Origin of the sequence: Mycobacterium deserti (genome assembly GCF_025345615.1) — a bacterium.
Classification (GTDB): domain Bacteria; phylum Actinomycetota; class Actinomycetes; order Mycobacteriales; family Mycobacteriaceae; genus Mycobacterium; species Mycobacterium deserti.
Genome location: NZ_JAODWD010000003.1, coordinates 340616 through 564390 on the forward strand (window position 1 = coordinate 340616; position 223775 = coordinate 564390).

The 223775-nt window shown below is 67.4% G+C and carries 237 protein-coding genes (2 of these 237 running past the window's edge); 137 read left to right on the forward strand and 100 right to left on the reverse strand.

Features of this window, described 5'->3' with window-relative positions; genetic code table 11:
• The 4 genes in view from N4S67_RS12975 to N4S67_RS12990 are tightly spaced (at most 43 nt apart) and all read right to left on the reverse strand, a layout consistent with a single transcriptional unit that may run on beyond the window.
• Window positions 1-106: the start of a nuclear transport factor 2 family protein gene (locus tag N4S67_RS12975; RefSeq protein ID WP_260993384.1), read on the reverse strand. It extends 302 nt beyond the left edge of the window; the window shows 106 of its 408 coding nt (coding positions 1-106); the start codon lies at window positions 104-106; the stop codon falls past the left edge of the window.
• Entirely contained in the window at window positions 103-1587 is a 1485-nt protein-coding gene (locus tag N4S67_RS12980; protein WP_260993385.1) for an aldehyde dehydrogenase family protein, read from the reverse strand. Before N4S67_RS12980 ends, N4S67_RS12975 begins: the two co-directional genes overlap by 4 nt.
• 31 nt (window positions 1588-1618) lie before the next feature.
• Window positions 1619-2158, reverse strand: coding sequence for a TetR/AcrR family transcriptional regulator (locus tag N4S67_RS12985; protein WP_260993386.1), 540 nt, complete (start codon window positions 2156-2158; stop codon window positions 1619-1621).
• 43 nt (window positions 2159-2201) lie between these two features.
• Window positions 2202-3305, reverse strand: a complete 1104-nt coding sequence (locus N4S67_RS12990) for an ecdysteroid 22-kinase family protein (RefSeq protein ID WP_260993387.1) — start codon at window positions 3303-3305, stop codon at window positions 2202-2204.
• A gap of 52 nt (window positions 3306-3357) precedes the next feature.
• Between N4S67_RS12990 and N4S67_RS12995 the strand changes: the two genes are divergently transcribed.
• Window positions 3358-4524 carry a CaiB/BaiF CoA transferase family protein gene (locus tag N4S67_RS12995; RefSeq protein ID WP_260993388.1) on the forward strand — a complete coding sequence of 389 codons (1167 nt, stop codon included), beginning with the start codon at window positions 3358-3360 and terminating at the stop codon, window positions 4522-4524.
• Here the strand turns inward: N4S67_RS12995 and N4S67_RS13000 are convergent.
• The 4 genes from N4S67_RS13000 to N4S67_RS13015 all read right to left on the reverse strand — a co-directional run bounded on the left by N4S67_RS13000 (window position 4505) and on the right by N4S67_RS13015 (window position 7697).
• Complete coding sequence (locus N4S67_RS13000) at window positions 4505-5041, reverse strand: TetR/AcrR family transcriptional regulator (RefSeq protein WP_260993389.1); 537 nt, start codon at window positions 5039-5041, stop codon at window positions 4505-4507. The genes N4S67_RS12995 and N4S67_RS13000 overlap by 20 nt on opposite strands.
• Before the next feature lie 57 nt (window positions 5042-5098).
• Window positions 5099-5968, reverse strand: a complete 870-nt coding sequence (locus N4S67_RS13005; RefSeq protein ID WP_260993390.1) for a hypothetical protein — start codon at window positions 5966-5968, stop codon at window positions 5099-5101.
• A gap of 104 nt (window positions 5969-6072) precedes the next feature.
• Window positions 6073-6888: a thioesterase family protein gene (locus N4S67_RS13010; protein WP_260993391.1), complete on the reverse strand. Its 816-nt coding sequence runs from the start codon at window positions 6886-6888 to the stop codon at window positions 6073-6075.
• Entirely contained in the window at window positions 6885-7697 is an 813-nt protein-coding gene (locus N4S67_RS13015) for an SMP-30/gluconolactonase/LRE family protein (protein WP_260993392.1), read from the reverse strand. Before N4S67_RS13015 ends, N4S67_RS13010 begins: the two co-directional genes overlap by 4 nt.
• A gap of 70 nt (window positions 7698-7767) precedes the next feature.
• Here N4S67_RS13015 and N4S67_RS13020 point away from each other — a divergent pair, with 70 nt between their 5' ends.
• The 7 genes from N4S67_RS13020 to N4S67_RS13050 are packed head-to-tail and all read left to right on the forward strand — an operon-like array spanning window position 7768 to window position 14533.
• Window positions 7768-8472, forward strand: coding sequence for an NIPSNAP family protein (locus N4S67_RS13020; protein ID WP_260994025.1), 705 nt, complete (start codon window positions 7768-7770; stop codon window positions 8470-8472).
• A complete protein-coding gene (locus tag N4S67_RS13025; protein ID WP_260993393.1) occupies window positions 8469-9695 on the forward strand; it encodes a cytochrome P450 in 1227 nt (408 codons plus the stop codon). The genes N4S67_RS13020 and N4S67_RS13025 overlap by 4 nt, the downstream gene beginning before the upstream one ends.
• A 1-nt stretch (window position 9696) precedes the next feature.
• Window positions 9697-10665 carry a zinc-binding dehydrogenase gene (locus N4S67_RS13030; protein ID WP_260994026.1) on the forward strand — a complete coding sequence of 323 codons (969 nt, stop codon included), beginning with the start codon at window positions 9697-9699 and terminating at the stop codon, window positions 10663-10665.
• Complete coding sequence (locus N4S67_RS13035) at window positions 10662-11408, forward strand: HpcH/HpaI aldolase family protein (RefSeq protein ID WP_260993394.1); 747 nt, start codon at window positions 10662-10664, stop codon at window positions 11406-11408. Before N4S67_RS13030 ends, N4S67_RS13035 begins: the two co-directional genes overlap by 4 nt.
• Window positions 11405-12130: an SDR family NAD(P)-dependent oxidoreductase gene (locus N4S67_RS13040; RefSeq protein ID WP_260993395.1), complete on the forward strand. Its 726-nt coding sequence runs from the start codon at window positions 11405-11407 to the stop codon at window positions 12128-12130. The genes N4S67_RS13035 and N4S67_RS13040 overlap by 4 nt, the downstream gene beginning before the upstream one ends.
• The gene (locus tag N4S67_RS13045; protein WP_260993396.1) at window positions 12127-13614 is read left to right on the forward strand and encodes a flavin-containing monooxygenase; all 1488 of its coding nucleotides are present in this window, start codon (window positions 12127-12129) and stop codon (window positions 13612-13614) included. The genes N4S67_RS13040 and N4S67_RS13045 overlap by 4 nt, the downstream gene beginning before the upstream one ends.
• 4 nt (window positions 13615-13618) lie before the next feature.
• The gene (locus N4S67_RS13050) at window positions 13619-14533 is read left to right on the forward strand and encodes an alpha/beta hydrolase (RefSeq protein ID WP_260993397.1); all 915 of its coding nucleotides are present in this window, start codon (window positions 13619-13621) and stop codon (window positions 14531-14533) included.
• On the opposite strand, the gene N4S67_RS13055 is transcribed toward N4S67_RS13050, so the two are convergent.
• Window positions 14530-14997: an SRPBCC family protein gene (locus N4S67_RS13055; RefSeq protein WP_260993398.1), complete on the reverse strand. Its 468-nt coding sequence runs from the start codon at window positions 14995-14997 to the stop codon at window positions 14530-14532. The genes N4S67_RS13050 and N4S67_RS13055 overlap by 4 nt on opposite strands.
• A gap of 68 nt (window positions 14998-15065) precedes the next feature.
• On the opposite strand from N4S67_RS13055, the gene N4S67_RS13060 reads away from it, so the two are divergent.
• Both N4S67_RS13060 and N4S67_RS13065 read left to right on the forward strand, forming a co-directional pair.
• Entirely contained in the window at window positions 15066-16229 is a 1164-nt protein-coding gene (locus N4S67_RS13060; protein WP_260993399.1) for an acyl-CoA dehydrogenase family protein, read from the forward strand.
• A 13-nt stretch (window positions 16230-16242) separates the two neighbouring features.
• Window positions 16243-17163 carry an LLM class F420-dependent oxidoreductase gene (locus tag N4S67_RS13065; protein WP_260993400.1) on the forward strand — a complete coding sequence of 307 codons (921 nt, stop codon included), beginning with the start codon at window positions 16243-16245 and terminating at the stop codon, window positions 17161-17163.
• Here N4S67_RS13065 and N4S67_RS13070 read toward each other — a convergent pair.
• Complete coding sequence (locus N4S67_RS13070) at window positions 17147-17836, reverse strand: DUF427 domain-containing protein (protein WP_260993401.1); 690 nt, start codon at window positions 17834-17836, stop codon at window positions 17147-17149. The genes N4S67_RS13065 and N4S67_RS13070 overlap by 17 nt on opposite strands.
• Window positions 17837-17947: 111 nt before the next feature.
• On the opposite strand from N4S67_RS13070, the gene N4S67_RS13075 reads away from it, so the two are divergent.
• Both N4S67_RS13075 and N4S67_RS13080 read left to right on the forward strand, forming a co-directional pair.
• Entirely contained in the window at window positions 17948-19375 is a 1428-nt protein-coding gene (locus N4S67_RS13075) for a WS/DGAT/MGAT family O-acyltransferase (RefSeq protein ID WP_260993402.1), read from the forward strand.
• Window positions 19376-19421: 46 nt separating this feature from the next.
• Complete coding sequence (locus N4S67_RS13080) at window positions 19422-19994, forward strand: hypothetical protein (protein WP_260993403.1); 573 nt, start codon at window positions 19422-19424, stop codon at window positions 19992-19994.
• Here N4S67_RS13080 and N4S67_RS13085 read toward each other — a convergent pair.
• Window positions 19991-20245, reverse strand: a complete 255-nt coding sequence (locus N4S67_RS13085; protein ID WP_260993404.1) for a DUF2631 domain-containing protein — start codon at window positions 20243-20245, stop codon at window positions 19991-19993. The genes N4S67_RS13080 and N4S67_RS13085 overlap by 4 nt on opposite strands.
• A gap of 214 nt (window positions 20246-20459) precedes the next feature.
• Here N4S67_RS13085 and N4S67_RS13090 point away from each other — a divergent pair, with 214 nt between their 5' ends.
• Window positions 20460-21293, forward strand: a complete 834-nt coding sequence (locus N4S67_RS13090; protein ID WP_313959945.1) for a mycofactocin-coupled SDR family oxidoreductase — start codon at window positions 20460-20462, stop codon at window positions 21291-21293.
• A gap of 3 nt (window positions 21294-21296) precedes the next feature.
• On the opposite strand, the gene N4S67_RS13095 is transcribed toward N4S67_RS13090, so the two are convergent.
• Complete coding sequence (locus N4S67_RS13095) at window positions 21297-22598, reverse strand: cryptochrome/photolyase family protein (protein WP_260993405.1); 1302 nt, start codon at window positions 22596-22598, stop codon at window positions 21297-21299.
• Window positions 22599-22637: 39 nt separating this feature from the next.
• Here N4S67_RS13095 and N4S67_RS13100 point away from each other — a divergent pair, with 39 nt between their 5' ends.
• From N4S67_RS13100 to N4S67_RS13110, 3 genes are all read left to right on the forward strand, one after another.
• Entirely contained in the window at window positions 22638-23510 is an 873-nt protein-coding gene (locus N4S67_RS13100; protein WP_260993406.1) for a TIGR03619 family F420-dependent LLM class oxidoreductase, read from the forward strand.
• 91 nt (window positions 23511-23601) lie between these two features.
• Window positions 23602-24069 carry a histidine kinase gene (locus N4S67_RS13105; protein ID WP_260993407.1) on the forward strand — a complete coding sequence of 156 codons (468 nt, stop codon included), beginning with the start codon at window positions 23602-23604 and terminating at the stop codon, window positions 24067-24069.
• Window positions 24070-24089: 20 nt separating this feature from the next.
• Window positions 24090-24887 (forward strand): DUF4097 family beta strand repeat-containing protein, encoded by a 798-nt coding sequence (locus tag N4S67_RS13110; protein ID WP_260993408.1) that lies wholly within the window; start codon window positions 24090-24092, stop codon window positions 24885-24887.
• Between the two features lie 67 nt (window positions 24888-24954).
• On the opposite strand, the gene N4S67_RS13115 is transcribed toward N4S67_RS13110, so the two are convergent.
• The 3 genes from N4S67_RS13115 to N4S67_RS13125 form a co-directional block, all read right to left on the reverse strand.
• On the reverse strand, window positions 24955-25536 hold the full coding sequence (locus tag N4S67_RS13115; RefSeq protein WP_313959946.1) for a fasciclin domain-containing protein: 582 nt from the start codon (window positions 25534-25536) through the stop codon (window positions 24955-24957).
• Between the two features lie 101 nt (window positions 25537-25637).
• A complete protein-coding gene (locus N4S67_RS13120; RefSeq protein ID WP_260993409.1) occupies window positions 25638-27320 on the reverse strand; it encodes a cytochrome c biogenesis protein CcdA in 1683 nt (560 codons plus the stop codon).
• Window positions 27321-27487: 167 nt separating this feature from the next.
• Window positions 27488-28159 (reverse strand): fasciclin domain-containing protein, encoded by a 672-nt coding sequence (locus N4S67_RS13125; protein ID WP_260994029.1) that lies wholly within the window; start codon window positions 28157-28159, stop codon window positions 27488-27490.
• 179 nt (window positions 28160-28338) lie between these two features.
• Here N4S67_RS13125 and dxr point away from each other — a divergent pair, with 179 nt between their 5' ends.
• The 9 genes from dxr (at window position 28339) to N4S67_RS13170 (ending at window position 38564) form a co-directional block, all read left to right on the forward strand.
• Window positions 28339-29511 carry a 1-deoxy-D-xylulose-5-phosphate reductoisomerase gene (gene dxr, locus N4S67_RS13130; RefSeq protein ID WP_260993410.1) on the forward strand — a complete coding sequence of 391 codons (1173 nt, stop codon included), beginning with the start codon at window positions 28339-28341 and terminating at the stop codon, window positions 29509-29511.
• Complete coding sequence (locus tag N4S67_RS13135) at window positions 29508-30725, forward strand: M50 family metallopeptidase (protein ID WP_260993411.1); 1218 nt, start codon at window positions 29508-29510, stop codon at window positions 30723-30725. The genes dxr and N4S67_RS13135 overlap by 4 nt, the downstream gene beginning before the upstream one ends.
• A gap of 8 nt (window positions 30726-30733) precedes the next feature.
• Window positions 30734-31933: a flavodoxin-dependent (E)-4-hydroxy-3-methylbut-2-enyl-diphosphate synthase gene (gene ispG, locus N4S67_RS13140; protein ID WP_260993412.1), complete on the forward strand. Its 1200-nt coding sequence runs from the start codon at window positions 30734-30736 to the stop codon at window positions 31931-31933.
• Between the two features lie 52 nt (window positions 31934-31985).
• Window positions 31986-32840 (forward strand): GNAT family N-acetyltransferase, encoded by an 855-nt coding sequence (locus N4S67_RS13145; RefSeq protein WP_260993413.1) that lies wholly within the window; start codon window positions 31986-31988, stop codon window positions 32838-32840.
• Between the two features lie 31 nt (window positions 32841-32871).
• The gene (locus N4S67_RS13150) at window positions 32872-33531 is read left to right on the forward strand and encodes a GNAT family N-acetyltransferase (RefSeq protein WP_260993414.1); all 660 of its coding nucleotides are present in this window, start codon (window positions 32872-32874) and stop codon (window positions 33529-33531) included.
• A 164-nt stretch (window positions 33532-33695) separates the two neighbouring features.
• Window positions 33696-35507 (forward strand): penicillin-binding transpeptidase domain-containing protein, encoded by a 1812-nt coding sequence (locus N4S67_RS13155; protein WP_260993415.1) that lies wholly within the window; start codon window positions 33696-33698, stop codon window positions 35505-35507.
• A 29-nt stretch (window positions 35508-35536) separates the two neighbouring features.
• Window positions 35537-36118, forward strand: a complete 582-nt coding sequence (locus N4S67_RS13160; RefSeq protein ID WP_260993416.1) for a DUF1707 SHOCT-like domain-containing protein — start codon at window positions 35537-35539, stop codon at window positions 36116-36118.
• 119 nt (window positions 36119-36237) lie between these two features.
• A complete protein-coding gene (gene map, locus N4S67_RS13165; RefSeq protein ID WP_260993417.1) occupies window positions 36238-37095 on the forward strand; it encodes a type I methionyl aminopeptidase in 858 nt (285 codons plus the stop codon).
• Window positions 37092-38564, forward strand: coding sequence for a cobyric acid synthase (locus N4S67_RS13170; RefSeq protein WP_260993418.1), 1473 nt, complete (start codon window positions 37092-37094; stop codon window positions 38562-38564). Before map ends, N4S67_RS13170 begins: the two co-directional genes overlap by 4 nt.
• On the opposite strand, the gene N4S67_RS13175 is transcribed toward N4S67_RS13170, so the two are convergent.
• Window positions 38561-39562 carry a LacI family DNA-binding transcriptional regulator gene (locus N4S67_RS13175; protein ID WP_260993419.1) on the reverse strand — a complete coding sequence of 334 codons (1002 nt, stop codon included), beginning with the start codon at window positions 39560-39562 and terminating at the stop codon, window positions 38561-38563. The two genes, N4S67_RS13170 and N4S67_RS13175, sit on opposite strands and share 4 nt — an antisense overlap.
• 158 nt (window positions 39563-39720) lie before the next feature.
• Here N4S67_RS13175 and N4S67_RS13180 point away from each other — a divergent pair, with 158 nt between their 5' ends.
• The 4 genes from N4S67_RS13180 to N4S67_RS13195 are packed head-to-tail and all read left to right on the forward strand — an operon-like array spanning window position 39721 to window position 43655.
• Complete coding sequence (locus N4S67_RS13180; RefSeq protein WP_260993420.1) at window positions 39721-40758, forward strand: class I mannose-6-phosphate isomerase; 1038 nt, start codon at window positions 39721-39723, stop codon at window positions 40756-40758.
• Window positions 40755-41519, forward strand: a complete 765-nt coding sequence (locus N4S67_RS13185; RefSeq protein ID WP_260993421.1) for an ATP-binding cassette domain-containing protein — start codon at window positions 40755-40757, stop codon at window positions 41517-41519. The genes N4S67_RS13180 and N4S67_RS13185 overlap by 4 nt, the downstream gene beginning before the upstream one ends.
• On the forward strand, window positions 41516-42622 hold the full coding sequence (locus N4S67_RS13190; RefSeq protein ID WP_260993422.1) for an ABC transporter permease: 1107 nt from the start codon (window positions 41516-41518) through the stop codon (window positions 42620-42622). The genes N4S67_RS13185 and N4S67_RS13190 overlap by 4 nt, the downstream gene beginning before the upstream one ends.
• The gene (locus tag N4S67_RS13195) at window positions 42612-43655 is read left to right on the forward strand and encodes an ABC transporter substrate-binding protein (protein ID WP_260993423.1); all 1044 of its coding nucleotides are present in this window, start codon (window positions 42612-42614) and stop codon (window positions 43653-43655) included. The genes N4S67_RS13190 and N4S67_RS13195 overlap by 11 nt, the downstream gene beginning before the upstream one ends.
• On the opposite strand, the gene N4S67_RS13200 is transcribed toward N4S67_RS13195, so the two are convergent.
• Window positions 43637-44491, reverse strand: coding sequence for a class II fructose-bisphosphate aldolase (locus N4S67_RS13200; RefSeq protein WP_260993424.1), 855 nt, complete (start codon window positions 44489-44491; stop codon window positions 43637-43639). The two genes, N4S67_RS13195 and N4S67_RS13200, sit on opposite strands and share 19 nt — an antisense overlap.
• Window positions 44492-44577: 86 nt before the next feature.
• On the opposite strand from N4S67_RS13200, the gene N4S67_RS13205 reads away from it, so the two are divergent.
• From N4S67_RS13205 to N4S67_RS13215, 3 genes are read left to right on the forward strand one after another with little or no spacing between them, the layout of a single operon-like run.
• Complete coding sequence (locus N4S67_RS13205; protein ID WP_260993425.1) at window positions 44578-45903, forward strand: FGGY family carbohydrate kinase; 1326 nt, start codon at window positions 44578-44580, stop codon at window positions 45901-45903.
• Window positions 45900-46679 carry a DeoR/GlpR family DNA-binding transcription regulator gene (locus tag N4S67_RS13210; RefSeq protein WP_260993426.1) on the forward strand — a complete coding sequence of 260 codons (780 nt, stop codon included), beginning with the start codon at window positions 45900-45902 and terminating at the stop codon, window positions 46677-46679. Before N4S67_RS13205 ends, N4S67_RS13210 begins: the two co-directional genes overlap by 4 nt.
• Entirely contained in the window at window positions 46676-47629 is a 954-nt protein-coding gene (locus N4S67_RS13215) for a 1-phosphofructokinase family hexose kinase (RefSeq protein WP_260993427.1), read from the forward strand. The genes N4S67_RS13210 and N4S67_RS13215 overlap by 4 nt, the downstream gene beginning before the upstream one ends.
• On the opposite strand, the gene N4S67_RS13220 is transcribed toward N4S67_RS13215, so the two are convergent.
• Window positions 47622-48683, reverse strand: a complete 1062-nt coding sequence (locus N4S67_RS13220; protein ID WP_260993428.1) for a zinc-dependent alcohol dehydrogenase — start codon at window positions 48681-48683, stop codon at window positions 47622-47624. The two genes, N4S67_RS13215 and N4S67_RS13220, sit on opposite strands and share 8 nt — an antisense overlap.
• A gap of 25 nt (window positions 48684-48708) precedes the next feature.
• Window positions 48709-49386 carry an HAD-IA family hydrolase gene (locus N4S67_RS13225; RefSeq protein ID WP_260993429.1) on the reverse strand — a complete coding sequence of 226 codons (678 nt, stop codon included), beginning with the start codon at window positions 49384-49386 and terminating at the stop codon, window positions 48709-48711.
• Between the two features lie 82 nt (window positions 49387-49468).
• Between N4S67_RS13225 and N4S67_RS13230 the strand changes: the two genes are divergently transcribed.
• From N4S67_RS13230 to N4S67_RS13240, 3 genes are all read left to right on the forward strand, one after another.
• Window positions 49469-50194, forward strand: coding sequence for an SDR family oxidoreductase (locus N4S67_RS13230; RefSeq protein WP_260993430.1), 726 nt, complete (start codon window positions 49469-49471; stop codon window positions 50192-50194).
• A 24-nt stretch (window positions 50195-50218) separates the two neighbouring features.
• Window positions 50219-50887 (forward strand): hypothetical protein, encoded by a 669-nt coding sequence (locus N4S67_RS13235; protein ID WP_260993431.1) that lies wholly within the window; start codon window positions 50219-50221, stop codon window positions 50885-50887.
• Window positions 50888-50951: 64 nt separating this feature from the next.
• On the forward strand, window positions 50952-51515 hold the full coding sequence (locus N4S67_RS13240) for an alpha/beta fold hydrolase (protein ID WP_260993432.1): 564 nt from the start codon (window positions 50952-50954) through the stop codon (window positions 51513-51515).
• Between the two features lie 17 nt (window positions 51516-51532).
• On the opposite strand, the gene ngg is transcribed toward N4S67_RS13240, so the two are convergent.
• Genes ngg through N4S67_RS13255 form a run of 3 tightly spaced genes read right to left on the reverse strand, consistent with a single transcriptional unit; the run spans window position 51533 to window position 55553 of the window.
• Window positions 51533-53284 (reverse strand): N-acetylglutaminylglutamine synthetase, encoded by a 1752-nt coding sequence (gene ngg / locus N4S67_RS13245; protein WP_260993433.1) that lies wholly within the window; start codon window positions 53282-53284, stop codon window positions 51533-51535.
• Window positions 53281-55086: an N-acetylglutaminylglutamine amidotransferase gene (locus tag N4S67_RS13250; RefSeq protein WP_260994030.1), complete on the reverse strand. Its 1806-nt coding sequence runs from the start codon at window positions 55084-55086 to the stop codon at window positions 53281-53283. The genes ngg and N4S67_RS13250 overlap by 4 nt, the downstream gene beginning before the upstream one ends.
• 59 nt (window positions 55087-55145) lie before the next feature.
• The gene (locus N4S67_RS13255) at window positions 55146-55553 is read right to left on the reverse strand and encodes a DUF6463 family protein (RefSeq protein ID WP_260993434.1); all 408 of its coding nucleotides are present in this window, start codon (window positions 55551-55553) and stop codon (window positions 55146-55148) included.
• A 61-nt stretch (window positions 55554-55614) separates the two neighbouring features.
• Between N4S67_RS13255 and N4S67_RS13260 the strand changes: the two genes are divergently transcribed.
• Window positions 55615-56211, forward strand: a complete 597-nt coding sequence (locus tag N4S67_RS13260; protein WP_260993435.1) for a TetR/AcrR family transcriptional regulator — start codon at window positions 55615-55617, stop codon at window positions 56209-56211.
• Between the two features lies 1 nt (window position 56212).
• Here the strand turns inward: N4S67_RS13260 and N4S67_RS13265 are convergent, their stop codons facing one another.
• Complete coding sequence (locus N4S67_RS13265) at window positions 56213-57769, reverse strand: amino acid permease (RefSeq protein WP_260993436.1); 1557 nt, start codon at window positions 57767-57769, stop codon at window positions 56213-56215.
• 169 nt (window positions 57770-57938) lie between these two features.
• Here N4S67_RS13265 and N4S67_RS13270 point away from each other — a divergent pair, with 169 nt between their 5' ends.
• From N4S67_RS13270 to N4S67_RS13340, 15 genes are all read left to right on the forward strand, one after another.
• Window positions 57939-59303 (forward strand): glutamine synthetase family protein, encoded by a 1365-nt coding sequence (locus N4S67_RS13270; protein ID WP_260993437.1) that lies wholly within the window; start codon window positions 57939-57941, stop codon window positions 59301-59303.
• A 76-nt stretch (window positions 59304-59379) separates the two neighbouring features.
• Window positions 59380-60117, forward strand: coding sequence for a gamma-glutamyl-gamma-aminobutyrate hydrolase family protein (locus N4S67_RS13275; protein ID WP_260994031.1), 738 nt, complete (start codon window positions 59380-59382; stop codon window positions 60115-60117).
• Window positions 60114-61493: an aldehyde dehydrogenase family protein gene (locus tag N4S67_RS13280; protein ID WP_260993438.1), complete on the forward strand. Its 1380-nt coding sequence runs from the start codon at window positions 60114-60116 to the stop codon at window positions 61491-61493. Before N4S67_RS13275 ends, N4S67_RS13280 begins: the two co-directional genes overlap by 4 nt.
• Window positions 61494-62267: a 3-oxoacyl-ACP reductase gene (locus N4S67_RS13285; RefSeq protein ID WP_260993439.1), complete on the forward strand. Its 774-nt coding sequence runs from the start codon at window positions 61494-61496 to the stop codon at window positions 62265-62267.
• Window positions 62268-62282: 15 nt separating this feature from the next.
• Entirely contained in the window at window positions 62283-63005 is a 723-nt protein-coding gene (locus N4S67_RS13290) for a FadR/GntR family transcriptional regulator (protein WP_260993440.1), read from the forward strand.
• A 141-nt stretch (window positions 63006-63146) separates the two neighbouring features.
• A complete protein-coding gene (locus tag N4S67_RS13295) occupies window positions 63147-64619 on the forward strand; it encodes a PGRS repeat-containing protein (RefSeq protein WP_260993441.1) in 1473 nt (490 codons plus the stop codon).
• 97 nt (window positions 64620-64716) lie between these two features.
• Complete coding sequence (locus N4S67_RS13300) at window positions 64717-65055, forward strand: ArsR/SmtB family transcription factor (RefSeq protein ID WP_390893393.1); 339 nt, start codon at window positions 64717-64719, stop codon at window positions 65053-65055.
• Between the two features lie 6 nt (window positions 65056-65061).
• Complete coding sequence (locus N4S67_RS13305) at window positions 65062-65232, forward strand: hypothetical protein (RefSeq protein WP_260993443.1); 171 nt, start codon at window positions 65062-65064, stop codon at window positions 65230-65232.
• Window positions 65233-65793: 561 nt separating this feature from the next.
• A complete protein-coding gene (locus N4S67_RS13310; protein ID WP_449288834.1) occupies window positions 65794-66957 on the forward strand; it encodes a PGRS repeat-containing protein in 1164 nt (387 codons plus the stop codon).
• An 84-nt stretch (window positions 66958-67041) separates the two neighbouring features.
• Window positions 67042-69933 carry a BTAD domain-containing putative transcriptional regulator gene (locus N4S67_RS13315; RefSeq protein ID WP_260993445.1) on the forward strand — a complete coding sequence of 964 codons (2892 nt, stop codon included), beginning with the start codon at window positions 67042-67044 and terminating at the stop codon, window positions 69931-69933.
• A gap of 86 nt (window positions 69934-70019) precedes the next feature.
• Window positions 70020-70847: a class I SAM-dependent methyltransferase gene (locus N4S67_RS13320; protein ID WP_260993446.1), complete on the forward strand. Its 828-nt coding sequence runs from the start codon at window positions 70020-70022 to the stop codon at window positions 70845-70847.
• A gap of 88 nt (window positions 70848-70935) precedes the next feature.
• Window positions 70936-71613 (forward strand): energy-coupling factor ABC transporter permease, encoded by a 678-nt coding sequence (locus N4S67_RS13325; RefSeq protein ID WP_390893394.1) that lies wholly within the window; start codon window positions 70936-70938, stop codon window positions 71611-71613.
• On the forward strand, window positions 71610-71957 hold the full coding sequence (locus N4S67_RS13330) for a PDGLE domain-containing protein (RefSeq protein WP_260993448.1): 348 nt from the start codon (window positions 71610-71612) through the stop codon (window positions 71955-71957). The genes N4S67_RS13325 and N4S67_RS13330 overlap by 4 nt, the downstream gene beginning before the upstream one ends.
• 3 nt (window positions 71958-71960) lie before the next feature.
• Entirely contained in the window at window positions 71961-72734 is a 774-nt protein-coding gene (gene cbiQ / locus N4S67_RS13335; protein ID WP_260993449.1) for a cobalt ECF transporter T component CbiQ, read from the forward strand.
• Window positions 72731-73465, forward strand: coding sequence for an energy-coupling factor ABC transporter ATP-binding protein (locus tag N4S67_RS13340; protein WP_260993450.1), 735 nt, complete (start codon window positions 72731-72733; stop codon window positions 73463-73465). Before cbiQ ends, N4S67_RS13340 begins: the two co-directional genes overlap by 4 nt.
• Before the next feature lie 62 nt (window positions 73466-73527).
• Here N4S67_RS13340 and N4S67_RS13345 read toward each other — a convergent pair whose 3' ends face one another.
• The 3 genes from N4S67_RS13345 to N4S67_RS13355 all read right to left on the reverse strand — a co-directional run bounded on the left by N4S67_RS13345 (window position 73528) and on the right by N4S67_RS13355 (window position 76256).
• On the reverse strand, window positions 73528-73707 hold the full coding sequence (locus tag N4S67_RS13345) for a hypothetical protein (RefSeq protein ID WP_260993451.1): 180 nt from the start codon (window positions 73705-73707) through the stop codon (window positions 73528-73530).
• A gap of 118 nt (window positions 73708-73825) precedes the next feature.
• Complete coding sequence (gene mtr, locus N4S67_RS13350) at window positions 73826-75241, reverse strand: mycothione reductase (protein WP_260993452.1); 1416 nt, start codon at window positions 75239-75241, stop codon at window positions 73826-73828.
• Between the two features lie 4 nt (window positions 75242-75245).
• Window positions 75246-76256: an alpha/beta hydrolase gene (locus N4S67_RS13355; protein ID WP_260993453.1), complete on the reverse strand. Its 1011-nt coding sequence runs from the start codon at window positions 76254-76256 to the stop codon at window positions 75246-75248.
• 159 nt (window positions 76257-76415) lie between these two features.
• On the opposite strand from N4S67_RS13355, the gene mqo reads away from it, so the two are divergent.
• From mqo to N4S67_RS13400, 9 genes are all read left to right on the forward strand, one after another.
• A complete protein-coding gene (gene mqo, locus N4S67_RS13360) occupies window positions 76416-77867 on the forward strand; it encodes a malate dehydrogenase (quinone) (protein ID WP_260994032.1) in 1452 nt (483 codons plus the stop codon).
• 13 nt (window positions 77868-77880) lie between these two features.
• The gene (locus tag N4S67_RS13365) at window positions 77881-78327 is read left to right on the forward strand and encodes a GNAT family N-acetyltransferase (protein ID WP_260993454.1); all 447 of its coding nucleotides are present in this window, start codon (window positions 77881-77883) and stop codon (window positions 78325-78327) included.
• Window positions 78324-80159: a VWA domain-containing protein gene (locus N4S67_RS13370; protein WP_260993455.1), complete on the forward strand. Its 1836-nt coding sequence runs from the start codon at window positions 78324-78326 to the stop codon at window positions 80157-80159. The genes N4S67_RS13365 and N4S67_RS13370 overlap by 4 nt, the downstream gene beginning before the upstream one ends.
• 17 nt (window positions 80160-80176) lie before the next feature.
• Window positions 80177-80791, forward strand: a complete 615-nt coding sequence (gene cobO, locus N4S67_RS13375) for a cob(I)yrinic acid a,c-diamide adenosyltransferase (RefSeq protein ID WP_260993456.1) — start codon at window positions 80177-80179, stop codon at window positions 80789-80791.
• A 97-nt stretch (window positions 80792-80888) separates the two neighbouring features.
• The gene (locus N4S67_RS13380) at window positions 80889-82250 is read left to right on the forward strand and encodes a cobyrinate a,c-diamide synthase (protein WP_260993457.1); all 1362 of its coding nucleotides are present in this window, start codon (window positions 80889-80891) and stop codon (window positions 82248-82250) included.
• Complete coding sequence (cobA, locus tag N4S67_RS13385; protein WP_260993458.1) at window positions 82247-83455, forward strand: uroporphyrinogen-III C-methyltransferase; 1209 nt, start codon at window positions 82247-82249, stop codon at window positions 83453-83455. Before N4S67_RS13380 ends, cobA begins: the two co-directional genes overlap by 4 nt.
• A gap of 33 nt (window positions 83456-83488) precedes the next feature.
• Entirely contained in the window at window positions 83489-85069 is a 1581-nt protein-coding gene (locus N4S67_RS13390) for an MFS transporter (RefSeq protein ID WP_260993459.1), read from the forward strand.
• Window positions 85070-85132: 63 nt separating this feature from the next.
• Window positions 85133-86647, forward strand: coding sequence for an MFS transporter (locus tag N4S67_RS13395; RefSeq protein WP_260993460.1), 1515 nt, complete (start codon window positions 85133-85135; stop codon window positions 86645-86647).
• Window positions 86648-86673: 26 nt separating this feature from the next.
• Window positions 86674-88416, forward strand: coding sequence for a proline--tRNA ligase (locus N4S67_RS13400; RefSeq protein ID WP_260993461.1), 1743 nt, complete (start codon window positions 86674-86676; stop codon window positions 88414-88416).
• A 9-nt stretch (window positions 88417-88425) separates the two neighbouring features.
• On the opposite strand, the gene N4S67_RS13405 is transcribed toward N4S67_RS13400, so the two are convergent.
• A complete protein-coding gene (locus tag N4S67_RS13405) occupies window positions 88426-88896 on the reverse strand; it encodes a ferritin-like domain-containing protein (protein ID WP_260993462.1) in 471 nt (156 codons plus the stop codon).
• Window positions 88893-89402 (reverse strand): hypothetical protein, encoded by a 510-nt coding sequence (locus tag N4S67_RS13410; protein WP_260993463.1) that lies wholly within the window; start codon window positions 89400-89402, stop codon window positions 88893-88895. The genes N4S67_RS13405 and N4S67_RS13410 overlap by 4 nt, the downstream gene beginning before the upstream one ends.
• Window positions 89403-89562: 160 nt before the next feature.
• Here N4S67_RS13410 and rimP point away from each other — a divergent pair, with 160 nt between their 5' ends.
• The 8 genes from rimP (at window position 89563) to N4S67_RS13450 (ending at window position 98634) form a co-directional block, all read left to right on the forward strand.
• Window positions 89563-90102: a ribosome maturation factor RimP gene (rimP, locus tag N4S67_RS13415; protein WP_260993464.1), complete on the forward strand. Its 540-nt coding sequence runs from the start codon at window positions 89563-89565 to the stop codon at window positions 90100-90102.
• Window positions 90099-91130: a transcription termination factor NusA gene (nusA, locus tag N4S67_RS13420; protein WP_260993465.1), complete on the forward strand. Its 1032-nt coding sequence runs from the start codon at window positions 90099-90101 to the stop codon at window positions 91128-91130. The genes rimP and nusA overlap by 4 nt, the downstream gene beginning before the upstream one ends.
• Before the next feature lie 197 nt (window positions 91131-91327).
• On the forward strand, window positions 91328-91594 hold the full coding sequence (locus tag N4S67_RS13425) for a YlxR family protein (RefSeq protein ID WP_390893356.1): 267 nt from the start codon (window positions 91328-91330) through the stop codon (window positions 91592-91594).
• Between the two features lie 67 nt (window positions 91595-91661).
• Window positions 91662-94388: a translation initiation factor IF-2 gene (gene infB / locus N4S67_RS13430; protein ID WP_260993467.1), complete on the forward strand. Its 2727-nt coding sequence runs from the start codon at window positions 91662-91664 to the stop codon at window positions 94386-94388.
• Window positions 94388-94891 (forward strand): 30S ribosome-binding factor RbfA, encoded by a 504-nt coding sequence (rbfA, locus tag N4S67_RS13435; protein ID WP_260993468.1) that lies wholly within the window; start codon window positions 94388-94390, stop codon window positions 94889-94891. The genes infB and rbfA overlap by 1 nt, the downstream gene beginning before the upstream one ends.
• Window positions 94866-95864, forward strand: a complete 999-nt coding sequence (locus N4S67_RS13440) for a DHH family phosphoesterase (protein WP_260993469.1) — start codon at window positions 94866-94868, stop codon at window positions 95862-95864. Before rbfA ends, N4S67_RS13440 begins: the two co-directional genes overlap by 26 nt.
• The gene (locus tag N4S67_RS13445; RefSeq protein ID WP_260993470.1) at window positions 95857-97188 is read left to right on the forward strand and encodes an MATE family efflux transporter; all 1332 of its coding nucleotides are present in this window, start codon (window positions 95857-95859) and stop codon (window positions 97186-97188) included. The genes N4S67_RS13440 and N4S67_RS13445 overlap by 8 nt, the downstream gene beginning before the upstream one ends.
• A 108-nt stretch (window positions 97189-97296) precedes the next feature.
• Complete coding sequence (locus N4S67_RS13450; RefSeq protein WP_260993471.1) at window positions 97297-98634, forward strand: sigma-70 family RNA polymerase sigma factor; 1338 nt, start codon at window positions 97297-97299, stop codon at window positions 98632-98634.
• A 22-nt stretch (window positions 98635-98656) separates the two neighbouring features.
• Here the strand turns inward: N4S67_RS13450 and N4S67_RS13455 are convergent, their stop codons facing one another.
• The 4 genes from N4S67_RS13455 to N4S67_RS13470 all read right to left on the reverse strand — a co-directional run bounded on the left by N4S67_RS13455 (window position 98657) and on the right by N4S67_RS13470 (window position 102130).
• Window positions 98657-100021 (reverse strand): RNA polymerase sigma factor, encoded by a 1365-nt coding sequence (locus N4S67_RS13455; protein WP_260993472.1) that lies wholly within the window; start codon window positions 100019-100021, stop codon window positions 98657-98659.
• Complete coding sequence (locus N4S67_RS13460; RefSeq protein ID WP_260993473.1) at window positions 100018-100719, reverse strand: hypothetical protein; 702 nt, start codon at window positions 100717-100719, stop codon at window positions 100018-100020. The genes N4S67_RS13455 and N4S67_RS13460 overlap by 4 nt, the downstream gene beginning before the upstream one ends.
• A gap of 89 nt (window positions 100720-100808) precedes the next feature.
• A complete protein-coding gene (locus tag N4S67_RS13465) occupies window positions 100809-101378 on the reverse strand; it encodes a class I SAM-dependent methyltransferase (protein ID WP_260993474.1) in 570 nt (189 codons plus the stop codon).
• Window positions 101375-102130, reverse strand: a complete 756-nt coding sequence (locus N4S67_RS13470; RefSeq protein ID WP_260993475.1) for an enoyl-CoA hydratase — start codon at window positions 102128-102130, stop codon at window positions 101375-101377. Before N4S67_RS13470 ends, N4S67_RS13465 begins: the two co-directional genes overlap by 4 nt.
• A gap of 22 nt (window positions 102131-102152) precedes the next feature.
• Between N4S67_RS13470 and N4S67_RS13475 the strand changes: the two genes are divergently transcribed.
• Together N4S67_RS13475 and N4S67_RS13480 are read left to right on the forward strand one after the other, a co-directional pair.
• Window positions 102153-102419 (forward strand): DUF2277 domain-containing protein, encoded by a 267-nt coding sequence (locus tag N4S67_RS13475; RefSeq protein ID WP_260993476.1) that lies wholly within the window; start codon window positions 102153-102155, stop codon window positions 102417-102419.
• 32 nt (window positions 102420-102451) lie between these two features.
• Window positions 102452-102997 (forward strand): DUF1802 family protein, encoded by a 546-nt coding sequence (locus N4S67_RS13480; RefSeq protein WP_260994033.1) that lies wholly within the window; start codon window positions 102452-102454, stop codon window positions 102995-102997.
• A 90-nt stretch (window positions 102998-103087) separates the two neighbouring features.
• On the opposite strand, the gene N4S67_RS13485 is transcribed toward N4S67_RS13480, so the two are convergent.
• Both N4S67_RS13485 and N4S67_RS13490 read right to left on the reverse strand, forming a co-directional pair.
• Window positions 103088-104761, reverse strand: coding sequence for a CocE/NonD family hydrolase (locus tag N4S67_RS13485; RefSeq protein WP_260993477.1), 1674 nt, complete (start codon window positions 104759-104761; stop codon window positions 103088-103090).
• 9 nt (window positions 104762-104770) lie between these two features.
• Window positions 104771-105388: a TetR/AcrR family transcriptional regulator gene (locus tag N4S67_RS13490; protein ID WP_260993478.1), complete on the reverse strand. Its 618-nt coding sequence runs from the start codon at window positions 105386-105388 to the stop codon at window positions 104771-104773.
• A 42-nt stretch (window positions 105389-105430) separates the two neighbouring features.
• Here N4S67_RS13490 and N4S67_RS13495 point away from each other — a divergent pair, with 42 nt between their 5' ends.
• Window positions 105431-106564 (forward strand): sulfotransferase family protein, encoded by a 1134-nt coding sequence (locus N4S67_RS13495; protein WP_260993479.1) that lies wholly within the window; start codon window positions 105431-105433, stop codon window positions 106562-106564.
• Window positions 106554-107618: a hypothetical protein gene (locus N4S67_RS13500; RefSeq protein WP_260993480.1), complete on the forward strand. Its 1065-nt coding sequence runs from the start codon at window positions 106554-106556 to the stop codon at window positions 107616-107618. Before N4S67_RS13495 ends, N4S67_RS13500 begins: the two co-directional genes overlap by 11 nt.
• Here N4S67_RS13500 and N4S67_RS13505 read toward each other — a convergent pair.
• Entirely contained in the window at window positions 107606-108178 is a 573-nt protein-coding gene (locus tag N4S67_RS13505) for a DUF3558 domain-containing protein (protein WP_260993481.1), read from the reverse strand. The two genes, N4S67_RS13500 and N4S67_RS13505, sit on opposite strands and share 13 nt — an antisense overlap.
• Window positions 108179-108306: 128 nt before the next feature.
• Between N4S67_RS13505 and N4S67_RS13510 the strand changes: the two genes are divergently transcribed.
• Genes N4S67_RS13510 through truB form a run of 3 tightly spaced genes read left to right on the forward strand, consistent with a single transcriptional unit; the run spans window position 108307 to window position 110815 of the window.
• Window positions 108307-109260, forward strand: a complete 954-nt coding sequence (locus N4S67_RS13510; RefSeq protein ID WP_260993482.1) for a metallophosphoesterase family protein — start codon at window positions 108307-108309, stop codon at window positions 109258-109260.
• On the forward strand, window positions 109257-109937 hold the full coding sequence (gene pptT, locus N4S67_RS13515) for a 4'-phosphopantetheinyl transferase PptT (RefSeq protein WP_260993483.1): 681 nt from the start codon (window positions 109257-109259) through the stop codon (window positions 109935-109937). The genes N4S67_RS13510 and pptT overlap by 4 nt, the downstream gene beginning before the upstream one ends.
• Window positions 109934-110815: a tRNA pseudouridine(55) synthase TruB gene (truB, locus tag N4S67_RS13520; protein ID WP_260993484.1), complete on the forward strand. Its 882-nt coding sequence runs from the start codon at window positions 109934-109936 to the stop codon at window positions 110813-110815. Before pptT ends, truB begins: the two co-directional genes overlap by 4 nt.
• A 286-nt stretch (window positions 110816-111101) precedes the next feature.
• On the opposite strand, the gene N4S67_RS13525 is transcribed toward truB, so the two are convergent.
• On the reverse strand, window positions 111102-111677 hold the full coding sequence (locus tag N4S67_RS13525; RefSeq protein WP_260993485.1) for a hypothetical protein: 576 nt from the start codon (window positions 111675-111677) through the stop codon (window positions 111102-111104).
• Between the two features lie 377 nt (window positions 111678-112054).
• Entirely contained in the window at window positions 112055-112759 is a 705-nt protein-coding gene (mntR, locus tag N4S67_RS13530) for a manganese-binding transcriptional regulator MntR (protein ID WP_260993486.1), read from the reverse strand.
• An 81-nt stretch (window positions 112760-112840) separates the two neighbouring features.
• On the opposite strand from mntR, the gene N4S67_RS13535 reads away from it, so the two are divergent.
• The 4 genes from N4S67_RS13535 (at window position 112841) to N4S67_RS13550 (ending at window position 118110) form a co-directional block, all read left to right on the forward strand.
• Window positions 112841-113815 carry a bifunctional riboflavin kinase/FAD synthetase gene (locus tag N4S67_RS13535; protein ID WP_260993487.1) on the forward strand — a complete coding sequence of 325 codons (975 nt, stop codon included), beginning with the start codon at window positions 112841-112843 and terminating at the stop codon, window positions 113813-113815.
• Window positions 113816-113947: 132 nt separating this feature from the next.
• Window positions 113948-114217 (forward strand): 30S ribosomal protein S15, encoded by a 270-nt coding sequence (gene rpsO, locus N4S67_RS13540; protein WP_260993488.1) that lies wholly within the window; start codon window positions 113948-113950, stop codon window positions 114215-114217.
• A gap of 304 nt (window positions 114218-114521) precedes the next feature.
• Complete coding sequence (locus tag N4S67_RS13545) at window positions 114522-116792, forward strand: polyribonucleotide nucleotidyltransferase (RefSeq protein ID WP_260993489.1); 2271 nt, start codon at window positions 114522-114524, stop codon at window positions 116790-116792.
• Window positions 116770-118110: a M16 family metallopeptidase gene (locus tag N4S67_RS13550; protein WP_260993490.1), complete on the forward strand. Its 1341-nt coding sequence runs from the start codon at window positions 116770-116772 to the stop codon at window positions 118108-118110. Before N4S67_RS13545 ends, N4S67_RS13550 begins: the two co-directional genes overlap by 23 nt.
• A 24-nt stretch (window positions 118111-118134) precedes the next feature.
• On the opposite strand, the gene N4S67_RS13555 is transcribed toward N4S67_RS13550, so the two are convergent.
• Entirely contained in the window at window positions 118135-118692 is a 558-nt protein-coding gene (locus N4S67_RS13555; RefSeq protein WP_260993491.1) for a DUF4334 domain-containing protein, read from the reverse strand.
• Window positions 118693-118775: 83 nt separating this feature from the next.
• Between N4S67_RS13555 and bla the strand changes: the two genes are divergently transcribed.
• Window positions 118776-119669: a class A beta-lactamase gene (gene bla / locus N4S67_RS13560; RefSeq protein WP_260993492.1), complete on the forward strand. Its 894-nt coding sequence runs from the start codon at window positions 118776-118778 to the stop codon at window positions 119667-119669.
• Window positions 119670-119861: 192 nt separating this feature from the next.
• On the opposite strand, the gene ald is transcribed toward bla, so the two are convergent.
• Complete coding sequence (ald, locus tag N4S67_RS13565) at window positions 119862-120977, reverse strand: alanine dehydrogenase (RefSeq protein WP_260993493.1); 1116 nt, start codon at window positions 120975-120977, stop codon at window positions 119862-119864.
• 93 nt (window positions 120978-121070) lie between these two features.
• Here ald and N4S67_RS13570 point away from each other — a divergent pair, with 93 nt between their 5' ends.
• Window positions 121071-121586: an Lrp/AsnC family transcriptional regulator gene (locus N4S67_RS13570; RefSeq protein WP_260993494.1), complete on the forward strand. Its 516-nt coding sequence runs from the start codon at window positions 121071-121073 to the stop codon at window positions 121584-121586.
• 114 nt (window positions 121587-121700) lie between these two features.
• On the opposite strand, the gene N4S67_RS13575 is transcribed toward N4S67_RS13570, so the two are convergent.
• The gene (locus N4S67_RS13575) at window positions 121701-122396 is read right to left on the reverse strand and encodes a hypothetical protein (RefSeq protein WP_260993495.1); all 696 of its coding nucleotides are present in this window, start codon (window positions 122394-122396) and stop codon (window positions 121701-121703) included.
• Between the two features lie 161 nt (window positions 122397-122557).
• Between N4S67_RS13575 and dapB the strand changes: the two genes are divergently transcribed.
• Genes dapB through N4S67_RS13600 form a run of 5 tightly spaced genes read left to right on the forward strand, consistent with a single transcriptional unit; the run spans window position 122558 to window position 125753 of the window.
• On the forward strand, window positions 122558-123295 hold the full coding sequence (gene dapB, locus N4S67_RS13580) for a 4-hydroxy-tetrahydrodipicolinate reductase (protein ID WP_260993496.1): 738 nt from the start codon (window positions 122558-122560) through the stop codon (window positions 123293-123295).
• Window positions 123292-123756 carry a tetratricopeptide repeat protein gene (locus tag N4S67_RS13585; protein WP_260993497.1) on the forward strand — a complete coding sequence of 155 codons (465 nt, stop codon included), beginning with the start codon at window positions 123292-123294 and terminating at the stop codon, window positions 123754-123756. The genes dapB and N4S67_RS13585 overlap by 4 nt, the downstream gene beginning before the upstream one ends.
• The gene (locus tag N4S67_RS13590; protein WP_260993498.1) at window positions 123753-124214 is read left to right on the forward strand and encodes a flavodoxin family protein; all 462 of its coding nucleotides are present in this window, start codon (window positions 123753-123755) and stop codon (window positions 124212-124214) included. The genes N4S67_RS13585 and N4S67_RS13590 overlap by 4 nt, the downstream gene beginning before the upstream one ends.
• A gap of 56 nt (window positions 124215-124270) precedes the next feature.
• Entirely contained in the window at window positions 124271-125281 is a 1011-nt protein-coding gene (locus tag N4S67_RS13595; RefSeq protein WP_260993499.1) for a hypothetical protein, read from the forward strand.
• A 10-nt stretch (window positions 125282-125291) separates the two neighbouring features.
• Window positions 125292-125753, forward strand: coding sequence for a hypothetical protein (locus N4S67_RS13600; RefSeq protein ID WP_260993500.1), 462 nt, complete (start codon window positions 125292-125294; stop codon window positions 125751-125753).
• On the opposite strand, the gene N4S67_RS13605 is transcribed toward N4S67_RS13600, so the two are convergent.
• Both N4S67_RS13605 and N4S67_RS13610 read right to left on the reverse strand, forming a co-directional pair.
• Window positions 125747-126646, reverse strand: a complete 900-nt coding sequence (locus tag N4S67_RS13605; RefSeq protein ID WP_260993501.1) for an HpcH/HpaI aldolase/citrate lyase family protein — start codon at window positions 126644-126646, stop codon at window positions 125747-125749. The two genes, N4S67_RS13600 and N4S67_RS13605, sit on opposite strands and share 7 nt — an antisense overlap.
• Before the next feature lie 21 nt (window positions 126647-126667).
• Window positions 126668-127408 carry a dienelactone hydrolase family protein gene (locus N4S67_RS13610; protein ID WP_260993502.1) on the reverse strand — a complete coding sequence of 247 codons (741 nt, stop codon included), beginning with the start codon at window positions 127406-127408 and terminating at the stop codon, window positions 126668-126670.
• A gap of 43 nt (window positions 127409-127451) precedes the next feature.
• On the opposite strand from N4S67_RS13610, the gene N4S67_RS13615 reads away from it, so the two are divergent.
• The 3 genes from N4S67_RS13615 to N4S67_RS13625 are packed head-to-tail and all read left to right on the forward strand — an operon-like array spanning window position 127452 to window position 130004.
• Window positions 127452-128252: a thymidylate synthase gene (locus N4S67_RS13615; protein ID WP_260994034.1), complete on the forward strand. Its 801-nt coding sequence runs from the start codon at window positions 127452-127454 to the stop codon at window positions 128250-128252.
• A gap of 28 nt (window positions 128253-128280) precedes the next feature.
• Window positions 128281-128796, forward strand: a complete 516-nt coding sequence (locus N4S67_RS13620; protein ID WP_260994035.1) for a dihydrofolate reductase — start codon at window positions 128281-128283, stop codon at window positions 128794-128796.
• Window positions 128793-130004, forward strand: a complete 1212-nt coding sequence (locus N4S67_RS13625) for a winged helix-turn-helix domain-containing protein (RefSeq protein WP_260993503.1) — start codon at window positions 128793-128795, stop codon at window positions 130002-130004. The genes N4S67_RS13620 and N4S67_RS13625 overlap by 4 nt, the downstream gene beginning before the upstream one ends.
• Before the next feature lie 3 nt (window positions 130005-130007).
• Here the strand turns inward: N4S67_RS13625 and N4S67_RS13630 are convergent, their stop codons facing one another.
• Window positions 130008-130310: a DUF4193 domain-containing protein gene (locus tag N4S67_RS13630; protein WP_260993504.1), complete on the reverse strand. Its 303-nt coding sequence runs from the start codon at window positions 130308-130310 to the stop codon at window positions 130008-130010.
• Between the two features lie 105 nt (window positions 130311-130415).
• Between N4S67_RS13630 and thyX the strand changes: the two genes are divergently transcribed.
• The 3 genes from thyX to N4S67_RS13645 are packed head-to-tail and all read left to right on the forward strand — an operon-like array spanning window position 130416 to window position 133821.
• Window positions 130416-131180 carry an FAD-dependent thymidylate synthase gene (gene thyX / locus N4S67_RS13635; protein ID WP_260993505.1) on the forward strand — a complete coding sequence of 255 codons (765 nt, stop codon included), beginning with the start codon at window positions 130416-130418 and terminating at the stop codon, window positions 131178-131180.
• A gap of 59 nt (window positions 131181-131239) precedes the next feature.
• Window positions 131240-132142: a 4-hydroxy-tetrahydrodipicolinate synthase gene (gene dapA / locus N4S67_RS13640; protein WP_260993506.1), complete on the forward strand. Its 903-nt coding sequence runs from the start codon at window positions 131240-131242 to the stop codon at window positions 132140-132142.
• A complete protein-coding gene (locus N4S67_RS13645) occupies window positions 132142-133821 on the forward strand; it encodes a ribonuclease J (RefSeq protein ID WP_260993507.1) in 1680 nt (559 codons plus the stop codon). The genes dapA and N4S67_RS13645 overlap by 1 nt, the downstream gene beginning before the upstream one ends.
• 14 nt (window positions 133822-133835) lie before the next feature.
• On the opposite strand, the gene N4S67_RS13650 is transcribed toward N4S67_RS13645, so the two are convergent.
• From N4S67_RS13650 to N4S67_RS13665, 4 genes are all read right to left on the reverse strand, one after another.
• Entirely contained in the window at window positions 133836-134711 is an 876-nt protein-coding gene (locus tag N4S67_RS13650; RefSeq protein ID WP_260993508.1) for an SAM-dependent methyltransferase, read from the reverse strand.
• 4 nt (window positions 134712-134715) lie between these two features.
• Window positions 134716-135528 (reverse strand): mycofactocin-coupled SDR family oxidoreductase, encoded by an 813-nt coding sequence (locus N4S67_RS13655; RefSeq protein ID WP_260993509.1) that lies wholly within the window; start codon window positions 135526-135528, stop codon window positions 134716-134718.
• On the reverse strand, window positions 135528-135842 hold the full coding sequence (locus N4S67_RS13660) for a putative quinol monooxygenase (protein ID WP_260993510.1): 315 nt from the start codon (window positions 135840-135842) through the stop codon (window positions 135528-135530). Before N4S67_RS13660 ends, N4S67_RS13655 begins: the two co-directional genes overlap by 1 nt.
• Before the next feature lie 69 nt (window positions 135843-135911).
• Window positions 135912-136364, reverse strand: coding sequence for a DUF2834 domain-containing protein (locus tag N4S67_RS13665; RefSeq protein ID WP_260993511.1), 453 nt, complete (start codon window positions 136362-136364; stop codon window positions 135912-135914).
• Between the two features lie 97 nt (window positions 136365-136461).
• Here N4S67_RS13665 and N4S67_RS13670 point away from each other — a divergent pair, with 97 nt between their 5' ends.
• Window positions 136462-138939 carry an FtsK/SpoIIIE family DNA translocase gene (locus N4S67_RS13670; protein WP_260993512.1) on the forward strand — a complete coding sequence of 826 codons (2478 nt, stop codon included), beginning with the start codon at window positions 136462-136464 and terminating at the stop codon, window positions 138937-138939.
• Here N4S67_RS13670 and N4S67_RS13675 read toward each other — a convergent pair.
• Window positions 138936-139445, reverse strand: a complete 510-nt coding sequence (locus N4S67_RS13675) for an amino-acid N-acetyltransferase (protein ID WP_260993513.1) — start codon at window positions 139443-139445, stop codon at window positions 138936-138938. The two genes, N4S67_RS13670 and N4S67_RS13675, sit on opposite strands and share 4 nt — an antisense overlap.
• A gap of 41 nt (window positions 139446-139486) precedes the next feature.
• Here N4S67_RS13675 and pgsA point away from each other — a divergent pair, with 41 nt between their 5' ends.
• The 4 genes from pgsA (at window position 139487) to pspM (ending at window position 142291) form a co-directional block, all read left to right on the forward strand.
• Window positions 139487-140080, forward strand: a complete 594-nt coding sequence (pgsA, locus tag N4S67_RS13680) for a CDP-diacylglycerol--glycerol-3-phosphate 3-phosphatidyltransferase (RefSeq protein WP_260993514.1) — start codon at window positions 139487-139489, stop codon at window positions 140078-140080.
• A 103-nt stretch (window positions 140081-140183) separates the two neighbouring features.
• Window positions 140184-140510: a transcriptional regulator ClgR gene (clgR, locus tag N4S67_RS13685; protein WP_260993515.1), complete on the forward strand. Its 327-nt coding sequence runs from the start codon at window positions 140184-140186 to the stop codon at window positions 140508-140510.
• 132 nt (window positions 140511-140642) lie between these two features.
• The gene (pspA, locus tag N4S67_RS13690; RefSeq protein ID WP_260993516.1) at window positions 140643-141455 is read left to right on the forward strand and encodes a phage shock protein PspA; all 813 of its coding nucleotides are present in this window, start codon (window positions 140643-140645) and stop codon (window positions 141453-141455) included.
• Between the two features lie 11 nt (window positions 141456-141466).
• Window positions 141467-142291, forward strand: a complete 825-nt coding sequence (pspM, locus tag N4S67_RS13695) for a phage shock envelope stress response protein PspM (protein WP_260993517.1) — start codon at window positions 141467-141469, stop codon at window positions 142289-142291.
• A 5-nt stretch (window positions 142292-142296) separates the two neighbouring features.
• Here the strand turns inward: pspM and N4S67_RS13700 are convergent, their stop codons facing one another.
• Complete coding sequence (locus N4S67_RS13700; RefSeq protein ID WP_260993518.1) at window positions 142297-142737, reverse strand: limonene-1,2-epoxide hydrolase family protein; 441 nt, start codon at window positions 142735-142737, stop codon at window positions 142297-142299.
• Window positions 142738-142782: 45 nt separating this feature from the next.
• On the opposite strand from N4S67_RS13700, the gene N4S67_RS13705 reads away from it, so the two are divergent.
• Window positions 142783-143955 (forward strand): glycosyltransferase, encoded by a 1173-nt coding sequence (locus N4S67_RS13705; protein ID WP_260993519.1) that lies wholly within the window; start codon window positions 142783-142785, stop codon window positions 143953-143955.
• Window positions 143956-143964: 9 nt separating this feature from the next.
• The gene (locus tag N4S67_RS13710) at window positions 143965-144159 is read left to right on the forward strand and encodes a DUF3046 domain-containing protein (protein WP_260993520.1); all 195 of its coding nucleotides are present in this window, start codon (window positions 143965-143967) and stop codon (window positions 144157-144159) included.
• 4 nt (window positions 144160-144163) lie between these two features.
• On the opposite strand, the gene N4S67_RS13715 is transcribed toward N4S67_RS13710, so the two are convergent.
• The 19 genes from N4S67_RS13715 to N4S67_RS13800 form a co-directional block, all read right to left on the reverse strand.
• Window positions 144164-144607: a hypothetical protein gene (locus N4S67_RS13715; protein ID WP_260993521.1), complete on the reverse strand. Its 444-nt coding sequence runs from the start codon at window positions 144605-144607 to the stop codon at window positions 144164-144166.
• Between the two features lie 42 nt (window positions 144608-144649).
• The gene (hypD, locus tag N4S67_RS13720) at window positions 144650-145777 is read right to left on the reverse strand and encodes a hydrogenase formation protein HypD (protein ID WP_260993522.1); all 1128 of its coding nucleotides are present in this window, start codon (window positions 145775-145777) and stop codon (window positions 144650-144652) included.
• A gap of 10 nt (window positions 145778-145787) precedes the next feature.
• Window positions 145788-146060: a HypC/HybG/HupF family hydrogenase formation chaperone gene (locus N4S67_RS13725; RefSeq protein ID WP_260993523.1), complete on the reverse strand. Its 273-nt coding sequence runs from the start codon at window positions 146058-146060 to the stop codon at window positions 145788-145790.
• Between the two features lie 11 nt (window positions 146061-146071).
• Window positions 146072-147166: a hydrogenase expression/formation protein HypE gene (gene hypE, locus N4S67_RS13730; RefSeq protein WP_260993524.1), complete on the reverse strand. Its 1095-nt coding sequence runs from the start codon at window positions 147164-147166 to the stop codon at window positions 146072-146074.
• Window positions 147163-147855, reverse strand: coding sequence for a D-sedoheptulose-7-phosphate isomerase (locus N4S67_RS13735; RefSeq protein WP_260993525.1), 693 nt, complete (start codon window positions 147853-147855; stop codon window positions 147163-147165). The genes hypE and N4S67_RS13735 overlap by 4 nt, the downstream gene beginning before the upstream one ends.
• Window positions 147852-148589 carry a hydrogenase assembly protein HupF gene (locus N4S67_RS13740; protein WP_260993526.1) on the reverse strand — a complete coding sequence of 246 codons (738 nt, stop codon included), beginning with the start codon at window positions 148587-148589 and terminating at the stop codon, window positions 147852-147854. The genes N4S67_RS13735 and N4S67_RS13740 overlap by 4 nt, the downstream gene beginning before the upstream one ends.
• Entirely contained in the window at window positions 148586-149314 is a 729-nt protein-coding gene (locus tag N4S67_RS13745; RefSeq protein WP_260993527.1) for a DUF6390 family protein, read from the reverse strand. The genes N4S67_RS13740 and N4S67_RS13745 overlap by 4 nt, the downstream gene beginning before the upstream one ends.
• A complete protein-coding gene (hypF, locus tag N4S67_RS13750; protein ID WP_260993528.1) occupies window positions 149311-151626 on the reverse strand; it encodes a carbamoyltransferase HypF in 2316 nt (771 codons plus the stop codon). The genes N4S67_RS13745 and hypF overlap by 4 nt, the downstream gene beginning before the upstream one ends.
• A complete protein-coding gene (locus N4S67_RS13755; RefSeq protein WP_260993529.1) occupies window positions 151623-151877 on the reverse strand; it encodes a HypC/HybG/HupF family hydrogenase formation chaperone in 255 nt (84 codons plus the stop codon). The genes hypF and N4S67_RS13755 overlap by 4 nt, the downstream gene beginning before the upstream one ends.
• A 3-nt stretch (window positions 151878-151880) precedes the next feature.
• Window positions 151881-152357, reverse strand: a complete 477-nt coding sequence (locus N4S67_RS13760) for a hydrogenase maturation protease (RefSeq protein WP_260994036.1) — start codon at window positions 152355-152357, stop codon at window positions 151881-151883.
• Between the two features lie 28 nt (window positions 152358-152385).
• The gene (locus N4S67_RS28050; RefSeq protein ID WP_390893358.1) at window positions 152386-152505 is read right to left on the reverse strand and encodes a DUF6893 family small protein; all 120 of its coding nucleotides are present in this window, start codon (window positions 152503-152505) and stop codon (window positions 152386-152388) included.
• Window positions 152496-153833, reverse strand: coding sequence for a hypothetical protein (locus N4S67_RS13765; RefSeq protein ID WP_260993530.1), 1338 nt, complete (start codon window positions 153831-153833; stop codon window positions 152496-152498). Before N4S67_RS13765 ends, N4S67_RS28050 begins: the two co-directional genes overlap by 10 nt.
• Window positions 153830-154474 (reverse strand): DUF6084 family protein, encoded by a 645-nt coding sequence (locus tag N4S67_RS13770; protein WP_260993531.1) that lies wholly within the window; start codon window positions 154472-154474, stop codon window positions 153830-153832. The genes N4S67_RS13765 and N4S67_RS13770 overlap by 4 nt, the downstream gene beginning before the upstream one ends.
• Entirely contained in the window at window positions 154462-155100 is a 639-nt protein-coding gene (locus N4S67_RS13775) for a DUF5947 family protein (RefSeq protein ID WP_260993532.1), read from the reverse strand. The genes N4S67_RS13770 and N4S67_RS13775 overlap by 13 nt, the downstream gene beginning before the upstream one ends.
• Window positions 155097-156059: a NifU family protein gene (locus tag N4S67_RS13780; RefSeq protein ID WP_260993533.1), complete on the reverse strand. Its 963-nt coding sequence runs from the start codon at window positions 156057-156059 to the stop codon at window positions 155097-155099. The genes N4S67_RS13775 and N4S67_RS13780 overlap by 4 nt, the downstream gene beginning before the upstream one ends.
• A 3-nt stretch (window positions 156060-156062) precedes the next feature.
• Window positions 156063-157859, reverse strand: coding sequence for a nickel-dependent hydrogenase large subunit (locus tag N4S67_RS13785; RefSeq protein WP_260993534.1), 1797 nt, complete (start codon window positions 157857-157859; stop codon window positions 156063-156065).
• Between the two features lie 87 nt (window positions 157860-157946).
• A complete protein-coding gene (locus N4S67_RS13790) occupies window positions 157947-159002 on the reverse strand; it encodes an NADH-quinone oxidoreductase subunit B family protein (protein ID WP_260993535.1) in 1056 nt (351 codons plus the stop codon).
• 122 nt (window positions 159003-159124) lie between these two features.
• Window positions 159125-159973 carry a hydrogenase nickel incorporation protein HypB gene (hypB, locus tag N4S67_RS13795; protein ID WP_260993536.1) on the reverse strand — a complete coding sequence of 283 codons (849 nt, stop codon included), beginning with the start codon at window positions 159971-159973 and terminating at the stop codon, window positions 159125-159127.
• 1 nt (window position 159974) lies between these two features.
• Complete coding sequence (locus tag N4S67_RS13800) at window positions 159975-160304, reverse strand: hydrogenase maturation nickel metallochaperone HypA/HybF (protein WP_260993537.1); 330 nt, start codon at window positions 160302-160304, stop codon at window positions 159975-159977.
• Window positions 160305-160471: 167 nt separating this feature from the next.
• Between N4S67_RS13800 and N4S67_RS13805 the strand changes: the two genes are divergently transcribed.
• The 4 genes from N4S67_RS13805 (at window position 160472) to N4S67_RS13820 (ending at window position 162940) form a co-directional block, all read left to right on the forward strand.
• Complete coding sequence (locus N4S67_RS13805) at window positions 160472-160948, forward strand: VOC family protein (protein ID WP_260993538.1); 477 nt, start codon at window positions 160472-160474, stop codon at window positions 160946-160948.
• Window positions 160949-161110: 162 nt separating this feature from the next.
• Entirely contained in the window at window positions 161111-162154 is a 1044-nt protein-coding gene (gene recA / locus N4S67_RS13810; protein ID WP_260993539.1) for a recombinase RecA, read from the forward strand.
• On the forward strand, window positions 162120-162641 hold the full coding sequence (gene recX / locus N4S67_RS13815; RefSeq protein ID WP_260993540.1) for a recombination regulator RecX: 522 nt from the start codon (window positions 162120-162122) through the stop codon (window positions 162639-162641). The genes recA and recX overlap by 35 nt, the downstream gene beginning before the upstream one ends.
• 44 nt (window positions 162642-162685) lie before the next feature.
• Complete coding sequence (locus tag N4S67_RS13820; RefSeq protein WP_260993541.1) at window positions 162686-162940, forward strand: hypothetical protein; 255 nt, start codon at window positions 162686-162688, stop codon at window positions 162938-162940.
• 9 nt (window positions 162941-162949) lie between these two features.
• Here the strand turns inward: N4S67_RS13820 and N4S67_RS13825 are convergent, their stop codons facing one another.
• Genes N4S67_RS13825 through N4S67_RS13840 form a run of 4 tightly spaced genes read right to left on the reverse strand, consistent with a single transcriptional unit; the run spans window position 162950 to window position 166091 of the window.
• Entirely contained in the window at window positions 162950-163831 is an 882-nt protein-coding gene (locus N4S67_RS13825) for an amino acid ABC transporter permease (protein ID WP_260993542.1), read from the reverse strand.
• Window positions 163828-164508, reverse strand: a complete 681-nt coding sequence (locus N4S67_RS13830) for an amino acid ABC transporter permease (protein WP_260993543.1) — start codon at window positions 164506-164508, stop codon at window positions 163828-163830. Before N4S67_RS13830 ends, N4S67_RS13825 begins: the two co-directional genes overlap by 4 nt.
• A 16-nt stretch (window positions 164509-164524) precedes the next feature.
• Window positions 164525-165346 carry a glutamate ABC transporter substrate-binding protein gene (locus N4S67_RS13835; RefSeq protein WP_260993544.1) on the reverse strand — a complete coding sequence of 274 codons (822 nt, stop codon included), beginning with the start codon at window positions 165344-165346 and terminating at the stop codon, window positions 164525-164527.
• A gap of 16 nt (window positions 165347-165362) precedes the next feature.
• On the reverse strand, window positions 165363-166091 hold the full coding sequence (locus N4S67_RS13840) for an amino acid ABC transporter ATP-binding protein (RefSeq protein WP_260994037.1): 729 nt from the start codon (window positions 166089-166091) through the stop codon (window positions 165363-165365).
• Window positions 166092-166249: 158 nt separating this feature from the next.
• Here N4S67_RS13840 and miaB point away from each other — a divergent pair, with 158 nt between their 5' ends.
• On the forward strand, window positions 166250-167830 hold the full coding sequence (gene miaB, locus N4S67_RS13845; RefSeq protein ID WP_390893395.1) for a tRNA (N6-isopentenyl adenosine(37)-C2)-methylthiotransferase MiaB: 1581 nt from the start codon (window positions 166250-166252) through the stop codon (window positions 167828-167830).
• Window positions 167818-168405 carry an Rv2732c family membrane protein gene (locus N4S67_RS13850; protein ID WP_260993546.1) on the forward strand — a complete coding sequence of 196 codons (588 nt, stop codon included), beginning with the start codon at window positions 167818-167820 and terminating at the stop codon, window positions 168403-168405. The genes miaB and N4S67_RS13850 overlap by 13 nt, the downstream gene beginning before the upstream one ends.
• Window positions 168406-168433: 28 nt before the next feature.
• Here N4S67_RS13850 and N4S67_RS13855 read toward each other — a convergent pair whose 3' ends face one another.
• Window positions 168434-169786 (reverse strand): DUF349 domain-containing protein, encoded by a 1353-nt coding sequence (locus N4S67_RS13855; RefSeq protein ID WP_260993547.1) that lies wholly within the window; start codon window positions 169784-169786, stop codon window positions 168434-168436.
• 159 nt (window positions 169787-169945) lie between these two features.
• On the opposite strand from N4S67_RS13855, the gene N4S67_RS13860 reads away from it, so the two are divergent.
• The 7 genes from N4S67_RS13860 (at window position 169946) to N4S67_RS13890 (ending at window position 175994) form a co-directional block, all read left to right on the forward strand.
• Complete coding sequence (locus N4S67_RS13860; RefSeq protein WP_260993548.1) at window positions 169946-170833, forward strand: DMT family transporter; 888 nt, start codon at window positions 169946-169948, stop codon at window positions 170831-170833.
• 9 nt (window positions 170834-170842) lie between these two features.
• Entirely contained in the window at window positions 170843-171559 is a 717-nt protein-coding gene (locus N4S67_RS13865) for a hypothetical protein (protein WP_260993549.1), read from the forward strand.
• On the forward strand, window positions 171556-172461 hold the full coding sequence (gene miaA, locus N4S67_RS13870) for a tRNA (adenosine(37)-N6)-dimethylallyltransferase MiaA (protein ID WP_260993550.1): 906 nt from the start codon (window positions 171556-171558) through the stop codon (window positions 172459-172461). Before N4S67_RS13865 ends, miaA begins: the two co-directional genes overlap by 4 nt.
• Window positions 172415-173338, forward strand: a complete 924-nt coding sequence (gene dapF, locus N4S67_RS13875) for a diaminopimelate epimerase (protein ID WP_390893361.1) — start codon at window positions 172415-172417, stop codon at window positions 173336-173338. Before miaA ends, dapF begins: the two co-directional genes overlap by 47 nt.
• Window positions 173339-173383: 45 nt before the next feature.
• Entirely contained in the window at window positions 173384-174829 is a 1446-nt protein-coding gene (hflX, locus tag N4S67_RS13880; RefSeq protein ID WP_260993552.1) for a GTPase HflX, read from the forward strand.
• Between the two features lie 153 nt (window positions 174830-174982).
• Complete coding sequence (locus tag N4S67_RS13885) at window positions 174983-175531, forward strand: hypothetical protein (RefSeq protein ID WP_260993553.1); 549 nt, start codon at window positions 174983-174985, stop codon at window positions 175529-175531.
• 4 nt (window positions 175532-175535) lie between these two features.
• A complete protein-coding gene (locus N4S67_RS13890) occupies window positions 175536-175994 on the forward strand; it encodes a Rieske (2Fe-2S) protein (protein WP_260993554.1) in 459 nt (152 codons plus the stop codon).
• Between the two features lie 29 nt (window positions 175995-176023).
• Here N4S67_RS13890 and mbp1 read toward each other — a convergent pair whose 3' ends face one another.
• Window positions 176024-176263, reverse strand: coding sequence for a microaggregate-binding protein 1 (gene mbp1, locus N4S67_RS13895; RefSeq protein ID WP_260993555.1), 240 nt, complete (start codon window positions 176261-176263; stop codon window positions 176024-176026).
• Window positions 176264-176358: 95 nt separating this feature from the next.
• Window positions 176359-178647: a molybdopterin guanine dinucleotide-containing S/N-oxide reductase gene (locus tag N4S67_RS13900; protein ID WP_260993556.1), complete on the reverse strand. Its 2289-nt coding sequence runs from the start codon at window positions 178645-178647 to the stop codon at window positions 176359-176361.
• Between the two features lie 110 nt (window positions 178648-178757).
• Between N4S67_RS13900 and N4S67_RS13905 the strand changes: the two genes are divergently transcribed.
• Both N4S67_RS13905 and N4S67_RS13910 read left to right on the forward strand, forming a co-directional pair.
• Window positions 178758-179918: an acyl-CoA dehydrogenase family protein gene (locus N4S67_RS13905; protein WP_260993557.1), complete on the forward strand. Its 1161-nt coding sequence runs from the start codon at window positions 178758-178760 to the stop codon at window positions 179916-179918.
• Window positions 179919-180028: 110 nt separating this feature from the next.
• Window positions 180029-181930: an LGFP repeat-containing protein gene (locus tag N4S67_RS13910; protein WP_260993558.1), complete on the forward strand. Its 1902-nt coding sequence runs from the start codon at window positions 180029-180031 to the stop codon at window positions 181928-181930.
• Between the two features lie 5 nt (window positions 181931-181935).
• Here the strand turns inward: N4S67_RS13910 and lexA are convergent, their stop codons facing one another.
• The gene (lexA, locus tag N4S67_RS13915; RefSeq protein ID WP_260993559.1) at window positions 181936-182637 is read right to left on the reverse strand and encodes a transcriptional repressor LexA; all 702 of its coding nucleotides are present in this window, start codon (window positions 182635-182637) and stop codon (window positions 181936-181938) included.
• A gap of 208 nt (window positions 182638-182845) precedes the next feature.
• Between lexA and N4S67_RS13920 the strand changes: the two genes are divergently transcribed.
• Together N4S67_RS13920 and nrdR are read left to right on the forward strand one after the other, a co-directional pair.
• On the forward strand, window positions 182846-183295 hold the full coding sequence (locus N4S67_RS13920; protein ID WP_260993560.1) for a LysM peptidoglycan-binding domain-containing protein: 450 nt from the start codon (window positions 182846-182848) through the stop codon (window positions 183293-183295).
• Between the two features lie 161 nt (window positions 183296-183456).
• Window positions 183457-183927 (forward strand): transcriptional regulator NrdR, encoded by a 471-nt coding sequence (gene nrdR / locus N4S67_RS13925; protein ID WP_260993561.1) that lies wholly within the window; start codon window positions 183457-183459, stop codon window positions 183925-183927.
• A gap of 12 nt (window positions 183928-183939) precedes the next feature.
• Here nrdR and N4S67_RS13930 read toward each other — a convergent pair whose 3' ends face one another.
• Genes N4S67_RS13930 through N4S67_RS13940 form a run of 3 tightly spaced genes read right to left on the reverse strand, consistent with a single transcriptional unit; the run spans window position 183940 to window position 186692 of the window.
• Window positions 183940-184626: a PhzF family phenazine biosynthesis protein gene (locus N4S67_RS13930; RefSeq protein ID WP_260993562.1), complete on the reverse strand. Its 687-nt coding sequence runs from the start codon at window positions 184624-184626 to the stop codon at window positions 183940-183942.
• A 30-nt stretch (window positions 184627-184656) separates the two neighbouring features.
• Window positions 184657-185676 carry an alpha/beta fold hydrolase gene (locus N4S67_RS13935; RefSeq protein WP_260993563.1) on the reverse strand — a complete coding sequence of 340 codons (1020 nt, stop codon included), beginning with the start codon at window positions 185674-185676 and terminating at the stop codon, window positions 184657-184659.
• A gap of 32 nt (window positions 185677-185708) precedes the next feature.
• The gene (locus N4S67_RS13940) at window positions 185709-186692 is read right to left on the reverse strand and encodes a proteasome assembly chaperone family protein (RefSeq protein WP_260993564.1); all 984 of its coding nucleotides are present in this window, start codon (window positions 186690-186692) and stop codon (window positions 185709-185711) included.
• A 129-nt stretch (window positions 186693-186821) separates the two neighbouring features.
• Here N4S67_RS13940 and N4S67_RS13945 point away from each other — a divergent pair, with 129 nt between their 5' ends.
• Entirely contained in the window at window positions 186822-187610 is a 789-nt protein-coding gene (locus N4S67_RS13945) for a serine protease (RefSeq protein WP_260993565.1), read from the forward strand.
• On the opposite strand, the gene sthA is transcribed toward N4S67_RS13945, so the two are convergent.
• On the reverse strand, window positions 187607-189013 hold the full coding sequence (sthA, locus tag N4S67_RS13950; RefSeq protein ID WP_260994038.1) for a Si-specific NAD(P)(+) transhydrogenase: 1407 nt from the start codon (window positions 189011-189013) through the stop codon (window positions 187607-187609). The genes N4S67_RS13945 and sthA overlap by 4 nt on opposite strands.
• A 199-nt stretch (window positions 189014-189212) precedes the next feature.
• Between sthA and N4S67_RS13955 the strand changes: the two genes are divergently transcribed.
• The gene (locus N4S67_RS13955; protein ID WP_260993566.1) at window positions 189213-190253 is read left to right on the forward strand and encodes a DUF4192 domain-containing protein; all 1041 of its coding nucleotides are present in this window, start codon (window positions 189213-189215) and stop codon (window positions 190251-190253) included.
• A gap of 45 nt (window positions 190254-190298) precedes the next feature.
• On the opposite strand, the gene N4S67_RS13960 is transcribed toward N4S67_RS13955, so the two are convergent.
• From N4S67_RS13960 to N4S67_RS13970, 3 genes are all read right to left on the reverse strand, one after another.
• Window positions 190299-190991, reverse strand: a complete 693-nt coding sequence (locus tag N4S67_RS13960; protein WP_260993567.1) for a metal-dependent transcriptional regulator — start codon at window positions 190989-190991, stop codon at window positions 190299-190301.
• Between the two features lie 135 nt (window positions 190992-191126).
• Entirely contained in the window at window positions 191127-192086 is a 960-nt protein-coding gene (locus tag N4S67_RS13965; protein ID WP_260993568.1) for a sigma-70 family RNA polymerase sigma factor, read from the reverse strand.
• A 147-nt stretch (window positions 192087-192233) separates the two neighbouring features.
• Window positions 192234-192635: a DUF3099 domain-containing protein gene (locus tag N4S67_RS13970; protein WP_260993569.1), complete on the reverse strand. Its 402-nt coding sequence runs from the start codon at window positions 192633-192635 to the stop codon at window positions 192234-192236.
• A gap of 65 nt (window positions 192636-192700) precedes the next feature.
• Between N4S67_RS13970 and N4S67_RS13975 the strand changes: the two genes are divergently transcribed.
• A complete protein-coding gene (locus N4S67_RS13975) occupies window positions 192701-192937 on the forward strand; it encodes a DUF3039 domain-containing protein (RefSeq protein ID WP_260993570.1) in 237 nt (78 codons plus the stop codon).
• Here N4S67_RS13975 and N4S67_RS13980 read toward each other — a convergent pair.
• Entirely contained in the window at window positions 192927-193919 is a 993-nt protein-coding gene (locus N4S67_RS13980; protein ID WP_260993571.1) for a YihY/virulence factor BrkB family protein, read from the reverse strand. The genes N4S67_RS13975 and N4S67_RS13980 overlap by 11 nt on opposite strands.
• Window positions 193920-193972: 53 nt before the next feature.
• A complete protein-coding gene (locus tag N4S67_RS13985; protein ID WP_260993572.1) occupies window positions 193973-194164 on the reverse strand; it encodes a DUF7455 domain-containing protein in 192 nt (63 codons plus the stop codon).
• A gap of 131 nt (window positions 194165-194295) precedes the next feature.
• Between N4S67_RS13985 and N4S67_RS13990 the strand changes: the two genes are divergently transcribed.
• Window positions 194296-194655, forward strand: a complete 360-nt coding sequence (locus N4S67_RS13990) for a DUF952 domain-containing protein (RefSeq protein WP_260993573.1) — start codon at window positions 194296-194298, stop codon at window positions 194653-194655.
• On the opposite strand, the gene N4S67_RS13995 is transcribed toward N4S67_RS13990, so the two are convergent.
• Window positions 194652-195041 carry a RidA family protein gene (locus tag N4S67_RS13995; protein WP_260993574.1) on the reverse strand — a complete coding sequence of 130 codons (390 nt, stop codon included), beginning with the start codon at window positions 195039-195041 and terminating at the stop codon, window positions 194652-194654. The genes N4S67_RS13990 and N4S67_RS13995 overlap by 4 nt on opposite strands.
• 56 nt (window positions 195042-195097) lie before the next feature.
• On the opposite strand from N4S67_RS13995, the gene N4S67_RS14000 reads away from it, so the two are divergent.
• Window positions 195098-195880, forward strand: a complete 783-nt coding sequence (locus N4S67_RS14000; protein WP_260993575.1) for a hypothetical protein — start codon at window positions 195098-195100, stop codon at window positions 195878-195880.
• 120 nt (window positions 195881-196000) lie between these two features.
• Here the strand turns inward: N4S67_RS14000 and N4S67_RS14005 are convergent, their stop codons facing one another.
• The 3 genes from N4S67_RS14005 to ppgK all read right to left on the reverse strand — a co-directional run bounded on the left by N4S67_RS14005 (window position 196001) and on the right by ppgK (window position 198942).
• Window positions 196001-196411, reverse strand: a complete 411-nt coding sequence (locus tag N4S67_RS14005) for a YkvA family protein (protein WP_260993576.1) — start codon at window positions 196409-196411, stop codon at window positions 196001-196003.
• 24 nt (window positions 196412-196435) lie between these two features.
• Window positions 196436-197959, reverse strand: coding sequence for an RNA polymerase sigma factor (locus N4S67_RS14010; RefSeq protein ID WP_260993577.1), 1524 nt, complete (start codon window positions 197957-197959; stop codon window positions 196436-196438).
• A 182-nt stretch (window positions 197960-198141) separates the two neighbouring features.
• Window positions 198142-198942: a polyphosphate--glucose phosphotransferase gene (ppgK, locus tag N4S67_RS14015; protein ID WP_260993578.1), complete on the reverse strand. Its 801-nt coding sequence runs from the start codon at window positions 198940-198942 to the stop codon at window positions 198142-198144.
• Window positions 198943-199033: 91 nt separating this feature from the next.
• On the opposite strand from ppgK, the gene N4S67_RS14020 reads away from it, so the two are divergent.
• On the forward strand, window positions 199034-199867 hold the full coding sequence (locus N4S67_RS14020) for an inositol monophosphatase family protein (protein ID WP_313959947.1): 834 nt from the start codon (window positions 199034-199036) through the stop codon (window positions 199865-199867).
• Between the two features lie 27 nt (window positions 199868-199894).
• Here N4S67_RS14020 and cei read toward each other — a convergent pair whose 3' ends face one another.
• The gene (cei, locus tag N4S67_RS14025) at window positions 199895-200551 is read right to left on the reverse strand and encodes an envelope integrity protein Cei (RefSeq protein ID WP_260993580.1); all 657 of its coding nucleotides are present in this window, start codon (window positions 200549-200551) and stop codon (window positions 199895-199897) included.
• Window positions 200552-200716: 165 nt separating this feature from the next.
• Between cei and N4S67_RS14030 the strand changes: the two genes are divergently transcribed.
• Window positions 200717-201019 (forward strand): DUF4193 domain-containing protein, encoded by a 303-nt coding sequence (locus tag N4S67_RS14030; RefSeq protein WP_260993581.1) that lies wholly within the window; start codon window positions 200717-200719, stop codon window positions 201017-201019.
• Between the two features lie 5 nt (window positions 201020-201024).
• Here the strand turns inward: N4S67_RS14030 and N4S67_RS14035 are convergent, their stop codons facing one another.
• Entirely contained in the window at window positions 201025-201501 is a 477-nt protein-coding gene (locus N4S67_RS14035; protein WP_260993582.1) for a DUF3093 domain-containing protein, read from the reverse strand.
• A gap of 25 nt (window positions 201502-201526) precedes the next feature.
• On the opposite strand from N4S67_RS14035, the gene dut reads away from it, so the two are divergent.
• Entirely contained in the window at window positions 201527-201991 is a 465-nt protein-coding gene (gene dut / locus N4S67_RS14040; protein WP_260993583.1) for a dUTP diphosphatase, read from the forward strand.
• The gene (locus N4S67_RS14045) at window positions 201991-202749 is read left to right on the forward strand and encodes a DUF3710 domain-containing protein (RefSeq protein ID WP_260993584.1); all 759 of its coding nucleotides are present in this window, start codon (window positions 201991-201993) and stop codon (window positions 202747-202749) included. The genes dut and N4S67_RS14045 overlap by 1 nt, the downstream gene beginning before the upstream one ends.
• A 9-nt stretch (window positions 202750-202758) precedes the next feature.
• On the opposite strand, the gene N4S67_RS14050 is transcribed toward N4S67_RS14045, so the two are convergent.
• Complete coding sequence (locus N4S67_RS14050) at window positions 202759-203475, reverse strand: alpha/beta hydrolase (protein WP_260993585.1); 717 nt, start codon at window positions 203473-203475, stop codon at window positions 202759-202761.
• Window positions 203476-203609: 134 nt separating this feature from the next.
• Here N4S67_RS14050 and N4S67_RS14055 point away from each other — a divergent pair, with 134 nt between their 5' ends.
• Genes N4S67_RS14055 through N4S67_RS14065 form a run of 3 tightly spaced genes read left to right on the forward strand, consistent with a single transcriptional unit; the run spans window position 203610 to window position 206123 of the window.
• Window positions 203610-203981 carry an OB-fold nucleic acid binding domain-containing protein gene (locus N4S67_RS14055; RefSeq protein WP_260993586.1) on the forward strand — a complete coding sequence of 124 codons (372 nt, stop codon included), beginning with the start codon at window positions 203610-203612 and terminating at the stop codon, window positions 203979-203981.
• Window positions 203978-204679: a DUF3159 domain-containing protein gene (locus N4S67_RS14060; protein ID WP_260993587.1), complete on the forward strand. Its 702-nt coding sequence runs from the start codon at window positions 203978-203980 to the stop codon at window positions 204677-204679. The genes N4S67_RS14055 and N4S67_RS14060 overlap by 4 nt, the downstream gene beginning before the upstream one ends.
• Complete coding sequence (locus tag N4S67_RS14065; RefSeq protein WP_260993588.1) at window positions 204669-206123, forward strand: MFS transporter; 1455 nt, start codon at window positions 204669-204671, stop codon at window positions 206121-206123. Before N4S67_RS14060 ends, N4S67_RS14065 begins: the two co-directional genes overlap by 11 nt.
• A 12-nt stretch (window positions 206124-206135) precedes the next feature.
• On the opposite strand, the gene N4S67_RS14070 is transcribed toward N4S67_RS14065, so the two are convergent.
• A complete protein-coding gene (locus N4S67_RS14070; RefSeq protein WP_260993589.1) occupies window positions 206136-206801 on the reverse strand; it encodes a potassium channel family protein in 666 nt (221 codons plus the stop codon).
• A complete protein-coding gene (locus tag N4S67_RS14075; RefSeq protein ID WP_260993590.1) occupies window positions 206798-207472 on the reverse strand; it encodes a potassium channel family protein in 675 nt (224 codons plus the stop codon). Before N4S67_RS14075 ends, N4S67_RS14070 begins: the two co-directional genes overlap by 4 nt.
• 95 nt (window positions 207473-207567) lie before the next feature.
• Here N4S67_RS14075 and N4S67_RS14080 point away from each other — a divergent pair, with 95 nt between their 5' ends.
• The 3 genes from N4S67_RS14080 to N4S67_RS14090 are packed head-to-tail and all read left to right on the forward strand — an operon-like array spanning window position 207568 to window position 211261.
• Window positions 207568-209562 carry an APC family permease gene (locus N4S67_RS14080; RefSeq protein WP_260993591.1) on the forward strand — a complete coding sequence of 665 codons (1995 nt, stop codon included), beginning with the start codon at window positions 207568-207570 and terminating at the stop codon, window positions 209560-209562.
• Between the two features lie 14 nt (window positions 209563-209576).
• Window positions 209577-210758 carry a class I SAM-dependent RNA methyltransferase gene (locus N4S67_RS14085; RefSeq protein WP_260993592.1) on the forward strand — a complete coding sequence of 394 codons (1182 nt, stop codon included), beginning with the start codon at window positions 209577-209579 and terminating at the stop codon, window positions 210756-210758.
• Between the two features lie 20 nt (window positions 210759-210778).
• Window positions 210779-211261 carry an MSMEG_6728 family protein gene (locus tag N4S67_RS14090; protein WP_260993593.1) on the forward strand — a complete coding sequence of 161 codons (483 nt, stop codon included), beginning with the start codon at window positions 210779-210781 and terminating at the stop codon, window positions 211259-211261.
• Here the strand turns inward: N4S67_RS14090 and N4S67_RS14095 are convergent.
• Both N4S67_RS14095 and N4S67_RS14100 read right to left on the reverse strand, forming a co-directional pair.
• Entirely contained in the window at window positions 211258-211722 is a 465-nt protein-coding gene (locus tag N4S67_RS14095) for a hypothetical protein (RefSeq protein ID WP_260993594.1), read from the reverse strand. The two genes, N4S67_RS14090 and N4S67_RS14095, sit on opposite strands and share 4 nt — an antisense overlap.
• Before the next feature lie 37 nt (window positions 211723-211759).
• Entirely contained in the window at window positions 211760-212155 is a 396-nt protein-coding gene (locus tag N4S67_RS14100; RefSeq protein WP_260994039.1) for a GbsR/MarR family transcriptional regulator, read from the reverse strand.
• Window positions 212156-212335: 180 nt separating this feature from the next.
• Here N4S67_RS14100 and N4S67_RS14105 point away from each other — a divergent pair, with 180 nt between their 5' ends.
• The 3 genes from N4S67_RS14105 to N4S67_RS14115 are packed head-to-tail and all read left to right on the forward strand — an operon-like array spanning window position 212336 to window position 214703.
• Window positions 212336-213241 carry an ABC transporter ATP-binding protein gene (locus tag N4S67_RS14105; protein ID WP_260994040.1) on the forward strand — a complete coding sequence of 302 codons (906 nt, stop codon included), beginning with the start codon at window positions 212336-212338 and terminating at the stop codon, window positions 213239-213241.
• Complete coding sequence (locus N4S67_RS14110; RefSeq protein WP_260993595.1) at window positions 213238-213951, forward strand: ABC transporter permease; 714 nt, start codon at window positions 213238-213240, stop codon at window positions 213949-213951. The genes N4S67_RS14105 and N4S67_RS14110 overlap by 4 nt, the downstream gene beginning before the upstream one ends.
• Window positions 213951-214703 carry an ABC transporter permease gene (locus N4S67_RS14115; RefSeq protein WP_260993596.1) on the forward strand — a complete coding sequence of 251 codons (753 nt, stop codon included), beginning with the start codon at window positions 213951-213953 and terminating at the stop codon, window positions 214701-214703. Before N4S67_RS14110 ends, N4S67_RS14115 begins: the two co-directional genes overlap by 1 nt.
• Before the next feature lie 30 nt (window positions 214704-214733).
• Here N4S67_RS14115 and N4S67_RS14120 read toward each other — a convergent pair whose 3' ends face one another.
• Window positions 214734-216359 carry a polyketide antibiotic transporter gene (locus N4S67_RS14120; RefSeq protein WP_260993597.1) on the reverse strand — a complete coding sequence of 542 codons (1626 nt, stop codon included), beginning with the start codon at window positions 216357-216359 and terminating at the stop codon, window positions 214734-214736.
• Window positions 216356-217270: an ABC transporter ATP-binding protein gene (locus tag N4S67_RS14125; protein WP_260993598.1), complete on the reverse strand. Its 915-nt coding sequence runs from the start codon at window positions 217268-217270 to the stop codon at window positions 216356-216358. The genes N4S67_RS14120 and N4S67_RS14125 overlap by 4 nt, the downstream gene beginning before the upstream one ends.
• A gap of 212 nt (window positions 217271-217482) precedes the next feature.
• On the opposite strand from N4S67_RS14125, the gene nhaA reads away from it, so the two are divergent.
• Both nhaA and dxs read left to right on the forward strand, forming a co-directional pair.
• The gene (nhaA, locus tag N4S67_RS14130) at window positions 217483-218811 is read left to right on the forward strand and encodes a Na+/H+ antiporter NhaA (RefSeq protein ID WP_260993599.1); all 1329 of its coding nucleotides are present in this window, start codon (window positions 217483-217485) and stop codon (window positions 218809-218811) included.
• A 28-nt stretch (window positions 218812-218839) separates the two neighbouring features.
• Window positions 218840-220753: a 1-deoxy-D-xylulose-5-phosphate synthase gene (gene dxs, locus N4S67_RS14135; RefSeq protein WP_260993600.1), complete on the forward strand. Its 1914-nt coding sequence runs from the start codon at window positions 218840-218842 to the stop codon at window positions 220751-220753.
• 69 nt (window positions 220754-220822) lie between these two features.
• Here dxs and N4S67_RS14140 read toward each other — a convergent pair whose 3' ends face one another.
• Window positions 220823-222136 carry a ribonuclease D gene (locus tag N4S67_RS14140; RefSeq protein WP_260993601.1) on the reverse strand — a complete coding sequence of 438 codons (1314 nt, stop codon included), beginning with the start codon at window positions 222134-222136 and terminating at the stop codon, window positions 220823-220825.
• 2 nt (window positions 222137-222138) lie between these two features.
• Window positions 222139-222720 carry a DUF3000 domain-containing protein gene (locus N4S67_RS14145; RefSeq protein ID WP_260993602.1) on the reverse strand — a complete coding sequence of 194 codons (582 nt, stop codon included), beginning with the start codon at window positions 222718-222720 and terminating at the stop codon, window positions 222139-222141.
• A 122-nt stretch (window positions 222721-222842) separates the two neighbouring features.
• Between N4S67_RS14145 and hemE the strand changes: the two genes are divergently transcribed.
• A protein-coding gene (gene hemE / locus N4S67_RS14150) for a uroporphyrinogen decarboxylase (protein WP_260993603.1) crosses the window boundary here: on the forward strand, window positions 222843-223775 show its 5' portion. It continues 132 nt past the right edge of the window; the window shows 933 of its 1065 coding nt (coding positions 1-933); the start codon lies at window positions 222843-222845; the stop codon falls past the right edge of the window.

Genomic DNA, 223775 nt, shown 5'->3' on the forward strand with positions numbered 1-223775 from the left:
TGTGAGCATCGTCGGTGAACACCGACCGGTACAACTCCCAGTCCTTGGTGTCGACGGCGCGGGCGTAGCGGTACAACAGTCGGGCGATGCCGGCCTCGTCCGTCATTCGGGCATGCCGATGGTCTTCGCTTCCAGGTACTCCTTGTAACCCTCTTCTCCGTTGCGGTATCCCAGGCCGCTCTGCTTGGTGCCGCCGAACGGACTGTTGATCCCGAAGTGGCTCTTGCCGTTGATCGTGACGTTGCCGGTGCGCATCCTGGTGGCGATCGCGAAGGCGCGGTCCACGTCACCGCTGCTGACTTCGCCGGACAGACCGTAGATGCTGTTGTTGGCGATCGCGACGGCTTCGTCGTCGCTGTCGTACGGCGTGACGGTCAGCACCGGCCCGAAGATCTCCTCCTGCGCCACTTGCGAATTCGGGTCGACGTCGGCTAGCAGCGTCGGCTGGGTGTAGTAGCCGGTCGGCAGGTTCTCGGGAACGCCGCCGCCGGTGACCAGTCGGGCCCCTGAGTCGATGCCCGAACGGATCAGGCCGAGCACCTTCTGCCGCTGCGTCTCGCTGATCTGTGGACCCTGCATGTTGCCCGGCGTCCACGGGTCGCCGATCGGGAAGTTCTCCATCATGTTCTTGAGAACCTCGAGACCCTCGTCGTACCTACTGCGCGGCAACAGAATTCGGCTGGGCAGGATGCAGCTCTGGCCCGACATCACGCACGCCATCATCGCCGCCAACGGCAGCGCCGAGTTGAAGTCGGCGTCGTCGAGCACGATGTGCGCCGACTTGCCGCCCAACTCGAGCAGCGTCTTCTTCACCGTCGGGGCGCCGGCCGCGAGGATCGCCCGGCCGGTGGCCGTGGATCCGGTGAAGGTGATCATGTCGACCCGCGGATCGGCCGTCAGCGCCGCGCCCACCTCGTTGGCGCCTGCGACCACGACGTTGAACACCCCCGCGGGGATGTCGGTCTCCTCGGCGACGATGCGTCCGTATTCGCTGCCGGACCACGGAGTCAGCTGCGCCGGCTTGAGCACCACGGTGTTGCCTGCCATCAGCGCGGGAACGGTCTCGGCGACGTTGAGGTAGAACGGGACGTTCCACGGTGTGATCGCGCCGACCACGCCGACCGGCTCGTAGTGGATCTTGCGCCGTGCCGGGCCGAGCGGCGTCTCGTGCACACCGTTGTCGACGAGATAGTCGAAGTTGCGGCCGTGCTCGGCCCAGTGCTTGACCTCTTCGATCGGGCTCTCGATCTGGCTACCGCTCACCGATACCGGACAGCCGACCTCGGTGATCAGGACGCGACGCAGCCGCTCTTTGTTGCGCTCGAAAGCCTCGTGCAGCTGCGTCAGGCAGTGGTAACGGAACTCCAGATCCCGTGACCAGTCGGTCTCGTCGAACGCGCGCCGCGCCGCGCCGACCGCGCGGTCCATGTCGGCGACCGTTCCGTCGGTGGCCTGGCCCGCGACTTGCTCGCTGGCCGGGTGGATCACGTCGAATGTGGCTCCGCTGGCGGTGTGCTGCAGTTCGCCGTCGATGAGCATCCGCTCGTCGCCGGCCAACACCCCTGTTTGATCCTGCACGCTGGTCATGTGCTCAGCATTACAAATCGGCGCGGCAGTGTCAGGTGTTTTGTCTGATCCCCACGGCGTGGCGGAGCTGCGCGAGGAACTGGTCGTCGTCGTCGCTGCGCACGATGTAGTGCGACACCGCAACCCGGATGGCGGTGGCGGCCTTGACCGCGGCGTTGGATCCCGTGAGCAATTTCTCCAATCGGGCCCGCATGACGGGGATGATCCAGCCGAGCTGTCCGATCACCACCTCGGGCTCGATGTCGACGAGCCGGACGCCGGAGTACGAGTGCTGATAGGAGACGATGAACCGCAGTGCCGCGTCGAGTTTCTCGGTGCCGCGTAGGCCGGCGGTCGCACGGCTGATCCCGGTGTCGAACATCTCGCGCTCGTAGACGCCGAACGCGTCGAGCAACTCGCCCTTGGAGGCGAACCAGCGATACAACGTCGGGCGGGACACCCCGGCCTGCAGCGCCACCTCGGACAGGCTGAGCTTGGTCTGTCCGCTGCGGCCGAGCACGTCGGCGGTCGCGACCAGGATCCTATGCCTGGTCGAGGTGTCCTCGACTGCGTCGCGCAGCGGTTCGTTCACATCCGGGCTTTCCTCGTCGGGTTTCTCGATCGTAGTTCGTCGTTCACAGCGATTTCGCCAGGAGCGCGACCGTGTCCAGGTCCTCCAGCGCGGCCACGGCGCGGCGCAGACCTTCGAGCGCGATGCCCTCGTCCTGCATTCCGCCCATGCCCGCGGTGATCAGCGCGGCCACATACGGGTACAGCGCGCCGCGCCGGTAGCGCTCCCACAACTCGTCGCCGTCCAGGTGCGGTCCGCCCGCGGCCGTCAGCGCAAGGCGGTACTCGTCGAGCAGATCTTGTTCAACCGACCGGCGCTTGGCGGTGGTCATGCTGGTGATCAACGTGTAGGCCAGTTCGCGACTCGGATGGCCGCAGCGCACGGCCTGCCAGTCCAGCAGCCCGGGTTCGCCGTTGCGGAAGTAGACGTTGCCCGGATGAGCATCGCCGTGCATGACCGTGTGCGGCGGTTCGTCGATGAGACGGGCGACAGCGCGGTAGTTCTCGTCGATGAAGCGACCGTTGCCCACCGGGAGGTCGGTGCGTTCGGCGATCCGTCGCGCGGACGTCTTGAGCAGCGGACCGGTCAACAGTGAGGCGGTGTCGGCCGACGCCGTGTACAGCCAGCGTGGAACGCGTTCCCAGAACGTCGCGTGCAATTGCGCGAGGAGTCCGACGATCATGCTCGCCTGGTCGCGGTCCAGCGGGTGCAGGGTGTCGGGAAATACGCACTTGTCGACCGCGAGGTCTTCGAGGACCAGCACGAAGCGCCCGGTCAGCGAATCGAACTCTGAGCCGTAGGACGTGGGCAGCCCCGTCAGTTCCGGTGCGAGTTCGCGGTAGAAGCGTGTCTCGGTGGCGGCGAGCCGGCCCATCTCGCCCATCAGCCGGGTCGGGACGGTTTCGGCGGGCATCTTGACGAAGACGGACTGCGGCACGTTCTCACCGGTCAGCGCCAGGCGGGCGCGGGAGGAGGTCCCGGCGTCGCCGCCGATCACCGACACCGACGTCACCGGTCGGCCCAAGATCTGCGACAGGTACGCGGCGTCGACGTCGGCGACCGTACGGGGAAGCGATCGGAAGCGGCCGACGACCGTGTCGGTGGCGATACGTTGTACGCCGCGGCCGACGTGGGCCGCCAAGCCGACGACCGGGGCAACCCGAATCACGCGGATAGTTTACAAAGTATGGCTGATTTGTAAGGCGCTTTGGGAGGATCGGATGTCCGGACCGTTGCAGGGCCACCGAGTCGTCGAACTCGGCGTGTGGGTGGCAGGCCCGGCCGCGGGCGGGATACTCGCCGACTGGGGCGCTGACGTCGTGAAGATCGAACCGCCGGAAGGCGATCCGGCGCGCACCTTCGGACGGATGCTCGGCCTCGATGGACAGGAGAGTCCGCCGTTCGAGATGGACAACCGTGGCAAACGCGGCATCGTGCTCGACCTGACCAGTTCCGACGGTCAAGCAACAGCTCTCGAATTGCTCAGCGAGGCAGACGTTTTCCTGACCAACATCCGCCCGGCGGCGTTGCAGCGAATCGGGCTGGACTTCGAGACGGTGAGCCGACGCAACCCCCGGCTTGTGTACGGACTGATCACGGGCTACGGGATGACCGGGCCCGACGCGGAGCGCGCCGCCTACGACGTCGCCGCATTCTGGGCCAGGGCGGGATTGGCGCATCTGCTGACCCGGCCGGGGGATTCGCCGCCGTTCCAGCGCGGCGGCATGGGCGACCACATGGCGGCGATGACGATGGCCGCCGCGGTGTGCGCCGCATTGATCGCCCGCAACCGAACCGGCACAGGCCAACTGGTCAGCACGTCGCTGTATCGGCAGGGCGCTTACGCCGTCAGCTTCGACCTGAACACCTTCTTGATGACCGGCCACCCGATTGCGATCGGGCAGCGCGAGTCGATGGCCAACCCCTGCATGAACAACTACGTCGCTGGCGACGGGCGACGGTTCTGGATCGTCGGCCTGCAGGGCAACCGGCACTGGCCCGCACTGTGTCGCGCAGTCGGCAGGACCGACTGGCTCACCGATGCCCGCTTCGACAACGCGAGGTCACGCGCGGCCAACGCCGCAGTACTGATCGGCGAACTCGACACCATCTTTGCGACCAAGGCACTCGAAGAGTGGGCGGAATTGTTCGACAGCGAACCGGATTTCTTCTGGTCGCCGATCAACTCGATGGAAGACGTCCTCGCCGATGACCAGTTTCACGCCGCGGGCGGCGTGGTCTACGTGCCTGACGGGGAGTCCAGTGCGCCGATGGTGGCGACCCCCGCGGACTTCTCCCGCACACCCGTCGAAATGCGCTCTGTCGCACCGAAGCTCGGACAGCACACCGAGGAGGTACTCGCCGAACTCACGGCGCGAAATGCTTGACGCCTGCGGCGTGGCGGAGCTGGTTCAGGAAATCGGCGCCATCGTCGCTGCGCACCAGGTAGTGCGAAATCGCAACGCGCACAGCGGTTGCCACCGCGACGCCGCGGTCGGGTCCCTGGGCGAGGCGCTCGAGTCGCCCGCGCATCAGCGGGATCACCCTAGACAGCCGTTTGATGACCAGGGCCGGCTCGATGTCGATCATGCGCAGCCCGGGGTAGGACTGCTGATACTCGACGATCACCCGGAGCGCCGCGTCGAGCTTCTCGCATGCGGGCAGATCAGCAGTCGCGTCGGTGATGGCGCGTTCGTAGAATTTGCGTTCCCACACCACGAACGCGTCGAGCAGGTCTTTCTTCGAGGCGAACCACCGGTAGAGCGTGGGGCGGGACACGCCCGCCTGCAGGGCGACCTCGGACAAGCTGAGCTTCGTCATGCCGTTGCGGCCGAGCACTTCGGCGGTCGCAGCGAGAATTCGCTCCCGCGTCGATTGGTCGCCGTCAGCCACCTGCATCGTCATAGCTTTACAGTATTTTCCCCAAGTGTCACGACTGCGCCGAAATGGAATTCCGGGCGCTCAAGGCCGCGGCTTGATAGCCATACCTTCCGTCTCGCGGAGAGAGAACGCCCGCCGCACCTGATCGACGATGTAGCCGGGGCCATCTCCCGCGATCACGCGGATGTGCAGCCAGCCGAGTTGCTGCAGCATCGCGAGCCTTCTGACGTCCCACGCATACCGCGCTCGGTCGGTGCGATGCTGGTCGCCGTCGTACTCGGCGGCGATTTTCAGGTCCTCCCAGCCCATGTCGAGGTAGGCGAATGGCCTGCCGTTCTCGCCGAACACCGGGATCTGAGTCGTCGGGGTTGGGAAACCCGCGTCGACGAGCAGCAGTCGCAACCACGTTTCCTTCGGCGACTGCGCGCCGGGGTCCATCAACTCGAGCACCTTCCTCAGGCGACGGACGCCGCGAGCACCCTTGTACAGCTCGATGAGCGGTCCGACGTGCTGGGCGGCCAGGCCGGTACAGCGCGCGAGGTCGTCCATATGCGCGACGGCTTCGCGAAGTTCCAGGTGGCGTCCCAGATCGAACGCCGTCCGCTGGATGGTTGCGACGGCCATGCCGTTGAACTCGATTACCTCGTCGGTGGTGAATCTTTCGTTGCGCGCGACGATGCCGGCCGGCGGATGGTTGTTGTTCCACAGGAGTTCGACCGGCGAACCCTCGTCGACCCACCGCGCGCCGTGCAGCGCCGCCGCGGCGCGACCGGTGATGACGCCGCGCTGCCCTGACCAGAGGTAGGCGCCGACGGCGTTGTTGTACAGCGACGATGTGCCGACCCTCGGCATGTACACGTTCGGGTACAGATTGCGATACGCCGTTCGCAGCTGGTGGCGACGGAGTTCCCCACGCGCGACGGCTTCACTGCCGACGAAGATGATTCCCATCGCTGAATCGTGCGCACGCGACCGACACCGTCGAAACAGAAGCGAGGGTTATCAACAGCCTGCCTTGATAGCAGGGAATTCCATTTCGGCGCAGAGTGGGGGAGCTAAGGGGCGGGCATCGGGCGCACCAGCACCGACTGCTGGATGGCGCCGACCGCGCCGCTCTCGTCGAACAGTGTGCCGAGCGTCGTGCCGATGCCGTCGGGTCCGTAACTGGTCTCGGCGCGGATCCCGATCCACTCGCCCTCCGGCATGCGGTGCAGGTGCACGACGAGATCGGTGTTCATGAACGTCCACTTGCGGATGTCCAGCTTCGTCCCGATTCCGTTGGCGTCGTCGGCCACCGCGAACAAGCGCTCGAGCGGGGTCATGGACTCGCCGTTGACGAGGTCGACCGTCGGCCGCAGCCACGACTCACCGGGTCCCTGCGCCATCGGCGTGGTCAGCCAGCGCCAGTCCAGGCTGTGCACGTAGTTGCGATCCCAATCCTTCTCCAGATTGCGATTGTGGGCCTCGGCGAGGGGACGCAGTGGCGGAGCGGAAGCGTGCGCGACGTCGGCAGTGTCGATGGTCTTGAGCCGCCACCCGCTGGCCTTGGCGACGGCTCTGGGCTCGCCGTCCTTCCCGGGCGCCAGCATCTCGGCGCTGACGAGTTCGATCTGCTTGCCGGAGCGCTCGATTCGGGACCGCACCCACAGCTCACCTTCGGCGGGGACCGCGCCGAGCAGATCGACCAGTACCCTGCTGAGGCGTGTGTCCTCGCGCGCCTCACAGCGTTCCAGGGCGCGAACCAGCAGCGCCGACACCGGCGCCCCGTGCTGGATGGCGGCCGACCACGTGCTGCGAACCAGATCGGTCGGGCGGAACCTCTCGCCGAGCGCGTCGCCGCCGTCGATGAGTTCGTAGTATGCGTCGCTCACGGCATGCCCGCGGCGGGGACGTCGACCATGACCGCGTCGAGCCGAGACAACTTCGTGCCCACAAGGCGCTGCGGATAGGCGTCGGCGCTCGTCAGCATGAACAACGTGCGGCCCTCTGGCCCGCCGAGCGTGCAGGCGATCGCGGTGCGCTCACCCATGTCGATGCGGTCAGTCACGGTGCCGCCGTGAATGATTCGCTCGAACTGGTGGGCCAGCGTCATCGCCGCCCACACACCGCCTTCGGCGTCGAGGGCAATACCGTCCGGCGGTCCGTCGAGCCCGTCGGCAAAGGCACGCCGGTCCGACAGCGACCCGTCCGGACCGATCGAGAACGCGGTCAGCCTGCGGGCCGTCGACTCGGCGACGATCAGCGTTGCACCGTCGGGAGTGATGACCATGCCGTTGGGGAAGTCGAGATCCTCGGCGACGATGGTCGGCGAGTCATCGGGGTCGATGCGCACGATCACACCGCCGTTGAACGCCTGCGAACCGACGTAGGCCCGCCCAATCCCGTCGACGACCATGTCGCCGAGATTCGCAGGCACACAGTCCGACAGGTCGGCGATCGTCGTGACCGTCTCGCCGTCGTAGCGCAATACCTGGCGATTCTCGGTCGACACGACCAGCAGCGACCCGTCCGGGCGGAACCCGAGACCCGACGGTGCATGACCCGCCAGCGGCAAGGTGGTCATGGCGCCCTGCAGCGTGACGGTGTGCACCGCTTCGCCCAGCATGTCGGAGAACCACAGCAGCCCTTCGAACCAGCGTGGACCTTCCCCGAAACAGAACCCGTCGGCGAGCGTGGTCAATGTCGCACCTTTACAAAACACGTCACAAGTGTCACGCTCGCTGGGTGCCACTGTCAACCGGATGCTGGTCATGAAGAAGTACTACGGCCACACGCTTCTGTATCTGCACGAGACGATCGCACTCGGATCCGGCCGCACCGACCGGTTCACGGAGGTGTTCGGTGACCTCTACCAGCCGATGATGACCGACCTCGGCGCGCGGTTGTTCGCGATGTGGGAGACCACGCCCTACAACGGCCACTGGCCGCAGGTGACCGTCATCTGGGAGATCGACAAGTTCGCCGACTACGCGCACATCGGCAGGTCGCAGGCCCGCGGCGGCAGCCACGCCGATGCGGCCGCCGCATGGTCGACCTACCTCGCCGAAATCGGTGCCGCCGGCGAGGGCCGCATCATGTACGCGGGCAAGTTCAACAGAACGCTCGCGCAGTTGCAGGACGAGCAGTTCGGCGCGGGTCTGGTGATCCAGGAGATCATGCAGACCAAGCCCGGCCGCCAGGACGACTACATCCGTGAACTCGAGCGGTTGTACGTGCCATGGTCCGAGCGCACCGGCAAGCGCTGGCTCGGCTCGTTCATCACCACGTTCCGGTTCAACGAGGTCATTCACTACTGGGCGCTCGACGGAGACTGGGACTGCTTCGAAAACCATTACCCGTCATGGAAAGACGCCCCGCCCGCCGAGATCGTCACCTGGATGAGCGTCGCGCCCGCGCTGCGTGACGGCTGGGAGGACTCGATCCTGGCGGCCCTACCGCCTTCTCCGCTGCGATGACGTCGACTGTGACACAGGATTTCTCCTACGATCCGTTCGATCCGGCGGTGATGGCCGATCCGCTGCCGTACTACCGCGTGCTGCGCGACGAGCGCCCGGTGTATTACATCGACAAGTGGGACACCTACGCCCTGTCGCGGTTCGACGACATCTGGCAGACGCTGGCGGTCAACGACGGAACGTTCGTCGCATCCGAGGGAACTCTGCCCTCGGCAACGGTTTTGGCGCACCCCAACGACGGTCCGGTGCCCGACCCGCCGCTGCATCCCATGCCGTTTCACGCCAACTTCGACGCGCCGATCTACGACGGTGTCCGGCGCTGCACGTCGGGACAGTTCCGGCCGAGGGCCGTCGCCAGGCTGGCCGAGCGAGTCCGTGAGTTGGCCAACGAGCGGCTCGACGAGTTGCTTCCGCGGGGCCGGTTCGACCTCACCCAGGACTACGGCGGCATTGTCGCGGCGTCGATGGTGTGCGAACTTCTCGGCCTGCCCGTGGAATTGGCGTCCGACGTGCTGGCGACGGTGAACGCGGGCAGCCTGGCACAGCCGGGCAGCGGTGTCGAAGTGGCCAACGCCCGGCCGGGCTACCTGGAATACCTCGTGCCGCTCGTGCAGCGCAGCCGCGCCGAGGGGCCGGGAGGCAACTCGATCGCCGACAATCTGGTCGACTTCCGATTGCCCGACGATTCAACCCTCAGCGATATCGAGGCCGCCACCCAGATGCTCGGCGTGTTCATCGGCGGCACCGAGACCGTGCCCAAGATCGTCGCGCACGGCTTGTGGGAGTTGGGCAGCCGGCCCGATCAGACGGCAGCGGTGCGAGCCGATGTGGAAGCCAATGTGCCCGTCGCGCGCGAAGAGATGATCCGTTACTGCGCGCCCGCTCAGTGGTTCGCCCGCACCGTGCGCAAGCCGTACACGATTCACGGCACGACGATAGATCCCGGCAAGCGCGTCATCACGCTGCTCGCCTCGGCCGCGCGCGACGAACGCGAGTACCCCGATCCGGATGAGTTCATCTGGAATCGACGCATCGAGCGACTGCTGGCCTTCGGTCGCGGCCAGCACTTCTGCCTCGGCGTGCACCTCGCGCGGCTGGAGATCGGCGTCATGGTGACCGAATGGCTCAAGAGGGTTCCCGAGTGGCATATCGACGGCGACGCCGCCTTGCGTCCGCCGTCGAGTTTTCAGTGGGGCTGGAACAGTGTCCCCGTTGAGGTCTGACATGTGGGCGTACCGACTCGTCGCGCCATACACCTTTGCGCGAGTGCAGATTCCGGAAAAGACGCCGGATTCCCTGACGGACCGTCAAGTGCTGCTGCGGTTTCTCGCAGCGGGAATCTGCGGCAGCGATCTGCCGGGCTTCCGTGGCAGCAAGGGGCGGTTACCCGGCGACGTGGGCCTGCGCGCCGCCGAGATGGACGGCTTCCCGGTGCACGAGGTCGTGGGCGAGGTGCTCGCGAGCCGACATCCCCGCCACAGCGTCGGCGACCGTGTGGTCGGTTGGGCGCCCGGATTCGACGGACTGATGGAGTATGTCGTGGCCGACGGCGACGGTCTGGCGGCCTACGACCGCACCTTGACCCCGCAGCATGCCGTCGCCCTGCAGCCGCTCGCCTGTGTCCTCTACGCGCTCGAGCAGCTCGGCGATCTCGACGGCCGCCACGTCGCGGTGCTGGGCCAGGGCTCCATCGGCCTGTTGTTCTCCTATGCGGCAAAGGCTCTGGGCGCCCGGCATGTCACCGGCGTCGACCCGGTCGACCGAGACAGCGTCGGCAATGACTTCGGCGTCGACACCATCGTCCGCGCGACCAGCGACCGTTGGGTGAGCCACCTCGGCGCCGACGACCGACCCGATGTCGTGATCGAGGCGGTGGGTCACCAGGTCGCCACCCTCGGCCACGCGATCGAGGCGGCGGCCTTCGGTGGAACGGTGTTCTATTTCGGTGTGCCCGACGACGACAGCTATCCGATCAGTATGCGCATCATGCTGCGCAATAACCTGACACTCAAATCCGGTGTGACACTTGATCGGCGCCGCATGTTGGTCGCCGCCGGCGAGTTCGTCCGCGCGCGGCCGCAGCTGCTGCCCGCCTATGTGACCCACACCTACGGCGTCGACGACGTGCAGGACGCCTTCGAGCTTGCCTGCAGACCGATGCCTGAGCGCATCAAGATCGCGATCGTCCGATGACGGCGAGCGGACTGCCGATCGGCACCGGCGAGCGCGTGTGGGGCGGCTGGGTGGTCGGGCCGACGATCATCGGTCCCGAGGAGTTCGCCGCCGCGGGATACGACTATGTGGTATTCGACGTCCAGCACGGCTATCTCGACGACGCCGATGTCGCGCTGATGCTCCGTCGGCTGGAACATGTGCCGATCGCCACCGCGGTCCGACTACCCTCGACAGACCCCGCCCCCATCGGACGTGTCCTCGATGCGGGCGCCGACGCCGTCATCGTCGCAATGGTGGAGTCGGCCGCGCAGGCGGCCGCTGCGGTCGCTGCGACGCGATACGCGCCCGCGGGGGTGCGGAGCTTCGGGCCCCTTCGGGCCAGCCTCGGCGTCGATCCAGCCGCGCTCCAGGCGCGGGCACGTGTGTTCGCGATGATCGAGACTGCACAGGGCCTTTCGCAACTGGACACGATCTGTGCAGTCGACGGGTTGGCCGGCGTGTACACCGGCCCGGCAGATCTGGCCATCTCCTTGGGGTGCGCGGTCACCGAAGCGTGGACGGACACCACCGTTATTGACGCGATGGCGAGCATTGCGTCGACCGCGGCTGCAGCGGGCCTGATCGCCGGCGTCCACGCAGGCGACGGCAGGCGAGGGGAAAAGTCGGCACAGATGGGATACCAGATGATCAGTCTCGCCTCGGAATCACAAGCGCTGCGCCGTGGGGCCGCGGAGCACCTGAGGGAAGCGACCGGTCGATGACGGGATCGCAACGCGTCGCACTGGTGACGGGCGCCGCCCGCGGGCAGGGTGCGGCGATCACGAAGCGTCTGCGCGCCGACGGTTTTCAGGTTGGCGCCTGCGACGTGCGGATGGATGAGTTGCGCACCTCGATCGCCGACCTCGGCGACGACGTCATCGCGGTCGAACTCGACGTCACGTCGCCCGAGCAGTGGAAAACCGCGGTATGCGAGATCGTCGAGCGCTTCGGCACGTTGACGACGCTGATCAACAACGCCGGCGTGCTACATCGGTCCTCGCTGGCCGACGAAACCGCCGAAGGCTTCGAAAGCAGTTGGCGCTTCAACTGTCTCGGCCCGTTCCTCGGTATCCAAGCGGCGCTGGGGCATCTGCTGCAAGCGTCGGGCGCGGCGATCGTCAACACCGTCAGCACCGGCGCCATCCGACCGTTCCCGAACCACGCCGCATACGGGTCGTCGAAATGGGCGTTGCGCGGCCTCACCCAGAGCGTGGCCGCAGAACTCGCTTCAGACGGCATCCGCGTCAACGCGGTGTTCCCCGGCCCGATCGAGACCCCGATGCTCGACCCCGCAACTCAGCAGCGGCTGACCGCGTCGCTGGGCCGCATCGGCAAGCCCGACGAAGTCGCCAACGTCGTCGCCTTCCTGGTCTCCGACCAGGCATCGTTCATGACGGGGTCCGAAGTCATCGTGGACGGCGGCCAGTGTCTGCGAATCGGATGAGTCCGTCCGTCGGGATCATCGGTGCGGGCCCGGGCGGGCTTGCGCTCGGAATCTTTCTGCGCAAGGCCGGGTTCCGTGATTTCACGATCTTCGACCGCGAGGACGGCGTCGGCGGGACCTGGCGCATCAACACCTACCCCGGCCTTGCCTGTGACGTGAAGTCGCACCTGTACTCCTACTCGTTCGACCTCAACGCCGACTGGTCGCGGCTGTGGTCAGCTCAGCCGGAGATCCTGAAGTACTTCGAACGGTGCGCGCAGCGTTACGAGCTCGGGCCGAACCTGATGCTGCGCACCGAGATCGTGGCGGCGCGCTGGGACGGCGAGACATGGCGACTGAAGACGGCCGACGGTGAACAGTACGCGTTCGACGTGGTGGTTTCCGCGATCGGTCTGTTCACTCAGCCGGTGCTCCCAGACCTCATCGTGGAGGAACCGTTCTCGGGCACGCTGATGCACACCGCACGCTGGGACCATTCCGTCGACCTCACCGGCGCGCGGGTGGCGGTATTGGGCACCGGATCGACGGCGGCGCAACTTGTTCCCGAGGTGGCGAGGGTCGCAGCCAAGGTCTATTCGGTGCAGCGTTCGCCGACCTGGATCCTGCCGAAGCCAGATCGTGAGTACACCCGTAGGGAGCGGTGGGTCTTCCGCCACATTCCGCTCGCCAAGAAGATCTACCGGTTCAGGCTGTGGCTGCGCAGCGAGTCGAACATCTCGGTGATCGAGAACGGCAGCGACAAGACGCAGGAATTCAGGGACATCGCGCTGAAGGTACTCGAGTCGGCTGTGCCTGACGAGGCGTTGCGACGCAGGCTGACTCCCGATCACCCGTTCGGTTGCAAGCGGCTGGTGTTCGCCACGGACTACCTTGAGGCTCTGACCCAACCGCACGTCGATGTCGTGGCGAGCCCGGCGCGCGCGTTGCGGAAACGATCGCTGGTGACAGCAGACGGCACCGAACTCGATGTTGACGTCGTGGCGTGTGCGACGGGCTACGCCGCAGCCGACTACCTCGGCCAGATCGACGTCGTCGGCGAGGACGGGACGACGCTGCGCGAGGAGTGGCGAGACGGAGCGTACGCGTACCTGGGAATGGCCGTGCCTGGGTTCCCGAACTTCTTCATGCTGTACGGGCCCAACACCAACGTCGGGTCGAACAGCGTCATCTTCATGCTGGAGGCGCAGGCTCACTACATCGTGCGCGCACTGAAGTACATGCGGCGCAGGAACAAGTCCTACATCGTCGTGCGGCCGCGCACCATGGCCGAATTCCTCGCCAAGGTCGACGCCTGGATGGCGGGCACCGTCTGGCTCACCCGGTGCAGCAATTACTTCCGCGCCGCCAACGGCCGGGTGGTCACCCAGTGGCCACGCAGCGCCGGTGCGTTCTGGGCGATGACCCGTCGCTTCAGGCCGGCGGACTACATGTTCGAACCACAGCGGGCGACGGTGGCCGCCGTCCGTACGACGGTGGACCGGTAGGCCGATGGACGTCGTCGACCGCCTCGATCCCGCGCTTCGCCAGTTCGCGGCGGCCCGTAGCGACTTGTCCCTGCGGGTGCTCGGCGTGGTGCGAGACTCGCTGAACCAGAGGCGGGCCGAGACCTCTCGAACCGTCAACACCGTGGGCGTCGACATCGAGAATCGTGACGCTGGGGTGGTCCCCGTACGCATCTACCGCGGGGGACCGGCGCCGGCGCCCGCCGTGATCTACTGCCATGCAGGCGCATTCGTGCTGGGTAATCTCGACACCGACCACCACCAGTGTGTCGAGTTCGCGCGCCGCGGGGGTTGCACCGTGGTGTCGGTCGACTACCGGCTGGCGCCGGAACACCCGCATCCGGCCGCTGTGGACGACGCGGCAGCGGCGCTCGCGTGGACGGCCGACAATGCGGCAGAGCTCGGCGTCGATACGGCTCGGCTCGCCGTTGCGGGCAGCAGCGCGGGCGCGGCGATCGCGGCGCGACTCGCGCAGCGCGCGGCAGCGGGTGCGGCACCGCGGCTGTTGTTCCAGATGCTGCATCAACCAGTCCTCGACGACCGGCCGACGCGCTCGAAGGAGGAGTTCACGGCGACTCCCGGTTTCGACGGACCCGCCGCCGAGCTGATGTGGCAGCACTACCGGGGCGGCGCATCTTCGGTGCCCGTCGACGCCGTCCCGGCACGTGCCGACGAATTGCATGGTGTGGCAGACGCTTTGATCACCTGCTCGGAGCTCGACCCGCTGCGTGACGAGGCGCTGAACTATGCGGGGCGGTTGCTCGAGGCGGGCGTCGCCACCGAACTGCACGTCTATCCGGGCACGTGCCACGGATTCGATTCGCTGCTGCCGGAATGGGAGACCAGCCAACAACTCTTCGCGCTCCAGGGGTCGGCGCTACGGCGGGCGCTGCACCCTTAACCGAGCTCGCGCGCGATGGCCGCCAGGTAGGAGTCGATGTTCGCCGGATTCGCCTGCTTGAACAGGGCATCCGGGAGTGGGGCGTGCTTGTAGGCCTCGATCGTCATGGTGCGGGTGAACAAGGTGACGCCCTCGCCTTGCTCGCAGAAGTGGTACTGAACGGTGATGCGGCCCTCCATGCCGCCGTTTCCGTCGGAGTCGTGGCCGAGCCGCCCCACCGAATTGAACACCCACAGTTTCGGACGCATCGCCATCGCGAGATGCCACGTGAAAATGCGGTCGCCGTCCGGACCCGATTCCGTCCACGTGTCACCGACTGTCAGGGGCAGCCGTTGCGGCAGCCCGCCGATGTGGGCGCTACCGGGGTAGGTCTTCGTCCAGTTGGCCGGGTTGCTCACGAAGTCGTAGATCGCTTCCGCCGGCTGACTGAAGACGCGCTCGGAACTGGTGGTGACGATGCCCACGCGGCGCCCCTTTCTCGGTGGTGTCCGCATCACTTTACAGATTGACGGAAAAGTGTCACGGTGTGTCGGTGGACTTCTCGCGTGTACAGCTCTCGGAGAGCGACCTGACGTTCCGAGACGAGCTGCGGGCGTTTCTGAAGAAGATCGTCACCGACGACGTCATCGCGCGAGACCGTGAGACCGGCGAGAACTTCGACGAGGGCGTTCATCTCGCGCTCGGCGCTCAGGGCTATCTGGCCGCCGACTTCAAAGACGAGGCCGACGGCGGGTTCAGCACGCTGCGCCGCCGCATCTGGGACCTCGAGCTCGGCCGCGCGCACACGCCGTGGTTCCACTGGGGCACAACGGCGATGGTGGCCAGGTCGGTCGAGGCGTTCGGCTCGCAGGAACTCAAAGACGAGGTTCTGCCGAACGTGCTGTCCGGCCACTACCGGCTCTGCCTCGGCTACACCGAACCCGAAGGCGGGTCAGATGTCGCGACGTGCAAGACCCGCGCGGTGCGCGACGGCACAGAAGGTACCTGGATCATCAACGGCTCGAAGATGTTCACCTCCAATGCGCAGAACGCCCAGTACGTCTTCCTCATCACCAACACCGACCCGAGCGCGCCGAAGCACCGAAGTCTGACCATGTTCCTGGTGCCGCTGGACAGCCCGGGCGTCGAGATCCAACCGATCCGCACGGTGGACGGCGATCGCACCAACATCACCTACTACAGCGACGTACGGATCGAGGACAAGTACCGCATCGGCGAGGTCAACGGTGGCTGGTCGGTGCTGCGCGAGGCGCTCAACGCCGAGCACGGCACCGTCGAACGCGACGACGAGGGGCTGCAGAAGCTCGCCGCGATGAGCGAACACCTGCTGCTGCTGGCCGAGGCCGTGGACCACGTCGCGGCGGTGGCGCCCGAGGAAGGTTCGGCCAGATACCGTCTGGGCCGCGCCGTCGCGCGGCTGGAGGCGGCGATGAGTACCCCGGAGATGTTCGGCCGGGTCGCCATCGCGCAAACCATGCGCGACGTCACGCCGGACCTGATGGACCTCCTCGGTACGGCCGCGAGCCTGCCCGTCGGCGTTCACGGCGCCGCCGACGACGGGGGAGCCGAGTACATCTTCCGGCTGGCCGGGCCGACGGGGATCTACGGCGGCACCCTCGAGGTGTTCCGCAACATGATCGCCCAGCATGCGCTCGGACTGGGTAGGCCGAACTACTCACCACCCAAGGCGTCCTGACGAAAGGCGGCCCATGCGTTTCGCGTTCACCCACCCGATGCACAGCCATCCGTACAACCCGGAGCTGGTCACGGGCGAGGGCATCGCCGCGGTCGCCGCGGCGGCCGAAGCGGCGGGTTTCGACGGCTTCGGATTCACCGACCACCCGGCACCGACGCAGCGGTGGCTCAAAGCGGGGGGCCACGACGCCGTCGACCCGTTCGTGGCGATGGCTTTCGCCGCGGCGCGGACGTCCACCCTGCGCCTGATCCCGAACATCGTGGTACTGCCGTACCGAAATCCGTTCGTGGTGGCCAAGTCCGGTGCGACCTTGGATCTACTGTCGAACGGGCGGTTCACCCTGGCTGTGGGCGTCGGCTACCTCAAGCGGGAGTTCGCCGCACTCGGTGTCGACTTCGACGAACGTGCCGCGCTGTTCGAGGAAGCTCTCGAGGTCATCCGCGGCATCTGGACCACCGATGACTTCTCCTATGAGGGACGGCATTTCACGGCAAGCGGAATCACCGCCCATCCGCGGCCGGTTAGCACTCCGCATCCGCCGATCTGGATCGGCGGCAACACCGCGGCCGCCCGCAAGCGGGTCGTCAGCTACGGCGACGGGTGGTGTCCGTTTCCCGCCCCCGCGGTGCTGGCACAGACCGCGCGCACCGCCGCGATGGACGCCGACGGACTGGCCGCAGGTGTCGAGGATCTGCGCCGCCGGTTCGACGACGCAGGACGCGACTGGTCCGGCATCGACGTCACGTTCACCAATGCCGACGGGGGCAGTCCCGCCGGCGACGACTTCAACGCCGACGCGTACCTCACCGGGTTGGAAAAACTTGCCGCAGTGGGAGTTACGTGGGTGCAGGTCACCTTGCCCGGCGACAGCCTGGCCCGGCTGCTCGACACCATCGAGCAATTCGGCAAATCGGTGATCAGCAACGCGGACTGAGCGTGGGAAGTTCGGCCAGCACCTCGGCGCGCGTCGCGTCGAAGCTGAAGTACCCCTTGATGGGCAGCGTCTCCGGTGGAGTGTCCGGATAACTCCACGCGACATCGTCGACGACCGTGTCCCCGACGATCGCCGACCAGTACGTCGCATCACCCTTGTAGTTGCAGTAGCTGGCGGTCGCCGACGGGCGCAGCAGATCGGTGCGCACGTGCGCGGGGTCGACGTACAGGCGCGTCTCGACCGACGTTTCGAACACGATCACGGTGTCGGTGGTGTCCACCAGCACCTCGCCGGCCACCGTCACCCGCAAACGTCGGTCCGTCGGTCGGCAGTCGACCCGGTGGTAGGGGTTGGGCGGGTAGTGCACGAGCCTGCGGCCCTCCTCCGACCAACCGTCAACGGCATCCCACGGCACCTGGACGAAGCCGGGCGCTTCGGCCACCGGTTCGCTGGGCAGGTCGCCGACGATGTCGGCGGGAAACGCATAGCTCAGCGGATGGTCCTGCCGGTGCACCAGCAACGCATGCTCGGTGTCGATGACGGCACGCCCGTCGCGAAACGCTTGTATGCGGCGCGGGTGGGGTTCGACGAAGACCACGCCACCGGGCAGCGGCGCCGAGAACCACCCGGCCGGGTCTCTGCTCAACGGACCGCGTCCGGCAACCAGACTCATGACCCCAGCTTTACAAATTCTTCCCGCACCGTCACTTCTTCGCCGAACTGGCATGACAACGCGTGCAATTGGGCAATACCGGTAGGGACCGGCGAAACGACGGGGGCGGAAATGAAGCGACTCAACGGCGTGGACGCCTTGATGCTGTACAGCGAGACGCCCGCAATCCACATGCACACGCTCAAAATCGGAATCCTCGACGTGTCGGGCGTCGACGGGTTCGACTTCGACATGTTCAGACGCGTGGCGTACCCGCGTCTGATGGCGCTGCCCGCGCTTCGCTACCAACTCGTCGACATCCCGCTCAAGCTTCACCACCCGATGTGGTGCGAGAACGCCGACATCGACATGGACTACCACGTGCGCCGTGCGCAGGTGCCCGTGCCGGGCGGTCGCCGCGAACTCGACCAGTTGATCGGCGAGATCGCCAGCACCCCGCTGGATCGCAGCCGTCCCCTCTGGGAGATGTACATCGCCGAGGGACTGGCCGACGACCGCATTGCGATCATCCACAAGGTGCACCACGTCCTGGCCGACGGCGTCGCGTCGGCGAACCAGATGGCCAAGGCGATGGACCTCGGCGCACCGTCGGCTCCGCTCGCCATTGAAGACCCCGTCCTCAAGTCACAGGTCGAGCTGCTCAAGGCCGCGGGCCGCGATCATGCGCACCTGATCCGCAAGCTGCCCCGGTTGCTGAGTGAGACCGCGGCCGGGGTGTCGCGGGTACGTCGGCGCGCCAAGGAACGGGGCCGTCATCCCGATATCGCCCGCAACTTCGCGCCGCCGAAGACCTTCATCAACCACGTGGTCACTCCGGGGCGTCGGTTCGCGACCGCGCCGCTGGCCCTGGCCGACGTGAAGGAGACGGGCAAGCACCTCGGCGTCACGCTCAACGACATCGTGCTGGCCACCGCCGCCGGAGCGCTTCGCACGTTGCTGCTGCGCTATGACGGACATGCCGACGCCCCGCTCATCGCCGGGGTACCGGTCAGCACCGACCCCTCGCCTGATCGGTTGACCGGTAACGAGTTCAGCTACATGACCCCGTCCCTGCCCGTCCATGTCGACGACCCGTTGGAACGGGTCCGCCTCACCGCGATGGCCACCAAGATCGCCAAGGAGAACCACCACCTGCTCGGCCCAACGGTCCTGCCGGCATGGATGGCCTACCTGCCGCCAGCGCTGGCGCCGGGGTTGTTCCGCACCCAGGCCAGCAGGCTCGAGTCCGGTGCGATCTTCAACCTGACGATCTCGAACGTGCCAGGGCCGCGGGAGAGGGGTCGCGTCGAAGGCGGCGAAGTCAGTGAGATCTACTCCGTCGGGCCCGTTGTCACCGGCAGCGGCATGAACATCACGGTGTGGAGCTACGTCGACCAGTTGGCGATCTCCGTCCTGACCGACGACCGCACCCTCGACGACCCACACGAAGCCACCGACGCGATGCTCGACGCGTTTGCACAGTTGCGCCGTGCCGCCGGGCTGTCGACCGAGCTGACACCGGTAGGCGCAGCCCTTCCGCTTGCCGCCGCAAGCAGCTGATAAATCGCGCCTTTACAGATCGTCGCGATAGTGTCACGCTTTACGCGTGGCGATCAGACCCTTCACCGCTGACGACGCGCTCGTCGGAGATGGCGCGCAGGGGCAGATCAACCACCATCAACTCACCGTCATCGCGGCGAACACCGCCGACTTTGTGCGCTTTGCAGGCGGCTGGGTCTACGACCGGGCGGGGGCCGGCTGGGCCGTTAACGTCGTGGTCGAGGACTGCGGCGACGTTCGCCCGTTGACGATGCTCGGTGCCAAACGCCTCGATGCCGATGCCGAATCGGTGCTGCGCCGGATACCGCGCAACGGGTCGCTGGCCGTGAGCGCCACGGTGCTGCGAGCCGACGCGCACCTGCGGACGGAGGTGCTGGAGCTACGCGCCAGGGGCGTCGCAGAGGTGACCCTCTGGGGCGAGCAGTGGCCCGCCGAACTCGGCCGCCCGATCGAGCCCATCAGCCATCGGTTGAGCCTGGCGGCGCAGGCGTTCAAAGGCCACGCGTTGGCGGCCGCGGCGGGCCCTTCGGCCGATAGCGAGGCACCCTCGGCCGTGGCCGCGACCGAGACACTGTTCGACCTCGCCGCCGGCGAGGTCCGTCCCTTGTACTCGGTCTAGCGGATCCAGCCGCGGCGGCGCAGCCACCAATCACGCGCGACCGCGGCGACGATCAGCGCGGCGAAGCCGATCAGGAAGAAATCCTCGACGCGGCCGACGTGGTTGCCGTGCATCATGAACAGCAGAAACGCCGCCGACAGCAGGCCGCCGATGTGAATGGCGCGGTGGTTCTCCTTCGACCAGCCCCACTCCGCGGACGGCACTTCCTCGACGTCGACGTCGGTGTGACGCTCCACCTCGGTGTTGGCCACGGCTGCTCCTCATGGTCGGGCGGACAACTGGCCACAATTCTGGCATAGGTCTACTACAGGCTGACGTACAGCCGGCGAAGCCGCGTTGTCCGTTTGCTCAAAACGCGCGTATGCCGCGCGTAACGTCGTCGAAGCGCCGAGGGGGACGAGCGGGGCGTTGCAGGGATCGCCCGTGTCGACGCGACGACAAGAAAGCGCCGAAAAGGGGGGCATCATGAGCGGTCAGTTGGAGGGCAAAATCGCGTTCATCACCGGCGCCGCACGCGGCCAGGGCCGTTCGCACGCGGTCAGATTCGCCGAAGAGGGCGCCGACATCATCGCGTTCGATCTTTGCGACCAGATCGACAGTGCTCCGTACCCTTTGGCGAGCCCGGAAGACCTCGATGAAACCGTGAACCTTGTCGAGAAGACGGGACGCCGGATCGTGGCCGAGCAGGGCGACGTCCGCGACTTCGAGCGACTTAAATCCGCCGTCGCCAATGGTGTCGCTGAATTCGGGCGCATCGATTTCGTTCTGGCCAATGCAGGAATCCTGCCGATGGGTGACGAAAAGCGAAACGACGTCGCTCAATACGTCGACGCGATCGATGTGCTCCTCAATGGCGTGTACTACACCATCGAGGCGGCGCTACCCGCGATCGTCGAGCATGGCGAAGGCGGCGCCGTCGTGATCACCAGTTCGACCGCAGGGCTCAACGGACTTTGTCCGGGCTACGACAACCTCGCGCATGGCTTCGCCGGCTACCAAGCGGCCAAGCACGGCGTCGTGGGACTGATGCGTTACTACGCCAAGGCGCTGGGTCCGAAAAGCATTCGTGTCAATACCGTGCACCCGACGGGCGTCTCCACGCCGATGCTGCTCAATGAGTACGCCGAGCGATACTTCGGTAACCACCCGGAGACGCTGTCCGCTTTCGAGAACGTCTTGCCGGTCCAGTTGATCGACGTCGCCGACGTCAGTGAGGCGATGCTCTACCTGTGCGGGCCGTCGGGACGCTACGTCACCGGCATCACGCTGCCGGTGGACGCGGGCCTCAGCGTCAAGTAGCCGTCAGCCGAGCGCGCTGTAACGGCGCAGTGCCTCCTTGCGTTCGGCGGCGTGGTCGACGATCGGGTCGGGGTAGGCGTCGTCGTCGACATCGGGCACCCAACGCCGGATGTAGGCGCCGTCGGGATCGAACTTGTCGCCCTGCGTCGTCGGGTTGAACACGCGGAAGTACGGGGCGGCGTCGGTGCCGGTACCCGCGGTCCACTGCCAGCCGTGCTGATTGTTGGCCATGTCGCCGTCGACCAGCTGGTCGAGAAACCACCGCGCGCCCCACTGCCAGGGCAGGTGCAGATCCTTGACCAAAAACGACGCGACGATCATCCGGACACGGTTGTGTATCCAGCCGATCTCGGCGAGTTGGCGCATCCCGGCGTCCACGATCGGGAAGCCCGTCCTGCCCGCCTTCCACGCCTCGAACAACCGCTTGGCGTCCTCGCCGTCATCGACCTGGATGTCGTCGAACGACTTGTTCCAGTTCCACCAGACGCTGTGCGGCCATTCGTACAGCACGTTGGCGTAGAAGTCGCGAAAGGCCAACTCGCGCAGGTACGCCTGCGCACCCTCGCCGCGGCCCAGGTCGACGGCCATGGTGCGCGGGTGGATCGTGCCGAACTTCAGATGCGCCGACATGCGGCTCGTCACGTCCAGGTCGGGCCTGTTGCGGTCTTCGGCATAGCCCGCCAGCCCGGTCTTGACGAACGACTTCCATTGTTCGAGTGCCGCGGTCTCGCCTGCGGGCAGGTCCAGTTCGACCTCGACATCTCCGATGTCCTCGAGGTTCCCGCCGTCCTTGACGTCGGACGGGTCGATCCAGCGTGCCGATTCCAGGCCCGATTCGGCCGGTGCGCGCCAGCCGTGGCGGTGCCATGCGGTGAAGAACGGGGTGAAGACCTTGTAGGGCGTCCCGTCGTCCTTGGCGATGCGGCCCGGCGTGACGAGGTACGGCGAGCCGGAATCCTCGAGCGGTACGTCGCCCAGCGCGGCGCGCACCGCGTCGTCGCGGCGCCGGCCGAACGGCGTGTAGTCGCCTGACACGTGGACCGAGGTGGCGCCGATCGCGTTGGCCAGAGCGGGGATTCGCAGCTCGGGTCGGCCTTCGGTGACCATCAGTCGGCCGTCGAGGCCGGCGCGCAGATCGCGCAGCGCGTCATAGAGGTATTTCAGTCGCCGGGCCCCCGACGACGCCGCCAGGCGGGGATCGAGCACATAACAGGCCAGCACCTCGCCGCCGGACGCCGCCGCGTCGAGCAGGGCCGGTAAATCAGTCAGCCGCAGATCGCGCCGGAACCACAGCAATGTGGACATGCCATTGATGCTGCCCGAAATTCACGGTAGAGAAACAGGATGCAGTTCTGGTCGGGCACAGCGTTCATGAAGACGTCAGAAATTCTCGCGCTCGCGCGGATGTTCGACGAGGCCGGTTACGACGGGATCGTGTGCTCCGACCACATGATCTACCCTCGCGAGCTCAGCTCGCCCTATCCCGATTCACCGACCGGGAAACCGATGTGGGCACCCGAGACCGCCTGGCCCGACTGCTGGGTGCAGATCGGTGCGATGGCCGCGGTGACCACTCGGCTGCGCTTCTCGAACGCCGTCTACATCGCGCCGGCGCGTCCCCTTCTGGAAGTGGCCAAGCAGGTAGCCACCGCTGCGGCGCTGTCAGACGGCCGGGTGTCGCTCGCGGCCGGCGTCGGATGGATGCGCGAGGAGTACGAGCTGATGGGCCAGGACTTCGCCACCCGCGGTAGGCGACTCGACGAGATGATCCCGGCGCTGCGTGCGCTGTGGCGTGGCGGCTGGGTGTCGTGGAGTGGGCAGCACTACCAGGTGCCCGAGATGATGATCGAACCTCATCCCGAAGCGCCGGTGCCGATCCTGTGCGGAGGGGAATCCGATGCGGCGCTGCGCCGCGCGGCGCGGCTGTGCGACGGCTGGGTCGGTTACGCGTACGCATGGGACGACGCGGTGCGCCACATCGAGAGACTCAACGGCTTCCGGCGTGAATACGGAAGGGAGAACGAGCCTTTCGACGTCATGCTGGCGCTACTCGAACCGCCGTCGGCGGAGTTGTACAAACGAGCCGAGGACATCGGCATCACGGCGGTGATGTGCAGCCCGTGGGCAGGCACAGACCTCGCGACAGGCGGCGTGGAGCGGTACCGGGAGCCGATAGAGCGATTCGCCGAGACGATCATCGACAAGGTGCGCGCCTGAGCTCGTCCGGCAAACTGCTCAGCGGGGGTTAGCCGGCGCTGCCGTCAACGTGACTCTTGCAATGACACCAAAGTGATGTCACCATGACACCATGGACTTGCAACCGTATGTCGATGCGGTCCGGCACGAATTGGCCGTCGCAGCGGCTGCCGCGGGACCCGACGCGCAGGGGCTGGCCGAGCGGCTCACCGCGCCGCTCGAGTCGTCGATCCGGCTGGCGCTGCTCGAAGCCCTCTCGGAAGCGGCTGAGCAGATCACCCGGGAACTCGCTCCGGGTTCGGTCGACGTACGGCTGCGCGGGCGTGATCCGGAGTTCGCCGTCAGCACGGCCGAAGACCCGCCCGTGCTCGCCTCCGGTGATGTCGACGACGACGGCGGCGGCACCTGGCGGGTGACGTTGCGGCTGCCCGAACAGATGCGGTCGCGCGTCGACGCCGCTGCGCGGGGCGAAGGTCTATCGGTGAACGCGTGGTTGGTTCGCGCGGTCTCCACCGCGCTCGGCCGTCCACGCCGGCCGCAGGGTGCGTCCGACAAACATTTCAGCGGCTGGGTCCGCTGAGCGACCCTTGAGGAGAAATCATGCCGACATTCGACAGCCCACAACCGATTACAGCGACGGTCGACATCGCCGCGGGCGCTGTCCGGCTCGTGGCGAGTGACCGGGCGGACACGGTGGTGCAGGTGCGGCCCCGTGACGAGTCGCGGCCGCAGGACGTCAGGGCCGCCGAGCAGGTCCGGGTGGACTTCGTGGGCGGCGCGCTCAGCGTGTCGAGTAGCCGTGGCTTCTCGTTCCCGCGCCGGGGGGCCGTCGTCGTCGATATCGCCTTGCCGACGGGCTCGCGTCTGCATGCTTCGGTCGTCTCAGCGCAACTCAGCGCTGACGGTTCGTTCGACGATTGCAGATTGGCCAGTGCCAGCGGCGATGTGACGGTGGGCAGCGCGCGCGGAGTCAAAGTGGACACGGCTTCCGGTGATGTCAGCGTTCGCGTTGCCGAATCGGTGTCGGTGTCAACCGCATCGGGCGACGCCGCCGTCGGAGAGGCACGAGGAGAGGTCAAATTCCGTGCCGCCAGCGGCTCGTTGGCCGTCGGTCGCCTTGAAGGCAACCTCAACGCTCAGACCGCATCGGGGGACGTGGGTGTCGCCTCTGCCGTCAAGGGCGCCGTCGCCGTGCAGACCAGCAGCGGCGAGGTCAGCGTCGGCATCGCCGAAGGAACGGCGGCGAAACTGGATCTGTCCACCCGATCGGGGACGGTGCGTAACAGCCTTGCGCCGTCGGACGGGCCGGCCGATGGCGACGAACAGCTTGTCGTGCATGCGCAGACGGCATCCGGTGATGTCATCGTGCGACGGGCGACCGACCCCGCCGCGGCCTGAGTCGAAACGCGGGAGGGCAGCACGGCTGTGTGCCGGCTGCCCTCCGCGAGTTCTGTTTCGACGCAGATTAATTCATCGGCGGCATCAGCACGGTGTCGATCATGTACACCGTGGCGTTGGCGGTCTGCACCCCTCCGCAGACCACGGAGGCGTTGTTGACCTTGAGGTCGCTGCCCATGCCGGTCACGGTCACGTCAGCGCCCTGCACGGTCTTGTGAGTGCCCACCACCCGCGCGGGTGCGGCTTGGCCGGGCACCACGTGATAGGTCAGGATGCTGGTCAGCAGCGGGGCGTCGGTCTTGAGCTTCTCGATGGTCGCGGGATCGATCTTGGCGAACGCCTCATCGGTCGGGGCGAACACGGTGAACTCCGCACCGTTGAGCGTGTCGACGAGGTTCACTTGCGGATTCAATTGGCCGGACACCGCTTTGGTCAGGGTCGTCAGCATCGGATTGTTCGACGCGGCCACGGCCACGGGGTCCTGCGCCATACCCATGACCGACCCGGGGCCGATCGGTACCTGCTGGGCGTAGCCCGTGCAGCCCGGTCCAACCATCTCGGCCTGCGCGCTTGCTGCCGTTCCCAGTGACAGTCCGACCGCAGCCATCGCTGCGAATCCCACTGCCGCTGTTTTGTTCCTGGCGTTCATCGACTCGTGCTCCCTTAGATCGAGACGGCTTATGCCGCCATGGACTTACCTACATCCGATATTCGGAACTGCTGCCAACCCGGATGGGTGCGAATCAAGAATCAGCCGTAGGTAAACGAAAACACCTGCAGGCCCGCCGGAACGCTCACCTCGAGACTGCCCCGGCCCGCGACCTCGTCGTTGACGATCTGGCGCAGCGTCGGCGGCCCGCTGATGGCGATCGTCGTGGTCTCGCCGCCCCGGTTGACGGTCAGCCTTCCCTCGCCGCCGGCGACGATGTAGACGTCCTTCGCGTGAAAATTCAACGCGATGCCGTTCTGTTCGCCGACCGACGTTGCTCCCTGATAGTCGAGCGTCCACCGACCGCGAAGCGCGAAGGTGTCATCGGGAAGCGCAGCGGGGTAGACGAATTCGTCGATTCCCTCGACGTACCTGCCCTGGCCGCCGTAGTTCACGACCTTGCCCACGCTCAGATAGGTTTCGCGTGTCGTCTCCTGCAGGGGAGTGACGTCTACCGACTCGACGGGTGCAGGCAGTTGCACGTCGGGGTTGGCTTCGGCGATCAGCTGCCGAATCAGCTTCTCGGTCGTCTGGTAGTCGCCCTCGCCGAACTTGATATGCCGCACCACGCCGTCCGCGTCGATGAGGTACTTGGCAGGCCAGAACCGATTGCGGTAGTTCGTCCATGTCGAGAATCCGTTGTCGAGGGCAACGGGGTAGGTGATGCCGAGGTCTCGCGCGCCTGCGGCAACGTTGCTCTCGACACGCTCGAAGGCATATTCCGGGGTATGAACGCCTATCACCTCGAAGCCGGCGCTTCTGTAGACGTCATACCAGTCGACGATGTGCGGGATCGCACGCTGGCAGTTGATGCAGGAGTAGGCCCAGAAGTCGACCAGGACCACCCTGCCGCGCAACGATTTCAGGTCGACGGGCGATCCGTTCGGTGTGTTCTGCCAGGCGGCGATGTTTCTGATGTCGGGCGCGGTGCCGCAGGTTTCGAGTTCGTCAGCCCCGTTCGTGCAGTTAGACAGCTCGCGATTCTGGTCGTTGACGAGGCCGCCGAGGTTGAGCTTCTCGCGGATCTGCTCGTCGCCGCCGACGGTCTCCTGCAAGGCGGCCGTGTAGTCGGGAACGGCGCGCTGCAGCACCGCAGGCAGGTTGAAGACCAGAGCGACCGCGAGAAGGATCGTGACAAGTCCTGCGGCAACGCGTATTTCGCGCTGGCGGCGGCGAAAGGCCGCGACCCGCTCCGCGACACGCCTGCCCGCAAGGGCGAAGAACAGCAGCGGCAGGGTGGCGCCGACCGCGAAGGAAAGCGTCAGTGCGACCGTGCTCAATCCGACGGTGCCCGTGGCGCCCGCGATGACGATCGCCGCGAGCACCGGTCCTGCGCAGGGTACATAGAGCACCCCGAGCGCCAGGCCGAGACCGAAAGCGCTTCTGCCGGTGCCGAACTGCTTTTGCGGTAGTCGGGAGAACGGCTTTTCCAGCAGCGCCTCGACCTTCGGAAAGATCAGTCCGACGCCGATGGCCACCAACGCCACCAGTGCCACCCAGCGGATGGTGTCCTGCGGCAGGTGCAGCAGAGAGAGCAATGCCGAACCGGCCAACGTCACAACGGAGAAGCTCAACACCAGGCCGGCGATCACTCGATACGGCCGCGACTTGGCCTCGCCGCTCTGTGCGCCGGAGAAGAAGATCACCGGCAGCACGGGAAGGATGCACGGTGAGATGCCGGTGATCAATCCGCCGATGAATCCGATCAGGACAAGAGTGAACATCAGCCGTCCTCGGAGGTGTGCGAGCTGGGCCCACACACGAGCTGGGCGCTAGGGAGGCGCCCAGCTCGTGGCGGGGTCGGAATCGCGGGGTGGGGGAAGTGCGATTCCGGGCTCCCTCTCCCGCTGGGGGGCAGCGGTCGTGTGGCCCAGCTCGCGGGTCGGGTGGCCTAGGCGGCCGGCGGCATCAGCACCGTGTCGATCATGTAGACGGTGGCGTTGGCCGTGCCAACTCCGCCGCAGACCAGGCCCGCGTCGTTGACCTTGAGGTCGTTGCCCTGGCCAATCACGGTGACGTCAGCGCCCTGCACCGTCTTGTGCGTCCCGGGCACCTGAGTCGGGCTCGCCTGTCCGGGAACGACGTGGTAGGTCAGGATGCTGGTCAACAGGTCCGAATCGGTCTTCAGCTTCTCGATCGTCGCGGGGTCGATCTTGGCGAAGGCGTCATCGGTCGGCGCGAATACGGTGAACTCACTGCCGTTGAGGGTGTCGACGAGGTTCACATCGGGGTTGAGCTGACCGGAGAGCGCCTGGGTGAGCGTCTTCAGCATCGGGTTGTTGGACGCGGCGACGGTCACGGGGTCCGCAGCCATCCCGGTAACCGAACCCGGGCCCTCCGGCACCTGCTCGGCGTATGCCGCGCAGCCGGTACCGACCAGGTTGGCGGCGGGATCGGCCATGGCGCTCGTGGTCGGTGCGGCCGAAGTCGACGTCGCCATCGAGGTGGAACTCGTGGTCGCGGCCTCGGACGACTCCGAGTCGCTCGAACACGCGGCGGCCCCGAAGATCGCCATCGCGCTCAGTCCCGCCACGGCGATCGACTTCCGGTGCATTGTGATCATCACAGTTCCCACTCCATTTCGTCATGGACTGCCTTGCCGGCGTCCGGTGAACTGACATCGGGGATTCGATGTGCGATCGGTCACGGATCGCTCGTCAACAGGGCACGTCACCGTTGCGTCACAACTGTCCTTCCGGCGCGGGCTGGGATCGCGACCGCGCGGACGCGCACAATAGGCCGGTGAGCGAACGGCTGCGCGTACTGATCCTCGGCAGCACCGGCTCGATCGGCACCCAGGCGCTGGAGGTCGTCGCCGCCAACCCGGACCGGTTCGAGGTGGTCGGGCTGGCGGCAGGCGGGGGCAACCCCGACCTGCTGGCGCGCCAGCGCAGCCAGACCCGCGTGGCACGCATCGCGGTGGCCGACGAGGCCGCGGCCGCCCGCGTCGGTGAGGTCTCCTACGCCGGACCTGACGCCGTCACCCGACTGGTCGAGAACACCGAAGCCGACGTCGTGCTCAACGCGCTCGTGGGCGCGCTCGGACTGAAACCCACCCTGGCGGCGCTGGGCACCGGCGCCCGACTCGCGCTCGCCAACAAGGAGTCACTGGTCGCCGGCGGTCCGCTGGTGCTCAAGGCCGCGCAGCCCGGCCAGATCGTGCCCGTCGACTCCGAACACTCGGCGATGGCGCAGTGCCTGCGCGGTGGAACCCCGGACGAAGTGGCCAGGATCGTGCTCACCGCCTCCGGGGGGCCGTTTTTGGGCTGGTCGGCCGGTGATCTCGAGTCCGTTACGCCCGAGCAGGCGGGAAAACATCCGACGTGGTCGATGGGCCCGATGAACACCTTGAACTCGGCGACACTGGTCAACAAGGGGCTCGAACTCATCGAGACCCATCTGCTGTTCGGCGTCGACTACGACCGCATCGACGTGGTTGTGCATCCGCAGTCGATCGTCCACTCGATGGTCACGTTCACCGACGGCTCGACGTTGGCCCAGGCCAGCCCTCCCGACATGAAACTGCCGATCGCGCTGGCGTTGGGTTGGCCGTCCCGGGTGCCCGCGGCCGCCCCAGCGTGCGACTTCCAAACGGCCGCCACCTGGGAATTCCTGCCACTGGACGCCGAAGTGTTCCCCGCGGTCGACCTCGCCCGCGAGGCGGGCAAGGGCGGTGGCTGTATGACCGCGATCTACAACGCCGCCAACGAAGAGGCCGCCGCGGCGTTTCTGGACGGCCGTATCCGCTTCCCGGCCATCGTGCACACGGTTGCCGAGGTGCTGCGCGCTGCCGACCAGTGGGCCGCCGAACCCGCTACCGTGGATGACGTACTCGAAGCGCAGCACTGGGCCCGGGACCGGGCGAAGAGCGCAGTGGAGCGAGAGCTCACGAAAGAAGGATCAGCTACCCCATGATGTTCGTTCTCGGCATCATCGCGTTTGCGCTGTGCATCCTCATCTCGGTTGCCCTGCACGAATGCGGCCACATGTGGGTCGCGCGCGCTACCGGGATGAAGGTGCGCCGCTACTTCGTCGGCTTCGGCCCCACGCTGTGGTCCACGCGGCGACCCAACAAGCTGGGCGAGACGGAGTACGGCGTCAAGGCGGTCCCGCTCGGCGGTTTCTGCGATATCGCGGGCATGACGTCGGTCGACGAGATCGCTCCCGAAGACCGTCCGTACGCGATGTACAAGCAGAAGACGTGGAAGCGCGCCGCGGTGCTCGCCGCCGGTCCCGGTATGAACTTCGTCCTCGGGCTGGTGCTGATCTACCTGATCGCCGTCATCTGGGGGCTGCCGAACCTGCACCCGCCGACCGCGGCGCTCGTCGGCGAAACGTCGTGTGTGAAGTCCGAAGTCGAGAAGGGCGTACTGAGCGACTGCATCGCGCCTTCGCCTGCGGAGGCGGCAGGCATCCGCGCGGGCGACGCCGTGCTGAAGGTCGGCGACACCCCGGTCGCCAACTTCGACGAGATGGTCGCCGCGCTGCGCGAACTCAACGGCCCGACGCAGTTCACCGTGCAGCGCGACGGCAGCGAGTTCACCACCGTCGTCGACGTCACCCAGGCGCAGCGTTTCACCAGTGAGGACGCCGTCGCCCCGACCAACGTCGGCACCATCGGCATCACCATGGCGCAGTTCGGGCCGACGCATCACAACCCGCTGTCCGCGGTCCCCGCGACGTTCGCGTTCACCGGCGACCTCGCCGTCGAGCTGGGCAAGTCGCTGGCCAAGATCCCCACCAAGGTCGGCGCGCTGGTCGACGCCATCGGTGGCGGCGAACGCGACCCGGAGACACCGATCAGCGTGGTCGGCGCCAGCATCATCGGCGGCGACACCGTCGACGCCGGCCTGTGGGTGGCGTTCTGGTTCTTCCTGGCCCAGCTGAATTTCGTGCTCGGCGCGATCAACCTGGTCCCGTTGCTGCCGTTCGACGGCGGGCACATCGCGATCGCCTTCTTCGAGAAAATCCGCAATACGATTCGGTCGGCGCGCGGCAAGGTGGCCGCGGCGCCCGTCAACTACCTCAAGCTGATGCCGGCGACCTACGTAGTCTTGATAGTGGTGGTCGGCTACATGCTGCTGACCGTGACCGCTGACCTGGTCAATCCGATCAGACTTTTCCAATAGGAGACAAGATGACTTCCCTGGGGCAGGAGCGACGCGGCTCGGGGACAGCTTCCGTCGGCCTCGGAATGCCTGTTCCGCCGGCACCGACATTGGCGCCGAGGCGCAAGACTCGCCAGTTGATGGTTGGCGATGTGGGCATCGGCAGCGACCACCCGATCGCCGTGCAGTCGATGACCACCACCAAGACCCACGACATCAACAGCACGCTGCAGCAGATCGCCGAGTTGACCGCGTCGGGCTGCGACATCGTGCGCGTGGCCTGCCCGCGGCAGGAAGACGCCGACGCATTGGCGGAGATCGCCAGGCACAGCCAGATCCCGGTGATCGCCGACATCCACTTCCAGCCGAAGTACATCTTCGCCGCGATCGACGCCGGATGCGCCGCGGTGCGCGTAAACCCTGGCAACATCAAGGAATTCGACGGCCGTGTCGGCGAGGTCGCCAAGGCCGCGGGCGCCGCGGGCATTCCGATCCGCATCGGCGTCAACGCCGGCTCGCTGGACAAGCGGTTCATGCAGAAGCACGGCAAGGCCACGCCAGAGGCGCTCGTCGAGAGCGCGCTGTGGGAGGCGTCGCTGTTCGAGGAGCACGGCTTCGGCGACATCAAGATCAGCGTCAAACACAACGACCCGGTGGTCATGGTCGCGGCCTACGAGCTGCTGGCGTCCAAGAGCGACTACCCGTTGCACCTCGGCGTCACCGAGGCGGGACCGGCGTTCCAGGGCACGATCAAGTCCGCCGTCGCGTTCGGCGCGCTGCTGTCCAAGGGCATCGGCGACACGATCCGGGTGTCGCTGTCCGCGCCGCCCGCCGAAGAGGTCAAGGTCGGCAATCAGATCCTCGAGTCGCTGAACCTGCGTCCGCGCGGGCTGGAGATCGTGTCGTGCCCGTCGTGTGGGCGCGCCCAGGTCGACGTCTACACGCTGGCCAACGCGGTGTCGGCCGGCCTGGACGGACTCGACGTGCCACTGCGCGTCGCGGTGATGGGCTGCGTCGTCAACGGCCCCGGCGAGGCCCGCGAGGCCGACCTCGGCGTCGCCTCGGGAAACGGCAAAGGCCAGATCTTCGTCAAGGGCGAGGTCATCAAGACGGTTCCGGAGGCACAGATCGTCGAGACGCTGATCGAAGAGGCCATGCGATTGGCCGGTGAAATGGACACAGAGCAGGGAACAGATGCAAGCGGTTCGCCGGTTGTGACCGTAAGCTGAGCATGACCCTTTGAGCGGGGTCACCGACCGCCCGGGATCAGAAAGAGTCCTCATGTCGGCTCCGCCGCTGTTCCGCCTCGTCGACGAGCGACGGGTGTCGGTGGTGCGCGACGCGGGCGCGGTGCGCCGGGTGCTCGACGAAGATCCCGTCGCGTCCTGCATGGTGGCCTCCCGCGTGACCAACCACGGCATCGAGCCGTCGGCGATCGGCGGCGAGCTGTGGACCCGGCGCGGTGTCGACGAATCGCTGTGCTTCGCCGGTGCGAACCTGATTCCGTTGCGCGGCGGGCTATCTGACCTTCATGCGTTCGCCGACAAGGCGATGAGCACTGCGCGCCGGTGTTCGTCGTTGGTTGGCCGCGCCGAGTTGGTGCTGCCGATGTGGCGGCGGCTGGAGCACGCCTGGGGAACGGCCCGCGATGTGCGCGAACAGCAGCCGCTGATGGCGTTGAGCGCAGCGCCGCTGTGCGCGACGGACCCGGCGGTACGGCGGGTGCGTCCCGAGGAAATCGACTCCTATCTGGTGGCGGCGATCGACATGTTCATCGGCGAGGTCGGCATCGACCCCCGCCTGGGCGACGGCGGCCGCGGCTACCGGCGCCGGGTGGCCGGTCTGATCGCCGCGGGTCGGGCGTGGGCGCGTTTCGAGCGCGGCCAGGTGGTGTTCAAGGCCGAAATCGGTTCGCAGTCGGCGGCGGTCGGCCAGATCCAGGGCGTGTGGGTGCATCCCGACTGGCGTGGACAGGGTCTCGGCACGGCGGGTACCGCGACGCTGGCGTCGGCCGTCATCGATACCGGCCGGATCGCAAGCCTGTACGTCAACAGCTTCAACACCGTCGCGAGGGCCACCTACGATCGCATCGGCTTCGCCCAGGTCGGCACGTTCGCGACCGTTCTCCTCGATTGACGTCCGACGCCCCTGGTCTACGCTCACGGTCATGAGCGAGCAGGACCGCAATGTGGAACGCCGGGAGATCGCCGACGCGCTGGTCCGCGCCCTCGAACGACGCCACGAGCTGCTCGACGCCATCGTGGAGTCCGAGGACTACGACTCGGCGATCGAGGCGATCGCGGGCATGCTCGGGACCTCCCCGGTGCCCGCCGAAGCGGTGCTGCGGTTGTCGTTCGACCGGCTCACCAAGGTGGGGCGGCGCAGGATTCGTGCCGAACTCGAGGACCTGAACAATCAGCTCAGCTTCACGATGGGCGAGCCGGCGACATCCGCGGAGGCCATGACGCTGCGGCCGTTCGCCGCGGACGCCGACCGCGACGTGTTCGCCGCGCGCACCGCTGACATGCAGGAGGCCGGCGACGGGTCCGGCGCTCCGGCAGGCGATCTCGACGACGAGATCCGTGCGGGTCTGCAGCGCGTCGAGGCCGAGGAGGCGGCCTGGCTGGTGGCCGTGCACGGGTCCGAGAAGATCGGCATGGTGTTCGGCGACCTGATCGACGGCGAGGTGAACCTGCGAATCTGGATCCACCCCGCCCATCGCAAGCACGGGTACGGGACCGCGGCACTGCGCAAGTCGCGCTCGGAGATGGCCGCCTACTTCCCGGCCGCGCCGCTGGTGGTGCGCGCGCCCGCCGCCGGCGCTTGACGCGACTGACGCACGACTAAGCGCGCCGAAACCCGAGTTTTGTTGGCGCGCTCTCGCACTTTCGCGACAGAAGTCGGATTTGGGGACCGAAGTAGCGCGCTGGTGTCTCACCCCTCGGTGCGCCTAAGCCACTCCACGGTCTCAACTTCGTAACATCTGCCCCAATGGCATCTTCAGTATCACGGGCAGCGAGCGTGCTGACGGTCGCGGCGGTCCTCACGTCGCTCGGCAACGTCGTCGCGTGTACGCCGAAACCGAATGGCCCCGAACCGGCGGCCGAGGAATTCTTCGCAGCGCTCGCGACGGGCGACACCGCCGCGGCGGCCGACCTGTCCGACCGGCCCGCCGAGGCGCGCCAGTCCCTCAACGAGGCATGGTCCGGGCTGCAGGCCACCCACCTGGACGCGCAGATCCTTGGCTCGAAGTACGCCGAGGACACCGGCAGCATCGCTTACCGCTACACCTGGCATCTGCCCAAGGACCGGACGTGGACCTACGACGGGCAACTGAACATGGTGCGCGACGAAGGCCGCTGGGAGGTGCGCTGGAGCACCACGGGTCTGCACCCGAAACTCGGTGAGCACCAGACGTTCGCACTGCGCGCCGATCCGCCGAGTCGAGCGTCGGTCATCGAGCGCAGCGGTTCCGAGGTGCTGGTGCCCGGGTTCGTGTACCACTACGCGCTGGACGCCACGGCCGCCGGCGGCGCCCTCATGCCGACCGCCCGCGCCATCGCGGACGCGCTTCGCCCCTTCGATCCCACCTTGGACCCGCAGCGCCTCGCCGAACAGGCTAGCGGGTCGAAACAACCGCTGAGCCTGATCACACTGCGCCAGTCCGATCACGATCGGTTGGCCGCACTCGGCGCGCAGCCCGGCGTCGTCGTCACGCCACAGGCCGAAATGGTGCCCACGGACGAGCAATTCGCGCCCGCCATCGTCAACGAGGTCGAGAAGGCGGTGGCCGACGAACTCGACGGTCAGGCCGGCTGGCGCGTCGTGACCGTCAATCAGAACGGCGTCGACGTCGACGTACTCAACGAGGTGCCCGGCTCGCCGTCGCCGTCGATCACGATCAGCCTCGACCGTGCCGTGCAGAACGCCGCGCAGAACGCCGTGAACTTCACCGGCAAGAAGGCCATGATCGTGGTCATCAAACCGTCCACCGGCGAAATCCTGGGCGTGGCGCAGAACGCGGCAGCCGACTCCGAGGGGCCCATCGCGACGATGGGCCTGTACCCGCCGGGCTCGACGTTCAAGATGGTCACCGCGGGCGCGGCGATCGAACGCGACATGGCGACGCCCAACACCATGCTTCCCTGCCCGGGGACGATGGACATCGGACATCGCACGGTGCCGAACTACGGCGGCTTCGACCTCGGCACGGTGCCGATGTCGCGGGCGTTCGCCAGCTCGTGCAACACCACCTTCGCCGAACTGGCCAGCCGGATGCCGCCGCGCGGACTGACGATGGCCGCAGCGAAGTACGGCATCGGCGCCGACTACGAGATCGAGGGTCTCACCACCGTGACCGGTTCGGTGCCGCCGACGGTCAACCTGGCCGAGCGCACCGAGGACGGGTTCGGTCAGGGCAAGGTGGTGGTCAGCCCATTCGGCATGGCGCTGGCCGCAGCGACCGTCGCCGCCGGGAAAACGCCTGTGCCGCAACTGATCGAGGGCAGACAGACCACGGTGAAGGGTGACCAGACGCCGATCGACCCGAAGATCCTCGACGGACTACGACCGATGATGCGGCTCGTGGTGACCAACGGAACCGCCAAGGATCTGCAGGGCGCGGGCGACGTGCGGGGAAAGACAGGCGAGGCCGAATTCGCGGGCGGCTCGCACTCGTGGTTCGCCGGTTACCGCGGTGACATGGCCTTCGCCGCGCTGATCGTCGGTGGTGGTTCGTCGGAGTACGCGGTGCGGATGCTCAAGGGCATGTTCGACCAGTTGCCCTCCGGATATCTCGCCTGAGAAGTCGCGGCGGTACCGTTGGTAGCGGCATGACTGGCATCAACGAGCACGAATCGGTCCTGCGCGTTTCAGACGCGGATCGCAACGGCACGCTGCGGCGGTTGCACAACGCCGTGGCGCTGGGGCTCATCGACATCGAGGAGTTCGAGGAACGCTCGGCGATGGTGTCCAGCGCCCGTTTACACGCGGACCTCGATGCGCTCGTCGGCGACCTGCCCGGACCAGGAGCGATCATCACCTCGGCCGCCGACAAGGTCGAACTGCGCGGCGTGCTCGGCTCGCTGAAACGTCACGGCGAGTGGACCGTGCCCACAAGGCTCGCGCTGCACCGCCGGATGGGTTCGGTGGATCTCGACCTGACGCGGGCGCGGTTCGCGGGTCCCATGGTCGTCGTCGAACTCGACATGAAATTCGGCGGACTCGACTTGCGGCTGCCAGACGGCGCCAGCGCCTCCATCGATGACGTCGAGGTCGTCGTCGGCAGCGCACACGACCACCGCAGGGATCCACCCGCCGAGGGCACGCCGCACGTCATCCTCACCGGCAAGGTGGTATGCGGGTCGGTCGACGTCCGTGGGCCGCGCAAATCCTGGCTGCGCCGCAACGGCTGAACACCGGCGTGCAGGTAGGGCGCACGCCGGGTGTCGGCGAACCGCTTGGCGAAACGTCGCCAACCTCGTCGATCTCGATGGGCGACGAGACTAGCTCGCCCTGCCGCTACCCTGGCGTCATGCCCGTTCGCACCGCACTTCGTCCCGGCGTGGTGTCTCCGACGCTGCCGGTGCCCAACGCGATTCCCCGGCCCGAGTACGCCTGGAAGCCGAGCGCCAACGAGGGCAGCGAGCCATGGGTTCAGACGCCCGAGGTGATCGAAAAGATGCGCGTCGCCGGACGCATCGCGGCGGGCGCGCTGGCCGAGGCAGGCAAGGCCGTCGCCCCGGGCGTGACGACCGACGAACTGGACCGCATCGCCCACGAGTACATGGTCGACCACGGCGCCTACCCGTCGACGCTGGGCTACAAGGGCTATCCCAAGTCGTGCTGCACCTCGTTGAACGAGATCATCTGCCACGGCATCCCGGACTCGACGGTCGTCGAAGACGGAGACATCGTCAACATCGACGTCACTGCCTACATCGACGGAGTGCACGGCGACACCAATGCGACCTATCTGGCCGGCGACGTGTCCGAGGAGCACCGCCTGCTCGTCGAGCGAACCCATGAGGCGACCATGCGCGCCATCAAGGCGGTCAAACCCGGTCGTGCGCTATCGGTGGTCGGACGGGTCATCGAGTCGTATGCAAACCGGTTCGGCTACAACGTGGTTCGTGATTTCACCGGCCACGGCATCGGGACCACCTTCCACAACGGACTCGTCGTGTTGCACTACGACCAGCCGGCCGTCGATACGGTGCTCGAGCCGGGGATGACGTTCACCATCGAACCGATGATCAACCTCGGCGCACTGGACTACGAGATCTGGGACGACGGCTGGACCGTCGCAACCAAGGACCGCAAGTGGACCGCACAGTTCGAGCACACGCTGGTGGTCACCGACGACGGCGCCGAGATCCTGACCCAGCTGTGAGCTCGGGCGCGCTGCTGGTCGCCGGAACCACCTCCGACGCCGGCAAGTCGATGGTCGTCGCGGGGCTGTGCCGGCTGCTGACCCGCAAGGGGATTCGCGTCGCACCGTTCAAGGCGCAGAACATGAGCAACAACTCCGCGGTCACCGTCGACGGCGGTGAGATCGGGCGGGCGCAGGCGATGCAGGCCCGCGCCGCCGGACTGGCACCACACACCAGGTTCAATCCGGTGTTGCTCAAGCCCGGCAGCGACCGGGCGTCGCAACTGGTGGTGCGGGGTCGCGCCGTCGGCACCGTGCGCGCAGGTGACTACTTCTCCCACCGGAGTGCACTCGCCGCCGTCGTGGCCGAGGAATTGGCAGGATTGCGAGACGAATTCGACGCCGTCATCTGCGAAGGCGCGGGATCGCCGGCCGAGATCAACCTGCGCGCAACCGATCTGGCCAACATGGGGCTCGCGCGCGCCGCCAACCTACCGGTCGTCGTCGTCGGCGACATCGACCGCGGCGGGCTGCTGGCCCACCTTTACGGGACCGTTGCCGTGCTCGAACCGGAAGACCAGCGGTTGATCAGCGGGTTCATCGTCAACAAATTCCGCGGCGATCCCGCGCTGCTGGCTCCGGGCCTGGACCAACTGCGCGCACTGACCGGCCGCCCGACCTACGGGGTGGTTCCCTACGCCGACGGTCTCTGGCTCGACACCGAGGACTCCGTCTCGGTGCTGGCCCATCGCGTCGTCGGCGATCCGCAGCCGCCGCGCGGACAGCGGTGGCTGCGCATCGCCGCGGTCCGGTTGCCGCGCATCTCGAATTCCACCGACGTGGAGGCGCTGGCGTGCGAACCCGGCGTGCTCGTCCGCTGGGTGACCGACCCGGTTGATCTGGCGGACGCCGACGTCGTGGTGATTCCCGGCAGCAAGGCCACCGTCGCCGACCTCGGCTGGCTGCGGGAGCGCGGCCTGGCCGACGGCATCACCGCGCACGCCGCGAGCGGCAGGGCGGTGCTGGGCATCTGCGGCGGCTTCCAAATGCTGTGCCGTCACATCGATGACACCGTGGAGTCCACGACCGGCGCGGTCACCGGTCTTGACCTGCTCGACGCCGACATCGTGTTCGCCGCGGAGAAGACGTTGTGTCGCCACGAATCCGCCCTACGCGGATACGAGATTCACCACGGGCTCGTCGCACGCTGCGCCGAGGACGACTGGCAGGGCGTCGGGGTCCGCCGCGGCATGGTCTACGGAACCCATTGGCACGGACTGCTCGACAACGACGATCTGCGCCGCCGCTGGCTCACCGAGGTGGGTCCGCCCGGCTTCGTCGTGGCCGACGACGTCGACGTCGCCGCACGTCGGGACGCCCAACTCGATCTGATGGCCGACCTGTTGACCGCGCACCTCGACATCGACGCCGTCATGGACCTGCTCGTCGACGGTCCGCCCGCGCGGCCGACGGTCGTCACCTCGGTCTAGTGTCCGGCGCGCACCTTCTCGCCGGGCAGCGCGCAAGATGTGCGAGTCACCAGCGAGACCGGAAGGATGGTCCGCCGCCGCAACCGCCGATTCGGTTCGTCGAGCCGGGCGAAGAGCCGATCGGCCGCGAAGCGGCCCATCTCGTCACCGTCCTGGTGGACCACTGTGATCGCGGGTCGAAGGGCGGCCGCCGTCGGGAAGTCGCCGAACCCGATCAGTCCGATGTCCTTGCGGCGCAACGCCTGTAAGGCCGATATGACTGCGATGGTGCAGCGGGCGTTGGACGAGAACACCGCGCTCGGCGGATCGGGGGCGTCGAGCGCCTTGCGCAATGCGGCCGTCAGCGTGGGGATGTCGAGCGCACCGATGTGAACGTGGCCCTGCGGCAGGCCCGCCTCATCAAGCGCCTGTTGCCAGCCCTTGTGCCGCAGCAGTCCGGTCACCGTGTCGTCGCCCATGAACGCGATGCTGCGGTGGCCGTGCGAAATGAGGTGACGGGTCCCGTCGCGTCCGCCTCCGACGTCGTCCTGCACCACCGCATCCGCGGTCAGCCGCCCCGGCTCCCGGTCGACGAACACCAGCGGCGTGCGCTTCTGCCACGGTCGCAGGTATGACATGTCGCGACCGACCGGACAGATGATCATGCCCGACACTTGGCGCTTCAACACCGCTTCGAGGGACCGCTGTTCGTGTGACGGTTCCCAGCCGACACTGGTCAGGATGACCGCGGCGTCACGTTTGCTCGCCTCGCGCTCGACCGCGTCGATGATGCTGGCGAAGAAGGGATCCGCGACGCCGGGGACCGCCACACCGATGGCGGCGTCGCGCCCGGCGCGGAAGGAGACGGCGAGCATGTTGGGCACGTACTGAAGTTCGTCGATCGCCCGCTCGACACGCTCACGGACATGGGCGGAGACGTAGCGGTCGTTGTTGACCACCCGCGAGACCGTCTTCGCACTCACCCCGGCATGGCGGGCGACGTCGCGCATCGTGGCCATCGACCGTCCCTCCTCGCTCGGTCAGCGGCAAGTATGTCACCGATGTCAGGGCGGGGCGGGCGAATCTTCTGACACCGGTGACACACTCGCGAATGTGGCGTACTCTCCGGCGCAGAAACTGCGTGACTTGGGTAACAAATTCAGGAGACGCCGAACGAGTGATCCCGCAATCGCAACTCCTGCCCCCGAACGTGGTTCCGCATTGGTATGCGGGCGGGCCGGCGTTGGCCGCGTGGCGTGGGCTGCCGCCGGTCGGTGAACGATCCCCCGAGGAGTGGGTCGGCGCCACGGTTGCCCGGTTCGGTGAGCCGGATCTCGGCCCTGCCCGGCTCGCCGATGGCAGGTTGTTGCGAGACGCGATCGGAGACGATCCCATCGGATGGGTCGGGCGCGATGACGCCGAGCCGGGTGACATCGGTGTGCTGGTGAAACTGCTGGACGCCGGCCAACGGCTACCCGTGCACGTGCACCCCACCCGCGAATTCGCCTGCAGCCATCTCGGGTGCCCATACGGAAAGACCGAGGCGTGGTACATCCTGCAGGCCGCCGACGGCGCGGCGGTCTGGGTGGGGTGGCGCGAAGAGGTTGACCCCGAACGGCTCTCGGCACTCGTCGAGGCTCAGGACACGGAAGCGATGCTTTCTCTGATGCACCGGATCGAGGTGCGCCCCGGCGACGGTGTGCTGGTCCCCGGGGGCACCCCGCACGCGATCGGGCGGGGCGTCTTGCTCGTGGAGGCGCAGGAACCCACCGACCAGTCGATCCTGTTGGAGCGGGCCAACACCACCGCCTCCGACGACGAGATCTTTCTCGGCCTCGACCGTGATGTTGCGCTATCGGCCGTCGACTCAGCGGCGCTCGACGATGTTGACGGGCTCCTTCGGCACGCCCGACCCGACACCGCCGGCTTGACCCCGGTCTTACCCGAGGCGGCGGCGGAGTACTTCCGCATGGATCTGCTCACCCCGCATGGCGATGCGCCCGCGGGGTTCGCCGTCGCGGTGGTGCTCTCCGGATCGGGGTCGTTGAGTCCGGCCAACGGCGAGTCCCTCGCTGTGACAAAGGGCAACACGCTCGTCGTACCCGCATCGTCGGGTCCATGGCACGTCGCGGGTGACCTCCGGCTGCTGGTCTGCCGGGCGGGGGAGTCCTGGCCGCCGCGACCAACGCCGAGCACACAGGAAGGCACGGGATGACAGCACTCCTGGAGGCGCGCGGACTGTCGCGCAGCTTCGGGCACGTCCGCGCGCTGGACGGCGCCGACTTCGACGTGGAGTCCGGCGAGGTCGTTGGCCTGATCGGCGACAACGGCGCAGGAAAGTCGACGCTCATCAAGGTGCTGTCGGGCAACCTCGACCTGGACGACGGTGAGATCTTCTTCGAAGGCAAGCGGCTCGAGCTGTCCGGGCCGCGGCAGGCCGAGGAATTCGGAATCGAGGTCGTCTACCAGGATCTGGCGCTCGCGCCCCATCTCAACCCGGTCCAGAACGTCTTTCTCGGCAGGGAGATTCCGCGCAAAGGCATCCTTGGGCATCTCGGATTCATGGACGAAAAAGCAATGCGCCGCAGCGCCGCCGCGTCATTCGCCGAACTGGGGGCGACGGTGAAATCGCTGAGCTCAGCGGTCGGTTCGATGTCCGGAGGCCAGCGGCAGGGGATCGCCATCGCCAGGGCGATGGCGTGGGCGAACAAGGTGCTGATCCTCGACGAGCCGACCGCGGCCCTCGGAGTCGTGCAGACCAAGAACGTGCTCGAGTCGATCAAGCGGGTGCGCGACAAGGGTATTGCCGTGGTGTTGATCAGTCACTCGATGCCGCACGTGCTCGAGGTGTGTGACCGCATTCAGGTGTTGCGACTCGGCAGGCGGGTCGCCACCTTTCCCGGGCGGGAGACCACCGTCGAGGAACTCGTCGGCGCCATGACCGGTGCACTGGATTCACGGGAAGGCGCCGCATGACCAGCCAAGGCGGATCGCGCACGAGCCTCGGTAACGCGGACGCGGTCATCGCGGCCGACGATGCGGACCCGGCGCGGTCGTTTCTCAAGCGCGTCGCCCGATTACAGGCGTTCTGGATCCTCGGTGTCCTCATCGTCATCTGCTTGTTCTTCACCGTCCTCGCGGGCGACCGCTTCCTGTCCACCGGGAACTTCTCGCTCATCTCCCAGAACGTCGCGGTGTGGGCGGTGCTCGGTGTCGGAATGACGTTCGTGATCATCACCTCGGGCATCGACCTGTCGGTCGGTTCGGTGCTGGTGTTCGCGTCGGTGGTGTCGGCGAAGGTGATGGAGGCGATGGGCGGCGCGGGGCCGGGTGTGGCCGCGATGGGGCTGATCGCCGCGATCGTGGGCGGTATGGCGTGGGGCATCGTCAACGGCGTGCTGGTGGCCGTGGCCAAGGTGCCCGCGCTGATCGTCACCCTCGGCACCCTCTCGGTCGCACTCGGTCTGGCTCAGGTCCTGACCGGTGGCATCGACATCCGGTCGGTGCCCGCGGAGCTGACCGACTTCAGCGCCTACACAAAGGTATTGGGCATTCCCGGGTTGCCTTTCGTGGCTCTGGTGATCGTAGTGCTCGGCGGAATCCTGCTGCACAAGACGAGGTTTGGCCGCTACACCTACGCGATCGGCTCGAACGAAGAGGCGGCCCGCCGCACCGGCATCAAAGTCACCCGGCACCTCGTGCTCGTCTACGCGTTGGCGGGCACGCTTGCCGGCATCGGGGCGATCCTCACCCTGGCACAGTTCGGCACGACCACGATCGCCGGCCAGTCACTGACCAATCTCAACGTCATCGCGGCGGTGGTGATCGGAGGCACGTCGATATTCGGAGGTGAGGGCAGCGTTTTCGGCACCGTGGTCGGCCTGTTCATCCCCGCCGTGCTGCAGTCCGGTTTCGTCATCATCGGCGTGCAACCGTTCTGGCAGGGCGTCGCGGTCGGCACGGTGCTCATCGCCGCCGTCTACGTCGATCAGTCCCGGCGCGCGGCCGCACTGCGTGGGGCCCGTTCGCGATTCGGCAAACGTAGGAAGTCACACGAAAGGAACGCCAGTGAACCGTAAGCGCGCAATGGTTGTCGCGGGAACATTGGGGGCCGTGGTGCTCGCACTGTCGTCATGCACGTCGTCGAAACCAGAGTCGTCGGATTCGGGCGAAGCGTCGAACGGCAACGCGCAGGAAGCGGCCGCGACCACTGTGACCGCACCCTCGAAGGCCAGCAAGGAATACAACATCGCGTTCCTGCAGGGCGTTTCCGGCGACCAGTTCTACATCACCATGCAATGCGGCGCCCAGGACGAGGCGGCGAAGCTGGGCGTCAAGGTCACGACACAAGGCCCGCAGAAGTTCGACCCGACGCTGCAGAAGCCGATTCTCGACTCGATCGTGGCCAGTAGGCCGGATGCCCTGTTGGTCGCACCGACCGACGTTGCCGCCATGCAGCAACCGCTGCAGCAGGCGGCCGCGGCGGGAATCAAGGTGGTGCTCGTGGACACCACGACGAACGACCCGTCGTATGCGGTGTCCGAGATCGCCAGTGACAACGAAGGCGGTGGCCGGGCGGCGTTCGAGGCCATCAAGAAGCTGCGCCCCGAGGGCGGCAAGGTCATGGTGATGAACATCGATCCCGGTGTGTCGACGACCGACGCCCGCGCCAAGGGTTTCGAAGAGGCGGTCAAGGGCGACAGCAAGTTCACCTACGTCGGCGTCCAGTACAGCCACAACGATCCGGCAACCGCTGCGCAGCTGATCGGTGCCCAGCTGCAGAAGGATCCGGATCTCGTCGGTGTCTTCGCCACGAACCTCTTCTCGGCCGAGGGTTCGGCCACCGGTGTACGTCAGGCGGGCAAGAGCGGCCAGGTGCAGGTCGTCGGCTTCGATGCCGGACCGAACCAGATGCAGGCGCTGCGGGAGGGCACGGTCCAGGCGCTCGTCGCGCAGGACCCCGGGCTGATCGGGAAGTTCGGTGTCGACGAGGCGGTGACGGCTCTCGACGGTGGCCAGAACACCAAGAAGGTGCAGACCGGGTTCACGATCATCACGAAGGAGAACCTCGACGGCGAAGGCGGCGCGGCGGCCTACAAATCGGACTGCTGATCGCTGCTGACGACACCCAGCAGGTGCGACACCGCATCGGCGATCGCGTCCCGGGCGGCGCTCAGCGGCTTGCGGGGGTCCACCCCGCCGCCGAGCGCCGCGCTCAGCCCCCCGGTGAAGGCGATGTTGAGCGCGGTCCCGATGTTGACTTTGACGATGCCTGCGCGCACCGCTGCCCGCAGCGTGTCGTCGGGAACGCCCGAGGAGCCATGTAAAACCAGCGGAATCGGGAGCGCGTCGCGCAACGTCGCGATCAAGTCGAGGTCGAGTTCGGCGGTCCGGGTGGTCATGGCGTGCGCGCTGCCGACGGCAACGGCGAGCGCGTCCACGCCCGTCGCCGCCACGAAGTCGGTGGCTTGCTGTGGATCGGTGCGCACGCCGGGCGCGTGGGCGCTGGTGGCCTGGGTGCTCTTGCCCCCGACGTAGCCGAGCTCGGCTTCCACCGCGAGGCCCTGGCCGTGCAGTTGTCGCGCGGCCCCGGCGGTGATGGCGACGTTCTGCGCGTAGGGAAGCGCGCCCGCGTCGACCATGACCGACGAGTAGCCGGCCGCGGCGGCGGCATGCCACAGGTCGGGAGTTTCGACATGGTCGAGGTGCAGGCTGACCGGGACCGCCGCGCCGGATGCCAGCGCCGTCAGCGCGGCGGCCAACGGCTCGATCCGGCCGCGGAACTTCACGGTGTTCTCGCTGACCTGCAGGATCACCGGCGCACCGGTCCGCTCGGCGCCGATCAGGATGCCTTCGGCATGCTCGAGCGTGATGACGTTGAAGGCGGCGACGCCGGTGCCCCGCGACCTCGCGTCGTCGACGAGCGCGGCGGTGGGGACCAGCGGCATGATGCTCCTGCTTGACGGCTTTCCAATCAGACGCAACCATATCCATGCAAACCCAACCACCGCAATGCCCCGGCGATCGGAGAGTGATGGCGGCTTTCGCCGGTCTCGACGTCGGGACCACGTCGAGCAAGGCCGTCGTCTACGGCGACGACGGCACCGTGCTGGGCACCGGGCGCGCCGCGACGCACTGGGATGTGGGCCTTTTCGGCACCCAGATTGATGCGAACGTCCTGTGGCGCAGCGCAAATGACGCGCTGAGCGAAGCAGCGGCCGCGGCGCGGGCGCGCGTGGCCGCGGTCGGTATCGCCAGCATGGGGGAGTCCGGTGTGCTGACCGACGCCAGGGAGCGGCCACTGGCGCCGGTGATCGCCTGGCACGACGACCGCGACGGTGACGAGGTGGCCGATCTCGTACGGCAACTCGGCGCCGAGGCATTCGGTGGCATCGCCGGCAAGCCTGCACGCGGGCAGTTTTCGCTGACGAAGCATCGCTGGCTGCGTGCCCACGAGCCATCGGCCCGCGACGCGACGACCCGCTTCGATGTCGGTGGCTGGGTGGTGCGGCGCCTCGGCGGAGACCCTGCCCTCGAACTGTCGCTGGCCGGGCGCACCGGTTGGCTCGACGTCGCGGCGCGCGACTGGTGGGACGACGCGCTGGACTGGTCCGGCGCCACTCGCGAGCTGATGCCGCCGCTCGTTGCGGCGGGTCAACCGCTGGGCCGGATCACCTGCGACGACGTGAGCCCACAGTTGCGAGGAGCCCTGCTGACGCTCGCCGGCCACGATCATCAGGCGTCGGCCCTCGGTGTCCGTGCGACCGGCCCTGGCCACGAGCTCGACTCGTCGGGTACCGCAGAAGCGTTGGTGCGCACCGTATTCGATGCGCCGACGCGCGTTCAGGCGGCCCGGCTAGCCGCCGTGGGCATCACAACCGACCCGAGCATCGAAGCGGACCGTTGGACACTGCTCGGCGGCACCGAGGGCGGCCTGGCGCAGAACCGTGCACTGGAGATGCTCGGTGTGAGCGCCGACGGACTGGCCGCGCTCGACGCCGCTGCCGAGCGGTCTGCCGAAGGACGGGTCGTCGTCGGTGGTCTGGGTGCCGATGCGCTCACTCTCGGTGGAATCGCCGGCGGCGTGGGCCCCGGTGAAGTGTGGAAGGCGGTTGTCGCCGCCGCCGCCGACGAGGCATGGGCGCTGCACTGCGCGATGGATGACGTCGTCGGGCCCGCGCGACGCGTGGTGGTCACCGGCGGATGGCGCCACAGCGCAGAAGTCATGCGCGCCAAGCGCGCCCGCTTCACCTCGCTGGAGGTGTCGAACGTCGACGAGGCGGGCGCACTGGGTGCCGCGACACTGGCCGCGCGGGCAGCAGGCGCAATTGGACCCGACGAACACCTGGGCGCATCGTGACCGCGCCGGAGCGGACGTGGTTCGCCGACGAACGACATGCCGAGGTGCTTCGCCTGCTGGCGACCGAACACCGCGTCGAAAGTGCCGGACTGGCCCGGCACTTCGGGGTCAGCGCCGAAAGTATCCGCAAGGATCTGGCCCAGCTCGAAGCGCGTGGACTCCTGCGTCGCGTGCACGGCGGCGCTGTCCCCAGCCAGCGCCAGAACGAGGAGCGGGCCGTCGTCGCCCGCACCGAGTACGCCGAACAGAAGATGGCCATCGCCAAGCACGCCCTGCGCCTCGTGCCGGACGGCGGCGCGCTTCTGCTCGATGCGGGATCGACCACGCTGCGGCTCGCCGAACTGCTGCCCGCCGACCGTGGTCTCGTGGTCTACACGAACGCGATCCCGCTGGCGTCGGTATTGCTGCAGCGGGGCATCGCCGTAATCAGCCTCGGCGGCCGCCTGCGGCCCGAGACGGGGGCCGCCGTCGGACCGCTCACCGTCGCCGCGCTCGGCGGGATCAACGTCGACGTCGCGTTCCTCGGCACCAACGCGCTCTCGTTCGACCGCGGACTCACCACTCCGGACGCCGACGAGGCCCTGGTGAAGCACGCGATGCTGGCGGCCGCGCGCCAGCGGGTATTCCTGGTCGACAGAAGTAAATTCGGTCGCGAGAGCCTGGCGAAGCACGCCGACCTCGACGACGTCGACGTCCTGGTCACCGACGCCGCGATCAGCGCACAGCACCGCAGGCGTCTGCTTGCGCGAGACGTCGCCGTCGAGGTGGCCCGATGATCGTCACGGTCACCGCGAACCCGAGCCTGGACCGGACGCTGCACCTGTCGCGGTTCGTGCCCGGCGAAGTCAACCGCGCGGCCTCGACGATGGTGGAGCCGAGCGGCAAGGGCGTCAACGTCGCGCTTGCACTGCACGGCGTCGGGGCGGCGGTGCGCGCGGTGCTCCCGGTCGGCGGCAGCGTGGGCGAGGAGATCACCGCGCTTCTCGACGATCTCGGACTGGAACACGTCGACGTGCCGATCGACGGCGCGCTGCGGTCCAACATCACGCTGGTCGAGGCCGACGGGCGGACCAGCAAGGTAAATGAGCCGGGCCCCCGGTTGTCGGTCCTCGAAGCCGAGGCGTTGTGCGCAATGTCGTTGTCCAGCAGCGAGTCCGACGACTGGGTTGTATGGGCTGGCAGTCTTCCCGACGGCTTCGCGCCGCATCGGCTCGCCGCGGCGGTGGCCGAGGCCAGGGCGAGAGGTCGTCTCGTTGCGCTGGACAGCTCCGGGGCGCCATTCGAACATGTGCTGGCCCACGACGGCGAGGGCCTGCCGCATCTGGTCAAGCCCAACGCCGAGGAACTCGCGGAGGTCACCGGCCGGTCGTTGCTGACCCTCGGCGATGCAACCGACGCCGCACACCTGCTGCTGGCCCGCGGCGTACGGGTCGTGCTGGTCAGCTTGGGGCGGAACGGCGCGCTGCTCGTCGCCGCCAACCTGCCGCACCCCCTGCACGGCACCGCACCCGTTGAGCGGGTCGTCAACACCGTCGGGGCGGGGGACGCATTTCTGGCCGGCTGGCTGGCCGCCGTGGGCGCCGGAATGCCGAGTGTCGAGGCGTTCGCCAACGCGTTGCGGTTCGGCGCCACGGCCGTCGAACACCAGGGCACGCTGCTCGGGGTTCCCGATCCGAACCGCCCCGTCTCGATCGTGCCCGTAGAAGCGCACACACCACTCAGTTGACGGCTGGCTCGCCGAGCAGTTCGTCGTCGACTCCGACGAGCACCTTCACATGTTCTCCGCCGGCCGACAACGCATAGGCATCGGCGGCTCGGGCCATCGATACCTGGGCGGTGACGATCTCGTCGACGTCGACCGTGCCATCGACGAGGAGCCGGATCGACTCCGCGTAGTCCTCCGGCAGATAGGTGGCGCTGCCCTGGATGCGGATCTGGTGGTCCTGCACGATTGCCAGGGGAATCGCGACATCGCCGGTCGGCACACCGACGACGACGACGGTGCCGCCCTTGCTGGCCATCTCGACCGCTTGCCGGACCGTGGGCGTGATTGCGACGCAATCGAACACCACGTCGGCACTCTCGCCCAGTGCTGCGCGCGCCTGCGCGACGATGTCGTGTGCCCCTGCGTCGAGCGCGACGTCGGCGCCGAGCCGCGTGGCGCGTTCGCGCTTGGCGGCCAGCGGATCGGTGATCACGACGCGTTTGGCGCCGTGGGCTTGCGCGACGGCCAACACGAGAAGCCCAATGGTTCCCGCCCCGAGGATCACGACGGCCTTGCCGTGAACGTCGCCCGCGACGCGGACGGCGTGCACCGGGGTCGACATCGGCTCGACGAGGGCCGCCGCCCGATAGTCCAAGCTGTCAGGGATGACGTGAACGCGGTTCGCGGGAATGGTGAAGTAGTCCGCCATTCCACCCTGGACGTATCCGCAGCCGAAGAATTGCAGGTTCTCACACAGGTTCTCGGTGCCGCGGCGGCATTGCTTGCAATTCCAGCACGGTAAGTCGGGTTCGACGGTCACTCGCGCCCCGACCTCGACGCTGTCGACATCGTCGGCCCGCGCGGCCACCACGCCGACGACCTCGTGGCCCGGATGGTAGGGCAGCGCGATGAACGGGTGGCGTCCGTGCGCGGCGTGGGTGTCCGAGCCGCACACCCCGGCGACCACCGAATGCACGAGCACCTCACCCGGCATCGGCTCCGGCGTGGCCGCCTCGACAACATCGATGGAATCGGGCGAGACCACCACCCGCCGCATCACCTCCGGCACACCCATGAGCACCTCCTAGCTGCTTGCAAAATTACCCGCCGGATTGCGGCAGGATGGCGCCGCCCGCGATGTCGAGTCGGTGACCGTCGAAGTGGACATCGCGCAGGTCGGCGACCGCCAGCGTGACGGGCGCAGCGGCCGCTGCGGGCCCGACACCGACGACGGTGAGGACGCCTGCGGCGCGCGCCGAAGCGATCCCGGCGGGCGCGTCCTCGAATACGGCGCATCGCGTCGGTGGGAGTCGCAAGCGCTGTGCGGCGAGCAGGTAGGGATCACCGAAGGGCTTGCCGTTCTCGACGTCCTCACCGGTGATCAGGACCGCCGCCGTCGGCAGACCGGCCGATGCCATGCGGGCGGTGGCCAGCGCGCGGTTGCCTGAAGTGACGACGGCCCAGCTCCCGGCGGGACAGGATTCGAGCAGTCGGTGTGCGCCGGCTATCGCCCCCACTTCGGTGGCGCAGTCCAGCTCCTGCTGTTTGAGTTCGGCCACTGCGGTGGCGAGATCGGTTGGATCGCTTATTAATTCGGCAACGAGATCGCTGATCCGCCTGCCGTGTTCGATGTCGCGGTGGAAATCGAAACCCGGCGCCCACCGCTTCGCCCACTGATTCCAGGCGACCGCAGCGGAGTCGTGCGAGTCGACAAGGACGCCGTCGCAGTCGAGGAGAAGGCCGTCGACGTCGAAGCTCACGGTGTCGTTGCCCGTCACCTGTGCAGGGTATATGACACCGATGTCAGAGGCGTGTGATGATGAGCCGCACTGCGCAGCCGACACCGAAAGCGAGCAGCCCATGGCTGATTTCACCGGACGAGCGGTGTTGGTGACCGGTGCGACCGGAGGTATCGGCGCGGCCACCGTGCGCCGCCTGATCGGACAGGGTGCGATGGTCTACGCGGGCGGACGCAACCCCGACGGACTTGCCGAACTCGCCGCCGAAACGGGCGCGCGTCCCCTCCCGTTCGATCTCACCTCCGAAGACGAGATCCGCACCGCCGTCACGAATCTCGACCTCTGGGGCGTGGTGAACTGCGGTGGCTTCGGCGGCGAGATCGCGACGCCCCAGGACACCGACATCGAGGTGTTCGACAAGGTCATCGCCATCAACGCCCGAGGCAGCCTGCTGGTCATCAAGCACGTGGCCCCGGGGATGATCGAGCGCGGCGGCGGTTCGATCGTCAACGTATCGAGCCAAGCGAGTCTTGTAGCGCTGCCCGGCCATGTCTCGTACGGGTCGTCCAAGGCCGCGGTGGACAACATCACCCGGGTGAGTGCGCTCGAGCTCGGCAAGCACAACATCCGCGTGAACAGTGTCAATCCCACCGTGGTCATGACGGAGATGTCCGCCGATTTCTGGGGGCGTCCTGACGTCGGCCCCGCCTTTCTGGCGCAGATGCCACTCGGGCGCTGGGCCACCGAGGACGAGATCGCCGCGCCGATCGTTTTCCTGCTCAGCGACGACGCCGCAATGATCACCGGGACCTCGCTGCCGATCGACGGCGGGTACACCTGCCGCTGACGTCGGCGTGGGTAGCCTGAGCACATGATCAGGCGGTACGCGGTGCTCGCCCTGCTCGCCCTGCTCGCTGTGGTAGTCAGCGCGTGCGGTTCCACCGTGTCGGGCACCGCGACCTGGCCCGGTGCCCGATTGGAGAGGGCCGTGCTGACCGCGCAGGACTTTCCGCCCGGCGTGCAGTACGACCGCATCGTCCGTGAGCCCGGACAGTCCGACGGCGCGGCGGGTCCGCCGGGCATGCTGTCGCGGCCCGAGGGATGTTCGGACGCGCTGACCCGGGTCATCTCCGAGTCCGCCCAACGCGGTGCGGGAAGCGCGGCCGAATACGTCGTCGCCTACGACGGTGCCCGCATGGTGATCACCGTGCTGACGTGGTCGCTGGACCTCGACCGGCTGGCGGCGTCGGCCGATCGGTGCGCACATTTCGAGGCGTACTTCGACACGTCGTCGCCCGGCATTCCGATGACTACCGCCCGGCTCGAGACACCGCGCGCCGATGCGCTGGTGTACCAGCAGACGATGCGCCTGGGAAACACGGACAGTAGTGTCTACTTCTCGTTCGAGAACGTCGGCCGGATGGCGGTGTTCGGAATCGCATTCCCCACACCGGATCCCTCGATTGCCGTCAAAGGTTCGCTGCCGCAAACATTTTTGGATACGACGGCCAAGCAGGCCGAGCGCGCGCAGTCCGCGTGACGCTCCGCTGACAGCGAACGAAAAAACCGCCCGCAACCTTGGCATGCCGCTGTAGCGTGGCCGAATGCCTTCCACCACGGTCACCGTCGACGGCTTCGGCGTGCCCGTCGGCGTCGCGGGGCCGGAGAAGGGCTCTGTCGTGGCGATGCTCGGCGCGGCACAGCATGCGCCCGCCGCGTACGACGCGGTGTGTCAGCGGCTGCACACAGCGTCGCTGCGAACCGTCGTCGTCGGACCCGACCCACGGCTGACCGCCAAATCAGTGGTCGGCATCCTCGACGCGCTCGACGTGAAATGGGCGCTGCTGGTGGGCGACCGGATCGGGGGCGAGCTGGCGTGGGAACTCGCCGCGACGAGGTTGGACCGGTTCATCGGGTTGGTGGTGATCGACCGCGGCCACCCGCGCGTCGCCGACATGGCCGGCGTGATCCGCGACGAGCATTGCCCGCCGGTGGAGATGAACACCACCGCACTGGTCAGCACTGCCGCCGCGCGAGCAGTCGCGAAGGCCAGCCAGCGCTATGTGTACGGGGACTACCGGCTGGTCGAGATGCTGGGCAGGCGCAATGCCGCCGAGTCCACCGCGCAACTGGCCGCCGAGATCGTGCTGCGCACCAGCAACTGGTGATCGCCGGGGCGCAAAAGTTACTGAGACTCTTCCGGTGTCCAGGCCTGCGGTAACGCCGGGCTACCGGGGAACAGGTAGTCGACGAACGCCTTTGCCGTGGGCTGCGGCTCGTGGTTGGCCAGGCCGGGCCGCTCGTTGGCCTCGATGAAGACGTAGTCGGTACCGGTCACGTCGGGCACCAGCAGGTCGATGCCCGTCACCGGGATGCCGATCGCGGCCGCCGCGGTCACGGCGACCTCGCACAGGTGTTGGTTCACCGTGGCGGTCACGTCATGGATGGTGCCGCCCTGATGCAGGTTCGCGGTGCGACGCACGCGCAGCCGCTCGCCCTCGGGCAGCACGTCGTCGAACGACCAGCCGGCCTCTGCGACGGTCGCCTCTGTCACGGCGTCGATGGGGATGCGCGACTCGCCACCGGTCGCGGCCGCGCGGCGGCGGCTCTGCGCCTCGATCAACTCTCGCACGGTGTGATGGCCGGTGCCGACGACCTCGGCGGGCTTGCGCAGCGCGGCCGCGACCACCCTGCCGTCGATCACCACGAGGCGCAGGTCGTCGCCGGGGGCGCGCTGCTCGATCAACACATTCGGGTGTTCCTCACGGGCGCGCACCAGCGCCGCGTCCAACTCGTCGGGACCGTTGACCCCGACGGTGATGCCCTTGCCCTGCTCGCCGCGTGTGGGTTTGACGACGACGTCGCCGACCTCCTCAAGGAACGCATGGTCGTGCTCGTCGAATGTGGCCAGCCGGCCCTTGGGCACCGCGATGCCCTTCTCGGACACCAGGCGTCTGGTCAGCCTCTTGTCGTCGCAACGCGCCATTGCGACCGCAGAGGTGTACTCCGACAACGACTCCCGGGTGATGACGCTGCGGCCTCCGTGTGACAGCCGCATCTCGCCTGCCCCGGCGTCGAGCACCTCCACCCAGATGCCGCGGCGCATCGCCTCGTCGGCGATGATCCGCGCGTAGGGGTTGAGATCCTCGACGGTCTCCGGCGGGTGGGTGAACAGCGGCTCGTTGATCGCGTTCTTGCGTTTGACGGCCATCACCGGCACGCGTTCGAAGCCCAGCTTCTCGTACAGTCCGATGGCCGCGGCGTTGTCGTGCGTCACCGACAGATCCATGTAGGCGCGGCCGCGTTCGCGGTACAGCCCGGCCAGCGCGCGGGTCAATGCCGCGCCGACGCCCGGCAGGCTGGTGGTCGGGTCGACGGCCAACGTCCACAGGCTCGAGCCGTCCTCGGGGTCGGAGAACAACCGCGCATGGTCGACACCGGTGACGGTGCCCACCAGCGAACCGTCGTCGTCGCGCACCGCCACCAGGTAGTCCAGCGACTTGTTGCTCGTGTGGTTCTCCCACAGCACGTCGACGGGCGCGGGCACCATCCCGCAGCGCACATAGACCCGGTTCACCTCGTCCGCCTCTTCGGCGCTCGCCAACTCGCGCACCGAGAAGCCGGTCGGTGGGGGAGCGGGCTCGTCTTTCTCGGTGAACCGCAACCGGTAGGTGTGGCTCGGGTCGATGAACAGCTCCGCGGGCGCCATCGACACCAGCACATGCGGCTCGCGGGCGTAGATGCAGATGTCTCGCCTGCCGAGACCCTCATGCCGCAGCACCTCGGCGAGCTTCTCGGGTTCGGCGAACGTCTGCCCGAAAATGAGTCTGCCCCAGCCCATTTCGACAACGACATTGTCGGCCATCGCGTCGACCATGTGCTGTGGTGACGCGTCGTGCAGGCCGAGCGTGATGGCTTCGGAATGGTCGGCCGTCATGCCGCAGGCCCGGTGATGCCGTGCTTCTGCAGCCACATCTCCAGCAGCGCGAGCTGCCACAGCTCGTTGCCACGCAGCGGGGTCAACCTGCCGTTCGGGTCGGCGAGCAACCGCTCAACGGCGTCAGGCCGAAACAGGTCGCGCTCCTTGGCCGCCGGTGCGTAGAGCGCGTCGCGCACGAGCTCCAGATACGGCCCTTCGAGGTGCGTCAGGGCGGGCACCGGGAAGTAGCCCTTGGGCCGGTCGATGACGTCGGCCGGAATAACGCGGCGCGCGGCCTGCTTGAGCACGCCCTTGCCGTCGTGGGCGACCTTGAGCTCCGGGGGGCAGGTGGCGGCCAGTTCGACGAGTTCGTGGTCGAGGAACGGCACACGACCCTCCAGACCCCAGGCCATCGTCATGTTGTCGACGCGTTTGACCGGGTCGTCGACGAGCATGACGGTGGTGTCGAGTCGCAGCCCACGGTCGATGCCGGTCTCGGCGCCTGCGCGCGCGAAGTGTTCGGTCACGAACCGCAGGCTCGGGTCGTCGGGCGTGGCGAATGGCTGCGTCACCAAGGCCTCGTACCCGTCGCGGTCGCGGTCGAAGAAGGCCTTGCGGTAACTGGCCACCGCACCGTCGACCGACGCCGCGTCGGGCGCGCCCAGCGGGGGATACCAGTGGTACCCGGCGAAGACCTCGTCGGCGCCCTGGCCGGACTGCACCACCTTGACGTGCTTGGCCACCTCCTGGCTGAGCAGGTAGAAGGCCACACAGTCGTGGCTGACCATCGGTTCGCTCATCGCGCCGATCGCACCGTCGAGCGCCGGCAGCATCCGGTCGGTACCGATCCGGATCTGATGATGATCGGTGCCGAACCGCTTGGCGATGATGTCGGAGTACTTGAACTCGTCGCCTTGAACTCCGCCGACCGATTCGAAGCCGATCGAGAAGGTTGCCAGACCGTGTTGGCCGGCCTCGGCAAGTAGGCCGACGATCAGGCTGGAGTCGACACCGCCGGACAGCAGGCAACCGACGGGGACGTCGGCGACCAGCCTGCGGTCCACCGCAACACGCAGCGACTCGAGAACGGCGTCCTCCCAGTCGCGTTCGGACCAGTCGGCCCGATCGGCGCGACGGGTGAAGTCCGGTTCCCAGTAGGTGGTCGTCGTGCGCCTGCCGTCGGGCTCGATCGCGACGAGCGACGCGGGCGGCACCTTGGCCACGCCGCGCAGGATCGTGCGCGGGGCGGGCACCACCGAGTGGAACGTCATGTAGCTGTGCAGCGCGATGGGATCGATGCGGGTGTCGATGCCGCCCCCGGCCAGCAGCGCGGGCAGCGACGACGCGAATCGAATTCGCTTGGCGTCCTCGCTGATATACAGCGGTTTGATGCCGAGACGGTCGCGGCCGAGCAACACCCGGCCGCTGTCGCGCTCGACGATCGCGAACGCGAACATCCCGAGCAGCCGCTCGACGAAACGGTCACCCCAGTGGTGGTAGGCCTTGAGCAGAACCTCGGTGTCACTGGTGGAGAAGAACCGGTAGCCCTGCTCGCTGAGCTCGCGGCGCAACTGCTTGTAGTTGTAGATGCAGCCGTTCCAGGCCACCGCCAACCCGAGGTCGGAGTCGATCATGGGCTGTCCGCCCGCTTCGGACAGGTCGATGATCTTGAGGCGTCGATGGCCCAGCGCGACCCTGCCCTGCGCCCACACGCCGGCCGAGTCCGGACCGCGCGGCGTCATGGCCTCGGCCATCGCCGAGACAGCTTTGATGTCAGGTGTCAGGCCGTCGAGACGCACCTCACCGGTGGCTCCACACACGTCGACTGACATTACCCCAGTTGACGCCTGCGAAACCTGGTGGCGATGTGACCTGCCCCCTACTGACCGCGGCCGCGGCGCCGCAACACTGTCGCGGCGATGCCCTCGGCGAGCAGCAGCCAGAAGCCCGACACCGGCATCATCGCCGCGCCAAGGGCGCCCATCGCCGTCATGCCGTGCCCCAGCGCTGGAGCGATCCGCTCGCCGTCGCCGCCCGTCTGCCGGATGCCGGCGCCCAACATCATGAGGAAGAAACCAGCGAACAGGAACCAGAACGCGGTGTGGCGACGTTCACCCTCGAGGGTGCCCAGACGTGCGTCGGACGCCGAGTTGATGAGCCCGTCGCGCGCCATGCCGACGATCTGTCTGCGGTACAGGTAGCTGCCGATCAGGTTGTGCCCGACGCCCGTGGCGATCACCGCGCCGCCGAGTTGTCTGGTGTGCGCGAGGTCGGATTTCGTTGCCATGGCCTGCCTTTCTGCCTCCATACGGCACCGTATGGAGATATCCATACGGTACCGTACGGAGATGGAGCGGGAAAGGGCGGCAACCGCCAAACGTGGTGTGACAGTCGACACGTGGACCACGGCGGCGCTGGCGGCACTGCGCAACGGGGGACCGGCGGCCATCCGGGTCGAGGCGATCGCCCGCACACTCGGGGTCTCCAAAGGCTCGTTCTATTGGCATTTCGCCGACCGAAAGGCGCTGGTGGAGGCCGCCATCGCCGAGTGGGAGGCACAGAGCACCGCGGCCATCATCCGGGAAGCCGAGGGCGGAGCCACCGCCGACGACAAGCTGCGCCGGCTGCTCGACACGGTGTCGCCGACCTTCGACCGCGCGCAACCGCCGGGGGAACTGCTGCTCTATCTGCAGGCCGACGCCGAAGGCGTGCGCGCCTCGGTCGAACGGGTGGTCTCCCGCCGACTCGACTACGTCACCGATCTGCTGGTCGACCTCGGCGTCGAGCGACGTGAGGCGCGGCGGCGCGCGACGCTGGCGTTGACCGTGACGGTCGGCATGCACCAGCTGCACATCGGCGCCCCGGCGACGATGTCGCGACCGGGGCTGTCCCGCAGGGCATTCACTGAAACGCTCTACGTGGCCCTGACCGGCAGGCCGCGCTGAGTCAGTCGGTGCGGCCCTTGAGGATCTCGTCCTCGATGGTGCCGCCGAGGCCTTCGGCCGCCGGGTCGAACCCGTGCAGGCCACCGGTCACGGCGTACTCCTCCTCGGGGGACAGCACCAGACGGTGGCGGCCGTAGAAGGCGAACACCAGCAGACCGACCACGTAGAAGATGACGATCGCGATCACCGCGGGCCGGTAGTCCGGGTTGACGAGGATGCCGACGAAGGTGACCGCGGCGATGACCAGAGCCACGATCGCACCGGCGCTGCCGGTCGGGCTGACCCACGGTCGCTTGGCGTTCGGGAATTTGCGACGCAGCATCACGAACGCGACCATCTGCAACATGTAGGCCAGCACCGCGCCCCACACCGCGATGTTGAGCACGACGGCGCCGGCGCCCTCGCTGGCGTTGACGATCAGCAGCGCGATGAACCCGATGACCGCGCCGGCGATCAGCGCGACGTACGGCGTCTGACGAGAGCCGGTGAGGGACAACGACTTCGGATAGTAGCCCGCCCGGCTCAGCGAATACATGTTGCGGCCGTAGGCGTACATGATGCCCTGCAAGCTGGCCAGCAGGCCGATCAGTGCGAACGCCGAGAGCACGGCTGCCAGGTTGGCGGGCAGGAACGCGCGGAAACCGTCGAGCAGCGGTTCGTCCGACTCGCCGAGGGCGGCGGACCCGGTGACGGCGGGGTTGAGGAAGAACACGATCGCGCCGCAGCCGACCAGCGAGATCAGGCCCCAGATACCGGCTTTCGGAATGTCGCGGGCCGGATCGTGCGACTCCTCGGCGGCCAGCGGCAACTCCTCGATGCCGAGGAAGAACCACATCGCGAACGGCAGCGCGTACAGGATGGCCAACCACCCCGAGGGCAGGAACGTCGACGAACCCGCGACGGACGGATCGGCCGGGATGTCGAACAGCTTGCTGAAGTCCACGGCGCCGTTGGCGATGGCGAGGATGCCGAACAGCACCAGGATGCCGATGGACAGGATGGCGACCACGAGGGCGAACTTGAACGAGATCTCCGCGCCCCACGAGTTCAGGCCGACGAAGATCGCGTAGAGGATGATCCACCAGACCCAGAGGGGGAGGCTCACGTTGAACAGGTCGCTGGTGACCGCGTCGGCGTAGGACGCGGAGAAGAACACGATCACGGCGGTGGTGAAGACGTATTCGATGGTCTCGGCGAAGCCGGTGACGAAACCACCCCACGGCCCCATCGCGGCCCGGGCGAAGGAGTACGCCCCGCCGGTGTGCGGCATGGCGGCCGACATCTCGCCGATCGAGAAGAGCATGCCGAAATACATGACGATGATGACGACCGAGGCGATCGCCAGACCGCCCCAGCCCGCCGCACCGATCCCGAAGTTCCAGCCCGAGAAGTCGCCGGAGATGACGGCCGCGACTCCGATGCCCCACAGTCCCCAGAAGCCGGCGGTCCGCTTGAGTTGCCGCTTCTCGAAATAGCCTTCGCCGGCCTGGCTGTAGGTGACGCCGCCCGAACTCTTCTTCTTGTCCTGGGCGTTCTCTTGAGCCTTTTCGGAGGCCATGGCGTTCGCTCCTTTTGCAGATGTGGGGCATTGGGAGAATAAACTGGCCAAAGGTCTGGTGTCCTACCTTTGGGAGTGACGATTGTGTAAAACACTGGAGGAAACGTCGGGCTCGGAATCGGCCAATGGTTGACTCCTCGTTCATCGCCCGGCATAGAGGAGGCTGCAGATGAGCGCTAACCGCATGTTGTCGGAGAGCGATCTCGAGCGCATGGTGGCCGGCGGCGAGATCGACACCGTGATCGTCGCGTTCTGCGACATGCAGGGCAGGCTGACGGGCAAACGCGTGTCGGCGCGGTTGTTCGTCGAGGACGTCGCCGAACACGGTGCGGAATGCTGCAACTACCTGCTGGCCGTCGACGTCGACATGAACACTGTGGCCGGATACACGATGTCGAGTTGGGAGACCGGCTACGGCGACATGGTGATGACGCCCGACTTCTCCACGCTGCGGCTGCTGCCCTGGCTGCCGGGCACGGCCATGGTGATGGCCGACCTGTCGTGGACCGACGGCAAGCCGGTCACCCAGGCGCCGCGAAGCATCCTGAACCGCCAGATCGACCGACTGGCCGAGCGCGGCCTCGTGCCGTACGTGGGCACCGAACTGGAGTTCATGGTGTTCGACGACACCTATCGCGAGGCGTGGGCGAAGGGCTACCGCGACATGAGCGCGGCCACCGACTACAACGTCGACTACGCGATTCACGCGGGGACGCGAATGGAGCCGCTGCTGCGCGACATCCGTCTCGGCATGGACGGCGCGGGGATGTACTGCGAAGGCGTGAAAGGGGAGTGCAATCTCGGCCAGCAGGAGATCGCCTTCCGCTACGACCACGCCCGCGTCACCTGTGACAACCACACGATCTACAAGAACGGTGCCAAAGAGATCGCCGACCAGCACGGCAAGAGCCTTACCTTCATGGCGAAATTCGACGAGCGCGAGGGCAACAGCTGTCACATCCACATTTCGTTGCGTGGTGACGATGGGAGTGCGGTGTTCGCCGACTCGGATGCTTCCGACGGGATGTCGCCGCTTTTCCGTAGCTTCGTCGCGGGCCAGCTGGCCACGATGCGCGAACTGACGCTGTGCTACGCCCCGAACATCAACTCCTACAAGCGCTTCGCCGAGGGCAGCTTCGCACCCACCGCTATTGCGTGGGGCTTCGACAATCGCACTTGCGCGCTGCGGGTCGTCGGCCACGGCCACGGAATGCGAATGGAGAACCGAGCACCGGGCGGCGACGTCAACCAGTACCTCGCGGTGTCGGCGCTGATCGCCGGCGGCCTGCACGGCATCGAGCAGGAGCTCGAGCTGCCGGAGCCGTTGGAGGGCAACGCCTATACCAGTGGCGCCGAACGCCTTCCGACCACGCTGGCCGAGGCGGCGACGCTGTTCGAGGAGTCCGAGGTGGCGCGTGCGGCGTTCGGCGACGACGTCGTCGAGCACTACCTCAACAACGCTCGCGTCGAGTTGGCCGCCTACAACTCGGCGGTCACCGATTGGGAGAGGACGCGGGGCTTTGAACGGCTCTAGTCTCGGCGCGAGCAGACGTAAAACTGCCCGAAATGGCGGCTTAAAGGGCAGTTCTGCGTCTGCTCGGCAAGAGAAGATCCGCCCGGTCGTCGGGCTCACCACCTATCTGCAACAGGCGCAGACCGGCGTGTGGGATGTCCGTGCCAGCTTCCTGCCCGCGATCTACTTCGAGGGAGTCAATCTGGCCGGCGGGGTGGCGGTGTTGCTACCGCCTCAGCCTGTGGACACGGACGTCGCCGAATGCGTGCTCGACGGAATAGACGGCCTGGTTGTCACCGGCGGACGCGATGTCGACCCCGCGACCTATGGCCAGGTCAGGCACGCCACCACCGACGAGCCCGTTCAGGACAGCCGCATGCGTGACGCGTTCGAATTCGAACTCGTGCGAAAAGCGTTGCAGCGCGGGATGCCCGTGCTGGGCATCTGCCGCGGAGCGCAGGTACTCAACGTCGCGTTGGGCGGAACGCTGCACCAGCACCTGCCTGACGTCCTCGGGCACACCCGTCACCAGCAGGGCAACGCGATGTTCTCCACCTCGTCCGTGCGCACCGTGCCCGGGACCCGGTTAGCCGCCCTGATCGGCGAGTCCTCTGATGCGCAGTGCTACCACCACCAGGCCATCGACACGCTGGGTAAGGGCCTGATCGTGAGCGCGCGCGACTCCGACGGTGTCGTCGAAGCGGTCGAAATGCCCGGCGATGACTTCGTATTGGCGGTTCAGTGGCATCCCGAAGAGCGCCTCGACGATCTGCGATTGTTCGCCGCGGTGGTCGAGGCGGCAGGTTGGTATGCGACCGGGAAGGTACGAGCATGACGGCAAGTGAGGTGGTCAACCCGGCCACCGAGGAAGTGCTGCGCACCGTCGAACAGACCTCCGAGGCGGAGGTCGACGAGGCGGTGGCGCGCGCCAAGGAGGCACAGCGCCAGTGGGCCCGGCAGGCGCCCGCCGAACGTGCCGCGGCGTTGCGGGCGTTCGCCGCCACCGTCGATGCCCACGTCGACGAACTGGCAGCGCTCGAGGTCGCCAATTCGGGGCATCCGATCGGTAACGCCACGTGGGAGGCCGGCCACGTCCGCGACGTGTTGCAGTTCTATTCGGCCACTCCGGAGCGGTTGAGCGGCAAGCAGATTCCCGTCGCGGGCGGCCTGGACGTAACGTTCAACGAACCGCTCGGCGTCGTCGGAGTCATCACCCCGTGGAACTTCCCGATGACGATCGCGTCGTGGGGTTTCGCGCCCGCGCTGGCCGCGGGCAACGCCGTGCTCATCAAGCCGGCCGAGTGGACGCCGCTGACCACCATCCGACTCGGCGAACTTGCAACCGAGTCCGGCCTGCCCGCCGGCCTTTTCCAGGTGCTGCCGGGCAGGGGTTCGGTGGTGGGCGAACGGTTCGTCAGCCATCCGGACGTACGCAAGATCGTGTTCACCGGCTCCACCGAAGTCGGCACCCGCGTCATGGCCGGGGCGGCTCAGCAGGTCAAACGGGTGACCCTGGAACTGGGCGGCAAGAGCGCCAACATCGTGTTCGACGACTGTGACCTGGAGAAGGCCGCGGCCACCGCGCCCTACGGAGTATTCGACAACGCCGGCCAAGACTGCTGTGCCCGCAGCCGGATCCTGGTGCAACGCAACGTGTACGACCGGTTCATGGAACTGCTCGAGCCCGCGGTCAAGGGCGTCGTTGTCGGAGACCCCGGCTCCGAGGGCACCGAGATGGGGCCACTGGTGTCCAAGGCGCACTGGAACTCCGTCGCCTCGTTCGTGCCCGACGACGCCCCGGTCGCCTTCCGAGGCGACGCCCCGTCGGGGCCGGGGTACTGGTTCGCTCCGACCGTGTTGACGCCCCCACGAGACGACCGCACGGTGCGCGAAGAGATCTTCGGGCCGGTCGTGACGGTGCTGCCGTTCGAGGACGAGGCCGACGCGATCGCACTGGCCAACGACACGCCCTACGGCTTGTCCGGGTCGATCTGGACCGACAACCTGTCGCGGGCCGTGCGTGTGTCGCGCGCGGTGGAATCCGGCAATCTGTCGGTCAATTCACATTCGTCGGTGCGCTACAACACCCCGTTCGGCGGATTCAAACAATCGGGCCTGGGACGAGAACTCGGCCCTGACGCTCCGTTGTCGTTCACCGAAACCAAGAACGTCTTCTTCTCGATCGATGAAAACGGCCAGGAGGCACCGTAGATGGACCTGACCCAACGACTCGCAGGCAAGGTCGCCGTGATCACCGGCGGCGCAAGCGGTATCGGCTTGGCTACCGCCAAGCGGATGCGCGCCGAGGGCGCGACGATCGTCATCGGTGACATCGACCCCGCCGCGGGCAAGACCGTCGCAGACGACCTCAACGGAACCTTCGTAGCGGTCGACGTCTCAGATCAAGTCGCCGTGGACGCGCTGTACGACACGGCAGCCGAGACATACGGATCGGTCGACATCGCCTTCAACAACGCGGGCATCAGCCCACCGGAGGACGACCTGATCGAGAACACCGGCATCGATGCGTGGCAGCGGGTGCAGGACATCAACCTCAAATCGGTGTTCTTCTGTTGTAAAGCTGCACTGCGCCATATGGTTCCGCAGCAGAAGGGCTCGATCGTCAACACCGCGTCGTTCGTCGCGGTGATGGGCTCGGCAACGTCACAGATCTCCTACACCGCATCCAAGGGCGGTGTGCTGGCGATGTCGAGGGAGCTCGGCGTGCAGTACGCGCGGCAGGGCATACGGGTCAACGCGCTATGCCCGGGACCCGTCAACACGCCGCTGCTGCAGGAGCTTTTCGCCAAGGATCCCGAACGGGCGGCGCGCCGGCTGGTGCACGTTCCGGTCGGCCGATTCGCCGAACCGGACGAACTGGCCGCCGCGGTCGCGTTTCTGGCCAGCGACGACGCGTCGTTCATCACGGCGTCGTCCTTCCTGGTCGACGGCGGCATCAGCGGCCACTACGTGACCCCGCTGTAGACGACGGCTGCAGCCATGACCGCCGATCCGGACGTACCACTCGCCAGCGAGGCACTGCTGCGCCCGGTGCGGCCCGGCAACGCGTTCGAAGACACCGTCGAACGGCTACTGCAGACCATCCGGCTCGGCGTGCTGGCGCCGGGCGAATCCCTGCCTCCCGAACGGGAACTCGCGGCCAGGCTCGGGGTCAGCCGCGACACCGTCCGGGAAGCGATCAAGTCGCTGTCCGACGCCGGCTACCTGGTTTCGCGACGTGGCCGTTACGGCGGCACCTTCCTGGCCGAGGAGCTTCCCCAGCACACCGGGGCCACCGACGGAGTCACCCGCGCGGACATCGACGATGCGCTGCGGCTGCGCGAGATCCTCGAGGTGGGCGCCGCGCGCATGGCGGCTCACCGGACGCTGACCGCCCCCGAGCGCGAGGTCCTCTGGTCGCGGTTGACCGACGTGCGCGGCGCGTCGCCCGCCGCGTACCGGCGTCTCGACTCCCGGCTGCACCTGGCAATCGCGGAGGCGGCCGGATCGCCGTCGCTGGTGCCGCTGGTCGCCGAGAACCGGATGCGGCTCAACGGCTTACTGGACCAGATTCCGCTGCTGGCCCGTAACATCGCGCATTCCGACGAGCAGCACGAAGCGATCGTGATGGCGATCCTCGCCGGCGACGGGCAGGGCGCGGCTGACGCGATGCGGGCACACGTCGCCGGGTCCGCCGCTCTGCTGCACGGCTTTCTCGACTAGAGCGAGCCGAGACCTCGCACCGCTCATATCGCTCGACCTGCGGATTTCATCTTCTATTCACCGCCATCGAACGCTCGCTCGCCACGGTTGAGGAGTTCATCGGCTGCGCCGGCGACTTCACAGACATCTGGAGATGGGGATATGACCGAACTCAACCGACCTCGCACCGCGTCGATCGAGGTCCGAAACTACGTCGGGCGCGTCGGCGCGCTCGCGATCGCCCTTGGCGTGGGTGCCGCGGTTGCCCCCGCGCTGAGTGCGGCGCCGGTCGCCGATCCGGGCGTGTTGCTGGCCGCCACGGCACCCGCACCGGCGTCGCCTGCCTACCCGCGGCTGTCGCCAACTGCGCAGGCGGCTGTGCCCGCGGCACCCCCGACGCCGTCCACGGTTCCCGACAGCGCCATCTGGCTGACCCCACCTTCTTCTGCAGGACTCACGACTGGTACCCCGCACGTGATCCGGGCGGAGTTGTCCAGTCGAGGCTCCCGGCGCGCCGAGACGAAAACTCCACGCGGCCCGATGGTCTCGACGTTCACCATCGGCACTGGTGCACCGGCGACAGCGCGCATCGGTGACGGTCCGGCACCGTCCGCGCCCACCCGGGCGGGCCTGCAGCCTGGCCCGGGTGGCGATCCGCTCGGCGCGCTGATCGGTGTGTTCATCGGCAACGGGGACGAGCCGGGAGAGAACGGCGGGCTCTTGATCGGCAACGGTGCCGACGGCGGACCCGGGCAGAACGGCGGCCGCGGCGGACTTCTGTTCGGCAACGGCGGTAAGGGCGGCAACGGGCTGGACGGCCAGGCAGGCGGCAACGGCGGCAGCGCCGGCCTGTTCGGCAACGGCGGTGCGGGCGGTGACGGCGGCGGCGTCGTCACCGGCGGAACCGACGTCGCCACCGCGGCTGACGGTGGAAAGGGCGGCAACGGCGGCATCCTGTCCGGCAACGGGGGAGCCGGCGGTAGAGGCGGCTACGCCGCTTCGGCGTCCGGTGCGGCGCATGGCGGCAAAGGCGGCGACGGCGGCGCGTCCGGGGTGTTCGGCGACGGCGGCCAAGGCGGCAACGGCGGAGGTGGCGCGGGCAACTTCGGTACCGGTTTCGGCGGCGACGGCGGCAATGGGGGCGGGGCCGTCCTCGGCTCGGGCGGATCGGGCGGCACCGGCGGCTCCGGAACGAGCAACGAGGGTGGTGCGGTCGCAGGCAACGGAGGCGACGGCGGCGACAGTCAGGTGTCGGGCAGTGGCGGTGCAGGCGGTGCGGGCGGAAAGGCCAGCGGCGCCAAGGACCAGGTCTTCGCGGGATCCGGCGGAGTCGGCGGCGACGGTGGCGTGCTCGGCGGCCAGGGTGGTTCCGGCGGCAAAGGCGGTGACGCCGACACCAAGGCCGGCGGCGCGTACGGCGGCAGCGGGGGCATCGGCGGTCAAGGCGGGGTGAACTCCAGCGGCGGTACCGGCGGGCAGGGCGGCACCGGCAAGGCGACCACCGGAAACGGATACGGAGGCAGCGGCGGCACGGGCGGCAGCGGCGGACCGGGTGGATCCGGCGGCCAGGGCGGCGCAGGCGGCACCGGGACCACGAGCACCGGCTCCGACGGACAGGACGGATCCGACGGCTGACGCCGGCTGACGCGCCGTGCCGTACCTTTCGTGCGGCACGGCTCACCCGTGTGTGGATTCGGCGCCTTCATCGTTTCGGCGGACCCGTTGTGGTGAGATTGACGCAGTGAGCAAGCCAGGAAACGCAGCAGAGGTTGAGCGCGCGGCGTCGGCATTGGCCGACGTCGACACCGCCGGTTGGACGCGGCGCTTCGACTTGCTGTCCGACCCCCACCGACTCGAGATCCTCCTGACGTTGCACCGCGCGCCCGGCATCTGCGTGGGAGATCTCGCGGCGACGTTGGGGCGGTCGGAAAACGCTGTCTCACAAGCGCTTCGAGTTCTACGGCAGCAGGGGTGGGTCAGTTCGACGCGGGTTGGTCGCGCAGTGAGCTACCGCCTCGACGACGGGATCGTCCACGATCTGCTGCATTGGATCGGCGCCCGCCACGGCTGATCGGCGATGACGGTCGGATTCGGGTTGCTCGGCGACGTCGAGGCCCGCAACGCCCTTGCCGCCTATCTCCCGCGACTGCGCCAGTCCCTGCACCGCGCCCTGCTCGGGGCGGGCAGACCATCGCCGCTGAACGCGGCACAACGCGCAACGCCGGACCACGAGTCGATACAGCCGTAGAGCGGGGCGCAAGCCGTCGCCCGCGCGCGCACGGCGCAGGCTCGGAGTACTGACCAGGGCCGGTCAAACACCGTTTGACGTGGGCATTTAATAGCCGTTCAAGAGTCGCTGCACCGGTTCCGGGGACCGTTGTGGCGTTCCTGACATCGGGCGGCCGCCCGCGAACCTACGGAGATCATCATGAGCTATCACCAACGACTGGGCTGCAGCCGATTCGTCGGTCGCGTCGGCGTACTCGCAGTGGCCCTCGGGGTCGGCATCGTGGTCGCGCCCGCGTCAGCGGAGCCCGTCGAGCGGACACCTCGACCGGCCCTTCAGATGGCGGCTGCAGACGTCGCCCGACAGTCGGCACGGCCGAAGGGGTCCGAGGAGTCGAATCGGTTCGTTCGCGTGCTTTACCCGTCGCCCGTCTCAGCTCCGCCGCGCAGCCGGGCCCTTGTCATCAGCAACGGCAGCACCATGGCGGGGCAGCCCCGCGAATACCTGATCGGCGATGGCGGCCACGGAGCGCATCGTCTCAGGACCACGCCCGGGCAGGTTCGCACCCGCCGCACCGCGCTCATGGTGTCGACGCCCGTCGGTGGCCACGGTATGGCCGCTCGCCCAGATGCCGCGAACTTCCAACTGGCACAGGACAACGCGATCGCGGCGTTGATCGGGGTGTTCATCGGCAACGGTGATGAGCCCGGGGAGAACGGCGGACTATTGATCGGAAACGGCGCCGACGGCGGGCCAGGACAGAACGGCGGTAGGGGTGGCCTTCTTTTCGGCAACGGCGGTAAGGGCGGGATCGGGCTAGCCGGTCAGGCAGGCGGTGACGGCGGAAACGGCGGTTTGTTCGGCAACGGCGGCGCAGGCGGTGACGGTGGAAGCGTCATCTCCTCGGCACCCGGGGCCGCCGGGGCCGGCGGCAAGGGCGGCAACGCGGGGATTTTCGGCAGCGGCGGCGCCGGTGGAAACGGCGGCGGTGTTCTTGCCGGCGGCAGCGCGACCGGCGGCAACGGCGGGGCGGGTGGCAGCGGCGGGCTCGTCTCAGGCCAGGGCGGCAAGGGCGGCGACGGCGGCATCGCCATCAGCGACGGCAACGCGACCGGCGGCAACGGCGGCGCAGGTGGCGCAGGCGGATTGACCGGCAGCGGCGGCGCCGGTGGAAGCGGCGGCGATGGAAACACGGCCGACGGCGTGGCCAACGGTGGGTCGGGCGGCGACGGCGGTGCGTCGGGCGTCGTCGGCAACGGCGGCGACGGTGGAAAGGGCGGCAACGCCGACACCGACACCGGTACCGCCAACAGCGGCGCCGGCGGGCACGGTGGCGACGCCCAGGCCGCTGGCCAAGGCGGCGACGGTGGCGACTCGGGCACCGCATCCGCTCAGGACAACGGCGACGCCAACGGCAACGGTGGCGGAAACGGCGGAGACGGCGGCACATTCGGTGGTTCGGGTGGATCCGGAGGCAAGGGCGGAAGCACACACTCGCCGAACGGACCTGCGCAAGGCGGAACCGGTGGTGACGGCGGTGATGGCGGCCTCGGCTCACCCGGCGGCAATGGCGGCGACGGTGGTGACGCCACGTCGACGAATTCGACCGGCAAGGGCGGCAACGGCGGTAGCGGCGGCTCTGCAGGAGCAGGCAGCGGCACGCCTGGCACGGGCGGTACCGGCGGGACCGGAAGCGGCAAGAGCCCGGGCAGTTCCAACGGCACGAACGGTCAGAACGGAGGCTGACGCCGCGCCGAATTGAATGTCTACCGGCGGTGACCGCGGTGTTTCGATGGACACACCGCGGTCATCTGGTGAACGCTATACGGCGTGGCCGCGGAATTCAGGTTGCTCGGCGAGGTCGAAGCCTGCGTCGACGGCCAGCGGCTCGACATCGGCCACGCGCGCCAACGATGCGTTCTTGCGACGCTGCTGGTCGACGTCAACAAACCCGTTTCGGTCGACCAACTGATTGACCGGGTCTGGGCCGACGACCCTCCGCACCGCGCCCGCAATGCCTTGGCCGGGTATCTGTCTCGGCTCCGGACGCTGCTGGCCAATGACGGCGACGTGCAGATCACCCGCGGCCCGGCCGGCTACACCCTGGCCGCCGATGCGCTGTCCGTCGACCTCCACCTGTTCCGCGAACTGGCCGGCCGGGCCCGTGCGAGCAACGACCCAGACGACGCGGTAGGGCTGTACCGGCAGGCCCTCGCCCTGTGGCGTGGCGAGCCGTTCGCGGCGCTCGAAACGCCGTGGATCAACGACGTGCGCGCTTGGGCGCAGGCGCAACGCTTTTCGACTCAGTTGGAGTGTTACGACGCCGTACTGCGGGCCGGTAGGCACACCGAGGTGGTCGACGAGCTGGCCGCGGCGCACCAGGCGCATCCGCTGGACGAGCGGCTCGCAGCACAGCTGATGCTGGCCGAATATCGGTGCGGACGTCAGGCCGACGCGTTGGATATCTATCGGCAGATGCGTGAGCGGCTCATCGACGAGCTCGGCATCGACCCGAGCCCACCACTGCGGGAAGTACATCAGCAGATTCTGGGAAGTGAGCTCATCCCGCCGAATGCGCCACCCGGGCCGACCCAAGTCCGTGGACGACCCCCGGCAACCAACCTGCCGCGTCGCACAAAGCGCTTCATCGGTCGCGACGGCGAGGTGATCGCGCTGAGCGAGGCTCTCACCGAGAGCCCGCTGGTCACCTTGACCGGAGTCGGCGGCGTCGGAAAGACGCGGCTGGCGCTCGAGGTGGCCGATCGCAGCAAGGATCAGTTCGCCGATGGCGCATGGTTCTGCGAACTCGCGCCGCTGTCGGACCGTGACGCAATCGGTCATTCCGTCGCATCGGCGCTGCGGCTCAAGCAGACGCCGGAAAACGTCGACGAGGCGGTCATCGACTATCTGCGGACACGTGAACTGCTCCTGGTTGTTGACAACTGTGAGCATGTGCTTGATGCGGCCGCGCTCCTGGTCGATCGGATCGTGCGCCAGTGTCCCGGCGTGTCGGTCCTGGCAACCAGCAGAGAGCCTCTCGGCACCGAGGGCGAGCGGATCACGCCGGTTGGCCCGCTGCCTTCCGACGACGCGGCCGACCTGTTCGTCGAACGCGCGCGCGCCGCGCGACCTGACTTCGACGCTGACCGCGAACCCGTGGGCGCCGTGGCCGAGATCTGCCGGCGACTCGACGGCATTCCGCTCGCCATCGAACTGGCCGCGGCCCGGATGCGCGCGATGAGCAGCCTCGACGTGGCTCGCAGACTCGACCGTCTCCGCCTGCTCAGCGGGGGCGCCCGTGGCGTTCATCCGCGCCAACGCAGCGTTTCCGCCACCATTGACTGGTCGTATCGATTGCTCAGCGAGCCGGAGCAGTCCCTGTTCGAGCGATTGTCGGTTTTCGCCGGCGGGTTCGATCTCGAAGCCGCGCACGGCGTGTGCGCCGACGCGGAACAGAGCGAGGACGACATCCTGGATCTACTCACCGGGCTCGTCGACAAGTCGATGGTCTTCATTCGCAGCGGCTCCGGTGTGACGCGCTACGACGTGCTGGAGACGTTGCGGTCCTACGGGCGCGAAAGGCTCTGTGCAAACGGGCATGCCGACGACATCACGGGGCGACATGCTCAGTACTTCGTCGAACTCGTCGAGCGATCCGAGCAGGGCATGCACGGCGTCGACGAGCCCGCGTGGATTCAGCGGATGGCGCCGAACGCGTGCACGACATACTCCGCGCCCGACTTCGAGAACCTCCGCACGGCGTTCGATCACGTCATGGCCGTCGGCGACCTCGATGCCGCGCTGCGCGTCGTGACGTCACTCATCGACCTGATGAATCGCATCGGTTATCACTCAGCGCGCTGGGCATACCGGGTGGTCGAAATCGCCGACCGGGCCCACCCCCTGTTTCCGTCGGCGGTGGGCGTCGCAGCGCGGGCGGCCTGGGTGCTCAACGACTTCGCGCGCGCACGGTCACTCGTCGGCATGGTCGCGGGCCGTGCCGTGGATCCGAAGGTCTGTTACCTCGCACATCCCGGCGACGTGCTCGCCGAAGTGGACTTGTACAACGGCGACGCATCGGCGGCGTTGGCCTACTTCGAGGCCGAGCTGCCGAACGCGCGCAAGTCGGGGAACCTGGTCCGGGTGGTGGTGCTGCTGGATCGAATCACGTTGTGCCACCAGACACTCGGTTCGCCGGAAGCGGGGCTGCCCGCGGCGCGGGAGGCGGTCAGGGTCGCAGACACCGCGGGCAATCCCACCGCGCGTTCGCTGGCGCGCTGCTCCCTCGGCCGGGCGTTGGCGGACACCGACCCCGACCGCGCGCTGGCGCTCCTGCACCAGGCGACCGAGATCGGCGCGTCGGTGGAGAACAACTGGTGCACGGGGATGGCGGGCATGGAGGCCGCGGCCATCCGCGCCGTGCACGGCGATCCGGTTGCCGCAGCGCAGATGTTGATTTCCGTGCTCGACCACTGGCAGCGCGGTGGGCCCGGATTGATTCCGCAGCAGTGGGACACGCTCCGGCACGCGGCTCGGCTGCTCGTGCGCATCGGTGCGACGCACGAGGCCGCCACGTTGGAGCGGTCCATCATCGCCGCCGGCTGCGAAGCGCCGCTGAGCGATGGCGCGGGCGTCGGCGCGGACGGTGTCGTACTGAGCGACGGCGACATCGTCGAGTACGCCAGGACCGCACTGCGCCGGCACTGTCGAAACCCAGTCTGATCACGCGATTTCACGACTATCGAAGGTCTGCCCAACCGTCGGGCGACAACCTTGTGGCGACCGATCGACCCACCAAGGAGAGCAACATGATCAGCGTCGAGCCCGACCGAGAACTGAAGACCAAGCACCGCGCGCTCTGGGCGTCCGGCGACTACCCGGCGGTGGCCGCCGAGCTGATTCCCGAACTCGGTCCCGCGCTCGTCGACGCCTGCGGCGTGCAGCCCGGTGACCGCGTCCTCGATGTCGCGGCAGGCTCGGGCAACGCCTCGATTCCGGCCGCCGAGACCGGCGCGAGCGTCACCGCGAGTGATCTGACCCCCGAACTGTTCGAGGCCGGTCGGCGCATCGCCGCGCAGCGCGGCGTGGAACTGGAGTGGGCGGAAGCCGACGCCGAGGCGCTGCCGTTCGCGGACGACGCTTTCGACAAGGTCCTGTCCTGCGTCGGCGTGATGTTCGCGCCGCATCACCAGGCGGCGGCCGACGAACTGATCCGCGTGGTCCGGCCCGGCGGCACGATCGGGCTGATCAACTGGACACCCGAGGGTTTCATCGGCAACTTGTTCAAGACCATGAAGCCGTACGCACCGCCACCTCCGCCCGGCGCCAGCCCCGCGCCGCTGTGGGGTTCCGAGGACCACGTCCGTGGGTTGTTCGGCGAGCGGGTGAGCGATCTGACGATGCGACGCCGGACGGTGGCACTCGACCACTGCACGACGCCGACCGAATTCCGCGAGTACTGGAAGCGCAATTACGGACCGACGATCGCCGCGTACACCTTCACCGCCGGGACACCCGACCGGGTCGCGGCACTGGATGCCGACTTTCTGGAATTTCTCTCGACGTGGAACCGGGGCGACGGGCAGCGGGCGTGGTGGGAGGCCGAGTACCTGCTGGTCACCACGACGAAGCGGTAGCCGACCGGTGCCACATGAACATCTGTTCATCTAGACAGGTGTCCGTGTGGCCTCTAGGGTGATGCTGGTGACCGTCGACTCCGTTGCCATGCACATGAGCGACGGCATCGTCAACGCACCGATCTCGGTCGTCTTCGTTCTCATCGCCGTCGCCGCTGTCGGCCTCTGCGCCGTCAAGGCGCGCAACGAACTCGACGAACGCACCGTCCCGCTGGCCGGTCTCGTCGCGGCGTTCATCTTTGCGGTGCAGATGGTCAACTTCCCGATCCTGCCGGGCGTGAGCGGTCACCTGCTGGGCGGCGCGCTGGCCGCGATCCTGGTCGGCCCCTTCACCGGAGCCCTGTGCATCGCGATCGTGCTGGTGGTGCAGGCGCTGCTGTTCGCCGACGGTGGCGTCACCGCCCTGGGAACCAACATCACCAATATGGCGGTGATCGGAGTGGCCGCCGGGTACGGGACGGCCGTGTTGTTGTACGCGCTGGTGCGCAGGCGCACCGATGTCCCGGTCGCGGGCCTTGGCGTCATCGCCTTCGTCTCGGCTCTGATCGGCACGGTCTGCGCGGCAATGGGATTCGTCCTCCAGTACGCGCTCGGAGGAGCGGCGACGACGTCGGTGGGGGCGGTCGCCGGGTACATGTTGGGCACTCACGCACTGATCGGCGTGGGGGAGGGACTCATCACCGCGGTGACGGTGATGGCCGTCGCCAGATCTCGTCCCGATCTGGTGTACCTGTTGCGCGGTGCCCGTCAGGAGATACCCGTATGAGGTCGCGCCGGTTCTGGGTGGTCTTCGCCGTCGTGACATTGCTGATCGCCGGCGGGGTCTCCTACTTCGCCAGTTCGAGTCCCGACGGTTTGGACTCGGCGACGCTGCAGGGGTGTGAGGTCGTCGAGACGGCCGACGGTGAGAACCTCACCGGTGACTGCATCGCCCAGCACGCCGCCGAGCACTCCCTGTCGTCGTCGCCGCTGGCCGACTATGCAGTCGGCGGACGCGAGGGCACGGGAGGTATCGCGGGAATCGTGGGGGTGCTGGCCACCGTGGCCGTCGCTGGCTCGGCGTTCTGGCTGATCGCGCGCAGCCGGCGCGAAGACGCAAGTAAGCCCTGACCGATGGGCGCAGGCGCGCACCCGCTGTACCGGCACGGCGACTCGGTGGTGCACCGGGCACCCGCGGAAGTCAAGATCGTCTGCCTGCTGGTGTTCGTTCTGGCCGTGGTGGCCACGCCGCGAGAGATGTTCTGGCCGTTCGGCATTTGCGCGGCGATCATCGTCGCGATGTGGCTGCTGGCGCGCATCCCGGTGCGGTGGATGCTGCCGCGGATGTTGATCGAGGCGCCGTTCGTGGTGCTGGCCGTGCTGCTGCCGTTCGCCGAGGGCGGGCCCCGTGTCGACGTAGCGGGACTCGCACTCTCGGTCAACGGACTGTGGGCCGCGTGGGGCATCGTCGTCAAGGGCAGCCTCGGTGTCGGCGCCGCGTTGACCGTCGCGGCCACCACATCCGCCGCCGAGTTGCCGTCGGCGCTGAGCCGACTCGGTGTGCCCGCGGTCGTGACGTCGGTGCTGGTGTTGATGATTCGCTACGTCGACCTGCTGGCCGGCGAGGTGAGCCGGATGCGGATGGCACGCATCGCCCGAGGGGACTCGCCGCGGGCGCTGCACCAGGCGGGTGCCATCGCCAAGGGCGTCGGCAGCCTATTCCTTCGGTCCTATGAGCGCGGCGAGCGCGTGTACCAATCGATGTTGTCGCGCGGCTTCGACGGCAGGGCACCGGATTTGGCGGCCATCGGTGCCCCACCCCCCGCTGCCGCCACGCAGTGGGCGGTCGCGATGATTCCGGCCGCTGCCGCGGTCTGCGTTTCGCTGCTCGCGTGGGTGACGGTATGACGGCCATCCGGATCGAGGCGCTGCGCCATGTCTATCCCGACGGCCATGTCGCGCTCGACGGCGTCGACCTGACGGTGGCACCCGGCGAGCGCGTCGCGGTGCTGGGGCCCAACGGCGCGGGCAAGACCACTCTGATGCTGCATCTCAACGGAGTGCTGACCGCCACCTCCGGTTCGGTTCGGATCGGCGACGTCACCCTGAGCCGAAAGACGCTTCGCCGAGTCCGCGAGAACGTGGGCCTGGTGTTCCAGGATCCCGACGACCAACTGTTCATGCCGACCGTCGCGCAGGACGTCGCATTCGGGCCTGCCAATTTCGGGCTACGAGGCGACGCGTTGGCGGCCCGGGTGCGACGCGCGTTGGACGCCGTGTCGCTGACCGAACATGCCGAGCGCAGCCCCACCCACCTGTCGGCCGGACAGCGTCGCCGCGCCGCGTTGGCCACCGTGCTGGCCTGCGAACCGGAGGTGCTGGTACTCGACGAGCCGTCGGCGAACCTCGATCCGGTGGCGCGGCGGGAGTTGGCCGAAACGCTGTCGACGCTGGACGCGACGATGCTCATCGTCACCCACGACCTGCCGTACGCCGCGCAACTTTGCCACAGGGCCGTCGTGATGGACGGCGGCGTCATCGTCGCTGACGGCGCGATCAATGACATACTCTCCGACGCGAAACTGCTTGCCGCGCACCGCCTCGAACTTCCCTGGGGCTTCGTCGTCCCGGCCGGCTAGTGGCGCCGTGACAGGCAAAGTCGAATAAAGCCAGTCCTCCGTCGTGCCGACAACGATCAAGATTAAATGTTGACGCTCTTGACTTCTACGCGGGTAATCTTCAGCGTGGCATCCCTGAAACGAAACGTCGTGTCACGCAGCGCTGCGGAAGCCCCGTTACCGAATTCCTTCTTGCCGAAATCGCTTCCGTCGATTTTGGTGATGCCAATCGTAAATTCGGCGATCTCGTTCGGGTCACTCATGGAACGTCCTCTCAACGGTGGCAATGGATAACTAAAGTATCCCCGTGATGCCCCGCGCATTCGAAGTATCGGCGGACGGATTCACCGATCAACTCGCCCGCTTCGTCGTCCCGGCCGGCTAGTGGCGCCGTGACGGCGGCCACGGCGGTTCACCGCAGAGCGCCAGCAGCGCGTTCTCGATGACCTCCGGCAGCGCGGGGTGGATCCAGTACTGTCCGCGCGCCATGTCCTGGGCGGGCAGGTCGAAACTCATCGCCTGAATCAACGGTTGGATCAGGGACGACGCCTGGTGGCCCATGATGTGAGCGCCGAGGATCAACCCGGAGTCGTCGTCGACGATGATCTTCGCGATCCCGGTGGTGTCCTCCATCGCCCAGCCGTAGGCGACGTCGCTGTAGTCCTGGATCTTGACTCTGAGCGCCAATCCCTTTGCACGGGCCTCGTTCTCGGTCAGTCCGACGCTGGCGATCTGCGGGTCGGTGAAGACCGCCGAGGGAATGTAGCGGTGATTGGACGGCATCAGCGCGTCGGTGTCGTCCCAGTCCTGCAGCAGGTTGTGTTTGACCACGCGTGCCTCGTGGTTGGCGACGTGCTTGAGTTGGAAATCCGACGACACGTCGCCGAGTGCGAAGACGCCGCGCGCGGTGGTGCGCTGGAATTCGTCGACGACGACCTGGCCGCCTGCGGTCACCTTGATGCCGGCCTGCTCCGCATCGAGCAGGTCACCGTTGGGCACTCGGCCGGTGGCCACCAGAAGCGTGTCGCCGCGCAGTTTCGTTCCGTCCGTGCAGGTGATCTCGACACCGTCGCCGAGTGGTCGCGCGTCGGACAGTTCGTGGTGGTTACGGATCTCCCACTTCTTGGCGGCGATGTCGGTGAAGCGCATGGCGATGTCGTCGTCGTGACCGCGTAGCAGTGTGCTGCCACGGATCAGCAGCGTCACATGGCTGCCGAGCGAGGCGAAGATGTGGGCGAACTCGCACGCCACGAATCCGCCGCCGATGATGATCAGGTGGTCGGGCACATCGCTGATGCGCATGATGGTGTCGCTGGTGTGGTACGGCACACCGCATTCCGAGACGGCGTCGGGGATCACCGCCCGCGAACCGGCGGCGACGACGACCTTGTCGGCGGTGAACTCGTCGCCGTCGTCGGTGCGCAGGCAGTACCGGCCGTCCGGCCTGGTCGGCCCGAACCGGGTGTGGCTGTCGAACACCTCGACGTTCGGCGAGGAGCGCCGGTAGTTCTCACCGCCCATGGCGAGCGGATCGATGCGACCGAAGACCCGCGAGACGATATCGGGCCACCGGACGCCGTCGACGTGTGCGTCGATACCGAAACGCGCTGATTCACGGGCTGATTGGGCCACTTCGGCCGCGTAGACAAACATCTTCGTCGGTATGCATCCGACGTTGAGGCAGGTGCCGCCGAAGATGCCCTTCTCGGCCACTGCGATGCGCTTGTCCGAGTAGCGTTCGTCGAGAATGCTGTTGCCAGAACCCGTGCCGATGATGGCGATGTCGAAATGGGCCATGCGGTCATCCCCGTTCGGATTGGGTTGCAGAAGTCGATGTTTCGGCCAGATACCAGTCGAGCCAGCGGTCCAGCTCGGCATATGCGATCCGCCGTGGCTCGGTCACCGAGAGGAACACGTCGTGCTTGGCGTCGGGGATGGGGACGATCGTGGTGCGGTTGCCGATGCAGCCCGCCCATCGTGCGATCTGCTTGACGTCCAATACCGCGTCGCCACGCTGTATCACGTCCGGGTCGGCGATCTCGCGCACGCTGCGATCCGATCGCAGGATCAGGTTCGGCACGCCCACGTCCAGGCCGCGGTGCAGTTTGGCGTGCCCGCGCCGGATCGCGTGAATCCAGCCGAGCGTCACCGGGAAGCCACCCACCGGCTTCCACCTCAGGTCGTAGTCGAAGTCTCCGTGGTAGTCGCGATGCAGCGTGGTCCCGTAGCCGCCTTCGGTGGGTGAACGCACCACCATGCGCTTGCGCAACCGCGATATCGCACCCATCACCGCAGCCGTCGGCGCCGTGCGCAGGATCGCCGGGCCCTGCAGATCGAACCAGGGGCTGTTGAGCACCAGACCGCCGACGTGTTTGCCGCGGGTCGCGCCGCGGGCGCGCATCCGGTCCAGCCACAGCGACACGACGAGGCCCCCGGCGGAGTGCCCGCATACCAGCACCTGCGCAGGTCCCACGGCGGCGATGACGTCGAGGGCCTTGTCCAGTTCCCCGTCGTAGCGGGCCAGGTCGGTGGTGAAATGCGGCGTCTGGCCCTCGCGCCAGGACCGTCCGCACTTGTGCAGGTCCAGCGCGTAGAAGGCGAACCCCCGGGCGGCGAAGTGGTCGGCCAACTCGGTGTTGAAGAAGTAGTCGGTGAACCCGTGAACCAGCAGGACCGCACGCGTGGCCGACGGGTCGGGCTCGCCGCGGCGCACCAGGGTGGCGAAGAGGTCACCTTCGCCGTCGGGGTCCCGGCCGAGCGGGAATGTCTGCTGCCAGTAACCAGGCAGCACATCGGCCTCCCAGGCAGTCACGACAGCCACCTTAATCTCGCGGCGCTCGATGTCTGGGGTGGATGCCGGACCGCGGCCGGATTGAATTCCCCGGTTGCGGGCTAACCTTGGGACGTGTCGGAACCCAGCGCATCCACCAGCACCACCAAGACCGACGTCCTGCTGGTCGGCGCAGGCATCATGAGCGCGACGCTCGGCGCGCTGCTGCGGCTCATGGAGCCGGACTGGTCGATCACCCTGGTCGAGCGCCTCGACGGCGCAGCCGCCGAGAGCAGCGACCCGTGGAACAACGCAGGCACCGGGCACTCGGCGCTGTGCGAGCTGAACTACACCCCGCAGCAGTCCGACGGCTCGGTCGACATCACCAAAGCCGTCGGCGTCAACGAGCAGTGGCAGGTGTCCCGGCAGTTCTGGGCCTACGCGGTCGAGAACGGCGTGTTGGGTGACCCGCGCAGCTTCATCAATCCCATTCCGCACGTGAGCTTCGTACACGGTCGCGACAACGTCGACTATCTCAAGCGCCGCCACGAAGCGCTCGCCGGCAATCCGTTGTTCCGCTCGTCGGAGTTCATCGACGACGAGGCCGAGTTCGCCCGCCGCCTGCCCCTGATGGCCGAGAAGCGCGACTTCTCCGAGCCCGTCGCGATCAATTGGACCGACGAGGGTACCGACGTCGACTTCGGCTCGCTGTCACGCCAGCTTCTCGGCTACGGCGCGCAGCGCGGGATGACGACGTTGTTCGGCCACGAGGTCCGCGACCTTCGTCAGCAGTCCGACGGTTCATGGACGGTGAAGATCACCAACCGGCGCACCGGCCAGAACCGCAAGCTGGACGCGAAGTTCGTGTTCGTGGGAGCCGGCGGCGGCGCGCTGAACCTGCTGCAGAAGGCCGGCATGAAGGAGGCCAAAGGCTTCGGCGGGTTCCCGGTCAGCGGCAAGTTCCTGCGCAGCGACAAACCGCATCTGACCGCCCAACATCAGGCCAAGGTGTACGGCTTGCCGCCTGTGGGTGCACCGCCGATGTCAGTGCCGCACCTGGACACCCGGATGATCAACGGCAAGCCCTGGCTGCTGTTCGGGCCGTTCGCCGGCTGGTCGCCGAAATTCCTGAAGCAAGGCGACATCCTCGATCTGCCGGAGTCGATCACGCTGACCAACTTCGCGTCGATCGTCAACGTCGGTCTCACGCAATGGAGCCTGTTGCAGTACCTGGTCGGGCAGCTGATGCTGTCCGACGCCGAACGCATCGGTGCGCTGCGCGAATTCGCGCCCAGCGCAATCGATCCCGACTGGGAACTCAACGTCGCCGGGCAGAGGGTGCAGGTCATCTGCGGCTCGAAGGGCAAAGGCGTGCTGAACTTCGGCACCACGGTCCTGGCATCCGCCGACGGCCGGATCGCCGGGTTGCTCGGGGCATCGCCAGGGGCGTCGATCGCTGTGCCCGCCATGCTCGATGTCATGGAACGCTGTTTCGCCGAACACTTCTCGTCCTGGTTGCCACGCCTCAAGGAGATGGTGCCCTCTTTGGGCACCGAACTGGCGAAGGAACCGGAGTTGTTCGACGAAGTGTGGGCGTGGGGTTCCAAAGCGCTCAAACTCGACAAGTCCGCCGATCTCACCCCGGCGGGGTGAAAGTGCCCGCCCTATGACGGTCGCGCTTCGCCGCAGCTGGGCCAAGGATCTGGACGCCGCGACGCTCTATGAACTGCTCAAGCTTCGAGTCGAGGTGTTCGTCGTCGAACAGGCCACCCCCTATCCCGAGCTGGACGGGCGTGACTTGCTGGCCGAGACCCGCCACTTCTGGCTCGAGGGCCCCGACGGGGAGGTCATCTGCACCCTCCGCTTGATGGAGGAACACCCCGGCGGGCACAAGGGCTTTCGCATCGGGCGCGTGTGCACCAAACGCACGGCCCGCGGAAACGGGCACGCCAACCGGCTACTGCAGGCGGCGCTGGCCGAGGTCGGCGACTATCCTTGCCGCATCAACTCACAGACTTACCTCGCCGACATGTACGCCCGTCATGGATTCGTCCGCGACGGTGAGGAATTCCTCGACGACGGCATCCCGCACGTGCCGATGGTCAAGCCGTGACCTATCCGTTCAGCGCACTCGTGGGCCACGACCGCCTGCGCCTGGCACTGCTGCTGTGCGCGGTGCGCCCGGAGATCGGCGGTGTGCTGATCCGCGGCGAGAAGGGCACCGCGAAATCCACCGCCGTGCGCGGTCTGGCCGAGGTCCTGCGCGCGGCCGACGGCGCGTCGCTGGTCGAACTGCCGATCGGGGCCACCGAAGACCGTGTGGTCGGATCGCTGGATCTGCAGAAGGTGCTGCGCGACGGTGAGCATGCGTTCTCGCCGGGCCTGCTGGCGCGCGCCAACGGCGGCGTGCTCTACGTCGACGAGGTCAACCTGCTGCACGACCATCTCGTCGACGTGTTGCTCGACGCCGCGGCGATGGGCCGTGTGCACGTCGAACGGGACGGGGTGTCGCACAGTTACGACGCGCGCTTCGTACTGATCGGCACCATGAATCCCGAAGAGGGAGAACTCCGCCCGCAACTGTTGGACCGATTCGGGTTGACGGTCGACGTGCACGCCTCGCGTGATGTCGAGGTCCGGTCGGAGGTCATCCGGCAGCGAATGGCCTTCGAGGTCGACCCAAGCGGGTTCGCCTCGCGATACCGGGAGGAAGACGGCGCTCTCGCGCGGCGGGTGGCCGCGGCACGGGCAGCGGTCGGTTCGGTGACGTTGCCGGACAACGAGATACGCCGCATCGCCGCGTTGTGCGCAGCCTTCGATGTCGACGGCATGCGAGCCGATCTCGTGGTTGCGCGCACCGCGGTCGCGCATGCGGCGTGGCGTGGCGCGGACACGGTCGCCGAGGAGGACATCCGGGTGGCCGCCGAACTCGCGCTGCCGCACCGCCGTCGTCGCGACCCATTCGACGACCCGGGCCTCGACCCCGGCCAGCTCGACGAGGCCATGGCACACGCGGGCGAGTCGAGCGACTCACCCGGCTCCGACCCCGACCCGGACCCCGATCCGCAGCCGCCCGGCGGCGACGGGTCGTCAGCGTCGTCCGACGGCGCGTCATCACAACGGACTTCAGGCTCGGCGACGCGTCCCAGCGCTCCTCCGTCGGCGGTGTTTCGCACCCGTGCGCTGGTGGTTCCCGGCGTCGGCGAAGGCGCTCCGGGACGGCGGTCCCGAGCCCGCAACCGCACCGGCACGGTCGTGTCCTCGACCTCCGACGTCGAAATAGGGCATGGCGTACACGTATTCGCGACGCTGTTGGCCGCCGCCGGACGGCAGACCACGGCAGGACGGCCGCGGCCCGAGCCCGCTGATGTGCGTCGCGCCGTCCGCGAAGGCCGCGAAGGCAATCTGGTGATCTTCGTCGTCGACGCGTCGGGCTCGATGGCCGCCCGCGACCGGATGTCGGCGGTCGGCGGCGCCACCATGTCGCTGCTGCGCGATGCGTATCAACGGCGCGACAAGGTCGCGGTCGTCACCTTCCGGCAGGATCAGGCGCGGCTGCTGCTGCCGCCGACCTCCTCGGTCTACATCGCCGGGCGTCGGCTGGCGCGCTTCGACACCGGCGGCAAAACACCGCTGGCGCAAGGCTTGTTGGCGGCGCGCGACGTCGTGGTGCGGGAGAAGGCCCGCGACCGGGCGCGGCGCAGCCTGCTGGTGGTGCTCACCGACGGCCGTGCCACTGGCGGGCCCGATCCACTCGGACGCACCCGTGAGGCCGCCGCCCGCCTCGTCGCCGAAGGCGTTGCCGCCGTGGTGGTGGACTGCGAAACGTCGCATGTGCGATTGGGATTGGCCGAGCAGTTGGCGCACCAGTTGGGCGCCCCGGCGGTGCGGCTGGCGCACCTTCGTGCCGATAGTCTCACCGATGTAGTGCGTACCGCTGCCTGACGCGAGAGAGTCCTGCTATGCCCCAAGGCCAGCCGTTGACCGTCCCCGACGACGGGTTGACCACCCGCGCCCGCCGGAATGCTCCCCTGCTCGCGGTGCACACCGGGCCCGGCAAGGGCAAGTCGACCGCCGCGTTCGGGATGGCCCTGCGCGCATGGAACCAGGGTTTCGACATCGCGGTGTTCCAGTTCGTCAAGAGCGCGAAGTGGAAGGTGGGTGAGGAGTCCGCGTTCCGCGAACTCGGCCGGCTGCACGACGAGCACGGCGTCGGCGGACCGGTCGAGTGGCACAAGATGGGCTCGGGCTGGTCGTGGTCGCGCAAGACCGGCAGCGAGGTCGATCACGCCGCTGCCGCGGCCGACGGCTGGGCCGAGATCACGCGCCGTCTGGCCGACGAGCGCCACGACTTCTACGTGCTCGACGAGTTCACTTATCCGCTCAAATGGGGGTGGGTCGACGTCGACGAGGTCGTCGCCGTACTCGCCGCCCGTCCCGGCACCCAGCACGTCGTGATCACCGGGCGCGACGCGCCGCAGCCGCTGATGGACGCCGCCGACCTCGTCACCGAGATGACCAAGGTCAAACACCCGATGGACGCCGGCCGCAAGGGCCAGAAAGGCATCGAGTGGTGAAAGTGGCTCACGTTTCCCTGCCGAGCAGACGCATAACTGCCCGATATACCGTCGAATCGGGACACTTTGCGTCTGCTCGCGAGAAAAAGTGCGGACGGTGAGCGTTCCCGCGATCGTCGTTGCCGCACCCGCGTCGGGGAGCGGAAAGACCACCATCGCAACGGGTTTGATGGGTGCGCTGCGGCGGGCGGGCAAGACCGTCGCGCCGTTCAAGGTCGGCCCCGATTTCATCGACCCCGGCTACCACGCGCTGGCGGCGGTGCGGCCGGGGCGCAATCTCGACCCGGTCCTCGTTGGCGAGCACCTGATCGGCCCGCTTTACCGGCACGGCAGCACCGGCACCGACATCGCGGTCGTCGAGGGGGTGATGGGCCTGTTCGACGGGCGCATCAGCGAGCAGGCTGCGGGCGCCGCACTGGGATCGACCGCTCATGTCGCCGCGCTGCTCGGCGCGCCGGTCGTCCTGGTCGTCGACGCGCGCGGGCAGAGCCACAGCGTCGCCGCACTGCTGCACGGGTTCTCGACATTCGACACCTCGATCCGCATCGTCGGTGTGATCCTCAACCGGGTCGGCTCGCCGCGGCACGAACAGGTGCTGCGGCAGGCCTGCGAACACGCGGGGGTCCGGGTGTTCGGCGCGATTCCGCGTGCCGACGAACTCGCTGTTCCATCACGCCATTTGGGTTTGGTCACTGCCGTCGAACACGGCAGGCAGGCCCGCGCGGCCGTCGAGGCGATGTCGGCGTTGGTGGGCCGCCACGTCGACCTGGAAGGCATCGCCGCCGCCGCAGCCAGCCGAGTCGCAGGCGAGCCGTGGAGTCCCGCCGGGCCCATCGCGGGAAAGGTCACCGTCGCGCTGGCTGCGGGCAAGGCCTTTACGTTCGGCTACGCCGAACACCGTGAGGTGCTGTGCGCCGCGGGCGCCGAGGTCGTCGAGTTCGATCCGCTGACCGAGACGCTGCCGCCGGACACCGCCGCACTGGTGATTCCCGGCGGGTTCCCGGAACAGTTCACCGCTGAATTGTCAGCCAACGATGTTGTGCGCAAACAAATCAAGTCGCTGGCCTCCTCGGGGGCGCCGATACACGCCGAATGTGCGGGCCTGACCTATCTGGTCGACGAGATCGACGGCCATCCGATGTGCGGGGTGCTGTCCGGGGCGGCGCGGTTCACCGACCGGCTGACGCTGGGATACCGGGATGCGGTCGCGGTGGCCGACTCATCGCTGTACGCCACCGGCGATCGCACGGTCGGCCACGAGTTCCACCGCACCACAGTCACGTTCACCGACGCCTATCAGCCTGCGTGGGTGTACAGCGGTGGTGTCGTCGACCGCGTCAGGGACGGCGCAGTCGACAGGGGAGTGCACGCCGGCTATCTGCACACGCATCCGGCCGCGCAGCACCAGGCGATCACCCGCTTCGTCGCCGCCGCCACCACCACTAGGCTCGCCGGGTGACTTCGGAGAACGCCTACCTCGTCGGCCTGCGCCTGCACGGCAAGAAGGTCGTGGTCGTGGGCGGTGGCACCGTGGCACAGCGCCGGTTGCCGCTCCTGGTCGCCAACGGCGCCGATGTGCACGTCATCACCCGCAGCACGACCCCGGCCGTCGAAGCGATGAGCGGAATCACCTTGATCCTGCGCGAGTTCCGCGACGGCGATCTCGAGGGCGCCTGGTACGCGATCGCGGCCACCGACGATCCGTCCGTCAACGCGGCCGTCGTCGCCGAGGCGGAGTCGCGCCGCATCTTCTGCGTGCGGGCCGACGTGGCCGTCGAAGGCACCGCTGTCACTCCCGCGTCGTTCGAGTACGAAGGCCTTTCCGTCGGCGTGCTCGCGGGCGGCGACCACCGCCGGTCGGCCGCCATCCGCTCGGCCATCCACGAGGCGTTGCAGCAGGGCGTGATCGCCCGCGACACGCCCGGCACCCCCGGCGTGATCCACGGTGGCGTCGCCCTGGTGGGCGGTGGACCCGGCGACCCGGAGCTGATCACTGTGCGTGGGCGCCGCCTGCTGGCCTACGCCGACGTCGTCGTGGCCGATCGGTTGGCGCCCCAGGAGTTGCTTGCCGAACTGCCGCCGCACGTGGAGGTCATCGACGCCTCGAAGATCCCGTACGGCCGGGCGATGGCCCAGGACGCGATCAACGACGTGCTCATCGATCGGGCGAAGGCGGGCAAGTTCGTCGTGCGGCTCAAAGGCGGCGACCCGTTCGTGTTCGCACGCGGCTACGAAGAGGTGATCGCGTGCGCCGACGCTGGGATTCCTGTCACAGTCGTGCCTGGTGTGACCAGTGCCATAGCCGTTCCCGCGCTGGCGGGAGTTCCGGTCACTCACCGCCATGTCACGCATGAGTTCGTGGTGGTCAGCGGCCATGTTGCGCCGGGGCACCCCGAATCGTTAGTGAATTGGAACGCGTTGGCCGCGCTCTCGGGCACGATCGTGTTGCTCATGGCTGTCGAGCGCATCGAGTTGTTCGCCAAGGCGCTTTTGGAAGGCGGTCGACCTGCGGATACGCCGGTGATGGTCGTGCAGCACGGGACGACGGCCTCGCAGCGGACGTTGCGCGCCACACTCAGCGACGCGCCGGAAAGGATTCGGGAGGAAGGCATTCGGCCTCCCGCGATCATCGTGATCGGCCCGGTCGCGGCCTTCGCCGGTTAAAGGATTCTTAAGATTACTGTAAGGTAACCCGATATGACGGCTCTCAATGACGCAGAGCGTGCAGCCATGCGCCGTGACGCCGAGGGTGGGGCAAAGCGGGTGGAACCAGAGCACGTGCAACATCCTGGCGCGGAGCGAAGTGGCAGGTCTCCGGCCTGGTTGCCATCTCGACGCTTCTTCGCCGCGGTCATCGCGATCGGTGGCATGCAGCTGCTCGCCACGATGGACAGCACCGTTGCCATCGTCGCGCTTCCTAAGATTCAAGACGAGCTCAGTTTGTCCGACGCGGGGCGAAGCTGGGTGATCACCGCCTACGTTCTGACCTTCGGTGGGCTGATGCTGCTCGGCGGCAGGCTGGGCGACGTCATCGGGCGCAAGCGCACCTTCATCGTCGGTGTCGCGCTGTTCACCATCGCCTCGATCCTGTGCGGGCTCGCCTGGAACGAGACCACGTTGGTGGTCGCGCGACTGCTGCAAGGTGTGGGCGCGGCGATCGCCTCGCCGACTGCGTTGGCGCTGATCGCGACCACGTTCCCCAAGGGCCCAGCGCGCAACGCCGCGACGGCGATCTTCGCCGCCATGACTGGTATCGGGTCGGTGATGGGCCTGATCGTCGGCGGCGCGCTGACCGAGGTGTCCTGGCGCTGGGCGTTCCTGATCAACGTGCCGATCGGGCTGTTGATGATCCACCTGGCCCGCAAGACGCTGCGCGAAACCCACCGCGAGCGCCTGAAGCTCGACGCCACTGGCGCGATCCTCGCGACGCTCGGCTGCAGTGCGGCGGTGTTCGCGTTCTCGATGGGGCCCGAGCAGGGCTGGCTGTCGCCGCTGACGATCGGTTCGGGCCTTGCCGCCTGTACGTTCCTGCTGGCGTTCGTCTACGTCGAGCGCTCCGCCGAGAACCCGGTGATGCCCTTGGAATTGTTCAAGGACCGCAATCGCGTCGCCACGTTCGCCGCGGTGTTCCTCGCGGGCGGGGTGATGTTCACGCTCACCGTGCTGATCGGGCTGTATGTCCAGGACATCATGGGCTACAGCGCATTGCGGGCGGGCGTCGGCTTCATTCCGTTCGTGATCGCGCTCGGCATCGGGCTCGGTGTGTCGTCGGCTCTGGTGTCACGCTTCCCACCACGGGTGCTGGTGATCGCCGGCGGTGTGCTGGTACTGGCAGCGATGATCTACGGCTCCACGCTGCACGGCGACATTCCCTACTTCCCCAACCTGGTGCTGCCCATCACCATCGGCGGGTTCGGCATCGGCATGATCGTCGTCCCACTGACCGTCTCGGCGATCGCAGGTGTGGGCTTCGACCAGATCGGGCCCGTGTCGGCCATCGCACTGATGCTGCAGAACCTCGGCGGTCCCGTGGTTCTCGCGATCATCCAGGCCGTCATCACCTCGCGCACGCTGTACCTGGGCGGCACCAACGGCCCGGTGAAGGACATGGACTCCGCGCAGTTGCACGCGCTGGACCAGGGCTACACCTACGGCCTGCTGTGGGTGGCCGCGGTCGCGGTGATCGTGGGCGCCGTGTCGCTGTTCATCGGCTACAGCGCGTCGCAGGTCGCGCATGCGCAGGAAGTCAAGGACGCGATCGACCAGGGAGAGCTCTAGCTCGACATCGAACGAGGGAGAGCCGTAAGCACCTAGTTTCGGCTCTGGGTAGGCTGGCAAGCCATGTCTGCCGCGGGTGGTTCTTCGGAGTCGACGGGCCGCATTCCGACGTCTGCACAGCCGCTGGCGTCCTCGGTGCTCGGCGTCGCGATCTTCGCGATCACCGGCATGCAGCTGATGTCGACGCTCGACGGCACCATCGTGATCGTCGCGCTGCCGCGGATGCAGGACGAACTCGGCCTTTCCGACGCGGCCAAGAGCTGGGTCATCACCGCATATGTGCTGACGTTCGGCGGGCTGCTGCTGCTCGGCGGACGGGTCGGCGACGCGATCGGCCACAAGCGCGCATTCCTGTCCGGCGTCGGCGTGTTCACCATCGCCTCGCTGGTCTGCGGCCTGGCCACTGATCCCGCGACGCTGATCGTCGCGCGCGCCGTGCAGGGCGCGGGCGCAGCGGTGGCCGCACCGACCGGCCTGGCGCTGATCGCGACGACCTACGCCGTCGGGCACGCCCGCAACCGCGCCCTGGCGATATCGGCCGCTATGCAGGGCATCGGCTCGGTGTTGGGGCTGGTGCTCGGCGGCGCGCTCACCGTCATCTCGTGGCGGCTGGCGTTCCTGATCAACGTTCCTATCGGCATCGCGATCATCGCGGTCGCGGTCTACCGGCTGGCCGAGACGCATCACGAGCGACTCAAACTCGACATCACCGGCGCGCTGCTGGCGACGCTGGGCTGCACGTCGGCGGTGTTCGTGTTCACCCAGGGGCCGCCGCGCGCCTGGGTCGATCCGTGGGTGATCGGTGGGGCCATCGCGTCGGTCATCTTCTTCATCGCGTTCTTCGTCGTCGAACGCACGGCTGCGCACCCGATCGTCCCGTTCTCGGTGTTCGACAACCGCAACCGGGTGATGACGTTCGTGTCGCTGTTCCTGGCCGGCGGGGTACTGCTGACGCTGACGGTGATGATCGGCCTGCTGGTGCAGGACGTGCTCGGCTACTCGGCGCTCGAGGCGGGCATCTGCTTCATCCCGTTCGCCCTGGCGTTCGGCGTCGGCAGCGCCGTGGCGGCCAAGCTCGCCCCGCACGTCGCGCCGCGCTGGGTGCTCATCGGCGCGGGCCTGTTCGTGCTCGGCGCGATGCTGTACGGCTCCACACTCGACCGCAGCATTCCGTACTTCCCGGACCTGTTCGGCCCCATCGTCGTCGGCGGCTTCGGCATCGGCGCGATCGCGGTGATCCTGCCGCTGTGCGCGGTCGCGGGAGTGGGTCCCGGCGAGATCGGCCCGGTGTCGTCGATCACCCTGATGGTGCAGAACCTCGGCGGCCCTGTCGTACTGGTCGTCATCCAGGCGGTGCAGACCTCACGCACGCTGTACCTCGGCGGCACCACCGGCCCGGTAAAGGACATGACGCCCGCTCAGCTCGACGCGCTGGGCTACGGCTACACCTACTCGCTGCTGTGGGTCGCCGGCGTCGCGGTGATCGTCGGCGTGGCCGCATTCTGGATCGGGTTCTCGGCTCGCCAGATCGCTGCGGCCCAACACACCCGCGAGGCAGTGGAGGCCGGCGAGCTGTAGCGAAGCGGTGACTAAGGTTGTCGCTCGTGATCACCCGCATGTCCCAGCTGTTCCTGCGCACCCTGCGCGACGACCCCGCCGACGCGGAAGTGGCCAGCCACAAGCTGCTGATCCGGGCCGGCTACATCCGTCCGATCGGGCCGGGACTCTACAGCTGGCTGCCGTTGGGGCTGCGGGTGCTGCGCAAGATCGAAAAGGTCATCCGCGACGAGATCAATGGCATTGGCGGACAAGAGATTCTGTTCCCCGCGCTGTTGCCGCGCGCACCGTACGAGACCACCAACCGCTGGACCGAGTACGGCGACGGCGTGTTCCGGCTGCAGGACCGCCGCCGCAACGACTACATGCTGGGGCCTACCCACGAAGAGTTCTTCACGATGACCGTGAAGGGGGAGTACAGCAGCTACAAAGACTTCCCGTTGCTGCTGTTCCAGATCCAGACCAAGTACCGTGACGAGGCACGGCCGCGGGCAGGCATCCTGCGGGGGCGCGAGTTCGTGATGAAGGACTCGTACTCGTTCGACGTCTCCGACGACGGGCTTGCGGTCCAGTACCAGGCCCACCGCGACGCCTATCAGCGGATCTTCGAGACCCTGGGCGTGGACTACGTGATCGTGTCGGCGGTATCCGGCGCGATGGGCGGCAGCGCGTCCGAAGAATTCCTGGCCGAGAGTGAGATCGGTGAGGACACGTTCGTGCGCTGCCTGGAGTCCGGATACGCCGCCAACGTCGAAGCCGTCGTCACCACCGCTCCCGAAGCGCTGCCGACCGAGGGCCAACCCGAGGCCACGGTCTACGACACGCCCGGCACACCGACGATCGCCACGCTGGTCGAATGGGCCAACAGCATCCTCGAGCGCGAGGTGACCGCGGCCGACACGTTGAAGAATGTGATGCTCAAGACCCGCCAGCCCGGCGGCGAATGGGAACTGCTGGCCGTCGGGGTCCCGGGCGACCGCGAAATCGACGACAAGCGACTGGGCGCCGCGCTGGACCCCGCCGAATACGCGATGCTCGACGAGGCCGACTTCGCGAAGTACCCGTTCCTCGCGAAGGGCTATATCGGCCCGAAGGCGTTGCTGGCCAACGGTGTTCGTTACCTTGTCGATCCGCGTGTCGTCGACGGGACATCCTGGATCACCGGAGCCGACGAGCCCGGCAAGCATGTCGTCGGCCTGGTCGCGGGTCGCGACTTCGTCGCCGACGGCACCATCGAAGCCGCGGAAGTGCGCGACGGCGACCCGTCGCCCGACGGCGCAGGCCCGCTGGTGTCCGCGCGCGGCATCGAGATCGGCCACATCTTTCAGCTCGGCCGCAAGTACACCGATGCGTTCGCCGTCGACGTGCTCGGCGAGAACGGCAAGCCGGTCCGGCTGACCATGGGCTCCTACGGCATCGGGGTGTCGCGACTGGTCGCGGTGATCGCCGAGCAGCAACACGACGAGCTCGGCCTGCGGTGGCCGTCGTCGGTGTCGCCGTTCGACGTGCATCTGGTCATTGCCAACAAGGACGAGGCGGCGCGCGCAGGTGCCACCGAGCTGGCCGCCGAACTGGACCGCCGCGGCGTCGACGTACTGCTCGACGACCGGCAGGCCTCGCCCGGCGTCAAGTTCAAAGATGCCGAACTGCTCGGCGTGCCGCGGATCGTGGTGGTCGGCCGCGGCTGGGCCGACGGCGTCGTGGAGCTGCGCGACCGGTTCACCGGCGAGAAGCGGGAGGTCCCCGTGGCCGACGCCGCGACCGCCATTTCGACAGCGCTCACCGCGTAGCCCTCTCGATTACTCGGAGCCACCGGGGAAGGCGACGGTGACCGGCGAGACATTCAGCACCGTGCGCCATCTCGCCGCGGTCACCGCGCACTGCGTCAGCGCCTTGACCGCGAACGCGCGATCCTTCTCGCCGCCGCCCTGCTCGAGGACCGCCCGCCACGCCACGGCGGCGTCCTCCTCCATCTGCACCGCGAGTTTGGCCGCGTCGGTCGGCGAGTCCACGTCGCCGGGCAGCTGGTAACCGGCCGCGGGCAGCGGCGCCTCGACCGACCGCGCTTTCAGCATCGTCAGGGTCGCCTCCCGACGCTCGCGGTGCTCGGCCATCGCCGTCGACACCAGGTCGTTGTCCTCCGGTGTCGAATGCGCCGACACGATGCCGTATCCGTAGATCGTCGCGTGCTCGGTGGCCAGCGCGTCGAACAGCGCTCCGTCGGCCGGATTCGACGGGCGCGCCGGTCCGTTCGGGCCCGGCGCGGTCACGGCTTTCTCCCGGCCGCGGCCAGGGCGACGGTGGACGCCGCGGTGCACGCCGCCGCTATCGACCCGACCAGACCGGCGCGGTAGCCCGACAGTTTGGCGGCCAGCTCGCTCGCGGCTTCGGCCGACTCGCGCAGCGCCCCTACGACGTCCTTGGCCGTAGGGGTTCTCGCCGGTTCGGCGGTGGTGCTCGTCGGGGTCGCGGTCGGGGCCTCCTCGCCGCGCATCCTGACCAACTCGTCGACAAGGGCTTGCGCGTGCGCCGACCGTTCGCCGGCGACCGCGTTCAACGCCTCGACGATCGGGCCGCGTGCCTCGGCCGCGGCATCGGTGGCCAGCTGACTGTCGGTGCGGGCACGCTGGAGTTGAGCGGCGAGTTCGTCGACCTCGGGCGGAGGTGGTGCGGAACCGCAGGCCGCGGCCGTCACGCCGGCCAGCGCCAACGTCGCCGCTGTCACCAGCACTTGCCGCCTGCTGATCGGCGGCGGGGAGCTCAGCACGGGCAACATCTTGCCATCGCGGGTGTCGCGCGAGTCCAGCCATTACGGTGTCGATGCGCCGACGGGCGTTTGCCGCGTACGGCGGCGGGGCTGGCGTATCGTGGAGTGTTGGTTCTCCCGTTGCACCACGGGAGCCGCGCCGGAGACAATTCAAGATGAGGAGCTCGCCGTGACGGAGCGTTCTGCGGGATTGCCGACGCAGAAACTGGTGATCGAGCTACTCGACGGTGAGTTCGCGCGCGCAGGCTATGACATCGAGGACGTGGTCATCGACGCGTCCGCCCGCCCGCCCCGCATCACCGTGGTGGCCGACGGGGACAAGGGCCTCGACCTCGACACCATCGCGCAGCTGTCCCGTTCGGCGTCGGAGTTGCTCGACCGTGTCGACGACTCGGCGACGCCCTACGTCCTCGAAGTCACTTCACCCGGCGTCGATCGGCCCCTGACCACCGAGAAGCACTATCGGCGCGCACGCGGCCGCAAGGTGGAACTGACGTTGTCCGACGGCTCGCAGGTCACGGGCCGACTGGGAGAAACACGCGACGGCATCGCGCGACTGGTGGTGCGCGAAGGTCGGCATGCCGACTTCGCGGTGCGCGAGGTGGCGTTGGAGAGCATCGCTAATGCTGTTGTGCAGGTTGAGTTTTCACCTCCAAATCAGCGCGAGTTGGAGCTGGCCGGGCAATCTGGGAGGGAGGCTTCGCGATGAACATCGACATGGCTGCGCTACATGCCATCGAAGCTGACAAGGGCATCTCGGTGGACGTCGTCGTCGACACGATCAAGTCGGCTCTGCTCACCGCGTACCGGCACACGGAGGGCCACGAGGCGGACGCCCGCATCGACATCGACCGCAAGACCGGCGTCGTCAAGGTGCTCGCCCGCGAGACCGACGCCGACGGCAACCTCATCAACGAATGGGACGACACCCCAGAGGGTTTCGGCCGGATTGCGGCCACCACGGCGCGCCAGGTGATCCTGCAGCGATTGCGCGACGCGGAGAACGAGAAGAACTACGGCGAGTTCTCCGCCCGAGAGGGCGACATCGTCGGCGGGGTCATCCAGCGTGACGCGCGTGCCAACGCCCGCGGACTGGTCGTGGTCCGGATGGGCAGCGAGACCAAGGGCTCCGAGGGTGTCATTCCCTCGGCCGAACAGGTGCCCGGCGAGCGGTACGAACACGGCGACCGGCTGCGCTGTTACGTCGTCGGCGTCACCCGCGGCGCCCGCGAGCCGATGATCACGTTGTCGCGGACCCACCCCAACCTGGTGCGCAAGCTGTTCTCGCTGGAGGTCCCCGAGATCGCGGACGGCTCCGTCGAGATCGTGGCCGTTGCGCGCGAGGCCGGTCACCGCTCCAAAATCGCGGTCACCTCGCGGGTGCCGGGGCTCAACGCCAAGGGCGCCTGTATCGGACCCATGGGCCAACGCGTGCGCAACGTGATGAGCGAGTTGTCCGGGGAGAAGATCGACATCATCGACTACGACCCCGACCCGTCGAAGTTCGTGGCCAACGCCCTCTCACCGGCCAAGGTGGTGTCGGTGAGCGTCATCGACGAAACCGCCCGCGCCGCGCGCGTCGTGGTACCCGACTTCCAGCTGAGCCTGGCCATCGGCAAGGAGGGGCAGAACGCCCGGCTGGCGGCCCGGCTCACCGGCTGGCGCATCGACATCCGCAGCGACGCGGCGCCGGCCGGCAAGCCCGATGCAGCTCAGGGCGCGGTGCAGGACCGGTAGTCCCCAGGCCCGGCTTGCGTGGCCGTGGGCCCGGGGCGGCGCACCAAGTAAAGCCGTTTCGGTTCGCGAGCACGGGGGCGGTAGACTCAGCTGTGATCCAGCGCGAATCTTCGGTTTCGGCGCATAGACGACCAGATGGACCGGTTCGTACATGTGTCGGCTGCCGGAAACGAGAGCTGGCTGTCGAACTGCTTCGAGTGGTCGCCGTCGACGGCGGGAATGGCACGAGTGCCGTGATCGTCGACACGGCGAGAAAGCTGCCGGGGCGGGGTGCGTGGTTGCATCCCGATCCACAGTGTCTAGACGCAGCAATTCGGCGGCGAGCGTTCGTACGCGCGCTGCGGATCACCGGCTCACCGGACGCAACCGCGGTGATCGAGCACTTCAGCCCAGCTGAGAGCCCGAGCCACCCGCGCGAGAGAACAGGTAGCGAAGAACATGAGCACACCGTGAAGTCCCGATGACCATGCGTCATAGCTAAACCGAGGCGCGGCGCCTACCACCGCTGACGCCTCTAGAGATGGAGATGTAGTGGCAGGTAAGGCCCGCGTACACGAGTTGGCTAAGGAACTCGGTGTCACCAGTAAGCAAGTGCTCGCTCGACTGAGCGAACAGGGCGAATTCGTCAAATCAGCGTCCTCCACCGTGGAGGCACCCGTCGCACGTCGGCTGCGTGAGTCGTTCGGCGGCGGCAAGCCCGCGGCGGACAAGGTTGCCTCCGGAGGCAATGGTTCGTCGGCTGCGGCCGCCCCTGCCGCCGGGGCCGCCGCCAGTGCGCCCGCCAAACCGGCGGCGCCCAAGCCTGCAGCACCGGCCCCTCCGCCGCCCGTCGCTCCTCCCGCGGCGGAAAGTGCGCCGCCGCCGGCTCCCGCCGCGCCCCCCGCCGCTCCGACTCCCGGTCCGACCCCGGGTCCGCGGCCGGGCCCGATGCCGGGTCCGCCCAAGCCCGCCGCGCGGACTCCGCGCGTCGGCAACAACCCCTTCTCGTCACAACAGCCGGTCGACCGGCCGATTCCGCGTCCGCAGGCCCCGCGCCCCGGTCCCGGCGGTCCGCGCCCCGGTGGCGGTCCGCGCCCCGGCATGACGCCGAACAACATGCCGCCGCGTCCCGGCGGCCCCCGGCCAGGACCCGGCGCTCGTGGCCCGGGTGGACCCCGTCCAGGCCCCGGCGGCCGCGGACCCGGCCCGAGCACCGCAGGACGTCCCGGTGGCGGTGGTGGCGGCGGCGGCGGTAATTACCGCAGCGGCGGCCCCGGCGGTGGCGGCGGCGGCGCACCCGCGGGTGGCGGCGGCTATCGCGGCAGGCCAGGTGGCGGCGGACGGCCAGGACAACGTGGCGGCGCGGCCGGTGCGTTCGGTCGTCCCGGCGGCGCGCCCAAGCGTGGCCGCAAGTCGAAGCGGGCGAAACGCGCCGAGTACGAGAACATGCAGGCACCGGTCGTCGGTGGCGTGCGGTTGCCGCACGGCAACGGCGAGACCATCCGGCTGGCCCGCGGTGCATCGCTGTCGGATTTCGCGGAGAAGATCGACGCCAACCCGGCCTCGCTGGTGCAGGCGCTGTTCAACCTCGGCGAGATGGTCACCGCGACGCAGTCGGTCGGCGACGACACGCTGGAGCTGCTCGGCAACGAGATGAACTACGTCGTGCAGGTCGTGTCCCCGGAGGACGAGGACCGCGAACTGCTGCAGTCCTTCGACCTCTCCTATGGCGAGGACGAGGGTGGCGAGGACGACCTCGAGTTCCGTCCGCCGGTCGTCACGGTCATGGGTCACGTGGACCACGGCAAGACCCGACTGCTGGACACGATCCGAGACGCCACCGTCCGCGAGGGCGAGGCCGGCGGCATCACCCAGCACATCGGCGCCTACCAGGTCGCAGTCGACCTCGACGGCAACGAGCGCCCGATCACCTTCATCGACACCCCTGGTCACGAGGCGTTCACCGCCATGCGTGCCCGCGGCGCTAAGGCCACCGACATCGCGATCCTGGTGGTCGCCGCCGACGACGGTGTGATGCCGCAGACGGTGGAGGCGGTCAACCACGCCCAGGCTGCCGACGTGCCGATCGTGGTGGCGGTCAACAAGATCGACAAGGAAGGCGCAGATCCCTCGAAGATCCGCGGCCAGCTCACCGAGTACGGGCTGGTGCCCGAGGAGTACGGCGGCGACACGATGTTCGTCGACATCTCCGCCAAGCAGGGCACCAACATCGACGCGCTGCTCGAAGCGGTCATCCTGACCGCCGACGCGTCCCTTGACCTGCGGGCCAACCCCGACATGGAGGCTCAGGGCGTGGCGATCGAGGCGCATCTGGACCGCGGACGCGGCCCGGTGGCCACGGTGCTCATCCAACGCGGCACGCTGCGCGTGGGCGACTCGGTGGTGGCAGGCGACGCCTACGGTCGCGTGCGCCGCATGGTCGACGAGCACGGCGAGGACGTCGAGGCGGCGCTGCCGTCGCGGCCGGTGCAGGTCATCGGCTTCACGTCGGTGCCGGGTGCCGGTGACAACTTCCTCGTCGTCGACGAGGACCGCATCGCCCGCCAGATCGCCGACCGGCGCAGCGCGCGCAAGCGCAACGCGCTGGCTGCCCGCAGCCGCAAGCGGATCAGCCTCGAGGACCTGGATTCGGCGCTGAAGGAAACCAGCCAGCTGAACCTGATCCTCAAGGGCGACAACGCCGGTACGGTCGAGGCACTCGAGGAGGCCCTGCTGGGCATCCAGGTCGACGACGAAGTCGAGCTTCGGGTCATCGACCGCGGCGTCGGTGGCGTGACCGAGACCAACGTCAACCTGGCGTCGGCCTCGGATGCGATCATCATCGGCTTCAACGTCCGCGCCGAGGGCAAGGCCACCGAGCTGGCCAACCGCGAGGGTGTCGAGATCCGGTACTACTCGGTGATCTACCAGGCCATCGACGAGATCGACAGCGCGCTCAAGGGCATGCTCAAGCCGATCTACGAGGAGCGCGAGCTCGGCCGGGCCGAGATCCGCGCGATCTTCCGGTCGTCGAAGGTCGGCAACATCGCCGGTTGCCTGGTGCAGTCGGGCATCATGCGACGCAACGCCAAGGCCCGCCTGCTGCGCGACAATGTCGTGGTCGCCGAGAACCTGACGGTGTCTTCGCTGAAGCGCGAGAAGGACGACGCCACCGAGGTGCGCGAGGGTTACGAGTGTGGTCTCACGCTGACGTACTCCGACATCAAGGAAGGCGATGTGATCGAGACCTACGAGCTGGTGGAGAAGGAGAGGGTCTAGTGCCTGATCCGGCACGAGCACGCCGGCTGGCCAAGCGCATCTCCACCATCGTCGCCTCGGCGATCGAATACGAGATCAAGGACCCGCGGCTGGCCGGCGTCACCATCACCGACGCCAAGGTCACCAACGACCTGCACGACGCCACGTTGTTCTACACGGTGATCGGCAGCTCGCTGTCCGAGGAGCCGGACTACGCCGACGTCGCGGTCGGGCTGGAGAAGGCCAAGGGGATACTGCGTTCCAAAGTGGGCGCGGCCCTTGGCGTTCGCTTCACCCCGACGCTGGCGTTCGAGCGCGATATGGTGCCCGACGCGGCGCACCGGATGGAGGAGCTGCTGTCGCGGGCCCGGGCCGCAGATGAGGATTTGGCGAGAGTTCGGGAAGGCGCCAAGCATGCGGGCGATGCGGACCCGTACCGTGTAGCGGGGGCGGAAGGCGACGAAGTTTCGGGGGAGCCAGACGACTCTGAGGACATCGGTGACCGCAATCGACAAGACGACTGACGCCCTTGAGGTGGGCGACCGCGTCGACGCGCGCGGTGCTGCCGACTTGCTGTCCGCGGCGCGGATCGTCACCGTCGTGTGCCACGTCTATCCCGACGCCGACACGATCGGTGCGGGCCTGGCCCTGGCGCTGGTGCTCGACCATGCGGGCAAGGCCGTCGAGGTGAGCTTCGCCGCGCCGGCCCACCTGCCCGAGTCGCTGCAGTCGCTGCCGGGCGGGCATCTGCTCGTCGAGCCGGACGCGATGCGCCGCGACGCCGACCTGGTGGTCACCGTCGACATTCCGAGCGTCAATCGGTTGGGCGCCCTGCGCGAGCTCGCCGAGGCAGGCCGCGAAGTGCTGGTCATCGACCACCACGCCTCGAACCAGTTGTTCGGCAGCGCGAACTTTGTCGACGCGTCGGCGGACTCCACCACGATGCTGGTCGCCGACCTGCTCGACGCGTGGGGCAAGCCGATCGAGCAAGGCGTCGCGCACTGCCTGTATGCGGGCCTGACCACCGACACTGGATCGTTCCGCTGGGCCAGCGCGCGCGCTCACCGGTTGGCCGCCCGATTGGTCGACATCGGTGTGGACAACGCGGCGATCAGCCGTGCGCTGCTGGACACCCACCCGTTCGCGTGGCTGCCCATGTTGGCGCGGGTGCTGGCGTCGGCGCAGCTGATTCCCGAGGCCGCAGATGGTCGCGGAATGGTGTATGCCGTTGTACCACACCAGGAATGGTCCAAAGCGCGGCCCGAAGAAGTCGAAAGCATCGTCGACATCGTCCGCACCACGGAACAGGCGGAGGTGGCCGCGGTGTTCAAGGAGATCGAGCCGGCGCACTGGTCGGTGTCGATGCGGGCGAAGGACTACGACCTGGCCGCGGTCGCGAGCGCCTTCGGCGGTGGCGGGCACCGGCTGGCCGCCGGCTACTCGGCCACCGGCTCGGCCGACGACGTGGTGGCCGCGCTTCGCACCGCCCTTGGCTGAGCCGGGCCACGGCCCTCTTGCGCCGGCAACGGGCCGCCGCATTGCCGGATTGGCGCTACCCGCGCTCGGCGTTCTCGCCGCCGAACCCGTCTATCTGCTGTTTGACCTGGCGGTCGTCGGGCGACTCGGCGCGCTCGCCCTGGCCGGCCTGGCGATCGGCGGGCTGATTCTGAGCACCGTCAGCTCGCAGATGACGTTTCTGTCCTACGGCACCACGGCGCGCTCGGCCCGGTTCTACGGCGCCGGTGACCGCGGGGCGGCCGTCGGCGAAGGCGTGCAGGCGACGTGGCTGGCACTTGGCATCGGAGTCGCGATCGTCGTCGTGGTCCAGGCAGCGGCGGTGCCGCTGGTCTCCGCACTCGCCGCGGGCGGCGACATCGCTGAGGAGGCCCTGCCGTGGGTGCGAATCGCGATCGCGGGCGTGCCCGCCATCCTGATCTCGGCCGCAGGCAACGGATGGATGCGCGGGGTTCAGGACACCGCCCGCCCGCTGCGGTACGTCGTCGTCGGGTTCGCGGTGTCGGCGGTGTTGTGCCCGCTGCTGGTATACGGCTGGCTCGGGCTGCCGCGCATGGAGTTGGAAGGTTCGGCGGTCGCGAACGTGGTCGGGCAGTGGCTGGCCGCGGCAATGTTCGTGCGGGCGCTGGCGTTCGAGCGGGTGCCGTTGCGAATCCAACCCGCCGTACTGCGGGCCCAGGTTGTGATGGGTCGCGATCTGGTGCTGCGCACGCTGGCGTTTCAGACGTGCTTCGTGTCGGCTGGCGCCGTGGCGGCACGCTTCGGTGTCGCGGCCGTCGCCGCTCACCAGGTGGTGCTGCAGCTATGGAATTTCCTTGCGCTGGTGCTGGATTCGCTGGCGATCGCGGCGCAGTCGCTGGTCGGCGCCGCGTTGGGGGCCGGGCAACTCGCGCACGCCAAGTCGGTGGCATGGCGGGTGACCATCTTTTCGACGGTGGCATCGGGAGTGCTCGCCGGGGTCTTCGCGGTCGGCGCCTCGGTGTTTCCCAGCGTGTTCACCGACGACCAATCGGTGCTCGACGCGATCGGTGTGCCGTGGTGGTTCATGGTCGCGCAATTGCCGGTCGCTGGAATAGTTTTCGCGCTCGACGGGGTGCTGTTGGGCGCGGGCGACGCGAAGTTCATGCGCAATGCCACGCTGATCAGCGCGCTGGTGGGCTTCCTGCCGCTGATCTGGTTGTCGCTCGTGTTCGGCTGGGGTCTGGTCGGCATCTGGTCAGGGCTGTCGACGTTCATGGTGCTGCGGTTGGCCTTCGTCGGCTGGCGCGCATTCTCCGGACGCTGGCTGGTTCCCGGCACCGGTTAGGTGGCGCCTGGTGCAGGCGTCGCCGACCTGTTTCAGCAAACGGTCAGCTCTTGCCCGGCACAGGACTACCTGCTGCAATGTAGGTGAGGTGCCCGGCAAGGGGAATTGATGACCGCGTTACCGGAATGGGACATCGTCGACCCGCGCTCTACAGACGCGGAACTCGTGCGTGGTTCCATCGCCGGCGACCGAAGCGCCTTCGCACAGATCTACGACCGCTACGCCGACCGGCTGCACGACTTCTGCGTGGGCATGCTGCGCGACCGCGATGGCGCCGCCGATTGTGTGCAGGACGTGTTCTGCATCGCCGCGACCCGCCTGCCGACACTGAGGGAACCGGACAAACTGCTGGGCTGGCTGTACGCGATCGCCCGCAACCAAGCGCTGCGCCGGCTGCGTGATCAACGCCGCGAAATGCCATCGGATCAACTCCCCGACCTTCAAACCGATGACGCTGGCCCGGATGCGCTAGCCGTGCGCGCCGAATTGGCCGATCTGATCGCGGAGGCCGCCGGCGGATTGACCGACCGCGATCGCGCGGTCTTCGACCTGGCTTTTCGCCATGGTCTGACCGGTCCCGACCTGGCCGACGCGATTGGAGTCAGCAATAGCAATGCCAACAATGTGGTGCAGAGGCTGAGGCGGACGGTCGAACGCTCGCTCGGCGCGTTACTGGTGTCCCGGCGCGCCCGAAGCGCCCCGGGTGATTGCACGGAGTTGGATCGTTTACTCGCCACTTGGGACGGGCAGTTCACGGTGCTGATGCGCAAGCGCATTTCGCGGCATATCGAGTCGTGTCCAACGTGCGACGACAAGCGGCGGCGATTGGTCAGCCCCGCCGCGCTACTCGGCTCAGCACCCCTTCTCGTCCCGGCGCCGAAATGGTTACGCGAACGGACGCTGGGCGAAATCCAGCTCACCTCACACGGCAGTTCGATGCGCCCCGAGTGCGACAGTGCCTGCCTCTCTGGCGATGACGCCGGTGGACGCCGACGCGCCAGCAGGTTATTGGTGGCCGCCGCGTTGTTGCTCGTCGGGCTGGGCGCCTCGGTGTGGTTGACATTCGGCTGGTTGAAAGACGAGCCCGTCTCGATCACCCCAACCGAATTCAGTGAAATAGACCCTGAGCCCGCCAGCCAGGTGCCGCTCGACGTCCCGTCGCCGCCGCAAGCGCCTGCGGTCGGGCCGCCGACTCCCGTTCTGCCGGCGAAAACCCCGCCACCGGCCGCCCCGATCTACGGGCCACCGTCGGTGTCGGGCCCGACGCCCGAAGTGGCTCCGCCCATCGAGTCCCCGGATCCCGCATCGACGCCGGAAAAGTCGACGGTGAAGCCCCCAATGTCGTTCAGCCCGACAGTGACCGCTCCACCCGCCGCGCCGCCACAGCTGGGCGGGAATGACGGCCCCGACTCCGATCAACCGAATCGAGCAAACAGCGCACAGTGAGCCACTGACCTTTCGGCGCTACCTAGGGCACAGCCGAGCCGCCCGGCGCCGGATCGCCGCCGGGCACAACGAGATCTCCCGGTCCGGTGAGGTCCCCTCGCGGCCGCGGCGGCCAGGCCGGCCACTCCGGCGGCGGAAGGGGTGTGGGCTCAACGACCGCTGGCGGTTCGGCGACCGGCGGCGGTTCGGCGACCGGCGGCGCTTCGACGACCGGCGGCGCTTCGACGACCGGCGACGGTTCGGAGACCGGCGGTGCCGCGGGCTTTGGCGCCGGCTGCACCTGCGCGCTGACCGGCGGTGCGGCTGGCAAAGGGACCGACGTCACGCCGACAGCCGGGCCAACAGGCGGGGGCGGCGCCGGCGCCGTCGTGCTGATCTCAGTCGGTGTCGGGGACTTCTGGTTCAGCCCAAGGACGATGACGGCGGCCGTCGCGATCAGCGCGCCGACGAACAATGCGATCGGCAGAAGATAACCGGGTGTCTCCCGCCTCCCTGTCGCCTTCGCGCCGGGGGCGTCGCCGCGCAGCGGGTGTCTGGCCGACGCCAGCTGGATCTGGCTGAGCGTGCGTTCGCGCAGCCATGTCGGAGCCGGGACGAACACCGGTGCAGCGCCCAGCAGAGCGACCGGGCTCACCAGCCGTCGGCGCTCTTTCTCGCACACGCCGCATGAATCGATGTGACGCGAAATACGTTTGCGTATCAGGACATTGAAGTGGCCGTCCCAGCCGTCGAGTATCGCCGCCAGCTCACGACAATTCCGGGTGTTGCGGGCCCGCCGGGCGACCAGCAGTGCGCCAAGAGAACGCTCGATGGTCTGGCGCAACCGGTGCACGAGGGTGTTCGCGTTGGACGGCGAAACCTCCAGAGCCTCGGCGAGGTCTGGGCCGCTGAGGCCATGGCGGAACGCCAACTCCAGCACAGAGCGGTCGCGGTCGGACAGACCGCCCGTCGCATCGGCGATCAATTCGGACAATTCCGTGCGTGCCGCCACGGTGTCGGGGCCCGGATCGCTGGACGGGTCGTCGGGCAAATCATCGAACGGCGTCTCGCGGCGGCGCTCTCGGAACCGTCGCACCGCCTGATTTCGCGCGATCGAGTACAGCCACGGGCGCAATCTGTCCGGATCGCGAAGGTTGTCCAGCTCCGTCGCCGCGATGCAGAATGTGTCCTGCACGCAGTCCGCGGCGCTCTCGCGGTCGCGCAGCATCCCGATGCAGAAGTCGTGCAGCCGGTCGGCGTAGCGCTCGTAGATCGCCGCGAACGCCCGCCTGTCGCCGGCCGCCGCGGCTCGGGCCAGCTCAGCGTCGCTGCTGACCGGACCGTCGACGTCCCAGCTGGGTACCGCCGTCATGACCTCGACCTCGTCGAAGAGTTGGGCTGACTTCACGGCGCGACAACCAGCGGCGGAACGAAGACCGGCGGCGCCGGGTCCGGCTCGGGTTCCGGCTGAGGCGCCGGCGCCAGGAGCAGATCCGGTTGTGACACCGGCGGCTCGGGATCCGGGGCCGGTTCCGGCGACGTGAAATCGTCCACCACCACGGGCGGCTGCGGCGACGGATCCTGAGGGTTCTCCGGCTGCGGGTCCTGCGGCGGTTGCGGCTGCTGGTCTTCCGGCTTCTGCGGCGCCTCGTCGGTTTCGACCGGCTTCTGCGGGGCCGGAGGGGATGCCGGCACTGAGGTGTCTACGGTCACCATGTTGCCCGGCATAGCGATGTCCGCGGGACCGCGCTGGCCGCCGGGCGCGTCGGGTGTCGCCGTGCGCGGCGCCGAGGCCCTGGCGTCCGGGGTGATCACCACCGCAGGCGTCGGACCGGGCACGATGGCCGACCGGTCGAAATCAGAGAAGGTCAGCGCGACCGCCGAGCCAACGCCGATGCCGCAGGCCAGAGCCGCGGCAAGAACGGCGTGTTTGACGGCTCTCGGTGGGTCATCGGCTTCGGCGGCACGTTCGTTCTGGTCGCGCGGGGGTGAGCCCGCGAAGCCGAAGCCGTAGCGGGCGTCGTCCTCCGGCTGACCGAGAGGACTCGATGCCCACGCGGCGGCGACGGTCTGAATGTTTGACTCGGTGTCGTAACTGGTGGTCATGGCGCGTCCTTGGGCTGTGGCCGCCCGGGTTGGGTGGCAGTCACAGGTAAGAGCGCCGACGACGCGCTACTCGCACACTTTTTTCGAGATTACTTTTTCGCGGCGCGAGCGATAGCAGCCCATCCGTGTGGGTTGGTGCGCACCTCGACTTCGGCGAACCCGGCGGCCTCCAGACGCGCAGGCAGTGTCGCCGGGTCGACTGGGTTGTAGGTGTCGTCCTCGTGATGGGCTTCGAGTTCCGGGCTGGCCAGGCTGTCGCTGGCGACCAGCGCGGCACCCGGCCGCAGCACCCGGGCGACCTCCGCGAACAGCTGATCCTGCAGAGCAGGCGTCGGGACGTGGTGCAGCATCGTGAAGCACGCCGCGCCGGTGAACCGGCCGTCGGCGTAGGGCAGCGCCGTCGCGTCGCCGCGCACGATCTCCACATTCGGCATCTCGGCAAAGCGCTCGGTCAGCATCGCCGCGAGTTCGTCGTCGATTTCGACTGAGGTCAGCCGCGGCACCGATTCGCTCAGTACATCGGTCGTCGCGCCGTAGCCGGGTCCGACTTCGAGCACGTCATCACCCAGATCGGTAGTGCCCAGCGCCCACGGCAGGATGATCTCACGGATCGCCTGTCGCCATTCTTCGCTGCCGCACCGCTCGTGCGCCTTGTTCATCGAACCTGCTCCCTGCCTCGCTGCAACACCGCGTCGCGATTGGCGGCGATGTCGTCACCGCTGGCTTTGCGCATCCACTCCCGCGCCGATGCGGCTTCGATCCACAGCCCCTCGTTCGTCTGCGCTTCGTCGATGCGGTGATACGACCCCAGCAGCGCCCGCACGGCCTGCTGGTTGTTGCCGACGATCGACGCCGCGACCGCGCGCGCGGTCGGCAGCAGCTGGTCGTGGGGGACGACCTCAGTGACGAGACCGGCGCGCAACGCGTCGGCCGCTGACAGGTAGTCGCCGGTCAGGCTCATCCGCCGGGCTAGTCCGATGCCCACCTTCTGCGGCAGCCGCACCGACAGTCCCCAGGTGGGCAACAGCCCGACGCGGGCGTGGGTATCGGCGAACCGGGCCTGCTCGGAGGCGATCAGAATGTCGCAGTACAGCGCCAGTTCCAGGCCACCCGTCACCGCGGCGCCGTTGATCGCGCCGATCACCGGCTTGGTCAACGGCGGCCACTTCGGTGAGATGTCGGGCAGCTCGGTGGTGTCGCCGAGCTCTTTGAGATCCAGTCCTGCACAGAAGACCGGGTCCGCGCCCGTCACGATCACGACGTCGACGGAGTCATCGGACTCCACCTCACCCAGCGCCCGGTAGAACTGGCTGCGCAGCGCCGACGACAGCGCGTTGCGGAACTGCGGCCGGTTCAGCGTCAAGGTGCGGACTCGGTCGCGGGTGTCGATGAGCAGGATGTCGTCAGGCATGGATTGAACCTATCGTGGAGCCATGTGCCGAAATATCACGGAGCTTCGCGGACTCGAGCCTGCGGCCACCGACGAGGAAATCGAAGCGGCCGCGCGGCAGTACATCCGCAAAGTCAGCGGAATCACCCGGCCGTCGGCGGCCAACATCGACGCCTTCGAGGACGCGGTCGCCGAGGTCACCGCGACCACAACCCGGCTGCTCTCGAAGCTGCCGCAGCGCAAGCAGCCGCCGAAGACCGTTCCGCCGCTGCGTCGACCTGAGGTTCGCGCACGGCTCGGCATCGCTTGACCAAGGCGGCCTCTGATCCGCGTCGCGTTCACGTGATACCCGCCCTCAAGGAGTGGAGCGCGGCCGTTCACGCGCTGCTCGACGGCCGGCAGACCGTGCTGCTACGCAAGGGAGGCATCCACGAGAAGCGGTTCGCGGTGACGGCGTCGCGGTTCTTGCTGTTCCCGACCGTCGCGCACAGCCACGCCGAGCGGGTGCGAGCCGAGCATCGCGATCTCCTCGATGCGGCGGCCGGCGACAGCACCGACGACGCTATTACGATTCGGGCGGGCGCCAACGTCGTCGCGGCGATCGATGTCGTCCACCCCCACGCGATCGAAACCATTGCGCCGCTGCATATCTGGACCTCCGAGTCGGTGCGGGCCGACCGTCTTGACTTCCGCCCGAAACACCGGCTGACGGTCCTAGTCGTACAGGCCTGCCCGCTGGTCGAGCCGTTGCGGCTCGTGCGCGCACCGGAATACGGCGGGTGCAAGAGTTGGGTTCCGCTACCCGTCGACCCGGTGTGGGCAACGCCGGTGCACGACGATGATTACCTGCGCGATGTCGCCGCAACGGTGCGTCGGGCCGTCGCCTGACCGCATCCAGAAACGTGGATCGGTAGACGTACGGCAAGGCGGCCCGAAATAGCCGCCCTTTTGTGGCAATTAGTGCGCAATTCGATCAGCTCAGTCGGTGGACGGCAGCGCGGGCCCTGCTGGCAGGACGAGCCGCGACACCCCGCCCTCGCCGAGGTGCACCGTGTGCGTCGCCGCGACGACTCGGCGCCCGCTGGCCCACGGCTCGCCGGTGCCCAGGTTACGAGCGAACCGCGGATGCGAACCTCCCGCAATCATGACCCGGATCCGAGACCCCGCGCGGAACCGGTGCGCGGTCGGATCCAGTTCCAGGCGCACCGTGCCGGAAACGGTTGTGCCGCGGCGGTATCCGTCACTGACGTTTCGCGACACCCCTTTCGCGTCCACCTCGCTTACCCGCACGAACAGATCGTGATGCGGGTTGTCGCACGAATGGGTGAGCTCCATGACCGGGGTCCCGACCACATAGAGATCCGTCGGTAACCGGTCGCCGGTGAAGCACAGCACGTCGGACCGTTCGGCCAGCTTGGCGTCCTTGCGGTAGCCGCCTTCAGGCGACAGCAGTCGGCCGCCGATCGTCGGCGTCGGATCGGCGGGGTTGTATGTGAATCGAGTCGCGGGTGCGGTGTCCGGCGGCGCGGTGTCGCCGAGGCGCCCGGTCGGCTGCAGATAGAGCACGCGTTCGGGCATCGCCGGCGGCCACTGGTCAAGCTCAAGCCATCCGTGACCGTTGACCTCGATCCGCACTGGGCTGCGGTTGATCTGGCGGCCCCCCATGTGCGCACCGAGCCAGTCGAGCGACTCGCGCATGACGGTCGGCGAACCCTTGGTCATGATGTGGGTGTGCGTCCACGAGCCGATGGTCACGGCCACCTCCACGCCGCGCCGCCTCAACGCGTCGTACTGGGTCAGCGTCTGCTCGAGAAACAAATCTTGCCAACCGCCGATTAACAACACCGGAATCTCGGTGCGGTCCAGCGCCTCTCGCAGATTGCGATTCGACCAGAACGGGTCGTCGGGCTCCGGGTGCTCCATCCATGACTCCCACCACAGCGCACCGCCGCCGAGTAGCTCTCGCCCCGCGTCGCCGATGGGCAGGGCGCTCGTCGCCCGGGTGAGCGCTCGGCGTGCCCGCACCTGGCGGACCAACGCGCGCAGCTTGCTCGGCTCCTCCTGGTGTGCCACCAGATCACTCCAGCCGAGGAAGTCGTTGAGGCCGAAAGTGCCGGTGCCCCAGCGCGGGCCGCTGACGTCGTGCGGGCCGACCGTGATCACCGCGGCCGCCATCTCCGGTGGCGGGTCCATCAGCAGCGCCCACTGCGTGAAGCCGAGGTACGACAGCCCGATCGTGGCGAACGAGCCGGTGAACCACCGTTGTTCGCGAAGCCACGCCACGGTGTCCGCACCGTCGGCGATCTCGTATTCCATCGGGTCGAAGTCGCCGCCCGAGCCGAATGTGCCTCGCACACTCTGAAAGACCACGTGGTACCCCCGTGATGCGTACACACCCGCGTAGAGGACCGCGAACGGAAAGCGCCTGCCGTACGGACAGCGCACCAACAGCGTGCCCGCCGGATCGGAGGTCGTTGGCTCGTAATGGTCGGCGAGCAGTTCGACGCCGTCGCGCATCGGTATGCGTACTCGCCGGTGCACGACGTAGTCGCAGGAGTGCGACGGTAGTCGCAGCACGCGACTCAAGGCGTTGCCGGCGAACCGCAGGACTCTGGAGGGGGTCGACGGCCTGGTGGAAGCTACTGCAGTCACCTGGCCAGGCTACGCAGGCGGGGGATCGTCCTGGTCGATCGCCGCCAGCACCTTGGCCATCAACCAGCCGATCGCCCGCGTCGCCTCAGGTCCGTCGATGCCCCAGCCCCCCACCAGCCGTTCGTAGCTCGGCAGGTTCCACAGCACGTCGAGCAGGCCTGCCGCGATCCGCCGTTCGGCGTCCGACCAGTGCGGTGTCGCCTCCGACACGGCTCGCCGCAGCGCGTCGCGTCGGCGCTCATCGACGTCGACGAATGTGGAGTCCGGCGGACTCGCCACCGACTGACGCACTGAGAATCGTTGCAGCGAGGCGAATACCCGGCCGGTGACCTCCTGCAGGTTGGCCAGGTTGACGTCCTCGTAGGAGATGCCCGCCTCGGACTCCAACCGAGCCATGACGGCGTCGTGCAGATGTCGCTCGGTGGGGAAGTGGCGGTACACCGTGCGCTCGCCCACTCCCGCACGCTCGGCGACCGCGCGGAACGTCAGTTCTCGCCAGTTCCACGAGTCGAACCCGTGCACCAGTTCGCTGCCCGCGGTGATGATGCGCTCTCGCGTCTGCGCGGCCTTGTGCTGGCGCCCGCTGTTGTCGTAGCGGCGCCTGCCATCTATTGACGATTCGCCCACAATGGTGACAGTGTACTGTCACCAAAAGGGGAGAGGTGCACCGTGGCATCACCGGACGAGTTGATGGCCGCTGCCGTCGAGCGGACGGGGCTGGCGGACTTCGGCGACGACTCCTTCCGCGAAGGCTTGGAAATCCTGGTGTGTGCGCTGCGCGATGAGGCCCGCCTCAACGCCCGTGGCGACGCGTTCGTCCACCACCGGATCGGGCTGCACCTGTCCCAGCGGCTGCAGGTCGAGGACTGGTACCGCCGTCACCCGGAGATCGACGAAGAGTTGATCGACGGGCCGTTGTTCGGGCTGGGCCTGCCGCGCACCGGGTCGACGGCGCTGTCCTTCCTGCTGGCGCAGGATCCCGACGTCCGGTACCTACGCAGCTGGGAATCCGCGCAGCCCTGCCCGCCTCCGTCGACGGTGCAAGGTGACGATCCGCGCATCCCGCCCGAACTGCGCCCGCTCGTGGTGGGCAGCAGAAGCCATGTGCCCAACGACATCCACGGACCGATGGAGTGCCTGGACCTGATGGCACTGGACTTCAAATCGCAGATGTTCCAAGCCTTCGCGCAGATCCCGTCGTACTCGACATGGCTGCTCGACACGGCCGACTTCACGTCCACCTACGCATACGAGCGACGGGTGCTCAAACTGCTGCAGTGGGGTGAGCCGACGCGGCCATGGCGATTGAAGTCGCCGGCGCACGTCATCTCGCTCGGCGCTCTGGACCGGGTGTTTTCTGACGCGCGTTTCGTGATGACGCACCGCGACCCGACGGACGTGCTGTTGTCGGTCGTCGACGTGTACGCCGATATCGTCGGCGGATTCACCGACCACATCGACCGCCGCTATCTCGGCGAGCTCAACGTCACGCAATGGTCGACGGGAATCGACCGGGTGATGAAGTTTCGCGAGGACGGTGCCGACGATCGCTTCTACGACATCGACTTTCGCGCCATGCAGGCCGATCCGGTCGGCGAGGTGCGCCGGCTCTACGGATGGCTCGGTGAACCCGTCAGCGACGAGTTCGAGACACGTATGCGGACGTGGTGGGCGGACAACGCCGAAAAGCGCGAGCCGCATCCGAAGGCGGACCCGCAGGCATTCGGGTTGGACTACAAGGCTATTCGTCCGTTGTTCGCCGCCTACGTCGACACGTACCACAGGAGTGCACATGCCCGTTGACCTGACCGGCGGTATCGACCCCGCCTGCGAATACATGTTCGCCGAACGGCCGGACAACCCCGAGATGCGCGATTCGGTGAGCTTCTGGGTGTTCGACGAGCGCGGCGAGGTCGGGTTGCCGCGCGTCGGCATAGAAGCGGTTGCGTCCAACTGGGACGCGCACAACGTGCAGGTCAACCTCGCGTTTCCGGACGGGACGGTGTACCGGCTCCGCGAAGATGCGCCGAGTCGTCCCGCGGTGGGTCCCGACGGCAAGCCGACGGTGCTGGGCGCGGGCCCGCTGGCGCTGAGCTGCGTGAAGCCGTTCCGGCGGTGGACGATGTCGTTCGACGGCAGGGCGATTCAGACGTCCTCGGCCGATCTGATCGCCGGCCGCAAGGACGGCCCACTGGTCGATGTTCGCTTCGAGGTCGAGGCCCAACTGGCGGTCCCGCCGTGGGTGCAGGGGTCGTTGCAGTCCGAAGCCGGTGCGGCGCTGCAGAATTCGATCGAAGGAGACCTCATGGGCGGCCCGCGCTACGAGCAACTCTTCCGCGCAACGGGTTCGGTGCGCGTCGGGGACCGGCAGCACACCTTCGCCGGCAGCGGGTTGCGGATCCGTCGTCAGGGTGTGCGCCGGCTCGAAGGCTTCTGGGGGCACTGCTGGCAGTCCGCGCTCTTTCCGAGCGGACGCGCCTTCGGCTACATCGCCTACCCGCCCCGTCCCGACGGTCAGCCGACGTTCAACGAGGGTTACCTGTTCTCGGGGGACGGCGAGCTGACACCCGCGACGGTCGTCGAAGCGCCGTGGCTGACTCGACTGCAGCCCCTGGGGGAGGACGTCTCGCTCGTGCTGCAGACGGCCGAGGGCACCGAGCGCATCGAGGGCGAGACCGTCGTGTCGACTCACGACATCACCGACCCGAGCGACGTGCCGCCCGAGATGGCCGAACTGCTGGCGAACTGGACGTTCCCGGCCCTGCAGCAGGCCGGCGTGCGCTACCGGTGGAACGGGGAGGAGACCGTCGGCATGCTCGAACGGTCGATCCCAAAGGATCAGCTTCAGAACACGTAGTGCGGTATGAGCTCGTGCGCGCGCTGCAGATTGGTCTGCATGCAGTCGGGATCGGGGTTCGAGTAGATCGGCGAGTAGAAGATCGACTGTTGCAGCACGCCGTAGCTGGTGTCGAAGGCGATCATGCAGGTGATCCACCACCGGTTGTTCCAGTCGGTCGGCTTCATGATCCAGTACTGCGCGGCCCGGTGACCGGCGATGTCGATCTCGACGGCCTCGGGCGGCAGCGTTCCTTCGTACGTGCGCCAGACGATGGGCTCGATCGCCATCTGGTAGTTGCCGGCGTCGTACTTGCAGCGCAGCGAGTCCTCGGGGATCGGTGGAGTGAAGGCCAAGCCGAGGCCCGCGACCACGTCGTAGGGGATCTCTTTACAGGGATTGAACGGATCCGGGTCGGTGGTCTCGATCACCGGCCACTTGATCGACGTCGTCACGTTGGTCATCGGCAGGTCGGTGGCGCTCACCTGCAGTGGCTGGCCGGTCGGGTTGGCCTGCCACATCACCACCACCGCGGTGACCAGCGCACTCAACGCCGACAGCAAGCGCAGTCTGGCGACCATCACACCCCTTCGGTTCCATCGACCCTGTCGGAGTGTAGCCGCCCGCCGCAGCGGCACGGACGCGAAACGAGAACATGTTCTAGTTGCCCGGGGGAACCGCGCGACGCGCGCAAGTAGGCTGGTCGGTTGTGACACGCGAGCGCCAGCGCCCCACCCTATGGGCGATCAGCGACCTGCATACGGGTCACACCGGCAACAAGCCGGTCACCGAGTCGCTGTACCCGTCCTCACCCGACGACTGGCTGATCGTCGCCGGGGACGTCGCCGAGCGCACCGACGAGATCCACTGGTCGCTCGATCTGTTGCGGAAGCGGTTCGCGAAGGTCATCTGGGTGCCGGGCAACCACGAGTTGTGGACGACGAACCGCGACCCGATGCAGATCTTCGGCAAGTCGCGCTACGACTACCTGGTCAACATGTGCGACGAGATGGGCATCGTCACTCCCGAGCACCCGTTCCCGGTCTGGACCGACGAGGGCGGACCCGCGACCATCGTGCCGATGTTCCTGCTCTACGACTACACCTTTCTGCCCGCGGGCGCCGCTACCAAGTCCGAGGGCCTGGCGATCGCGCGTGAGAAGAACATCGTCGGCACCGACGAGTTCCTGTTGTCCGCTGAGCCGTACGCCACCCGCGACGCGTGGTGCCGCGACCGGGTAGCCCATACCCGCAAGCGGCTCGAGGACCTGGACTGGATGACGCCGACCGTGCTGGTGAATCACTTCCCGATGGTGCGCGAACCCTGCGACGCGATGTTCTATCCGGAGTTCGCGCTGTGGTGCGGCACCACGGCGACGGCCGACTGGCACACCCGCTACAACGCGGTCTGCTCGGTTTACGGCCATCTGCACATTCCGCGGACCACCTGGTACGACGGCGTGCGGTTCGAAGAGGTCTCGGTCGGATACCCGCGAGAGTGGCGGCGCCGCAAGCCTTATCGGTGGCTGCGTCAGGTGCTGCCCGACCCGAAGTACCCGCCGGGCTACCTCAACGACTTCGGTGGTCACTTCGAGATCACCCAGGAGATGCGCGACCACGCCCAGACGATGCAGCAGCGAATTTCGGAGAGGCAGTCGAGATGACCATCGCCGCCTCGCTGCTGTCCGGTGTGCTACCCGGCGCGTCGTCTGCGCTGGCCGCCTCCGAGGTGTACAGCGACCCGCCGGACTTGGCGCCGCTGCCCGAAGAGGAGCCGTTGGTCGCCAAGTCGGTGGCCAAGCGCCGCAACGAGTTCGTCACCGTTCGGTACTGCGCGCGCCAGGCGCTGCGTGAACTGGGCGTTGCGCCTGCGCCGATCCTCAAGGGCGACAAGGGCGAACCCTGCTGGCCCGACGGCGTCGTCGGCAGCCTCACCCATTGCGAGGGGTATCGCGGCGCGGTGGTTGGCCTGCAGGCGCAGGTGCGATCGGTCGGTATCGACGCTGAACCGCACGGCGTGCTTCCCAACGGCGTTCTCGACGCGATCAGCCTGCCGGTCGAGCGTGCCGAGCTGCGTGAGCTGCCCGCCGGTGTGCACTGGGATCGAGTTCTGTTCTGCGCCAAGGAAGCGACGTACAAGGCGTGGTTCCCGCTCACCCAGCGGTGGCTGGGGTTCGAGGACGCGCACATCGTGTTCTACGTCGACGACACGGGCACGGCAGGCGGGTTCACCTCGACCGTTCTGATCGATCCGGCGGCTGTGCACGGCCCACCGCTGGAAACGCTCTCGGGACGCTGGTCGGTGCGAGACGGCCTGACATTGACGGCAATCGTCTTATGACGGCAGCTGGTCTTGTCGTCGTGGACAAGCCGGCGGGCATGACGAGCCACGACGTCGTCGGTCGCTGCCGTCGACTCTTCGGTACCCGCAAGGTCGGGCACGCGGGCACCCTCGACCCGATGGCCACCGGTGTGCTCATCGTCGGGATCGACCGAGCCACCAAGATCCTCGGCCTGCTCACCGCGACGGACAAGTCGTACGCCGCCACCATGCGCCTCGGACAGTCCACGTCGACCGAAGATGCCGAAGGCGAGGTCCTGCAAGCGGTTTCGGCCGAAGGCCTCAACGATGCCCAGATCGAAGAGGCAGTCGGCGCGCTGCGTGGTGAGATCGACCAGATTCCCTCGGCGGTCAGTGCCATCAAAGTGAACGGGCAGCGGGCCTACAAGCTGGCCCGCGAGGGCCGGATGGTCGAACTCGCACCGCGCAGGGTCCGCATCGGCCGGTTTGACGTGCTCGCCATCCGACGCCACGACGGTCTGGTCGACGTGGACGTCGACGTCGACTGTTCGTCGGGCACCTACATCCGCGCGCTGGCGCGTGACGTGGGGGCCGCGGTGGGCGTCGGCGGACACCTCATCGCACTTCGACGCACCCGGGTCGGCCGGTTCGGCTTGGAGCAGGCCCGTTCGCTCGAGCAGCTGGCCGAGGAACCAGGGCTGTCCTACAGCCTCGATGACGCTTGCCTGCTCGCGTTCGCGCGCCGTGACGTCACGGCCGAGGAGGCAGAATCGGCAACTCACGGAAGGCCGTTGCCGGCCGCGGGTTTCGAGGGCGTCTACGCGGCCACCGCGCCCGACGGTCGCGTCATCGCGCTGCTGGAAGACGTCGGCAACCGCACGAAGTCCGTGGTCGTACTCAGACCCGCCACCCTGTAGTCACCCGCCGTCGAGCGCTTGCGATGCGTAGAGCAAGTGGGCGAGCAGCCGAGTCACCACGGACTTGGGTGGTCGTTTCGCGCGCGCTCGGCACAATGCTGTTTGCCAGGCGCTGATTCCGGGCCGGGTGCGGCGGCGCCTCGAGCGGACCGCCCATCTCGCCCCCGGCTTCACGGCAAGATCCGGTGGCCCGCCAGGCGTATCACTCGCGCATCGCCGGACACACCCGGAGCCAATAGTGCTCAGGCAGTCGGGCGAGCCGAGACTCGGCCCCCGAGAAGCGATATCAGACGTTGCCGCAAAGGTCGTTGAGCCGGGTCGAGTTGACCTGGTCTTCAAGAAAGCAATGGTGGTGCGTGGGGTTGCCCGGGTTCGTGCACGCGCCTTCGATCCGGCAGGGGTCGCCACCGTCGCTGAGATTGGGAGGTGGCGGTGGCGGCTCGACCGGCGGGTCCTCAGGCCTGGGTGCTGCCAGCTGGTTGGCAAGCTTCCGCGAAGCCGCCGCGGCATTGTCTGCTTTGGCTTGGCTGCGGACACCCGGTCTCACGCAGACGGTGTCGCCGCCAAACGCCTCCCGCCATACAAAGCCCTGCTTGCAGGTGTTAGGCCCATGCGCGCCACCGCCGGGTTGGACGTTCGAAGCGGCATTCGCGTTATCTTGGGCGGTGAGCGATCGAACTGATGGTGTGACGCATACCGTGTCGCCGGGGTAGGCCTCGCGCCAGACGAACCCCTGAATGCAGGTGTCCGGTCCATATGGCAATGGGTCGCCGTACGCTGGCACCGGCGCGGCGAGGCTGGCGACCGCTGCGATCGCCGTCGCCGAGCACGCCAAAAAGCTCAGATCTTTCCTGGAAATCATTGTGCCGCCCCTTATCCCGTGATGCCTATGACTGGCTTCCCGAGAATCCGACGGTAGTAGCTTTGGGGGCCTGTCAAATCAGGTGTTTCCCTACATTTCCGTCAAGAAAGCCCACTTCGAAGCATTCCGCGATCACCTCCGCCGCCGATAACGGGCAAGAGCCGACCGCTCGCTGGCGTCACGGGCCTGCCGTTTGATAGCGCCACCGCGACGGTGCCCACCCTCGCCGGTCGGGTGATCGATCCCGGATCCGGTCAACCCCTGCCGGGAACTTCTGCCGCGGGATGGATCAAATGCGATGCCCGCGGCGGCATCGGTGCGAATCGAAGCTGCGCACGCGAGACCGTCGCAGCGCTGCTCGGCGGGATGGAGCGCGGTTAGCCGACGATCCAGATCGCTTCTGCGGCAGGACTTCCCAGGTCAACCTTGGTGCCCGGCTCGTCCTCGCCGGCGTCGGCGGACTTGATGGCCACCGAGATCATTCCCGCGAAGTCGCGGCGGGCCAGCACCAGCAGGCGGGAGTCCAGGCTGATGCCGACGCTGTCGAAGTAGCGCAGCATCTCGGGGTCGGCGTCGGAGATGCGGGCCACGGTTCCGGTGTCGCCGTCGCGACAGACCGACAGCTGGCGGGCGTCCGGCGTCGGGACCCGGCCGTCGGCGGCCGGAATCGGATCGCCGTGCGGGTCGCGGGTCGGGTGTCCGAGCTTGGCGTCGATGCGGTCCAGCATTCGATCGGAGACCGCGTGCTCGAGGATCTCGGCCTCGTCGTGCACCTCGTCCCAGCTGTAGCCGAGTTCTCGGACCAGGAAGGTTTCCATCAGCCGGTGCCTGCGCACCATCACCAGCGCGGCGGCGCGGCCCGCATCGGTCAGCGTCACCGCGCCGTACTTCTCGTGATTGACCAACCCCTGGTCGGCCAGCTTGCGGATGGACTCCGACGCCGTGCTCGCCGACACGCCGATCCGCTCGGCCAGCATCTTCGTGCTGACCTTTTCATGCGACCACTCCTGGGCGGTCCAGATGACTTTCAGATAGTCCTGGGCAACCGCTGAGAGGTCACGCGCTTCGCCAACAGGATTCACAGTAGGAAAGTTTAGGCAATCGTCACCTCATCTGGGGATCTCGAGCAGCCGCGGCCCGGCGCGCGCCGTATCCTGGCGGCTGTGCAGCGCTGGCGGGGGCAAGACGACATCCCGACGGACTGGGGCCGGTGTGTGGTCACCATCGGCGTGTTCGACGGCGTCCATCGCGGACACCAGGAGCTGATCAACCACGCGGTGAAGGCCGGCCGGTCCCGCGGCGCGCCGACCGTGTTGATGACCTTCGACCCCCACCCGATGGAGGTCGTGTTCCCCGGCAGCCATCCGGCGCAGCTGAGCACGCTGACCCGCCGCGCCGAGCTGGTCGAGGAGATGGGCATCGATGTCTTCCTGGTCATGCCCTTCACCTCGGATTTCATGAAGCTCACGCCCGAGCGCTACATCCACGAGCTGCTGGTCGAACGGCTGCATGTCGTCGAGGTGGTGGTCGGCGAGAACTTCACGTTCGGCAAGAAGGCCGCAGGCAACGTCGGCATGCTGCGTAAGGCCGGCGAGCGGTTCGGATTCGCGGTCGAGGGCATGTCGCTGGTCGCCGAACACCACCGTGACGAGACCGTCACGTTCTCCTCGACCTACATCCGGTCCTGCGTGGATGCCGGTGATGTGGTCGCTGCGGCCGAGGCGCTGGGCAGGCCACACCGCGTCGAAGGAGTGGTGGTGCGCGGCGACGGCCGCGGCAAAGTGCTGGGCTATCCGACGGCGAACGTGGCGCCGCCGATGTACTCGGCCATTCCCGCCGACGGCGTCTACGCAGCGTGGTTCACCGTGCTCGGCCACGGTCCCGTGACAGGCACGGTCGTCCCGGGCGAGCGGTATCAGGCGGCGGTGTCAGTGGGCACCAATCCCACGTTCTCCGGGCGCACCCGCACGGTCGAGGCCTTCGTCCTGGACACCACCGCCGACCTGTACGGCCAGCATGTCGCGGTCGACTTCGTCGCGCGGCTGCGCGGACAGGAGAAGTTCGCCAGGGTGGAAGACCTGGTGACCCAGATGGGCGCGGACACCGAGCACGCCCGGACCATCCTGACCGCCCACTAGCAGCGATTTCGTGGTCGATGACCACGCTGTTAAACTTCACGCCGACATGATCGTGTGCTGCAGTTCGCGGCGGCCACGCTCGTTCGGCCTCACGGCCCCCAAGTTCGCGGACTGAAAAGATGGAGTTGATTCGTGGCGCTCACCGCCGAGCAGAAAAAAGACATCCTTGGCCAGTACGGCCTGCATGACACCGACACCGGCTCGCCGGAGGCCCAGGTCGCGTTGCTGACCAAGCGCATCTCCGACCTGACCGAGCACCTCAAGCAGCACAAGCACGATCACCACTCGCGGCGCGGGCTGCTGCTGCTCGTCGGTCGCCGCCGTCGGCTGCTGAAGTACGTCGCGCAGGTCGACGTGCAGCGCTACCGCTCGCTGATCGACCGTCTCGGCCTGCGTCGCTGAGCGGGCCGGCGTCGCGTCGGCAATTTCGGTCCTGTACCTGCTGAGTTGTAGGATAGGAACGTTCGCCAGCCGTGCGAACAACAGGTGCGGTTCTCGCAGCTCCGCGAGCATCGTTCCCGCGTGTCATATCGACTGTGACGGATCACAGACGTGCCTGATCGCGCGGTCTTCGGTAGTGGCTGCCGGGTGCTGAACTCCCGACAGCTTCGATCGATGGCCGTAGCCGCATCCAGGCCGGTGGTTCGAACGCTGTGACGACGCGAAACAGCTGAACAATGAACCCAGAGAGGCCATACGGACGTCCATGTCTGTAGTTGAAATCGAAGACGGTGTGTACGAAGCCACCGCAACCATCGACAACGGGAGCTTTGGCACCCGCACCATCCGTTTCGAGACCGGCCGGCTGGCCCAGCAGGCCGCCGGAGCCGTCGTCGCTTACCTCGACGACGAGACCATGCTGCTGTCCGCGACGACGGCCGGCAAGACGCCGAAGGACCACTTCGACTTCTTCCCGCTCACCATCGACGTCGAGGAGCGGATGTACGCCGCCGGGCGGATTCCCGGCTCGTTCTTCCGTCGTGAAGGTCGCCCGTCGACCGACGCGATCCTGACCTGCCGCCTGATCGACCGTCCGCTGCGGCCGACGTTCATCTCCGGCCTGCGCAACGAGGTCCAGGTCGTCGTGACGATTTTGAGCCTCGATCCCAAAGACCTCTACGACGTGTTGGCCATCAACGCCGCGTCGGCGTCCACGCAGATCTCCGGACTGCCGTTCAACGGTCCCGTCGGTGGCGTGCGCGTCGCGCTGATCGACGGCCAGTGGGTGGCGTTCCCGACCGTCGAGCAGCTCGAGCGGGCCGTGTTCGACATGGTCGTGGCGGGGCGTAAAGCAGAGACCGCGGGCACAAATGACGTCGCGATCATGATGGTCGAGGCCGAAGCCACCGACAACGTCATCGAGCTGGTCGGCGGCGGAGCGCAGGCGCCGACCGAAGCCATCGTGGCCGAGGGCCTCGAGGCCGCCAAGCCGTTCATCGCCGCGCTGGTCGACGCCCAGCAGGAACTGGCTAGCCGCGCCGCCAAGCCCACCGCCGACTATCCGGTGTTCCCCGACTACGCCGAGGACGTCTACTACGCCGTGGCGTCGGTGGCCACCGACGCGCTGTCGGAGGCGCTGAGCATCGCCGGCAAGCAGGAGCGCAACGACCGCACCGATGAAATCAAGGTCGAGGTGCTCCAACGGTTGGCCGACCAGTACGCGGGCCGCGAGAAGGAGGTCAGCGCTGCGTTTCGCTCGCTGACCAAGAAGCTTGTCCGGCAACGCATCCTGACCGACCACTTCCGCATCGACGGCCGTGGCATCACCGATATCCGCGCCCTGAGCGCCGAAGTCGCCGTCATTCCGCGGGCGCACGGCAGCGCGATCTTCGAGCGTGGCGAAACGCAGATCATGGGCGTCACCACGCTGGACATGGTCAAGATGGCGCAGCAGATCGACTCGCTGGGCCCCGAGACCAGCAAGCGCTACATGCACCACTACAACTTCCCGCCGTATTCGACCGGTGAGACCGGTCGCGTCGGGTCTCCCAAGCGCCGCGAGATCGGCCACGGCGCCCTGGCCGAGCGGGCTCTGATGCCCGTGCTGCCGTCCGTCGAGGAGTTCCCGTACGCCATCCGCCAGGTCTCGGAGGCGCTGAGCTCCAACGGCTCGACGTCGATGGGCTCGGTGTGTGCGTCGACCCTGTCGCTGCTCAATGCCGGTGTGCCGCTCAAGGCTCCGGTCGCGGGTATCGCGATGGGGCTGGTCTCCGACGACGTGGAAGTAGAGGGTGGTGGCGTCGAAAGACGCTTCGTCACGCTGACCGACATCCTCGGCGCCGAGGACGCCTTCGGTGACATGGACTTCAAGTGCGCAGGCACCAAGGACTTCGTCACCGCGCTGCAGCTGGACACCAAGCTCGACGGCATCCCGTCGCAGGTGCTCGCAGGAGCGCTGGCCCAGGCCAAAGACGCCCGAATCACCATCCTCGAGGTGATGGCCGAGGCCATCGACGAGCCCGACGAGATGAGCCCGTACGCGCCGCGCATCACCACGATCAAGGTGCCGGTCGACAAGATCGGCGAGGTGATCGGGCCGAAGGGCAAGATGATCAACTCGATCACTGAGGAGACCGGCGCGTCGATCTCCATCGAGGACGACGGCACGGTCTTCGTCGGCGCCTCCAACGGCGAAGCGGCGCAGGCCGCGATCGACAAGATCAACGCGATCGCCAATCCGCAGCTGCCCAAGATCGGTGAGCGGTTCCTCGGAACCGTCGTCAAGACAACCGATTTCGGCGCGTTCGTGTCGCTGCTGCCGGGACGCGACGGCCTGGTGCACATCTCCAAGCTGGGCCGGGGCAAGCGCATCGCGAAGGTCGAAGACGTGGTCACGGTCGGCGACAAGCTGCGCGTCGAGATCGCCGACATCGACAACCGCGGCAAGATCTCGCTGATCCTGGTCGCCGAGGACGGGGCGGAGGACGGTTCGACCAGCGAGCCAGCACCGGCAGATGCCGCAGCGGCCAGCAGCTAGGCCGCTGCGCCGCGGCATCGGCGGCGGTGAATCCTCGGTTGCTGTACGGCGCACGGTGCTGCCGGGCGGTCTGCGTGTCGTCACCGAGTACATCCCGTCGGTGCATTCGGCGTCGGTCGGCGTGTGGGTCGACGTCGGCTCCCGGGACGAGGGGCCGAGCGTGGCCGGCGCGGCGCACTTCCTCGAGCACCTGCTGTTCAAGTCGACGCCGACGCGCACCGCGGTCGACATCGCCCAGGCCGTCGATGCCGTCGGCGGTGAACTCAACGCGTTCACGGCCAGGGAACACACCTGCTACTACGCCCATGTGCTCAGCACCGATTTGGAGTTGGCCGTCGACCTGGTGGCCGACGTGGTGTTGCGCGGGCGGTGCGCCGCACACGATGTCGAGATCGAACGCGACGTGGTGCTCGAAGAGATCGCCATGCGCGACGACGATCCCGAGGACACACTCGGTGACATATTCCTGGCAGCGATGTTCGGTGCCCACCCGGTCGGCCGTCCGGTGATCGGCAGCGTCCAGTCCATCTCGGAAATGACGCGCGCGCAACTGCATTCGTTCCATGTTCGGCGCTACACGCCCGAGCGCATGGTCGTGGCGGTCGCCGGAAATGTCGACCACGACCAGGTGGTCAGCTTGGTGCGCGAGCATTTCGGACCGCATCTTGTTCGCGGTCGCAAGCCGTTGCCGCCCCGGAAGGGCACCGGTCGGGTCGGCGGCAAGCCGACGCTGCAGTTGGTGCACCGCGACGCCGAACAGACGCACCTGTTCATGGGCGTCCGAACACCCGGCCGTCACTGGGAGCACCGGTGGGCGTTGTCGGTGCTCAACACGGCACTGGGCGGCGGCTTGAGTTCGCGTCTCTTCCAAGAGATCAGGGAGACACGCGGCCTGGCGTACTCGGTGTACTCGACTGTGGACACGTTCTCAGACAGCGGCTCGCTGTCGTTCTATGCCGCGTGTCAGCCGGAACGGTTCGACGAGGTCGTTCGGGTGACCAGCGATGTGCTGGCCGACGTCGCGCGCGACGGCATCACCGAGGCAGAGTGCCGGATCGCCAAGGGCTCGATGCGCGGCGGGTTGGTGCTCGGTCTCGAAGACTCGGGTTCACGGATGAACCGCATCGGCCGCAGCGAACTGAACTACGGCGAGCATCGCACCATCGAGCAGACGCTGTCGAAGATCGATGCGGTCACCCTCGACGAGGTGAACGCCGTCGCGCGCAGACTGCTCACCAAGCCCTACGGTGCCGCGGTGCTCGGCCCGCAGCGATCGAAGAAGTCGCTGCCACAGCCACTTCGGGCCATACCGAGCTGACGAAAGCCGACGGTGCCGTCGAAGCTATCGCAGCGGCAGTGAGTCGTTGCGCTGCAGCACAAAGAAGTATGGGGCTTTGATCCCGCGCAGATCCATCGCGCCGAGCACGGTGTCACCGTCCAGTCGACGGAACACATCGTTGATCGGCAGCTGGTCGTAGATCATCGTGGCGCTGTCCACGCCGCGGTAACGCGTGGTGCGTAGCCGGGCTTTGGCGCTGCGCGCGCGCAAGGCAGGCTCCAGGCCGGCGATGATTTTCGAGAAGTCCTGCCGCTTCAGCAGGGGGAGCTTGGTGGCGAGTCCGAGACCACCGGAGGCCAAAGCGGGGTTGAGCGCCCACAGTGCGGAGCCGTCGCCGGTGCGGAACAGCAGCGGGTGAACCGTCTCGCTGTCCAGGAAGGCCTTACCCCACCATCCGCTGGCGGCGAGCATCCCGTCCAGGGGATGTCCGGTGGGCATCTCGGCGCCATGCCAGATGCCGATCATGGCGTCCGGTTCGACGGCCGGCAGTGAGTCGTACAGCGCCAGGACGTCGGCAGCGGCAGTGGGGGCGTCAGGGAGGATTTCGGCGAGATCGAGCATGGGGCCACTCTACGCGCAACGATCGAAAAAGTAGCTGCCGCAGCCACTTCGGGCCGTTTCGGACTGATCGGTATCCTGTGGCAATGCATCGACTGACCAGACGTGGAGTCCTGATCGGCAGTATGGCGCTTGCGGCAATGGTCGCAGGCTCCCCGAGCGTTGCAGTGGCCACGCCGCCACCCGTGCTCACCGTCGAGGTCCGGCTCGCGGGATTGGAGCAGGAGCACAACGCGCTGATCGGGGTGTACGCCGTCAATCTCGACTCAGGCAGGACCGTGGCGCACCGGGCGCAGGACTCGTTCTCGATGTTGTCTACGTTCAAGACGTACGCGGCGGCGCGGGTGCTGCAGATGGCCGAACGCGGTGAGCTCTCGCTCGAAGACAGAATGTTCGTCGATCCGGCGGCCATCCTCATCAACTCACCCGTCACGCAGGATCGGGCCGGACGGGAGATGACGCTCGCCGAACTGTGCCAGGCCGTGCTGCAGCGCAGCGACAATCTGGCAGGAAACATGTTGCTACAGCGGATCGGTGGGCCGCAGGCGATCACCGAGTTCGCCCGGAGCATCGGTGACGACCGGTCGCGTCTGGACCGCTGGGAGACCGAGCTGAACTCGGCGGTGCCGGGCGATCCGCGCGACACCTCGGCACCCGAGGCGATCGCCACCGGCTACCGTGCGCTACTGATCGGCGATGCGCTGGCGCCGCCGCAGCGCAGACTGCTCGACGACTGGATGCGCGCCAATCAGACGTCGAGCATGCGGGCCGGCTTTCCGCCCGGGTGGACCAGCGCCGACAAGACCGGTACCGGTGATTACGGAAGCACCAACGACGTCGGCATCGCCTACGGCCCGGCGGGGGAGCGACTGCTGATCGCGGTGATGACGCGGTCGGCCACCAACGACCCGAAGGCCCAAAATCTGCGCCCGGTGATCGGTCAGGTGGCTGAGCTGGTCATTTCGACGCTCACGTCGTGACGAGAACGTTCGACCAGGCCGCCCGGCCACCCCTCGCGGCCGGGGGCTCCTGGTTGCGCGGCTGTCCCCCCACGCCCTAGAGCGCCAGCCGCTGGAACTAAAGGTATGGCACGCGGCGGGCGCGAGGAATCGGGTGAAACCCTACGTTTTGAGCCCCCACGCCAGGGGTGACGGCGAATGGGTCGACGAGTCTTAGACCAGCAGGTCTGCCGGGTCGGTGAAGGGCAGGTCGAGGTCCGTGGCGACCTGCTCGGACAGCAGCGCTCCGTCATGCGTCGACAAGCCCCTGGCCAGCGCGGGATCGGCCTTGCAGGCGGCTTTCCAGCCCTTGTCGGCCAGCCGCAGGACGTATGGCATGGTCGCGTTGGTCAATGCGAACGTCGAGGTGCGCGGAACTGCGCCCGGCATGTTCGCCACGCAGTAGAACACCGTGTCGTGGACCGCGAATGTGGGGTCGTCGTGGGTGGTGGGCCGCGAATCCTCGAAGCAACCGCCCTGGTCGATCGCGATGTCGACGAGTACTGCGCCGGACTTCATCCCGGCGACGGTGGAATTGGTGACCAGCTTCGGCGCCCTGGCGCCGGGGACCAGCACGGCGCCGATGACCAGGTCGGCCCGCTTGACTGCGTCCTCGAGTTCGAGGATGGACGAGTAGCGGGTCTCGATACGGCCGCCGAACTCGGCGTCGACCTCGCGCAGCTTGTTGATGTTGACGTCGAAAACCGTGACATGGGCGCCCATTCCGGCCGCCACCCGCGCGGCGTTGTAGCCGGAGACGCCACCACCGATGACGACGACCTCAGCCGGCGCGACACCGGGCACACCGCCCATCAGGACGCCGCGGCCGCCGTGGCTGCGCATCAGGTGGTAGGCGCCGACCTGCGCGGAGAGTCGTCCCGCGACCTCGCTCATCGGAGCGAGCAGCGGCAGGGCGCCGTCGGCGGTCTGCACGGTCTCGTAGGCGATGGAGGTGGTGCCCGACGCCATCAGTGCGTCGGTGCAGGGCTTCGACGCGGCCAGGTGCAGATACGTGAACAGGGTCTGGCCCGCGCGCATCCGCTCGTACTCGGCTTCGATGGGCTCCTTGACCTTCAGCAGAAGGTCGGCTTCGGCCCAGACCTGGTCGGCGCTGGTGATCAGTTGAGCGCCGGCGCGCTTGAAATCAGCGTCGGAGATGGCGGAACCCTCGCCCGCTCCAGACTCGATGATCACCTCATGGCCCCGGTGAACCAGTTCGGCCACACCCGCCGGAGTGATGGCGACGCGGTATTCGTTGTTCTTGATCTCGGTCGGGATGCCGACACGCATGATCGCTCCTCGAAGTCGTAGCGGTTGGATCTAGTCTGAAGATTCTGCGCCCATATGGCAATGGATCTGATAATTCTTCGATACGCTGCGGCTATGAATGAACGATTGACCGATTCCGACGCCTTGTCGGTGCTGCCGTCGAAGAATGTTCGGCCGACTGAGCTCGACGAGGTCGATCGGCGCATTCTCACGGCGCTGCACGCCGACGCCCGGATGCCCAACAGCGCGCTCGCCGAACTGGTCGGCATCGCGCCCTCGACGTGTCACGGCCGGGTGCGACGACTCCAGGAGTTGGGCGTGATCCGGGGCTTCTACGCCGATATCGATCCGACGGCCATCGGGCTGACCTTGCAGGCCATGATCTCGGTGACGTTGCAGGCCCACGCGCGGGGCAAGATCCGCAGCTTCATTCAGCACATCCGCAACCGCCCGCAGGTGATGGACGTGTACTTCCTCGCCGGTGCCGACGACTTCATCCTGCATGTCGCCGCGCGCGACACCGACGACCTGCGGTCGTTCGTGGTCGAGAACCTCAACGCCGACGCCGACGTGGCCGGTACCCAGACGTCGTTGATCTTCGAACATCTGCGCGGCGCCTCCCCGCTGTGAGGCAACCCGACTGACGCTGTCCGCCGAACGGGCTGCGCCCGCCGAGCCGGCTCGAGCCGGCGGGGTGGATGACCCAGACCTATCGTGCGGGTCGAGTTCGACCGGGAAGCGAGCTCAACTGCCGTTGTGCGACCGGCCCAATCGCCATTTGGTCTTCTTCGGCGTCTGGTACGAATCCTGGGTCCAGGCGTCCCAGGTCGCCTCGGATTCCACTTGCACGGGGTTGTTCGTGACACTGTGTCCATACTTGACTATTTCCGTTGTACACCAGCGTATTAGCGATCCCTCTGTGCCGATCTCCTGCGCAAGAAGCACTCGCTCGTCGGTACTCAGCTTGTCGCTGAAGGCCTGCATGAGGTTCTTCAGACGCCAATAGGGCACCGCGTCGTCGCATTGGCGGCAGAGCTCCAATAGTTCCCTTCGCGCATGATCCAGGAGGGTCTTCGGTTCTTCGACCCCTTCGCTGGTCTCGGCGCCCGAGGCTTCCGTGACGTCCGCCTTGTGCTGCGATGCGGCCGGTTGATGACGGTGATCATCGACCAAATCCGCCATCTCGCGGTACTTCACGCGCAGCGCGTCAAGCTCGGCGGTAACTGTCTGGGCTCTATCCCGCCACCATGTGAGGTGATACTCCACCAGCTTCGCCTCACACGCCGAGCATGGCGCGACGTCTGTTTCCGCCGGGTCTAGCCTGGTCGGATTCCCCAGCGCAGTCCCGCAGAGCGTGTAGCCGTCGCGGCCGTTGAGGTAGTCCCCGTGGTGCACCACCGAAGCGGATGCGTCCCGTACGTAGGTGTGGGGCGGTTCCACATCGCGAACATAGTTCACCAGCAGTGACAGATCTGTCGGTTCCGCCTAACTGTGCGCGCTATCGGCGCGCCCGACGGGCCGCCGTCGAAACCTTGGATCGAATGTCAGTTCGATTCTCCGGCAACTTCAGCCGTCATGTGCAGACGACTAGGCTGCCAGCCATGCGTGTCGGAGTGCTGGGGGCCAAAGGCAAGGTCGGAGCGACGATGGTGCGCGCCGTCGAAGAAGCCGAGGACCTGACTTTCACCGCAGGCGTCGACGCCGGCGATCCACTGAGCCTGCTGGCCGAGGCGCAGACCGAGGCGGTCATCGACTTCACCCATCCCGACGTTGTCATGGACAATCTGAAGTTCCTCATCGACAACGGGATTCATGCTGTCGTGGGCACCACGGGTTTCACCGACGAGCGTCTCGACCAAGTCAGAACATGGCTCGACGCCAGGTCCGACGTCGCGGTCCTGATCGCGCCGAACTTCGCGATCGGCGCCGTGCTGTCGATGCATTTCGCCCAGCGGGCCGCGCGCTTCTTCGAATCGGTGGAGGTCGTCGAACTTCATCATCCGCACAAGGCTGACGCGCCATCGGGCACCGCGGTACGCACCGCTCGATTGATAGCGGCCGCGCGAAAGGAACTGCCGCCCAACCCCGATGCCACCAGCACAAGCCTCGACGGTGCACGCGGAGCCGACGTCGACGGCATTCCGGTGCACTCCGTCCGGCTGGCCGGGCTCGTCGCCCATCAGGAAGTGCTGTTCGGAACGCAGGGCGAAACGCTGACCATCAGGCACGACAGCATCGACCGCACGTCGTTCGTGCCCGGAGTCCTGCTCGCGGTGCGCCGGGTCGCCGAACGCCCCGGCCTCACCATCGGCATCGAGCCGCTGCTCGACCTGGAATGAGCGACGGCGCGCGCTCACTGCGCATCCAGCTGCTCATCGGCTTCATGTGCGTCGCGCTGGTCGTCTACTTCGTCCTGCTCGGCCGAATTGCGATGGCGTTCATCACGACCGGGGAGCCCGCGGCCGTGGGGTTGGGCATTGCCCTGCTGGCGCTACCCCTGATCGGAATCTGGGCGATGGTCAGCACGCTGCGAGCCGGCCTGACCCATCAGCGGCTCGCGCGGACAGTCCGAGACGAAGGCATGGAACTCGACGTGAACTCGCTGCCGAGAATGCCGTCGGGCCGAATTCAGCGCGACGCCGCTGACGAACTGTTTGCGAAGGTCCGCGACGAGTTGGAGAACGACCCCGACAACTGGCGACGTTGGTATCGCCTCGCGCGGGCATACGACTACGCCGGTGACCGCTCGCGCGCGCGTGAGGCGATGAAGAAGGCCGTCGAACTGGAGGAGCGCCGATGAGCAAGACGCTGCTGATCGTGCACCACACCCCATCTCCGCACTGCCAGGAGATGTTCGAGGCCGTGCTGGCCGGCGCATCGGATCCCGAGATCGAGGGCGTCGAGGTGATGCGGCGACCCGCACTCTCGCTGTCTGCGGCCGACGTGCTGGCCGCCGACGGATATGTGCTCGGCTCGCCAGCCAATCTCGGTTACATGAGCGGCGCCCTCAAGCATGCGTTCGACGTCTGTTACTACCCGTGTCTGGACGCGACGCGGGGTCGACCGTTCGGCCTGTACTTGCACGGCAATGAGGGCACCGAGGGTGCCGAGCGCGGCGTCGACACCATCACCACGGGATTGGGATGGGTGAAAGCCGCTGACTACGTGGTGGTGTCGGGCAAACCGGACAAGGCCGGGGTGGAGGCGTGCTGGAATCTCGGTGCCACGGTGGCGGCACAGCTCATGAGCGATCTCTAATCGACTGCTTCGCCGGAGACCACGTAACCGCCGGGTCATTGAGTTACGTTCTCGCCATGGCCGCCACGGGAACCTCGAACCGACTTTTCGATGCTGTGGCGCTCGGTTGCGCCCTGGCGATCATTGCTGCGTGCGGGACGCCGCAAACCGCGGATGCACCGGCTGCGACGTCGGCCCCCCACAGCGCCGCGGCGGCCCCGTCCGTCCGAAGCGTCATCGATCCGCGGTACATGAGTCTCGGTGCCCCGGACTGGGACTGGAAGGTGTTGAGCCATCACATCACCCATGACAGACAGGTGTTCGACCTCCAGCCGCCCGAGGAGACGTTCACGTTCCCGAACAAATGCCGAGGGTGCAATCATCCCGCGGCGACCGCCCGCCTGACCGTGTACGCACAGGGCGGGTACGACCCGGCTGCCGTGGTAACCGGGCAGGAGGTGACGGTCGACGCCGGAGAGGGCTACTACCTCCCGCCCCGCTGGCCGGCTGGCGCCGTGCTCGCGTGGGAGTACGACAAGAATGCGTGGGCCACCGCACAGGGCAGATCCCAGACGGCGGCCGAGTTGGGCTTGCTGCAGGAGCTCGCCACGCAGCTGAGGCCCGCCGAACGCATCCCGATCCGCTTCCCGGCGAGCCTGTCCACGCTGCCTGCCGACATGCCCTTGTCCTGGGCGGGCAATCAACTTCGCATCGACGACACGCAGCTGTCATTCGACGGGTGCGGGCAGGGCCCGTTCGATGTTCCGGTGGCCGCCTGCTCCGAACCCTCCGACAAATTGTCGATGAGACTGAACAGGGCCAACGAGTTCTCCTCTCACAAAGTGACGGAACGAGGACGGCAAGAGGTGTACACGGTCCCGGTGCAGATCGGCGGCAAGGAGGGCTTCATCAACGAAGGTCGGAGCACCGAGGCGGCCATCAAGGCGGCGCCGGGCGTGATCGTCGTCTTCGACTACACGGGTCCGGCCGATCGCTTCGCCGAAGTCCTCAAGAACGTGGTGTGGGCGCCGGACCTCATCGACGAGGCGACATGGCCGGCTGTCGCCGATTGGGTCAAGCAGCAGTGAGGGAGTCAACATGCCCGGAATAGCCGAACTCGCTTTAGGCGCAGCACCGATCGCCGGAGGGGCGCTTCTCGGTGTGGCCGCAGGCAACCTGCGGGGCCCCGACATTCGCGGCATGATCGCCAAAGACATGGACCTCCTGGAGCGTATCCCCGAGGATGCACCGGAGCTGAAAGCCCGTTTGCAAGAAAACATCAACCAGCGCATCGACGCCCTCATCACGACGAGTGAGAAGACGCGCGCGCTACGCGAAGCCGCCGTGTCCTACGCCGGAAACTGGCGCGACATAGTCGTTTTCATCTGCGCCATCTTGTTCACGATCGTTTGGTGGAACGTCAGCCACAGTCGGGCGAACTGGCTGGTGATGTTCATCGTGATGATCATCGCGTGCGTGGTGGCGGGTATCTACGCGGGTCGCGGTCTGCTGCGGTCGGTGAGCACGTTCCTGCGCCGGCGGGACGCCACACCTCAGTAGTGGTAGGTGTCCGACGGGGCGGGGATGTGCGCCGGATCGTCGACGTCGTCGAATTCCGACACCTCGATGCCGTAGGCGCGGGCCAGGTCCAGGATCTTGTTCGCCCTGGCCATGCGCGGCAGGTCGGACCCGTTGCGGATCTCGCCGCCGTCACGCTCGAACTCATCGAGGAATTCCTTGGCCCAGGCGATTTCGTCGAGTGACGGGGAGAGCCCCTCGTTCACGGTGGGGCACTGCTCGGGCGTCAGGCAGATCTTGCCGGTCATCCCGAACTCGGCCGATACCGCGGTCGCTTCGCTGAGCACCAGGGCGCTCGAGCCGACGGTCGGGCCATCGATCGCACTCGGCAAGTGCGCGGCCTTGGCCGCGATGGTGAATCGCGAGCGCGCATACGCCAGCGTCGTCGGGTGGTCGCCGAACCCGGTGTCGCGGCGGAAATCGCCGATTCCGAAGGCCAGCCGGAATGTGCCTTTGGCCGCGGCGATTTCGGTGATGCGCTCGAGGCCACGCGCCGTCTCCACCAGTGCGACGATCGGGACGTTCGGCAGCCGTTTGGCCGTTTCGGAGACGTGGTCGACCGACTCCACCATCGCCAGCATCACGCCGCCCACCGCGGTGCCCGACAGCATCTGCAGATCGTCGGCCCACCACGGCGTCCCGAAACCGTTCACGCGCACCCAGTCGTGGTTGCCGTCGGCCAACCACCTGACCACGTTGTCGCGCGCGGCCACCTTGTCCTTGGGTGCCACCGCATCTTCGATGTCGAGCACGACGACGTCGGCGCGCGAACTTGCCGCCGGTGCGAACCGCTCGTACTGGGACCCGTTCACCAGCAGCCAGCTGCGGGCGAGAACGGGATCGATGCGGAAGCCGACGTCGCTGGGTTCGGTCATCCGCCAATCGTGGCGGACAGATCAGTTGGGAAGCGCGGATTCGAAAAGTTCCTGCAGGGCGATCCAGTGCCGTTCGGCGGCCTCCTCGTCGTACGGCGGGTTGTCGGGCACGGCGAAGCCGTGTCCGGCGCGATAGAACTCGACGGTGTGCGTGACGCCCGCCGCGCTCAGCGCTTTGTCGAGCGTCTCCGCGTGCTCGGGGGTGAAGCCGTGGTCGTTCTCGGCGCCTGCGACGTACACCGTCGCCCTGATTTGCTCGGCGAGCAGGTGCGGGCTCGTGGGCTCGTCGGTGACCAGACCGCTGGCGTGGAAGGACCCCGCAGCCGCAACCCGGTCCGGCACGCGGCCCGCCACGTAGACCGACGCGCGTCCCCCCATGCAGTAGCCGCACACGCCGAACGCGTCGCCTTTGACTTCTGGCCGGCCGGCCAGGAAGTCGAAAAACGCCGTGGCGTCACTGGCCAGCATGTCCGGCGTGAGGCTGGAGATCATGCCGAACAGACGCTTGCGTTCCCGCTCGTCAGTGAAGGCCGTCGACATGTCGAATGGCGCCCAGTCGCCGTGGCGGTAATAGACGTCCGGCAGCAGCACAGCATGGCCGAAACCGGCCAGCCGTGCGGCCATCTCCTGGAAGGTGTCGCGCACCCCGCCGGCGTCGACGTACATGACGACGGCGGTCCACGGACCGCTGCCGTTGGGAGTGTGCAGGGTGACGGGGCAGGAGCCGTCGGCTGTGGTGACGGTGGCGGAGATGCTCGGCATGGCTACCGTTCTACTCGGCCCGTGTGGAAGTAAGCTGACCGACGTGCCGATTGCCACGCCGTACGAGGATCTGCTGCGTCTGGTGCTCGAGCGTGGCACACCCAAGTCGGATCGCACCGGGACCGGGACCCGCAGCCTTTTCGGGCACCAGATGCGCTACGACCTGACGGCCGGCTTTCCCCTGATCACGACCAAGAAGGTGCACACCAAGTCGGTGATCTATGAGTTGCTGTGGTTCCTGCGCGGTGACTCGAACGTTCGCTGGCTCCAGGAGCACGGCGTTACGATCTGGGACGAGTGGGCCTCGGACACAGGCGATCTGGGTCCGGTCTACGGCGTGCAATGGCGGTCGTGGCCGACGCCTTCGGGCGAGCACATCGATCAGATCGGCGCTGCGGTGGATCTGCTCAAGTCCGACCCCGACTCGCGGCGCAACATCGTGTCGGCCTGGAACGTCGGCGAAATCCCGCAGATGGCGCTGCCGCCGTGCCACGCGTTCTTCCAGTTCTACGTCGCCGAGGGCAGGCTGTCGTGTCAGCTGTACCAGCGCAGCGCCGACCTGTTCCTCGGCGTGCCGTTCAACATCGCCAGCTATGCCCTGTTGACCCACATGATGGCCGCTCAGGCCGGACTCGATGTGGGCGACTTCATCTGGACCGGCGGCGACTGCCACATCTACGACAACCACGTCGAGCAGGTTCAGTTGCAACTCAGCCGCGACCCACGGCCCTATCCCGAACTGGTTCTGGCGCCTCGGGATTCGATTTTCGACTACACCTTTGAAGACATCGCGATCGTGAACTATGACCCGCACCCGGGGATCAAGGCCCCGGTGGCGGTGTGAGGACTGCTCGCAGGTCCGCACCGTGTCAATGACCGTAGGGCTGATCTGGGCCCAGTCGACATCCGGTGTCATCGGTCGCGACGGCGGCATCCCGTGGCGACTGCCCGAGGACCAGGCCCGATTCAAGGAGCTCACCATGGGCCACAGCGTGGTGATGGGGCGGCTGACCTGGGAATCTCTACCGGCGAAGGTGCGTCCGCTGCCGGGACGCAGAAATGTCGTAGTGACCCGGCAAGCTGAGTACATGGCTGATGGTGCTGACGTGGTGGCGACGCTTGACGATGCTCTTCGCCCGAGGGGCACACCCGAGGACGGCGCGTTGTCCGACGACGAGTCCTGGGTGATCGGCGGTGGGCAGATCTACGCCCTTGCGCTCGCGGTCGCCACCCGGTGCGAGGTGACCGAGGTGGAGGTCGACCTGCCGCGCGAGGACAGCGACGCGATGGCTCCTGTGCTCGACGATTCGTGGCTGGGCGCGACGGGGGAGTGGCTCACCAGTAGTTCGGGGCTGCGCTACCGGTATCACAGCTACCGTCGCGCATGACCACGCTGACGGCTGCGCAGGCGCGCCGCATCGCCGTCACCGCGCAGGGCTTCGCCGAAGCGAGACCCGCCGGGCCGGTCACCCGTGCGCACCTGCGACGGCTGATTTCGAGAATTCAGGTCTTGCAACTGGATTCGGTATCGGTCGCGGTGCGGGCGCATTACGCGCCGGTGTTCAGCAGGCTCGGACCATACGACCGCGACGTGCTGGACCGCGCCGCGTGGAGCCACACCGCGAGGTCGCCACGACTGCTGGTCGAGTACTGGGCGCACGAGGCCGCGCTGATGGCCGTCGAGGACTGGCCGCTGCTGCGTTGGCGGATGCGCGAGTACACCCACGGCCGGTGGGGCACGCACATCGTCAAGAAGAACCCGAAGCTCGCCGACGACATCGTTGCCGCGGTGGCCGAACTCGGGCCGTCGACCGCGGGGCAGATCGAGGAGCATCTGGGCGCCGAGCAGCGCGGCAGGAAGGGTCCGTGGTGGGACCGAAGCGACACGAAGTGGGTGACCGAGGCGCTGTTCGCCGCCGGCGTGCTGACGACGGCCACCCGCGTCGGGTTCGCCCGCCATTACGACCTGACGGAGCGGGTGCTCCCGCCGGATGTGGTGGCGCGGGAGATCGACGACGAGGACGCCATTCGTGAGCTGACGTTGCGAGCGGCCTCCGCGCTGGGGGTGGGCACCGAGGCCGACATCCGCGATTATTTCCGATTGGCGGCGCAGCAGGTGAAGCCGGCGATCGCGAAGTTGGTGGCCGACGGCGTGCTGGAGAAGGTCGATGTCGATGGTTGGACGGCGCCGGCGTATCTGCGAGCGGGGCAGATCGTGCCGCGGCGCGATCGCGGGACCGCGCTGTTGTGCCCGTTCGACCCGCTGATCTTCTTCCGGCCGCGGGTCGAGCGACTGTTCGGGTTCCACTACCGGATCGAGATCTACACGCCGGCACCGAAGCGTCAGTACGGGTACTACGTGTGGCCGTTTCTGCTCGACGGGCGACTCGTGGGGCGTGTCGACCTCAAGGCCGAGCGGGCGGCAGGCGCACTGCACGTCGTCGGTGCCTTCGTCGAGCCCGGTGAGCAGCCGGCCCTCGTGGCTGCGGCGTTGGCGGGTGAATTGCGCTCGATGGCGTCGTGGCTGGGTCTGGCCGACGTCACCGTCGGCGACCGGGGCGACCTGGTGGGAAGCGTCGCTGCGGCGCTGAAGTGACGGTCAGACGCAGTCGGCGCAGACCATCCGGTCCCCGGACTGCAGGGCGAGCCGGCTGTGGTGTTGCACCAGGAAGCAGCTGGCGCACGTGAACTCGTCAGCCTGCTTGGGGATGACCCGCACGGTCAACTCTTCACCCGAGAGGTCGACGTCGGGAAGTTCGATGGGATCGACCGCATCGCCGTCATCGACGTCGAGCACCGCCACGTCGACCTGACTGCGCCGCCGAGCGGCGAGATCTTCCAGTGATTCGTCGACGGTGTCGTCGGTTTCCTTGGCACGCGGTGCGTCGTAGTCAGTGGCCATTCATCACTCCTATTGCGAACAGGTGCCTGGATAACACCGAAGGGGAACGGGTTGTTCCCTGTGTGCCGGGGCTCGAAACGCGTTCCCGCAACGTTAGGGTGAGCCGTGGCCGAGACCGCGCCGCTGCGCGTGCAACTGATCGCCAGGACCGAGTTCCAGGCACCCCCGGACGTGCCGTGGAACACCGACGCCGACGGCGGTCCTGCGCTGGTCGAGTTCGCCGGCCGGGCGTGTTATCAGAGCTGGTCGAAGCCGAACCCGAAAACCGCGACCAACGCGGCATACCTCCGCCACATCATCGATGTCGGCCATCTCTCGGTGCTCGAGCACGCGTCGGTGTCGTTCTACATCACCGGCATCTCGCGGTCCTGCACGCACGAGCTGATCCGACACCGGCACTTCTCCTACTCGCAACTGTCGCAACGCTACGTGCCCGAGAACGACTCACAGGTGGTCATCCCGCCGGGGATCGAGGACGACCCCGAGCTACTCGAGATCTTCACCGCAGCCGCCGACGCCAGCCGCGCCACGTATGCCGAGCTGCTGAGCAGGCTCGAAGCGAAGTTCATGGGCGATCAGGGCGGCGAACGACGGGCCGTGCTGCGTCGCAAGCAGGCCCGACAGGCGGCGCGCGCGGTCCTGCCGAACGCCACCGAGACGCGCATCGTCGTCACCGGCAACTACCGCGCCTGGCGCCACTTCATCGCCATGCGGGCCAGCGAGCACGCCGACGTGGAGATCCGGCGGCTGGCCATCGCGTGCCTGCGACAACTCATCGATGCCGCCCCGCAGGTGTTCTCCGATTTCGACATCTACACGCTGGCTGACGGCACCGAGGTCGCCACGAGTCCGCTGGCCACGGAGGCGTGACGCCGCCGGCCCGGTCCAGTCCGCCGAAGCGTGAGGTCGAGCGGGTAATCTAAGGACCCGTGAGCACCAGCGGATTCGACGTGACGGCCCGGTTGGGCACCGTGTTGACCGCGATGGTTACGCCGTTCAAGTCCGACGGCTCGCTGGACACCGGCACTGCAGCCAGGCTGGCTACCCACCTGGTCGACGCCGGCTGTGACGGCCTGGTGCTGTCCGGCACCACCGGCGAATCGCCGACGACCACCGACGACGAGAAGGTCGCGTTGCTGCGGGCGGTCCTCGAGGCTGTCGGCGACCGGGCCCGCATCATCACCGGCGCAGGCAGCTATGACACCGCGCACAGCGTCCACCTCGCCAAGGCCTGTGCTGCCGAGGGCGCGCACGGCCTGCTGGTCGTGACGCCCTACTACTCGCGACCGCCGCAGGCCGGCCTGCTCGCGCACTTCACCACGATCGCCGACTCGACACCGCTACCCGTGGTGCTCTACGACATTCCGCCGCGGTCCGTGGTGCCCATCGAATGGTCGACGATCCGCACCCTCGCCAAGCACCCCAACATCGTCGCGATCAAGGACGCCAAGGGCGATTTGCACGGGGGCGCTCAGATCATCGCCGAGACCGGACTGGCCTACTACTCGGGTGACGACGCGCTCAACCTGCCGTGGCTGGCGATGGGTGCTGTCGGTTTCATCAGCGTGTGGGGCCACCTGGCGGCCGGACAGCTCCGAGACATGTTGTCAGCGTTCAATTCCGGCGATGTCGCGACCGCGCGCAAGATCAATGTGACACTCGGCCCGCTCGCCGATGCACAGGCGCGCCTGGGCGGTGTCACGTTGTCCAAAGAAGGTTTGCGGCTGCAGGGCTTCGAGACCGGCGACCCGCGGTTGCCGCAGGTGCCTGCGACGCCCGAGCAAATCGAAGCGCTGGCCGCGGACATGCGCGCAGCAGCGGTGCTGCGGTAGTGAACGAAGAACTCAAACCGCCGGGGCCCTTGGCCCCGGGCGGACTGCGGGTCACCGCGCTGGGCGGCATCAGCGAAATCGGCCGCAACATGACCGTTTTCGAGCACCTCGGACGGCTGCTGATCGTCGACTGCGGCGTGTTGTTCCCGACCCATGACGAACCCGGGGTCGACCTGGTCCTTCCGGATCTACGTCTCGTCGAGGACCGACTCGACGACGTGGAAGCGCTCGTGCTCACCCACGCGCACGAGGACCACATCGGCGCGATCCCGTTCCTGCTCAAGATGCGTCCCGACATACCCGTGGTGGGCTCGAAGTTCACGCTGGCCCTCGTCGCGGAGAAATGCCGCGAGCACCGCATCAAGCCGGTGTTCGAAGAGGTCGGCGAGGGTCAGAGTTCGACCCATGGTGTCTTCGAGTGCGAGTACTTCGCGGTCAACCACTCGATTCCCGGCTGCCTGGCCATCGCCATCCACACCGGTGCCGGCACGGTGCTGCACACCGGCGACATCAAGTTGGACCAGTCCCCGCCCGACGGCGCGCCCACCGACCTGCCAGGCATGTCGCGACTCGGCGATTCCGGGGTCGACCTGTTTCTGTGCGATTCGACGAACTCCGAGATACCCGGAGTCGGACCGTCGGAGAGCGAGATCGGGCCGACCATGCACCGGCTGATGCGTGGTGCTCAGGGTCGCGTCATCGTGGCCTGCTTCGCGTCGAATGTGGCTCGTGTGCAACAGATCACCGATGCGGCCGTCGCGCTCGGCCGCAAGGTGTCGTTCGTCGGCCGGTCCATGGTCCGCAACATGGGGATCGCCAGGGAACTCGGTTACCTCAAACTCGCCGACAACGACGACATCATCGACATCGCGGCGGCCGAGATAATGGCGCCCGAGCGCGTCGTGCTCATCACCACCGGTACGCAGGGCGAATCGATGGCCGCGCTGTCGCGGATGTCGCGCGGCGAGCACCGCAGCATCACGCTGACAGCGGGTGACCTGATCATCATGTCGTCCTCGCAGATTCCGGGCAACGAGGAGGCCATCTTCGGGGTCCTGGATGCATTGGCCAAGATCGGTGCGCGCGTCGTGACCAATGCGCATGCCCGCGTGCATGTCTCCGGCCACGCCTACGCGGGCGAACTGCTGTTCCTCTACAACGGCGTCCGACCGCGCAATGTCATGCCGGTGCACGGCACCTGGCGAATGATGCGGGCGAATGCCGCACTGGCGCAGCGCACAGGGGTGCCGGAGGAGAACATCGTGCTGGCGGAGAACGGCGTCAGTGTCGACCTGGTCGCGGGCCGGGCCTCGATCGCCGGCGCGGTACCGACCGGAAAGATGTTCGTCGACGGTTTGGTCACCGGTGATGTCGGCGATGCCACACTGGGTGAACGGCTGGTCTTGTCATCGGGTTTCATCGCGATCACGGTGGTCGTTGACCGTGGGACCGGAAAGCCGGCAGCGCAGGCCCATCTGCACTCGCGCGGGTTCTCCGAGGATCCGAAGGCGCTGGAGCCCGTCGCGATCAAAGTGCAACAAGAGCTGGAATCCCTTGCCGCGAACAACATCACCGAAGTCGCGCGCATCGCTCAGGCGGTCCGCCGCGTGGTGGGCAAGTGGGTCGGGGAGACCTACCGCCGGCAGCCGATGATCGTGCCGACCGTCATCGAGATATAGCCGACGTTCGCCGGCTACATCTTCTCGGCGTACGCCGTCCACTCGAGATTCGACGCGCTCAGCGTGCGACCCGCGGGCCCGAGGTAGTGACGCTGGTAGAAGTCGGCCCCCGCCTGTTCGACGAGGCGCCAACCGTATTCGGCGAGGAACGAAGCAACGTCGGCACTGTCCAAGCCGAACTTCCACACCTGCTGACGTTGCCTGAACCGCTTGTACAAGGGCCCGGCGTCGTACAAATTCGCTCCGTCGATGAAGTCCCTGCGGACGTAGGTGAACGCCAGCCGGCTGCCCGACGCCGCTGTCTGCATGGCAGTGAGGGTGGCCCGGACCGCGTCCTCGGTCAGGTACTGCGTCACGCCCTCCCAGATGAAGAACGTGCAGTGCTCGGCCCGGTAGCCGTGACCAGTCAGTGTGCCGATCAAGTCGTCGCGTTCGAAATCCAACGGCACCAAATGAACCGACGGGGGCACCGATCCGATTGCGTGCTCTACGGCCGCCTTCTTCCTCGCGATGTTCACAGGAAGGTCGACTTCGAAGATCGGGATGTCGGACCTACGCGCGAGCCCGTAGGCCTTCGTGTCCATACCGGCGCCGAGAATCACGACACTCTCGATCGAGGCCAGCGCCTCGGCCAACCTGTCGTCGATGTACCGCTTGCGGCACGTGATGATCGACCACGCGCCGGCAACGGTTCTCTCGCCCGCCCACACTGTCAGGCGACGCAACGGCCGCCATCGCATGGCGCGGACCAGCAAGCGCTGGCCGGACGGCACGAACGATCCGGCGAGATCGTCGAAGACCAGGCGGCGTTCCGGTGGCTCGTATTGCTCGATGGCCACCTGCACCATCGGGCCGAAGGCGGTCTCGGCGGCGGGATCTCGTCGGGCCATCGGCTCAGCGCTTGTTGACCGAACCTGCGTCGACCGGCAGCGCGACCCCCGTGATGTAGCGGGCGTCGTCTGACGCCAGCCACGCCACCGCGTTGGCGATGTCCTCCGGTTGCAACACCTGCACCGGCAGCGCGTTGCCCATGTCCTGCGGTGACTTCTCGGCGATGCTGCCGAGCCACGCGCGCGTTGCGTCGTTGTTGATCATCGGTGTGTCCACACCCGCTGGATGCACCGAATTTACCCGAATACTGTGCTTAGCCAACAGGTTCGCGTAGAGGCGCATCAGGCCGACGATGCCGTGTTTGGCCGCGACGTAACCGATGGCGCCGGGGTCGTCGCTGCCGACGCCGATCAGCCCCGCCACCGAACTGGTCAGCACGATCGATCCGCCGTCGCCCTGCGCGACCAGGTGTGGCGTCGAGACTTCGACGGTGTGGTGTACACCGGTGAGGTTGACGTCGATCACATCGCGCCAGCCGTCGGCACCCGCCTGCATCGGCGCGATGCCGGCGTTGGCGACGACGATGTCCAGCCGGCCCAGCTCATCGAGGCCCGCCTGCAGCGCCTTGTTCAACGCATCCTGGTCGCGAACGTCGGCCTGCTGCGCCACGATTCGCGCTCCGGTGTCCTTGACCAGCTTGACCGTCGCGGCGAGATCCTCGGCGGATGCCAACGGATAGGGCACGGAGGCGATCTGCTCGCAGATGTCGACGGCGATGATGTCGGCTCCGTCGGACGCCAGCCGCACCGCCTCCGCGCGGCCCTGTCCTCGTGCGGCGCCCGTGATGAAGGCGACTTTTCCCTGCAAGCCTGCCATCAGGACCGGATCTGGCCTTTGGCCGGGTCGCCGGCGACCACCGGCTGCAGCATTTTGATGTCGGGCGCACCGTCGAGATGCTCACCGACGGTGCCGAACAGCGTCGCGACGGCCGGGGCGGTGCTGTGCGTCTTCAGCGCATCCTCGTCGGCCCACTGCTCGACGAACACGAAGGTGCCGTTGGCTTCGTGGAGCGCGTACAGCTGGCAGCCTGGCTCGTCGTGCACCGCCTCGATGGCCTGCTTGCACGCCTCGCGAACCGTGTCGACCGATTCGGGCTTGGCTGTCATGGTGGCGACGACGACGACGGGCATGCGCGAGAGCTCCTCGATGAGTTCCGGGTTGGACGAGTGCTCAGCCTACTCACGGTCACTCGACTGACGTCAGACCACGTCGACCCAGAACACGAATGCCGCGGTGGCGATCGACAGGGCGACCAGACCTGCTTTGTCGCCGATCGTCAGCGGTGTCGACGCCGTCCTTGCGATTCGCACTTCGCGGGCGATGAGGAACAGCGGGAACGTCACGCTTATCGCTACGACACATCCGCCGATGATGTACGCCCAGACGAACGCGACGCCGTGCTTGCGGGCCTCGACGACCATCAGGATCGCCGCGGCGAGCAGGAACAAGGCGATATCGGCGGTGATCGACCTCGCGGCCGCGTTCGCCTTTGTGTCAGCCCAGAACGCGACGAGGAACTGGCCGCCACGGTCGGAATAGGCGAGATTCTGGCTCCACGTCGCGATCAGCGCCGCGAGGCTGATCGCCGCGTACAGGGCGCACAGCACCTTGCTGGACGTGGGAAGGCTCGCGGTCTGGTCGGTTGTCGTCATTTCGCACGCTACGTCGCGTGCGAGTCTCGATCGATACGAATCTGTGACCCGTGTGGCAGATGGTGATTTTGGGGCATCTGCGACTACGCTTGCACGCATGGCTAGTAAGACCGTTGCCCGCTCGGGCGCCCGTTCGAGCAGGTCAAAGGCGGGCACTCGGGCTGGGTCCCGCGCGACACCCCGCCGCAAGCCCGCGCCGCGGCGCACTGCGTCGCCGGTTTCGTCCGCCGGCGCGACAGTGGGACGCGGAGTCAGGGCAGGTTGGCTGATGCTGGCCAAGGGCGCCGGGTCGACGGCGCGCTCGGTCGGCCGGGCCCGTGACCTCGAACCGGGCCACCGGCGGGACGGTATCGCGCTGGCCCTGCTCGGCTTCGCCGTGGTGATCGCGGCGAGCTCGTGGTTCGATGCCGCCCGCCCCGTCGGGGAGTGGGTCGACACGTTTTTTCGGGTGCTGATCGGTTCGGCGGTCCTGCTGCTGCCCATCGCGCTGGCCGCCATCGCCGTCGTGCTGATGCGCACCGAACCCGATCCCGACGCGCGGCCGCGACTGATCCTCGGCGCCGCGATGATCGCACTGCCCGCGCTCGGGCTGTGGCACCTGTGGGCCGGCTCGCCGGTCGACCCGACCGAACGGCAGCACGCGACGGGCTTCATCGGGTTCGCGATCGGCGGCCCGTTGGCCGACGGACTGACCGCGTGGATCGCGGCGCCACTGCTGTTCATCGGCGTGCTCTTCGGTGTCTTGTTGGTGACCGGCACGACGATCCGCGACGTCCCGTCGACCGTACGGACCCTGTTCTCTGCTCGAGCATTCCGCGGTGAGGACTACGACGAGGACTATTACGACGACGAGCCCGACGTCGTGCGCGAGCCCGAGGACTTCTCCGACGGCTATTACGACGACCCGGCCGCCCAGCATGATGAGGCGCAGCTTTGGCCGGCCGGCACTCCGATGGACAACTACCCGATCGAGGACGAGGCGCCGACGATCCCCGAGCCGGCGGTGCGGCCCCGGAAGAAGAAGCCTGCCAAGCAGCAGCAGACGATGTCGCTGGATCGGGTCGTCGACGGGCCGTACACGCTCCCGTCGCTGGACTTGCTGGTCGCGGGCGACCCGCCGAAGAAGCGCAGTGCGGGCAATGACCGCATGATCGAGGCCATCAGCGAGGTGCTCGACCAGTTCAAGGTCAACGCCTCGGTCACCGGCTGCACCCGCGGTCCGACCGTCACCCGTTACGAGGTTGAACTGGGCCCCGGTGTCAAGGTCGAGAAAATCACTGCGCTGCAACGCAATATCGCCTACGCCGTGGCCACCGAAAGCGTTCGAATGCTCGCGCCGATCCCCGGCAAGTCCGCGGTGGGCATCGAGGTGCCCAACGTCGACCGTGAGATGGTGCGGCTGGCGGATGTGCTGACCGATCCGGGGACCCGCGGGGACCACCACCCGTTGGTGATCGGACTCGGAAAGGACATCGAGGGCGAATACGTTTCGGCGAATCTCGCCAAGATGCCGCACCTACTGGTCGCGGGTTCGACCGGTTCGGGCAAGTCGAGTTTCGTCAACTCGATGCTGGTGTCGCTGCTCGCGCGGGCCACGCCCGAAGAGGTCAGGATGATCCTGATCGACCCGAAGATGGTGGAACTGACGCCCTACGAGGGCATCCCGCACCTCATCACACCGATCATCACGCAGCCGAAGAAGGCCGCCGCGGCGCTGGCCTGGCTGGTCGAGGAGATGGAGCAGCGCTACCAGGACATGCAGGCGTCGCGGGTGCGCCACATCGACGACTTCAACAAGAAGGTGCGCTCGGGGGAGATCACCGCACCACTGGGCAGCCAGCGCGAGTACAAGCCGTACCCGTACGTCGTCGCGATCGTCGACGAGTTGGCCGACCTCATGATGACCGCACCCCGCGACGTCGAGGACGCGATTGTGCGCATCACCCAGAAGGCCCGAGCGGCGGGCATCCACCTGGTGCTGGCCACCCAGCGTCCGTCGGTCGACGTCGTCACCGGTCTGATCAAGACCAACGTGCCCTCGCGGCTGGCGTTCGCGACGTCGTCGCTGACCGACAGCCGCGTCATCCTCGACCAGCAGGGCGCCGAGAAGCTCATCGGTATGGGCGACGGACTGTTCCTGCCGATGGGCGCGAACAAGCCGATTCGGCTACAGGGCGCCTACATCACCGACGAGGAGATCCACGCCGTCGTCGAGGCCACCAAGGCGCAGGCCGAGCCGGAGTACACCGAGGGCGTCACGACGGCCAAGACCACCGGTGAGCGGACCGACGTCGACCCCGACATCGGCGACGACATGGATGTGTTCCTGCAGGCCGTCGAACTGGTCGTGTCGAGCCAGTTCGGGTCGACGTCGATGCTGCAGCGCAAGCTGCGGGTTGGGTTCGCCAAGGCGGGTCGGCTGATGGATCTGATGGAGACCCGCAACATCGTCGGGCCGTCGGAGGGGTCCAAGGCCCGCGAGGTGCTGGTCAAGCCCGACGAACTGGCGGGAACGCTGGCGTTGATCCGCGGTGGGGCCAATGCCGATGGCAGCGAGGATGACGAGGAAGACTAGAGCGTCAACAGCATTCGCGTGTTACCGAGAATGTTCGGCTTCACATAGGACAGGTCGAGGAATTCGGCGACGCCGGTGTCGTAGGAGCGGCACATCTCCTCGAAGACCTCGGCCGTGACAGGTGTGCCGTCGATCTCCGCAAAGCCGTGCCGGGAGAAGAATTCGACTTCGAAGGTGAGCACGAAGATGCGCTGCAGATGCAGTTCGCGCGCCACGTCCAGCAACCGGTCCACGATCGCGTGCCCCACGCCACGGCCCTTGACTTTGGGGTGCACCGCCACGGTGCGCACCTCGCCGAGGTCGGACCACAGCACGTGCAACGCGCCGCAGCCGATCAGTTCGCCGTTCAACTCGGCGACCCAGAACTCCTGCACGGCCTCGTAGAGCGTGACCAGGTTCTTCTCCAGCAGGATCTTGCCGGAGTAGATGTCGACCAGAGCTTTGATCGCGGGAACGTCCGAGGTTCGGGCGCGCCGGACGACGACCCGATCGGACTCTGCGCTCACAGGTGGAGAATATCGGTTCGGGCAACGGATATTCTGTTGCGGTGCCGGGCCAACCCCATACCGATCCGGTGGTTCCGCGTGCTCGCGTCGCGAACATTGCGAACATGCTCACCGGCGTGCGTTTGGCGTTGGTTCCGGTGTTCCTGGCCGCCCTCTTCGTCGGCGATGGCCATGAAACCTTCTGGCGGGTAATCGCTTTCGTGATCTTCACCGTCGCCGTGCTCACCGACCGGCTCGACGGGGCGCTCGCGCGCAGCTACGGCATGGTGACCGAGTTCGGCACGCTGGTCGATCCCATCGCCGACAAGGCGCTGATCGGTGCCGCGTTGATCGGGCTGTCGATGCTGGGGGACCTGCCGTGGTGGCTGACCGTGGTGATCCTGGTCCGTGAGATCGGAATCACGGTGCTGCGGTTCGCCGTGCTGCGACGTGGCGTCATCCCGGCCAGCCGCGGCGGCAAACTCAAGACCCTTGTTCAAGCCGTCGCCATCGGGCTTTTCGTGCTGCCGCTCTCGGGTGCCTGGCTGGCCGGGGCGTGGGTGATCATGTGGGTGGCCGTCGTGCTGACGGTGGTCACGGGCGCGGATTACGTCGTATCCGCGATCAGGGACTCCCGTACCCGACCGGCGTCCTGACTGGAGTCCGTCGAGGCTCGCAAGTGATCTGCGCAATTCGGGAACCATCCTGACAAGTCGCAGCGTTGCCCTAGTACTAAGCAACACTGGGAAGGAGTGCACGATGACGGCATTGCTGCGCGAGGTGATCGGCGACGTGCTGCGTCGTGCCCGCACGGATCAGGGTCGCACCCTGCGCGAAGTGTCCGACTCGGCCCGGGTCAGCCTGGGTTACCTCTCCGAGGTGGAGCGCGGACGCAAAGAAGCGTCGAGCGAGCTTCTGGGTGCCATCTGCACCGCGCTGGATGTCCCGCTGTCGCGGGTGCTCTCCGATGCCGGCGAGCAGATGGCCACCCAGGAGCACAAGGCGTTCCTGCGTGCCAGCGCGGCCAACATCGATGCGGCCACCAAGGTCGTCATCCCGCAGGTCGTGTCCCTGGCGGTGGCCTGAACCGGTTTCGTCGGACGCGGTGGACGAGCCGCGTTGATGAGTCCACACGTACCAGGTGTGGCGATATGCGCCGACCCGATAGATTGGGCGGCACGAAAGCCGCACACCGATACGAAGGCGGAGTGAACTGACATGGCCAATCCGTTCGCCAAGGCGTGGAAATACCTCATGGCGCTGTTCAGCTCGAAGGTCGACGAGTACGCCGACCCGAAGGTGCAGATTCAGCAGGCCATCGAGGAAGCGCAGCGGCAGCACCAGGCACTGACGCAGCAGGCGGCTCAGGTCATCGGAAACCAGCGCCAGCTGGAGATGCGACTGAACCGCCAGCTCGCCGACATCGAGAAATTGCAGGTCAACGTCCGGCAGGCGCTGACGCTGGCCGACCAGGCCACCGCCGCGGGTGACGCCGCCAAGGCCACCGAATACACCAACGCCGCCGAGGCGTTCGCCGCGCAGTTGGTGACCTCGGAGCAGAGCGTCGAGGACCTCAAGGGTCTGCACGACCAGGCGCTGCAGGCGGCGGGTCAGGCCAAGAAGGCCGTCGAGCAGAACGCGATGATGCTGCAGCAGAAGATCGCCGAGCGCACCAAGCTGCTCAGCCAGCTCGAACAGGCCAAGATGCAGGAGCAGGTCTCATCCTCGCTGCGGTCGATGAGCGAACTTGCGGCCCCGGGTAACACCCCGAGCCTCGACGAGGTGCGCGACAAGATCGAGCGCCGGTATGCCAATGCCATCGGGTCGGCGGAGCTCGCTCAGAACTCGGTTCAGGGTCGGATGCTCGAAGTGCAGCATCAGAGTGTCCAGATGGCCGGGCATTCGCGACTGGAGCAGATCCGCGCGTCCATGCGCGGTGAGCAGCTGCCCGCGGGCGGCGCGCCGGCCGCCACCCCGGCAACCCCGGCCAGCAATCCGCAGGCAACGCCGGAAAACCCGCTCTCGCAATAGGTTTTTGGCATATGGCAGTGAAGACACCCGGAGGCAGGCCAGAAGCGTGGCGCTCGTTGGTGCAGCGCGGGGTCGACACGGCCGCTGACTGGTCCGACGTCGTGGCCAACAAGCTGAACGCGGCGGCCGATCCGCGGGCCAAGTTGCTGCGCAAGCGGCGCTGGGCGCTGCGCCTCGGGGTCTTCTTCGCCGTCTCCAGCGTCTTCTGGGTGGGGGTGACGGGGCTGCTGGCCTCGTGGAGCACGCCGGTATGGGCGCTGTTCATCCCCGCACCGATCGCGGCGGGCGCGGCCTTCCTGGCGACGTTGTGCTTCCTGCGTTATCGCTGGCTGCGCGGCGAGCCACTGCCGCCGCCGCGCTCACGCGCCACCCGGCGCCTCCCACCGTGGGGTTCTGCTGCGCGTCAGCCGATGGCCGCGCTGGCGGCATCGGAGCGCGGGTTGTTCTCGCTGCTGGGCGTCATGGAGCGGGGCCGGCTGCTGCCGGCAGACGAATTCCGCGAGCTGACCGCGGCGGCCAACCACACCGCCGCCACGATGGCCGCGACGGCCAACGAGGTGGTGTCGATGGAGCGCACCATCGGTTCCGCGCCGCAGGCGCGGGCGCATCTGACCCCGACGATCCAGGCGTTCACCGCCCAGCTCGAACACGGCGCGCGTCAGTACAACGAAATGGTCGACGCCGCAGCGCAATTGGTGTCCGCCGCCAACACCGGATCGATGTCCAGCTCACCGATGGCCCAGCAGCGTTACCGCGATCAGCTGTCCGACGCCACCGATCGGCTCGTGGGCTGGGCCCAGGCGTTCGACGAGCTCGGTCACCTTCGCGGGGCGTAAGCCGTCTACAGAGAAGCCCGCAAAGACGGGAACACCGTCGCGGCCAGTCCGCGCGCCGTCGCCTTGAGGAAGTCCAGAACGTCGAAATAGTCGCGCCACAGCGTGATTCGACCCGCGTGCACCTCGAAGGTCCCGCACACCCAGAACTGCAGGCGCAGCGGCCCGAACACCAGTGCGTCCGTGCGTTCGGTCAGCACGGCATTGCCTTCGGCGGCGATGCGGTGGATCTTGACCTCGAAGCCGGCCTTGCCCTCACCGCGGCGGAAGATGGCCATGATCCGCTTCCGGCCCCGCAGGGTGGGCCATCCGACGTTCTCCCAGACGATGTCGTCGGACATCAACTCCTGCGCGGTGTCGAAGTCCTCGTCCTGCAGCGCGTAGAGGAAGGTCTCGACCGTGCGCGCATTCTCGACGTCGGACAGGGGAGGGACAGTCTGGTCGGTCATGGCCTCCAAGCCTAGTGGCGGGGCGCTGTGGCAGGGTAGGCCCAAATGCGCGTCGCAGTGGTCGCCGGGCCCGATCCCGGGCACGCCTTCCCGGCGATCGCCTTGTGTCGCCGTTTCCTCGCCGCGGGCGATGCCCCGACCCTGCTGACGGGCACCGACTGGCTGGACACCGCCCGCGCCGTAGGCCTCGACGCGGTCGAACTCGCCGGCCTGGACCCGACCGACCTCGACGACGACACCGACGCCGGCGCCAAGATCCACCAGCGGGCCGCGCGCATGGCGGTGCTCAACGTCCCACGCCTGCGCGACATCGCGCCCGAGCTCGTCGTCTCGGATGTGATCACCGCCGCGGGTGGGCTGGCCGCCGAGCTGCTTGGCCTGCCGTGGATCGAGCTGAACCCGCATCCGCTGTACCGCCCGTCGAAGGGACTGCCGCCGCTGGGCAGCGGTCTGGCGCCCGGCGTCGGGCTCAAAGGCCGACTGCGCGACGCGCTGATGCGGGCGCTGACCGCCCGGTCGTGGCGCGAGGGGCTACGTCAGCGCTCCGCTGTACGCGTCGAAATTGGTCTGCCGGCAGACGATCCCGGCCCGCTGCGGCGCCTGATTGCCACGCTTCCCGCGCTGGAGGTGCCCCGGCCCGACTGGCCGCGCGAGGCCGTCGTCGTCGGTCCACTGCATTTCGAACCGACGTCATCGGTATTGGAGGTTGCGCCCGGCTCCGGTCCCGTCGTGGTTGTTGCTCCCTCCACTGCGACGACCGGCGCACGAGGGGTCGCCGAACTGGCACTCGAAACCCTCGTGCCGGGGGAAGTCCTGCCGGAAGGGTCGAGGGTTGTGGTGTCGCGGCTGGGCGGCGCGCACGTGGCGGTGCCGCCATGGGCGACGGTCGGCCTCGGTCGGCAGGACGAGCTGCTGGCGCAGGCCGACCTGGCTATCTGCGGTGGAGGGCACGGGATGGTGTCCAAGGCGCTGCTGTCCGGTGTGCCGTTGGTGGTGGTTCCCGGCGGTGGCGATCAGTGGGAGATCGCCAATCGCGTTGTGCGTCAGGGTAGTGGGCAGCTGGTGCGGCCGCTGACGGCCCCAGCGCTCGCGGCGGCCGCAGCGGAGGTGCTCTCGTCACCGCGCTACCGGGAAGCCGCGCAACGGGCCGGCGCGTCATCGGCGGACGTTGCCGATCCGGTACGGGTGTGCCATGACGCGTTGAAGGCGTCGGCGTAAGTTGGCCGCGTGCGGTTGACGGAATTTCGTGACCTCGTCGAGGGCCAGTTCGGGTCTGTGCGAGGCACGTCGCTTCTCGTCGACCATGTGTTGACTGCGCTGGGCGGGCGGACCGCGCAGCAGGCCATCGAGGACGGAGTGGATCCGCGGGACGTCTGGCGGGCGCTGTGCGCGGACTTCGACGTCCCACGCGATCAGTGGTGAGCCGCTAGCGCTTGTCCTCAGCGCGACCGGTACCCGCGGTGTGCGACGGGCCCGCCCGGTCGTCATCGCGGTCCGACTCCGGCATCTGCGACGCGGGCTGCTCGTCGGCCGGCGATGCGGTGGCCCCGCCCGGCGTATCGTCCGGCGACGCGGCCTTGTAGTCGGTATCGGTGACGGGCTTGACCGCCCCGCCGGTCCGTTCCCCACCTTCGTCCCCGCCGTCGGCCGGCTTGGCCGTGGTCTGTCGGCCCTCGTAGGGCGGTATCGCCGGTTCGACGTCTTTCGGTGGCTCGTTGGTGAAGCCCGTCTCGAAGTCGGGCTTCCCGCCGTCGTCGTGTGTGGGAACGGACTCGTCGCCCGTGTAGGTGCCCGACGGCCGGTCCACCGGCCCGCCCGATGGTTCGTCTGACCCGGTGCCGCGCGTGCCCCGTTCTTCCGGTTTCGTCATGACTGCTACTCCTCATCCTCGCCGCATCCGCTGCGGCGACGTCTAGGCGCGCTGGCCGAGCACCAGTGCCGTTTCGCGGTGCAATCGGCCGAAGTTGTAGTACGCCGCACAGGCACCCTCAGGAGAGACCATGCATGTCCCGATCGGAGTCTCGGGCGTGCACGCGGTGCCGAACACCTTGCACTCCCACGGCTTGATCACACCTTTGAGGACCTCACCGCATTGACACGCCTTGGGGTCGGCCACCCGCACGCCGGGCATCTCGAATCGGACTTCCGCGTCGAACTCGGCGTAGTCGCGATGGACCTTCAGTGCACTTTGGGAGATGAAACCCAGTCCGCGCCACTCGAAATGCGGCCGCAGCTCGAACGTCTCGGCCATCAGCTTGAGCGCCTGGGTGTTGCCTTCGGCACGTACCACCCGCGTGTACTGGTTCTCCACCTCGCAGCGCCCTTCGCGGATCTGCTGCAGCAGCATGTGCACTGAGGCCAGGATGTCGAGTGGCTCGAACCCGGCTACCACCATCGGCTTTCGGTACACCTCCGGGACGAACCGGTACGGCCGAAGGCCCACGACCGTCGAGACATGGCCGGGCCCGAGGAATCCGGACAACCGAAGGTCGGGCGACTCCAGGATCGCTTTGATCGGCGGAACGATCGTCACGTGGTTGCAGAACACAGTGAAGTTCTGCACGCCCAGGGCGCGGGCGCGCACCAGCGTCACTGCGGTGGACGGGGCTGTCGTCTCGAAACCGACCGCGAAGAACACCACGTGTTTGTCCGGGTTGTCGAGCGCGACTTTGAGCGCGTCGAGCGGCGAGTACACGAACCGCACGTCGGCCCCGCGGGCCTTGGCCTCGATCAGGCTGCCCCTGGACCCGGGCACCCGCATCATGTCGCCGAAGGTCGTGAAGATGACGTTTGGCTGCTCGGCCAGCCACATCGCGTCGTCGACGCGGCCCATCGGGATCACACACACCGGACATCCTGGGCCGTGCACCAACTCGACCGTTTCCGGTAAGAGGTGTTCGATGCCGTGCCGATAGATGGTGTGAGTGTGGCCGCCGCACACCTCCATGAACTTGAACTCGTCGGTGCCGGCGAGTTCGGTGATCGATTTGACCAGCGCACGTGCGGCCGCCGGGTCGCGAAATTCGTCTACGAACTTCATGTCAAGCCTCTCAGGCGATTTCGCAGGAGTTGAAGGCTTCGATCTCGTTGGCGTAGTCGGCGCCCATCTTCTGCACCTGGTCGAGCGTCAGTTTCGCCTCGTGTTCGTCGATCTTTGCCATCGCGAAGCCGACGTGCACCAGCACCCAGTCGCCGATCCGAAGGTTGTCGTCGGCCAGAAGGCGCACGCTGATGTTCCTGCGGACGCCGTTGACATCGACTTTGGCCAGCGACTGTTCGGCGTCGACGATGTCGACTACCTGACCGGGAATGCCCAGACACATGTCGTTCTCCTTCAGCAGATTCGCGGTAGCGGGTCACCGACGAGCATGTCGACGATCCGGCTGCCGCCGAAAGACGTTCGTAATGCCACGATTCCGTGAGGTTCGGGCACGATCTCCCCGACCACGGCGGCCTGCGCACCCAGCGGATGTGTCCGCAGTGCGGCGATCGCGGCGTCGGCCTCGGTGGCGGGGACGATGGCGACGAACTTGCCCTCGTTGGCCACATACAGCGGGTCGATGCCGAGCATGTCGCACGCACCGAGCACCTGTGGCTGCACCGGCAGTTTGTCCTCGTCGAGGATCAGCGCGAACGGCGAGTCCTTGACCAGTTCGTTGGCCACGGTGCCGACCCCGCCGCGTGTCGCGTCGCGCATCCACCGGGTCGACGGTGCGGCACCCAGCAGGATCTCGACCAGTTCGTGGACCGGCGCGGTGTCGGAGGCGATGTCGGCGTCGATGGCCAGGTCGCCGCGGGCGAGCATGACCGCCATCCCGTGCTCGCCAATGGTTCCCGACAGCACGACCTTGTCCCCGGCTTGGACGACTTCGCGGGACAGCTGCCTGCCCGGGGGGATCACGCCCACCCCTGCCGTGCAGATGTAGACGCCGTCGGCGGCACCTTTACCGACCACCTTGGTGTCGCCGGTGACGATCTGCACGCCTGCGCTCAGCGCGGCTTCGCTCATGTCGGCGACGATCTCGCGCAGTTCGGCGATTGGGAAGCCTTCCTCGATCACGAACGCCGCCGATAGCCATTGTGGGCGTGCGCCCGACACCGCCAGGTCGTTGATCGTTCCGTGTACCGCGACGTGGCCGATGGACCCGCCCGGAAAGCGTCGCGGGGAAACGACATACGAGTCGGTGGAGAACGCCAGGCGCTCACCTGACGGGGTGTGAAGCGCCGCAGCGTCTCCCAGCTGTTCGAGCTCGTCATTGCGGAAGGCCTCGAGGAACACGGCGTCGACGAGTGCCGCCGACGACTTGCCGCCGGCTCCGTGCGCGAGCGTCACCACGTCTTCGAGGAGCCTCGGCCTTCGCTGCCGGAACTTGTCGATCCGTTCCAGCACACGGTCTTCGCGTTCGGCGGCGCTCACGGCTCTTGTCATGGGGTTCGGGCTCCGTTTCTAGGACGCAGTGAATCCGGCGGACGGGCCACGTGTGCCTGTGCTACCGACCAGAGTTGATAGCCGAGCATGGCGTGACTCTCCTGGATGCGGTGGATGCTCTGGCTGTGCACGGTGAAGCAGTAGTCGAGATCCGCAGCGACGGCCATCCTGCCGCCGTCGTGGCCGGAGAATCCGATTGTCAGCAGTCCGCGCTGCTTGGCTTCGGTGATCGCCGTCATCAGGTCGTCGGAGTTACCGGACGTCGACAGCGCGATCGCGACGTCCCGGTCGCGGGCGTGGGCGATGATCTGGCGCTTGAAGATCAGCTCGAACCCGACGTCGTTGCCCAGCGCTGTGACGACGGCGTTGTCGGCGGCCAGCGACCATGCCGCGACGGGACGGCCCCGCGCCGGCCTGCTGAACAGCGACGCCAGCGTCGCGGCGTCGGTGGAGCTGCCGCCGTTGCCGAACGTGTAGAGGCGGCCGCCACGACGGAACCGGTCGGCCATTCGAGTGCCCGCCGCGGTCAGGGCATCGCCGTACTCGGCGAGTGATTCGCCTTGCAAGCGGGCGCTTTCGCCGGCCTTGGCCCTGGCCGATGCCGCGAGGTCGCCCAGCAGGCTTGTCGCGTCGGTCTCCTCGGAGTCGATGAACGGATACAGGAAGCCGGTGGCATCGTCGCCGGTCATCGGAGTACCTCCTCGGATTCGAGGCGTGCGATGGCGGCGCCGGCATGAAGTAGGACGAGGTCGTTGGGGTCGACGGCACCGAGCAGTGTGACGTCCACCCACTCCTCGCCGCTGTCAGTACGCACGAGCGCAGCACTCGAGCCGTCGGCCGGCGCCAGCAGCACCTCACCGAGACGGCCCTCGTCGCCGCATGTCACGCAGACGTCCTCTGTACACGCGGTCGGCTTCAGCAGTCCGGGATGCTCGAAGCAGACGTGTGTGAGCTCCCAAAGCAGGTGGTACATCAACACGAATGTGCCGGTGGCCGGCACCATCGGATCATCCGAGTCGACCCAGAGAACGTGGTTGGCGGCCCCCGCAGGTGGGCGCGGGCCCGAACCGATCCATATCGTCAACACGCCCCACGCCTGCGCGCGGCGCATGGCGTCGATGACAGAAGGCTCGTTCGCCGACGCGACCGCGATCAGCAGATCGCCTGGCTGACTTGCCACCCTCGCCTGGGCGACGGGGTCCGGTTCGACGAGTGCAACCGACGGCAGCGCCCGTTTGCCCATGACCACCGGATGCACGAACTCGACGGCGACGTGATGGGCGTGAGGTTCCCACTGGGGTGAGATCACCCAGAGTGTGGCTCCGTCAGCGAACCTGCGAGCCATATCCAGCGCAGCGGCAGCGAGATCAGCCGACAACCCGGCGTCGACGTATGATCCGCCCGGAGCGATTGTGGTGGTCATGATCGAACTCCTTGCTCGACATAGGAATTCACGAGTTCGAGCGTCGTGCGTGTGGAAGTTTCGAGCTCGGCGCTTTCGTCGTCGGACAGAGTTGCGCACACCCAGTCCCAGTGCGCGGAAACCGTCATCCCCGGTTCTGGCGGGGGCACCAGTGAAAGCTCCCCCTTCTTCCACTGGACGTTGTCAGGCCGCGGCTCGCCGAGTGTGAGCATGCCGTTGTCGAGCTGCAGCGGTCGGGACGCGATCACGACACGCTCACCCGTGACCGATTCGACCGTTCCCCACCGGATGCGACAGTCCTGCATGACACCCACGGCCGTGGCCGCGTCACGACCCAGGAATCTCACCCACGGATAGACGACGAAGACGTGGAAACTGTGGTGCGCCAGTACAAGCGCACTGGCGGGGACCGAATCCAGCAGCCCGGTGACCTGGCCGGTGAACGCGGCGCGCAGTCGGGGGAGCAACTCGGCGGGGTCCACCTTGGCCAGCGCTGGACCACCGACCCAGTAGCTGGTCACGACCTCTTCGTCGAGCGCATCGGCCGCTCCCATCGCGTCCGCAATCGCAGACAGGTAGGGCCAGGCACCGTCGAATTCTCGTGCGTGGGAGGCCAGTCCGGACATGCCGCCGCCGCTCGTCGGTCCGCAGTAGCCGAGCTCGTTCGGGGGATAGGCATACCGGCCGAACAATGCCTGGCCCGGGGACAGTCGGTCGGCGGTCATCCCGCGTTCCCCACCAGCAGCTGGCCCAATGCGATACCGCCGTCGTTCGGCGGCACGGCTCGGTGCGTGATCACCGGTAGCCCTTTGGCGTGTAACCGAGTCAACGTCATCTCCAGGAGCGACGCGTTCTGGAACACCCCACCGGACAGCGCGACGGGTTGTGTCACTTCAGCCTCGGCGCACGCGAGGTCGGCGACGAGGTCGGCGACGCCGCAGTGAAACCGCGCCCCGATCATGCCTGCCGACACTCCGGCCCGCCTGTCGCGGACCACGGCGTGCAGGACGGCAGTCGGGTCGATCAGCGCCGTGGCGGTGGAGCGGTCCAGGCCGAATGCGTAAGCGCTGTCGCCGCAATCGATGCCGCGAGTCAGGCTCTCCAACTCGATCGCCGCCTGCGCTTCGTAGTCAGCCACCTGTCGCACGCCGGCGAGTGCGGAGACCGCGTCGAACAGCCGGCCCATACTGGAGGTCGGCGTACAACCGAAGCCCGTCTCGAGCTGCCGGGCGAGGGCTTTGAGCTCGTCGGGGGGACAGGCCGACACCGGTGCAAGGTCGGGGTGCCATGAGATTCCTGCGTTCCACAGATGCGCCAACGCCATTCGGTAGGGGCGCCGGACGCTGATGTCACCACCTGCCAGCGGGGCATACTTCAGATGGGCGAGCCGATGAAAGCCCTTGTAGTTGGCCAGCAGCACCTCGCCGCCCCACACTGCGCCGTCCGGCCCGTACCCCGTTCCGTCGAAGGCGAATCCGAGGACCTGCGCGGAACCGTCGAGGCCATGCTCGGCCATCACCGACGCGATGTGTGCGTGATGGTGCTGGACCATTTTGACGGGGCGCCCCGCGGCGTTTCGACGCGCCCACATCGTGGAGCGGTACATGGGATGGGAGTCGGCGACGATCACCTGCGGCGTGATGGAGGTCAACTCCTGCAGATGGCGCTGCGCCGAGTCGAAAGCGGATAGCGTGGCCAAATCGTCCATGTCGCCGATGTGCTGGCTCAACCAGGCGTACCTGCCGTCAGCGACCGCCATGGTGTTCTTCAGGTCGGCGCCGACCGCCAGCGTCGGTGGCACCGGTGCCGGCAACGCGATGGGTAGGGGCGCGTATCCGCGGGAACGCCGGATCGGTACCTGCGCGACGTCGGGTGGCTTGTCGGCCGGGCCGACGGAAACCACTCGTATGACGGAGTCGTCGCAGGGAACCCTGATCGCGCGATCATGCATGAGCCAGGCGTCGGCGAGGTGTGAAAGCCGTTTGACTGCATCGTCATCGGTGAAGCAGATCGGCTCGCCTGCCAGGTTTCCCGAGGTCATCACCAGTACCGCGGGCCCGGGTTCGTCGCCGGCGAGACCGAACAGCAGTGCGTGCAGCGGCGTGTAGGCGAGAAGCACGCCGAGGTCGGGGTTGTGTGGCGCCACCGACGTTGCGACCGGAGCGTCGGGACGGCGGGGCAGCAGCACGATGGGCCGCTGTGGCCCACAGAGAATGCGTGCCGGCGGGTCGTCGATCTCGACCATGCGGCGCGCGGTCGTCATATCAGGCGCCATCACGGCGAACGGCTTGTCGCCACGACGCTTTCGTGTCCGCAGCTCGGCGACGGCGCGCTCGTCGGCGGCGTCGCACGCCAGGTGGTAGCCGCCGATGCCCTTGACAGCCAGGATGCCACCGTCGCGCAGCAACCGTCGCGCCTGTTGCAGCCCGGACTCGCCGTCCGAGGTTCGGCCCCTGCCGTCGCGGTAGGTCAGCGTCGGCCCGCAGTTCGGGCAGCAGACCGGCTGGGCATGGAATCTGCGATCGGCGGGATCGTCGTATTCGCGTGCGCAGTCGGCACACAACGCGAAGGGCGCCATGGTCGTGGCACGACGGTCGTAGGGCAGCGATTCAATGATCGTGAAGCGGGGCCCACAGTTGGTGCAGTTGACGAACGCGTGCCGATAGCGACGGTCGGCCGGATCGCGTTGCTCGGCTGCGCAGTCCGCGCACATGGCGACGTCGGGGGAGGTCAACGTGCGGCCGCCACCGGTCCGCGAGGTGCCTGCGATGACGAATCCCGTCCCTCCGGCGGGCGGAAGATGCGCTATATCAAGAGATTCGACCACAGCCAACGGCGGCGGATGCTCGCGCAGCCGGTTCAGGAACTCGTCGACGCCCGCCGCATCGCCCTCGATCTCGATGACCGCCCCGGCGCTGTCGTTGCGAACGGCACCGGTCAGGCCCAGCGCGGCCGCCGTGGTGTACACGAAGGGCCGGAACCCCACGCCCTGCACCACGCCGTGCACGCGGACGCGCAACCGACGCCGCGCGGTCATGGCGGATCCTCGGTGCTGCGGCCGCGGCCCATCAGCTCCAACCCCGCCATCGCGGCGTCGGCACCGGCCCTGTCGGTCTTGTCCACCACGAAACCCATGTGGATGATCACCCAGTCGCCGGGGGCGAAGGTCTCCTCGGGCAGCATGCCGACGTTGACCTTTCGGTGCTCTCCGGCGACATCGACGAGGGCCAGCTGATCGCCGTATCCCTCCACCATGGATACGACCTGGCCGGGAATCCCAAGACACACGCTTCAGCCCTCCGTGACCGCAGATCGAGCCAGCAAGTCGGCCACCACGCTCTCGACTGCCCGCACCGCTTCTCCCACGGCCGCCGCGACAGGCTCGGACAGCCCGATGCCCTCCTCGACGCTGTGGACCTCACAGCCGATCACCACTGTGTGGGGCGGGCTTCCGCCCAGTGCGTTCAGGCTGGCGAAGACCGCGGCCGGGTCCATCGCGTGCGCGTCCAGTCCCGTTGTGGTCGCGAGGCTTTCGAGGTCAGCCTCGATGATGTGGATTCTGCCCGGGGTGCCTCGCGCCGGAATGGCGTCGACGAGCACGAGAGCCTGGCACCCGTCGAGCAGGTCGTAGGCCAGGTGCATGCCCCTGATGCCGTAGTCCACGAGTTCGACGCGGGGACCGGCGAGACTCTGCGGCACACGGCGCATCACCTCGGGGCCGAAGCCGTCGTCTCCGAGGAAGATGTTGCCGAGCCCGGCTACCAGAATTCGGGACGTGAGGACACCTCGCTCGCGATCACATGCGTCGAATCTTCATGTAGCGTCGGGCATCCGGTATGGACCGGATGCCGATCACTGCTCCTGCCACTGCGACTACCGCCACTGCTCCGATAGCCACCCAGCCAACTACTTGCATCTCGAACTCCCTTCAACCACAGGTTCGACCTCGTCGGGTGCGAAGTACAGGTACCTGCCGTACCAGTCGTGCAGGTCGGCCGCGGGGTCGTCCTCGATGACCACGCCGATGTGCTGGTCGCCGTCGACGTCTTCGTGTACGGAGGTGACGCGAGCAACCTTGTCGGCGTAGAACAGATCTTGGGCATCGGCACGGCGGGAGGGCCGCAGTCGCACCCTGGAGCCCCGAGCGACGCGAGTGCCGTTGACCAGGACGGCGTCCAGATCCGGTCGTACTGCCTCGTCCGCCGCCGGATCCCACCACTCGACATCTGTGGGTATCTCCGGTATCAGCCCTGGTTCGACCGACGGCGCATGCGGATTGCGCAACACACCGTGTAGATCGAGCATCGCCTCGGGCGACATCGAATCGCAACGATCGATGATCGCCGCGGCGAGTGGATCGGTGGCGCGTGCCTGGGCCTTCTCGTCGTCGGTCATCGTCATGACCCGCAGAGTGAGGATCTCGTCGATCTCGGTGGAGTCGTAGAGCGCGCCCTTGCTCTGTTCAGCGATCTCGGGGTGGTCGTAGAGGATGATCGGCGATGCCAACACCAGGTCGCGGTGCCCTGAGGGCCCGGCGAGGACCGGGAAGCAGCGGTGCTGGCGACACCGCGCGACCGCGCCGGCGGCGGAATCCGGTGGTTCGAGCAAGGACACGAACTCGCCGTCGGCGACCTCGAGCAGCATGTGCGTGCCGATCATCGACACAGCGATCGCCTCGTCCCTGTCCGTGGCGGGCAGAGCCGTGTTGCGCACGTCGAATGTGAGCCGCAGGTAATCGCCGTCGCGCTGCGCGCAGATCTCCAGCCGGCCGTGTAACTGACGGCGACTGCGCACCAGCCTGCCGCCGTCGACGGTCTCCACCTCGGTGTGGCCGGGCACCGAGATGTCGAGCGTGCGGGGCAGGCCCATGACGGGGAACGGATCGATAGCGAACTCGCACTCGACGGCCTCGTCCCAGCTGACCCAGGTACTCGAATCCGCGACCAGTTCGCCGACGGGTTCGAAGCGGCCGTCACCGAGATCGCGTTCGACACTGCGGCGTTGTAACTGAAGGAATCGCACCACACCCGTGAGCATCGGAAGGCCGTGAGATGCGACCAGCACCTGGGTCGACAGCAAGGGGTCCTCACCGATGCCGGCCTCCGCCGCGCTGGACGGGCCCAACACGCCGAATTGCCAACGGGATTGGTTCTTGCTCGAGCTGGCTCGGTACGGGTAGAGCAGGTAGCCCTCGTAGAGCACTGCATCGGCGACGGCGCGCGCGTGATCCCAGTCAGCGGTCATCGAACCTCCTGCGCGGTGTGGATGGTCAGTAACGAAGTGATGGCGTCGTCGAAACTCAACAGGCCGCGTCCGGATTTGAACCGCGCCAGCGCCTCGAGCGTGTCGCGGGTCAACCGCAGCCAACCGGTGTTCGGATAGTGCAGCTGCATGAGGTCGTGCCACGCCGACACCGGTAGGTCGAAGTGGTCCTCACGGTCCCACGGCACCTGTTGTACCGAGAAATTGGTCTTGCCCTTGGTGAAGACTGTTCCGCTGAACAGGAATTGCAATGGGATCATGCCGTCACGCAGAGCATGGAAGTACTTGGCCGCGGTGACCTCGAAGTCATAGGTGCATTCCAGCGGGAGGTCGACCTGCGTCGTTCCGGTGAACCCCGGCACCATCGTGGTGCTGTGCTGCCAGAGGAAGTTGTGCTGGGTGGTGCCCCACCGTTCACGCGGGCCGAACAGGTCGAGCAATCCCGCCGCCTCGTCGTCGGTATACCCGCGACGCAACGGCTCGATGCGGACCTGGCAGCGCAGCGCGATGGCGTGCACAGGCTCGTCACCGTCGGTCGCGATACCGATGCGTGCGGTGAGTACCGGTGTCACGGCATAGGTTTCGGGCACCACGTCGAGTACCGCGAACGTCACCTCGGACACGGCGACACCGCCTTGCCGCGCGTACCGACGAGCTCGAAGAAGTCGTCGATGAACTCGCGCACCTGCTGACCACCGTCGAACCCGCGCCACAGCTGGCGCAGGCGGCCGACGAACTCGTAGCAGGCGTCGATCGGTACCAGATGGCATTCCGGCGGCCGGTCGTCGTCGGGCATCCGCACGATGAGCGCCTCGGTATCGTCGGCGAGCAGGTCCACCCTCGGATCGGACGACCGAATGTCGTTCCACGCGGACAGATCGAGCTCGGACTCCGTCGCTCCCGCAGGGCCGGGATAAAAAGCCACGGTGCGGCCCATCGCCGAGTTGCGGAAGAAGAACGCCAGCCCGACCGGGATCTGCAGCAGCTGCCACTCCCGGCGGCCGAGCGCGAAGTCCGGAAAGGAAAGGTAGCGGTCCGGCACGGCACGAAAGTGCAAGTCGGCGTTGGTATCGGTGAAGAGCAGGTAGCAGCCGCGGCACACGCACATCAGCTGGCGGCCTTCGACGTTCACCACGTGCTGGTGCTCGTCGGCGATCTGTTCAGAGCACATCTCGCAGCGCTCACCCGCCGGTGCGACAGCGCCGCGATCGGCCCGGATCCGTGCCAACACGTCGAACGCGCCGGTCATGACATGCCCGCCACAGTGCGCTGGGCCGTGATCGCGAGGGACAGGACCCCGTCGCGGTCGAGCAGGGGTATCGGATCGAGACGGGTCAGTGGGTCCGCGTTGTCGTCGACGCATGCCCCGGCGTGGACGACATCGAAGTGCGCACGACACCTCGGGCACCGCAGAACCGCGGCGCCGGTGGGCGAGCCCATTCGCCGATGCAGGGCGGCGCCTGCGAGCGACTCCCGGCACCTGCCGCACCGATCGTGATACGCGTACAACTCGTCTCCGACTCGGCACGCCAGGACCATGGTGCCCGCCACGCGGAATCCACCGACATCCCCCGGCGCGAGCTCGGCCAGCTCAGGAAAGGCATGCCAGTCCACCGGGCCGCGAGTGCTTTGGTGAACGCGATTCAGCAACGAATCCGCTGGAATCACATAGGCTTCCGGGGTCGCGTCGGCGGCGACAACTTTTATCGTGGCGATTTCTGGCGCTGCCGCCCGGACCGCGTCTTCGACCGTGAGCTCCAGGGTGACCGCAGAGGACGGGCAACTCTTGCAGCTGCCCGCGAACTGCAACCGGACGCTGAGGCCGTCGGGGTCGTCGACAACTCCGAGCAGCGTCACGTCACCGCCGTGGGAGCCCAGGTAGGGCCGGACACTGTCCAGCGCGTCCTCGATCCGCTTGGTGACGTCGTGCGGATGCAACCCGTGCACGAGCAGCAGACTGGCGACCAGAGCGTCATCGGCGAAGCGTTCGGCCAGCAGCGGGTCGACGCTCAAAGCGATGCGCAGCATCCGCTCCAGGCCCGCGCCGTAGAGATCGGTCACCTCGCCGACCAGTTGGACCGCCCGCTCGTAGGCTGCGGCGCCGCCCACCGCGGAGGCGTCGAGCAGGGTTTGTATCCGATCACCCGCCGTGCGCCACCGCGCCTCGTCCTCGATCTCGTGCGGGCCTGGCAGTGGTTGCGAGGCCATACCCTAATCCCCGGTGACGGATTGGGTGGGGGAGTGCAGGAGGTCCAGCGTCTTCCCCTCGCCCAGATACATGTGCACGCCGCACGGCAGGCACGGGTCGAAGCTTCGTATCGTGCGCATGACGTCGATGCCCTTGAAGTGTTCCCGGTCGTTCTCCTCGAAGATGGGCTGGCCCTGCACCGCGTCCTCATACGGACCCGGCGTGCCGTAGCTGTCCCGCGGGTTGGCGTTCCACGGTGTCGGCGGATACGGGTGGTAGTTGGCGATCTTGCCGTCCCGGATCACCATGTGGTGACTCAGCACGCCGCGGACCGCCTCGGTGAACCCGCAGCCGATGCCCTCGTCGGGCACCTCGAACTTCTCCCAGGTTTTGGTACGGCCGGCACGGATCTCCAGCAAGGCCTTCTCGGCGAAGTGCAGAGCACAGGCGGCGGCATAGGCCTGGAAGTACGTCCTTGCGCGGTTGCGCTCAAGCGTGTTGCTTCCGTATTGCGGTATCTTCCATTCGAATTCGACCGGTCCCTTGAGCGCGGTCTTGGGCAGGTTGATCTGCACACTCTGGCCGGTCGCCTTCACATAGCCGATGTCGACCAGACCTGCCAGCGCCGTGGACCACAGCCGTGCCAACGGGCCGCCACCTGTGTCGAGCGCCAGATGATCCTTGCCATCGAACCAGCGCGGCGACATCACCCAGCTGTAGTTGTTGTCGAAGTCGCGCTTCTGTGGCTGAGGATTGGTGTGCTGGTTCCACGGGTGCCGACGGTCCACGGGATTGCCCAGCGGATCGTTCTTGACGAACATCTCCTGGTCTTCCCAGTCGTCATAGTACGAGTGCCCCAACAGGATCCGAATGCCGAGGTTGATGTCCACCAGTGAATGCGTGTGCAACTTGCCGTCGATCACCACCCCCGGCGTGACGAACATGGCGTTGCCCCACTTCTCCATGTCCTTGTATTCGAAGTTGCACAACTCCGGATCCTGGAACGAGCCCCAGCAGCCCAGCAGTGTGCGTCGCAGACCCACCTGGTCGTAACCGGGCAGGGCCTCGTAGAAGAAGTCGAAGAGGTCGTCGTGCATCGGCACGACCTTCTTCATGAACTCCACGTAGCGCATCAGCCGAGTCATGTAATCGGTCATCAACTGCACGGTTGCCGTGGTGCCGATGCCGCCGGGATACAGCGTCGAGGGATGAACGTGTCGACCTTCCATGAGGCAGAACATCTCTCGGGTCCAGCGGCTGACTTGCAGCGCCTCACGGTAGAACTCACCTGTGAAGGGATTGAGCGAGCGCATGATGTCGGCGATCGTGCGGTGCCCGTGCATATCGGCGCGTGGCGCCTGGGTGTTCTCGGCCTTGGCCAGCACGCTCGGGTTGGTCTCGGCCACCATCTTCTCGCAGTAGTCCACGCCGACCAGGTTCTCCTGGAAGATGTTGTGGTCGAACATGTATTCCGCAGCCTCACCCAGGTTGATGAGCCACTCGCCGAGGTGCGGCGGTTTCACGCCGTAGGCCATGTTCTGCGCATAGCACGAACACGTGGCGTGGTTGTCGCCGCAGATTCCGCAGATGCGGCTGGTGATGAAGTGCGCGTCGCGAGGATCCTTGCCCTTCATGAAGATCGAGTAGCCGCGGAAGATCGACGAGGTGCTGTGGCACTCGACCACTTCACGGTTCTCGAAGTCGATCTTGGTGTAGATGCCGAGGCTGCCGACGATACGGGTGATGGGATCCCACGCCATCTCGACGAGTTGGCCGGGGTCTCGCTTCACGTGTGACGGTTGGGGAATGATCGTAGCCATCGAAATGTCGCTTTCGTTTTAAGAAAAGCGCCGCACGCTGTCTGACGGCGAACGGGCGGGTGTCGACCGCCCGGGTAGGGAACGCAACTACCAGGTGCGAGTCGCTCCGGTTGTGAGTTTGGCGCCAGGATGGCGCCACTTGGGTTCTTTATCGACAGTGCGGCCGGTGACCTTGCGCAGGTTCTTGATCACCGAGCCGTACAGACCTGAAGCCGCCGTCGACACTTTGCCGCCCGGCGGTTCGTCCATGAACGGCATGAACTTGTCCGGGAAGCCGGGCATGGTGCAGCCGATGCAGATGCCGCCGACGTTGGGGCAACCACCAACGCCGTTTATCCACCCGCGTTTCGGCACGTTGCACTTGACGACTGGACCCCAACAGCCCAGCTTCACAATGCATTTGGGCGACCCGTACTCAGTGGCGAAATCACCCTGCTCGTAGTAGCCGGCCCGGTCGCAGCCTTCGTGCACGGTGGCGCCGAACAGCCACTGTGGCCGCAATGCATCGTCGAGGGGGATCATCGGAGCTTGATCGGTGGCCATGTAGAGCAAGTACGTCAAGGTCTCGGACAGGTTGTCCGGCTGAATCGGACACCCTGGCACGCAAACGATCGGAATGCCGGCTTTGCTCTTCCAGTCCCAGCCCAGATAGTCCGGGACACCCATGGCGCCGGTCGGATTGCCTGCCATCGCATGGATGCCGCCGTAGGTCGCGCAGGTTCCTACCGCGACGATGGCGGTGGCCTTGGGTGCCAACCGGTCCAGCCATTCGCTCGTGGTCATCGGTTGGCCGGTGGCGGGGTCGTTACCGAATCCGCACCAGTACCCCTCGTCCTTGAGCTTCTCGTTCGGAATCGACCCCTCGACCACCAGGACAAATGGTTCCAACTCGCCTCTGTCGGCTTTGAAGAACCACTCGAGAAAGTCGTCGGCGCCCCCGTTCGGTCCGCACTCGAAATCGATCAGGGGCCAATGGACGGCGATCTTGGGCAAGCCGGGAAGCGCGCCTAGGGCGATCTCCTCGATGCTGGGTTGGGTGGCAGCAGTCAACGCCACCGAATCACCGTCACAACTCAATCCGGCGTTGATCCACAGAACGTGGATCAATGCCTCCTCTGCTTTGACTGCTGCCTCACTTGGCATGTGTCACAGCTTTCTGGGGGCCGGGCTGGGGCCCTCACGACCGGGAGCCGGGCTGCGGTTCCCAGCGTCACGGGTGACGCGACGCCGAATCTTCAGCGCTGATTCTCGGTTTACTCCCGGGACTATGTCTTGTCAACGGGTCGTAGCGACAAAGCAGAGTTTGCCTGAGTGTCGATCCAGTCGTACCAACCGGCGCTACCGTCACCCGTCGTCGCCGACATCGGCAAGATCTCTGCGCCCCGATTCATCGATCGCACATGCGCGCAACATTTTTCAAGATCGAAAGCGACATAGGGCAGTAGGTCGATTTTGTTCACGATCACCACGCCTGCCGCGGCGAACATGTGCGGGTACTTCAATGGCTTGTCGTCGCCCTCGGTCACCGAGATGATCACGACTTTGCTGTGCTCACCGAGGTCGAACAACGCCGGGCAGACGAGATTGCCGACGTTCTCGATGAACAGGATGGAATCGGGTTCGGGCTCGAGCGCCTGCAGCGCACGGTGCACCATGGCGGCGTCGAGATGACAGCCGGCGCCGGTGTTGACTTGCACAGCCCGCGCGCCGGCGGCGGTGATGCGGTCGGCGTCGAGCAATGTCTCTTGATCGCCCTCGATGACGGCCACCGGTCGGTCGCGGCTGACATCGCGAATGGTGCGTTCGAGCAGGGTTGTCTTGCCCGCGCCAGGAGAACTCGTGAGGTTGAACGCCAGGATGTGGCGTTCGGCCAGCCACTCGCGGTTTCGCTCGGCGAGCAGATCGTTCTTTGCGAGCACCTTCTGCTCGAGGGTGATCGTCTCGGTGTGAACGTGGTCGTGGTCATGGTCATGATCGTGGCCGTGATGGTGATCCTGGTCGTGATGGTGGTCGTGCGGATGGGCATGGCCCGACACGTCCGGTCGGCTCGTCGCACGAGCGTTCATCGCTGTGACGGTCGCCCCGTCGTCGCCGCAGCCGCAGGTTGCGCACACGTCAGCTCACTTCCATCGAGAGGATCTTCAGGTCCCGGCCCGCCACCACCTCGACATCCGCACTGCCGCAGGGGCACAACAAGATCAGGTCGGGTAGCAAGAAGTTCTCCCCGCAGGTGCGGCAGCGAGCCGCGCCGGGGCGGACGTCGACATCCAGACGCGCGCCCTCGGCGACGGTGCCCGCCGTCGCGAGTTCGAAGCAGAACTGCATCGAGTCGGGCACCACCGCGCAGAGCGCGCCGACCTCCAGCCTGACGCAGTGCACTCGACGTCCCTCGGCGTGCTCGCACACCGCGTCGACAACACTCTGGGTTATCGCCATTTCGTGCATGGGACCCCGTTTCGGCCGGGATAGATCCCACCATAGGCCGCCGTGACTTGCCCGGGTGAGCAGTCACAGAATGCCGCGCTTCAATCGGGCCCATGCGGGGCCCCGGATGAGGAACACTCCCCGGTCAGGGAGCGCCTTCCACCGGCACTCCACCGTGAGGAGAGTCCATGAGCGAGCACGCACCGATCCGTATCGAGAATTTCTCCCATGTCTGCATCGGTGTCTCGGACATCGACACGTCGCTGCAGTTCTACCGTGACGTGCTCGGCATGGACGTCGTGTTCGACGTGGCATTGGAAGGGCCCAGTCTGGCGGCGGTGACCGGCCGCGAGGGGGAGCGCGGCCGGATGGTCGGCGGCCTGATCGGCGGCACGATGGTCGAGCTGCTGTCGCTCGGCGAGGTTTCGCAGTATGCGCCGGGCCCGCACATCGGCTACACGAATATGTCGCTGCGTGTCGAGGACGCCGACGCCGCCTACGCGCAGCTCCAGGCGTTCGACGGGGTCGTGTGCAAGCCACCCGTCGACATCGGCGGGGTGCGCATGCTGTTCGTCTACGATCCCGATTCGACTCCGATCGAGCTGGTGGAACTGCCCGCCGGCGCGGCCACGACCGATCAGCTCTGGCGCCCCACGGCGCAGTGACACGCGCTCGGCGCGCCTCCTTGCCATCGAACACACGTTCGCTACTCTGGGCATTGTTCGACGGCTAGATGCTGGTCAAGGCGACTTGTCGGTGGCTGCCTCTAGCGTCACGGCCAACTGATCGAAACCGATCACCGAACACCCACGAGGACGGAGAACCCCATGGCGCCGCAGGCCCCTGACCGCGAAAAGGCCCTCGAACTGGCGATGGCCCAGATCGAGAAGAACCACGGCAAAGGCTCGGTGATGCGCCTCGGTGACGAGGTGCGCCAGCCGATCTCCGTCATCCCGACCGGATCGATCGCCCTGGACGTGGCGCTCGGGATCGGCGGGTTGCCGCGTGGCCGGGTTGTCGAGATCTACGGCCCGGAATCCTCGGGTAAGACCACCGTGGCACTGCACGCGGTCGCCAACGCCCAGGCCGCAGGCGGCATCGCCGCGTTCATCGACGCCGAGCACGCGCTGGACCCGGAGTACGCCAAGAATCTGGGTGTGGACACCGACTCGCTGCTGGTGAGCCAGCCCGACACCGGCGAGCAGGCGCTGGAGATCGCCGACATGCTGATCCGGTCCGGCGCGCTGGACATCCTGGTCATCGACTCGGTGGCCGCGCTGGTGCCGCGCGCTGAGATCGAAGGCGAGATGGGTGACAGTCACGTCGGTCTGCAGGCCCGGCTGATGAGCCAGGCGCTGCGGAAAATGACCGGTGCATTGAGCAATTCGGGCACCACCGCGATCTTCATCAATCAGCTCCGCGAGAAGATCGGCGTCATGTTCGGCTCGCCCGAAACAACAACGGGCGGAAAGGCGTTGAAGTTCTACGCCTCGGTTCGGTTGGACGTCAGGCGAATCGAGACCTTGAAAGACGGCACCGACGCGGTGGGCAACCGCACCCGCTGCAAGGTCGTCAAGAACAAGGTCTCGCCGCCGTTCAAGCAGGCCGAGTTCGACATCCTTTACGGCAAGGGCATCAGCCGTGAGGGTTCGCTCATCGACATGGGGGTTGAGCACGGTTTCATTCGGAAGTCCGGTTCCTGGTTCACCTACGAGGGTGAGCAACTGGGCCAGGGCAAGGAGAATGCGCGCAACTTCCTGCTCGAGAATATCGACGTGGCCAACGAGATCGAGAAAAAGATCAAGGAAAAGCTCGGTATTGGCGCCGTGGTGACCGATGACGAAGTCCTGCCCGCCCCAGTCGACTTCTGAGGTTCCCCGCGAGGAGCAGGCGCACAATCTGTGTCTGCGCCTGCTCACCGCGAGGGCCCGCACCCGCGCCGAGCTCGAAGGTCAGCTCGCCAAGCGGGGATATCCCGACGACCTCAGTGAGCGTGTACTCGACCGACTGACCCAGGTCGGGTTGGTCGACGACGCCGGCTTCGCCGAACAGTGGGTGCAGTCGCGACGGCGCACGGCCGGAAAAGGCAAGCGCGCGTTGGCCGCCGAGCTGCGCACCAAGGGCGTCGACAACGACGTGATCGCGGCCGCATTGGCCGATATCGACGCCGGCGCCGAACGGCAACGGGCCGAGGAACTCGTTGCCCACCGCCTCCGCCGGGAACGGCTCACCGACGACGACGCGAAGCTGACGCGTCGGCTGGTCGGCATGCTCGCCCGCCGGGGCTACGGCGACACCATGGCATTCGATGTCGTCAAAGTCGCGCTGGCCAACGAACGCGAGCGCCGGAGAGTCTGACGAGCGGTGCACACGCATGCCGACAGGTGTGCCACTGTGAAGCCATGCGGCTGACCAACGACTGCTATCTGGTGACCCTGCGGTTCGACTCGGGTGAAGAGCACTACTTCCGCGACGGGGAGCGGTGGACCAAAGTCACCGCCCGAGGGCGCAGGATGCCCGCCACCGCGGAACAGGTGATGAACCATCTGCTGCCCGCGCTGGCCGGCGTGAAGCCCGGTATCGCGGTCAACGTTGGGCATCGCGACCTCGACGGCGGCGCAGCCGAAACGCTGGACCGGTTGCGCAGCGCGCACTGACGCGCCGACTCAGACCGCCTTCGCGCCGGGTGCGCCTTCCTGTTCGACCGCCTGGGTCTCCAGCGGGGCAGGCCCGCGGCGCGACCGCCGCATCCGTCGCTCCATCCGGGTGGCGAACCACGACAGGGCGAAGTTGACGCTGATCATCAGGATGGCGATGACGATCAACGCCGGCAGGAGGTTGCCGTATGCGGCGCCCAATTGCACGCCTTGACGCACCATCTCGAGGAACGTGATGATGTAGCCGATCGCCGAGTCCTTGAGCACCACCACCAGTTGCGATATCAGCACCGGCAGCATCGACGTGATGGCCTGCGGCAGCAGGATCGCCCGCATCGTCTGGCCCCATTGCATGCCGAGCGCGGAGGCGGCCTCCGATTGTCCGCGGGGCAGCGCGTTGACCCCGGCCCGGACGATCTCGGCGATGACCGCACCGTTGTACAGCGTCAGACCCGTGATGACGCCCGCAAGCGCGAGGTGCTTGGAGGGGAAGACGTCGTACAACGCGTACAGCGAATACGCGAAGAGCATCATGATCAGCACCGGGACGGCACGGAAGAACTCGACGAACACCGAGCACGGCCAACTGATCGCGGGGTGGGTGGACATCCGGCCGACGCCGAGCACGAAGCCCAGCACCAGCGCCAGCGTGATCGACACCGCCGCGGCGGTCAGCGTGCCCTGAACGCCAGGAAGCACATAGGTGGTCCACAGGTTCGACGTCAGGAATGGTTCCCACTTGGCCGCGTCGAGCTGACCTTTGGCCGACAGCTTGGAATACACCACCCAGATCGCAAGCAGGACAACGAGCGCGGTGACGATGTTGAAGATCCAGTTTCGGGCCCGCGCCCGCGGTCCGGGTGCGTCGAAGAGAACCGATGCCGAGCTCACCTGGCCACCGCCCACCGCTTACCCAGCCACCCGAAGAACAATCCGGTGGGCAGCGTCAGGACGACGAAGCCGAGGGCGAAGATCGTTCCGACGGTCAGAATCGCCGCGGTGTTCTCGGTCATCTCCTTCATCAGCAGCGCCGCCTCGGCGACGCCGATGGCCGAGGCGATCGTGGTGTTCTTCGTCAACGCGATGAGCACCGACCCGAGTGGAATGATCACGGATCGAAAAGCCTGCGGCAGCAGAATGATCCGGAGATTCTGGCTGAACGTCAGACCCAGCGACCGCGCCGCCTCGGCCTGCCCCAGCGGCACGGTGTTGACACCCGAGCGGACGGTCTCACACACGAATGCGGCGGTGTAGACGGCTAAGCCCAGCACCGCGAGCCGGAAGTTGCTGTCCTCGATCGACGTCGCCGACTTTGGATCGACAAGGGTGATGCCGAGGGTCTGCGACAACCCGAACGAACAGAACAGAATGATCAGTGTCAGCGGGGTGTTGCGCACCACGTTGACGTACGTCGTGCCGATCCAATTGAGCATCGGCACCGGCGCCAGGCGCATCGCGCCCAGCGCCGTGCCGAGGATCAACGCGCCGATTCCCGAGTAGACCGTCAGCTGGATCGTGGTCCAGAACGCCCCGAAGATCTGGCCGCGATACTCGCTGAAAATCTCCACGTCGGCGTTGACCCGCTCAGGTCTGGTCGATCTGCGGCGGCGCGGGAGCCTGGATGCCGGCAGGCCCGAGGTTCTTGTCCCAGGCTGCTTTCCACGCCCCGTCCTTCTCCATCTTCACGATGGCATCGTTGATTTTCGTCTGCAGTTCGGTGTCGTCCTTCTTCAGACCGATGCCGTAGTTCTCTTCGGAGAAGGTTCCGCCGACGAGCTTGAACGCGCCCGGTGTCTGTGCGGCGTAACCCGCGAGGATGACCTCGTCGGTGGTGACCGCGTCGACGGCCCCGTTCTTCAGCGCCTCGATGCACGCCGAGTAGGTGTCGTATTGCTGCAATTGCACACCGGAGAATTTGTCCTTGATGCGCTGCGCCGGAGTCGAACCGGTGACCGAGCACAGCTTCTTGTTGTTCTGCAGGGAGGCCTCGCCGGTGATGTCGGTGTTGTTCTCGCGCACCAAGAGGCTCTGGCCGGTGACCAGGTACGGCCCGGCGAAGGCGACCTTCTCCTTACGGGCGTCGGTGATCGAGTAGGTCGCGGCGATGAACTTGACCTGATCGTTCTGTATCAGCGTCTCGCGCTGGCCGGACGGCGCTTCTTTCCACTCGATCTTGTCCTCGCCGTACCCGAGTTGCTGCGCGACGTACTTCGCGACATCGACGTCGAATCCGCTCATCGTGCCGTCCGGGTTCTTCAAGCCCAGCCCGGGCTGATCGAACTTCGTCCCGATTACGATGGTGTCCCCACCGCCACCGTCACCGCCGCCACCACACGCGGTCGCCGCCAACGGCAACGCGACGGCGAGAGCGACGGCACCTACGACGCGCCTTGAGAACGACAACATGGCCTGTTCCTTTCGATCAGTGGTGAAGGATCTTGCCGAGAAAGTCCTTGGCGCGATCGGTTTGTGGATTCGTGAAGAATTGCGAGGGCTCGGCCGACTCGACGATCGCGCCGCCGTCCATGAACACGACGCGGTTCGCCGCGCCCCGGGCGAAGCCCATCTCGTGCGTCACAACGAGCATCGTCATGCCGTCGGCGGCCAGCGACGTCATCACGTTGAGCACTTCATTGATCATCTCGGGGTCCAGCGCGCTGGTCGGCTCGTCGAACAGCATGACCTTCGGGTTCATCGCGAGAGACCGCGCGATGGCCACGCGCTGCTGCTGCCCGCCCGAGAGTTGCGCAGGGTACTTGTCGGCCTGATTGGCGATGCCGACCCGCTCCAACAGCTCCATCGCCTTCTCGCGTGCCTCGGCCTTCGACTTCTTACGCACTTTCATCGGCGCCAGGGTGACGTTCTGGAGAATCGTCTTGTGCGCGAACAGATTGAACGACTGGAACACCATGCCGACGTCGGAGCGCAGCTGCGCGAGTTTCTTACCTTCCGACGGCAGGATCTCACCGTCGATCGCGATGGTTCCGGAATCGATGGGTTCCAGCCGATTGATCGTGCGACACAGTGTGGACTTACCCGACCCCGATGGCCCGAGGACGACGATCACCTGTCCGCGATCGACCTCCAGGTCGATGTCCTTGAGCACATGCAGGCTGCCGAAGTGCTTGTTGACCGCCTGCATCGAGATCATCGGCACGGCTGACGGAGTCGGATCGACCTCTTTCACGTCCGACCCGGTGGGTTCCATGGGTGCAGACCTTACCCAGGGAATGCCCACCGTGCCCGGAACTCGTGAATCCGCTCAGGTCGCCCTGCCGGACCCTCCGTACCATGGGGCGCGTGACTTCCATGGTGACGCGAGAGGCGGGGGCAACCGACTCTCCCTCTGCCCTCCGGGCGGGAGGTGCCCCCACGCGCGAGCGCTCGGCGGCGACCGGCGCCGTTCGCCAGCAGCAGCGCACCTATCAGGTCCGCACCTATGGCTGCCAGATGAATGTGCACGACTCCGAGCGGCTCGCAGGGTTGCTGGAAGCCGCCGGATACCGCAAGGCCGCCGAGGGGTCCGACGCCGACGTCGTGGTGTTCAACACCTGCGCGGTGCGCGAGAACGCCGACAACAAGCTGTACGGCAACATCAGCCACCTGGCCCCCCGCAAGCAATCGGATCCTGACATGCAGATCGCCGTCGGCGGCTGTCTGGCACAGAAGGACCGCGACGCGGTGCTGCGCAAGGCCCCCTGGGTCGACGTCGTGTTCGGCACCCACAACATCGGATCACTGCCTGCGCTGCTCGAGCGCGCGCGCCATAACAAGGCCGCACAGGTCGAAATCGCCGAAGCTCTGCAGGAATTCCCGTCGGCGCTGCCGGCCGCTCGCGAATCCGCCTATGCCGCTTGGGTATCGGTTTCGGTGGGATGCAACAACACCTGCACGTTCTGCATCGTGCCCGCGCTGCGTGGCAAAGAGGTCGACCGCAGGCCGGACGACGTGATCGCCGAAGTCACCTCGCTCGTCGAGCAGGGCGTGCTCGAAGTGACGCTGCTGGGCCAGAACGTCAACGCATACGGCGTGTCGTTCGCCGACCCGGATCAGCCCCGCGATCGGGGCGCGTTCGCGAAACTGCTGCGAGCGTGCGGCGACATCGACGGGCTCGAACGTGTTCGTTTCACCTCGCCGCACCCTGCGGAATTCACCGACGACGTGATCGACGCGATGGCCGAAACCCCGAACATCTGCCCGACGCTGCACATGCCGCTGCAGTCGGGCTCGGACCGGATTCTGCGCGCGATGCGGCGGTCCTACCGCGCTGATCGTTACCTCGGAATCATCGACCGCGTGCGCGCAGCCATCCCGCACGCTGCGATCACCACCGACCTGATCGTCGGTTTCCCCGGCGAGACGGAGGACGACTTTGCGGCCACGCTCGACGTGGTCGAGCGGGCCCGCTTCGCGAGCGCGTTCACCTTCCAGTACTCCAAGCGGCCGGGCACACCGGCCGCCGAGCTCGACCACCAGGTGCCCAAAGACGTTGTGGCCGAGCGGTACCGCCGACTCATCGAGTTGCAGGAGCGAATCTCGCTGGAAGAAAATGCTGCGCAGGTCGGCCGGGTCGTCGAGTTGCTGGTCGCCACCGGGGAGGGCCGCAAGGACGCCAGCACCGCGCGCATGTCCGGACGGGCCCGCGACGGCCGTCTGGTCCATTTCAACCCTGCCGGTCGCGACGTCCGGCCCGGCGATGTCGTCACCGCGACGGTCACGCATGCCGCACCGCATCACCTGATCGCCGACGACGCGCCGCATACCCACCGCCGCACCCGTGCCGGTGATGCCCACGCCGCGGGACTGCGTCCGCGCACCGGAGTGGGGCTCGGCATGCCCGGCGTCGGCGTTCCCGCCCCACAACCGATGTCGTCCGGATGTGCGCGGTGACCGCAGGGGACTTTGAAGACTTCAAGGGCGACATCGAGGCCGCCGAACGCCGGGTCGCGCGCGAGATCGACCCGGGCGTCCGGGCTTTGGTCATCGCGATCGCGGTGTTCGTGCTGCTGCTGTCGTTCGTGCTCCCGCACACCGGCGGCGCCAAGGGTTTGGATGTACTGATCGGCAGCGAAGCGGCCGTGCGCGACGGTGTGTCGTTGCCGTCGCGGGTATTTACCTGGCTGGCATTGGTTTTCGGTGTCGGCTTTTCGATGCTGGCGCTGCTCACGCGCCGGTGGGCACTGGCGTGGGTCGCGCTGGCCGGCTCGATGGTGGCCAGCCTGCTCGGCTTGCTGGCCGTCTGGTCACGACAGACCGCGCCCGAACCGTATCCGGGTCCGGGCTTCGGGCTGATCGTCGCGTGGGCAGCGGTGATCGTCGTGACCTACAGCTGGGCCAGGGCGGTGTGGGCGCGCACCGCCGTGCATCTCGCTGCGGAAGAGGAACGCCGCAGGCAAGCCGCCGAACGGCAGCGCAAGGGCCTGCTCGACGACCTCGACGGCGACAGCGGCCCATCCGCGGACTAGTTCAGGCCGAGATGGAGCCGGCTCCGCGCTAGCGGCGCTTGCCCAGTGCCTCGGCCGCCGCGTCGGCCCACTGCCGCCACTGCTCGGCGTTCGCGCGCGCCTGCTCGGCGTCCTTGGTTCGGCCGGCCGCCTCGGCCTTCTCGGCCTGCTTCTCGTATTGTTCGGCGCGAACGCGGAACTGGTCGGCGCGGGCCTGCGCCTCCGGGTCGACTCCGCGAGTCGGTGCGTCGCGAATCTTCTTCTCCACGGCGCGCAGACGCCGTTCCAACTCGGGGCCCTTCTCGCGGGGCACCTTGCCGATCGCGTCCCATTTGTCACCGATTGCGCGTAGCGCCGCGCGTGCGGCCTCCAGATCGGAGGTGTCCAGCTGCTCGGCCTGTAGCAACAGCTTCTCTTTGGCTTCGGCGTTGGCCCGGAATTCGGCATCGCGCTCAGCGGTGATCGCGTTGCGCGCCGCGAAGAAGGTGTCCTGGGCTGCCTTGAATCGCCGCCACAACGCATCGTCGACGTCCTTGGCCGCTCGGCCTGCGGCCTTCCACTGGGTAAGCAGGTCGCGGAACGCTGCGCTGGTCGGACCCCAGTCCGTCGACCCGGAGAGCTCCTCGGCGCGTTCGCACAGCGCCTCCTTGGCCTGGCGGGCTCCCGCCCGCTCGCGGTCCAGCTCGGCGAAATGCGCACCGCGCCTGCGATTGAACGTCTCTCGGGCCGCGGAATAGCGCTTCCAGAGCGCGTCGTCGGTCTTGCGGTCCAGCCCGCTGATGGTCCGCCATTCCTCGAGGATGTCGCGCAGCCGGTCGCCTGCGGCCTTCCACTGCGTGGCGGTGGCGGCCAGCTCCTCGGCCTCCGCGGCCAGGGCTTCCTTGCGTGCGGTCTGGGCGGCGCGCTGCTCTTCGCGCTTGGCCTTGTCCGCCGCAGCGGTTTGGTCGGCGTGCTCGATGATGGTCGCCAGGCGCGCCGCGATCGCGTCGACGTCGCCAAGCACGTGCGCGGTCGGCAGGGTCTCGGCCAGCGCCGCGGCGGCCGACCGGATCTTGCGGGCGTCGCCGGTGCCGGACTCCAGGCGGCTCTCCATCAGCGCGACCTCGGTGTGCAGGTCATCGAAGCGCCTGCCGAAGTGGGTGAACGCCGCCTCGGCGTCTCCCGCCTGCCATGAGCCGATGATTCGCTCGCCCGAGCCGGTGACCAGCCACACGGTTCCGTCGGGGTCGACGCGGCCGAATTGGTGGGGATCGCTCGACGGAGGTACCGCAGCGGCGGGCGCCGGCCGGCCGGGGCGGGGGACGGGACGCGCCGGGCCGGGGCGTGGGCCCGGTCTGGGCATCGGGGACGGTTTCGGGGTTGCGTCGTTCTCGGATGCGGTCCCGGGCTCGCTGCTCGTCATATCCGTTCCTCGTACCTCCGCGCGGGAGTTCCGCGCACCTGCCGCGCGACGCGGCGCCTACTAGCTCGACCGCTATTCAAACAGGTCGCCGCCCCCAGTGCGCACGGCTTTCGCCATGCATTTGCCTACGCTCGTGTCGACGACGACGAAAGGACAACGATGATCGGCCTCGACGAGCGGGCGGATGCCGCTGTCCTGTTCGCCCTTGCGGCCGCTGTGTTCATCGCGATCGGCGACGTCATCCACCAGCGCCAGGCCCAAGACGTCACCGACGAGTCCGTCGGCCACTTGGCGCTGTTCAAGCAACTGCTGCGCAACCGTCGGTGGTGGCTGGGCAGCGTGGTGGCGGCGGGCGGCTTCGCGTTCCAGGCCGCCGCGCTCGGCCTGGGTTCGGTGCTGCTCGTGCAGGCGGTGCTGGTCACCTCGCTGCTGTTTGCCTTGCCGATCAACGCGCGAGTGTCACACCGCCCGGTGACGCGGTGGCAGTGGACGTGGGCGGCGTTGCTGGCCGCCGCCGTCGTCGTCATCGTCACGGTGGGCAATCCGACGGCAGGCCACTCCCGCGCCTCGCTCGAAGTGTGGACCGAGGTTCTTCTCGTGCTGGGGCCCGCACTGGTGTTGTGCGTCATCGGAGCCGGCATCTGGAAGGGCCCTGCCAGCGCCGTGCTGCTGGCCGTGGTGTCCGGCGCGCTATGGGGTGTGTTCGCGGTGCTGACCAAGGGCGTCGTCGACCAGCTCGACGACGGGGCCCTGGCGCTGCTGCGCACCCCCGAGCTGTACGCGTGGGCGGCGGTCGGAGTGGCGGGCACAGCTTGGCAGCAGTCGTCGTTTCGGGCAGGCACCATCACCGCGTCGCTGCCCACGATGACGGTTGCCGAGCCGGTCGTCGCGTCGGCGCTCGGCGTTGTCGTGCTCGGGGAGACGTTGCGGCCCGGTGAAGCCGGCTGGCTGACCCTGGCCGTCGCGGTGGCGGTCATGGTGGTCGCGACCGCGGCGCTGGCCCGCGGCGAGGCGGCCGCCACGGATCAGCCCCTTACGCAGCACTAGCGTGGTGACGTGCTGAGCGCCATCGCGATCGTCCCGTCGACACCGGTCATGATCGCCGAACTGGCCCGCGGCGTTGCAGCAGAAGTGGCCGATCTGCGCGAGGCAGCGGTCGCGGCGGCGGCCGCTCTGCCCGCGCGCTGGGTGGCGGTCGGGGTCGGACCCGCCCAGACCCACGTTCGCGACGACCGGACCGGCACCTTCGCCGGCTACGGCGTCGATATCCGAGTCACGTTGTCGCCGACCGCTTCCGGCTCACCATCGCCGATGCCGCTGTGCGCGCTGATCGCCGGATGGTTGCGCTGCCAGAGCGCGCCGCAGGCGCGAGCCGAAGTGCGGGTGTACGCAGCCGACTACGACGTCGACGCGGCGCTGGCGAGCGGCAGACAGTTGCGCGCCGAGCTCGACGCGGCCCCCGAAGCGGTCGGCCTGCTGATCGTCGCCGACGGCGCGAACACGCTGACACCACCCGCGCCCGGCGGTTATGACCCGGCATCGATTCCGGTCCAGGCGGCGCTGGACGACGCGCTGGCGGCGGGCGACATCACCGCCCTGACGCACCTCCCGGAGGCCATCGTCGGACGCGCGGCGTACCAGGTGCTGGCAGGCGTCGGCGAACCTCGGTCGGCCGAAGAGCTGTACCGCGGCGCTCCGTACGGCGTGGGCTACTTCGTGGGCGTCTGGCTTCCGGTGGGCAGTAGCGAAGCGACCGGGGTATCGACACGGTGAGGCCGATCGCGATCATCGGCCCGACCGGCACAGGCAAGTCGGCGCTGGCGCTCGCGGTGGCCGAAGACGTCGGCGGCGAGATCGTCAACGCCGACGCCATGCAGCTCTACCGCGGCATGGACATCGGCACCGCCAAGCTGACGGTCGAGGAGCGCCGCGGCGTCCCACACCATCAGCTCGACGTGCTCGACGTGACCGAGACCGCGAGCGTCGCGCGCTACCAGCAGGCCGCCGCTCGCGACGTCGAGGCGATCGCCGCGCGCGGGGCGGTCCCGGTCGTGGTCGGCGGCTCGATGATGTACATCCAATCCTTGCTGGACGAATGGACCTTCCCGGCGACCGATCCGGCGGTGCGGGCGAGATGGGAACAGCGGCTCGCCGCCGAGGGGGTCTCTGCGTTGCACGCCGAGCTTGCGCGGGTGGACTCCGAGGCCGCGGCGTCGATTCTGCCGACCGACGGACGTCGCATCGTGCGGGCACTGGAGGTCATCGAATTGACCGGCCGCCCCTTCGCGGCGTCATTCCCGGCGATCGGTGCCCCTCGCTGGGATACCGCGATCATCGGATTGGATTGGGAGCGAGAGCTTCTCGACGAACGGTTGAGAGTGCGCACCGACACCATGTTCGCCGAGGGACTGGTGCGGGAAGTGTGCTCGTTGCTGGGCCGCGGCCTGCGCGAGGGCGTCACCGCATCGCGCGCGCTCGGCTATGCGCAGGTGATCGCCGACCTCGACGGCGGCGGCGACGGCGCGGCGGCGAGCGAGCCGACCTACTACGGCACCCGCCGATACGTGCGGAGGCAGCGGTCGTGGTTCCGCCGCGATCACCGCATCACCTGGCTGGACGGCGGCGACGATGGACTCGTCGAGCAGACACTGCGGATCTGGCGGCACGTATCCTGAGCAGGTGAAGTTCGCCAAAGGCCACGGCACGCAGAACGATTTCGTGCTGCTGCCCGACCCGCAGGGCCAGCTGGCGTTGACGCCTGCCGCCGTATCGGCGCTGTGCGACCGCCACCGCGGCCTGGGCGCCGACGGGGTTTTGCGGGTGATCACCGCCGCGGGCGCGCACCGGCTGGGCGTCTTCGACAGGATCCCGGAGGGCGTCGCTGACGACGACTGGTACATGGACTACCGCAACGCCGACGGGTCGATCGCCGAGATGTGCGGCAACGGCGTGCGGGTGTTCGCCCACTACCTGCGGGCCAGCGGCCTGGAGAGTCGCGACCAGTTCGTCATCGGCTCACTGGCCGGGCCGCGGCCGGTGGTGCTGCACCAGTGGGACGCGACCTCGGCCTACGTCACCGTCGAGATGGGCAAGGCCAACCAGCTTGGTACCGGCGAGGCGATCGTCGGCGGGCGGTCGTTCGCGGGGCTCGCGATCGACGTCGGCAACCCGCATCTGGCCTGCGTGGACCCGAGCATGACCGACTCCGAACTCGGCGCGCTCGACGTCGCCGCGCCGGTATCGTTCGACAATGCGCAGTTCCCCGATGGGGTCAACGTCGAAGTCCTCACGGCGCCGGTGAAGGGTTCGGTGTTCATGCGGGTACACGAACGAGGCGTCGGCGAGACGCGGTCGTGTGGAACCGGGACGGTCGCCGCGGCGGTGGCGGCCCTGGCCTTCGAGGGTGCGACGACGGGGACGATGCAGGTGTGCATTCCAGGCGGCGAGGTCGCCGTCACGGTCACCGACGCGACCAGCTTCCTGCGAGGTCCATCGGTTCTGGTGGCACACGGCGACTTGTCAGAGGAATGGTGGGATGCTGCGCAACGTTAATTGGGGTGCATGAAAAGTGATTTACGTGCGAATCTCTATTCGCCTATGACGTATTCCGACGCTCCGCACCCCCACACCCCGAGCGCAGGTGAACTCGCGCTCGACGACCGCACGGCGCTACGCCGCGTAGCCGGTCTGTCGACCGAACTCGCCGACGTCTCCGAGGTCGAGTACCGGCAGCTGCGACTGGAACGTGTCGTGCTGGTCGGCGTGTGGACCGAAGGCAGTGCGGCCGATGCCGACGCCAGCCTCGCCGAATTGGCGGCACTCGCCGAGACGGCAGGCTCGGAAGTGCTCGATGGGTTGATTCAGCGCCGCGACAAGCCCGATCCCGCGACCTACATCGGCTCGGGCAAGGCGGCCGAACTACGCGAGGTGGTCTTGGCCACCGGCGCCGACACCGTGATCTGCGACGGCGAACTGAGCCCGGCACAGCTCACCGCGCTGGAAAAGGCCGTGAAGGTCAAGGTCATCGACCGCACCGCGCTGATCCTCGACATCTTTGCCCAGCACGCCACCAGCCGAGAGGGCAAGGCCCAAGTCACGCTGGCGCAGATGGAGTACATGCTGCCGCGGTTGCGTGGCTGGGGTGAATCGATGTCGCGCCAGGCCGGTGGTCGCGCCGGTGGCGCCGGCGGCGGCGTAGGAACCCGCGGTCCCGGTGAGACGAAGATCGAGACCGATCGGCGGCGCATCCGCGAGCGAATGTCCAAGCTGCGCCGCGACATCAAGGACATGAAGAAGATCCGCGACACGCAGCGCAGCGGCAGGCGCCGTAGCGAGGTCCCGTCGATCGCGATCGTCGGCTACACCAACGCGGGCAAGTCCAGCCTGCTCAACGCACTGACCGGCGCCGGGGTGCTGGTCGAGAACGCTTTGTTCGCCACCCTCGAACCCACAACGCGGCGAGGCGAATTCGCCGACGGGCGCCCGTTCGTGCTCACCGACACCGTCGGGTTCGTGCGCCACCTGCCCACCCAGTTGGTGGAGGCGTTCCGATCGACCTTGGAAGAGGTGGTCGGGGCGGATCTGCTGGTACACGTCGTCGACGGGTCCGATGCGAACCCGCTGGCTCAGGTCAACGCCGTGCGGCAGGTGGTCAACGAGGTGATTACCGGAGCCGCTCCGGCGGCGACATCCAAACCAGGGCACGACGGCCATCAAGTTCCGGAGCTGTTGGTGGTCAACAAGATCGACGCCGCGGGGGATCTGGCGATGGCCCAGTTACGGCGGGCGCTGCCCGACGCGGTGTTCGTCTCGGCGCACACGGGTGAGGGGCTGGACCGGCTGCAGCAGCGGATGGCCGAGTCAATCGCCCCGACCGACACCACGGTCGACGTCACGATTCCGTATGACCGGGGCGACCTCGTCAACAGAGTGCACGCCGACGGCCGGATCGACGCGACCGAGCACACCGCCGACGGCACCAGGATCAAGGCGCGGGTGCCGGTTGCGTTGGCCGCGAGTCTGCAACAGTTCGCCACCTTCTAGAGCCCGACGCCGCTTTCGCTCGTGGGCGCGACGAGGGCCGCGCTGTCCTTAATGCGAAGAGACGCCGACATTCGCCGCGCGCCGGGTTTGGGGGCGATGACGCAGGGTAGGCACCGCCCGACCACAAACAAGGTATGAGGCGTAGGAGTTGCCATGGCCAAGAGCACGATCTTTCATCAACTGCACGACGTGGGACTGGCCGCATGGTTCGGCGGAACCCTGGCGAATGCGGTCGCCCTGAATCCGGCCGCGTCGCAGGCCGGTGCCGACTCACGCGTCGGCGCGGTGGCGAACGAGGGTTGGGACCGGTGGACGCCGGTAAACGCCGCGGCGATCGGTGCCCACCTCGCGGGCGCGGTCGGTCTGGTGAAGCACGACCTGGGTCGCGCCAAGGTGCAGCAGGGCGTTCCGACGATGGCGGGGATAAAGACCGCGCTGACCGTCGCGGCTCTGGGCGCGACCGGCTACAGCCGGATGCTCGGCCGGCGGGTCTCCGAGCACGAAGCGGTGCCCGCGTCGGACGGCACCACACCGTCCATCGCCACTCCTCCCGATGTCGCGTCGGCCCAGAAACAACTCAAGGCGCTGCAGTGGGCGGTGCCCGCTCTCACCGGAGCGATCGTGTTGATCGGCGCCTATGCAAGCGAGCAGTACCGCCCCGAAGAGGTGTCGAAGGGCGTCCTGCAACGGGTACTGGGCTGACCGCGTGTCCTGGACCAGGGACCCGCACGGGCGCAGCGCCCCCACCCGAGGCATCCTGCCTCCGGTCACCCACGATCGCCCGGTCGAAGCCCGCGGCCGACGGCTGGTGCGCGTCGACGAGTTGGGCGAGCGCGGTGTGGTCGAGGTCAAGACCGACGACTACGGCGTGCTGGCGGTGGGGATGACTCCCGCCGGCGCGGCCTTCGCCACCGGCAATATCTGTCGGCACCAGTTCGCCAAACTCGGCCGCGGCCGGGTCACCGAGTCGGGCTGCCTCGAATGTCCGTGGCACCGTGCCCGTTACGACGTCACCGACGGCACCATGCGGGAAGGCCCTAAGGGCCGGGTGTTCGGCTTCAAGCCCTATTCGTCGGCCGTTGAGGCGTTGGGTCGGAGACTGAAGCTGACGACGTATCCCGTCGAGATCCGAGACGGTGTGATCTACCTGTCCGAGGCCGATTAGGCCGTCTCCGCGCCCTTCGCCTGGCAGCTCTACTGCTGCTCTGCCGCTTGCCGCTTTTCGGCCGTGTTGGCTGCGGCGCGAGCGCTCTCGGCCTCGGCTTCCTTCTGCGCCGCATTGCGCTGCGCTTCGGCCTTGTCCTGCTGGGCCTGGCCCTCGCGATACAGGTCGTCGCGTCCGGCCACCGCGCCGGCGACTTCCTTGACCTTGCCCTTGACGCCTTCGACGACCCCCTTGACTGCTTCCTCGGGGCCGCTGTTGTTCGACGACATTGCAGGTTCCTCCCTGTCGGTTACTGGTGACCAGGAGTTTCCCGCAATCCTCATCCACTAAACGAAACGCGATCACGGACGCGCGGCCTGGCCGATCAGCTGCCGACGATCACCGGAGGCTCGTGTGCCCGCACGGGTGGCAACACGCCGGTGAACTTTTCGATCTGCACCAGCGCGTGTGCGCCAGTACTGCCGTGCGCCAGCGACGACGTGCCGACGTCGGCGGTGAGCACATTCGGATTGCCGTGCACACACATCGCGTCCGGGTCCGCCGGATCGGCGGGGTCGAACCAGGCGCCGGTCGCCAGCTGCACCACGTAGCGGCGCAAGCGGTCGTCGATCACTACGCCCGCCAGGCAGGCACCGCGGTCGTTGAACACGCGCACGATGTCGCCATCGACGAGTCCGCGTGCGGCGGCGTCGGCCGGATGCATACGAATGGGTTCGCGACCCCGCACCTTGGAGGCCTGACTGACTGCACCGCCGTCGAGCTGACTGTGCAGTCGCGACGCGGGCTGATTTGCGAGCAGATGCAGCGGATAGCGCACCGCACGCGCACCCCCGAGCCATTCGTCGGGCGCATACCACTTCGGATGGCCCGCGCAATCCGGGTAGCCGAAGCCGGCGATAGCGGCCGAGAAGATCTCGATGCGCCCGCTCGGAGTCGCCAACCGGTGCTCGATCGGGTCTGCGCGGAAGTCGGCCAGCAGTGTCAGGCCGTCTTCGGTCGGCAGCCGCAGCCGGCCGCGTCGCCAGAACTCCTCGAACGTCGGCACCGCGAAATCCAGCCCCGCCGACCATTTTTCATACAGATGCGCCAACCATTGCCGCGCGGTGCGGCCCTCGGTGAACTGCTCGCCGAAGCCGAGGCGGTCCGCTAGCGCGGCGAAGGTCGTGTAGTCGTCGCGTGACTGGGCGTACGGCTCGGCCAGTTTGGGCATCGCCATCAACACGGGATCGTTTCGCGAGCCGGAGAAGTCGTCGCGCTCGAAGGAGGTGGTCGAGGGCACCACGATGTCGGCGTGCTTGGCCATGGCGGTCCAGTACGGCTCGTGCACCACGAGTGTGTCGACGCGTCCGAGCGCCCGGCGCAGCCGCGGAATGTCCTGGTGATGGTGAAACGGGTTGCCGCCGGCCCAGTAGACGAGCTTGATGTCGGGGTAGGTCAGCCGTCGCCCGTTGTAGTCGAACTGCTCCCCGGGGTGAAGCAGCATGTCGCTGACGGCGGCCACCGGGATGAACGTCCGCACCGGGTTCACACCCTGTGGCAGCCGCGGCAGGCCGAATCGCAGCGGCGGCAGGCCCGGCTCGTTCATCGAACCGTATCCGTGGCCGAAACCCCCTCCGGGAAGGCCGATTTGGCCCAGCATGGCGGCAAGGGTCAGCCCCATCCACGGTGCCTGCTCGCCGAACCGGACCCGCTGCAGCGACCAGCTCACAGTGACGATCGTCCGCCCCGCGGCCATTCGCCTAGCCAGTGCGATGAGGTCGTCGGCGGGCACGCCGCAGAACTCCGCGGCCCAATGGGGTGATTTCGGCAGGCCGTCGTCGAGGCCGAGAAGGTAGCGCTCGAAACGGTCGTAGCCGGTGCAGTAGGTGTTGAGGAAATCCCGGTCCGCCAGCGACTCGGTGGCCAGCACGTGTGCAAGGGCGAGCATGATCGCCACGTCGGTGCCAGGCACCGGTGCATGCCACTCGCACTCACCGTGTACGTCGTCGCGCAGCGGAGAGAACGAGACGATCCGCCCGCCACGTTCGCGGAAGCGGCGCAACGCATCTCGCGCGGGATGCGTTGTCGTGGCGCCGTGGTTGATCGCCGTGTTCTTCAACGCCATACCGCCGAAACACACCAGCAGATCGGTGTGCTCGACGATGACCTCCCATGCGGTGGACCGTTTGAACAGGTCGTCGTGGGTCCCGACGATCCGCGGCATGATCACTCCGGTTGCGCCAAGGCTGTAGGAGTGTCGGGAGAACGTATAGCCGCCGAGCAGGTTCAAGAAGCGATGAATCTGACTCTGCGCGTGGTGGAACCGACCGGCGCTGGCCCACCCGTAGGAGCCGCCGAAGATGGCCTCGTTTCCGTGCGTGTCGACAACGCGCCGGAGTTCGCCTGCGAGCAGCTCGGTGAGCTCGTCCCATGACACGGCGACGAATTCGTCGGCGCCACGCCGCGTCGTCGGACCTGGCCCGTCGCGCAGCCATCCGCGCCGCACGACCGGTGCCGCGATCCGCGACCGGTGCCGGATCGAACCGGGCAGATTGCCCAGCAGTGGTGACGGATCGGCGTCGCCGTCGATGGGCCGCACGGCGGCGATGTCGCCCGAGTCGACATCGGCGGTGAAGGCGCCCCAGTGCGTCAGGCTGGTTGGGGCGTCGGACATGGGCGCGAGTCTAAGTTCGGCCGACGACGGACAGTGGGGTCCACCGGGCGACCAACCATCCGGTTGGTATATCTTGGCCGAATCCAACACCCAGTACCGGAGGTAACGCCATGGGCGGCGTCGTCCACTACGACCGCACCCTGTTCGAGGCTGAGCACGATCTGTTCCGCGAGTCCTACCGGGCGTTCCTCTCCCGTCACGTCGCGCCGCACCACGAGCAGTGGGAGCAGGACAAGATCGTCGACCGCGGCGTCTGGTTGGAGGCCGGCAAGCAGGGCTTTCTGGGGATGGCGGTGCCAGAGGAGTACGGCGGCGGCGGCAATCCCGACTTTCGCTACAACACGATCATCACCGAGGAGACGACCGCGGGGCGCTACAGCGGCATCGGCTTCACGCTGCACAACGACGTCGTCGCGCCGTATCTGCTGCGGTTGGCCACCGAGGAGCAGAAACAACGCTGGCTGCCCCAGTTCTGCACCGGCGAGATCATCACCGCGATCGCCATGACCGAACCCGGCACCGGCAGCGATCTGCAGAACATCAAGACCCGGGCAGTCAAAGACGGCGATCACTACGTGCTCAATGGGGCCAAGACGTTCATCACCAACGGGATCAACGCGGACCTGGTGATCGTCGTCGCCTGCACCGATCCCGACAAGGGTGCGATGGGCTTCTCCCTGCTGGTGGTCGAACGCGACATGGAGGGCTTCGAACGCGGCCGCAAGCTCGACAAGATCGGGATGGAGGCCCAGGACACCGCGGAGTTGTCGTTCACCGACGTCAAGGTGCCCGCCGAGAATCTGCTCGGCGAGGAAGGCATGGGCTTCGTCTACCTCATGCAGAACCTGCCACAGGAGCGCATCAGCATCGCGGTGATGGCCGCGACCGCGATGGAGGCCGTCCTCGAGTCGACCCTGCAATATGCAAAGGAGCGCAAGGCTTTCGGCCGACCGATCGGCAGCCAGCAGAACAGTCGGTTCCTGCTCGCCGAGTTGGCGACGGAAGCCACGGTGGTGCGCGTGATGGTCGACGAGTTCCTCAAACTCCATCTCGAGGAGAAACTGACCGTCGAGCAGGCGGCGATGGCGAAGTGGTACTCGACCGAGAAGCAGGTGTACCTGATCGACCGGTGCCTGCAGTTGCACGGCGGGTACGGCTACATGCGCGAGTATCCGGTGGCCCGGGCATACCTGGACTCTCGCGTGCAGACCATCTACGGCGGTACGACCGAGATCATGAAGGAGATCATCGGCCGCAGCATGGGCGTCTGATCAACTCGGCGCCGGCGCGGGCGACACGCTCGAACATCGACGTCACGCAACGGTGCGATGGGTGACGCGCTAGCGTCGACGTGTCTTTGCGCCGACCGCCGGGAGGGTGAATGAGCAGGCAACGGGCCAGCGCCGTGCTCGGCTGCATAACCGTCGGGTTTCTCGCGTGCGCGGTGCTACTCGCCCCGGCTGCGGTGGCGACGCCGGAAAGCGAGGCAGGAGACGCCATCACGGCGGCGTGGACCGCCAATGGCGGCGACGGCGGTCCGCTGGGCCCGAGGAACGGCGACGTCTACCGGGTCGGCGACGGCTTCGGCGCGAACTTCGCCGGCGGCAAGATCTTCTTCACCCCGGCCACCGGCGCGCGTGTCATGAGAGGAGCCATCCTCGAGAAGTACGAATCGCTGGGCGGCCCGGCCGACAGCGACCTCGGCTTTCCGACCATCGACGAGGGCCCCGGACGGGCGCCGGAGAGCCTCAACACGACGTTTTCAGCCACCGACAAGCCCGTGATCTTCTGGACGCCCGCGACGGGCGCCCGCGTGGTTCGGGGTGCGATCAACGCCGCCTGGGACAAGCTCGGCGGATCCTCGGGCCCGCTGGGGGTGCCTGCCGAGGACGAGGCCTACCGCGGTGATGTGGTCACGCAGAAGTTCACCGGCGGCGAGGTGACCTACAACAGCGTCGACAAGACCTTCACCACGGTGCCGCCCAACCTCGCGGGGGAGTTGGCAGGCCTGGCAGTGCCCGACGACCCGACATCGGCGATCAACGCGGCCCGTCGTGCCGCGGGGGGAACGCTGGGGCCGCTGGGCGCCGCCAAGGGTGAGCCGTACAAGATCGGTTCCGACGGCCTTGGACAGGACTTCGCTCGCGGCAAGATCTTCTACACGCCGGCCACCGGCGCGCACGTCGTCACCGGTTTGGTGTTGGCGAAGTACGAGAGCGTCGGCGGGCCCCAGGGCGATCTCGGGTTCCCGACCACCGGTGAACAGGACGGCGGTCTCACGACGTCGAGCAAGGTGACCACCTTCGCGGCCGAGGACAAACCGGTCATCTTCTGGACACCCGATTACGGTGCGGTGATCGTGCGCGGCGCGATGAACGCCGCGTGGCAGAAGTTGGACGCCGCCAGGGGAACGCTGGGCGCGCCGATGGCCGACGAGTCTGAAAACGGCGAGGTCGTCACGCAGCGGTTCAGCGGCGGGGTGGTGTCGTGGGACCGGTCGAAGGGCACTTTCACCACCGAGCCGTCGAATCTTGCGGCCGAGCTGATCGGTTTGGAGGTGCCCGGCCAGACCCCGGAGTCGCCGGAGCAGCCGAAGGCAGCAGAGCCCAACGGCGACAAGTGGTTCGAGTGGAACTGGTGGTGGCTGCTGGGCCTCATTCCGATCCTGGTACTGATCGGCCTGGTGGTGTTCGCGACACGGCGCCGGCACGACGACGACGACCGCTTCGACGACCGCTTCGACGACGTCGGTTTCGGACGCGACGAGGCGGCCGCGTTCGCCCCGATGGGTGCGCCGGAGCACTCACCTGGTTCCGACGACTATTCCGCGGCGATGTTCGGCGACCGGTACGCGCGCGAGGGCCTGGGCGCCCTGTCGTCGCAACCGGACGACACCGGCACCGCGGACCCCGATGTGTGGGGTGCGCCGCCGAGCGCGGGCGACACGATTGCCGGAGCGCCTGCCGCCGCGCAGGACGAGGACGAGGACCCCGACAACGTCGACACCACCCCCACCCGTGTTCCTGTCGAGCGTGATCCGCTAACCGACACCGGGCGGCATGCGCGCATCGAGATCGACGAACCGGATCCGACGCCGCGCACCGCGTTTCGCCTGCCGCTCGACGATCCCGACGAGGCGCCCGAGGGCTATCCCATCAAGGCCGACACCAGATCAGGCCTGTACTTCGCGCCGGGTAGCGCACTCTATGACGCGGCCCGCGCCGAAATCTGGTTCGCCAGCGAGGAATTCGCCCGCACGAATGGATTCGTGCCCGGCGAGTAGATCCGCTAGATCTTGCGGATGACCGTCACGACCTTGCCGAGCACGGCCGCGTCGTTGCCGGGGATCGGGTCGAACGCCGGGTTGTGTGGCATCAGCCACACCTGCCCGCGCGTACGTTTGAAGGTCTTGACCGTGGCCTCACCGTCGATCATGGCCGCGACGATGTCACCGTTGTCGGCGACGTTCTGTTGCCGCACCACCACCCAGTCGCCATCACAGATGGCGGCGTCGACCATCGATTCGCCCACGACCTTGAGCAGGAACAGCGATCCCTCGCCCACGAGTTCACGCGGCAGCGGGAAGACGTCCTCGACGGCCTCCTCCGCGAGAATCGGACCACCCGCGGCGATGCGGCCCAGCACGGGAACGAACGTCGGCTCCGGTAGCGCGTCCGAGCCGGCCACGTCGGTGGCCACCACCGGGGCCGCGACCTCCTCGGCGGTGCGCACGTCCACGGCGCGCGGCCGGTTGGGATCACGTCGCAGGTAGCCCTTGCGCTCCAGCGTGCGCAGCTGGTGAGCCACCGACGATGTCGACGTCAGGCCGACCGCGTCGCCGATTTCCCTGATGCTCGGGGGGTATCCGCGCGTGGTGACGGATGCGCGGATGACGTCGAGGATGGTGCGTTGACGCTCGGTCAGACCCGTATCGAGTGCCCTGCGTCCGTCCGTGCTGTCCGTGCCCGGGGTATCGCTGGTGGAGTCCATGGCGCCGAATCTAACCCGCGAACAACGATTAATCAAACATGTGTTCGACGCGTGTCGCGGCCGATCTGCTGCTGTCGGCGCTGTCCGAAATTTGTCGGTGGGGTGCTCTAGCGTTTCGCAACAGTTCGATCACGTGTTCTACAAATCGAACGTGTGATCGAGTACTGTTCGAACACAAGAGCGAACGACCGCACCGGAAGGCAGGACAATGACGATTCTCGACACTCGGGACTTTCAGGCGTCACCCATGGTCAGGCCGGGCATCCGACCTGCGGACGGGCGGCGCAGGCCGCCCGTCCGCCGGCCCGGCGGGGCGCCGATGCGGTATCGGGGCACCGGCGTGCTGATGTCGCGCGCCTCGCACCGGCGGCGCCCCATCACGCCGGCCACCACGGTGCTTCTCGCGCTGGTCGCTGCGGGCATCACGTTGTGGCTGGGCCTGGTGGCACAGGTCGGCGGCGTGGTCGGCACGTCGGCGACGGTGCCGGGGGAGCTGGCAGTGGTGCAGGTCCAGACCGGCGAGACACTGCAGCATGTGGCCCGTCGGGTGGCGCCGGATGCGCCGGTGAGCCAGGTCGTCGAGCGGATCCGCGAACTCAACCAGCTCGACACCGCGGCGCTGGACGCGGGGCAGACGCTGATCGCGCCGATCGGCTGACGGCCGCCGTGAGCGGTGAAACAGTCTGTCGCACAACGGTTGTGTTCCACGCGCCCGCCGCGAATGCGCCAATGAGCACGACGATGAACCGACGAAGTACCGCGCAGGTACGCTCGAAGGCGTTCAGAGTCGATGTTGGTTGGTGCGGCGAAGGAGCGGTGATGCACTGTCCGTTCTGTCGTCATCCAGATTCCCGCGTGGTCGATTCCCGGGAGACCGATGAAGGTCAGGCGATTCGACGGCGCAGGTCGTGCCCCGAGTGTGGCAGGCGGTTCACCACTGTCGAGACCGCGGTGCTCGCTGTCGTGAAGCGCAGCGGTGTCACCGAGCCGTTCAGCCGCGAGAAGGTCATCAAGGGGGTGCGGCGCTCGTGTCAGGGCCGGCAGGTCGACGACGACGCGCTCAATCTGCTTGCCCAGCAGGTGGAGGATGCGGTGCGGGCCACCGGATCGCCCGAAGTGCCCAGCCACGAGGTGGGGCTGGCGATTCTCGGTCCACTGCGAGATCTCGACGAGGTGGCGTATCTGCGGTTCGCGTCGGTCTACCGCGGGTTCAACTCCGCCGAAGACTTCGAGCGCGAGATCGAGGCGCTGCGCGCACACCGACGGTCCCCGCAGCCCGCTCCCGGCTGATTACGACCTCGCTCAGTCGAGGTGCCTGATGCCGTCGTCGGCCACGCGACCGGCGACGCGAACCCAGCCCTCCGGACTCCACTCGGTATGAATCACCGACCCCTTTCCCTGCACGATCGTCAGGTCGCGGCTGAGGTAATCGGTGATGCGCACGGCCGCGGCGCCGGTGGCCTCGTCCTCGGGTACGCCTAGGTCGGTCGCGAACATTCGCGACCGCACCACCCCCTGCTCCTTGTCGGTCCACGTCCACAGGTAGTGGTTGACGTCGGCGGGAAAATCATCGGGGTCCGCGGCGAACAGCTCTTCGGTTGATGCCAGGGTGTAGATGGCGAACTCAGGCGCCCACTCCGAACGGGCGGAGACCGATGTCAGATCATCGGCATAGCTCACCTGCACGATGCCCGCGGGCACCTGCAGGGTGTGGACCGGCGTACCCCGGTCGCGCAGCCACCAGGCCGCGCCGACGGTCGGATGCCCGGCAAAGGGCAACTCCGTTGCCGGAGTGAAAATCCGTGCGTGTGCAGTGCCGGCGCCCGGCTGTGGCATGTCGATGAATATCGTTTCGCTGTAACCCAATTGCGCGGCGACACGCTGGCGGTCTCCTGCGTCCACCGTGCTCGCATCGACGACGCCGAGCGGGTTGCCGTAGTTGCCCTGAGGGTCGGTGAAGACACGCAACACCGTCACGTCGATGGCCATGGGCCGATGCTACTTCGTCGGACCCGACGATCAGGTGGCGCTGCGTTCGTCGGCGTCCATCGCGTCGAGCACGGCGACCCGGGTGTCGAACGACCCGGAGATTGCCGACTCCTCGATGCCGGTGCGCAGCAGTCCGCGCAGGTATTCCTGGTCGTACTCGGCGGGTTCGGTGGAATCGATGAAGCGCTCGACGACCTCGACGAAACGGTCCGGGTCGTCGCGGAAGGGAAAGTGCCCGGACCCGTCGAAGATCTCCAAGCGTGACCCCGGCATCGCCGAGTGCGCCATCCGCGCGTGGCTGACCGGGATGACAGAATCGCCGCTGCCCCAGATCAATTGCACCGGAACCGAACTGGTCAGGTAGCAGCGGTCCAGCATCGTCACCACCTGGCCGCGCCAGTCGACCACCGCGCGCAGCGTGCGTGCGAACGCCGATGACGCCGTCGGCTCCGGCAGGTCGGCCAGGATCCGTAGCATTTCCGGAAGGTCGCGGCCCAGTCCCGACGAGCCGAACGCCGCACCCGCCGCGCGCCCTGCGATTTGCAGCGCAGGCAGCACCAGCGGCAGGCGCAACAGCGCCAGCGCCTCGCTGGCTCCGGGCAGCGACGCGAACCGCAGCGCCACATTGACGTCTTTGGTCACGCCGCCCGCACCGACCAGGATCAGCCGATCGACGAGCTGCGGGAACTGATAGGCGAACTGCATGGCCACCCCACCGCCCAACGAGTGACCGACCACGGTGACCCGGTCGATGTCGAGCACGCTGAGCAGATCCCGCATGCCGTTGGCGTAGGCCGCCACCGAGTAGTCGGCGCGGGGCTTGTCGGACTTGCCGTGGCCCAACAGGTCCGGGGCGATGACGGTGAACCGCTGCGCCAGTTTGGTCTGCACCGTGCTCCAGGTCGTGGAGTTGTCCCCGATGCCGTGGATCAGCAAGATCGCGGGCCCGGAGCCGGCCACCCGGAACGCACGCCGGTATCCGTGGACGGTGCGGAAGTGCAGGGTGGGCGTGACCTCCCGCACCGGTCGCAGATTCGGTCGCGCGGCCATTGCGCCAACTTAGCCGCCGACCGGGGCGGGCGCTATTTGGAGTCGTCGCCTTCGTTGTAGCGGTCCTTGTGCTTGGTCTGCTGGGCCAAGAACCGTTCGAACTCAGCGCCGAGCTCGTCGCCGCTGGGCAAGTCCTCGTCATGGGCCAGCAGGGAACGGTTCTCCTGGGCCGAAACAAACGCGTCGTACTGGCGCTCGAGCGCGGCCACCACCTGCGCGACCTCGGCGCTGGCCTCGACCTGCTCGTTGATCTTGGTGAGTACCTCCGCACCCGCCTCGAACAGCGGGTTCAGCGGGATCTCGAGCGAGCCGCTCTTGGCGACCTCGGCCAGTAGCGCCTCGGCGGCGGCTGGATAGTCCGTCTGCGCCAGGTAGTGCGGAACGTGGACCGTGTACCCGACCACCTCGTGGCCGTGTTGCGACATCCGGAACTCCAGCAGGTTCGACGCGCTGCCGGGCACCTGCACCTCGCCCACCCAGGGCTGGTGGTCGGCGATCAGCTCCTTGTCGCTGGCGTGCGCGGTCAGCGTGATCGGGCGGGTGTGCGGCACGGCCATCGGGATGGTGCCCAGGCCGATGACCCGCCGCACGCCGAGGCGCTCGGCCAGCATGCGCACCGCGGTGATGAACCGTTCCCAGCGCAGGTCCGGCTCGAGCCCGGCAAGCAGCAGAAACGGTGTCCCGACGCTGTCGTGCAGCGCGTACAGGTTGAGCTCGGGCTCCTCGTAGTGGGTGAAGTGGTCGGTCTTGAAGGTCATCAGCGGGCGCCGTGACCGGTAGTCCAGCAGTTCGTCGATCGCGAACGACGCGACCAGTTCGGTGTCAAGGGTGTTTTTCAGGTGCTGGGCGGCCAGGCGGATCGCGTGCCCGGCGTCCGAGAACCCCTCCAGCGCGTGGATCAACACCGGACCGCGACCATCGGCGGAGGACAGTTGCGGCGCGGGGAACTCCAGCTCGTACATCCCGGTCTGCTCGGGCGTGTAGCGCTGCTCTGGGTGATCTGCGTCGTCCGCCATCTACTACCTCGCCTTCTTGCGGTGCCAAGCCATTAAACGCCCTCACCGTGACAACTCGTGTATCCCCTGCTGCGTTCCCGTCGTGGCCGTCCCCACACCACCTTGGCGCATGCAGGCAAAATCGGCGACATGCGCGTATCGGCGGTCGCCAGGACAGCTGTGGCGGCGGGATTGTTCGCCGCGGTCGCGTCATGCGGCGCCGGGCAGGAGCCGCCCGGTGCCCCGCCCACGGGCGGTCCCAGTGCCCAGCCGGCGCAGCCCCATGCGGCGGTCGGTGCGTTGTTCATCGGCGGCGGGCCCTTGCACACATGCAGCGGGGCCGTGCTGGACTCGCCGCGCGCCGACCTCATCCTCACCGCCGCGCACTGTTTGACCGGCGATCTAGACGCCACCTTCGTCCCCGGCTATGACGGCCAGGCAGGCGGTCAGGCAGGCGGTCAGCCCGAGTGGAGCATCGAGGCCACGTTTGTGGACCAACGCTGGGTGGACAGCCAGGACCCGCGCGCGGACTTTGCGATCGCGCGCGTGAGCCGCGATGGCGGCGGCTCCGTGCGCACCGAGGCCGGCGGCGGTCTGCCGCTGGGCCGGGCGCCGACGCCCGGCACGGTCGTCGCCGTCACGGGGTACCCGGTGGGCTTCGGCGGCGGGCCGATCAGCTGCACCGCGGCCACCGTCGCCGGACCGCGCGGGTTCCCGGCGCTGCCGTGCGACGGTCTGACCGACGGTTTGTCCGGCTCGCCGTGGCTCGCCGGCACTGCCATCACCGGGCTGGTCGGCGGGCTCGACGGCGGCGGGTGCGACGAAAGCGTCTCGTACACGCCGATATTCGACGATGCGATCAGTGCGCTGCTGGCGCGGGCCGAAGAGGGCGGATCCGGTGATGACGCACCGACCGCCTTCGGCGACGACTGCAGTTAGCCGCGGAACTGGATGAGCGCCCGCAGCTTGTTCATCACGTCGAGCGCGGCGACCTTGTAGGCCTCCGAGAAGGTGGGATAGTTGAACACCGCGTCGACGAGGTACTCGACCGTGCCGCCGCAGCCCATCACCGCCTGGCCGATGTGCACCATCTCGGTGGCGCTGGTGCCGAAGATGTGCACGCCCAGCAGCCTGAGGTCGTCGGTGGAGACCAACAGCTTGAGCATGCCGTAGGAGTCGCCGGCGATCTGGCCGCGAGCCAGTTCGCGGTAGCGCGAGACTCCGACCTCGTAGGGGATCGCGTTGCGGGTCAACTCGACTTCGGTGGCGCCGACATAGGACACCTCGGGAATCGAGTAGATGCCGATCGGCTGCAAGTCGGTCATGCCCTTCGCCGGTTCACCAAACGCGTGGTAGGCGGCCAGCCTGCCCTGGTCCATCGAGGTGGCGGCCAGCGCCGGGAAGCCGATCACGTCGCCGACGGCGTAGACGTGGTCGACCTTGGTGCAGAAGTTGCTGTCGACGTCGATGCGCCCACGCGAGTTGGTCTCCAATCCCGCATTGGCCAGGTCGAGGTGTTCGGTCTGGCCCTGCCGGCCCGCCGAGTACATCACCGTCTCGGCAGGGATCTGCTTGCCGCTGGCCAGGGTGGTGACGGTGCCCGCCGAGCCGACGTCGACGGCGGTGACCTCCTCGCCGAATCGGAACGTCACCGCCAGGTCGCGCAGGTGGAACTTGAGCGCCTCCACGATCTCGGGATCGCAGAATTCCAGCATGTTGTCGCGCTTTTCCACCACGGTGACCTTGGTGCCCAGCGCGGCGAACATCGAGGCGTACTCGATGCCGATCACGCCGGCGCCGACCACCACCATCGTCGAGGGCAGCGACTTCAGGTCCAGAATGCCGTCGGAGTCGAGCACCCGGTCCTCGTCGAACTCGACACCGGTCGGGCGGACCGGCGTGGTGCCGGTGGCGATCACGATGTACTCGCCGCTGACGGTGGTGCGCTCCCCGCGCGTGGGCTCCTCGACCAGGACCGTGTGAGCGTCGATGAATCGGCCGTGCCCCTGGATCAAGTCGATCCGGTTGCGCATCAACTGGGAACGGACGACGTCCTGCTCCTTGCCGATCACGTGCGACGTGCGCGCCAGCAGGTCGGCCGGCGTGATCTTCTCCTTGACCCGGTAGCTTGCGCCGTACAGCTCACGCTGGCTCATGCCGGTCAGGTAGACAACGGCTTCGCGCAAGGTCTTCGACGGGATCGTGCCGGTGTTCACGCAAACACCGCCGAGCATGCGTCCGCGCTCGATGACGGCGACCGACTTGCCGAGCTTCGCAGCCGCTATCGCGGCTTTCTGACCGCCCGGGCCCGAACCGATGACGACGAGGTCGTACTCCAGCATGGAAGCCATAGCGAAAGGTCTACGCCGGTTCGGTCTATCTCGCATGCCGACCCGCGTCACGACGATGTGAATTCATCCGTCGTTGGGGGAGCAGTGCCGAGACCCGTAGTTGTCCCCAATGGCGGATTCATCCCCAGGCGGGCGGGTGCAGCAGTAGTTGGTGACGATGCGAGTCGGCTAACCGCGAGACGGTCAGCCCATGACCAGATCGCAATCATCCGACTTCCATCTGAACCGGCCGGGCGTCCTGATCGCCGCCCTGCCTGCCGTACTCGGCTTCGTACCGGAGAATTCCCTCGTTCTCGTGACGGTCGACCGCGGCGAGATGGGATGCGTTATGCGCGTTGATCTTTCCGATGCCTTGGCCGACGAGGTCGGCCATCTCGCCGAGGTCGCCGCCGCTGCCGGGCCCGATGCGGCGATCGCGGTCGTGATCGACGAGGACGGGTTCACCTGCCGGATGTGCAAGGAGCAGCATCGACTGCTGGCCGCCACGCTCGCGGACGCGTTGGCCGAACACGGCATCGAACTGCTGGCTGTGCACGTCGTCGACCGTGTCGCTGCGGGCGGGCGATGGCACTGCGCGGACAACTGCGGCAGCGCAGGCACCATCGAGGATCCGGCGGCCTCGCCGCTGGCGGCCGCCGCCGTGCTCGACGGTCGAAGGCTCTACGCCAGGCGCGCTGACCTGCAGGCTGTCATCGCTGTCTCCGACCATGTCCGTAGCGCCGCGCTCGCCCGCATCATCGCCACTGCGGCCGACGACCGGTCCGATGCCGACGCAGGCAGCGATGTCGAGGCCGCCATGGCGGCGGCGGCTCACGTCGCCAACGGTGAGCAGCTCACCGACGACGTGCTGGCAAGGCTCGCGTGCGCGCTGACCGATCTGCGCGTGCGCGACACGCTCTACGCGCTGGCGGTCGGGGAGCGCTCCGAGCAGGCCGAGGCGCTGTGGGCCGAACTCTCCCGGACCCTGCCCGAGCCGTCGCGCGTCGAGGCGCTGGTCCTGTTGGCGTTCTCGGCGTACGCCCGCGGCGACGGTCCGCTGGCCGGTGTGTCTCTGGATGCGGCATTGCACTGCGACGCCACCCACCGGATGGCAGGCATGCTCGACACGGCGTTGCAGTCGGGAATGCGGCCCGAACAGATCCGAGAGCTGGCCGTCACCGGCTACCGGTTGGCCGATCAGCTCGGTGTGCGGTTGCCAGCCAGACGCGCCTTTGGCAGGCGCGCGGGATGACCGCGCCGAAAACCGTGCCGCCGCGTCCGGCGTGGGCCCTGCGGGTCAGACCTTTTCGACCTTGACGGCGTGTGCCATGTGGTGCGGCAGCTCAACCTGTTCGTGGCCGGGGATCACGATCGTCACGCCGCCGTGGTCGTTGGCTTCGACGGTCACCCGCGCGTTCGGTACGACGCCGGCTTCCTTGAGTCGGCCGATGAGGTCGGCGTCGCCCTGGACATGCTCGGTGAGCTGGCGCACGACGACGGCGACGGGCATGCCCGCGGGAAGTTCGGTGAGACGGACGAGGTTGATCTGGTCGCGCAACGGGGTGCTGATGAGGCCGAGTTCGGACAGACCGGGAATGGGGTTGCCGAACGGCGAGGTGGTGGGGTTGTCGAGAACCTGCACCAGCCGGCGCTCGACGTCCTCGCTCATCACGTGCTCCCAGCGGCACGCCTCGGCGTGTACTTCCTCCCACGGCAGCCCGATCACGTCGACCAGCAGACGTTCGGCGAGCCGGTGCTTGCGCATGACGGCCACGGCGAGCATGCGCCCCTTGTCCGTCAGCTCAAGATGGCGATCACCCGCGACGTGCAACAACCCGTCGCGTTCCATCCGCGACACGGTCTGGCTGACAGTGGGACCACTCTGGTCGAGACGTTCGGCGATGCGCGCCCGCAGTGGCACCACGCCCTCTTCTTCGAGGTCGTAGATGGTCCGCAGGTACATCTCGGTGGTATCGACAAGATCGTTCATGGGCAGCCCTCCGTCTGGGGCGAGTCTACCGGCCGGACGGCCTGAACTGCGTTGTTACGTCGCCGACACCAGTACCCGCGTGGAACATGACACGATCCCCGCCGAGGGGCCGGCGGGGATCGTGACGAATTGGGTCTAGCTGGCGTACGAGCGCAACCTGTCGGCGCGCTCACCGTTGCGGAGCTTGGCCATCACCTCGCGCTCGATCTGGCGCACACGCTCGCGAGACAGGCCGAACAGCTTGCCGATCTGGTCGAGCGTGCGCGGTTGGCCGTCGTCGAGGCCGAACCGCAGCCGGATCACCTGCTGCTCGCGCTCGTCGAGTGTGGCGAGCACGTGCCGGATGTCGGTGTGCAGCAGTTCGGAGATGACTGCGTTCTCGGCGGACATGGCGTTCTCGTCCTCGATGAAGTCGCCGAGCGGAGCCTCCTCGTCGCTGCCGACGGGCATATCGAGGCTCACCGGGTCACGGCTGTGCTCGAGCAGATCGTTGATCTTCTCCACCGGAATGCCCGACTCCTCGGCCAATTCCTCGTCGGTGGCTTCGCGGCCGAGGTTCTGGTGCATCTCGCGCTTGATCCGGGCCAACTTGTTGACCTGCTCAACCAAGTGGACGGGCAGCCGGATGGTGCGGCTCTGGTCGGCCATGCCGCGGGTGATCGCCTGGCGGATCCACCACGTGGCATAGGTCGAGAATTTGAATCCCTTGCTGTAGTCGAACTTTTCCATCGCACGGATCAGGCCGAGGTTGCCCTCCTGAATCAGGTCCAGCAGGGGCATGCCGCGCCCGGTGTAGCGCTTCGCCAGAGACACCACGAGGCGGAGGTTTGCTTCGAGCAGATGGCGCCGCGCCGCCTGGCCGTCGCGAACGACCGCAGCAAGATCACGTTTGCGGTTCTCGCCCAAGCGCTTCCGCGTATCGAGCAGATGTTGCGCATAAAGCCCTGCCTCGATGCGCTTTGCGAGCTCCACCTCGTCTGCCGCGTTCAGCAACGCCGTTTTGCCGATGCCGTTCAAATACACGCGTACGAGGTCAGCAGCCGGACTTTGGGCGTCCAGATCGCTGTCGGCGCGGCTGGTGGTGGCAGTTGCCATGACGGCCTCCTGATCGGGTCGAACTGTCACGAGCTACAACGCCCACGTGGGTCAAAGAGTTCCCACCCGCCGCCGGGTTCACACCTTCTGATCAGCGGTTTTTCGGCTCCGACCTGAGAATGTCCTTAGAAAAGAGACAGAAGCTTCTCAGCTGGGAACATCACGTTCACGGTGGTCGGCCTCGGGTTGCGGGGACACCGGAGCGCGCCGCTCGAGCGCCGGACGCTCGGCGGTGGGGAACAACGGGATTCGTCGTCGGGAGTCGTATCGCCGAGGCTCTTCGGCGGTGCGCGGCGGCCGGTCGTTGGCGATCAACACCGCCATCCACGGCAGCGGGACGGACACCAAAATGATCGCCAGGGAGACCAATCCGTTCTCCCAGATGCTGTAGGCGACCGCCGCGAGAATCAGTGCGGGAATCCGCCAGAACATCAGCTTCAAGTAGCGGCGCACGCGCTCGCGGTGCTGGTCCTCGTACGGCACCGCGGCGCGCGTGATGAGAACCGGCCGGCCATCGTCGTCGAAACTCAGCTCAGGGCTTTGTTTCATATCTCCACTGTTGCACAGAAGGCGTCTGCTGTACGTGTCGGATTTCTTACGGGCAAAATAGGTTTATGCAGACCCAGACGATCGAACGCACTGATACCGACGAACGCGTCGACGACGGGACCGACAGCGACCGCCCGAAGTTCTTCCACTACGTCAAGAAGGACAAGATCGCCGAAAGCGCTGTCATGGGTACGCACGTCGTCGCGTTGTGCGGCGAGGTGTTCCCGGTGACGAAAGCGGCCAAGCCGGGCTCGCCCGTCTGCCCGGACTGCAAGAAGATCTTCGAGCAGCTCAAGAGCTAGTCTCGTCGGCGGCCTGTGCGGCCGCGGGCGATGCGGCCTTGGCGGTGACGCCGTTGAGCGAGTCCGCGCGTTCCTCGAGCCACCAGCGCAAGCGCTTGGCGTGTGTGGCGCGTGCGGGCCACTCCTCTTGGACGGCCGCGTTGAGTTCGGCACCGATCATGATCGCGAACCCGAGGAAGAACGCGAACAACAGGAACGCGATCGGCGTTGCCAGCGCCCCGTAGGTGTAGCCAGTGGCGGTAATCGATGCCAGGTAGACCCGCAGCCCGAACGTGGTCAGCAAGAACACGAACGCCGCAAGTATCGAACCCATCAGCAGCCGGTGCGACGGCAGTGGCCGGGGCAGCGCCACCCGGTAGAGGATGTTCACCGCGGCGACGAAGCCGATGAACAGCACCGGGTAATACCCGAAGCGCAGCACGTGTTCCCAACTGTCAGGGACATACTGGGTGACCTTGCGGGGACCGAGCGCGATGAGCGGCGCCGTCGCGATCACGAAGACCAGCATCACGACGTAGAGGCCCAGCGCGAAGAACCGCTGACGCACGGGATGGCGCAGCGGGGTCTGGTCGTGCGCTTCGGTGATCGAGTCGACGAACGCCGAGATCGCCGAGGAACCGGCCCACAACGAGATCACGAAACCGACCGAAACGACTTCGCCCCGCGCGCCCTTGACGATATCGCGCACCGTCGGCTCGATGATCTCCCTGACGACGTTGGGGGAGAAGAAGCTGTTAGCCGTGTGGATGATCTGGCTCTCGATCGCGGGCAATGTGTCGGGCCCGAAAAGTGGCCCGATGTAGGCCAGGCTGCCGAGCATGCCCAGCAGCAGCGGCGGCAGCGACAGCGCGCACCAGAATGCGGCCTGCGCCGACTCCGAGAAGATCGAGTCGTCCCAGCTCTTGGACAGTGTCCGCCCGACGATGTGCCGGATGTGGTGGCGCGAGGGCTTGCGTGGCAGCGGCTGGGACTGGTCAGTCATGACCAGTCCAGCATTCCTGACGGAACGTGGTGCTGCCCAGCGAGGCCGCGCCGTCAGGCGTCGACCGGGCTCACTTCGATCACGGCAGCCAGCTCGACCAGCTTCGCCTCGTGCTCGTTGGCGTGGTGCTGGCAGAACAACAGCTCGGCGCCCGAAGGCAGCTTCGCGCGCACACGGGCCGCCGCGCCGCAACGATCGCAGCGGTCAGCCTTCGTCAATGCGGGACTGGTGAGCGTTGCGTTCATTGCGACCTCCGTTGTGCTTCGCGTGACTCCACTGTGTCAGACGTTTTGGGTTCCGGCCTTGTTCCCCAGGGGTTCACCGGTGTGTCGTGTCTCACGGATGCGTCGAGTTGCCCACCCGGCATGCTGGCGGTATGAACACTGCGCGGGCCGCGCTGGTCCACATGTGCAGCGCTGACGACTGGAAATCGGCTCTGGCCGAGGGCGAGCTGCGCCCCGCTTCGCTGCAGGAGTCCGGCTTCGTACACCTCTCGACGCCCGAGCAGGTGCACCTGCCGGCGAACCGGCTCTACGCCGGTCGCACCGATCTGGTTCTGCTCCGCATCGAACACGAACGTCTGTCCTCTCCCATTCGCTGGGAAGCCGGTATCCCGGCCGATCCCGATGGCATGGTGTTCCCACATTTGTACGGTCCGTTGCCGACAACTTCTGTGATAAGCGTCACTCCGTACCGGCCGGGCGCCGACGGCCGGTTCGCTCCGCTGGAGGACTAGTCGATCGGGTCGCCTGGGTCGTCGATGTACGCGTCGGCCTCGATCTCGACGAGCAGCTCGGGAGCGATGAGCGCGGCCACCTCGACCATGGTCGTCACCGGCTTTATCTCGCCGAAGAATTCGGCGTGCACGGCGCCGACCTCCCGCCACAGCGAGATGTCGGTGACGAACATCCGGGTTCGCACCACGTCGGACAGCGATCCACCTGCTTCGCGAAGGGCTACGTCGATGCGGTGCAACGCATCCCGCGTCTGCGCGGCGATGTCCGCGCCCGCCCCGGTGGTACCGGCCACCGCGACGAACCGACCGGTGCGCACGGCGCGCGAGTAACCGACGGACGCCTCGAAAGCCGACTCGGACGAGATGTTCATGCGGCGCTGCGGCATCGCTTCAAAGTAGTTCACGCCCGCGGTGTGGACCTGACTCCCTACACTTACACATCGTGGGCATTTTGTTAGGCCTCGCGCCTTGGATCGTCTATTGGGTTCTCGTCGGCAATGTCCCCTTCACCGTCGCGGTGTTGGTGGCACTCGCAGTCGCCGTGGGAGCGTTCACGCTCGGGCGCGTTCGCGGAGGTCCGGGCCGAACGTTGGAAACCGGTGGCCTGGCAACATTTTTGGTGCTCACGGTGCTCACGTTCGTGCTCGATCAGTCGTTCATGGAGCGATGGATGCAGCCGTTGAGCAATGCCGGCATCTTCCTCGTCGCCCTCACCGGCGCGCTGATCGGCAAGCCGTTCGTCCGTGAATTCGCCGAAGTGGGCCAGCCGGCACACATCGTCAAGAGCGACCTGTTTGCCAAGATCACCAACTTGCTGACCTGGATTTGGGTGGCAGCGTTCGGCGGCATGACGGTGTCGTCGGCCATCCCGCCCGTCGTGTACGGCGACGCGACGATCCTCGACACCAAGACGCCGCTGTCGTTCATCTGCTACTGGGTTGTCCCGTTCGCGCTGTTGGCCGGCGCCGCCTTCGCGACGCGCGTGCTGCCGGACCGAATCGCGGCGGGGGCCGACGACATCGTCCGCAAGACGTCGTTCGTCGCGTTCGCCGAGGCGGAGATCGACCAGCTGATCTATCTGGCCCGAGAGCACGCCAACCGGGAAGTGGGGCCCGGCAAGGAGGCGTACGACATCAAGATCGGCAGCAAGGGCATACCGCTGACGGGTGACGAAACCCGCGAGTCGTGGCCCTCGACGTACAAGGTGCGCGAGAAGAAGCGCTAGATCGGGGATGCCTCGACGATGGACACCGGGGTGACGGTGTCGACCACGCGGTCGAGACGGAAACCCGCTCGCTGAGCCCGGCGCGCAGCCGGTTGACCGCGCGGACCACGGGCGTCGCCTCTAGTCCGGCAACCGGCACAGTCGCCGCAGCGCCGCCAGCCCATCGGGCGTGCCGGGCCAGTGCCGAGCGAGCACGTCGGCGCCGACGGTCCGGGTGACGGAGCGCAGCACCAGCGCGACGATGATCGCGTCGTCTGCGTAGCCCAGTACCGGGATGAAGTCCGGTATCAAATCGATCGGTAATGCCAGGTAGCCGAGCAGCAACGCCAGCCAAACCCGAACGCGCCGTGGCAGATTCGGGTCGGCGGCCAATCGCTTGAGCAGGCGCAGGATGTCCGGCAGCAGCCGCAGTGCGTCGCGCAGGCCGCTGTCATCGGGCCGAGTGGTCCACAACGTGACCACCAGAACCAACCACATCACCAGCACGCCGCCGGCGATGCTCAGCGGGATTGACCACCAGTCGGACCACACGTGACTAATGTCGCGAGTGGTCGCCTAGTCCAGGTAGTCGCGCAGCACCTGAGACCGACTGGGGTGGCGCAACTTCGACATCGTCTTGCTCTCGATCTGCCGGATGCGCTCACGCGTCACGCCGTAAACCTGACCGATCTCGTCCAGGGTCCGGGGCTGACCGTCAGTGAGGCCGAATCGCAGCCGGACCACGCCGGCCTCGCGCTCGGACAACGTCTCCAGCACCGACTGCAGCTGATCCTGAAGCAGCGTGAAGCTCACCGCGTCGACGGCCACCACGGCCTCGGAATCCTCGATGAAATCGCCGAGCTGCGAGTCGCCTTCGTCGCCGATCGTCTGGTCCAGCGAGATCGGCTCACGCGCGTACTGCTGGATCTCCAGCACCTTCTCCGGCGTGATGTCCATCTCTTTGGCCAGCTCTTCTGGCGTGGGCTCGCGGCCCAGGTCCTGCAGCAGCTCACGCTGGATGCGGCCGAGCTTGTTGATGACCTCGACCATGTGCACTGGAATTCGGATGGTGCGGGCCTGGTCGGCCATCGCGCGGGTGATCGCCTGCCGGATCCACCATGTGGCGTAGGTCGAGAACTTGTAGCCCTTGGTGTAATCGAACTTCTCGACGGCACGGATCAGACCCAGGTTGCCTTCCTGGATCAGGTCGAGGAACGCCATGCCACGGCCGGTGTAGCGCTTGGCCAGTGACACCACCAGACGCAGGTTCGCTTCCAGCAGATGGTTTTTCGCGCGGTCGCCGTCACGGCAGATCCACATCATGTCGCGGCGCTGCGCGGCGGGCAGCTTCTCGCCCTTGTCCGCCAGCTCGGCCATGAGCTGGGTGGCGTACAGGCCGGCCTCGATGCGCTTGGCGAGCTCGACCTCTTCCTCGGCATTGAGCAGCGCGACCTTGCCGATCTGCTTGAGGTAAGCACGCACAGAGTCGGCCGATGCCGTGAGCTCGGCGTCCTTGCGGGCCTGGCGCAGCGCCTCGGACTCCTCCTCGTCCCAGACGAAGTCACCGGAGGCCTTGTCCTTGTCGCTGGGCTCGGGGATGTCGTCGTCCTCGACGACGGCGGGCTTCGCCTTCGTCACCTTGGCGGCCGGCTCGGCTTCGGCGGTGTCCCCGGCGCTGCCGTCCACGGCCGCGTCGTCGTCGACTTCGAGATCTTCCAGATCGATGTCGGCCTCTTCGACCTCGATGACATCGCCGGGCTCGGCTTCGAGGTCTTCGGTTGCCAGCTCGTCGGTCTCGAGATCGGCCGCGGTGGTGTCCGGCTCGCCCGACGTGGCCTTCTTCGCCCGGCCCTTGGGAGCGGCGGCGGCCTTGGTCTTCGGTGCGCGCTTGGCGGGAGCGGCCTTGGTCGCGGCCGTCTTGGCGGGCTTAGCCGCCGAACGGCTCTTCGCCGCGGTACCTGACGCGGGAGTCTTGGCGGCCTTCTTGGCTGGTGCCGCTCCGTTAGCGGCCTTGGCCGCCGAGGCCTTCTTCGCGGGGGTCTTGGTAGCGGTGCGCTTCACCGGCTCGTCGGTTGCCGGGCTTGCCTTTGTCGCTGCCACGTACACCCTTTCGTCTTGCTGGAATCCGGTGGGCATGGTCGTGCGCCATCAGAAAATGTCGGCTGTCGGATATCGGCGGTTTTGATGTCGCCGCTATCCGGGCTGCGGCCGCCGTTGACCATTGTAACGACAGTGTGTGCTGTTGCCGCCCTGAGCGGCAAATCCATGGGTTCCGCGCGTGGCTACTTGGCAGTAGCTGTGACGTCGACGTCGGCGGCCATCGCCGCACCGACGATGCCTGCGGTGTTCTGGAGGGCCGCCGCCACCACCGGTACACGGTTCTTCAACAGCGGAACCCACTTGTCGGCCTTGCGGCTGATTCCGCCGCCGGCGATGAACAGGTCGGGCCAGATCGCGTTCTCGATCGCCACCAGCACCTTGGTGACCTCCTGGGTCCAGCGCTCGTAGCTCCAGTCCTTGCGTTCCTTGACCGACGACGCCGCGCGATGCTCGGCCTCCTTGCCGCCGACCTCGATGTGGCCGAACTCCGTGTTGGGCAGCAGCACGCCGTTGTGGATCACCGCCGAACCGATGCCGGTGCCGAAGGTCAGCAGCACGATGACCCCGGTGTTGTCCCTGCCTGCGCCGAACTTCTCCTCGGCCAGTCCGGCGGCGTCGGCGTCGTTGAGGACGGTGACCGGCTGGCCGTCCAGCGCCGCGGCGAACGCGTCGCGCACGTTCACCCCGAGCCAGCGCTTGTCGACGTTGGCGGCGGTGCGCACGATCCCGTTGTCAACCACTCCGGGATAGGTGACGCCGAGTTTCTCGGTCCACCCGAACTCCTTGACCACCGCGGCGACGGTCTGGGCGACGGCGTCGGGGGTGGCCGGTTGGGGGGTCTCGAGCTTGAAGCGCTCGCCGATCAGTTGCCCGGTGTCCAGGTCGACGATGCCGCCTTTGACACCGCTGCCGCCCACGTCGATGCCGAATCCGCGGCGCTGACCCCCTCCGGTCGTGGCAGCGGGGGACTCGGTGGCGGACATCGGCGCTCCTTCAGTTCAGCCCGGCAGTGCGACGCGCAGCACAACCTTAGTGGCTCGATACCTCGTGTGCTGCGATAGAGCAGTGGTCGACATGGACACCGATCCCGTCTTGCTGCGCTCGCTTGCCGAGCGACTCGCCGCCGAGGCCGCGGACTTCGTGCGGCGCCGCCGTGCCGAGGTCTTCGGCGACGGGCACCGCGACAACCCCGCGTCGGCGGTGCGCGCCAAGAGCACACCGACCGACCCCGTCACGGTCGTCGACACCGAAACCGAACGGTTGCTGCGCGAGCGCCTGGCCGAACTGCGCCCGGGCGAGCACGTCTTCGGCGAGGAGGAGGGCGGCACCCCCGCCAGCGCCGACGGTCGGCTGACGTGGGTACTGGACCCCATCGACGGCACGGTCAACTTCGTCTACGGCCTCGAGATGTACGCGGTGTCGGTGGGTGTGCAACGCGAGGGCGTGTCGGTGGCCGGCGCGGTCGCCAACGTGGCGGCCGGCGCGGTGTACTCGGCCGCGGTGGGCCACGGTGCGCATCTGCTGCGGGCGGGTGTGACGACGCCACTGCGGACCACCGGCGCCACCGAGCTGTCGATGTCGTTGGTGGGCACCGGCTTTTCGTACGATCCCGCGCAGCGGGTCCGGCAGGCCGGGATCCTCGCCACGCTGCTGCCGGAGGTGCGCGACGTGCGGCGCATGGGGTCGTGCGCGCTCGATCTGTGCATGGTGGCCGCGGGCCAGATCGACGGGTATTACGAAGACGGCGTCCACGTCTGGGACTGGGCCGCAGGCGCATTGATCGCCGCCGAGGCCGGAGCGGCGGTGCGGCTGCCGCCCGCCGAGGGAGATGCCGGCTTCGTGGTCGCGGCCGCGCCGGGCATCGCCGACGCCCTCAACGAGGCATTGCTGCGCGCCGGCGCGCCCTAGGTCGATTCATCGGCGCTGCAACGACAGTCAGCATGCCGCGGTGTGAATCTCCGACAACAGCGCCCCGTCGGCGGCTTGCGTCGCATCCGGGCGGAGGCTGGCCAGCACCGCGTCGATGTCGTCGCCGCGACTGAGTTCGCTGAACCCCGTGCCGATCGCGAAGTCGACCGTGTCGTCGCTGCGTTGGTCCTGGTAGAGCTCGGTGCACGGGGCGACGAGCCAGACCGCCGCGGCGGCGGCGCGGCCCGACGGACCGAACCGGATCTGGCCCTGGCACTCGAGTCGGGCGTTGACATAGATGGGGTCGTTGGCCGCCGTCGGCTCGGCGAACCCGAGGTCGCGCAGCGCGCCGGCCACTTCGGCGGCCTGCCCACCCTGCCCGCTGGCGTTGAAGACCCGGATCCTCGTGTCGGCGAGCTTGGCCGGCATGACCTCGGTCATGTCGGCGCGGGACACCTGCTCGCCCAGTGCCGGGGGCGGCGCATTCGGATCGGTCGCCGCCGGCGGCGGGTTGCACACTGCGGCTTCCTGGACCTCGGCGGTTTGGTTCAGCGCGACGGTCCACACCAGGAGCGTGACGACGGCTAGGGCGACGAACATCAGGATGCCCGGCAGGAAATTGCGCCGGCGGAACGGTCGACCGTGCCTGTCGAAGGCGGTGCCGTCAGTGATTTGCGCGACCACGTGAGCACTCTACGGCGCTCGTAGCTGCACGCTTCCAGCGGCACCATCAGTGTTGTGACATAAATCACAGAAGAACGGGTACCAATACGGGCACGAATCATTTGGCGCATGCGTTCGACGCTGGTACAAAGCTCTGCTGCAAGGCTTCACGGAGGGGACGAGACGATGGCTACCGATTACGACGCCCCGCGGCGCACCGAGAGCGACGAGGTTTCCGAGGATTCGCTCGAGGAACTGAAGGCGCGCCGCAACGAGGCGCAGTCGGCGGTGGTGGACGTCGACGAGTCCGAATCCGCGGAGAATTTCGAACTTCCCGGCGCCGACCTGTCCGGCGAGGAGTTGTCGGTACGGGTCGTCCCGAAGCAGGCCGACGAGTTCACCTGCTCGAGTTGCTTCCTGGTGCATCACCGCAGCCGTCTGGCCAGCGAGAAGAACGGCATGATGATCTGCTCGGACTGCGCCGCCTGAGACTGCTAGTCCTTCAGGGCTGCCAGCACCCGGTCCGGGCGGCGGCAGCTCACCAGCCAGTACGGAGTCGGATCGTCGGGATCGTCGAGCACAAGCAGAACCATCGGGCCGACCCATGCCCGGTGCACGACGAACGCGGCCGGGTCGAGCTGGCGGCCCAGCGCGGCGGATTTCGCGCTCCGCGGCACCTCGGCCGAGCGCGACACGACACTGACCGGAAGATGCGCCGCGCCTACCCAGAGTTCGACGGCGTCGGTTGTGCCCATCACCCGCACCTCGGTCTTGCCCATCCACAGCAGTGCGACAGCCGCGACCGGCAGCAACACCGCATACGGCAGCCAGATCGGCAACGCCGGCACGCCCTGATTGACCTCGAGTGCGATGAGTGCGGCCAAGCCGAAGCCCGGCAGCCACCACCACCACGGCACCCACAACCGTTCGCGGTAACGCACGGTTTGCGACGTGGCGCGCGTGTCGGACACGCGGCCAAGAGTAATCTCTGACGTCGTGTCCACCACTCTGGCCGTCGTGCGCCTGGACCGAGAACTGCCGATGCCCAGCCGCGCCCATGATGGCGACGCAGGCGTCGACCTCTTCAGCGCGCTCGACATCGAACTCGCGCCCGGCGAGCGCGCGCTCGTGCCGACCGGGATTGCGGTCGCGGTCCCGCACGGGATGGTCGGATTGGTGCACCCGCGTTCGGGTTTGGCTGCGCGCGTGGGCCTTTCGATCGTCAACAGTCCGGGCACCATCGACGCCGGCTATCGGGGCGAGGTCAAGGTCTCGCTGATCAACCTCGATCCTCGTGAGCCCATCGTCGTGAGCCGCGGCGACCGGATCGCGCAGCTGTTGATCCAGCGGGTGGAGCTGCCCGAGCTGGTCGAGGTGACGTCATTTGACGAAGCGGGCCTTTCTGACACTTCCCGTGGCGATGGCGGCCACGGTTCCTCCGGCGGACATGCGAGTTTGTGATGGCATTCGGTAAGCGGCGCAACGACGACAAGGGCGACATCGGCGACGAGGTCACGACGACGCCCGACCCGGACGACGGCGACCTCGACGGTCCGTTCGACGAAGACGACTTCGACGATCCGGCGGCCGCGGCGGTCGGGCGCCTCGATCTGGGGTCGGTGTTGATCCCGATGCCCGAGGCCGGCCAAGTCCAGGTCGAGCTCTCGCAGCAGGGGGTGCCCAGCGCGGTCTGGGTCGTCACGCCCAACGGCCGGTTCACCATCGCCGCCTACGCCGCGCCCAAGACCGCCGGCCTGTGGCGCGACGTCGCTACCGAACTCGCCGACTCACTGCGCAAGGACGTCGGGAAGGTCAGCATCGAGGACGGTCCGTGGGGCCGCGAGGTCGTCGGCATCGCCGCGCCTGACCAGGGTGGCCAGACCGGCGTGGTGCGCTTCATCGGCGTCGACGGCTACCGGTGGATGATCCGCTGCGTCGTCAACGGCGCGCAGGACAAGATCGACGCGTTGGCCCAGGAAGCGCGAGATGCGTTGACCGACACCGTTGTTCGTCGCGGCGACACCCCCTTGCCGGTCCGCACGCCGCTGCCCGTGCAGCTGCCCGAGCCGATGGCGAATCAACTGCGGGCCGCGGCCGAGCAGGCCGCGGCCCAGCAAGCGCAGCAGGGCGACGCAGCGCCGGCGCCTCCCGAGCCGGCCGCGCGGCGAAGTGCCCAGGGCTCGGCCATGCAGCAATTGCGCACCATCACGGGCGGGTAGATCTCGGCGTCAAGGGCCCTGATGGGTAGCCGCCGCCTGTAAGGCCGCCACGCATGCTGCGCCGAGCACAGCCGGGTCGGCACCCATGTCGTCGAGTGTGACGGTGCGCAACGCGGCCAGGGGCGCGGCCGACACCCACTCCAACGCCACCTCGAGCGGGTGCACCGGATCGTCGGTGGCGGCCGCGACGCCCATCGGCACCGCGAGCCGCTCCAACGCGGCGCGGCTCGGCGCGACGTAAGCGGCGGCCTGCTCCATGGCCTCCGGCAGCGACGGCCACTGCCCGGCCCACGACCGGGTCAACTCGTCGGCGAGCCACTGCGGGCTCGACGCCCGCATCGCCGCGGTGGTCGCGCCCAATCCGTCGCGGCGCAGCGCCTCGGCGGAGTGGCGCGCCGTCAGCGCCGCCGGAGCGGACTGCGGCGCACCGGTCCACGCCGGCAACGCGGCCATCACGGCCACCGCGCGGCTCGGACGGGCCAGCGCCCATTCCACGGCCACCGCGGCGCCGATCGACACGCCACCGACAGCGATCGGCGCGGATCGTGCGGCTTGGTCGAGTGCCGCGCGGTAGCCGTCGACAAGGCGGTGCGGCTGCGGCGGCGGGGTCACAAGCGACGCGCCCAGTTCGTGCAGCGCGCCGGAAAAAGCGCGGAAGACGTAGTCGTCGTCGGAGCCGGTGCCGGGCAGCAGAACCGCCGTGACACCTCGGAGATTGACCGGCATCAGACGATCGTGCCCTGCCCGCGATTCGGTCGGCGTGGCGAGTCGCACCCCGCGTGGCAAATCGGAACCAACAGGTCTACCGTGGCGTTGGATTGGGTAGATCCATGGTGGATCTGCGGAAGTCAGGAGAGGCCATGGCCACGGCCGAAGGGTATCTGCGCCGGCTCACCCGCCGGCTGACGGAAGACCCGGAGCAGCTCGACGTCGAGGAGCTCAGTGACGAGGCGGCTTCCACCGGCGCCTCGAAGGCGATCGATTGCCGTCGCGGTCAGGAAGTGACCATGGTCGGCACCCTGCGCAGTGTGGAATGTAACGGCAAGGGCTGCGCGGGTGGTGTGAAGGCCGAACTGTTCGACGGCACCGACTCCGTGATGCTCGTCTGGCTCGGCCAACGCCGCATCCCCGGCATCGAATCGGGCCGCACCCTGAAGGTGCACGGCCGCGTCGGCAAGCTCGAGAATGGGACCAAAGCCATCTACAACCCCCACTACGAGATCCAAAAGTGAGCGACCCCGGAACCGAACCGGGGAAGCAGACTTCGAAAGCCCACGCCGTCCTCGAGCAGGCGGGCGGCGTCAGCGGGCTCATCTATTCGTCACTTCCCGTCGCGGCCTTCGTGCCGGTGTCGTCGATGTTCGGGCTCACGGCGGCTATCTACGCGGCGCTCGGTGTGGCCGCGGCCATCCTGGTGTGGCGCCTGGTCCGCCGCGAGACCATGCAACCGGCGATCTCCGGCTTCATCGGCGTCGGAATATGCGCGTTGATCGCCTATGCGACGGGGGAGTCGAAGGGTTACTTCCTCTGGGGCATCTGGATGTCGCTGCTGTGGGCCTCGGTGTTCGCGCTGTCGGTGCTGATCCGCCGTCCGTTGGTCGGCTACGCGTGGGCCTGGGTCAACGGTTCGGACCGCGACTGGCGTGATGTGCGCCGCGCGGTGCGCGCATTCGACATCGCGACGCTGTTCTGGGTGCTCGTTTTCGCATCGCGCTTCGTCGTCCAACAGCACCTGTACGACGCAGACCAGACGGGCTGGCTGGGGGTCGCGCGCATTGCCATGGGCTGGCCCCTCACCGCGGTGGCCGCGCTCGTGACGTATCTGGCGATCCGCGTCGCGCAACGCGCCATTCGTGCCCGAGCGCAGGGCGACGAAACCCCCAGTACCACAACCGAACACGGAGACATGGCCCAACCGGATGCCCACTGAGACCGGTGCCGACCGGCCGCTGATCGCGGTCGCCGTGCTGGCCTCGTTTGTGGCGTTCCTCGACGGGTCGGTGGTCAACCTCGCGCTGCCCGCGATCAACGACGAATTCGCGCGCCCCGGACTGGCTGGCCTCGCGCTGCAGCAGTGGGTGGTCGACGGCTACCTGCTGACTCTCGGCGCGCTGATCCTGGTCGCTGGGGCGATCTCGGATCAATTCGGCCGGCTCTCCGTGCTGCGGGTCGGGCTATGGGTTTTCGCGGTCGCCTCGGTTCTGTGCGCGGTCGCGACCGAAGGCTGGATGCTGGTCGCTGCACGCTGCCTGCAGGGCGTCGGCGCGGCCTTCCTCGTGCCCAGCTCGCTGGCGATGCTCAACGCCCGCTTCTCCGGCGCCGCGCAGGCCCGCGCGATCGGTACGTGGACCGCGTGGACCGGGACGGCCTTCGTGGTTGGCCCGCCGCTCGGTGGCCTGTTGGTCGACGCGCTCAATTGGCGGTGGGTCTTCGGCGTCAACATCGTGCCGTTGGTCGTGACGCTGTACCTGACGACCAGGCTGCCGGCCGACGAATTCGCTGCCGCGCCGGGCGGTTCGGGACGTATCGACGTGGTCGGGGCGGTGTTCAACGCGGCCGGGCTCACCGCACTGGTGTACGGACTGATCGAAGGCCAACGGCTCGGCTTCTCGCATCCGGCGGTGGCGGCAACCCTTGTCGCCGGGGCCGCGTGCCTGCTGGCATTCCCGTGGTGGGAGCGCCGCACCCCGCATCCGATGATGCCGCTGCACATCTTCGCCGCCCGCAATTTCGCCGTCGGCAACCTGGCCACCGTGTTCTTCTACGCGGCGGTGTCGCTGGGGATGCTGATCGTCGCGCTGTTCCTGCAGGAGACGGCGGGCCTGTCGGCCACCGAGGCGGGTCTGGCGACACTGCCGATTCCCGTGCTGTCGTTCCTTCTGTCGCGGCATTTCGGCATGCTGGCGGGCAAGCACGGCCCCCGCTTGTTCATGACGGTCGGCCCGCTGGTGGCGGCGGTCGGTTACGCGCTGATGGCCACCGTGCGCGAGCCGTTCGACTTCGCCACCCAGATGCTGCCGGGGCTGGTGGTGTTCGGCCTCGGCCTGACCATCACCGTCTCGCCACTGACCGCCGCGATCCTGGCCGCCGTCGATCCCGCGCAGAGCGGCGTCGGGTCGGCGATCAACAACGCCGTGTCCCGCATCTCGGGTCTTATCGCGATCGCCTTCGCGGGTGTGATCCTCGGCGGCGTAGCAGATTTCGAGGGCTTCCGGCAGGGCGTCCTTGTGACGGCCGGATTGTTCGCGGTGGCCGGACTCATCAGCGCGGTGGGCATCCGTAACGAGCAGTGCGACTTCACCCGTGTCTCGCCGCAATCGGCCGCCAACTGCCATGACCGGGCCACCCCTCCGCCGTCGTACGCGACGGGCTGACGCCCGCACGCCTCAACGGGTGTTGGCGTTGAGCAACAGGTCGCGCAGGTCGTCCTCGGCGTCGGCGATGACCACGAACAGCAGTTCGTCGCCGCCCTCGAGAGGTTCGTCGGACTCGGGCACGATCACGCGGGGCCCGCGCAGGATCGTCACGAGCGTGCAGTCGCGAGGCAGTTCGAGTCGCTTGACCGGCTTGCCGCCCCACGGCGTGTCGTCGGGCAGGGTGATCTCGACGAGGTTGGCCTGCCCCTTGCGGAACTCCATCAGCCGCACCAGGTCACCCACGGCGACGGCTTCCTCGACGAGGGAGGCGAGCATGCGCGGAGTGGACACCGCGACGTCGACGCCCCAGTTCTCGTCGAAGAGCCATTCGTTGCGCGGATCGTTGACGCGGGCCACCACCCGCGGCACGGCGAATTCGGTCTTGGCGAGCAGGCTGACGACCACGTTGGCCTTGTCGTCGCCTGTGGCCGCGATCACGACGTCGAACTCCTCGAGCCCCACCGACTCGAGCAGGCTGAGCTCGCACGCGTCGCCGAGGCGCCACCGTGCCGCCGGGATTGCGTCGACATCGATGTGGTCGGGGTTGCGCTCGAGGAGCGTGACGTCGTGGTTGTCGACCAGTTCGCGGGCGATGGACCGGCCGACCGCACCGGCTCCTGCGATGGCGACCTTCATTTCGCCTCGCTGTCCTCGCTCGGGGGCAGCGCGGCGATGGCCAGCGCCTCGGCGATGTGACCCGCGATTGCGGCCATGAAGACCTGATCTCCGGCCTGCACGACGGTCCTGGGGTCGGGGAGATGCCCGGCGCCGAAACGGATCACGAAGGCGACCCGGCCGCCGGTGGCGGATTCGAGATCGGTGATCCGGTGGCCCGCCCAGTCCTCGTGCAACGCCAGTTCGGTCAGGCCGACGTTGCCCGACGGGTCGCGCCATTTGGTGGTCTCGGTCTCGCGCGTCAGCACGTTGAGCAGACGGTCGGTGGTCCACGGCACGGTCGCGACGGTCGGGATTCCGAGCCGCTCGTAGACCGCGGCGCGCTTGGCGTCGTAGATGCGCGCCACCACGCGCTCCACCGCGAAGGTCTCGCGGGCCACCCGCGCGGAGATGATGTTGGAGTTGTCGCCGGAGGAGACTGCCGCAAATGCGCCTGCCTCCTCGATGCCCGCGCGCAGCAACACGTCGCGGTCGAAGCCCATGCCGAGGACGCGTTCGCCGGGGAATTCGGGGGACAGGCGGTGGAACGCCGTGCTGTCGCGGTCGATGACGGCGACATCGTGACCGATGCGCGCCAGACTGTCCGACAGCGAAGCACCCACCCGACCGCAACCCATCACCACTACACGCAACTGACGGTCCTTTCCGGCTTGAGCTTGAACTGTCGGTCCAACCCGGGCACTCGGAACGCTACAGCCAATCGCTCCTGCGCTTACCCTTGGCTCTCGTGTCCAAGCTTTCCACCGTCGCGCGCCGCCTTCTTCTCGGGAGGCCGTTTCGAAGCGACAGGCTGTCGCACACCCTCCTGCCCAAGCGGATCGCGCTGCCGGTGTTCGCATCCGACGCGCTGTCGTCGACGGCCTATGCACCCGAGGAGATCTTCCTGGTGCTCTCGGTCGCCGGGCTGACCGCCTACTCGATGGCGCCGTGGATCGGGCTGGCCGTTGCGGTCGTGATGCTCATCGTGATCGCCAGCTATCGGCAGAACGTGCATGCCTATCCGTCGGGCGGCGGCGACTACGAAGTGGTGACCACCAACCTGGGTGGCACCGCGGGGCTGACGGTGGCCAGCGCGCTGCTGGTCGACTACGTGCTGACGGTCGCGGTGTCGATGTCGTCGGCCATGGCCAACATCGGCTCGGCGGTCCCGTTCATCAACCAGCACAAGGTGCTCTTCGCCGTCATCGCGATCCTGTTGCTCGCATCGATCAACCTGCGCGGCATCCGTGAGTCGGGGACTGCCTTCGCCGTTCCCACGTACGCGTTCATGGTCGGCATGTTCATCATGCTGGGCTGGGGCCTGTTTCAGATCTTCGTGCTCGACACACCGCTGCGGGCGGAGTCGGCCGATTTCGAAATGCACTCCGAACACGGCGAGATCCTCGGCTTCGCGCTGGTGTTCCTCGTCGCGCGGGCGTTCTCGTCGGGCAGCGCAGCGCTGACCGGTGTGGAGGCGATCAGCAACGGGGTGCCTGCGTTCCAGAAACCCAAGTCGCGCAACGCCGCAACCACGCTGGCGCTTCTCGGCGCGATAGCGATCACGCTGTTCATGGGGATCATCCTGCTGGCCAAGGAGACCGGTGTGCAGATCGCCGAGCGGCCGCATGAGCAACTGGTCGGCGCGCCGCCGGACTACCACCAGAAGACGCTGATCGCGCAGCTGGCCGACGCGGTGTTCCACGACTTCCCGGTGGCGCTGTACCTCATTGCAGGCGTCACGGCGTTGATCCTGATCCTGGCCGCCAATACCGCGTTCAACGGGTTCCCTGTCCTCGGATCGATTCTCGCTCAAGACCGTTACCTTCCGCGCCAGCTGCACACCCGCGGCGACAGGTTGGCCTTCTCCAACGGCATCCTGTTTCTGGCGTTCGCGGCCGTCGCGTTCGTCGTCGCGTTCCGCGCCGAGGTCACCGCGCTGATCCAGTTGTACATCGTCGGAGTGTTCGTGTCGTTCACCCTCAGTCAGATCGGCATGGTCCGGCACTGGACGCGACTGCTGCGCACCGAGACCGACGCCGACGCGCGGCGAAAGATGATGCGGTCGCGGATCATCAACGGGATCGGGCTCACGTGCACGGGCACCGTGCTCGTCATCGTCGTGGTGACCAAATTCGTGTCCGGCGCGTGGATCGCCATACTGGCGATGGCCGCTCTGTTCGCTTTGATGAAAGCCATCCACCGGCACTACGAGACCGTCGCACGCGAACTCGAGAAGCAGGCGGCCGAAGCCGACGACATCGTGCTGCCCAGCCGCAACTTCGCGGTGGTTCTGGTGTCCAAGTTGCACCTGCCGACCCTGCGGGCGCTGGCGTACGCGCGCGCCACCCGGCCCGACACACTCGAAGCGATCACCGTCAGTGTCGACGACGCGGAAACGCGTGAGCTGGTGCACAAGTGGGAGGACAGCGACATCAGCGTGCCGCTGAAGGTGATCGCCTCGCCCTATCGGGAGATCACCCGTCCCGTGCTCGACTACGTCAAGCGCGTCACCAAGGAGTCGCCGCGCACCGTCGTGACGGTGTTCATCCCGGAGTACGTCGTCGGGCATTGGTGGGAGCAGGTCCTGCACAACCAGAGTGCGTTGCGACTCAAGGGCCGACTGCTGTTCGAACCCAACGTGATGGTGACGTCGGTGCCCTGGCAGTTGAGCTCGTCTGAGCGGCTCAAGACACTCCAGCCGCAGTCCGCTCCCGGCGACGCGCGCAGGGGCTTCCTGGAGTGAGCGATGCGTCTGCTGTGTCCGAGCTCGTCCTGACTACGGGCCCCGCCGCCAACGGCGGCAGCTGCGTCGCGCGCCACGAAGGGCGAGTCGTGTTCGTGCGCTACGCGCTGCCCGGTGAAACGGTGCGGGTCCGCGTCGTCAGCGATCGCGGATCCTATTGGCACGCAGATGTTGTCGAGGTGATCGATCCGTCGGTCGACCGTGTCGAGTCGATCTGCCCGATCGCGGGGGTCCACGGCGCCGGCTGCTGCGACATGGCCTTCGTCGAGCCGTCGGCCACCCGGCGGCTGAAGGGCGCCGTCGTCGCCAACCAGTTGGCGCGGCTCGGCGGCTACCCGTGGCGCGACGAGAGTGACGCGCAGGCTGAGCCGGTGGGCGACGTCGGCGCCACCGGCTGGCGGACCCGGGTGCGGCTGGACACCACCGACGACGGCCGGCCGGGCTTTCATCGCTATCACAGTGCGGAATTGGTCACCGACCTGAACTGCGCGCAGCTGCCGGCCGGCCTGCTCGACGGTCTGCCCGATGTGTCCTGGCCCGCCGGTGCGCACGTGCACGTGGTGGTCGACGACCACGGCAGCAGGCACGTCGTGCAGGCCGGCCGCGGGATGGCGACCCAGGTGGTCGAAGGCGAGTACGAGGCTGTGCAGCGGGTCGGGTCGCGAGAATGGCGGGTGCCGGTGACCGCGTTCTGGCAGTCCCACCGGGACGCCGCGAGGACCTACAGCGAGCTGATTGCCGAGTGGGCGCAGCTGCGTGCCGGTATGACGGCGTGGGACCTCTACGGCGGTGCCGGGGTGTTCGCGGCGACGCTTGCGGCGGCAGTCGGCGAAACCGGGGAGGTGATCACCGTCGACACGTCGCGCGGCGCGTCACGCTCGGCGAGGGCGGCGCTGGCCGACCTCCCGTGGGTGACGGTGGTGACCGACTCGGTGCGTCGCGCGCTGGCCGGGCTGCGTCAGCGCGCGGACGTCGCGGTGCTCGATCCGCCGAGAACCGGGGCAGGCCGCGACGTGATCGACCTTCTTGCCGCGGCCGACGTACCGCGAGTCATCCACATCGGTTGCGAGGCAGCCTCTTTCGCGCGCGATGTCGGCTTGTACCGTGGTCACGGTTACGTCGTCGAGGAGCTGCGGGTCTTCGACTCGTTCCCGTTGACGCACCACGTGGAGTGCGTCGCGGTGCTCACCCGCTGAAATCGGGGTACCCCACCGGGATGCAGACGTTTCTGCCGTACACCGGGTTCGTCGAGTCGGCCCGGGTCCTCGACACGAAACGACTGGGAAAGCAGCGGGTGGAGACCATCCAGGTACTCCGCGGCCTCACAGTCGCCGACTACGGCTGGCGCCACCACCCCGCGGTCGCCATGTGGGCGGGGTACGAGGAAGCGCTCGTGCGCTACGGCCTGGACATCTGCGCGGTGTGGTGCGAGGTCGGCAACGCCGACACGTGCGCGACCACGCTGGTGGCCGACCTCCTGGCGGCGACCGGATGCGAGGCGCCGCGGGACCAGAGCGACCTCGCGGCCGCAGGGGAGCTGCCACCGTGGCTGGGGCAGCAAGCCTTCCACCTCAGCCACCAGTCGGCGCTGGTGCGCAAGGATCCGGCGCACTATCGGCCGCTTTTCGGCGACGTGCCGGACGATCTGCCGTACGTCTGGCCCACCTCGGACCGGGAGCGACGCGTACCCGTGCGCTAGTGCTCAGCGAAGTGCCGCTGAAGGCGGCGGTGCCGGTGCCCGAACAGTGCGCGGACCCCGACGGCGATGACCGGCGTCAAGACCCGCAGCGGTGCACGGAGTTCGAACGTGATGCGATCGCGCACAACGGTTCTGCCGTCACCATCCGGTTCGAGAGTGCGCTCGTGGCGCCACAGCCGCATGGACAGCATCGTCGACTCCTCGTGAAAACCGCGGCCGGGCCACAGCTCGGCGATGGTGAGGTGGTCGTAGTCGAACGGCAGCACACCGAACAGGCGCATCCAGCAGCGCCCGACCGGCGTGCCCACCGGCACGGTGTCGACCGTCAAGTCCTCGGCGCCGCGCGGCATCGACATCGTCATCCACGGCCGCAGTTCGTCGTTGATGCCCTCCGGCGTTACCACCCGCGCCCATACCTGCTCGACGCGTGCGTCGACGGTGCTCAGCTGTTCGACGATCACGTCTTGAAGGTAGGCGGTGGCATCAGTTGTCGGGCCGCTACGTCTTCGATCGGGCTCGCCACCGGTCCAGCACCGCCGGTATCTCGTCGAGCAGGAAGTTGTAGAAGTCGCGCATCTCGGTGACACGTTGGCGGGCGAGGCTGCCGTCCTTCGTCGCGGCGACGCCCGCTTCGGCGGCATCCAAGACCGCAACGAGGGCCGCGTTCTGGTGGGTGTACTGCACTGCCCACGCGTTGTCGGGCAGGCGGAAGTGGTCGCGACGACTACCCGGCGCGGGTACCTGCTCCACAACGCCCACGGCGGTGAGCGTCTTCAGCGCCCCGGAGATGGCGCCCGAGCTTGCTTGCAACCGTTGTCCGAGCTCGCCCATCGTCATGGTGGGTTGATCGCTGAACAGCAGGGCAGCCAGCACTCGTGCGGTCATGCGTTGCATCCCGTGGGTCGACAGGACGAGGGCCAACTGCTCGGCCGCCGCCTGGTTGTCGATCGCCTCAGCCACGTGCCGAACCTCCGATAAAACTCTTCAGAAATTTCTGAAAGTTCAGTATAGTCACCCGCGGTGCTCCGGGAAGTCTGGTCGGAACTGGATTCCGTCTACCCGGAAGGCGATCACATGCAGGCCGTTACAGCGTCAGCGAGGTCCGCGGCACCCGCCGCCGACGTCATTCGAGTCCGCAATCTCACGTTCACGTATCCGAAGGCGACCGAGCCGGCCGTGCGCGGCATGGACTTCTCCGTCAGCCGCGGCGAGATCTTCGGATTTCTCGGTCCCAGCGGAGCCGGTAAGTCGACGACGCAGAAGTTGCTCATCGGGTTGCTTCGCGGCCATGGCGGTGAGGCCGCGGTATGGGGCAAGGACCCTCTTGACTGGGGGCCCGCCTACTACGAGCGGATCGGCGTCTCATTCGAGCTGCCGAACCACTACCAAAAACTCACCGCGTTGGAGAATCTGCAGTTCTTCGCGTCCCTGTACGGCGTGAACACACTGGATCCGATGGAACTGCTCGATGCGGTGGGCCTGGCGAACGACGCCCACACTCGAGTGTCCAAGTTCTCAAAGGGCATGCAGATGCGGCTGACTTTCGTCAGGTCGCTGATCAATGATCCAGAACTGCTCTTCCTGGACGAACCCACATCGGGGCTCGATCCGGTGAACGCGCGTAAGGTCAAAGACATCATCCGCGACCTCAAGTCGCGCGGCCGTACCGTTTTTCTCACCACTCACGACATGAGCACCGCCGACGAGCTCTGCGACAGAGTCGCTTTCGTGGTGGACGGTCGTATCGTCGCGTTGGACTCGCCCGCGGAGCTCAAAATCGCCCGGAGTCAACGTCGGGTTCGAGTGGAGTTTCGCGGCACTGACGGCGTGCTGGAGGAGGCCGAGTTCGCCATGGACGGCCTGGCCGACGACTCGGCGTTCCATGCCGTGCTACGAGACCACCACGTCGCGACCATTCACAGTCGCGAAGCCACCCTCGACGACGTCTTCGTCGAAACCACGGGAAGGCAACTGGCATGACGCGCTTGGTAACTGCGATGCGTCTGGAGGCCACACTTCAGATCCGGCAGAAATTTCTTCACGCGGCGGTCTTCTCGGGTCTGATCTGGTTGGCCGTGCTGTTGCCGATGCCGCACCGTCTGCGTGCGATTGCCGAGCCGTATGTGCTGTTGGGAGACATCGCGATCATCGGGTTCTTCTTCATCGGCGGATCGGTGTTCTTCGAGAAGCAGGAGCGCACTCTGAGCGCGGTGATATCGACGCCGTTGCGCTTCTGGGAGTACTTGAGCGCAAAAGTTGCCCTGCTGTTGATGATTTCGCTATTCGTCGCGCTGGTGGTGGTGTCTGTCGCGCACGGATTCGCCTACCGTCCGGTCCCATTAATCGTCGGTGTGGTGCTCGGAACGGTGTTGATGCTCCTGGTCGGGTTCATCACGTCATTGCCGTTCACGTCGGTCAGCGACTGGTTCATGTCGGCGACGATCCCGCTCGCGGTGATGTCGGGTCTGCCGGTGCTGTACTTCGCAGGAGTATGGGCGAACCCAGTGGTGTATCTGATCCCCACGCTGGGGCCGTTACTGCTGCTCGGTGCGGCATTCGACCAAGTGGCGCTGATGCCGTGGCAGTTCGCGTACTCGGTGGCGTATCCGATTGCGTGCGCCGCCGCGTTGAGCTGGGCAGCCAAAGCTCTGTTCGGACGGTACGTGGTAGCGAAGTCGGGAGGGCTGTGATGACTGCTCCGGCATCCGCGGGGAAGGTTCTTGCGGCCTTCGCCCGCAACGATATTCGTGGTTCGTATCGCGATCCGCTGCTGGTGATGATCGTCATCGCTCCTGTCATCTGGACCGCCGCGGTCCACATGCTGACCCCGTTGTTCACCGAGATGCTGGCTGCCCGGTACGAGTTCGACCTGACGCCGTACTACCCACTGGTGCTTACCGCTTTTCTGCTGCTGACCAGCGTCATCATCGCCGGGGGGCTAGCAGCGTTCCTGGTCCTCGATGAGGTCGACGCGGGGACACTCGCCGCGCTACGGGTGACACCGGTGCCACTGCCGGCCTTCTTCACTTACCGCGCGGTCACGGTCATGGTGGTCACGACCGTTTACGTCATCGCGACGCTGTCGTTCAGCGGCGTACTCCAGCCCGGTCTCCTTCCCGCACTGGTGCCGATCGGCGTGCTCGCCGGTTTGTCGGCGGTCGTGACGACCCTGCTGATCGTCGCGGTGGCCAACAACAAGATTCAGGGCATCGCCATGGTCCGCGCGCTGGGCATGTTGATAGCAGGGCTGCCGTGCCTGCCCTGGTTCATTGATTCCGCCTGGAACCTGGCTTTTGGTGTGCTGCCGCCGTACTGGGCCGCCAAAGCCTTCTGGGTGGCGAGCGAGCACGACGTGTGGTGGCCGTACTTCTTCATCGGCGTCGTTTACAACGTAGCCATCGCCTGGCCGCTGTTCCGTCGATTCGTCGCCAGAAACACGTGAATCCGCCGAGTTGCCAAGTGTCCGCGCGGATCACGACGTGACGTCGCGACGGTCATAGCCGACGAGTCCGATCAGGGCCATGACCGCACCGATGGCGAGCAGGGCAACTATTGGAGCCCAGCCGGGTGAGACCGACGGTACCGCTGCAATATGCACAAAAGGTGAGGCGTTGCGCAGCCAATCGGGAGCGCGTGTGCTCTCGGCGACGATGTTGACGAGGAAGCCGCCCACTCCCGGTACCGCGCCGACGGCTACCACCGCCGAAGGCAGCCACCCGAGAGCCAACGCCGCCGCACCCAGGGCCAGCCCGGCGATCGCAGCCGTGTTCAACGCACCCGCAGCCGCGTCCACGAGACGAAGAGGCGCGCCGGTGAGTGCGGCACCACCCCACATCGCCACCGCCGCCGTGGCGTGCAGAATGACGATTCCCGTTGCTGCCGTGACGGTCTCAACAACCAGTACGCGCACCCGCGGAACAGGCGAGGCGAAGACCATCGTCCAGTGACGTGCCTTCTCATCACCCGCCAAGGACCCTAGGCGGCTCGCGCCATACAACCCGGTCGGTATGGCCAGCAGACCGAACAACGCGGCGGCGAAGCCTTCCGCAGTGTCGAGTCCGGCGAAGCCGGCGCCCGCCGCCAGTTCTGCGAACCGAGGACTGCCTTCGAAGAATTCCAAGATGGAGGCGATCATCGCCCCGACGATCAGGAAGTAGGCGCCGATACCCGCGACCCATCCGACGCTCGGACGCACGGCACGACGAACCGCGAAACCTCCGACCGAGCCGAGCAAGCGGGTCCGCGGCGGCCGGTGCGTCGTGAGCGTGAGTAGACCGCCGCCCACATCCCGGTGCCTCGACGCGGCCATCGCAATCGTCGCGAGAACCACGGGATTGCACGCCAGGACCAGCAACGGCGCGACCCGGTTCTCGGCGTAGGGCGCCACGCGCGCAATCAGGCCAAGGGGGCTCAGCCAGGCTGACCACGCCATGGCCGCCATCCCGTCGGCGAGCATCCGAATCAGCAGTGCGACCGTGAGGTAGCCGGCTGCCAGGCCGACCGCTGATGACCTGCTCGGCATGACTTGAGCGGCGACCAACCCGACGGTGGCGAACGTCAGGGTCACACCGAGAACGCCTGCGGCGTAGCTCAGCGCGCCCAAGGTGTCGGTGCCGGCGAGCAGCAATCCCGCGCCGACACCCGCGCCGACCGCGGTCGCCGAAACAACCAGCGCGACAAGGCAGGACCGCAGGGCGTCAGAGGCGCGTAGTGTCCCGGCCAACAGAAGGCTCCACCGGCCCGCTTCTTCCTCCCCGCGGGTGATGCGGATGGATGCGAGCATGATCCAGACCCCGGCCAGCATGAGCAGGGGGATGCCGGTCCGCCACACCGTGAATCCGCCGGGGTCGTCCAGGGCGGCAGGAGTTCCGAAAAGGATTCGGATGGCTGGATTCTCGGTCAGCGCCCGCAACGCTGCCTGATCGAGTTCGCGCTCGAATGTGGACTTGTACTGGAAGGCCACCATTGCCGACATGACCGCGCACACCGGTGCCACCAGTAGCGTGCCGCGGCGAAGCTGTCGCATCGCGACCCGGGTGACCGCTGCGTTGGCACCCGGGACCACCGCCCGGTGTGCGGCGATCGTTCCTGCGGTCATCGTGACGCCTCGCCGTAGTAGTCGAGAAAGACCTCTTCGAGGGTCGGCTCGCGCATGGCGACGGCGGTGACGTCGACTGCGGCCAGCGCACGCAAAGCTGCCGCGGGGGAGCCGGACATGGTGAAACGCAAACGTTTCGCGTCGAGATGCTCAACATCGCCGACACCGGGGATGTCGGTGAGCAAAGGTTCTTCGTCGCGGTAGGACACCTCCACCACGGTTCGACGCAACCGGCGCAAGTCGGTGACCGAGTCGACCTCGACAACGTGCCCAGCCCGCAGGATCGCGACCGTGTCGCAGAGCGCTTCGACCTCACCCAGTTGATGTGAACTCAGAAACACTGTTTGACCTCGGTCGCGGGCGTCGATGACACACCGGCGAAACTCACGCTCCATCAGCGGATCGAGTCCGCTGGTCGGTTCGTCGAGGACCAGCAGCGGCGCCCTGGTCGAAAAAGCCGCCACCAGCGCCACTTTCTGTCGGTTTCCGCTCGAGTAGGCCCTGGCCGGCCGGTCGACGTCCAGCGCAAAGCGCGAGATGAGTTCGGCGCGGTACTCGCCATCGACACCGGGCCCCAAACGGGCCAGCAACTCCAGGATTTCTGCGCCGGTGAGGCTGGGCCACAGCGCGACGTCGGCGGGGACGTAGGCAAGGTGGCGATGGACGTTGCGAACGTCGTCAGCGCGCTCGCCGAAGATCGTCGCAGTGCCCGCGGACGGTCGGATCAGTCCGAGCAGCATCCGGATCGTGGTGGACTTGCCTGCCCCGTTGGGCCCGAGGAAGCCGAAGACAGCACCCGGAGCCACCGTGAGGTTCACATCGTCGACCGCGACGATCGACCCGAACCGTTTGGTGAGTCCGACGGCATTGATGGCGTGAGACGGATTCGCGCGCACTGGCGCGTGCGACATGGCATGCACAGGTTGCCCTTTCGAAGTCGGTCAATCGACAGCCGACCAGGCTTCCCGGCACACCTAGCGAGGAATGTACTCGCGCGAGCGTTGCCACACCAGACCCGTCGCCGCGTCTGTGTGGCGGTAATGGCATAGGGTTAGCGAGAGGTGTGCCGGGAAGTCTGGTCGGCGATTGCTTCAACGACCGCTAGCCATAGTTGGGACTTACCGTGACGGCCAATCCACTTCGTCGATTCGCAGGGCAAGAACTGTTCTCGCGGGGATCGTGGTCGGAGACGAACCGCGTCGCCTCGATCCTGCGGAAAGAAACCGTCGGCGGGGCGATCCTGTTGGTGGCAGCGGCCGCGGCTCTGGTCTGGGCCAACTCGCCGTGGTCGACGAGCTACTTCGGGTTGCGCGATCTCGAGATCGGTGGCGAGCCGTTCGGCTTGCATCTGACCCTCACCCTGGGCGCATGGGCGGCCGACGGGTTGCTGGCCGTGTTCTTCTTCGTCGTTGGGCTGGAACTCAAACGCGAGTTCGTCGCCGGTGATCTGCGCGACCCGGGCCGCGCTGCTCTGCCGATAGCCGCCGCCGTCGGCGGGATGGTGGTGCCGGCGCTGATCTTCGTCGCGGTGACAGCACACGTGGGCGACGGCGCGACACGGGGATGGGCCATCCCGACCGCTACCGACATCGCGTTCGCCGTTGCTGTTCTCGCCGTCATCTCCACGCACCTGCCTTCGGCGTTGCGCACCTTCCTGCTGACTCTGGCCGTCGTCGACGATCTTCTCGCGGTGACGGTCATCGCCGTGTTCTACACCGAGGACATCAACGTGGGCGCGCTGGCATTGGTGCTCGTGCCGCTGACGCTTTTTGCGTTGTGCGTGCAGCGCCGAATCCGGTCCTGGTGGTTGTTGCTTCCGCTGGCGCTCGCGACCTGGGTGCTGATGCACGAATCCGGTGTGCACGCGACGGTCGCCGGCGTCCTGCTCGGTTTCGCGGTGCCCGTGGTCCGGTCCGCGGCGGCCGGTGGGCCGGAGGCCGGACCCGGTCTCGCCGAGCATTTCGAGCATCGGATCCGTCCGCTGTCGGCCGGTATCGCCGTGCCGGTGTTCGCGTTCTTCGCCGCCGGGGTGAGCCTCGGCGGTGCCGAGGGTCTCACCCGAGCCTTCGCCGACCCCATCACGCTGGGCATCGTGCTCGGGCTGGTGGCAGGAAAACCCATCGGCATCTTCTTGACCACCCGGGTGTTGGCGGCGGTCACCCGCGCCACCCTCGACGCGTCGCTGCGCTGGATCGACGTGCTCGGCATCTCGATGCTGGCGGGAATCGGGTTTACCGTGTCCTTGCTCATCGGTGATCTCGCATACGGCATCGCGTCGAATCGTGACGAATTCGTGAAGATCGGCGTGCTCGCCGGATCGCTGATCTCGGCCGTGTTGGCCGCCGTCCTGTTGCGGCTGCGCAACAGGCAGTACCGGGCCATTTGGGAGCTGGAGACCGCCGACGCAGACCGCGACGGCGTGCCCGACGTCTACCAGGCTCGACAGGACTGACTACGACGGGCGTGCGTAGACTGGCGGGATGCTTGAACAGATCCGCGGCCCCGCTGATCTGCAGCACCTGACGCAGTCGCAGCTGAGCGATCTGGCGCAAGAAATCCGGGATTTCTTGATTCACAAGGTCGCTGCAACCGGCGGGCATCTCGGTCCGAATCTCGGCGTCGTCGAACTCACCCTCGCGCTGCACCGGGTGTTCGATTCGCCGCACGATCCGATCGTCTTCGACACCGGCCACCAGTCATACGTGCACAAGATGCTGACCGGGCGCAGCCACGACTTCGACACGCTGCGCAAGAAGGACGGGCTGTCGGGCTATCCGTCGCGCGCCGAGAGCGAGCACGACTGGGTGGAGTCCAGCCATGCCAGTTCGGCACTGTCCTACGCCGACGGGCTGGCCAAGGCGTTCGAACTGACCGGGCATCGCAACCGTCACGTGGTCGCCGTCGTCGGCGACGGCGCGCTGACCGGCGGCATGTGCTGGGAAGCGCTCAACAACATCGCAGGCGCCCGCAGGCCCGTGGTGATCGTCGTCAACGACAACGGCCGCAGCTATGCGCCGACCATCGGCGGCTTCGCCGATCACCTGGCCGCGCTGCGCCTCCAGCCTGGTTACGAGAAGCTGCTCGAAGGCGGCCGCAAGGCGGTCCGCGGCGTGCCGATCATCGGTGAGCTCTGCTATCAGGCCATGCACAGCATGAAGGCCGGCCTCAAGGACGCGCTGGCCCCGCAGGTGATGTTCACCGACCTCGGGCTCAAGTATGTCGGGCCCATCGACGGGCACGATGAGCACGCGGTGGAAACGGCGCTGCGACACGCCCGCGGTTTCAACGCCCCGGTGATCGTGCACGTCGCCACCCGCAAGGGCATGGGTTATGCGCCCGCAGAGAACGACGAGGCCGACCAGATGCACGCCTGCGGCGTCATCGACCCGGAGACCGGGTTGGCGACGTCGGTGCCGGGGCCGGGCTGGACGTCCACGTTCTCCGAGGCCCTGATCGGCTATGCCGGCCGACGGCGCGACGTCGTCGCGATCACCGCCGCCATGGCGGGTCCCACCGGCCTGACCGCGTTCCGTCAGCGCTTTCCCGACCGGTTCTTCGACGTCGGTATCGCCGAGCAGCACGCGATGACGTCGGCCGCGGGTCTGGCGATGGGCGGGTTACACCCGGTGGTGGCCATCTACTCGACGTTCCTGAACCGGGCGTTCGACCAGGTCATGATGGACGTCGCGTTGCACAAGCTGCCCGTGACCATCGTGCTGGACCGCTCCGGGGTCACCGGTCCCGACGGCGCCAGCCACAACGGCATGTGGGATCTGTCGATGCTGAATATCGTGCCCGGCATCCGGGTCGCCGCGCCGCGCGACGGCACCCGGTTGCGTGAGGAATTGGGCGAGGCACTCGACGTCAGCGACGGGCCCACCGCCATCCGGTTCCCCAAAGGCGATGTGGGCGAGGACATTCCGGCTCTCGAGCGCCGCGACGGCGTCGACGTGCTAGCGGTCCCGGCTGACGGATTGTCCGACGATGTGCTGCTCGTGGCCGTCGGGCCGTTCGCGGTCATGGCGCTCAAAGCCGCCGAGCGGCTGCGCAACCAGGGCATCGGCGTCACTGTCGTCGATCCGCGGTGGGTGCTTCCGGTGCCGGGCGCCATCGCAGAGTTGGCGGCCGCGCACAAGCTGGTCGTCACCCTCGAGGACAACGGTGTGCAGGGCGGCATCGGGTCCGCGGTGTCGGCGGCCATACGGCGCGCGGAGATCGACGTGCCGTGCCGCGACGTCGGACTGCCGCAAGAGTTCTTCGCGCACGCGTCTCGCGGTGAGGTGCTAGCCGAGGTGGGCCTGACCGACAGCAATATCGCCCGTCAGATCACCGGCTGGGTGGCCGCCCAAGGCGCACCGGTCGGCGAGCCCGAAGTCAGCGAGCGTCTCGACTAGCTAGCTCGCGCTCGCCTCATCTGCGCGAGCAGACGCAAATGGTCCCCCTTGTCGGCGTGCCGGGGCACTCTATGTCTGCTCGACCACGGTGGTGAGTGCCTCGGTCAACACCGGAACCGTCAAATCACGCTGCCACGGGCGCACTTTCGCCTCGCGGAGGAACTCCTCGATGACCGTCGAGGTCTCCTCCGGTGCAGCTGGCGACTGCCAGTCCCAGCACAGTCGGCGTACCACCTCAGGTGAGATGAGGTTCTCGGCAGGCACCGTGACGCGCTTCGACAGGTCGGCCAGGCCGGCGCGGGCCGCCTCCAGCCGAGCCGCGGCCTCGGGTTTGCGCCGCGGCCATCTGGACGCGGGTGGCGGACCGTTCGACGGTTCTGACGAGCTCGGCGGATCCTCGGTGCTGCGGGCACGCGCCAGCGCGTCGAGCCATACGTGCGCACTTCGGCGCTGCCTGTTTCCGCCGAACACCGGCAGCGCGGTCAGCTTCTCGACCGTGTCGGGATTGGCGGTCGCGGCGTTGATGATCGCGGCGTCGGGCAGGATGCGACCGGGCGCGATATCGCGCCGTCGGGCGATGTGGTCGCGGGTGGTCCACAGTTCGCGGACCGCGGCGAGTGTCTTCGGGTCACGCACCTTGTGGATGCCCGACGTACGGCGCCACCTGTCGCGTCGGGTCGGGGTACCTTCGAAGGTGCGCAGGTACTCGAATTCCTGTGCCGCCCAATCGGTTTTGCCTTGCTCCTCCAGTACGGAGGCGATGGCGTGACGCAGGTCCAGCAGCACCTCGACGTCCAGCGCCGCGTAGTTCAACCATTCGGGCGGCAGCGGGCGCTGTGACCAGTCGGCCGCGCCGTGGCCCTTCATCAACTGCAGGCCGAGCAGCCGCTGGACCATCGCGGCGAGATTGACCTTGTCGTAGCCGGCGAGGCGGCCCGCGAGTTCGGTGTCGTAGAGCGCTGTCGGTCGCATGCCGATCTCGGCCAGGCAAGGCAGGTCCTGATCGGCGGCGTGCAGCACCCACTCGTCGGTGGCCAGCACCTCGGCGACCGGCGCCAGGGCGGTCAGCGGATCGGCACCGTGGCTGACCGGGTCGATGAGCACCGTCCCGGCCCCTGCGCGGCGGATCTGCAGCAGATAGGCGCGGTTCGAGTAGCGAAAACCTGAGGCTCGTTCGGCGTCCACCGCGAAGGGCCCCCCGCCGGATGCCAGGAATTCGGCCGCCCTCGCGATCTCGCTGACGCTGACCGACAGCTCCGGCACGCCGTCGCGGGGCGCGAGCAGGGGAGTTGCCTCCGGTTCCGCAGGCTGATCGGCCGACTGTTCGGCCAACTGATCGGCCAACTGATCGGCCGCTGTGCCGGCCTCGTGGGGGTCGGCCATCGTCAGGCGCGGGTGCGTGAGCTCAGGTCGGTGACGCCGGTCGGGGGCAGGCCCGCGGCGTGCTCGAGCACCTCGCAGAAGGCCTCGACGTGCGGGCCCAGCTCAAGCGTCGTCGCCGTCCACGACGCCCGCAGCTCCAGCTGATGAGCGCGGGGCGGGCCGGAGATGTCGCCGTAGCGCACTGACGTGGTGGCGGTGACGGTGCCGCCGAGCGCGGTGACGTGTTCGGCCCGCGTGGCCAGCGCATCGACGAGCCAACTCCACGCCACCTCCGGGAGCAGCTGGTCGACGGCCTCGCTGGGATCGAGATCGGCCTGGATGTAGGCGACCAGCCGCATCGTCCCGTCCCACGCTTCGGCGCCCTCGGGATCGTGCAACAGGATCAGCCGTCCGAACGCGTCGCCCTCAGAGCGCTCCGGGACGATGGCGGTCTCGGGATGACGGACCTCCGCGCCCAGCGCGTAGCTGAACGGCGCGAGCCGCTGCGGCGGACGGATCGGGCCGAGCTCGATCTCCGCTCGCACGGTGGTGGCATTCATCGCCGCCACCGCTTCGCGGAACTGAGCCGGTTCGGCGGTGGTCACGGCGTTTGACGCTAGACCATTCGGCCAGCTCTGTGCGTGGGGCGCGCCGATTTCGTCCGGCGACGGTAGGGGTAGAGGTGAGACAGCGGCGGTGCCCACCGCACATGGCAGCATTGAAGTCGATGAGTACCCGTCGTGAGCTGCCCGATTCGCCCTTCCTCGCTGCCGCCAGCGGTCGCAAACCCAGCCGTGTGCCGGTCTGGTTCATGCGGCAGGCCGGGCGTTCGCTGCCCGAGTACCGCGAGCTACGCGCCAAAAACACCATGATGCAGGCCTGCTTCGACGCCGAGTTGATCACCGAGATCACCCTGCAACCGGTGCGAAGGCACGGCGTCGACGCGGCGATTCTGTTCTCCGACATCGTCGTACCGCTGCGAGCGGCGGGTATCGAACTCGACATCGTGCCCGACGTCGGCCCGGTGATCGATCACCCTGTGCGCACCCTCGCCGACGTCCAGGCGATCAGACCTTTGGAACAGCAACAGGTCGCGCCGGTAGCCGACGCGGTCACCCGGCTGGTGTCCGAACTGGGTGAGGTGCCGCTGATCGGGTTCGCCGGGGCACCGTTCACCCTGGCTTCGTATCTGGTGGAGGGCGGTCCGAGCCGTCATCACGAGCGCACCAAGGCGATGATGCTGGGTGAACCCGCCACCTGGCATGCGCTGATGACCGCCCTGACCGATGTGACGATCGCGTTCCTGCAGACCCAGATCTCGGCGGGAGTCGACGCGATTCAGGTGTTCGACTCGTGGGCCGGAACCTTGTCGCTCGCCGACTACCGCACGTATGTGCTGCCCCACAGCACCCGGGTGTTCTCCTCGCTGGCCGCCGCGGGCGTGCCGATGACCCACTTCGGGGTCGGGACCGCCGAACTTCTCGGTGCGATGGCCGAGGCGGTGTCTGTGCACGGCGCACCCGCCGTCGTCGGCGTCGACTGGCGCACTGCGCTGGCCGACGCGGCTACGCGGGTCCCGCCCGGTACGGCGCTGCAGGGCAACCTCGACCCGGTGGTGTTGCTGACGGACTGGGCGGTGGCTGAGCGCGCGGTGCGCGCT

Excerpts from the sequence above, each read along its gene's own strand:
- N4S67_RS12980 (WP_260993385.1), bottom strand. The coding sequence starts at position 1,587 with ATGACCAGCGTGCAGGATCAAACAGGGGTGTTGGCCGGCGACGAGCGG.
- N4S67_RS12995 (WP_260993388.1), top strand. The coding sequence starts at position 3,358 with ATGTCCGGACCGTTGCAGGGCCACCGAGTCGTCGAACTCGGCGTGTGG.
- N4S67_RS13000 (WP_260993389.1), bottom strand. The coding sequence starts at position 5,041 with ATGACGATGCAGGTGGCTGACGGCGACCAATCGACGCGGGAGCGAATT.
- N4S67_RS13005 (WP_260993390.1), bottom strand. The coding sequence starts at position 5,968 with ATGGGAATCATCTTCGTCGGCAGTGAAGCCGTCGCGCGTGGGGAACTC.
- N4S67_RS13020 (WP_260994025.1), top strand. The coding sequence starts at position 7,768 with ATGAAGAAGTACTACGGCCACACGCTTCTGTATCTGCACGAGACGATC.
- N4S67_RS13025 (WP_260993393.1), top strand. The coding sequence starts at position 8,469 with ATGACGTCGACTGTGACACAGGATTTCTCCTACGATCCGTTCGATCCG.
- N4S67_RS13030 (WP_260994026.1), top strand. The coding sequence starts at position 9,697 with ATGTGGGCGTACCGACTCGTCGCGCCATACACCTTTGCGCGAGTGCAG.
- N4S67_RS13035 (WP_260993394.1), top strand. The coding sequence starts at position 10,662 with ATGACGGCGAGCGGACTGCCGATCGGCACCGGCGAGCGCGTGTGGGGC.
- N4S67_RS13040 (WP_260993395.1), top strand. The coding sequence starts at position 11,405 with ATGACGGGATCGCAACGCGTCGCACTGGTGACGGGCGCCGCCCGCGGG.
- N4S67_RS13045 (WP_260993396.1), top strand. The coding sequence starts at position 12,127 with ATGAGTCCGTCCGTCGGGATCATCGGTGCGGGCCCGGGCGGGCTTGCG.
- N4S67_RS13050 (WP_260993397.1), top strand. The coding sequence starts at position 13,619 with ATGGACGTCGTCGACCGCCTCGATCCCGCGCTTCGCCAGTTCGCGGCG.
- N4S67_RS13065 (WP_260993400.1), top strand. The coding sequence starts at position 16,243 with ATGCGTTTCGCGTTCACCCACCCGATGCACAGCCATCCGTACAACCCG.
- N4S67_RS13070 (WP_260993401.1), bottom strand. The coding sequence starts at position 17,836 with ATGAGTCTGGTTGCCGGACGCGGTCCGTTGAGCAGAGACCCGGCCGGG.
- N4S67_RS13075 (WP_260993402.1), top strand. The coding sequence starts at position 17,948 with ATGAAGCGACTCAACGGCGTGGACGCCTTGATGCTGTACAGCGAGACG.
- N4S67_RS13090 (WP_313959945.1), top strand. The coding sequence starts at position 20,460 with ATGAGCGGTCAGTTGGAGGGCAAAATCGCGTTCATCACCGGCGCCGCA.
- N4S67_RS13095 (WP_260993405.1), bottom strand. The coding sequence starts at position 22,598 with ATGTCCACATTGCTGTGGTTCCGGCGCGATCTGCGGCTGACTGATTTA.
- N4S67_RS13100 (WP_260993406.1), top strand. The coding sequence starts at position 22,638 with ATGCAGTTCTGGTCGGGCACAGCGTTCATGAAGACGTCAGAAATTCTC.
- N4S67_RS13105 (WP_260993407.1), top strand. The coding sequence starts at position 23,602 with ATGGACTTGCAACCGTATGTCGATGCGGTCCGGCACGAATTGGCCGTC.
- N4S67_RS13110 (WP_260993408.1), top strand. The coding sequence starts at position 24,090 with ATGCCGACATTCGACAGCCCACAACCGATTACAGCGACGGTCGACATC.
- N4S67_RS13115 (WP_313959946.1), bottom strand. The coding sequence starts at position 25,536 with ATGAACGCCAGGAACAAAACAGCGGCAGTGGGATTCGCAGCGATGGCT.
- N4S67_RS13120 (WP_260993409.1), bottom strand. The coding sequence starts at position 27,320 with ATGTTCACTCTTGTCCTGATCGGATTCATCGGCGGATTGATCACCGGC.
- N4S67_RS13125 (WP_260994029.1), bottom strand. The coding sequence starts at position 28,159 with ATGATCACAATGCACCGGAAGTCGATCGCCGTGGCGGGACTGAGCGCG.
- N4S67_RS13135 (WP_260993411.1), top strand. The coding sequence starts at position 29,508 with ATGATGTTCGTTCTCGGCATCATCGCGTTTGCGCTGTGCATCCTCATC.
- ispG (WP_260993412.1), top strand. The coding sequence starts at position 30,734 with ATGACTTCCCTGGGGCAGGAGCGACGCGGCTCGGGGACAGCTTCCGTC.
- N4S67_RS13145 (WP_260993413.1), top strand. The coding sequence starts at position 31,986 with ATGTCGGCTCCGCCGCTGTTCCGCCTCGTCGACGAGCGACGGGTGTCG.
- N4S67_RS13150 (WP_260993414.1), top strand. The coding sequence starts at position 32,872 with ATGAGCGAGCAGGACCGCAATGTGGAACGCCGGGAGATCGCCGACGCG.
- N4S67_RS13155 (WP_260993415.1), top strand. The coding sequence starts at position 33,696 with ATGGCATCTTCAGTATCACGGGCAGCGAGCGTGCTGACGGTCGCGGCG.
- N4S67_RS13160 (WP_260993416.1), top strand. The coding sequence starts at position 35,537 with ATGACTGGCATCAACGAGCACGAATCGGTCCTGCGCGTTTCAGACGCG.
- map (WP_260993417.1), top strand. The coding sequence starts at position 36,238 with ATGCCCGTTCGCACCGCACTTCGTCCCGGCGTGGTGTCTCCGACGCTG.
- N4S67_RS13175 (WP_260993419.1), bottom strand. The coding sequence starts at position 39,562 with ATGGCCACGATGCGCGACGTCGCCCGCCATGCCGGGGTGAGTGCGAAG.
- N4S67_RS13185 (WP_260993421.1), top strand. The coding sequence starts at position 40,755 with ATGACAGCACTCCTGGAGGCGCGCGGACTGTCGCGCAGCTTCGGGCAC.
- N4S67_RS13190 (WP_260993422.1), top strand. The coding sequence starts at position 41,516 with ATGACCAGCCAAGGCGGATCGCGCACGAGCCTCGGTAACGCGGACGCG.
- N4S67_RS13200 (WP_260993424.1), bottom strand. The coding sequence starts at position 44,491 with ATGCCGCTGGTCCCCACCGCCGCGCTCGTCGACGACGCGAGGTCGCGG.
- N4S67_RS13205 (WP_260993425.1), top strand. The coding sequence starts at position 44,578 with ATGGCGGCTTTCGCCGGTCTCGACGTCGGGACCACGTCGAGCAAGGCC.
- N4S67_RS13215 (WP_260993427.1), top strand. The coding sequence starts at position 46,676 with ATGATCGTCACGGTCACCGCGAACCCGAGCCTGGACCGGACGCTGCAC.
- N4S67_RS13220 (WP_260993428.1), bottom strand. The coding sequence starts at position 48,683 with ATGGGTGTGCCGGAGGTGATGCGGCGGGTGGTGGTCTCGCCCGATTCC.
- N4S67_RS13230 (WP_260993430.1), top strand. The coding sequence starts at position 49,469 with ATGGCTGATTTCACCGGACGAGCGGTGTTGGTGACCGGTGCGACCGGA.
- N4S67_RS13235 (WP_260993431.1), top strand. The coding sequence starts at position 50,219 with ATGATCAGGCGGTACGCGGTGCTCGCCCTGCTCGCCCTGCTCGCTGTG.
- N4S67_RS13240 (WP_260993432.1), top strand. The coding sequence starts at position 50,952 with ATGCCTTCCACCACGGTCACCGTCGACGGCTTCGGCGTGCCCGTCGGC.
- ngg (WP_260993433.1), bottom strand. The coding sequence starts at position 53,284 with ATGACGGCCGACCATTCCGAAGCCATCACGCTCGGCCTGCACGACGCG.
- N4S67_RS13255 (WP_260993434.1), bottom strand. The coding sequence starts at position 55,553 with ATGGCAACGAAATCCGACCTCGCGCACACCAGACAACTCGGCGGCGCG.
- N4S67_RS13260 (WP_260993435.1), top strand. The coding sequence starts at position 55,615 with ATGGAGCGGGAAAGGGCGGCAACCGCCAAACGTGGTGTGACAGTCGAC.
- N4S67_RS13265 (WP_260993436.1), bottom strand. The coding sequence starts at position 57,769 with ATGGCCTCCGAAAAGGCTCAAGAGAACGCCCAGGACAAGAAGAAGAGT.
- N4S67_RS13270 (WP_260993437.1), top strand. The coding sequence starts at position 57,939 with ATGAGCGCTAACCGCATGTTGTCGGAGAGCGATCTCGAGCGCATGGTG.
- N4S67_RS13280 (WP_260993438.1), top strand. The coding sequence starts at position 60,114 with ATGACGGCAAGTGAGGTGGTCAACCCGGCCACCGAGGAAGTGCTGCGC.
- N4S67_RS13285 (WP_260993439.1), top strand. The coding sequence starts at position 61,494 with ATGGACCTGACCCAACGACTCGCAGGCAAGGTCGCCGTGATCACCGGC.
- N4S67_RS13290 (WP_260993440.1), top strand. The coding sequence starts at position 62,283 with ATGACCGCCGATCCGGACGTACCACTCGCCAGCGAGGCACTGCTGCGC.
- N4S67_RS13295 (WP_260993441.1), top strand. The coding sequence starts at position 63,147 with ATGACCGAACTCAACCGACCTCGCACCGCGTCGATCGAGGTCCGAAAC.
- N4S67_RS13305 (WP_260993443.1), top strand. The coding sequence starts at position 65,062 with ATGACGGTCGGATTCGGGTTGCTCGGCGACGTCGAGGCCCGCAACGCC.
- N4S67_RS13310 (WP_449288834.1), top strand. The coding sequence starts at position 65,794 with ATGGTGTCGACGCCCGTCGGTGGCCACGGTATGGCCGCTCGCCCAGAT.
- N4S67_RS13320 (WP_260993446.1), top strand. The coding sequence starts at position 70,020 with ATGATCAGCGTCGAGCCCGACCGAGAACTGAAGACCAAGCACCGCGCG.
- N4S67_RS13325 (WP_390893394.1), top strand. The coding sequence starts at position 70,936 with ATGCACATGAGCGACGGCATCGTCAACGCACCGATCTCGGTCGTCTTC.
- N4S67_RS13330 (WP_260993448.1), top strand. The coding sequence starts at position 71,610 with ATGAGGTCGCGCCGGTTCTGGGTGGTCTTCGCCGTCGTGACATTGCTG.
- cbiQ (WP_260993449.1), top strand. The coding sequence starts at position 71,961 with ATGGGCGCAGGCGCGCACCCGCTGTACCGGCACGGCGACTCGGTGGTG.
- N4S67_RS13340 (WP_260993450.1), top strand. The coding sequence starts at position 72,731 with ATGACGGCCATCCGGATCGAGGCGCTGCGCCATGTCTATCCCGACGGC.
- N4S67_RS13345 (WP_260993451.1), bottom strand. The coding sequence starts at position 73,707 with ATGAGTGACCCGAACGAGATCGCCGAATTTACGATTGGCATCACCAAA.
- mtr (WP_260993452.1), bottom strand. The coding sequence starts at position 75,241 with ATGGCCCATTTCGACATCGCCATCATCGGCACGGGTTCTGGCAACAGC.
- mqo (WP_260994032.1), top strand. The coding sequence starts at position 76,416 with ATGAGCGCGACGCTCGGCGCGCTGCTGCGGCTCATGGAGCCGGACTGG.
- N4S67_RS13365 (WP_260993454.1), top strand. The coding sequence starts at position 77,881 with ATGACGGTCGCGCTTCGCCGCAGCTGGGCCAAGGATCTGGACGCCGCG.
- cobO (WP_260993456.1), top strand. The coding sequence starts at position 80,177 with ATGCCCCAAGGCCAGCCGTTGACCGTCCCCGACGACGGGTTGACCACC.
- N4S67_RS13390 (WP_260993459.1), top strand. The coding sequence starts at position 83,489 with ATGACGGCTCTCAATGACGCAGAGCGTGCAGCCATGCGCCGTGACGCC.
- N4S67_RS13395 (WP_260993460.1), top strand. The coding sequence starts at position 85,133 with ATGTCTGCCGCGGGTGGTTCTTCGGAGTCGACGGGCCGCATTCCGACG.
- N4S67_RS13410 (WP_260993463.1), bottom strand. The coding sequence starts at position 89,402 with ATGTTGCCCGTGCTGAGCTCCCCGCCGCCGATCAGCAGGCGGCAAGTG.
- nusA (WP_260993465.1), top strand. The coding sequence starts at position 90,099 with ATGAACATCGACATGGCTGCGCTACATGCCATCGAAGCTGACAAGGGC.
- N4S67_RS13450 (WP_260993471.1), top strand. The coding sequence starts at position 97,297 with ATGACCGCGTTACCGGAATGGGACATCGTCGACCCGCGCTCTACAGAC.
- N4S67_RS13460 (WP_260993473.1), bottom strand. The coding sequence starts at position 100,719 with ATGACCACCAGTTACGACACCGAGTCAAACATTCAGACCGTCGCCGCC.
- N4S67_RS13465 (WP_260993474.1), bottom strand. The coding sequence starts at position 101,378 with ATGAACAAGGCGCACGAGCGGTGCGGCAGCGAAGAATGGCGACAGGCG.
- N4S67_RS13470 (WP_260993475.1), bottom strand. The coding sequence starts at position 102,130 with ATGCCTGACGACATCCTGCTCATCGACACCCGCGACCGAGTCCGCACC.
- N4S67_RS13475 (WP_260993476.1), top strand. The coding sequence starts at position 102,153 with ATGTGCCGAAATATCACGGAGCTTCGCGGACTCGAGCCTGCGGCCACC.
- N4S67_RS13500 (WP_260993480.1), top strand. The coding sequence starts at position 106,554 with ATGCCCGTTGACCTGACCGGCGGTATCGACCCCGCCTGCGAATACATG.
- N4S67_RS13505 (WP_260993481.1), bottom strand. The coding sequence starts at position 108,178 with ATGGTCGCCAGACTGCGCTTGCTGTCGGCGTTGAGTGCGCTGGTCACC.
- pptT (WP_260993483.1), top strand. The coding sequence starts at position 109,257 with ATGACCATCGCCGCCTCGCTGCTGTCCGGTGTGCTACCCGGCGCGTCG.
- truB (WP_260993484.1), top strand. The coding sequence starts at position 109,934 with ATGACGGCAGCTGGTCTTGTCGTCGTGGACAAGCCGGCGGGCATGACG.
- N4S67_RS13525 (WP_260993485.1), bottom strand. The coding sequence starts at position 111,677 with ATGATTTCCAGGAAAGATCTGAGCTTTTTGGCGTGCTCGGCGACGGCG.
- N4S67_RS13545 (WP_260993489.1), top strand. The coding sequence starts at position 114,522 with ATGTCTGTAGTTGAAATCGAAGACGGTGTGTACGAAGCCACCGCAACC.
- N4S67_RS13550 (WP_260993490.1), top strand. The coding sequence starts at position 116,770 with ATGCCGCAGCGGCCAGCAGCTAGGCCGCTGCGCCGCGGCATCGGCGGC.
- N4S67_RS13555 (WP_260993491.1), bottom strand. The coding sequence starts at position 118,692 with ATGCTCGATCTCGCCGAAATCCTCCCTGACGCCCCCACTGCCGCTGCC.
- bla (WP_260993492.1), top strand. The coding sequence starts at position 118,776 with ATGCATCGACTGACCAGACGTGGAGTCCTGATCGGCAGTATGGCGCTT.
- ald (WP_260993493.1), bottom strand. The coding sequence starts at position 120,977 with ATGCGTGTCGGCATCCCGACCGAGATCAAGAACAACGAATACCGCGTC.
- N4S67_RS13570 (WP_260993494.1), top strand. The coding sequence starts at position 121,071 with ATGAATGAACGATTGACCGATTCCGACGCCTTGTCGGTGCTGCCGTCG.
- dapB (WP_260993496.1), top strand. The coding sequence starts at position 122,558 with ATGCGTGTCGGAGTGCTGGGGGCCAAAGGCAAGGTCGGAGCGACGATG.
- N4S67_RS13585 (WP_260993497.1), top strand. The coding sequence starts at position 123,292 with ATGAGCGACGGCGCGCGCTCACTGCGCATCCAGCTGCTCATCGGCTTC.
- N4S67_RS13590 (WP_260993498.1), top strand. The coding sequence starts at position 123,753 with ATGAGCAAGACGCTGCTGATCGTGCACCACACCCCATCTCCGCACTGC.
- N4S67_RS13595 (WP_260993499.1), top strand. The coding sequence starts at position 124,271 with ATGGCCGCCACGGGAACCTCGAACCGACTTTTCGATGCTGTGGCGCTC.
- N4S67_RS13600 (WP_260993500.1), top strand. The coding sequence starts at position 125,292 with ATGCCCGGAATAGCCGAACTCGCTTTAGGCGCAGCACCGATCGCCGGA.
- N4S67_RS13605 (WP_260993501.1), bottom strand. The coding sequence starts at position 126,646 with ATGACCGAACCCAGCGACGTCGGCTTCCGCATCGATCCCGTTCTCGCC.
- N4S67_RS13610 (WP_260993502.1), bottom strand. The coding sequence starts at position 127,408 with ATGCCGAGCATCTCCGCCACCGTCACCACAGCCGACGGCTCCTGCCCC.
- N4S67_RS13620 (WP_260994035.1), top strand. The coding sequence starts at position 128,281 with ATGACCGTAGGGCTGATCTGGGCCCAGTCGACATCCGGTGTCATCGGT.
- N4S67_RS13625 (WP_260993503.1), top strand. The coding sequence starts at position 128,793 with ATGACCACGCTGACGGCTGCGCAGGCGCGCCGCATCGCCGTCACCGCG.
- N4S67_RS13630 (WP_260993504.1), bottom strand. The coding sequence starts at position 130,310 with ATGGCCACTGACTACGACGCACCGCGTGCCAAGGAAACCGACGACACC.
- N4S67_RS13650 (WP_260993508.1), bottom strand. The coding sequence starts at position 134,711 with ATGGCCCGACGAGATCCCGCCGCCGAGACCGCCTTCGGCCCGATGGTG.
- N4S67_RS13655 (WP_260993509.1), bottom strand. The coding sequence starts at position 135,528 with ATGGCAGGCTTGCAGGGAAAAGTCGCCTTCATCACGGGCGCCGCACGA.
- N4S67_RS13660 (WP_260993510.1), bottom strand. The coding sequence starts at position 135,842 with ATGCCCGTCGTCGTCGTCGCCACCATGACAGCCAAGCCCGAATCGGTC.
- N4S67_RS13665 (WP_260993511.1), bottom strand. The coding sequence starts at position 136,364 with ATGACGACAACCGACCAGACCGCGAGCCTTCCCACGTCCAGCAAGGTG.
- N4S67_RS13670 (WP_260993512.1), top strand. The coding sequence starts at position 136,462 with ATGGCTAGTAAGACCGTTGCCCGCTCGGGCGCCCGTTCGAGCAGGTCA.
- clgR (WP_260993515.1), top strand. The coding sequence starts at position 140,184 with ATGACGGCATTGCTGCGCGAGGTGATCGGCGACGTGCTGCGTCGTGCC.
- pspA (WP_260993516.1), top strand. The coding sequence starts at position 140,643 with ATGGCCAATCCGTTCGCCAAGGCGTGGAAATACCTCATGGCGCTGTTC.
- pspM (WP_260993517.1), top strand. The coding sequence starts at position 141,467 with ATGGCAGTGAAGACACCCGGAGGCAGGCCAGAAGCGTGGCGCTCGTTG.
- N4S67_RS13700 (WP_260993518.1), bottom strand. The coding sequence starts at position 142,737 with ATGACCGACCAGACTGTCCCTCCCCTGTCCGACGTCGAGAATGCGCGC.
- N4S67_RS13705 (WP_260993519.1), top strand. The coding sequence starts at position 142,783 with ATGCGCGTCGCAGTGGTCGCCGGGCCCGATCCCGGGCACGCCTTCCCG.
- N4S67_RS13715 (WP_260993521.1), bottom strand. The coding sequence starts at position 144,607 with ATGACGAAACCGGAAGAACGGGGCACGCGCGGCACCGGGTCAGACGAA.
- hypD (WP_260993522.1), bottom strand. The coding sequence starts at position 145,777 with ATGAAGTTCGTAGACGAATTTCGCGACCCGGCGGCCGCACGTGCGCTG.
- N4S67_RS13725 (WP_260993523.1), bottom strand. The coding sequence starts at position 146,060 with ATGTGTCTGGGCATTCCCGGTCAGGTAGTCGACATCGTCGACGCCGAA.
- hypE (WP_260993524.1), bottom strand. The coding sequence starts at position 147,166 with ATGACAAGAGCCGTGAGCGCCGCCGAACGCGAAGACCGTGTGCTGGAA.
- N4S67_RS13735 (WP_260993525.1), bottom strand. The coding sequence starts at position 147,855 with ATGACCGGCGACGATGCCACCGGCTTCCTGTATCCGTTCATCGACTCC.
- N4S67_RS13740 (WP_260993526.1), bottom strand. The coding sequence starts at position 148,589 with ATGACCACCACAATCGCTCCGGGCGGATCATACGTCGACGCCGGGTTG.
- N4S67_RS13745 (WP_260993527.1), bottom strand. The coding sequence starts at position 149,314 with ATGACCGCCGACCGACTGTCCCCGGGCCAGGCATTGTTCGGCCGGTAT.
- hypF (WP_260993528.1), bottom strand. The coding sequence starts at position 151,626 with ATGACCGCGCGGCGTCGGTTGCGCGTCCGCGTGCACGGCGTGGTGCAG.
- N4S67_RS28050 (WP_390893358.1), bottom strand. The coding sequence starts at position 152,505 with ATGCAAGTAGTTGGCTGGGTGGCTATCGGAGCAGTGGCGGTAGTCGCA.
- N4S67_RS13765 (WP_260993530.1), bottom strand. The coding sequence starts at position 153,833 with ATGACCGCTGACTGGGATCACGCGCGCGCCGTCGCCGATGCAGTGCTC.
- N4S67_RS13775 (WP_260993532.1), bottom strand. The coding sequence starts at position 155,100 with ATGACCGGCGCGTTCGACGTGTTGGCACGGATCCGGGCCGATCGCGGC.
- N4S67_RS13780 (WP_260993533.1), bottom strand. The coding sequence starts at position 156,059 with ATGGCCTCGCAACCACTGCCAGGCCCGCACGAGATCGAGGACGAGGCG.
- N4S67_RS13785 (WP_260993534.1), bottom strand. The coding sequence starts at position 157,859 with ATGGCTACGATCATTCCCCAACCGTCACACGTGAAGCGAGACCCCGGC.
- N4S67_RS13790 (WP_260993535.1), bottom strand. The coding sequence starts at position 159,002 with ATGCCAAGTGAGGCAGCAGTCAAAGCAGAGGAGGCATTGATCCACGTT.
- N4S67_RS13800 (WP_260993537.1), bottom strand. The coding sequence starts at position 160,304 with ATGCACGAAATGGCGATAACCCAGAGTGTTGTCGACGCGGTGTGCGAG.
- N4S67_RS13805 (WP_260993538.1), top strand. The coding sequence starts at position 160,472 with ATGAGCGAGCACGCACCGATCCGTATCGAGAATTTCTCCCATGTCTGC.
- recA (WP_260993539.1), top strand. The coding sequence starts at position 161,111 with ATGGCGCCGCAGGCCCCTGACCGCGAAAAGGCCCTCGAACTGGCGATG.
- recX (WP_260993540.1), top strand. The coding sequence starts at position 162,120 with ATGACGAAGTCCTGCCCGCCCCAGTCGACTTCTGAGGTTCCCCGCGAG.
- N4S67_RS13820 (WP_260993541.1), top strand. The coding sequence starts at position 162,686 with ATGCGGCTGACCAACGACTGCTATCTGGTGACCCTGCGGTTCGACTCG.
- N4S67_RS13835 (WP_260993544.1), bottom strand. The coding sequence starts at position 165,346 with ATGTTGTCGTTCTCAAGGCGCGTCGTAGGTGCCGTCGCTCTCGCCGTC.
- N4S67_RS13840 (WP_260994037.1), bottom strand. The coding sequence starts at position 166,091 with ATGATCTCGATGCAGGCGGTCAACAAGCACTTCGGCAGCCTGCATGTG.
- miaB (WP_390893395.1), top strand. The coding sequence starts at position 166,250 with ATGGTGACGCGAGAGGCGGGGGCAACCGACTCTCCCTCTGCCCTCCGG.
- N4S67_RS13850 (WP_260993546.1), top strand. The coding sequence starts at position 167,818 with ATGTGCGCGGTGACCGCAGGGGACTTTGAAGACTTCAAGGGCGACATC.
- N4S67_RS13855 (WP_260993547.1), bottom strand. The coding sequence starts at position 169,786 with ATGACGAGCAGCGAGCCCGGGACCGCATCCGAGAACGACGCAACCCCG.
- N4S67_RS13860 (WP_260993548.1), top strand. The coding sequence starts at position 169,946 with ATGATCGGCCTCGACGAGCGGGCGGATGCCGCTGTCCTGTTCGCCCTT.
- dapF (WP_390893361.1), top strand. The coding sequence starts at position 172,415 with ATGGACTCGTCGAGCAGACACTGCGGATCTGGCGGCACGTATCCTGAG.
- hflX (WP_260993552.1), top strand. The coding sequence starts at position 173,384 with ATGACGTATTCCGACGCTCCGCACCCCCACACCCCGAGCGCAGGTGAA.
- N4S67_RS13885 (WP_260993553.1), top strand. The coding sequence starts at position 174,983 with ATGGCCAAGAGCACGATCTTTCATCAACTGCACGACGTGGGACTGGCC.
- mbp1 (WP_260993555.1), bottom strand. The coding sequence starts at position 176,263 with ATGTCGTCGAACAACAGCGGCCCCGAGGAAGCAGTCAAGGGGGTCGTC.
- N4S67_RS13900 (WP_260993556.1), bottom strand. The coding sequence starts at position 178,647 with ATGTCCGACGCCCCAACCAGCCTGACGCACTGGGGCGCCTTCACCGCC.
- N4S67_RS13905 (WP_260993557.1), top strand. The coding sequence starts at position 178,758 with ATGGGCGGCGTCGTCCACTACGACCGCACCCTGTTCGAGGCTGAGCAC.
- N4S67_RS13910 (WP_260993558.1), top strand. The coding sequence starts at position 180,029 with ATGAGCAGGCAACGGGCCAGCGCCGTGCTCGGCTGCATAACCGTCGGG.
- lexA (WP_260993559.1), bottom strand. The coding sequence starts at position 182,637 with ATGGACTCCACCAGCGATACCCCGGGCACGGACAGCACGGACGGACGC.
- N4S67_RS13920 (WP_260993560.1), top strand. The coding sequence starts at position 182,846 with ATGACGATTCTCGACACTCGGGACTTTCAGGCGTCACCCATGGTCAGG.
- nrdR (WP_260993561.1), top strand. The coding sequence starts at position 183,457 with ATGCACTGTCCGTTCTGTCGTCATCCAGATTCCCGCGTGGTCGATTCC.
- N4S67_RS13930 (WP_260993562.1), bottom strand. The coding sequence starts at position 184,626 with ATGGCCATCGACGTGACGGTGTTGCGTGTCTTCACCGACCCTCAGGGC.
- N4S67_RS13935 (WP_260993563.1), bottom strand. The coding sequence starts at position 185,676 with ATGGCCGCGCGACCGAATCTGCGACCGGTGCGGGAGGTCACGCCCACC.
- N4S67_RS13940 (WP_260993564.1), bottom strand. The coding sequence starts at position 186,692 with ATGGCGGACGACGCAGATCACCCAGAGCAGCGCTACACGCCCGAGCAG.
- N4S67_RS13945 (WP_260993565.1), top strand. The coding sequence starts at position 186,822 with ATGCGCGTATCGGCGGTCGCCAGGACAGCTGTGGCGGCGGGATTGTTC.
- sthA (WP_260994038.1), bottom strand. The coding sequence starts at position 189,013 with ATGCTGGAGTACGACCTCGTCGTCATCGGTTCGGGCCCGGGCGGTCAG.
- N4S67_RS13955 (WP_260993566.1), top strand. The coding sequence starts at position 189,213 with ATGACCAGATCGCAATCATCCGACTTCCATCTGAACCGGCCGGGCGTC.
- N4S67_RS13960 (WP_260993567.1), bottom strand. The coding sequence starts at position 190,991 with ATGAACGATCTTGTCGATACCACCGAGATGTACCTGCGGACCATCTAC.
- N4S67_RS13965 (WP_260993568.1), bottom strand. The coding sequence starts at position 192,086 with ATGGCAACTGCCACCACCAGCCGCGCCGACAGCGATCTGGACGCCCAA.
- N4S67_RS13970 (WP_260993569.1), bottom strand. The coding sequence starts at position 192,635 with ATGAAACAAAGCCCTGAGCTGAGTTTCGACGACGATGGCCGGCCGGTT.
- N4S67_RS13975 (WP_260993570.1), top strand. The coding sequence starts at position 192,701 with ATGCAGACCCAGACGATCGAACGCACTGATACCGACGAACGCGTCGAC.
- N4S67_RS13980 (WP_260993571.1), bottom strand. The coding sequence starts at position 193,919 with ATGACTGACCAGTCCCAGCCGCTGCCACGCAAGCCCTCGCGCCACCAC.
- N4S67_RS13985 (WP_260993572.1), bottom strand. The coding sequence starts at position 194,164 with ATGAACGCAACGCTCACCAGTCCCGCATTGACGAAGGCTGACCGCTGC.
- N4S67_RS13990 (WP_260993573.1), top strand. The coding sequence starts at position 194,296 with ATGAACACTGCGCGGGCCGCGCTGGTCCACATGTGCAGCGCTGACGAC.
- N4S67_RS13995 (WP_260993574.1), bottom strand. The coding sequence starts at position 195,041 with ATGCCGCAGCGCCGCATGAACATCTCGTCCGAGTCGGCTTTCGAGGCG.
- ppgK (WP_260993578.1), bottom strand. The coding sequence starts at position 198,942 with ATGTCCGCCACCGAGTCCCCCGCTGCCACGACCGGAGGGGGTCAGCGC.
- N4S67_RS14020 (WP_313959947.1), top strand. The coding sequence starts at position 199,034 with ATGGACACCGATCCCGTCTTGCTGCGCTCGCTTGCCGAGCGACTCGCC.
- N4S67_RS14030 (WP_260993581.1), top strand. The coding sequence starts at position 200,717 with ATGGCTACCGATTACGACGCCCCGCGGCGCACCGAGAGCGACGAGGTT.
- N4S67_RS14045 (WP_260993584.1), top strand. The coding sequence starts at position 201,991 with ATGGCATTCGGTAAGCGGCGCAACGACGACAAGGGCGACATCGGCGAC.
- N4S67_RS14050 (WP_260993585.1), bottom strand. The coding sequence starts at position 203,475 with ATGCCGGTCAATCTCCGAGGTGTCACGGCGGTTCTGCTGCCCGGCACC.
- N4S67_RS14055 (WP_260993586.1), top strand. The coding sequence starts at position 203,610 with ATGGCCACGGCCGAAGGGTATCTGCGCCGGCTCACCCGCCGGCTGACG.
- N4S67_RS14065 (WP_260993588.1), top strand. The coding sequence starts at position 204,669 with ATGCCCACTGAGACCGGTGCCGACCGGCCGCTGATCGCGGTCGCCGTG.
- N4S67_RS14070 (WP_260993589.1), bottom strand. The coding sequence starts at position 206,801 with ATGAAGGTCGCCATCGCAGGAGCCGGTGCGGTCGGCCGGTCCATCGCC.
- N4S67_RS14090 (WP_260993593.1), top strand. The coding sequence starts at position 210,779 with ATGCAGACGTTTCTGCCGTACACCGGGTTCGTCGAGTCGGCCCGGGTC.
- N4S67_RS14100 (WP_260994039.1), bottom strand. The coding sequence starts at position 212,155 with ATGCAACGCATGACCGCACGAGTGCTGGCTGCCCTGCTGTTCAGCGAT.
- N4S67_RS14105 (WP_260994040.1), top strand. The coding sequence starts at position 212,336 with ATGCAGGCCGTTACAGCGTCAGCGAGGTCCGCGGCACCCGCCGCCGAC.
- N4S67_RS14110 (WP_260993595.1), top strand. The coding sequence starts at position 213,238 with ATGACGCGCTTGGTAACTGCGATGCGTCTGGAGGCCACACTTCAGATC.
- N4S67_RS14115 (WP_260993596.1), top strand. The coding sequence starts at position 213,951 with ATGACTGCTCCGGCATCCGCGGGGAAGGTTCTTGCGGCCTTCGCCCGC.
- N4S67_RS14120 (WP_260993597.1), bottom strand. The coding sequence starts at position 216,359 with ATGACCGCAGGAACGATCGCCGCACACCGGGCGGTGGTCCCGGGTGCC.
- N4S67_RS14125 (WP_260993598.1), bottom strand. The coding sequence starts at position 217,270 with ATGTCGCACGCGCCAGTGCGCGCGAATCCGTCTCACGCCATCAATGCC.
- dxs (WP_260993600.1), top strand. The coding sequence starts at position 218,840 with ATGCTTGAACAGATCCGCGGCCCCGCTGATCTGCAGCACCTGACGCAG.
- N4S67_RS14140 (WP_260993601.1), bottom strand. The coding sequence starts at position 222,136 with ATGGCCGACCCCCACGAGGCCGGCACAGCGGCCGATCAGTTGGCCGAT.